Source organism: Enterobacter cloacae complex sp. SYL001 (genome assembly GCF_049237025.1).
GTDB classification, from domain to species: domain Bacteria; phylum Pseudomonadota; class Gammaproteobacteria; order Enterobacterales; family Enterobacteriaceae; genus Enterobacter; species Enterobacter intestinihominis.
Map to the genome: position 1 here is coordinate 1 of NZ_JBMKJI010000004.1, position 230,686 is coordinate 230,686.

Consider the following 230,686-nt stretch of genomic DNA (forward strand, 5'->3'; position numbering starts at 1 on the left):
GCCCTCACCCCGGCCCTCTCCCACAGGGAGAGGGAGAAAACACAACCCGTAGGCCCGTGCAAGCGTAGCGCCGCCGGGCGAATCAGGCAACGCTGCGGCCTTATGCCCTCACCCGGCCCTCTCCCACGGGGAGAGGGAGAACACCGGCGCCATTTCATTGATTTTTCACCCCGAAAAAGGTACGTTTTCGCCTTCATTCCAGCGTGGACATGCCAGCATTATGCCGATTATTCAGTCTGTTGAACGTGCGTTGCAGATCCTCGACCTGTTCAACGAGCAGGCCACCGAGCTTAAGATCACCGACATCAGCAAACTGATGGGGCTGAGCAAGAGTACCCTCCACTCGCTGCTGAAAACCCTGCAGCTTCACGGCTATATTGATCAGAACCCGGAGAACGGCAAATATCGCCTCGGCATGAAGCTGGTTGAGCGCGGTCATTTCGTCGTGGGCTCCATCGATATTCGCCAGAAGGCGAAAGGCTGGCTGACGGAGCTGTCCCAGCGGACCGGGCAGACCACCCATCTGGGGATCCTGGACGGTCGTGAAGGGGTCTATATCGAGAAGATTGAAGGCAAGCTGGCCGCCATAGCCTATTCGCGCATTGGCCGCCGCCTGCCGGTTCACGCCACCGCCATCGGCAAGGTGTTGATTGCCTGGCTGGGCGAGGCCGAGCTGAACACCCTGCTGGAGGGCTATCAGTACACCACCTCTACCCCTTCCACCCTCGCCTCCCGGGAAGCGTTAATGACTGCCCTGACGCAGACCCGCGAACAAGGCTATGCCCTGGACAGCGAAGAGAACGAGCAGGGCGTGCGTTGCGTGGCGGTGCCGGTGTGGAACCACGAATCCCGCGTGATTGCCGCCCTGAGCCTGTCGACCCTGACCTCGCGCGTGGACGATGCCGAGCTGGCTAATTTCCGCGAGCAGCTTCAGCAGGCCGGGCTTGAGCTCTCACGCGCACTGGGCTATACCGGCTCGTAGGTGAAGTAGTCGAAGTCCGCGTGGCAGCCGTCGCCGCTGATGTCCTCGCAGTGCAGTCCCACAAACGCGCCGGTGAAGAAGCCGCGTCCGCCGATGTAGTCGTCCGACAGCTTCCACGCCTCATACGTCACCGGCACGGCGTGCCACGTCTCGCCGTCGAACGAGTAGCTGTAGCGGTAGACCAGCGTATCCACGTCCACCCTTAGCCATACGCTCTCGGCCTGTTCCGGCACCGGAATCGGCTGCTCGTGCAGCGGCCACGACGGCACGTTGTGGTCGAGCTGAATAACCTTAATCGTTCTGCCCTGCCCCTCCTCGTAATCCACAAAGCAGTAGCTCCAGTTTTTGCTGTTGTAGTAGCAGGTCAGCCCCGCGCTCTGCTGGAAGTGGACCGGCGAGAACTGCATCCGCGTCTCGGCCCGGAAGGTGAAATGCTGCCAGCGGCGCGCCACGGTCGACTGAGTAAAGGTCGAGTTGAGCGAGTCGTTGCCGTAGAGCCGTAAGTAGCCCGGGCGGGCGGTAAGCGAGCCGAGGGTATCGTCGAACGGAATGCGCAGGGTCTGCAGTTCCGGGTCGAGCGAACTGGCGTCGAAATCGTCCCGCCAGATGCCCGGAACGGCTACAGGCTGCTCCGCCATCTGCGGGCCTTTCAAGGTCAGCTGCGCGTGCCTGCCGCCTTCCACGTACGGCCAGCCGTCGCGCCATTCAATGCGGGCGATGCCGGTCTCGCGCCCCAGCGGGCAGTAGCCGCGCCCGCCGGAGGCCAGCAGCGGCACGCCGGGCAGGCGCAGCGGGCGGCTGGTGAGGTAGGCCATATACCACTCCCCGGTGTGGGTCTGCAGCAGCGAGCCGTGGCCGCTCTTTTGCAGCGGGTTCTCCGGCAGGTGCCAGCTGGTCATCATCGTCACGTCCGGGTGCAGCTCGTACGGCCCGTCGATGGTTTTTGCGCGCAGCACCACGACGGCGTGCTCGTAGCTGGTGCCGCCCTCGGCAACCATCAGGTAGTACCATCCCGCGTGGCGATAAAGATGCGCCCCTTCGGTGTAGCAGAGCGGCGTGCCGGTAAACAGCGTTTTGCGCTCCGGCGAGAGCGTGCCGGTCTGCGGGTCAAACTCCTGCATCACAATGGTGTTGTGCGGGTTGCTGTGGTGGCGCGGCCCCCACGGGCGGTAGAGGTAGTATTTGCGGCCATCGTCGTCGTGGAACAGGGAGGGATCGAACCCGCCGTTGCCCATCGGGATCGGCTCGCTCCACGGCCCCTCGATGGACGGCGCGGTGACGAGAAAATTGCGGCCGTTTTTCCACGGCGAGTCGACAATCTTCACGTCGGTGTAGAGCAGCCAGAACCTCCCGTCGGCGTAGCTCAGGCACGGTGCCCAGATGCCGCCGGAGTCCGGGTTGCCCTTCATGTCCAGCATCGACACGCGGTCCAGCGGGGTGCTGACCAGCGACCAGTTTTTCAGATCGCGGGAGTGGTAGATGCGCACGCCCGGGAACCACTCGAAGGTCGAGGTGGCGATGTAGTAGTCCTCGCCCTGACGGCACAGGGACGGGTCCGGGTTGAAGCCGGTGAGTATCGGGTTAGTAATTTCCATGTTGCCTCCGGTTAATGGGATGCGGCTGTCGCAGCGTCGGGAACGGCCTCGCCCTGCGACGCGCGGTGCTTGATCAGCTGCTGGCTGATGGCCTCCACGCGGGCGTCGGTGAGCTTGTAGAACGAAAGCATGATGAACATGCCCGCGTAGAGCACCACCGGCACCACGCAGAACAGAATTTTGATGGTGGTCAGCACCTCGACCGGCTGCACGCTGCTGCTGGCGGAGTAGTTCACCCAGGCCAGGATCCAGCCCACCACCGCCCCGCCAATCGCCAGGCCAATCTTCAGGCTGAACAGGTAGGTGGAGAACACCAGCCCGTCGAGGCGGCGTCCGCTGCGGCTCTCCTCGTAATCCACCACGTCAGGGGCCATCAGCCACTGCAGCGGCGTGGTGGTGTTAAAGACGAACAGGAACAGAATGTTGAGGGCAAAAATCAGCGCGATGTGCTCCGCCGGGGTGACGAAAATCAGCAGGCTAATCAGCGAGTAAGCGACGATGATCCACTTGAAGGCGGTAACGCGGTCGAACGGCCCAGCAGACGGGAGGAGCAGAGCGAGCCGAACATGGTGGCAAGGCTGCCGTAGAGTAAAAACTGGGTCGCCATCTCCGGGTGATCCATCACGTATTTCACGAAGTAGAGCGTCGCCCCGCCGCGCACCACGTTGGAGCAGGTCGCCATCATCTTGAAGGCACACATGATGCGCCACTGGCTGTTGCCCAGCAGCAGCTTAAGGTCTTTCGCCACTGACGAACCCGGCTGCACCTCAAAGGTGTAGCGCTCTTTGGTGGTAAAGAAGCAGACGTAGAGCAGCACCACGCCGCTCAGCCCCAGCACGCACATGGCGCCGAAATAACCCACCTGCTCGTTGCCTTTGCCAATGATGCTGACCAGCGGCAGCGCGATGCCGCTGATGGCGAGCGACCCCGCGGCGGCGAGGAAGAAACGCCAGGACTGCAGGGCGTGACGCTCTTTCGGGTCGGCGGTAATGACGCCCGGCATGGCGCAGTACGGGACGTTAACGAAGGTATAGACCAGAGTCAGCAGAATATAGGTCACGCAGGCGTAGATGATTTTGCCCTGCGCGGAGAAGTCCGGCGTGTAGAAGGTCAGCATGCAGACGATGCCGAACGGGATGCGCCCCACAGCAGGAACGGGCGAAACTGGCCATGCCGCGTGCGGGTGCGGTCTACCAGCAGCCCCATCAGCGGGTCGGTCACGGCGTCGAGCACGCGGGAGACTAAAAACAGCGTCCCCATAATGCCCGCGGAGAGGCCAAACACGTCGGTGTAGAAATAGGCCAGCAGGAACATCGTGGCCTGCCAGACGAAGCCGCAGGCGGTGTCACCCAGCCCGTAGCCAATTTTGTCTTTCATGGTTAATTGCGTCATCAGAATTACACCCTTATGTAGTGTGCTGAATTACAACATCGTGTTAATGGAGTGTAATGAGCTGTTCAATTAACCAGCAATGGTCATATCTTATTTCTGAATTACGTTATTTCGCTTTTGTGACGTCAACGATATATCGCAACTTATTGTTTAAATTAGTAAATTACAGACACGTAAAAACCGCCCGCGGACTATTTTCCGCAGACGATTGTCTCTCACAAAATAATTAAATACCGAGCGCTTTTTTACCGGCGTTAATTACCTCAATGATTTTATCGGTGTCATAAATACAGCCTTTCCAGGTGCCGCCGCTCACCGACTGCAGTGCCGCCCACAGCCGGGTATCGTCCGGCAAAAAGTCGTGAGCGTGCAGGTCCGGATGCACCTGCCGCCGTGCCAGCTCGCGCGCGCCCTCTTCCGGCGTCAGCGGGTTGTCCGCGGTACCGATAAAGTTTACGCTGCCTGTTAATGTCAGGCGGTCCACCGCAATCTCAATGATGTCGTTATCGCGCAGCTTGCCTATCGGCCCGCCCGCCAGCGCCTCCGGCGACACGTGGCCGAAACAGGCGCCCGTCGACACGCCCGAGAAGCGCGCATCGGTGATTAACGACACCGTTTTGCCCCACGAGATGTGTTTGAGCGCGGAGGTGAGCTGGTAGGTCTCCTCCATGCCGGTGCCGGACGGTCCACCGCCGATCACCACCATGATATCGCCCTGCTCAATCTCTTCCCGCTTGATGGCCCTGATCGCCTGCGCCTCCGAGACAAACACCCGCACCTGGCCGGTGTGGCGGTAAACGCCATCTTCACCGACGACCGACGGGTCGATCGCCGTGGCCTTGATCACCGATCCTTCCGGCGCAATGTTGCCCGTCGGGAAGCAGACCGTCGAGGTCAGCCCTTTCGCTTTTGCTTTTTCCGGCGGCAGGATCACGTCATCCGGCTCCACGCCGTCCTGCTCGCGCAGGCACTGGCGGAAGCGCGCCCGGCGCTCCGAGCTCTGCCACCAGTCGAGGTTCTCGCCCACCGTCTGGCCGGTGACGGTCATGGCATCCAGGTGCAGCAGGCCGAGATCGCGCAGGTGGAGCATCACCTCCGGCACGCCGCCCGCGAGGAAGGCACGCACGGTCGGGTGATAGTCCGGGCCGTTGGGCAGCACGCTCACCAGGCGCGGCACCCTGCGGTTGACGCGCGTCCAGTGTTCAACGTCCGGGATCGTGCAGCCCGCCGCGTGTGCGATGGCCGGAATGTGCAGCAGTAAATTGGTGGAGCCGCCGAACGCCGCGTGGATCACCATCGCGTTTTCAATGGCTTTATCGGTAAGGATATCGCGCGTGGTGATGCCGCGGTTATCCAGCTCGTTCACCGCCCGCGCCGACTGGCGGGCGATCTCCAGCCACACCGCCTGTCCGGACGGGGCCAGCGCGGAGTGCGGCAACGCCAGACCCAGCGCTTCGGCGACCACCTGCGAGGTGCCCGCCGTACCGAGGAACTGACACCCGCCGCCCGGCGACGCGCAGGCGCGGCAGCCCAGCTCGGCGGCCTCCTGCAAGGAGAGTTCATGGTTGGCGAAGCGCGCGCCGATGGTCTGCACCTTGCCCGCATCTTCCCCCACGGTCGGCGGCAGCGTCGCTCCGCCTGGCACCAGAATGGTCGGCAGGTCGTGCATCGCGGCCAGCGCAATCATGGTGGCGGGCAGCCCTTTATCGCAGGTTGCCACGCCGATCACCGCCCGCCGCGTCGGAAGAGAGCGGATAAGACGACGAAACACGATCGCCGCGTCGTTACGATACGGCAGGGAATCAAACATGCCGTGCGTGCCCTGAGAACGGCCGTCACACGGATCGCTGACGAAGGCCGCGAACGGGATCCCCCCGTTGCGTGTGATCTCCTTCGCTGCCGCCTGCATCTGCATGCCGATTTCCCAGTGTCCGGTGTGGTAGCCCAGCGCAACCGGGCGTCCGTCTCCGGCGCGGATGCCGCCCTGAGTACCGATAATCAGCACCTCTTTGCCGGTCAGCTTGTTGGCGTCCCAGCCCATCCCGGCGTTCTGCGTCATGCCGAACAGGTTGCCGCTGGGGGATTCCATCAGCATCTGCGGAGTCAGCGGCAGCGCGCCCTGCGGACCCGCCGCGTGGGTGATCACCGCATAAAACGCGTCGTCCTGTGGGGTGAAAATTTTCTCAATGGTCATCGTTATCGTCCGGCTCAGCAGAGCTTGAGCTGTTGTAGCAGGTTTTTCAGCTGCGCCTTACGCGGCTCGTCCAGCGGCGAGGCTGGTGGCAGGACGTGCGTAGAAATTGGACGACCGCAGAGCACGATCGCCTCTTTAATGACGTTCACAAACGGCGTATCCAGCTGATACATCTGCGGGATTTGCAGCAGGGTCTGATGATACTCAGCCGCTTTCGCCACGTCTTTATCCCGCCAGGCTTTCAGAAGATTTACCGACACCTGCGGAGCAAAGTTACCGCTGGCCGAGATCGCCCCGTCACCGCCGAGCAGCAGGGTATTAAACAGATGATCGTCGTAGCCGCAGAGCACGGTAAAGTGTGGATGGGCCGCTTTAACGGTGTGGATCATGCTGCGCAGGTGGGCGACGGAGTCGATGGTGTCTTTGATGCCGACGATGTTACTGCGCGAGTCGGCGAGGGTTTTCACCAGCGCCGGGGTCAGATCCTGCCCGGTCAGCGCCGGGAAGTTATAGAGCATCACCGGCAGCGTGACGCTGTCGGCCACCTGTTCGAAATAGCGGATCAGGTTCGCTTCCGACACTTTCCAGTAGTAAGGGTTGATCACCACGATGCCGTCCGCGCCCGCCAGCTGCGCGTGCTGGCTCAGCTCAATGGTTTCCCGGGCGTTGGTGCCGCCGGTGCCGATCAGGACCGGCACACGACGATCGACATGATCGATCGCAAACCGGGCAATGGATTTACGCTCTTCGGCGCTGAGCTGGGAGAACTCGCCGCCGCTGCCCAGGAAGAACAGGCCGTCGACGCCCGCAGCGATCAGATCGTCGATCAGCGCGGCGGTGCCCGGTTTATCGAGCTGGCCATCGGCGGTAAAAATGGTGGAGACAGGGGGAATGATACCCGTGAACAACGCGGACTGCGGCATGTGATCTCCTTGCTGAATCATTTTGTTCTATATTATAGAACAGTGTTCATTAATTTAACGATCATACTATGACGGAGAAAAAGCGCAGGTAAATGGGAGATGAGGAGGGAGTGCGGGAAGTTTAAGCTGGATCACATATTGTTCCCCTCACCCTAACCCTCTCCCCAAAGGGGAGAGGGAACTTTAACACCCTCTCCCCTTTGGGGAGAGGGCCGGGGTGAGGGGTAAGGGTTACTCCACCAGCATCTTAACAACCACTTTCCTGACCTTAGCAGGTGCACCCACCGCGCACAGCGGCTTATGCACTTCGCCCGGCCAGAACACCACAAAATCCCCTTCGCTCAGCACCACGGTTTTCTCCTGCTCGCCTTCGGGCAGGAACGCGATGTCTTTGTCCGCCAGCCAGTCGGTGTCCGGCGTGCCGTGCGGCAGGGTGCTGAAGGTCATCCCTTCCTGACCCTTCAGCACAATCTGAATATCCAGGTAACGTGCATGGTATTCAGCGCGACGCTCGGCGAACGGCTGGGTCATGTCCTCCGATACCAGATAAAACAGGCTGTTGCCGCTGATGTCGTGCTTGCCGGACGGCGTCGCGTCGGTGACGTGGGCCTTGACGTGCTCAATGGCCTGGCGCAGCTCTTCTGGTAGCCAGGACTGGAGATGATGAATATTGCCAATAATCATGATACAACCCTCAAATCAAAACATTGTTTCATTTTTATCTTTTATACGAGAATCGCCTCTCCCATACCAGCCCTTTTTAGACAAGATTTGCGCCAGCGCATGTTTATCGGAAAATGTGTTAATTCACTGTTAATTACATAAAGGCATTTATGCAGTCGTTATGCATAACCTCATTTCATAAGCTTTACGCAACTTATCTAACTCGCTGAATTTAAAACGTAACTCACAAAACCTGTTGTTGCATCACACTTTATCACTTCGGTTATTTCCTTTAAAAATCCATAATTATTTATCGATTTCTCTTAAGTGAAAAATAGTTAACTGTCATTATTGCATAGCTATTCTCGAGGAAAAATTTTATTCATTAAAATCAACAGCATAACTAAATATTTCAAAGCATGTAATTCTACAAAACAATAACAACCTCAAATATTGCCACCCGTTCCTGCTTAGCTATTCATCCCTCAACAATATGAAATTAATCATTATCTGATACGAATCATGCAATTGAAAATAAACTGCTCAATATGGGTTTTCGCGTGAGCAGCGTCACAATAACCATTATTTAAGCGCCTACTATGAATCACGAAATCAATTGAGCTTAGCCGCCATGAAATTAAACACATCACATGGCGCATGCCCTTTTTATTCTGAAAAACAGTTAAAGGAATAATTATGGAAAAGCATTACGTCGGTTCTGAAATTGGTCAATTGCGTAGCGTTATGCTACACCGTCCTAATTTAAGTCTTAAACGTTTAACGCCATCGAATTGTCAGGAGCTGTTATTTGATGACGTGCTCTCGGTTGAGCGGGCGGGAGAGGAGCATGATATCTTCGCAAACACGCTGCGCGAGCAGGGTGTGGAAGTCCTGCTATTGACCGACCTTCTTACGCAAACGCTTGATATTGCCGAAGCAAAAGCCTGGCTTCTTGAAACACAAATCTCCGACTACCGCCTCGGCCCAGCCTTTGCCAGCGACGTCCGCGGCTGGCTGGCGGATATGCCGCACCGCGAACTGGCGCGCCGATTAAGCGGCGGATTAACCTACGGCGAAATTCCGGCGGCTATTAAAAATATGGTGGTCGATACCCACACGGCGAATGATTTTATTATGAAACCGCTGCCGAACCACTTATTTACCCGCGATACCTCCTGCTGGATTTATAACGGCGTGTCCATTAATCCGATGGCGAAACCCGCCCGCCAGCGCGAAACCAATAATCTGCGCGCAATATATCGCTGGCACCCCGCATTTGCCGATGGCGAGTTTATTAAGTATTTCGGCGACGAGAATATTAATTACGACCACGCCACCCTGGAAGGCGGCGACGTATTAGTGATTGGCCGCGGGGCGGTATTGATCGGCATGTCAGAGCGCACGACGCCGCAGGGCGTGGAGTTCCTCGCCAACAGCTTGTTTAAACATCGTCAGGCCGAGCGCGTGATCGCCGTTGAGCTGCCGAAACATCGCTCCTGCATGCACCTCGACACCGTGATGACCCACATCGACGTGGACACTTTCTCCGTTTACCCGGAAGTGGTGCGCAAGGACGCCCAGTGCTGGACGCTCACCCCGGACGGACGCGGCGGTCTGCTGCGTACTCAGGAAACCGACCTGCTGCACGCCATCGAGAAAGCCCTCGGCATTAACCAGGTGCGCCTGATCACCACCGGCGGCGATGCCTTTGAAGCCGAACGCGAGCAGTGGAACGACGCCAACAACGTCCTGACCATCCGTCCGGGCGTGGTGATCGGCTACGAGCGCAACGTCTGGACCAACGAGAAATACGACAAGGCGGGCATCACCGTGCTGCCGATCCCGGGCGACGAGCTGGGGCGCGGTCGCGGCGGCGCGCGCTGCATGAGCTGCCCACTGGAACGCGACGGAATTTAAAGGAGCCATCATGGAACGAAAACCCACTCTGGTTGTGGCCCTTGGCGGCAACGCGCTGCTCAAGCGCGGCGAGCCGCTGGAAGCGGACATCCAGCGTCAGAACATCGAGCAGGCCGCCCGCACCATCGCAGGCTTAACGGAGCAATGGCGCGTGGTGCTGGTGCACGGAAACGGCCCGCAGGTCGGGCTGCTGGCGCTGCAAAACAGCGCCTACGACAAAGTCACCCCCTACCCGCTGGACGTTCTTGGTGCAGAAAGCCAGGGAATGATCGGCTACATGCTCCAGCAGGCGCTGAAAAACAATCTGCCCCAGCGCGAGGTGAGCGTCCTGCTCACGCAGGTGGAAGTGGACGCCGCCGACCCGGCGTTCAGCAACCCGACCAAGTACATCGGCCCGGTCTACAGCGAAGCCCAGGCGAAAGCGCTGGCCGCGGAAAAAGGCTGGGTGTTCAAGGTCGACGGGGCCTATTTCCGCCGCGTTGTGCCCTCTCCGCAGCCGAAGCGCATCGTGGAGAGCGACGCCATTACGGCGCTTATTCAGCGCGACCACCTGGTCATCTGCAACGGCGGCGGCGGCGTGCCGGTGGTGGAAAACGCCAACGGTTATCGCGGCATTGAGGCGGTGATCGACAAAGACCTCTCCGCCGCTCTGCTGGCGCGGCAGATCGAGGCCGATGCCCTGCTGATCCTCACCGATGCCGACGCGGTGTACCTCGACTGGGGCAAACCGACCCAGCGCCCGCTGGCGCAGGTCACGCCGGAACTGCTCAGAGGCATGCAGTTCGACGCCGGATCGATGGGGCCAAAAGTGGCCGCCTGCCGCGAGTTTGTTGAAGCCTGCAACGGCATTGCCGGGATCGGCGCGCTGGCCGACGGCGCGGAGATCCTGGCGGGCGAGAAAGGCACGTTGATTCGTAACTGAGCACCCATTTCCCCTCACCCTAACCCTCTCCCCAAAGGGGAGAGGGGACGATTACATCCTCTCCCCTTTGGGGAGAGGGCTGGGGTGAGGGGTAAGGTCTTAGACATTAATTTTAAAAAGGATTTACCCATGACCATCAACCTGAAAAACCGCAACTTCCTGAAACTGCTGGACTACACCCCGGCGGAGATCCAGTACCTGATCGATCTCGCCATCGAGCTGAAGGCGGCCAAAAAAGCCGGGCGCGAAAAGCAAACCCTGGTCGGGAAAAACATCGCCCTGATCTTTGAAAAAACCTCCACCCGCACCCGCTGCGCCTTTGAAGTGGGCGCGTTCGACCAGGGCGCGCAGGTCACCTACCTCGGCCCAAGCGGCTCGCAGATTGGCCACAAAGAGTCGATGAAGGACACCGCGCGCGTGCTGGGCCGCATGTATGACGGCATCGAGTACCGCGGCTACGGCCAGGCCATCGTTGAGGAGCTGGGCGAATACGCGGGAGTGCCGGTGTGGAACGGCCTGACCGACGAGTTCCACCCGACGCAAATCCTTGCCGACCTGATGACCATGCTGGAGCACTCTCCGGGCAAAACCCTGCCGGAGCTGAGCTTTGCTTACCTCGGCGACGCGCGCAACAACATGGGTAATTCGCTGATGGTCGGCGCGGCCAAAATGGGGATGGATATCCGCCTTGTGGCGCCGAAATCCTTCTGGCCGGAGGCCGGGCTGGTTGAGCAGTGCCGCGCCATTGCCAAAGAGACCGGCGCGCGCATCACCCTCACCGACGATGTGGAAGAAGGCGTGCAGGGCACCGATTTCCTCTACACCGACGTGTGGGTTTCCATGGGCGAGCCGAAGGAGGCGTGGGCCGAGCGCGTTAGCCTGATGAAGCCGTATCAGATTAATGCGGACGTGATGAAGGCCACCGGTAATCCGAACGTCAAGTTCATGCACTGCCTGCCGGCGTTCCACAACGAACATACCAAAGTGGGCCGCGAAATCGAGATGGCGTACGGCCTGAAGGGGCTGGAGGTGACGGAAGAGGTCTTTGAATCCCCGAACTCCATCGTCTTCGACGAAGCAGAGAACCGCATGCACACCATTAAAGCGGTCATGGTGGCGACACTCGGCGACTAATCACCGCCCGGCGCGCCGCGGGGTGCGCCGGGTTCAGGAGAACATCATGGGCAAGTTCAAATTTCCCTCCGCTTATACCATTCTCTTTTTTCTGATTGCCGTGGTTGCCGTGCTGACGTGGATTGTTCCGGCCGGGCAGTACCATATGGCGATGAACGAGGCGCTCGGCAAAGAAGTGCCGGTTGCTGGCACTTACGCGCACGTGGCAGCGCACCCGCAGGGGCTCGTCTCCGTGCTGATGGCGCCGATTGCCGGGCTGTACGATCCGGAGTCCGGCCAGGCCGGGGCGATCGACGTGGCGCTGTTTATTCTGATCATCGGGGGATTCCTCGGGATCGTCACTAAAACCGGGGCGATAGACGCCGGGATCGAGCGCGTCACCACCCGACTGCGCGGCCGCGAAGAGTGGATGATCCCGATCCTGATGGCGCTGTTTGCCGCAGGCGGCACGATTTACGGCATGGCCGAAGAGTCGCTACCCTTCTATACCTTACTGGTGCCGGTGATGCTGGCAGCGCGGTTCGATCCGGTGGTTGCGGCCTCTACCGTGCTGCTCGGCGCGGGGATCGGCACGCTCGGATCCACCATCAACCCGTTCGCCACGGTGATCGCCGCCAACGCCGCCGGGATCCCCTTCACCAACGGCATCATGCTACGCATCGCGCTGCTGGTGATCGGCTGGATCATCTGCGTGGCGTGGGTAATGCGCTACGCCCGCAAGGTGCGCAAGGATCCGTCGCTGTCGATCGTGGCGGATAAGCAGGAAGAAAATCGCGCCCACTTTCTCGGTAACAAGGGCGAGCAGTCGCTGGAATTTACCCCGGTGCGCAAACTCATCCTGGTGATCTTCGCCCTCGCCTTCGCGGTGATGATCTACGGCGTGGCGGTGCTGGGCTGGTGGATGGCGGAGATTTCGGCGGTGTTCCTCGCCAGTGCCATTATCGTCGGGCTGATCGCCCGCATGAGCGAAGAGGAGCTGACCTCAACCTTTATCAACGGCGCGCGAGATTTGCTGGGCGTCGCGCTGATAATCGGCATCGCGCGCGGTATCGTAGTGATCATGGATAAGGGCATGATTACCCACACCATTTTGCACAGCGCCGAGGGAATGGTCACCGGATTGTCGACGGTGGCGTTCATCAACGTGATGTACTGGCTGGAAGTGGTGCTGTCGTTTCTTGTGCCTTCTTCGTCCGGCCTGGCCGTTCTGACGATGCCGATCATGGCGCCCCTTGCCGATTTCGCTAACGTCAACCGCGACCTGGTGGTTACGGCTTACCAGTCGGCGTCCGGCATCGTCAACCTGATCACTCCCACCTCTGCCGTCGTGATGGGCGGGCTGGCTATCGCCCGCGTGCCCTACGTGCGTTATCTGAAATGGGTCGCGCCGCTGCTGGGGATTTTAACGGTGGTGATTATGGTGGCGTTAAGCCTGGGTGCTTTGTTGTGATTTGCCGGATGGCGCTGCGCTTATCCGGCCTACGGATCGGTGCGGTGCCACCGGTTATTTCGGGAACTGATATGGGAACTATGATGGATTACGAAGAGTACTCTCCCAAAGAGCAACTACAGCTAACGGTCTGCCAGCGTCTGATCGCGGAAAAGAGCTATCTCTCCCAGGAAGAGATCCGCCGCGACTTACAGGAGCGTGGTTTTGAGACCATCAGCCAGTCCACCGTTTCACGTCTGCTCAAGTTGCTTGGTGTCATAAAAATTCGCAATGCCAAAGGGCTAAAGATTTATTCGCTGAATCCCCAGCTGCGCCCGGCCCCCGACGCGGCGCGTACGGTCTCTGAAATGGTGGTGAGCGTGGAGCACAACAGCGAATTTATCCTTATCCATACCGTCGCCGGATATGGCCGCGCGGTGGCGCGTATTCTGGATTATCACCAGTTACCGGAAATTTTAGGTGTAGTGGCCGGGAGCAGTATTGTCTGGGTCGCGCCCCGCGTAGTGAAGCGCACCGCGCTGGTACATAAGCAAATTAATTATTTACTCAGAACGCATTAATATTCACAAAGAACCGTTTGCATTGAGTAAAGCGTGCATTAAATCGCTTGATCCCAAAAGCGAGCTGCGTATAATGCCCGACAATTTGCCGGGAGGAAGCATGGTCAAGCGTGTACGACATAACGTCTTACCGCGTCTGAAATCAGACGCTGGCCTGCCGTTTTTCTTCCCGTTGCTAAACCTATTCCCAGAGCCCCTCATTTGAGGGGCTTTTTTTTGCCCGGCGTCAGGAGATAAACATGAATCCGCTTTATCAAAAACACATCATTTCCATAAACGACCTCAGCCGCGAAGAGCTGGAACTGGTTCTGGAAACCGCGGCAAAACTGAAGGCCAATCCGCAACCGGAGCTGTTGAAGCACAAGGTGATTGCGAGCTGCTTCTTCGAAGCCTCGACCCGCACCCGCCTCTCCTTCGAAACCTCCATGCACCGTCTGGGCGCGAGCGTGGTGGGCTTCTCGGACAGCAGCAACACGTCGCTGGGCAAAAAAGGCGAAACCCTGGCGGATACCATTTCGGTTATCAGTACCTACGTTGACGCGATTGTGATGCGCCACCCGCAGGAGGGCGCGGCGCGTCTGGCGACCGAGTTTTCCGGCGGCATTCCGGTGCTGAACGCCGGTGACGGTGCCAACCAGCATCCGACGCAGACCCTGCTGGATCTGTTCACCATTCAGGAGACGCAGGGCACGCTTGAGAACCTGAACATCGCCATGGTCGGCGACCTGAAATATGGCCGCACCGTCCACTCCCTGACCCAGGCGCTGGCGAAATTTAACGGCAACCGCTTCTTCTTTATCGCGCCGGACGCGCTGGCGATGCCGCAGTACATTCTCGACATGCTGGACGAGAAAGGCATCGCGTGGAGCCTGCACGCCAGTATCGAAGAGGTGATGGGCAACGTGGATATTCTCTACATGACCCGCGTTCAGAAAGAGCGTCTGGATCCGTCCGAGTACGCCAACGTGAAGGCGCAGTTCGTGCTGCGCGCCAGCGACCTTGAAGGCGCGCGCGACAATATGAAGGTGCTGCACCCGCTGCCACGCATCGATGAGATCACCACAGACGTGGACAAAACGCCGCACGCCTGGTACTTCCAGCAGGCTGGAAACGGCATCTTCGCTCGCCAGGCGTTACTGGCACTGGTTCTGAATCGCGAATTAGCTCTGTAAGGGGAGACGACCATGACACACGATAACAAACTCCAGGTTGAAGCCATCAAGCGTGGCACCGTGATTGACCACATCCCTGCGCAGGTGGGCTTTAAACTGCTGACGCTGTTCAAACTGACCGAAACGGACCAGCGCATCACCATCGGCCTGAACCTGCCGTCGGGCGAAATGGGCCGTAAAGACCTGATCAAAATCGAGAACACCTTCCTGACCGACGAGCAGGTTAACCAGCTGTCGCTGTACGCGCCGGACGCCACGGTTAACCGCATCGACGATTACGACGTGGTGGGCAAATCCCGCCCAAGCCTGCCGGATCGCATCGAAAGCGTGCTGGTCTGCCCGAACAGCAACTGCATCAGTCATGCTGAGCCGGTTTCCTCCAGTTTCGCAGTGAAAAAACGCGCCAATGACATCGCACTCAAATGCAAATACTGCGAAAAAGAGTTTTCTCATTATGTGGTGCTGGCCAACTAATTGAGGTTGGTAATGAAATCCCGGCTGTTATAATGGCCGGGAACATTCTTAACGCTGTAATTCTGGAGAAAAAATGAGCAAAGTACTCGCGACGGAAAATGCACCAGCGGCTATCGGCCCATACGTTCAGGGCGTTGATCTGGGCAGCATGATCATCACTTCTGGTCAGATCCCGGTGAACCCAAAAACCGGTGAAGTGCCAGCCGACGTAGCGGCGCAGGCGCGTCAGTCGCTAGAAAACGTGCAGGCGATCGTGGAATCTGCCGGTCTGAAAGTGGGCGATATCGTCAAAACCACCGTGTTCGTGAAAGATCTGAATGATTTCGCGACCGTTAACGCCACTTACGAAGCGTTCTTCACCGAGCACAACGCGACCTTCCCGGCTCGCTCTTGCGTGGAAGTGGCGCGTCTGCCAAAAGACGTGAAAATTGAAATTGAAGCGATTGCCGTACGTCGCTAATTCAATTCAATTAAGAAAGGGCAGCTTAGCTGTCCTTTTTATTTCGACTATTTTTACTCTCCATATAAAATGACAAATCGCACCGTCCATTATTAAGCTTCTCCACCCGGTAATATTCTCTAATAATGGATGAGTAATGAAACTTTCAAAAATTGCACTTGCCCTCGCGACAGTGACCGTTGCATCGTCGGCATTTGCTCACGGCTATATTGAATCACCAGCCAGCCGCGCCTATATGTGTAAGCTTGGCCAAAATATTGATTGCGGCGCTGTACAGTATGAACCGCAGAGCGTGGAAAAAACTTCCGGTTTCCCGACCGGCGCTATGCCGCCGGACGGCCAGCTCGCCAGTGCAGGTATTTCCCAGTATTCTCAGCTGGATAAGCAAAGCCTGAATGCCTGGACCAAAAACCCAATAACGGCAGGCCCGCATGAGTTCGTCTGGCATCATACTGCACCGCATAAAACCACTAACTGGCGCTATTACATCACCAAACAAAACTGGGATCCAAATAAGCCGCTGACTCGCGATCAATTTGAATTAACTCCATTCTGTACGATCAACGGAAATAGTCAGGCACCAGCCGTAACAAAATCTATGACTTGCAATGTTCCTGCGCGTACGGGGTACCAGGTTATTTACGGCGTGTGGGAAATTGCGGACACCTCAAATAGCTTTTATCAGGCCATTGACGTTGATTTCGGGAATGGTGGCAACGTAACCCCGGACGAAACGCCTGCGATTGTTTCCGAATGGAGCAAAACCCTGAGCGGCCAGATTGCCGGTAATAACCTGAACGTGGGCGATAAGGTTATCGCACGCTTCTTCGACGCCAACGGTGAAGTGACCGCCATGCGTACCGAAATGACCATCGGCTCTGCTGAACAAGGCGACGCTAACCAGTGGTCTTACGATCTGGCGCAAAAGATCAACACCGCTCAGAGCGATGTCCGCGTCGGTGTTAAAGATGAAGCCGGTGACATCAGCCCGGTTCACGGCGCCAACAGCGTATTCGTGAAAGAGGGCAGCACGCTGAAATCCGTTGCCATCTCCTATGAAGAGCAAAAAGCGCAGGTGAGCGAGACCATCGCCGTTTCCGATCTGCAATACAGCAAAATCGAACATGGCAACGCGACCGTCACCTTCCACGTCAACACGCAGGGTGACGTTAATTTTGAAGCGCACGTGATGAACCACCACGGTGCGGAAAAAGGTTACCTGAAGCAGGACATGAACAACGTCAATCAGGACGTGACCATGACGCTGACTGACGTGACGGCGGGACACCATATGCTGAAATACTACGCGACCAATAAAGACGGCACGATGTTCGCCCAGGACGTGCTGAACCTGATGCTGGAAAGCGATGCGGCTGCGGACAGCACCGGCCACCACGACTTTACCTTCCCGGACAATATCGCCTCGTACAAAGCGGGCACCGTGGTACTACAGCCAAAAGACGGTAAGACCTACGAATGTAAGCCTTTCCCGTACAGCGGCTACTGCGTGCAGTACAGCCCAACCGCAAACCAGTTTGAGCCTGGCGTTGGCGCGCACTGGAAAGAGGCGTGGGTGTTGAAGAACTGAGTGGAAAAACCTTACCCCTCACCCTAACCCTCTCCCCAAAGGGGAGAGGGAACGGATCGAGCCCCCTCGCCTGGCCCTCTCTCCAAAGGGGAGAGGGTACCGATAGAGCCCCCTCGCCTGGCCCTCCCTCCAAAGGGGAGAGGGTACCGATAGTGCCCCTCGCCCCTATGGGGAGAGGGGTTGGGGTGAGGGGTATTTTTTTCTACTGATTCCGCGTCGCACGCAGCAGCGTTTCCAGCGGGTACACCGCCGCAATCACCACCTCGTCCTGGATTGTCGCCGCGTTATCCAGTTCGCTCTGGATCGACGCGATCTCTTTATCATCCAGCGTTCCCTGACGCGCCACCAGATCCGTCAGCCTCAGGCCAATCGAGGCCAGCTTGTCCACCTCCTGAATCACCGGTTTGATGGCCTTCAACTGATAGCTGTTTTCGCTCAAGGCCAGCACGTCGCTGGTGTTGTTCTGCCAGCGGTTAAAGACGTGGCGCAGCGCGTCGGCGCTCTCCGTGTCTTCCGCGTCGCTCACCAGACGATCAGCCCATTTATTCATCTGACGCACGGTCGCACTTTCCGCGTTTAGCGCGTCAGCGAGCCGGTTGAGCGGCTCAAACTGATGATAGTTTCCGGCCTGGAACTTAAGATGCTGACGGGTGTAATACTGCGCCGGTTCAAGCGCCTGGGCGAGGATTTGCAGCGGCAAGGTATCCGCATTGTTAGCGAGGCGCGTGAACTGTATCTGCTGCTGGGTATGCTGCTGTAGCCCAACCGATACCGTGGACCAGCTGTCCATCGCCTGTAGCCGGGTATACATGTTGTCGATGTCGTTGACGTCCTTCGCCGACCAAAGCCGCTCCGCCACCGCAAAGGCGCGCGGCCACAGACGGATATCCAGCACTGGCGCGACCACGTTTTCCGCCCACAGCGCGGCTTCACCGCCGAGCAGATTGGCCTCGTTCGCCGGGTCCGGCACCACCGGCGGAACGCCTTTCGGCACCTCGTCCAGACGCGTGCCGCTAATCGGGTAGCGGGCGTTACCCACCAGGAAATAGCCGCTGAGCTTATCGTTCTCAACAGAAACGACCGGACGCGTTTCACCCATCCAGGTATCAACGGTAAACGTTACCTGATTGTCGTCCCGCCACTGAATGTTATCCACCGCCCGACGCGATTTCCCGGCAAAATCAATGAATCCGCGCCAGCCAGCATCGCCTTTCACCAGCGTAAAGCTGCCTTCCACCGGCTTGCCTTTCAGACGCGGCATCGAGAAAGCCCAGCTCTGGACGCTGTCGGTGTCTGCTATCACATCCACGCCGTTCAACCCCTGCGGCACAATTTCATTGCGGTAGTGGTAGGCGGTGGATTGCGGCTGATCGAGGTAGAAACCGATAGAGAGAATGCCCTTATAGCCGTTCTGCGCCACCTGCCCCAGCGCGTCCTGTCCCTGCCAGGACTGGATCAGAATGCTTTTCGGCAGATCGGGATGGTAGATCTCATCCCAGCCAACCATCTGCCGGTGGTGCTTCTCAAGGATCTTCTCCAGCTTGCGGTTGAAATACGCCTGCAACGCATGGCTGTCCGCCAGTTTGTTGTCGCGCATGAATCTCTGGATCGCAGCGTTCGCTTTCCACTGGCTGTCGTCAACCTCATCGCCGCCAATATGCAGATACGGATCCGGGAAGATCGCCGCCAGTTCGCTGACCATCGCGTCGGCAAAGGTATAGGTCGCCTCTTTGGTGGGATCCAGCACTGGCTTAAGCACGCCCCAGTGGCGCTCCATGGCGTACGGCCCCGGCGCGCTCATCAGCTCCGGGTAGGCGACGGCAATCGCCGAGGCGTGGCCCGGCATATCAATTTCCGGCACCACGCGTATGCCGCGCTCGGCAGCGTAACGCACAATCTCGCGCATCTGCTCCGGGGTGTAGAACAGCCCATCGCTGGCAAGCTGGGTTAATTTTGGATAACGCTTCGAGGTAAAGCGCCAACCCTGATCGTCCGTCAAATGCCAGTGCAGGACGTTGAGCTTAGCCGCGGCCATGCCGTCGATCTGGCGTTTGATATCGGGTAACGGGATGAAATGGCGCGCTGAATCGAGCAGCAGCCCGCGCCACGGGAAGCGCGGCGAATCTTCAATGCTAACCCACGGAATCGAGGTGTTTTCGGCGCCGTTCTGCATCAGCTGGAGCAAGGTTTCCATGGCGCGCAGCGCGCCGAAGCGGGTGTTGGCGGAGATATTTACGCCGTTGGCGTCCACCGTGAGTTTATAGCTCTCATCGCTGTCCGGCAGCGGCTGCGGCTTCACCTTTTTAGCGATGGAAATACGGATGGTTGGCTTGTCAGGTTTTTCGGCCTGCGGCTGTAGCGTCCAGCCAGTTTGCAGGGCGATGCGCTGGCGCAGGCGGTTGACCGCATCCCCCAGATCGTCGCCGCTGACGCTCACGGTGAGTTGATTGTTAAGCACCAGCGCACCCTGCGTGGTCGGGCGTTCAACCTTCGCAGGCCAGGGCATTAAGGGAAGGTCGCCTGCCGGGGCGGCAAAGGCGGAGGCGCCGAGCATGAGCCCGGCGGTTAAGAGGCTGTACCGTAACATGAATGTTCCTTATCTGACGGGCCAAATAAAGGCAAAACATTCTGTTAACATGCGCTCAAATTGTCGTCAAGCGAATGCGCTGACGGAGATCACAGGTTGTTGAATTTGGGAGGAAAGCCAGTCTCCTCACCCCGACCCTCTCCCCAAAGGGGAGAGGGTGTAATCATCCCCTCTCCCTTCTAGGGAGAGGGTCAGGGTGAGGGTATGTTTTTACTGCCATCCATACCGACGGCTATAGAACCCTTTGACCATCTGCGTCAGCACCATGTAACCCGCGAGGATCGCCACCAGCCACGGGAAGTAGCTCAGCGGCAGCGCCTGAAGTTGCAGGTAACTTGCAAGCGGCGAGAACGGCAGCGCGATCCCGAGCGCCATCACAATGCCCGTCATCACGATCAGCGGCCATGCGGCACGGCTTTGGATAAACGGAATGCGGCGGGTGCGGATCATATGCACAATCAGGGTCTGGGACAGCAGCCCCACCACGAACCAGCCGGACTGGAACAGCGTCTGGTGTTCCGGGGTGTTGGCGTGGAACACAAACCACATCAGGCAGAAGGTCAGAATGTCAAAGATGGAGCTGATCGGCCCAAAGAACAGCATAAAGCGCCCCAGATCGGCGGGGTTCCAGCGCTGCGGCTTCTGGATCTGCTCGTCGTCCACGTTATCAAACGGGATGGCGACCTGAGAGACATCGTACATCAGGTTCTGGATCAGCAGGTGCAGCGGCAGCATCGGCAGGAACGGCAGGAAGGCGCTCGCCACCAGCACGCTGAAGACGTTACCGAAGTTGGAGCTGGCGGTCATTTTGATGTATTTGAGCATATTGGCGAAGGTGCGACGCCCTTCGATGACGCCCTCCTCCAGCACCATCAGGCTCTTTTCCAGCAGAATGATATCTGCCGCCTCGCGGGCGATATCCACCGCGCCGTCCACGGAGATACCGATATCCGCCGCACGCAGGGCTGGCGCATCGTTGATGCCGTCGCCCATAAAGCCCACCACGTGCCCTTCACGACGCAGCAGAGTGACGATGCGTTCTTTATGCATCGGCGTCAGGCGGGCAAACAGCGTGGTGCGCAGGGCAAGCTCGGCCAGCTCATCGTCGGACAGGTGCTCAATGTCGCTCCCCACCACGACGTCGCCCGCGTCCAGGCCCACTTCGTGGCACACTTTGGCCGCCACCAGCTCGCTGTCGCCGGTCAGGATTTTGACGGTGATCCCGCTCGCTTTCAGCGCTTTCAGCGCCGGCGCGGTGGTCTCTTTCGGCGGATCGAGGAATGCGATGTAACCCTCGAGGATCAAATCGGATTCATCGATACGCTGGTAGTCCCCTTCCCGCGCGGGCAGGAACTTGCTTGCTACCGCCACCACGCGCAGCCCCTGACGGTTCAGGTTATCGGTGACGCGTTTGATGCGGCGCAGCATGGTCTCATCCAGCGGCACGATCTCGCCGTTATGACGCACCTGCGTGGAAACATTCAGGATCTCCTGCAATGCCCCTTTGCAGATCAGCTGATGTACGTCCGGCTGCTCGCTGACCACCACCGACATGCGGCGCCGTTCAAAGTCGAACGGAATTTCGTCCACCTTCTGCCAGCGGCCGGAGAGCATGCGGGCAGACTCTTCATCCACACCTTCCGGCACCGCCACGTCGAGCAGGTTTTTCAGCCCTGTCTGGTAGTGACTGTTCAGCCACGCGCTGTACAGCACCCGTTCGCTGGTCTTTCCGGCGATATCGGTGTGGTTCTCCAGCACGATTTTGTCCTGGGTCAGGGTGCCGGTTTTATCGGTGCAAAGAATATCCATCGCGCCAAAGTTCTGGATGGCGTCGAGGTGTTTGACGATCACCTTTTGTTTAGAGAGTTTGACCGCCCCGCGCGCCAGCGTGGAGGTGACAATCATCGGCAGCATTTCCGGCGTTAAGCCGACAGCCACGGAGAGGGCGAACAGCGCCGCTTCCCACCAGTCACCTTTGGTGTAGCCGTTGATCAGCAGGACAATCGGCGTCATGACCATCATAAAGCGGATCAGCAGCATGCTGACGCGGCCAATGCCTTTCTGGAATGCGTTCGGCTCGCTCTCCTGCTCGCTGACGCGTCCGGCAAGCTGTCCAAACCAGGTGTTGCCGCCGGTAGCGGTGACAATGGCCTGCGCCGTGCCGCTGACCACCGTGGTGCCCATAAAGCACAGGGTGTCGCATTCCAGCGGGTTCATCTGCTGCGGATCGCGGGTCCGCGCCACCTTCTCTACGGGCAGGGATTCACCGGTGAGTGACGCCTGCGCGACGAACAGATCCCGCGCCTGGATGATGCGTAAATCCGCCGGGATCATGTCCCCCGCCGCCAGCTTCACCAGATCGCCCGGCACCAGCTGGTCAATGGGCAGTTCAATCCAGGCGTTTTCGCCGAGGTCGTTAATCACACGCGACACGGTGGCAGTATTGCTGACCATCGCTTTCAGCGCATCCGCCGCTTTGGTGGAGCGCGCTTCCTGAATAAAGTTAAGCAGCGTGGAGATCCCCACCATCAGGGCAATTACGCCTGCGGCAAAAAGATCTTCAGTGGCGTAAGAGATAATCCCGAGCACCGTCAGCAGCAGGTTGAACGGATTGCGGTAGCAGAGCCACAGGTGGACCCACCATGGAGAGGGTTTTTGCGCCGGGATCTGGTTATCGCCATGTTCCTCGCGGATTTTTGACACTTCTTGCGCGTTCAGCCCTTCCGGGTGGCCGCCAAAGGCGCGCCAGACTTCGTTTTCATCCATCGCCGCCACGTTCAGGCAGCGCTCGGTCAGGGAAGCGGGGATTTCCGCGCCCGCCAGGGTGTTGGCATTTGGCAGCGGATCGCGCGCAATCAGGCGATGTGGCAGGTGGCGGCTCAGCTGCGCGAACAGCTGCCGGGTGATATTTTTCAGCATAGTCATTCCCCCGCATCCGCAAAGGCGGACGCAGTTTTCCCGCAGGCGTGGCAGAGCCGTACCTGTCAGGCACTTAATTTATCAAGCAGGAACGTATGAACGTTGCTGCCTCACGCCGGTGAGACAGCAAAAGGCTGGCTTACCGGAAAGAAGGTTTTCTCCTGGTCAGGAGAGGTGTGGGATCGGGATCCATGTGGCCTCCGGTAAGTTAAAAATGGGATGTCGTCGCGCAGTATAAGGATTTAACCATACCTTTTGTGACTATTCGGGCGGTATGATACCCCCTCGTAAATAAACCGCACGTAAACCAGACTTTGCCCATAGCGAATTCGCAGGATAGCATTAGGCTCAACTGATTATTTTATCGTTGTTACAGGGAATACAGCATGCAGAACCGCCTTACGATTAAAGACATCGCGCGTTTAAGCGGCGTGGGGAAATCGACCGTCTCACGCGTGCTTAACAACGAAAGCGGTGTCAGCGAACGCACACGCGAGCGCGTCGAGGCGGTGATGAATCAGCACGGTTTTTCCCCTTCCCGCTCCGCGCGCGCCATGCGCGGGCAGAGCGATAAAGTGGTCGCCATTATTGTCTCGCGTCTGGATTCCCTCTCCGAAAACCTCGCCGTACAGACGATGCTGCCCGCGTTCTACGAGCAGGGCTACGATCCGATCATGATGGAGAGCAAGTTCTCGGCGCAAATGGTGGAGGAGCATCTCGGTATGCTTCAGCGCCGCAACATTGATGGCGTAGTGCTGTTCGGGTTTACCGGCCTTAAAGAGGACATGCTTAAACCCTGGCAGCCGTCTCTGGTGCTGCTGGCGCGCGACGCCAGCGGGTTTGCCTCTGTCTGTTACGATGACGAAGGGGCAATCGTGATCCTGATGCAGCGCCTGTATGAACAGGGCCATCGGCATATCAGCTATCTCGGCGTGCCGCATGCCGACATCACCACCGGCAAGCGTCGCCATGAAGCGTACCTGGCGTTTTGTAAAAAAAACAATCTCCCCGCCGTGGCCGCGCTGCCTGGACTGGGTATGAAACAGGGATATGAGCAGGTCGCCAGCGTGCTGACTGCACAAACCACCGCCCTGGTGTGCGCCACGGATACCCTTGCATTGGGTGCGAGCAAATATTTGCAGGAGCAACGCATCGGGGAGCTGCAGTTAGCGAGCGTGGGAAGCACGCCGCTGATGAAGTTCTTACACCCGGAGATTATCAGCGTTGACCCGGGTTATGCCGAGTCTGGCCGGCAGGCTGCCGCGCAGCTGATCGAGCAAATTACCGGGCGTACCGAGCCCCGTCAGATCGTTATTCCAGCCCGCCTCTCATAATTTTTTTGAATGGATTATTGTGATCTTCGCCCGATTTCGGGAACGTTCCCATTTTCGCCGTCACGTTGAAGGAGTAGGCTTGCGCACAGGTCATAACCCCTTTCACCATCTGTCATGAGGTTTCATGATGAGTAAAGTCAAACAAGCCGATATCGATCAGCTGATCGTCCTGGTCGGCGGACGCGAGAACATCGCCACCGTCAGCCATTGCATTACCCGCCTGCGCTTCGTGCTGAACGATCCGGCCAAAGCCAATCCGAAAGCCATTGAAGAGTTGAAAATGGTTAAAGGCTGCTTCACCAACGCCGGGCAGTTCCAGGTGGTGATTGGTACCGAAGTGGGCGATTACTATCAGGCTCTGCTGGCGACTACCGGGCACTCTTCCGCCGATAAAGAGCAGGCGAAGAAGGCAGCGCGCCAGAATATGAAATGGCATGAGCAGCTGATTTCCCATTTTGCGGAGATCTTCTTCCCACTGCTGCCTGCGCTGATCAGCGGGGGCTTAATTCTGGGCTTCCGTAACGTCATCGGCGATGTGCCAATGAGCGACGGCAAAACCCTGGCGCAGATGTACCCGGCGCTGCAAAGCATCTATGACTTCCTGTGGCTGATTGGCGAAGCCATCTTCTTCTATCTGCCGGTCGGGATCTGCTGGTCAGCGGTGCGCAAGATGGGCGGAACGCCCATTCTCGGAATCGTACTCGGCGTGACGCTGGTCTCTCCGCAGTTAATGAACGCTTACTTACTTGGTCAGCAAACGCCAGAGGTGTGGAACTTCGGCCTGTTTACCATCGCCAAAGTGGGCTACCAGGCGCAGGTTATCCCGGCATTGCTGGCGGGTCTGGCGCTGGGCTTTATTGAGACACGTCTGAAGCGCATCGTGCCGGACTATCTCTATCTGGTGGTGGTCCCGGTCTGCTCGCTGATCCTGGCGGTGTTCCTGGCGCATGCCTTTATCGGTCCGTTTGGCCGCATGATTGGCGACGGCGTGGCCTTCGCGGTCCGTCACCTGATGACCGGCAGCTTCGCACCGATTGGCGCCGCACTGTTCGGCTTCCTGTACGCTCCGCTGGTGATCACCGGCGTGCACCAGACCACGCTGGCGATCGATATGCAGATGATCCAGAGCCTCGGCGGCACGCCGGTCTGGCCGATTATCGCCCTGTCTAACATTGCGCAGGCCTCCGCTGTAACCGGCATTATCATCGTCAGCCGTAAGCACAACGAGCGTGAGATCTCCGTTCCGGCTGCTATCTCCGCTTACCTCGGCGTCACTGAACCGGCGATGTACGGTATCAACCTGAAATATCGCTTCCCGATGCTCTGCGCGATGATCGGCTCCGGTCTGGCGGGCTTGCTGTGCGGCCTGAACGGCGTAATGGCAAACGGGATTGGCGTCGGCGGCCTGCCGGGTATCCTCTCCATTCAGCCTTCATTCTGGCAGGTGTTTGCGCTGGCGATGGCGGTGGCGATTATCATCCCAATGGCGCTGACTACCGTGGTTTACCAGCGTAAGTTCCGTCAGGGCACGTTGCAGATTGTTTAATTCCCTTTTTCGGGGCGCAGTTGCGCCCCTTCGCATTTGCAGGAACGTACTATGAATACCCTTCCTCACTGGTGGCAGAACGGCGTTATCTATCAGATTTACCCAAAGAGTTTTCAGGATACCACCGGCAGCGGCACCGGCGATCTGCGCGGCGTAACGCAGCGCCTTGACTACCTGAAAACCCTTGGCATTGACGCCATCTGGCTGACGCCGTTTTATATCTCCCCGCAGGTGGATAACGGATATGACGTGGCGAACTACACTGCCATCGACCCGACCTACGGCACGCTGGACGACTTTGACGAGCTGGTTGCCCGGGCGCATGAACGTGGCATCCGCATCGTGCTGGATATGGTCTTTAACCACACGTCCACGCAGCACGCCTGGTTCCGCGAGTCGCTGGATAAAGCGAGTCCGTACCGTGAGTTCTATATCTGGCGCGACGGTACGCCGGATGCGCTTCCCAACAACTGGCGCTCAAAGTTTGGCGGCAACGCCTGGCGCTGGCATGCCGAAAGCGAGCAGTATTATCTGCATCTGTTCGCGCCGGAGCAGGCGGATCTCAACTGGGAAAACCCGGCGGTGCGCGCCGAGCTGAAAAAAGTGTGCGAGTTCTGGGCCGATCGCGGCGTGGACGGCTTGCGTCTGGACGTCATTAACCTGATTTCAAAAGATCAGGATTTCCCGGACGACACCATCGGGGATGGCCGACGTTTCTACACTGACGGGCCGCGCATCCACGAATATCTTCAGGAGATGAGCCGGGATGTCTTTACGCCGCGCAACCTGATGACGGTGGGCGAGATGTCCTCCACCTCGCTGGAGAACTGTCAGCAGTATGCGTCGCTCGACGGGCGCGAGCTGTCGATGACCTTTAACTTCCATCATCTGAAGGTCGACTACCCCGGCGGCGAAAAGTGGACGCTTGCGAAGCCGGATTTTGTGGCGCTGAAAACCCTTTTCCGCCACTGGCAGCAGGGGATGCACAACAAAGCCTGGAACGCGCTGTTCTGGTGTAACCATGACCAGCCGCGCATCGTGTCACGCTTTGGTGACGAAGGGGAACACCGCGTGGCGGCGGCGAAAATGCTCGGCATGGTGCTGCACGGGATGCAGGGCACGCCGTATATCTATCAGGGTGAAGAGCTGGGCATGACCAACCCGCATTTCAGCCGTATCACCGACTACCGCGACGTAGAAAGCCTGAACATGTTCGCCGAACAGCGGGCGAACGGCCGCGATACGGATGAACTGCTGGCGATTCTGGCGAGTAAGTCACGTGATAATGGGCGCACGCCGATGCAGTGGGACGCCTCGCACAATGCGGGCTTTACCGGGGGCGAACCGTGGATTGGTGTCTGCGACAACTACGAAACCGTGAACGCCCGCGCGGCGCTGGACGACCCCGACTCGGTGTTTTACACCTATCAGTCGCTGATTCGCCTGCGCAAAACCCTGCCGGTGCTGACGTGGGGGGATTATGAGGATCTCCTGCCTGACCACCCTTCCCTGTGGTGCTATCGCCGTCAATGGCAGGGGCAAACGCTGATGGTGGTGGCGAATCTGAGCCACGAGCGCCAGCAGTGGCAGCCCGCCCCCGCAGAGCGAGCATGGCAGGTGGCACTCAGCAACTATGAAGAGGTTCCCTTCCGACCCGATACGTTGCTATTGCGCCCGTTTGAAGCTATCTGGTGGGTACAGGAATAAACCTCAGGAGATACAGCATGCTGTATCTCTTTTTTTATGTTTAGCGATACGCTAAATGTACGACGATAACTTTTACAATATGGCGCACTCAAAATAAAAATAGCCTGCCAATTAAATAACCTCGGCAGGATATTATGAAAAAGACAATTATTAAAGCAACGTGTATTAGCGTATTATTATTGAGCACGCAGGGATGGTGCGGAAATACGTCCGTCGATCTTCGCTTTGGTCATAATACGCGCTCAGATGTAAATGATTCACGTATTAAGGTCATGCATCAGGCGAATAACGGTTTTTACTTTTCCGTTGAAGCCGCACAAAACCATAACGATACGTTTTTTGGTGATACCGACAGATATAATCCCGACGACAAAGGGCTAACGGAAGCGGCACAGGAAATCGAAACGCGCTGGCGTTTTGATCTGGGAAATGGTTTCGCCGTTGCGCCAGGGATGGTAACCGTCTTCACCACCAGCAATACGCATTACCGCCCTTTTATTCAGGGCTGGAAATCATTCGATAACGGTCTGAATCTCTCCGCCCGCTACCGCTATAACACCGTCAATGACGCGCACAGCGATAAAGAACTCGACGGCAGCGGTTATACCCGCCGCCAGTCACACCAGTTCGACATTTGGTTCGCGTATAACATCGGCAAATTCGGTATGTCCTACAACCCGCGCTTCCGCTGGCAGGATAACGTCGATCAGGGAACCGGGGATGACACCTACTGGGAGCATACCGTCGCATTCAACTACAAGCTCGACGACGGCTGGACGCCTTACGTCGAGCTTGTATCGCTGGATAAAACCTATATCAACGATGACGGCAACCATGAAAATGATTATGCCGTACGTCTGGGAATAGTTAAGCAGCTCTGACGGCCTGACTACACCGTATCGTGCTGTAGCAGCCTGCAGCCGATACGGTCCACGGCGCTCAACAGTTCAAGCTGACCTTCCCGCTGATACAAAGACACTGCGTTAATGTCGATTGGTAACGGCCAGCATAGCGTTGAGATCGACACCAATGTCGACCCCTGACGGGTAATCGCAATAATCTTCAACCCTTTGCGCAGCGCGTTACGCGCCATTTCAATCAGCGACTGCGTCTCCCCGGATTTACTGATCAACACCAGCGTCCCCTTCGATACCCGCGTCAGCTGGTGCATGTCATTCAAAATAAGGTGCGGCAGGCTCGCCAGCGACAAAAAGCGCGACAGGTAGTTGAGGCTGGTGAGCGAGGCTCCCCGTGCGTACAGATAGATATGGCTGGAATGCGTAAGCAACCTGGCCATTTCTGTCACAATATCATCCGCCTGTGACCCCGTGTCGGGGGCGGCAGGTGCAGGCGTAAAATGGTCGCGTAAAAAACGGTACCGAAGCTCGGTATAGCTTTTATAGCCCATTTTTTTACATACACGATTAACGGATGTTGTCGTGGTAAAGGTGTCACGGGCAATCTCTTTTGCCGATATATTAGAAATATTATATGCATGATGCTGAATGTATTCAAATATCAAACGCTCACTTCCCTGGAATGAATTCATCTATTACGCCCCGTTTAATCCCAACATGATATTAACACAACATAAAAATAGTCTCTGGAAGGCGCTTCACACATTGCATTTACGCGTATCACGATACGTAATTAGTATTAGCAAACATTAAAAACTGTTTTAGGTTCTCTTTATACTTCCCCTGTTTTCACATTCAGGGAATTATGACAATGACGAAACAAAAAGTTGTCGCGGTAACAGCCTGTCCAACAGGCATCGCACACACCTTTATGGCGGCAAATAAAATTATTGCATGGGCTAACGAGCACAATATTGAGGTAAAGGTCGAAACGCAGGGCAGCGATGGCGTTCAAAACCGCTTAACAAAACAGGATATCGCCTCCGCCACGGCCATTATTCTGGCAACTGACGTTCCCATTCAGGATGCCGAGCGTTTTGAAAACCTTCCTCACCTTCAAACCCGCACACAAGAGCTGATCAAACATACCGATCGCTATCTGCGTCGGGCGCTGGCCATGGAAAAAAACGTCACCACTGTCGCACAAGAAGACGATCTCCAGCGTTCGGCTTACCAGATTTTTATTGGCCATATTATGGCGGCCATCAGCTATATGCTGCCGGTCGTGGTGATGGGCGGGCTGATGATGGCGACGGCCAAAATTACCGGGCAGTTTATTAACATCGAACATTCGCCGTTCAGCGTGCTGGATAAAGTGGGCTTTATGACCATTAAGTTCATGTATCCCGTTTTTGCGATGTATCTGGCGTTTTCCATTGCTGGTAAACCCGCGCTTATCCCCGGGCTTATCGGCGGCATCATGTCAGACGAAGTCTATAAGCGCTTCTTTGATATCGAAGGCTTTATGCCATCCGGCTTTTTTGGTGCCATTGGTATCGGCTTTTTTGTGGGCTATCTGGTGCGCTGGCTCAATGATTCGATTCACGTCCGTCAGCAGCTCACCACCATTAAAACCATGCTTGTCGTCCCACTCATCACCGGCATTACGCTGGTGATGGTCATGGAATATTTGATCAACCCTATTTTTGGCTCACTTAACCAGCTGATGGTGGTCTTTTTTACCTCGGCAGGTGACACAGGACGCGGGTTCTATTCCGCGATGATCGCCGCAGGTACCGCGTTCGACCTGGGCGGTCCGGTCAACAAGGCGGCAGGCTCGGTCGCGCTCGGCCTGAATGGCATGAGCGAGACGTTTGATTTAACCGCCCGTGAACTCTCCATCGTGATCCCCTCCATCGGCGTCGGCTTTGCTGCGTTCCTCAACGGTCGCTTTGGATTACCGGATGTCTTTAGCCAGGAGGAGAAAACCGTCGGTAGCACCTCGTTGTTGCTGGGCGTGATTGGGATCTCCGAAGGCGCGATCCCGTTCATCCTGAAAAACCCACGTCTTATCCCGGTGTTCATGACCGGTGCCGTCGCCGGCGCGCTGGTCGCTATTACCCTTGGCGTGAAGCAGACGCTGCCTCTGCCAGCCGTCTGGGGCTGGCCGCTGGCGACTAATGTAGCGGGCTACCTGGCGAGCGTCTTTACTGGCGCATTGATTTGCGCTCTGGGCGTGCTCTATGTCAGCCCAAAGAACGCCAGATAAGGGGAACGTCATGAATCAGATCCACATCATCGCTCATACGCACTGGGATCAGGAGTGGTATTTCACCCGCCAGGACAGCATGGTACTGGCGTCATATAACTTTGCGGACGTCATCGACACGCTGGAGCAGGACCCCGCTTACACATGCTATCACCTTGACGGACAGATGGCGGTAGTGGAGGATTTTCTCGTCATCAATCCCGATTATCGCGCCAGGCTGGAAAAACTGGTCAGAGAAAAAAGGATCTTTGTAGGGCCGTGGTATACCCAGACGGACACCTACAACGTGCATGGCGAATCCATTATTCGCAATCTCAAGTACGGCATCTTCGCCGCCCGTAAGCTGGGGCACGCCATGCAGGTCGGGTATCTTCCGGACACCTTCGGCCACAATGCGCAAATGCCCACGATTTTGCAGGGCTGCAATATCGACAACATCGTCTTCTGGCGCGGCATCGATCACGACAGACAGGCGAAAAGCAGCCAGTTCCTGTGGCGGGCGCCGTCAGGTGCGACCGTTATCGCCTGCGCGATGGCATTCGGTTACGGCGCGGCTAAAAACATCTCCTCTGACGCGAGCCATTTGCAGGGAAAAATCTTCCCGATGGTCAATCTCCTGCACTCGCGGGCCGGAATAAATGACCTGCTGCTGCCCTGCGGCGGCGATCAGGTCAGTATCGACCCGGCGCTGCCGAAAATTTTACAGATCGCCAGCGCACGCTCCCCTAATGAAGACCGGTACGTTATCAGTTCGCTGGAGCGCTACGTCGATATTCTGCGCGCGCGGCGTGAACAGTTTGAACTCTGGGAAGGAGAGCTGAAATCGCCGCGCTATACCCGCATCCATAAAACGATCGGATCCGTGCGCTACGACATCAAAAAGAAAAATGATGAAGTCGAACAGTTCATCCTGCGGCGGCTGGAGCCGACAATCGCCATGGCGCGTCATCAGGGGCTGCCGGTGAACCTCTCGGTGGTCGATACCCTCTGGAAGAAGCTGTTGCGAAGCCATGCCCATGACTCCATCGGCGGCTGCAATAGCGATGCCACCAACCGCGACATTCTGCATCGTCTGGAACAAACCGAACAGCTGTGCCATAGCCTGTGGAATCTGGTGGTGAAAACCCTGGCCGCCGCCTGCGCTCAGGAAGGCGACCTGCTGATTTTTAACCCGCTGGCTACCCCAACGCAGCGCGTGGTGATAACCACCCTGTATAGCCGGGCTGATAATATCGCCCTGACGTATCAGGGGCTGCCCATCCCGTTCGACGTCCTGAAAAGGGATATTCTGCCCGGCGGAACGGCGATCTCCCTTACCGCCGAGGGCGAGTGCGAAACGGCCATTCCCCCTTATTACCGCTGGCACGTAGCGGTAAAGACACCGGTTCTGCCGCCGATCGGCTATCTCACCGTTAACGTTGTAGATGACCGTGCGCCTTTTCAGGAGCCTGAAAAGATAAAGGGCAGCGAGATTGAGAACGCGCATTATCGACTGTCGCTGGACGCCGGAACGCTTACCCTGGAAGACAAACGCAGCGGCAGACGCATCCCCTCTTTCTTTACTCTCGAAGACTGTGCTGATGCGGGCGACAGCTACGATTTTTCGCCACTTGCAGGCGACACACCGACGCGCTGTTCGCATTTTACGCTCGTCGACGGCGTGAAAACGAAGCTTGTCGAAAAGCTAACCGTCGAGGCCACAATGCTTCTTCCGCAGGATCTCGCCAGCCGTCAGGAAACGGCACGAACGCCGTTATCCATTCGTCTGGTCTGTGAATTACGCCATGACGATCCGAACCTGTATGTCGAGGCTTCGCTGGAAAACAGCCACTGCGATCACCGGCTACGTTTACTGATCGGCAGCGATATTCACACCCGTCACGCTATCGCCTCACTGCCCTTCGCAATCATCCAGCGCGAAACGGGATATGACGGTGAAAAATGGCAAGAACGCTATCGTGAGAAGCCCGTGGATATCGAAACCAGCGAGGGCATTATCGCTGTTACGGAACCGGGTAAAGCGCTGGTTGTGACTAGCCGTGGCATGAAAGAATTTCAGATTATCGGCAGCGAACCAGCAGCTATTGCCCTGACGATGTTTAAATCGACGGGCGTGCTCGGACGCAGCGATCTCGAGTGGCGACCGGGTCGGGCCTCCGGCATCAATAATACGGTGGTTGAGACTCCTGATGCCCAGTTGCTGAAACCGTTGCACTTTTCATTCACCGTCGCGCTGGCCGGCAACGCCGACCACCTCACGCTGCGCCAGCTGGAAAATCAGGCGGCTGGACAGCCTTTTTCCTATCAACCGCAAGCGTTACACACGCTCGATAGCCGTCTTGAGCGCTTTGCGTTGCGTCTGCCCGAACGCAGGCTTCCGGCAGAATTCTCGCTACTGACCTTGCCGGAGCCGCTCATCCTTTCCGCACTGCCCCATGCGCAGCAGTTGCATGGCACCGTCTTACGCGTATTTAACGCCGGGACACAGCCGGTTCCCGTTCCGACAAGTCTGGCGGGGCTTCGTCAGATCAACTATCTGGAAGAGCCCGTGCAACCGGTAACAGCGATCTCACCTTCCGCAACCTGCGATTTTTTGATTGAGGCTTAATATGAACTTGCTGGCATTGACGCATCCCGATCGGGTGTTTATCAACCCGCCCCAACGTACGCCTGAAGCATTGATCCGCTGGCTCACCGAGCCGCTCGCCAGGCAGAATATCATCAACGATCGAGAGGCATTTATCGAAAGCGTTTTACAACGCGAAAGTGAAGGTCCTACCGCGCTGGGTGAAGCACTCGCCGTCCCGCACGGTAAAACCGAGGCGGTTCTACAGGCAGCATTTTGTCTGGCGCTCTTTGACGATCCGATATGCTGGCCGGGGCTGGAAGGTGATGAAGAGGTGAGAATGGTTTTCCTGCTCGCCATTCCGCCAGCGGAAGCAGGCAGTACGCATATGCAACTGCTGACGACGCTGACCAGCAGACTAACGGATGAGCGGGTGCGTGAGCAGCTTCTGGCGGCGCGCACCCGGGAAGAGGCATTGTCCGTCCTGAATGCTGAAGAACCGCCAGTACAGGACGATGGCCCCGATCGCTCCTTTCTCATCCCCGTGGTGCTGGGCAGTATTGCTACCGCAGCCTTTTTACAGGCAGGGTTGAGCTGGGTCTGCGGGGTGAGTTAATCGAGCAGCGCTCAGCACAGGCTCTGCTGAGCGCTTGTTTTTGTTGAATAATTAATCAGATTTTTCCTTCATGTCTTTACAATTGCCTCAGCGCCCGCCGTTTGTACTCTCGTCTTTTTACTTTGTCCTGCATCAAAAAAATCGCAAACATGTTTGATGCAAATCACTATATGTAGCACTTAAAATGCACGCCGACCCAACATCTTGTATTTATCGTCTACTATTCCAACAACAAGACGGCGCGAACGCTGGCCGGAATTGTGGATAACACGAGCTGGGCACGCGGGAAGTCTTTGCCTCGGCGAGGAATACGCCCGGTGAATACTTCTCCACCTCTGTGGATAACCTGTTTTTAAAATGGAGTGATCATGACACCGCATGTGATGAAACGTGATGGCTGTAAAGTGCCGTTTAAATCAGAGCGCATCAAAGAAGCCATTCTGCGTGCAGCTAAAGCAGCGGGAGTCGATGACGCAGATTACTGCGCCACCGTCGCAGAAGTCGTTAGCAGCCAGATGCACGAACGCAGCCAGGTGGATATCAACGAGATCCAGACCGCAGTTGAAAACCAGCTGATGGCAGGTCCGTACAAGCAGCTGGCGCGCGCCTACATTGAGTATCGTCACGACCGTGACGTCCAGCGTGAGAAACGCGGTCGCCTGAACCAGGAGATCCGCGGCCTGGTAGAGCAAACCAACTCGTCGCTGCTCAATGAAAATGCCAATAAAGACAGCAAAGTGATCCCGACCCAGCGCGACCTGCTGGCCGGTATCGTCGCCAAGCACTATGCCCGCCAGCACCTGCTGCCGCGCGATGTAGTCTCGGCGCACGAGCGCGGTGAGATCCACTACCACGATCTCGACTACTCGCCGTTCTTCCCGATGTTTAACTGCATGCTGATCGACCTGAAAGGCATGCTGACCCAGGGTTTTAAAATGGGTAACGCCGAGATTGAGCCGCCGAAATCCATCTCCACCGCGACGGCGGTCACGGCGCAGATCATCGCCCAGGTGGCGAGCCACATCTATGGCGGCACCACCATTAACCGCATCGATGAAGTGTTGGCCCCGTTCGTGACCGAGAGCTTCAACAAACACCGTAAAACGGCGGAAGAGTGGCAGATCCCGGACGCCGACGGTTATGCCCGTTCCCGCACCGAGAAAGAGTGCTACGACGCGTTCCAGTCGCTGGAATATGAAGTAAACACGCTGCACACCGCCAACGGCCAGACGCCGTTTGTGACCTTCGGGTTTGGCCTCGGAACCAGTTGGGAATCACGCCTGATCCAGCAGTCTATTCTGCGTAACCGTATCTCCGGCCTCGGTAAAAACCGTAAAACGGCGGTGTTCCCGAAACTGGTGTTCGCCATTCGCGACGGCCTGAACCACAAGTTTGGCGATCCGAACTACGACATCAAACAGCTGGCGCTGGAGTGCGCGAGCAAGCGTATGTACCCGGACATTCTGAACTACGACCAGGTGGTAAAAGTCACCGGTTCGTTTAAAACGCCAATGGGCTGTCGCAGCTTCCTCGGCGTGTACGAAGATGAGAACGGCGAGCAGATCCACGACGGGCGCAACAACCTGGGCGTCATCAGCCTGAACCTGCCGCGCATCGCGCTGGAAGCCAAAGGTAATGAAGCGGCCTTCTGGGCGCTGCTGGATGAACGTTTACAGCTGGCACGTAAGGCGCTGATGACCCGCATCGCCCGCCTTGAAGGGGTGAAAGCCCGCGTCGCGCCAATTCTCTATATGGAAGGGGCCTGCGGCGTGCGCCTGAAGGCGGATGATGATGTGTCGGAGATCTTCAAAAACGGTCGCGCGTCGATCTCTCTCGGCTATATCGGCATTCACGAAACCATTAACGCGCTGTTTGGCGACAAGCACATCTATGACAACGACGCCCTGCGTGAGAAAGGTATCGCGATTGTGCAGCGCCTGCGCGATGCGGTAGACCAGTGGAAAGAGGAAACCGGCTACGGTTTCAGCCTGTACAGCACGCCGAGCGAAAACCTCTGCGATCGCTTCTGCCGTCTGGATACCGCCGAGTTCGGCATCGTGGAAGGGGTGACCGACAAAGGTTACTACACCAACAGCTTCCACCTCGATGTGGAGAAGAAGGTGAACCCGTACGACAAGATCGACTTCGAAGCGGCCTATCCGCCCATCGCGAACGGCGGTTTTATCTGCTACGGCGAGTACCCGAACATCCAGCATAACCTGAAGGCGCTGGAAGACGTGTGGGATTATAGCTATCAGCACGTTCCGTACTACGGAACCAACACGCCAATCGACGAGTGCTACGAGTGCGGCTTTACCGGTGAGTTCGAGTGCACCAGCAAAGGCTTCACCTGCCCTAAATGCGGTAACCACGATGCAGCCCGCGTCTCCGTAACCCGCCGCGTGTGCGGCTACCTCGGCAGCCCGGACGCCCGTCCGTTTAACGCCGGTAAGCAGGAAGAGGTGAAGCGCAGGGTGAAACATCTGGGAAATGGGCAGATCGGGTAATCCGCTGCCACGTTAATGCCCGGTGGCGCTGCGCTTACCGGGCCTACGGACCGCTCTCTTTTGTAGGCCGGGTAAGCGCAGCGCCACCCGGCGTGGTTATTCGCGATGAACTATCACCAGTACTACCCCGTCGACATCGTCAACGGCCCCGGCACCCGCTGCACCCTCTTTGTATCAGGCTGCGTTCACGAGTGCCCCGGCTGCTATAACAAAAGCACCTGGCGCCTGAACTCGGGTATGCCGTTTACCGCTGAGATGGAAGACCGCATCATCAACGACCTGAACGACACGCGCATTAAACGTCAGGGGATCTCGCTCTCCGGCGGCGACCCGCTCCATCCGCAAAACGTGCCGGCGATCCTGAAGCTGGTAAAACGCATCCGCCGCGAGTGCGCGGGAAAAGACATCTGGGTCTGGACGGGTTATAAGCTGGATGAACTGAATGCGCAGCAGAAGGAAGTGGTGGATCTGATTAACGTCCTGGTCGACGGCAAGTTCGTGCAGGATCTAAAAGATCCTATGCTTATCTGGCGCGGCAGCAGCAACCAGGTTGTGCATCATCTGCGTTGAATGAAGGCGGATATCCGCTGTCCGCCTGAACGTCAAAACCGACTCACACTCTCCATTGCCTCAGCCTTAAATGCCGCAAAGTCTTCGCACTGGCACAGGCGCGCCATCGCGCGTTCACGCAGGAAAGTGACAAAAATATCGTAAATCGCCATTGCCTCTTCGTACTCGCTTTTGCTGATGGCGAGCAGAAAAATGACATGGGCGGTTTCATCTCCCCACTGAATGCCCTGCGGCGCCAGCACGGTGTAGACCACCGTTTTTTGCGCCAGCAGGCCGAGGGAGTGCGGCAGCGCGATGCCGTCGCCGAGCATAGTGCTGACGATAGCTTCACGCTCGATAACCGATTCCAGAAATTCCGCGCCGACAAAGCCTTCGCTTTCAAGCTGCCCACACAGTTCGCGGAACAGCGTTTGCTGGTCGACAGGCTTGTCGAGAATGCGGAAATGGGCCGCGTCGAAGTATTTCTCCAGCATCCACGGGCGGGTACGGTCCACCAGCACCAGCTTGCCGATCTGCTCTAACTGATAATCGGTCGGGAACGGGGCGATTATCACCACCGGTTTGGATTTTTCGCTCACGCGAGCGGTGGAGATCACGAAGTCTTCGCCGATGGCATCGGCAAGTTCGTACTCGCGCAGGGTGAGCGTGCGCGTCACCTCAATCTGCGGGTATTTGCGCTGAAGCACCGCCTCGATCATGCGCACCATCGCGTTACCGGCGTCACATACCAGCAGCACGCGCGGCTGACGCTGGTAGCCGATGTTGTAGTGGCGCTCCAGACCGACACCGATATGCAGCACCAGAAAACCAATTTCGTTTTCGCTGATCACATACGGCGTGTATTTGCCCCAGCTCGACACCGCCGCGAGGGTCATATCCCACGCCATCGGGTAGTGCTGCTTGATGTTATCCAGCAGCGGATTGGGGATCATGATTTGATACCGCACGCGGGTAATCATGGTTTTGATGTGCGTGAGCAGATCTGCATGCAGTTGCTCGTCGCTCAACAGGTTGTAGTTATAGTGGGTGTTGATGTAGCGCAGGATATAGTTGACCAGGGCTTCGTCGTCGTCAGCATTAATGGCGCTGGGGGCGATCTCCTGGATCTGCCGCGCCGCAATGTGCACGCACAGCCAGCTCTCTTCCGATGGTGAAAGCGCTTTGCCCGCCAGCTCCTGGATAGCCACGGCGATATCTTTCGCCGCCTCGCGTACGTTCTCTTCCACGTCTTCAGCGTGGAATTCCGGCAGCGGATACCCCTCGCTGATGCGCCGCACCGACACCGCGCAGTACAGGCGCAGGAACAGCTCGCCTTCATCGGTCAGGCGAATGTGATGGCGCGTCAGCGCGTCGTGCAGGACAGGGACCATCTTTTCCGCCACGCCCGCGTTGAGCGCCACGTCGGTCACCAGCGGGTTCAGGCTATCCTGCTGCGCCAGCTCCCACAGGAGGTCGGTCAGGCAGGCGCGGATCGCCATCTCGCTGCCAAACAGCTTCATGCCGTGGCGCGGGCGGGTTTCCAGCGTCAGGTTGTAACGGTGAAACCACTCGCGCACTTCCACCATGTCGCTCTGCAATGTGGCCCGGCTGACGAACCACTCATCGGCCAGATCCTCCAGCTTGAGGGAAAAGGCTGACGTCAGAAAACGCACCACCAGATAGTGCACGCGCTCCGGTCCGGTTCGCGGAATACGCAGCGCGCGCGGGTGGGACGACTGCAATTGTTGATAGCGCACCACATCATTGATTTTGAGCTGATAGCCGTTGCCCCGGCTCAAAATGAACTGCGCGCCGTGGCTGGCCAGCAGCGCGTTCAGGGCGGTGATATCCGCCCGGACGGTTCGCGTGGAGACCGATAGCCGCTGCGCCAGCTCGTCCTGCGGCAGCGTCTCGTTTTGCAACAGATCGAAAAGTTGCGCTAAACGTTGGTTCGGAAATCGCACGTCGTTGTCCTCTTACTGCTCAGGGTGAAATGACCATCTGGGATGGGCTGCCGACCGGGGTATAGTCTGACTCGGCGCTCAGCTTGCCGTCCGGCGCCACGCGGAAACGGGTAATGTTGTCGCTGCGCTGGTTCATGACGTACAGCCAGCGCCCCTGCTTATCAAGCGTCAGGGCGCGCGGATAGTCACCCCGCGTCCAGACATCGTCCTGATGCGTCAGCGTGCCCTCCGCCGTTACGGTAAAGTGCCCGATGCTGTTATGCAAACGGTTAGCGACATACAGCTGTTTCCCGTCGGCGCTTAGCGCCAGCCCGGCAGCAAAACTGGTGCCTTTATAACCGTCCGGCAAGGCTGAAACCGTTTTACCCTCTTTCAGCCTGCCGTTGCTGTCCAGCGCATAATGGGTGAGCGTAGAGGCTTCTTCGTTAATCAGCCACAGGGCATCCCCCTTCGGCGTAAAGACGAAGTGGCGCGGCCCGGCCCCTTTTGAGGAGGCGCTGATAAACGGCGGATCGTTCGGGGTCAGCTTTCCGGTTCGATCGTCAAAACGGTACTGATAGATGCGATCCAGCCCCAGATCGGTGGAAAAAACGTATTTCCCGCTCGGATCGGCGGCGATCATGTGCGCGTGAGGGCCGTTATGATCGCTGATGGCGAAACTGCCCTCGACGGCAGCTTCCGGCTTTGCCGCGCCCGGTTCGCCTTTGTCCTGATGGGTGTCCGTAGCATCGCCCAGGCTGCCGTCTGCGTTAACGGGCAGCACCGCGATCGATCCGCTGACGTAGTTCGCCACCAGCAAATGTTTGCCGTTCGGCGTCAGGGAAAGATACACCGGCCCCGCGCCGCCGGAGGCCACCTGATTCAGCTCGCTCAGCGCGCCGTTATCGCCTATTCGCAACGCCTGCACCACGCCCTGCTCCACCTCGCTTGCCAGGTAGAGCGTTTTGCCGTCGTGCGAGACGGTAAGCTGCGCAGCGTTCGGGAGTTGGCTCACCAGCGTTTTGTTATCGAGCGCGCCGGTTTGCGGGTCGACGGTAAAACGGTACAGCCCTTCGCCGTTGGGATTATAGGTACCCACCCAGGCGTATTGCGTCTGGGCGACAGCGGCGGTGGCGAGCATTGAGAGTGAAGCGACAAGCAGGGTACGGGTGTGCATGGTGGCTCCTTCGGGTGTGTGCGGTGTGTTTCCCCTCACCCTAACCCTCTCCCCAAAGGGGAGAGGGGACGATTACACCCTCTCCCCTTTGGGGAGAGGGCTGGGTGAAGGGCAGGTTCTACTTCACCAGCTTCTTCGTCATCGCCAGCAGCGTACGCACATCTTCCGGACGCGTGTCGCCGCTGGCTTTGTCGATAATCGAGCTGTAGATATGCGGGATGATTTTGCTCACGCCCGCGTCCAGGGCGATCTGCAGGATCTCCTCAAAGTTCTCCAGATCGATTCCCCCGGTCGGCTCCAGCCAGAAGTCGTGACGGGCGCAGGCTTCCGCCACCGCTTTATACTCGTCACGGCACTTGAGGCCGCCCATCGGGAAGTACTTGATTGAGCTTCCGCCGAAATCTTTCAGCAGGGCGATAGCGGTTTCAACCGGCACAATGCCGTCCGGCGCGTTGCTGCTCAGCGGGCCGGTGGAAATTTTAACCATGCCGACGGTGCCAGTCGGGGAGACCAGGCCGTTGACCACGGACTCATTCTGCCCCAGCAGCGCGCGGCTGGCGGCCACGCCGGTAAAGACCTGATTAACGTGCTGCGGCTGTACCTGGCGGGAGATTTCACTCACCATCGCCGACTGGTTCGGATCGCCTGCGCCCAGCCCCACGGAGAGCGTGTTATCAATCAGTGCCGCGTACTCGCGCATATCCGCGACGGCGCTCGCCACGTCGGGGTAATTTTTGGAGAGCACGCCCACCAGCACATGACCTTCCGCCGCCTCGTAAATGGCGCTGGCGTTGGCTTTCGATCCTGCCAGCACGTTAAGGCAGACGCGGTCACGGTAAAAGTTGGGGGTCAGTTTCATGCGTTTTTCTCCTGTCCTAATACTTCGCTAATACGGCGGTACACGATGTTAAGCTGATCAGCATTCACGCTGCGCACATCCGCTTCGATAATCCCTTCGTTAGCTTTATAGCCACGGAAGTAAATGGCGTATTCGCCCTGCTTGAGCGCGTTCACCAGTTCACCGGTGCCGACGCCGGTGGTCGCTTCGTCAAACTTAATCTCGGTGCGCGCGATATCGCGACCCGCGCTGTCCCAGACCACGCGGGCGGTGACGCCGTTCAGGGTGTTGAGCGCGTCAATAAACGGCGTCATCTTCGCCACCATCTCGGCCCCGCTCTCCCTGGTGGCCGTCAGGTAATGTTCGATGGCGCAGGTCAGGCCGAGGATCCCCTCTTTGCCCACCTTCATCGCGCGGCCAATGCCCGCCGTCTGGCGCTTCACCCACTCAACGTACTGGGTTTTGCCGATCACCAGGCCGCTGGTTGGGCCTTCAATCGCCTTCGCGCCGCTGTAGATCACCAGGTCCGCGCCGGAGCGGTAATAGGTATGCAGATCTTCTTCCGCTGCGGCATCAACGATCAGCGGCAGGTCGTGTTTACGCGCCACCACCGCCGCCTGCTCGACGCTGAGCATGCTTTTCTGTACGCAGTGGTGCGATTTAATGTAGAGGATAGCCGCTGTACGCGGGGTGATCGCTGCCGCCAGCTGATCGGCAGAGCATTCGTTGGCGTAGCCCGCTTCCACCAGCCTGCCGCCGCCCAGCGCTACCATGGTGCCTACCGGCGCGCCAAAGTTCACGTTGTGGCCTTTCGGCAGGACGATCTCGTTGTTCTCAATCGGTGTGACGTGCAGGTTTTCCAGCAGCCAGTCGCTGTCTTTCACCAGTACCGCCGCCACGGACTGGGCAATGCCCGCCGACGCGCAGGAGACCACCGTTGCGCCTTCCACCTCCAGCAGCTTCGCGATGTATTCGCCGGTTTTATTGACCAGATCCTTTATCTCGAAATAGTGATTCATGCCGTCCATCGCCGCCTGCACCACTTCCGGGCGCGGCGTGGAGACACCCAGCGCCGTCATGCGGCCAGAGGTGTTGATAACCTGCTTTAAGTTGTACTTCTCATAAATCGAAGGCATGTTCCGTGCTCCCTTGTTCGGTCATGTAGCCCTTGCCCGCGCGGATCGCGGCAAGCGGCACCAGAATGTGTTCAGCCTGCAGGCTGTCGTTTTCAGCATCCGTCAGCACCGTCGGCTGGCGTTTAAGGGTGAACAGCGTCAGGTCAGCGTCGAGACCAGGCTGAATGCGGCCTTTGCGCGTCAGGCGCAGGCCGTCTGCGGCGTTGGCGGTGACGCAGTCAATCACCTGCGGCAATGACATGCCGATGGCGAGGAATTTCGACATCACGCTTGCCAGCGAGCCGACCGGGCCGTTGATGCGGTTGCGGCAGTAGATATCCGAGCTGATGGTGTGCGGCAGAATGCCCATCGCGATGGCGCGTTTCGCCACCTCAAAGCTGAAGCTCGCCGTGCCGTGGCCGACGTCCAGACGCACGCCGCGCTTCAGCGCAGACGTAATGGAGGCGCGCAGCTCGCCGGAGGGCGTCAGAATGCGGTTGGGCTTGCCGTTGTAGCAGTGGGTAATGATGTCGCCGGAGCTTAACAGCTCGGCAATCTCATCGAGGTTCGGCGGGTTGTTGCCGATGTGCACCATCAGCGGCAGGTTGCCGTTCTCTTTCTGAATCGCTTTCGCGCGCTCCAGCGGGGTAATACCGTTTTCACCGACCACGCTGCTGCTCATGCGCGCCTTCAGGCCGACGATAAAATCCGGGTAGCGCGTCACCGCCTGCTTCACCGCATCAGCATCAATATTGGTCATATTGGCCAGCTCGTTCTGGGCAATCAGCCCCACGCGGGAGATGTTCAGCAGGGCAAACACCTCGGTGGATGCTTTGCGGGTGATGGCGTAAAAATCATCCACGTCGTCGGCCCCGGTACTGCCCGCGTCCACCACGGTGGTGACGCCGGTGGCAATGCCCACGCTGTCCGGCTCGTCGTGGTAAATTGGGGAGTTCGGGTAGCAGTGGACGTGGGAGTCAATCCAGCCCGCGCTGACGAACACGACACCGTTAAGCTCAACCGTTTTGCGGGCGGGAGCGTCAATTTGGCCTGTCGCGGCGATCTTCCCGTCCTGAATGGCGATATCGGTCAGGGTATCGTCGGCGAGGCGCGCACGGCGCAGGAGTAGATCAAACATGGGGTTCTCCTGATAAGGCGGGCACCGAAGCGCCCGCAGGTATTAAAGGGCGACCGGGAACAGCCAGCCCAAAATCATTGCGCCGAGGATGGCGCCACCGGTAATCGGCTTCTGCCAGATGTAGAACAGCAGCGCGCCCACCAGGGAACCGACGCCGATTGGAATGGAGGCGGTCATGGCGCTGAGGATAATCAACGGCCCGAGGAAGCGGCCGGAGGCGTTACCCGCGCCCATCATCACGTCTGCACCGTAGGTGGAGTTACTCTGGTTGATGGTGAACTTACGCGCCAGGATGATGACGTAGCCAATCGCCAGACCAATCACCAGGCCGGTAATCAGCGAGGCAATAAAGTTGGTCACCGGGAACATGATCCCCGCGCCCAGCAGCAGCGCCGGTACGCCGAGGCCCACGCCGGTCTGGATCGCCCCGCCGATGTCGAGAATCCCGACCAGCGACCCTTCGATGATACGGGCGAACAGGAAGCTCGCGCCGAACGCCGCCACCGCGCCGTAAACGCCGGTATCGATTCCCGCTTTCAGCATCGCCACGAAGGCCACTTCGTTAAACGCGCCGATGCCGTAGAGGTAGTACATGTCCGTCCCGGCGAAGACGCCGGAGGAGAGCAGGCCAACGAAGATCGGGAACGACCAGTCGGCATACCAAAAACCTTTATTCTGTTCCATGTCGAGGCTCCTGTTATTTACCGCTGAGCGAGTTGTGGATCATGTCGAGCCAGTTCGGCACGGTCAGATGGAAGGATTCGATCATCTTCATGTCGAAGCCGCGGAAGAAGCCGCTCAGCACAAACAGCAGGACGATCGCCGCCATCATCACTTTGGTGACGTGGTTCCAGCCGCTCTCTTCTACGCCTTTACCGATCAGGATCCCCAGCACCAGACCCGGCACGGCGTTACCCATGATCAGCTGCGCTGCGCCGCCAAAGATGGTGGCCCAGAAGCCCGATTTTTTACCCGCGTCGATGGCTGCCAGCCAGAAGATCACCGGCATCACGGTGTTGACCAGCAGGTTCGCGGCAGGCACCAGCACCTTCACGGCGGTGACCTGAAGCGCAGCCGGAACGGAGGAGGCGGTCAGGTTAAGGAAGGTCACGACAATCATGCCGATAATGCCGCAGGCAATCGCCATTTTGCGCGGGTCATGCAGCGTTTCACCGACGTTACGGTTTTTGATCATCAGTGCAGCAGCACCCCAGTTCGGGATGATGCGGTGGTCAACGTCCTGTGTGAAGGCACCTGCGGCCACGGAAGAGGCCCAGGCGTTAAAGAAGAAACCTAACCCAAAGGAGAAGTGGGACGCCGGATCCCCTTCACAGGAGTTCAGTTCCCCCAATGTACGAAACGCGCCCATACCCTGAGTGGTAGGCGCATGAAACATGCGTGCAGCCCCGGCTCCAACACCGACGCCAACCAGGCCGCCAATGATGAGCGATTTTATTAATATAATTAAGAACATCAGTCTGCCCTTTTATGAATAATCAGCGTTGCGTGACGAAATCCACCTGGTCGAGATTGATGGCGGTCACGTTGACGGTCACATCCAGCTCCACGCTGTAGGTGCGTCTTTCCCGACGCAGAAAGAAGAACAAAAACGCTTCTTTTCGCACCGCTTCTTGCGCCTGAACAACCTGCACATCCTGTGGCTCAATACGCAGTAAGATATGCGGTGAGGCTTTCATCACCGCGGCCTGTACGTGGTTGAGGGCGTCGGCAAAGGCGCGCGCTTTGGCGTCGCCCTTCCCCTTCACTCTCACCGTGGTCGTGAACTGTTCTTTCATGCTTACGCGCCGTATTTCTTCTGCCACGCCTGTACCAGACGCTCGCCCAGCTCTTCTTTATCCATAAAGCCAAAGCCCAGCACGTTGCAGCCTTCGTTGATAGCGGTCACCCCCTCATCCACGGAGCGCATGCCGTATTTGGCCTTGTAGCCGTATTTGGTCTGGGCGGTGATGGCACCCGCGCCGCCGCTGCCGCAGAACGAGATCCCGAAGGTGGCGTTTTCTGCTTTCATCACGTCACCGAGCTTCATATCCGCTGCCATGCCCGGTACGACAACCGCGCGTCCGCCGGCTTTTTCCACACCCGCAGCCACTTTCTGACCTTTACCCAGGCGATCGCCAATCACGACTGTAATCTGTTCCATGTGTTGCTCCTTAAAGGTTGTCTTTCGCGACTTCGAAGTGAACGGAGAGCAGCCAGGCTTCTTCATCAGGAAGATTGCCAAACTGCGCTACCACTTCACGGGCAAGTTGCATTGAATCTGGTGAAATTTCGTCGAACAGCTCTGCTTCAACCTCCGGCAGCGGCTCGCCGGTCACAGACCGGTGCGCCATTGCGCGAACGTGGGAGGTCAGCATCTGCTCCTGTACCGCGTTGGGGATGATGTTGTGCCGGGCCAGCAGGGCGTAGACCTGCTGAAGCATGGTGTTCGCGAGCTGTTCTGTTTGCACCGCCTGTTCCCCAACGTCGTTCATTACCGCTCCGTTAATCACTCGTCTTACCCCGTTAATGGCTCTGGAATAAAACTAACGTCGAGGGGGCGTTGTTTGTAGCGAGTTGTTTTCCACTTCGAAGTGGAAAGGCGAGCCGCGGCAGTGATCTGTGCCACATAAATGCGGTGAATCTGGATTAATCGCTGGATTTACGTGATGAATATCACGCTATTACGCGGCACTAAACAGGTAAGCGGAGTGGAAAAGATTACGAGCAGGCTCGTAGAAATGTGACGTGGATAAGGTTTTCTTATGGGGAGGGAGAAGAGTGTGAGCGGGGATGCTTAACGCGCCCCGCTCATCCAGACTATCAACGATACTTTTTGTGATACGCGTTGCGGGTCGCCGCAAACTGGTCGGCTGCCGCCTGGGCTTCCTTCACTTTGCCTTCGTTAGCCAGCTTCAGCGCGCCGTCGATCTGGCCGACCAGCACGTCAAAACCGTGGCGGTAGTCTTTCATCTCGGCGCTGTCCGCCGCTTTGCTTTCCAGCTTCGGCGGCGTCGCTTTTTGCGCATCCAGCGCCGCTTCACGCATTTTGGTCAGTGCGTCTTTCATCTCCGCCGCATCGTCGGTTTTCTGCACCACCTTCAGGTTTTGACTGAGGATGTCCATGTTGTCTTCAAGATCGGCAGCAAACGCAGATGAGCCAAGAACCAGCGTTGAAGCCGCGACGATCGCTAACAGGTGTTTACGCATTGCTCACTTCCTTTTTTATTATAAATCACGCTTTTATGGGGATTATTGCCCGGCGATTTTCATCTCCGGCAGTAATACAGAACCACACTGAATATTGCTGCGTGTTTCAATATCGTTACCGACCGTAACAATATTGCGCCACATGTCCTTGAGGTTGCCGGCGATGGTGATTTCGCTCACCGGATACTGAATTTCACCGTTTTCGACCCAGAAGCCCGCTGCGCCGCGAGAGTAGTCGCCGGTGATACCGCTCACGCCCTGCCCCATCAGCTCGGTGACCACCAGACCGGTGCCCATCTCTTTCAGCATCTGTTCAAAATTCAGGCCCTGCCCGGCAATGCGCCAGTTATGAATGCCGCCCGCGTGCCCGGTGCTTTTCAGCCCCAGCTTACGCGCGGAGTAGTTGGTCAGCAGCCACTGGGTCAGAATGCCGTCTTTAACGATATCCCGGCGCTCCGTGCGCACGCCTTCGCTGTCGAACGGCGTGGAGGCCAGCCCTTTCAGCAGGTGCGGGTGCTCTTCGATGGTCAGCCATTCCGGCAGGATCTGCTTGCCCAGCGAGTCGAGCAGGAAGGTCGATTTACGGTACACCGAACCACCCGCAATCGCCCCCACCAGATGACCAAACAGACCGGTTGCCACTTCGTTGGCAAAAATGACCGGGGCTTTCATGGTGGAGAGTTTACGCGGCGAGAGGCGTGACAGCGTGCGTTCGGCGCACTCTTTTCCCACCCACTCCGGAGACTGCAAATCCCCCAGCGCGCGGCCAATGGTATACGCGTAATCACGCTCCATATCGCCGTTCTCTTCGGCGATCACGCAGCTGGAAAGCGAGTGGCGGGTTGAGCAGTACCCCTGCAACATGCCATGGGAGTTACCAAACACTTTGATGCCGTAGTGGCTGTTAAAGCTGCCGCCTTCGGTATTGGTGATGCGTTTGTCAGCCTGCAAAGACGCCTGCTCGGCGCGCGAGGCCAGCTCAATGGCTTCATCCGGGGTCACTTCCGCCGGATGGAACAGATCGAGATCCGGCGCGTCAAACGCCAGCAGCTCTTTATCAGCCACGCCAGCGTAAGGATCCGGGGAGGTGTACCGCGCGATATCCAGCGCCGCCTGCACTGTACGGGCGATGGCATCCGGGCTGAGATCGGTAGACGACGCGCTGCCTTTGCGATTCTGGTGATACACCGTGATCCCCAGCGCGCCATCGCTGTTAAATTCTACATTCTCCACTTCGCCATAGCGGGTGCTCACGCTAATACCGGTGGTTTTGCTGACCGCCACTTCGGCGCCATCTGATTTACCTGAAGCGAGCATCAGCGCGGTGGAGACGGCTTCTTCCAGGATCTTACGCTGCGCTTCAACTTGTGAGGTTACTTTCATCGCAAATGCCATACTGTAAGAGAGAGTTAAGTGAAGTCTAACAGAGAACCGTTTTTCAGTGCGCGTCTTAACTGGTAACATTAGCCTCTTTTTTTAAGGAGCCTGACATGACTAAGCAGCCCGAAGACTGGCTCGACGACGTTCCCGGTGATGACATCGAAGACGAAGATGATGAGATCATCTGGGTCAGTAAAAGTGAAATTAAACGTGACGCCGAAGAGTTAAAACAGCTTGGCGCAGAAATGGTAGAACTGGGTAAGAACGCGCTGGATAAGATCCCGCTCGACCAGGATCTGCGTGATGCCATTGAACTGGCACAGAAAATCAAGAAAGAAGGGCGTCGCCGCCAGCTTCAGCTTATCGGGAAACTGCTGCGTCAGCGCGATGTTGAGCCGATCCGTCAGGCGCTGGATAAACTTAAGAACCGCCACAACCAGCAGGTTGCGCTGTTCCATAAGCTGGAGCAGATCCGCGACCGTCTGATCGAGCAAGGTGATGACGCGGTACCTGAAGTGCTGAACCTGTGGCCGAATGCCGACCGCCAGCAGCTGCGTTCTTTGATCCGTAACGCGAAGAAAGAGAAAGAAGGGAATAAGCCGCCGAAGTCTGCGCGTCTGATTTTCCAGTATCTGCGCGAGCTGTCTGAGAACGAAGAGTAAACCCCTCACCCCAGCCCTCTCTCCAAAGGGGAGAGGGAGAAGAGATAATGTAGGCCCGGGAAGCGCTAACGCCACCGGGCCTTTTTTTACTCTGCGGCCGCGGCTTTCTTCGCCAGACCGTCCAGCAGCTTCTGATGGATCCCACCAAACCCGCCGTTGCTCATCACCAAAATGTGATCGCCAGGCTGTGCGGCTTTCACCACCATATCCGCTAAGACATCCACGTCCGCACTCCAGTGCGCTGGCTGAATGCAGGCGTCGGCCACTTCGGCCACCTGCCACGGAATATGCTGCGGTTGCAGGAGGAAGACCTCGTCGGCACGCCCTAAGGACGGCGCGAGATCGTCTTTGCATATCCCCATTTTCATGGTATTCGAACGCGGTTCCAGCACGGCCAGAATACGCGCGGTGCCGCCAACTTTGCCACGCAATGCGGCAAGCGTCGCCAGAATGGCGGTTGGGTGGTGCGCGAAATCGTCGTACACCGTCACGCCATTCGCTTCACCACGCAGCTCCAGACGGCGGCGGGCGTTAATGAACGAACCCAGCGCATTGGCGGCATCCGCAGGCAGTACGCCCACGTGACGCGCCGCGGCGATCGCCATCAGGCCGTTGTGCATATTGTGCTCACCCACCAGGCCCCACTTCACTTCGCCCACTTTTTCGCCGTCGAGCAGCACTTCCCATTCGGAAGCATCCGCGTTGAGCTTTTTCGCCTGCCAGTGCCCCTGCTCGCCAACCAGCTCCTGCTCGCTCCAGCACCCCATCGCCATAGTCTGCTTCAGGTTGATGTCGTTCTCCGGCAGGATAATGCGGCCCTGACCCGGAACAATGCGCACCAGATGGTGGAACTGTTTCTGAATCGCTTTCAGGTCGTCAAAGATATCCGCGTGATCGAACTCAAGGTTGTTGAGGATCAGCGTGCGTGGGCAGTAATGCACGAACTTGGAGCGCTTGTCGAAGAACGCGCAGTCGTATTCATCCGCTTCAATCACAAAGAACGGGCTGTCGCCCAGACGCGCGGAGACGTCGAAATTCCCCGGCACGCCGCCGATCACGAACCCCGGCTTGTAGCCGCAGGCTTCGAGGATCCAGGTCGCCATACCGGCGGTGGTGGTTTTGCCGTGCGTCCCGGCAACGGCGACAACCCAGCGGTCGCGCAGGACAAAGTCATGCAGCCACTGCGGGCCAGACATGTACGGGATATTGCGTTCCAGCACCGCTTCAACGCATGGATTCCCACGGGTCATGGCGTTACCAACGATCACCAGATCCGGCTGCGGCTCGAGCTGGCTGGCGTCATATCCCTGAATCAGAGAAATCCCCTGCTTCTCCAGCAGCGTGCTCATCGGCGGATACACATTGGCGTCCGAACCTGTCACTTCATGGCCCAGCGAGCGCGCCAGCATTGCCAGTCCGCCCATGAAAGTGCCACAAATCCCCAATATATGAATGCGCATACGTCACTATCCTTCTTCAATGTGGCGCACATTTTACTCACATGTCAGCGGCTGTGAAACGCATTTCAGGTAAATCCGTATTTTGCTGGCGCGATTCACCTCTGCGCTAATATTTGAATGTTTGTTAAGATTGTTGGACATCAACCGCTTTACTCAACATAAGATGCAGGGAAAGTGTTATGAAAACGTTAGGTGAATTTATTGTCGAAAAGCAGCACGAGTTCTCTCATGCTACGGGTGAGCTCACTGCTTTGCTGTCGGCAATAAAGCTGGGCGCTAAGATCATCCACCGCGATATCAACAAGGCCGGTCTGGTCGATATCCTGGGTGCCAGCGGTGCCGAGAACGTTCAGGGTGAGGTTCAGCAGAAACTCGACCTGTTCGCCAATGAAAAACTGAAAGCAGCACTGCGCGCGCGCGACATCGTTGCGGGTATCGCCTCTGAAGAAGAAGATGAGATCGTCGTATTCGAAGGGTGTGAACACGCAAAATACGTTGTTCTGATGGATCCGCTGGACGGCTCCTCCAACATCGACGTTAACGTTTCTGTCGGTACCATTTTCTCCATCTACCGTCGCGTCACCCCGGTTGGCACACCGGTGACGGAAGAAGACTTCCTGCAGCCGGGCAGCAAGCAGGTTGCTGCCGGTTACGTGGTGTATGGCTCATCCACCATGCTGGTATACACCACCGGCTGCGGCGTGCACGCCTTTACCTACGATCCGTCGCTGGGCGTTTTCTGTCTGAGCCAGGAGCGCATGCGCTTCCCGGAGAAGGGCAATACCTACTCCATCAACGAAGGCAACTACATCCGATTCCCGAATGGCGTGAAGAAGTACATCAAATTCTGCCAGGAAGAGGATAAAGCCACCCAGCGCCCGTACACCTCGCGCTATATCGGCTCGCTGGTGGCGGATTTCCACCGTAACCTGCTGAAGGGTGGTATTTACCTCTACCCAAGCACCGCCAGCCACCCGGACGGAAAACTGCGTCTGCTGTACGAGTGCAATCCGATGGCATTCCTGGCCGAACAGGCAGGCGGCAAAGCGAGTGACGGTAAAGAGCGTATTCTGGATATCGTGCCGGAAAGCCTGCACCAGCGCCGTTCGTTCTTTGTCGGCAACGACCACATGGTGGAAGACGTTGAACGCATGATCCGCGAATTCCCGGACGCGTAACGCGTAAATAGGGGAGCCCGACAGGCTCCCCTATTTTTATCATGCCGTTTGCGCCGTCAGTTTGAAAGATGCCATCGCCTCCATCAGCTCGCGCGATTGTTCCTCCAGGGAACGCGTTGCCGCAGAGGATTGCTGAACCAGCGCCGCGTTTTGTTGCGCCGTTTCATCCATCTGATTGACGACAATGTTAACCTGCTCAATACCGCGGCTCTGCTCCTGAGACGCCGTCGCAATTTCTCGCATCAGTTTGGTCATACGCAGCACTTCGGTAGCGATCTCGTCCATCGTCTCACCGGCCTGTTGCGCCAGCTCGCTGCCCTCGTTCACGTGGGTTTGCGAATCGCTGATCAGCGAGCGGATCTCTTTCGCCGCATCAGCACTGCGGCTGGCGAGATTACGCACCTCACCCGCCACGACCGCAAAACCCCGTCCCTGCTCGCCCGCGCGCGCCGCTTCCACGGAGGCGTTCAGCGCCAGAATATTAGTCTGGAAGGCAATGCCGTCGATGACGCTCAGAATATCGGCGATGCGCGTCGAGCTGCCGGCGATGTCGCGCATCTTCTCAATGACGTAGCAGACCATTTCGCTGCCGCGATCGGCGGTATCGGAGACCGACTGCGCCAGCTGGTGCGCCTGCCCGGCGTTATCGGCGTTAAGTTTCACCGTGGCGGTGATCTCTTCCATGCTGGCGGCCGTCTGCTCCAGCGAGGTGGCGGTGGATTCCGTGCGCTGGGCCAGGTTCAGGTTCCCTGCCGTCAGCTCGCGGCTGCCGGTATCAATCTGCGAGCTGGCGTCACGCACCCGCAGAACGGAATTCATCAGCGACTGGCGCATCTCTTCGATGACCGCGTTGAGGCGATTAAATTCCTGGCTCGCCGGCGCGTTCAGGGTGTGGGTTAAATCCCCGGCCGCTACGTGCTCCAGCTGGGCAATTGAGGCTGAAAGCGGCTTAAGCAGCATATGGCGCAGCACCAGCCAGGCCAGCACGATAATGCCTGCCGTCAGCAGCGCCGCGACGATAATCAGGATCAGCACACGGGTTTTACTCGCCTGCACGGCGCTCACCTCCGCTTTGCCGCGCGCTTCGCTCCACGTCTGGAACGCCTGCATATCGTTATCAAACTGCTTCGCCACCGGGACCAGCTTGCTTTCCAGCAGATCGTAATAGCCGTCCGCACTTTGCTCGTTCAGGGCTTTCAGCATCGGGCTGATACCCTGCTGGTTGTACACCGCCAGGCTCGCGGCGACGTTATCCAGCAGCTTTTGCCCCTGCTCATCCGCCACGCCGCCGCCGATCACGCCCTTGAGCGTTTTCTGTGCCAGCGCCACTTCCTGGTTAATGGTTTTGACCGCCCTGGCCGCATCGTCCAGCAGGCCGACCTCCATCATGCGGACGGCCTGTCCCGCTTCGTTACGCGCGCGCAGGATCAGCGTATAGCCGGCATTCAGCTGCACCATCTGTTCACCCTGAAGATGATTGATGCGCTGGAGAGAAGTGGAACTTTGTGTAAGGGCATAAATGCCAATGCCGCTGACAATCAGCAGCAGAAGGGTCATAACGGCCAGTAAAGAGAGCAAGCCGGTACGAATCGATAGCGTTTTAAGCATGATGTTATTTCCGGTAGCGAGATATTTCTGGGCATAAAAAAAGAGTATCGACCGCTACCGGAAAATGTTTAGAGTTTAAGCAATTTCAGCATGTTATCGCCCTGTTAAAGATGTATTCACACGGGTAACAGGCGAGCTCTGGCGGTTCTCCCACAGCACCGTCAGGCCGCGCTGGAGCGCGATAAAAATAAACAGCAGAATACCGATGGCGATTTTGGTCCACCAGGAGCTGAGCGTGCCGTCGAAGTTGATATAGGTCTGAATCAGCCCCTGGATCGCCACGCCAAACAGCGTACCGAGCACCGTCCCTACCCCGCCGCTGAGCAGCGTACCGCCAATCACCACCGAGGCAATGGCGTCAAGCTCAACGCCCACCCCCGCCAGGGCATAGCCTGCCTGGGTGTATACCGAAAACACAATCCCCGCGAGCGTGGCAAGGCCGGTCGAAAGCATGTAGATGCGGATGGTGGTGCTGCGCGTGGAAATCCCCATCAGGTTCGCGGACGTGGCGCTGCCGCCAATGGCATAAACCTGGTTACCAAACCGGGTACGGTGGGCGAGGAAGATCCCGATAACCACCACGCCCAGCATCAGCAGCCCCATTGCGCTCAGGCGCCCCCCGCCGGGGATTTTCCACGCCAGGCTGGAGAGCGTGTCGTAGATCGGATGGTTTATCGGAATTGACTCCTCCGACACCAGATAGCTCACGCCGCGCAGGAAGAACATCCCGGCGAGGGTGATGATAAACGCCGGGATTTTCAGCGCGTCGATCAAAAGCCCCATAAAGGCGCCGAATGCGCAGCCCATGACCAGCACCAGCGGAAACGCCAGCAGCGGCGAAATGCCCCAAAAGCCAATCGCCTTGGCAAGGAAAACGCCGGTAAAGGCGATCACCGACCCAACGGAGAGATCGATCCCGCCGGAGAGGATCACAAACGTCATGCCGACGGCGATAATGCCTAAAAAGGCGTTGTCGGTCAGGATGTTGCAAATCACCCGCGTGGAGGCGAAGCCCGGGAACTGGGTCAGGCAATAAAGGTATCCCAGCACGAACACGCCCAGCGTGATCATTAACGGCAAATTACGTTTTATCATGACCGCGGAACCCCTTAATGAGAGTGATAAAGCGCGGCGACTGCACGATAAGTACGATAAGCACCACGACCGCTTTGACGACCTGATTAAGCTCCGGCTGGAACCCGGAGAGCAAAATACCGGTATTCATACCCTGAATAATTAACGCCCCCACCACCGAGAGCAGCAGATTAAAACGTCCGCCCATCAGCGACCCACCGCCGATAACCACCGCGAGGATCGCATCAAGCTCCAGCCAGAGTCCGGCGTTGTTGGCATCCGCCCCGCGAATGTCGGCCGCCACAATCACCCCGGCAATCGCAGCGCAGACGCCGCTCAGCACATAGGTCAGCATCACCATCAGCCGTGTATTTACCCCGGCGTTTTTCGCGGCCCGAATGTTAATTCCCACCGCTTCGATGAACATCCCGAGCGCCGTTTTGCGGGTGAAAAGCCAGAACACTACCAGCGTCACCAGCGCGACGATCACCGGCGTCGGGAAGAACAGAAAATTACCGCTGCCGATCCACGCAAGATTCGGGGAGGTAAAGGTGACGATTTGACCGGAGGTGATAAGCTGCGCCACACCGCGCCCGGCCACCATCAAAATCAACGTCGCGACAAACGGCTGGATCTTGAGCACCGCGACCAGAATGCCGTTCCACAGCCCGGCTAATACACCGGAGCCCAGCGCGGCCAGCAGAACCACCGGCAGGCTGTGCCCGGCAACGGTCATCGAGGCGGCGGTGGCGCCCGCAATCGCCATTACCGCACCGACGGAGAGGTCGATCCCGCCGGTGGCAATGACCAGCGTCATACCCATCGCCAGCAGTGCCACGGGCGCGGCACGGTTTAAGATGTCGATCGGGCTACCAAACAGGCGGCCATCCTGCACGACGATCTGAAAGAAATGCGGAGCTACCAGGCTATCCACCAGCAGCACCAGCAGCAGCGCCACGATTTGCGGCGTGCCGGTCGGCCAGCTGAAGCGGCGCTTCGCTTCGCCAGTTTGCGAAAGAGAACGGGACATCACATATGACTCCTTACGCCGCGATGGCATTCATGATCGCCGGAACCGACAGTTTATCCAGCGGGATCTCTGCCACCTGCCTGCGATCGCGCATGATGATGACGCGATCGGCATAGCCAACCAGCTCCTCCAGCTCAGACGAGATCACCAGCAGCGCCAGACCGTCGGCGCACAGCGTTTCGATAAGCCGGATGATTTCGGCATGCGCGCCCACGTCGATACCGCGCGTGGGCTCGTCGAGGATCAGGAACTGCGGTTTGGTCAGCAGCCAGCGCGAGAGCAACACCTTCTGCTGATTACCGCCCGAAAGGAACTCGATGGGCTGTTCCGCGCTCGGGGTACGGATACCGAGCTGGCGGATGAAGCGCTCGGCAATCGCGTTCTGCTCGCGCTTAGGGATCGGACGCAGCCAGCCGCGCTGGGCCTGTAGCGCCAGAATGATGTTTTCCCGCACCGAGGCGGCGGCAATAATCCCGTCCGTTTTTCTGTCCTCCGGGCAGAAGCCCACGCCGAGGCACGACGCCTGATGCGGTGAACGTAGCGTTTGCGGTTTGCCTTTGATCAGCGCCGTTCCGCTGTCGGCAGGTTTGATCCCGAAGATCACTTCGGCGGTTTCGGTGCGCCCGGAGCCTAACAGCCCTGCCAGACCCACAATTTCACCGGGGCGTACCTCGAGGTTAAACGGCGCGATGGTCCCTTTTTTGCCGTAATCGTGAAACGCGGCGATCGGTTTTTCGCTCAGCAGCGTGCGGCCCGCACGCTGGAGTGCGTTGGTCTCCAGCTCGCGACCCAGCATCATTTTGACCAGCTCAATCTGCGGCAGCTCGCGGGTTTCCCGGCAGCCGACAAAGCCGCCGTTGCGCAGCACCGTAATACGGTCGCTCACCTCGTAAACCTGATCGAGGAAGTGCGTAACAAAGATCAGGCTCACGCCCTGATCGCGCAGCTGGCGCATCAGGGTAAAAAGCATCTCCACTTCCTGGGTATCGAGGCTGGCGGTGGGTTCATCGAGGATCAGCACTTTCGCCGAGAGATCGATAGCGCGACAAATCGCCACGATCTGCTGCATCGCCACGGAAAAACGGTTCAGCGGTTCGCGCACGTCGAGAGAGAAGCCATACGATTCCATCAGCTTCGCGGCGCGCGCTTCCATCTCTTTACGGCGCAGCAGGCCAAAACGTCTGGGCTCGCGGCCAATAAACAGGTTATCCGCTACCGACATGTTTGGCAGCAGGTTCACTTCCTGGTAGACCGTGCCGATCCCCAGTTGCTGCGCATGCGCGGTGTTTTTGGGCGAAATAGCATTACCTTCCAGCCAGATAGCGCCGCGATCGGCGTGATAGACCCCGGTCAGGGTTTTAATCAGCGTCGACTTCCCCGCCCCGTTTTCGCCGAGCAACGCCATGATCTCCCCCCGCCGCAGGCTGAAATCAACGTTATCCAGCGCCTTAACGCCAGGGAAAAATTTACTCAGGCCCTCTGTGCGGAGGATTTCCTGGTGTTGTTCGGTGGTCATGGTTTCCCCCTGCATTAAGCCGGATGACGCTACGCTTATCCGGCCTACAAATGAGCGTATCGTAGGCCGGGTAAGCGCAGCGCCACCCGGCAATGTCACTGATCAGTAGCCCATATTTTTCTTCTTCTCTAACTCTTCTTTCGCCGTGTCCGGCAGGTAGAGCGTGGATTTGGTGATGGTCAACTTCTCAGGCTGGGTGCCGTCTTTCTTGAATTTCTCCAGCGCATCGAATGCCGGGCCCGCCATGTTCGGCGTCAGCTCCACGCTGGCGTTCGCTTCGCCGTCAATCATCGCTTTGTAGATGTCCGGTACGCCGTCGATCGAGCCGGTGAGAATATCTTTGCCCGGCTTCAGGCCCGCTTCTTTGATGGCCTGGATGGCGCCGATCACCATGTCGTCGTTGTGGGCGTAAACCATGCAGATATTTTTGCCGTTATTTTCTGCCTTGATGAAGCTTTCCATGACCTCTTTACCCTTGCTGCGGGTGAAGTCGCCGGACTGAGAACGGATGATCTTGATGTTTGGTGCTTTGGCGATGGCCTCCGCGAAACCTTTCTTACGGTCGATAGCCACGCTCGCCCCGACGGTGCCCTGCAACTCAACCACGTTACATGGCTTGCCATCCACCTGCTTCACCAGCCAGTCACCAATCAGTTTGCCTTCCAGCACGTTATCGGCGGTGACGGTGGTCATATAGAGAGATTTGTCTTTTACGTCGATGGAACGGTCGAGCAGGAACACAGGAATTTCAGCCTCTTTAGCTTCCTTCAGCACCGGTTCCCAGCCCGTGGCAACAACCGGGGCGATAAAGATGGCATCCACGCCCTGAGCGATAAAAGAGCGCACCGCTTTAATCTGATTCTCTTGCTTTTGCTGACCATCGGCGATTTTCAGGGTAATACCGCGCTTTTCGGCCTCACTTTTCGCCACGTTCGTTTCAGCGGCGCGCCAGCCGGATTCAGATCCGACCTGCGAAAATCCAACGGTTAACGGTGCGGCCATCGCCATAGACGACATGGCTGCCGAAACTGCTGTAACAAGAAGTAAGCGCTTCCACATATGAACGTCCTCGTAGGGTAGGTTATTGTTGGTTAAAAGATGTTCTGCGGATGAACTATAGCCAATGGAATATGTTACGGATTGCGTTACATCACACTTCAGAAAAGTGAATAAAACGTTAATCACAAGTTTGTAATCGCTTTCATTTCCACATTTAAAATGCGGCTGAGTTTATGGATTATCCTGTCATGAAAACGGTCTGAAAAGTGAAAGCGCGAGGGAGATAAGACGAAAACAGGCGAAGACTTTCAGCGCCAGTTGGCTATAATACCTGCCACTTGTTACCATCCATTTTAAAGGACACCGACATGAGCTTACTCAACGTCCCTGCGGGTAAAGAACTGCCAGAAGACATCTACGTTGTGATCGAAATCCCGGCCAACGCAGATCCAATCAAATACGAAATCGACAAAGACACCGGTGCGCTGTTCGTTGACCGTTTCATGTCTACCGCCATGTTCTATCCGTGCAACTACGGCTACATCAACCACACTCTGTCTCTGGACGGTGATCCGGTTGACGTACTGGTCCCAACACCATACCCATTGCAGCCAGGCTCCGTCATTCGCTGCCGTCCTGTTGGCGTGCTGAAAATGACTGACGAAGCGGGTGAAGATGCGAAACTGGTTGCCGTACCGCACACCAAGCTGAGCAAAGAGTACGATCACATTAAAGATGTGAACGACCTGCCAGAGCTGCTGAAAGCGCAGATCGCCCACTTCTTCGAGCACTACAAAGATCTCGAAAAAGGCAAATGGGTTAAAGTTGAAGGCTGGGATAACGCAGAAGCGGCGAAAGCAGAAATCATCGCGTCTTTCGAGCGTGCTGCTAAGAAGTAATTCTTACTGCTGATACTAAGCCCCGCGCGTCGGGGCTTTTTTATGCCTTTCGATGCGCCCGGCGGCGCTACGCTTGCACGGGCCTACAATCAGCAAGAGGCGCAAAACGATAACGCCACCTTACGGTGGCGCTGTCGTTTTTCAGAACTGGTCTCTGTCTAACCAGTTACCGCTTTCAATCAGCGTTAACCCGTTGACCGAACGTTGGTACACATACATCCATGCACTGCCGTAAGGCGTCTGGATCAACTGGCGAGCGTATTCACCGCCCCTGGTGCGCAAGGCATCAAGTTCGGCCAGCGTAGCATTATCAATACGATAAACCTCACCCTGTACCGTTCCGTTCCCCGGAACCGCGCCTGGATAGTGGCCCAGACTGTACAACTGGTAGTTTTCGATTGTGTAATTTCCCAGCAACTGGGCGTTGGTCATCCAGTGGCTGTTGCCTTGCTTGGTTCGTAAACTGCCGTAAACAAATATTCGCATTGCTAAAACTCAAACTGATAGAGCAGATCAAGTGCCTGGTCTACGCCGGACACTGCTTCCAGATATAGCTTAGGCATCAGGCGATAACGTAACGTGAGTGTAGCCAGTGAGTCAAAGATCCCCACGCCATATTTTACCTGTAGACCCGGCAGTACATAGCCGCTGACCACTACCTGCGAAGAGTCACCCACGCCCTGAGTGTCCAGCGCCAGATTGCTTACGCCAAACGTCTCGCCGATTTTACCCACAACCTGACCACTTTGTGCAACCCCCAGACCGACTAACATCGATGTCATTGCCGCACCATCGCCCTGTTGGCTATCCAGACCCTGGCCGCGCAGCAGGTAGGAGAGCGCTTCCTGTTGCGACATGGCCGGGTCAGAGAAGATCTCTGCCTTAGGTTCATCGGCGGAGCCCGTCACGCGCACGCCCGCAATCACATCATCTTCGGTGGCTTCCGGGTTACGGATCGCTTCGATATTGAGTACCGGCTGATCCGGTGGGCCGGAGAACAGCAGCTCACCTTTACGCACAATCAAATCCTGACCGTAGGCATGGAAGCGCCCTTCAGGAATATTGATTTGTCCATTGAGGCCAAGCCCCTGTTGATCCTGCGCCACCTTCAGGTCACCCGTGAGTCTCGCCTTCAGCCCAAACGCGTCCAAACGCACGTTATTCCCCACGTGCACAATAAGATTACTATTGATCGGTATGCCAGCGCTCTTCTGTTCAACAGGTTTCAGATTTTCATTGAGCATAACTTCATCACTGGAGACGCCAACCGCGCTTTCCGGCACTTCGTGAACCACGATGCGCGCCCAGGGCACGTCGACGCGGCCGTCCAGGGTGAAGAGACTCGGCGTTGCCTCAAAGACCACGTCTGGCGACACGTCCAGGCGCACCATCGGCGGTACCGTGATACGCACCCTGCTGCCCTTGGCCGCAATACGGGCGCGCCAGTTGTCGAGCTGGCTCCAGTCTGCGTCACCATTCAGGTTGATTTGTCCCTGCTGTGTCAGCACTGAGCCACTGAGGGTTGAGCTTTGGCCGTTAAAGTTCATCGTCAGCTGGCTTGGCTGCATATCGAACGGCATAAAGTTACCGTCAATGTCCACGCCGTTTAACCGCATTTGGCCAAACAGCTGCGGGCTTTGCGCATCCCCCGCCAGACGCAGGTTGGCGCTGAGCATCCCCGCCGCCTTTTCTCCCCGCGAGAAAATCGGATTCACCATCGCCAGGTTGAAGTTGCGAATATTGACGTTGCCGCCGAGATTGCGCCGCCCTTGCGGATCGGTAATTTGCACCTGTCCGTCAAGCTGACCGTTGTTGGTCAGACGAATAAGCCATCCCAGTTCCGCACGATTGTTACGCAGGTCAGCGTTCACATTCAGGGTGTCGAACGCCACCGGCAGCGGCGCGTCATTGACCTCCTGCGTCACCTTCACGTTACGCCCGGAGAGGGTAACGCTGCCCTGCGGCAGTCCCTCTTTAGTGGTGTCCCACGCGACGTCCGCTTTACCGCTGAAGACCCCGCTGGCCTGGGTGGTTTCCGGCATAAACGGTTTCAGCATCGCCAGGTCAAAACGGTTGAGGTTGATCTGCGCGCGTCCTTCCGCGCCCGCATCAATGGTCTGCGGCACGCACAGCTCAGCATTCGGGTTGGTCCAGCAGTGTGGCCCAATGCTGATCTTTTGCTCCGCATTGCGGTAGTCCAGCGCGATGGATCGGGACAGCACCAGCGGGCCGACCGGCGTGCTGAAGCGGGTGTTATCCAGCACGCCCTTCCAGCGCGTTGCCTGGCGGTCAAAACTGCCCGTCAGGTGCAGCTGCCCGGAGACCGGCTCGCCCTGCACGCGCAGCTGGAGATCGTGCTGCTTTTCGTTACCTTTTGCCGCCAGCGTAACCAGACTGATGTTCACGTCCGGCTGGGAGATACGCTCCACGCGCAGGTCCAGGTTTCCGCCGATCTGATCGGTGGATTTCACGTCCCCTTCGACGCGCACGCGGGCAATGGAAAGTTCCTGCCAGCGCAGGTTATTGGCGGTGATGTCCGCCAGCAGCTGCGGCGCCTCCACTGTACCGCGAACCTTCACTAACCCCTTCGCCGTCCCGCCAAGACCCGGCAGGGCGTTATCGAGATTTGGCGCGTCGATGGTGGCATCCAGATCGAGATCTTTCACCCCCAGCTCGCCTTTGATATCTGCCGTGTTGCGGCCCAGCGCCACGTGCAGGCCCGGGATCACCCACTGGAGATAGCTGTTGCCCTTAAGCGAGCCCTCTACGTTGACTTTGTTCTGCTTCACATTACCGGTGAGCTTGAGTTCCGGCACGTCCATCTGCCAGGTGCCGCCGTACAGGCTACCGCGGGTTTTGATCAGACCATTCAGTTTTGACGGCCAGTCCGGGACTTCTTTAGCGGTGTTGATCCCGGTCAGCTTCAGCTCGCCGCGCCAGCTGATCGCCTGCTGCCAGTCGAGCAGCGCGATCAGCTCGGTTTTCCCTTCCAGCGCCGCCACGGTCAGCTTGTCGAGGTTAACCTGCAACTCGTTACCCTTCGCATCCAGAGTAATATCGGCGGGCGGTACTCCCTGCCCCTTCACTGCCGTACGGAACGACAGCGTGTAGTCGGTCATTTTGCCACTCAGCTTCAGCTTTAGATCGTCGGCCTGGAACTGCTTTTCACCGGTGAACGGCCAGTAAAGCTGCTTGCTGACAATCTCAAGGTTGAGCGGTAGACCAGCCTCTGCCAGCTGGGTTTGCCCGCGCAGTACCATATCCACAGGGCCGGAGAGGTTCACGCCGAACTCCAGCTTCTCGCGCAGCGCGCCGCCGACTTTCACCTTCACCTTCTCGCCTTTCAGCGGATCGATGTTCAGGGCGCTGTTAAGGGTAATATCTACCGGCCAGTTATCGCGCAGCAGCGCATTGCCTGAGGCGTTTACCGACCCCTGGTTGGTATCGATATCCAGCGCGTCGAGCTTCATGTTGCCGTCGATACTGCTGACTTTAAGCAGCATGTTGAAGACCGTCAGATCGGTATCGCCGGTCAGACGCAGCTGCTCGCCCTTAAACTCTTCGATATTGAGGTTCAGCGGCAGATGCACGTCGGTCATCTCCGGCAGAACCGGTTTCGAGAAGAGATCTTTCAGCGTTTCACCCAGCGGTTTTTCTTCCGGCTGCGGGTTCTGGATCTTCGGCTCGACGATCTCTTCCTGCGCCACGTCGGCCACCTTCGGCAGCGCAATCAGCAGCCCTTGCAGGGAGGTTGGGGTCAGGGTGAGGTTTTTCTCCTGCCAGCGCAGACCGGAGGTGAAATCCATCACGGATACCGTCGTGTCGTCGATTTTGATATTGACGTTATCCAGCGCGACCCGGTAGAGCGCAATCGGGTACGGCGTGGAGAGATTCAGCGGGCCGCTGTCCTCTTCCTCGACAGGCTCAGACTTCGGCATTTTTTTGGAGTCTATCGCCACGTTAACGTCTTTTAGCGACAGATCGTTTACGCACAGCTGGCTGTCCCGCAGGCAGCCGAGCTTTACCGCCAGATGAAATTCGCCCGCGTTCACCGCCACGCCGGGCTGTTCATAACGAATATTATTCAGGCGCAGATCGCGCCAGCCGCCCGTCACCTGGCCGATTTCCAGCCCTGGCACCCAGCGGTTCGCGGCGTTAAACAGCAGATGCAGGCCCGTGGTGGTACCCACCAGAAATGCCACCGTACCGAGCAGTAATACGATAAAAATCAGCACCCCGAGGCTTATCTTCTTCCATAAACTCATAATTCAGGCCCCAGACCGATGTAAAACTGTAAACCGTGTTCTTCTTTGTCGCCCACCGGAACGGCGAAATCGAGCTTGATCGGCCCGACCGGTGACTGCCAGCGCACGCCCACACCCGCGCCGGTTTTGAAATCGCTGCGGCGGATGTCGTTCACCGCCTCGCCGCTGTCGACAAACATGGCGCCCCACCATTTGCCGCTGACGTTGTACTGATACTCCAGCGAGCCGGTCGCCAGTTTAGAGGCCCCGGTCAATTGGCCTTTCTCGTTTTCAGGTGAGATCGATTTGTACTTATAGCCGCGAATGCTGCGGTCGCCCCCGGCGAAGAAACGCAGATCTGGCGGAACGCGTTCGAAGTCACCGGTTTCGATCCAGCCCAGGTTGCCGCGAACCACAAAGCGGTGCTTGTCGTAGAGGGTACGGATCCAGACGTTTTGCGCCTGCACGACGGAGAAATCCACGTCTGAGCCCCAGGCGGAGTTGGAATAATCGATGGAGTAGCGCTGTGAATCGCCCCAGGTCGGCATCAGGCCACCGCGCGAGCGGGTACGGCTGATCATCACGCCCGGATAAAGCAGCATGGTGGTGTTGGTGACGTTTGCCTGAGTAAAGTGGTCAAGGCTCCAGCGCAGGTTAATGGCGCGCTGCCAGCCGCTGGAGAGATCCCAGAAGCGTGATACCGCAAGCGTCGTCGAATCCTGCTCGGTATCGTTCAAATCGGTACGCTTAAAGCCGCCCTGCACGAGGTAGTATTGCTCAAGCGGATTTTTCAGCAGCGGCATTTTATAGCTGAAGTCCAGCTGCTGTTCAGGCGCAGACAGGCTGAGGCTGGTGGTCAGGCTGTGACCGTAGGAGTTCATCCACGGTTTTTTCCACGAGGCTTTCACGCGCGGGCCGACATCCGTGGAGTAGCCGACACCGGTCTCAATGGTGTTCTCGGTGCGCGGTGAGACCACGCCATGCAGCGGTAACACTTTCGTTTTACGGGATTTATCAAATTGCGGTGCCACCACCACGGAGTTAAACCAGCCGGTGGCAGATAAACGACGGTTCAGCTCGCCCAGGTCGCTGGACTGGTAGTAGTCGCCCTTTTTAAACGGCACCAGGTTTCGCAGATACTCATCACGGATTTGCGATCCTTCAAAGGTTACATCGCCAAACCGATAGCGCTCGCCGCTGTCGTAATCGATATCCCAGAATGCCTGACGTCGTTCAAGCGCAACGCCCAGCTGGCTTTTGTTGAACTGGCTGTCAAAGTAGCCTTTGCGCAGCGAAACGCTGGTTAAGGATTTTTTAAAGCGATCGTAATCCCCGTGATTAAGCACGGTGCCCACTTTCGGGCGGTTGCTGAGCAGATCCAGGTAGTCACGATCCGTGCGTGCACCGCCGCGCAGCACCACGTTCGTGCCGCCAATCAGGACGGGTTCTCCCGGCGAGACGCGGGCAATCAATACCTGACGTCCTTTAGCCGGCGGCGGGCGTAAATCGAAATCAATGGTGGGTTCGTAGTACCCCAACGCCTTTAAGCCTTCGCGAATGGCGTCATCCACGCGCGCGCGAAAACGCCGATCCGGCGTGACTTCATCGCTCTGGATGGTGGAAAGCTGCGCACGCACGTTTTTTTCCAGCGCCCCGGATAACCCCTCAACCTGCAAACGGACATTCGCCGCGCTGGCAATCCCGCTTGTCAGCATTAAACTGACTAAACATAACTGGCGGATCTTTGTCACGTTTTCTCCTGAATATCCCTGTTTCCACCCTGGAAGCAAATGCAGTGCCGCTCCGCGGCAAAATACGGCCTGAAAGCCAAAAACCCAAATTACGGGTTGAAAAAGGGCCTAACACCCAAATATTTCTTATGATTAAATCTAGACTCATTCATCGCATTTATTGTGTTCAATTAAACGCTTCGTGACAACCTTAACCGAAACAACGCTACCCCGGAGGCCCCACCGTGAGTTTATTTGATAAAAAGCATCTGGTATCACAAGCCGATGCGTTACCGGGACGCAACACCCCTATGCCAGTGGCGACATTACACGCCGTAAACAACCATTCAATGACAAACGTTCCTGATGGAATGGAGATCGCCCTGTTTGCCATGGGCTGCTTCTGGGGCGTAGAACGCCTGTTCTGGCAACTGCCGGGCGTGTACAGCACCGCTGCGGGCTACACCGGAGGATATACGCCTAACCCAACCTACCGCGAAGTCTGTTCCGGTGAGACCGGTCATGCTGAAGCGGTGCGTGTGGTGTATGACCCGAGCGTCATCAGCTATGAACAGCTGCTCCAGGTGTTCTGGGAAAACCATGACCCGGCGCAGGGCATGCGTCAGGGTAACGATCACGGCACCCAATACCGCTCGGCCATCTATCCGCTCACCCCTGAGCAGGAGGCTGCGGCCCACGCCAGCCTGACGCGTTTCCAGGAAGCGATGCAGGCAGCCGGTGATAAACGTCAGGTCACGACGGAAATCGCTACTGCGAAACCGTTCTACTATGCCGAAGACGACCACCAGCAGTACCTGCATAAAAATCCGTACGGCTACTGCGGCATTGGCGGCATCGGCGTCTGTCTGCCTCCACAGCAGGACTGATTACAACATCAGCGCCACGCGAGCCGCGTGGCGCGCCTGTAAGCAAAAGTGTCAGTTCATTACTTAACCACTCTCTGCCTTTTCATCCGGCCACTTTTTGCCGAAAACGTGACCTCTGGCAGATTTACACGCCTTTACGCTATACTACCGCTGAAATAATCGGCTCAACGCTACGAGCTGAGTTCAATGTGTCTTCACACGAATGGTATCAACTCCCCTTCTGAGGATCTGGCGAGAAGCCGGATAAACTATGTTAAACAGTATTTTAGTAATACTTTGTCTTATTGCCGTCAGTGCATTTTTCTCGATATCGGAGATCTCGCTGGCTGCCTCCCGTAAAATCAAACTGAAGCTGCTTGCCGACGAGGGCAACATCAACGCATCACGCATTCTGAAAATGCAGGAAAACCCAGGCATGTTCTTTACCGTGGTGCAGATTGGCCTGAACGCGGTCGCCATTCTTGGCGGTATCGTGGGCGATGCAGCATTTTCTCCGGCGTTTTATAGCCTCTTTGTAAAGTACATGTCCGCAGAGCTGGCCGAGCAGTTGAGCTTCATCCTCTCCTTCTCGCTGGTCACCGGTTTGTTCATTCTATTCGCGGACCTGACCCCGAAACGCATCGGTATGATTGCGCCAGAAGCTGTGGCTTTGCGTATCATCAACCCGATGCGCTTCTGCCTGTATGTCTTCCGTCCGCTGGTGTGGTTCTTCAACGGCCTGGCGAACGTCATTTTCCGCATCTTCAAGCTGCCGATGGTGCGTAAAGACGACATCACCTCCGACGATATTTATGCGGTGGTGGAAGCCGGGGCGCTGGCAGGCGTGCTGCGCAAGCAGGAGCACGAGCTGATCGAGAACGTTTTCGAACTGGAATCCCGTACCGTGCCGTCCTCCATGACCGGCCGTGAGAACATCATCTGGTTCGATCTGCATGAAGACGAGCAGAGCCTGAAGACCAAAGTGGCGCAGCATCCGCACTCCAAGTTCCTGGTCTGTAACGAAGATATCGACCATATCATCGGCTATGTGGACTCCAAAGACCTGCTGAACCGCGTGCTAGCAAACCAGAGCCTGGCACTGAACAGCGGCGTGCAGATCCGTAACACCCTGATTGTGCCGGACACCCTGACGCTCTCCGAAGCGCTGGAAAGTTTCAAAACCGCCGGTGAAGACTTCGCGGTGATCATGAACGAATATGCGCTGGTGGTGGGCATTATCACCCTCAACGACGTCATGACGACGCTGATGGGCGACCTGGTCGGCCAGGGGCTGGAAGAGCAAATTGTGCAGCGTGATGAGAACTCATGGCTGATCGATGGTGGTACGCCGATTGAAGACGTCATGCGCGTGCTCGACATCGACGAGTTCCCGCAGTCCGGAAACTACGAGACCATCGGCGGCTTTATGATGTTTATGCTGCGTAAGATCCCGAAACGTACCGACTCGGTGAAATTCTCTGGCTTCAAGTTTGAAGTGGTGGATATTGATAACTACCGCATCGACCAGTTGCTGGTAACGCGCATTGATAGTAAACCGACCGTGCTGGTACCGAAGCTGCCAGATGCGGAAGATAAGGTGTCGGCGTAATTTATGAAGGGCAGCGGTGAGCTGCCCTTTTTGTTTTAAAACGGAAGCTGCCGTTTATGTAATTTAAATAATTTTTAAGTCCTTAGAAGGGGGACGAATTGAGATAAATAAAGGCAGAGCCTGCGATATTATTAAATTTAAAAATATCCCCGCTTACTTTAAGAAAAATCGTTCTGTCTTCAATGCTAACTTTCACGCCAGGATCAGTGGTGACAAGGAAAGGTTCATAACCATTTTTAATGTCTTCTAAAAAAACCTCATCGGTCTTTTGTGCCGTGTAAAGATAATATTTATATACGAAAGAAGTCGTCGCACCCGCGTTGCTTTCCGTGATATACAACATAGACTTATCAGCTACGGCATGCCGATAAACTATAGTCTGCTCAAGGTAAAAAAAGTCACCAAGCATGCGCCAAATCCCATATCCTATGGTAGCTAACATAAATAACACAAATATATTCTTATTTTTAAAAACCAGATCTCGATGCATAATTATTCCATTTATTTTCCATGCGTAACGGCTTCCCTTCTCAGCCAACAGTTAAAGCTGACCTCTTTACAACTCGCTTATAAAAAGTATAGGGGTATTGTTTATGCCATGGATAATAAGACCAATAGTGATCCAAGTTTTTAATGTTTTATATCAATTTTTAGCACTGAAAAAGATTTTAAGAAAAACTTCATCAATTCATGGTTATGCCCGTTAATACAAATAACGCCATGTCAAAACTATCTGCTTCAGGGTATGTCTCTGGACTGGCCCCACAAACATCAACGGCTCCCATCGGGAGCCGTCTTTTTAACTACTACTGCATAGCACGTTGGTTAAGCCATCTCAGTTTGCAGACGCATAACCTGACGGTTGACTTCGGACATCACAGACAAGTGCTGTTTGTCCTTCACTTTCGGGATAAGGATTTTGCCCTTATCGAACTCAAAAGCGCCAACATCCTTGATATACAACCGTCCACGGAACAGGATCTTCACGTACTTCGCCACCTGAAGCGGGTTGTAGCGTTGGAAAATTTTCATTCTTGTATCTCCTGCGAATCATACGCCCTTGCGGTGCCACAATCGGCCCGACTGTCCTGAGCGCAAATTTTGATGCCCAATGACTATAGACCAGAACCTCGTACTTACCCAGTGTGCATAAGTTTATTTACCGTTTGATTACAATTATTCAGAATAATCTTTGCAAAGCGTGATACAGAGCAGTATATGCCGTCGTTTTTGCGTGGATATGTGCGTTCGCCCGCAAACTGGCATCGGGATTGCGGGAAAAGCCCATTGATCGCACTTATGATTAAAAGCGCATGACCAAGTGGTCGGATCACCTGCTCACAATAAGGAAACACCATGACCCTACGTAACCTCCTGGCAGCAGCTTGCCTGTTGCTGCCGCTGATGGCTTCCGCACACAACCTTGAAAAAGGACAACGTGTCCCGCCGGTCGGCATTGCTGACCGGGGAGAATTGATTCTCGACAATGATAAGTTTAGCTACAAAGCCTGGAATAGCGCGCAGCTTGCGGGCAAAGTGAGAGTTGTACAGCATATTGCCGGACGTACATCCGCTAAAGAGAAAAACGCCACCCTCGTGGAAGCGATCAAGGCCGCAAAACTCCCGCACGATCGCTACCAGACCACCACCATCGTGAATACCGACGACGCGATTCCCGGCTCCGGGATGTTTGTGCGCTCAAGCCTTGAGAGCAATAAGAAGCTCTATCCCTGGTCGCAGTTTATTGTCGACAGCAACGGCGTGACGCGTAAGGCGTGGCAGCTGGAAGAAGAGAGTTCAGCGATTGTTGTGCTGGACAAAAACGGTCGCGTACAGTGGGTTAAAGACGGCGCGCTGACGCAGGATGAGGTGCAGCAGGTAGTAGCCCTGCTGCATAAGCTACTGGCTCAGTAAAGTGACACCCTGAAGCCAGGGTTGAGGAACGACTCGCGCGGGGTGTAGTCCAGTGGCTTACCCTGCCAGTCATGCACATGCGCGCCTGCGGCCGCAGCCACCGCATGCCCTGCCGCCGTATCCCAGACGTTCGTCGGCCCGAAACGGGGGTACAACTGCGCCTGCCCTTCCGCCACCAGACAGAACTTCAGCGACGAGCCAATCGACGTCGTCTGGTGTTCCCCCAGCTGTTGCAGGTACTCCTCCAGCTCGCTGTCGCTGTGCGAGCGGCTGATCACCACCAGCGGAGGACGGGCATCTCGCACCTGGATCTGCTTACGCACGCCGCACTCTTCCTTCCAGGCTTTACCTTCCGCCGCGCTGTACATCACCTTCATCACCGGGGCATAAACCACGCCAAGCACCGCCTTTCCTTTTTCAATCAGGGCGATATTCACGGTAAATTCACCGTTACGCTTGATGAACTCTTTCGTGCCGTCCAGCGGGTCCACCAGCCAGTAACGCTGCCAGTGCTGACGTTCGTCCCAGCCCTGGGGCGCTTCTTCAGAAAGGACCGGAATATCCGGCGTCAGGGTCTGCAAACCTTTCAGGATCACCGTATGCGCCGCGATATCCGCCGCCGTCACCGGGGAGTCGTCCGCTTTGCTGACAACATCCATCGGTTTCGCACCGTCGTACACCTGCATAATGGCATCACCCGCATCCCGTGCGAGCTGACAAATTTGATCTAACATTCTCCACCTCTTCGTTAACGCAGTGGGCATAACTTATTGTTTTAGTTATATCGTAATGTGAACAATTCCGCTATCTGTGAAGCAATTCTGGTTTCAGCGTTCTTTTTTCTGGCAGCATTCACACTTCTGTAAGCAACAAATACTACATACATACTCTTTTGTGGCTTGGATCGAAAAAAGGACTCCTCAGATGATTAAGTTTAGCGCAACGCTCCTGGCAACGCTGATTGCGGCAAGCGTTCAGGCAGCGACGGTGGATCTCCGCATTCTGGAAACCACCGATCTGCACGGCAACATGATGGACTTCGATTACTACAAAGATACGCCTGTCAAAAAATTCGGACTGGTACGTACGGCAAGTTTGATCAACGCCGCCCGCGGTGAAGTGAAAAACAGCGTGCTGGTCGATAACGGGGACTTAATTCAGGGCAGCCCGCTCAGCGACTACATGGCGGCGAAGGGGCTGAAGAAAGGCGAGATCCATCCTGTTTATAAGGCAATGAATACGCTGGACTATGCCGTCGGCAACCTGGGCAACCACGAATTTAACTACGGCCTGAAATACCTGCACGATGCGCTGGCAGGAGCAAAATTCCCGTACGTTAATGCCAATATCATCGACGTTAAGACGAAAAAGCCGCTCTTTACCCCTTACCTGATTAAAGAGACCGAGGTTGTCGACCAGGATGGTAAAAAACAGACGCTGAAAATCGGCTATATCGGCTTTGTGCCGCCGCAGATCATGACGTGGGATAAAGCCAACCTCGACGGGAAAGTAACCGTCAACGACATTACCGAAACGGCGCGCAAATACGTGCCGGAGATGCGGGCGAAAGGCGCAGATGTGGTGGTCGTTGTGGCCCACTCTGGCCTCTCGGCCGACCCGTATCAGGCGATGGCTGAGAACTCCGTGTATTACCTCAGCCAGGTACCGGGCGTCGATGCGATCCTGTTTGGTCACGCCCACGCCGTCTTCCCGGGCAATGATTTCGCCAGTATCAAAGGCGCGGACATCGAAAAAGGGACGCTCAACGGTGTGCCATCGGTGATGCCGGGCATGTGGGGCGACCACCTTGGCGTGGTAGATCTGGTGCTGAATAACGACAGCGGGAGCTGGAAAGTCACGCAGTCGAAAGCGGAAGCGCGTCCGATTTATGATGCCGCTGCAAAAAAATCCCTGGCCGAAGAAGATAAAAAGCTGGTCGATGTCCTGAAGCATGACCACGACGCAACGCGTGAATTTGTCAGCAAGCCGATCGGTAAATCGGCTGATAACATGTACAGCTTCCTCGCGCTGGTACAGGATGACCCGACCGTGCAGGTAGTCAACATGGCGCAGAAAGCCTATGCCGAGCACTATATTCAGGGCGATCCGGATCTGGCCAATCTGCCGGTTCTGTCTGCCGCGGCGCCATTCAAAGTGGGCGGGCGTAAGAACGATCCGGCCAGCTACGTTGAGGTGGAAAAAGGCCAGCTGACCTTCCGTAATGCCGCCGATCTCTACCTCTATCCCAACACCCTCGTGGTGGTGAAAGCCACCGGGAAAGAGGTGAAGGAGTGGCTGGAATGCTCTGCCGGACAGTTCAACCAGATCGATCCGCACAGCAGCAAACCGCAGTCGCTGATAAACTGGGACGGTTTCCGCACCTACAACTTCGACGTGATCGACGGCGTGGAATATCAGATTGATGTAACCCAGCCCGCGAAATATGACGGCGAATGTCAGGCCATTAATCCGCAGGCAGAACGCATCAAACACCTGACCTTCAACGGCAAAGCAATTGATCCGAATGCCTCTTTCCTGGTGGTGACCAACAACTACCGCGCCTATGGCGGTAAGTTTGCCGGTACGGGTGACAGCCACATCGCCTTTGCCTCGCCGGATGAGAACCGTTCGGTGCTGGCGGCGTGGATTAGCGCGGAGTCGAAAAAAGCGGGTGAAATTCATCCGGCGGTGGATAACAACTGGCGTCTGGCGCCGATCCACAGCGACACGACGCTGGATATTCGCTTTGAGACATCACCGTCCGATAAAGCAGCCGCGTTTATCAAGGATAAGGCGCAGTATCCGATGAAACAGGTCGCGACGGATGATATTGGGTTCGCGATTTATCAGGTGGATTTGAGCAGGTAGCGATGATTGTGCCGGGTGGCGCTTGCGCTTACCCGGCCTACGGGATCGAGGATTGCGGGTAGGCCGGGTAAGGCGAAGCCGCCACCCGGCATTTCATGCCGCACGCTCGTCCCTATTCGCCAGCACCTGCGGCGTATTGACCTCAATCCAGTCGGCCAGCGCGGCCACCTTCTCGCTCACCTGTAGCCCCAGCGGCGTCAGGCTATACTCCACATGCGGCGGTACGACCGGATACGACACGCGATCGACAAACCCGTCCTGCTCCAGCGCCTGAAGCGATTGGGCCAGCATCTTCTCGCTCACACCGCCCAGCTTGCGGCGCAGATCGCTAAAACGATGCGTCCCCTGACGTAACGCCACCAGGATCAGCACGCCCCAGCGGCTGGTAACATGTTTGAGCACTTCCCGTGACGGGCACTGTTCTGCAAAGAGATTGCCATCGCGCATTTGCTCGCTGAGCGTCGGTATCGGTGTTTTCATACTTACCTTTTTGTGCGTACTTACTAAAAGTTAGTTATGGTGATAGTGTGCCACAACACCAGACAAACACGAAGGAGATTCATCATGATCGCGATTACCGGCGCAACCGGCCAGCTTGGCCAACACGTTATTGAAGAACTGCTGAAAACCGTTCCGGCCAGTCAGATCGTGGCTATTGTGCGTAACCCGGCAAAAGCCGACGCCTTAAGCCAGCGGGGAATTGTGGTACGTCAGGCGGACTATACCGACCAGGCCGCGTTCACCACCGCCCTGAACGGCGTGGATAAGCTGCTGCTTATCTCCTCCAGCGAAGTGGGCCAGCGCGCCGTACAGCACCAGAACGTGATAAACGCCGCCAAAGCCGCCGGGGTGAAATTCATCGCCTATACCAGCCTGCTGCATGCGGACAGATCCCCGCTGGGTCTGCACGTTGAGCACGTCGAAACCGAAAATGCACTGGCGGCTTCAGGCGTGCCTTACGCCCTGCTGCGCAACGGCTGGTACACCGAAAACTACCTGGCAAGCGCGCCGCCAGCGCTGGAACACGGCGTATTTATAGGTGCCGCAGGCGAAGGCAAAATTGCCTCTGCGACCCGTGCGGATTACGCGGCGGCTGCGGCAAAAGTGATTTCTGAAGAGGGTCACGCCGGCAAGGTGTATGAACTGGCAGGTGACAATGCCTGGACGCTGAGCGAACTGGCTGCGGAGCTTAGCAAGCAGAGCGGTAAGCCGGTAACGTATCAGAACCTCAGCGAAGCCGATTATGCCGCTGCACTGAAAGGCGTTGGTCTGCCTGCCGGGCTGGCGGAGATGCTGGCGGATTCCGATACCGGCGCGTCCAAAGGCGGCCTGTTTGACGACAGCCGTACCCTGAGCAAACTGATTGGCCGTCCGACCACGCCGCTGGCGGAGAGCATCAAAGCCATTCTGTAATTGTTAAGAATTGGTTATTTTTTGTGGCATCCCTTCGGGTCATCTCGGATAATGAAGCGATGACCCACAAGGAGGCTCACCGTGCAAGGCGTACCGGAACAGTTTACTGATGAGAGAGACAGCGCGCGCTTTCGCCATCTGGCGCAGTTGCCGGGTCTGGAGCTATATCACGCGCATATTGCTGACTACGCCTTTGAGCCTCACACGCATGAAGCCTTCGGTATCGGCACCATTGAAACCGGCGCCGAACGCTTCCGTTACCGCGGAACCCAACACTTAGCCGCTGAAAAATCGGTCGTGACCATGAACCCGGACGAGATCCACACGGGCGAATCCGCCACCGAAGGCGGCTGGCGCTACCGGATGGTCTATATCGAACCCGACCTGCTGGAAGAAGTCACCGGCCTTCGCCACTGGTGGTTTAGCGACGTGACCCGCCACGACCCGCTGCGCTCGCAGCAAATTGGCCAGCTGATTTACGGCCTTTGGCATACGAACGATGCGCTGGCACAAAAAGGGTTGCTGCTGGATCTGATTGAGACGTTCCAGCCGCTGGCCCGTCACGCGCCGGTAGCCCGGGAGGGCGCGCACCGCTTCGAGCGCGTTCGCGACTATCTGCACGACAACTATATGCGCGCGCTCACCCTGGACGAACTGGCGAGCGTCGTGTCGCTCAGCCCGTACCATTTCCAGCGCCAGTTTAAGGCCCATTTTCACGTCACCCCACACCAGATGCTGATGGCCATCCGGCTGTGGCGCGCCAAAGCATTCCTCACCCACGGCATGCCTGCCGCCGAGGTGGCCGCCGCAACGGGGCTGACCGATCAGTCTCACCTGACCCGCGCCTTTACCCGCCGCTACGGCATTACGCCCGTGCGCTACCAGAAGCAGGTTTCGCCGCGCTTAACGGCTCAGGGCTTTATTGCACGTTAAATACTGTGCTTAGATTATTTATCAGTTATTGCAGCGATACACTGTACCGCTTAGCGTGACGTTAGTTTGTTGGCTGGAACCTGAGCCGAAGTAGGCGCTCCCGGTCTGCCCTGCTCGCTGCGTAAGAATAACGACAACGTTACCCCCCATACTGTAAGCCTGGTTTTTTAAATCATTACGTGCGCCAGTCTCAAGATTAGAGTTTGACGTCCATCCACCCGTGAAGAAGTTTCCCTGGCTGCCCGTCACTTCCCCCAGGAATGTACAATTGCCGGTTGGTTCAGTATTAGTAATACGTACCCGTTCAGCGCCCTGGTTCAAGTTATTTGCTGAGCATGCGGTTAACGCCATACTGAATAATACTATCGCTCTTTTTTTCATGTCTTTATTTTATCCCTTTGAAATAAAATGAGTTATCAGGCATTTTTGTTATACACGCGCGATCACTCAAATAGCGTATCAATAAAAGAGTAATGTTACATTCAACTCAAGAATTATAATTCCTCATCTAAAGCCGGTCACAAATAAAACCGGTTTTTGCCGGGCTAAATCCTGAGCACGATAATGGTCTTCGCTTTCATTGATTTCTTCATTACTCCTGTTTCCAAAGATCGCGCTTGGGTTTACAACCATTAGTGCAAACACCGCCATTAAGCAGACTAAAAATAGTTTTATCACAATTATTACATTAACGTTCGATCGTAAGACAAACATAATCGCCAGCTCGCTGTGGCTATTAATATGGTGCAGATAAAAAATGAAAAACCATCAAAAACGCTTACCACGCCTGAAATAATCTAGTAGCCTGCTGCCTTATTGGCAGCCTTAATTCTTTTGGATCGCGAGTCTTTCTCATATTTATCTTTCTCCTCTAACACACTTCCAACCGCATCAATCCATGAATTAGCCGTACAGCCGGTAAAAAGCGTTATTGAAAGCAGCAGTAGCGCATTTTTTAAAAAATGTAATTTCATTTGTTTTCCTGTCAACATCGAACTGACTGTATTTTATTTTACCAGCCGAATGGATAACATCAGCGTTGGCGACAATGTACGTAGGAAAAGTCCCACAATCCTGCGTGGAGAGTTGCGTGTTACGGAAATCAGTCAGTGACGATAAAAAGAGGAAAAACCTTACACGTGAAAGCGAAAAGGGACACCTCGTTCTGTAGTAAAAATGGCTATACTGAGCGTTAAGTAGCAAGTAAACAGAACGATTTAACAACCTATTATTCAACACGTTATATACATTTTACGCATTCAGGTTGTTTTGGTGAAGCCTGATTTGAAATGAACTGACTGCACGGGTTCAACCTACAGCCAGTTTGTCGCCGCACCAGTGGAATGAACCAGGCTAATGCGTTAACATCAGAATAATGCATCGCTTGCCGATTATATTAAGGGTTAGTATGAAAACCGCACTTGTTGTAGACGATCATCCTTCAGTCCGCATGGCATTGAAAATGACATTAGAAAAGATAGGCTTCACTCATGTGGATGAATGTGATAACGGTGCGCAGGCTATAAACCAGATAAAAAAAGGGAAATACAATATCGTCATACTGGATATTGGTATTCCTAACATGGATGGGATGTCGGTTATCGCGGCGGTGCGAAAAGCAGAGATTAATACAAAAATCCTAGTGTTCACCTCACAGTCAGCGGAACTCTATGCCAGCAGATGCATGATGTCCGGCGTGTCTGGATTTTTGACAAAGAATGAGGGTATGGAAGATGTTTCAGCGGCGATCAAAGCCATCAATTCTGGTTTTACATTTTTTCCAAATATAAGCTATGCCAACAATTTTACATCAAGAAAATCATCCTCACTGACAAACCGCGAGCTAGAGGTACTGCGTAAAATCATTGCTGGAATGAAAAATATTGAAATAGCAGACAGCATGTGCCTGAGCAGCAAAACAATCAGTACCTATAAAACCCGGATAATGACAAAAATGGGCGTTACGACACTGGTTGATTTGATCGAGATTGCTAAAAGAGAAAAGATTGAATGAAGCGATGGGTTCACTTTAAGCTGCTGCTTATTTTATTGCCATTGTACGCCTGTGCGGAACCACTGAGCGACAAATCTCTGTCTCTGGAACTTTACCCCGATACAACCATCCAGCGTTTTTATAAGCAATCTCTGAAGGTGGGTGTTTACAGACCCGATTATCCGCCTTTCGATATCGTTATTAATGGCGAATACCTTGATGGGATCAATGCCGACATACTGCGTACAATCCGTAATAATTCGGATATCCATTTCTCTGTCACCCTTTTCGATAACGCTGTCGCTGCTTTTGACGCGCTGGCAGAAGGGTCTATTGATGCGATCACGACCACTGGTCCGGTAACTGAAACGAAAAAATCCAGGTATTCTTATCTCCCGGTTATTTCAACGAATAAAATAGTTGAAATCGCACCCGCGGAAAATAAACTCGATACAAAAGATTACGAGACGATTGCCATCGTTGATCGGTTTATTTCTGATGAGTTTATAAAAGAGCGCTATCCTGAAGCAAAAATAAACCGCTACGATTCCGTACTGAATGCGCTTGCCTCTGTCGCCCTCCATAAAAACGATATCTATGTGGGTGATGCAATAAGTGCTGGTTATTTTTATAACAATAGCGTTTTCAACACCCTTCACGTCAGTCGCCAGCTTAATACCATTGACCAGGCAGAAGGAAAAGTATACTTCGCAATACGTAACTCTGATATAAAAACCAGACAAATCATAGAATCCGGGCTACAAAAGATATCCCAGTCAGATCTGTCAGAATTCATAAGGGGCTGGGATAAATCCAGTGATTTTATCACGCCGGGTTCACCACAATATCTCACCGAAAAGGAAGCCCGGTGGTTACAAGGTAAAAAGCAGTTTTATGTTCAGCTGCCAACAACCGCGCAACCTTTTTCAGAGTATGCTAACGGTACGTTTACTGGCATCATCCCTGATGTATTTAGTCTCATTGGCAAAATGCTTAACGTCACGTTTGCATTTTTGCCAGAAAACCCGTCATCAAAGAACATTAACCCTGATGAGATCGTTGGCTTTGCCAGCTCCGTATACAACACCGATACGCGATATCGGTTTACCCGAAGCTTCATTCAGTTTCCTCTTGTTTTCGTTACTCGTCACGGTGAGAGCCTAAAAAAAGTGCCTACACGCGCTCGCCGGATCGCGACTTTTATGGATGTTAATCATCTCGAGGGTTATGATCTCACTTCGCATACCGTTGTGCCTGTATCTTCGACGGCAGCTGCCTATGATTTATTAGGCAGTAACAAAGTCGATGCCGTACTTGATAATTTTGTCTCCGCTAATTATTACACACACACGCATCAATATTCCCTGGCCATAGACGATATAGTTGATGGAAATTTTGCCAAACTTTCCTTGGGCATTTCCGCGCACAATGAAATTTTGTATGAAATAATCAATAAATCATTAAAGAACCTCGCCGGATCTGAACTCGACGATATCACCACGAAATGGACCGCCGCGCCCTCAAAAACAAGTTTCATCGAAGCAAACAAAACCGCCATTCTCTACACGGTAATAGTCCTTCTCCTGCTGGGCATGATTTCCACCGGCTGGGCGCTTGTCCTTCGAAAGCACGTTCGACATGCACAGCGGACCCAGAGAAAACTGGACGATCAGCTGGCTTTGACAAACGCGCTTATCAACGGCACGCCGAATCCCCTGTATGTTCGTAATAAAGATGCAGAGCTCATATCGTTTAATGAGGCCTATACGGAAGCTTTAAAAGATTTCCATATCGAACAGGAATACGCTTTTAGTCAGGCTGAGTATGAAAATACAACGGCCTCACATCTTTCGTCTCTTGAAACATACCGCCAGGATTTCTTCAGCGTGTTACGGGATAAGGTATCAATATCGAAAGACCGGGCAATTACATTCAGCGATGGGCGCCCTGATGCCGTGATATATCACTGGATGGTGCCATTCCTGGATGCCGAAGGCCGCGTAAATGGCGTTATTGGCGGCTGGATTGACATCACGTCGAGAATCGAAATGGAAGAGAGCCTAAGAGCAGCCAGGAAGGAATCTGAAAGGGCGAATGTAGCAAAATCCACTTTTCTTGCCACCATGAGCCATGAAATTAGAACGCCTCTGAATGCCATTATCGGTATGCTGGAGCTTGGAACAAAAAAACTCCACGATGGAATCATAGACAGTACCGCATTCGACGTCGCCTATTCTTCGTCAAACGTACTACAGGAACTTATTGGTAATATCCTTGATATTTCCATGATTGAATCTGAAAAACTGGTTATTCATTATACAGAAATGGAGCTCAGAAAAACCATTGAACAGATTATCTCCTTATTCAGGCCTGGCGCGTTCAACAACGGTATCGAGCTTGTACTCCTATATCCAGCAAAGCTCGACGACATCATTGTGACAACAGATGAGCTTCGGTTCAGACAGGTTGTCAGCAATATCATCAGTAATGCCATCAAATTCACGAATGAAGGCGAAGTGCGTGTCGCAGTAGAATGCGTTAATTCTCAAGTCACAGACGTCGCCCTGCTGCAAATTGCCATAACGGATACGGGCTGCGGTATATCGCCTGAAGGGCAACAGACATTATTCCGACCTTTTTCCCAGGCTGATATTAACGGCTATTCTCATCAGTCAGGCTCCGGGCTTGGACTCCTCATCTCTCGCCGGCTTTGTGAAGCTTTGGGTGGAGGCATACAACTTCATAGTCAACCGGGCGTGGGAACCAGAGTCGACATTACGTTAAAAGTGGGCGTAAGCCAACAGAAGAGCAAGCGTGCTGCGGCAGAGGTTATAGATATCCAGCGTCAAAACAGCTCAGCCACCGTTCTTGTCGTTGATGATTTTTACCCAAATCTCATGCTGTTAAATAAGCAGCTGTCATACCTTGGCTACGTCGTGATCGAATGTAGCGATCCGCGTGACGCATATGCTCAGTGGAGAAGCACCGGTGCCGAGATTATTATCACTGACTGTAATATGCCGTATATCTCAGGAATTGAGCTGACAAAATTAATCCGTAAGGAAAACAGCGATACTGTAATTATCGGCCTGACGGCTGATGCCCGCGATGAACAAAGAGGAGCCTGTCTTCAGGCCGGGATGACGGAATGCCTCTTTAAACCCGTTTCGCTCAAAACCCTATCCCTCGCATTAAGCAAATTTGCCAGCGCTATCCAGCCCGCCACAAACGCATGCGCAAAAGCGGAAGATCGGGTCGACCAGCATGTATTTAACTCCTGCTTAGCGCATCTCGACGTCACCATCAGCGATTTGCACGACGCTATCAGCGCGGAAGATTTCTTGCAGATCGCCGAACTTGCTCACCTGATGAAAGGCGGTTTTTATCTTCTGAAGAACGATTCGCTGGCTGACTTATGTACTGAACTGGAAGAAGCCGCAGACAGGAAAACCATCAGCCTCTGCCTTCAGCTTGCGCTACGTCTTGAAGATGCGGTAAGCGATCTCTCGTCATGAACCTTGAGCCTAACCAAGCGCTAATGTTTGGCTTTGACTGAGTATCAGACGCGCTTTTAGATATAATTCCTGACGGCTGTGCGTCCCGATCCGGTCCGACAGTAAAGCGCGCTGACAATAAAGCGTTTTTACCGAGCGAAAGAGCCGTCTGGCCTCAAGAGGAAGTGGGATATCTTTTTCCAGCATTTGCATGGTTCGGTTATCACATCGAGTGAGCAGAGGCAGAACGTTGTCCGAAGCGTGCGAGGCGTAACCGGCAATCCAGCGTCTGATTATTTCAGCCACCGCATAAATGCTGGTATCTGGAGTAATGAACAGTGTTCGTTCATATCCGCTGGTCCCTGACAGCATTTGGAAGCAAGAGTCAGTACAGAAAACAATACGAGGGATCTTCCCTTCCATTGCCGCATCCTCCTTCATCCGCCATACGAACACCTGTGGCAGCGTCATTCCGACAAAGACCTGCACCTGGATCTCTGGCATGGTAATAATGTCTGGCGAAATAATATTCCTGAAAAGCACCACCAGCGCGGAACAAAATACATTATTGGCTCCGCTGATAGAAATACGGGAACGCCCTGTCAGCATCACCTGTTCGGACCATATGACTTCCTGCATCTTCTTTCCTGTAAAATAGGCCGATCGTTCTCATCGTCCCACGTCGTTGATTGCAGGATATGAAAACCGACGTTATGCCGTGGTCGTAAAAATCCGTCGACTATAGTAATGACACCGTCCTTCGAAGCCTGTAGGTCTTATAGGTATGTCTTGTAGAGATTAAACTGAAACCACGGAAAAAGTATCCTGGCGGCTGACGCTTTGGCCCCATGTCTTTACGTTCCCTGAGCGCTAATGCGCAACCTCATACAATACGCGTGCATCTGTGCCTCCTACACTGGCTACAACATGTATTACTGTGGACGAAAAGATGATTAGCGGCGTGTTGTATGCCCTGCTTGCAGGGTTGATGTGGGGGCTGATTTTCGTCGGCCCGCTGATTGTGCCGGAGTACCCGGCAATATTGCAGTCGACCGGACGCTATCTGGCGCTGGGGCTTATTGCCGTGCCGCTGGCATGGCTGGGGCGTGCGCGTCTGCGCCAGCTGAGTTGCCAGGACTGGCTCACCGCGCTGTGGCTGACCATGATGGGTAATCTTATCTACTACGTCTGCCTGGCGAGCGCCATTCAGCGTACCGGTGCGCCGGTGTCGACCATGATTATCGGCACGCTGCCGGTGGTCATTCCGGTTTTCGCAAACCTGCTTTATAGCCAGCGAGACGGGAAACTGGCGTGGTCAAAGATGGTGCCTGCGCTGGTCTGCATCGCCGTGGGGCTGGTGTGCGTGAATATTGCCGAGCTACGCCACGGCCTCGAAAACTTCAGCTTGTGGCGTTACGGTTCTGGGATCTTTCTGGCGGTTATTTCGGTTGTCTGCTGGGCTTGGTATGCCCTGCGCAACGCACGCTGGCTGCGGGAAAACCCGGATAAGCATCCGATGATGTGGGCGACGGCGCAGGCTCTGGTCACGCTTCCTGTCTCGTTGCTGGGCTATGTGGGTGCATGTATCTGGCTGGGTAGCCAGCATCCGGATTTCGCCCTGCCCTTCGGACCGCGCCCGTGGGTATTCGTCGGGTTAATGGTCGCCATTGCCGTGCTCTGTTCGTGGGTTGGCGCGCTGTGCTGGAACATTGCCAGCCAGAAGCTGCCGACGGTGATACTGGGGCCGCTGATTGTCTTTGAAACGCTGGCCGGGCTGCTCTATACCTTCCTGATGCGCCAGAGCGTGCCGCCGCTGCTAACGGCCTGCGGGATCGCGCTGCTGGTCGTTGGGGTGGTGATTGCGGTGAGAGCGAAGCCGGAAAAACCGATGGTCGTTCCGGCGTCGGAGGGGTGAGCTTTTCGACCAGCGGCGCTTAGCTTGCAGGGCCTACAAAACCGTAGGCCGGGTAAGCGTCAGCGCCACCCGGCACAGTATCAGAACGTTTCCCAGTTCGCTTCAGACGCCGCTACGGGCTGCGCTTTAGGTGCATAGGTCTTTACCGGCGCGGCTTTCACCGCCTGGTTACGGGTGATCTTAAACACCGCCACCGCGTCGTTCAGGCGCGCGGCCTGATCTTCCAGCGCCGCCGCCGCCGCAGACTCCTCCACCAGCGAGGCGTTCTGCTTGGTAACGCGATCCATCTCCGCCACCGCCTGGCCCACCTGGTCGATACCGCGGCTCTGTTCGTCGGAGGCCGACGCAATCTCACCCATGATGTCCGTCACGCGCGTAACTGCATTGACGATCTCTGCCATCGTCGCGCCCGCTTCATTTACCAGCTGAGAGCCCGCGTTAACGCGCTCGCCGGAATCATCGATCAGGGCTTTGATCTCTTTCGCCGCCTGAGCGCTGCGCTGGGCAAGGGTACGCACCTCACCCGCGACAACCGCGAAGCCACGCCCCTGCTCGCCCGCACGCGCCGCTTCTACCGCCGCGTTCAGCGCCAGAATATTGGTCTGGAAGGCAATGCCATCGATTACGTTGGTAATTTGCGCAATTTTGCTGGAACTGGTGGCGATTTCGTCCATGGTGCGCACCACGCCTTCTACCACATTTCCGCCCTTCTTCGCGGTGGAGGAGGCGTCCAGCGCCAGACGCGACGCCTGACGCGCGTTATCGGCGTTTTGCTTCACGGTGGCGGTTAACTGTTCCATGCTGGCTGCCGTCTCTTCCAGAGAAGCGGCCTGCTGCTCGGTGCGAGACGAGAGATCGTTGCTGCCCGCCGAGATTTCACCCGCGCCGGTGTAGATGGTATCTGCGCCTTCACGCACCACGCCCACCGTGTTGGCCAGCGCAGTCTGCATCTCCTGAACGTTGCGCGCCAGGATCGCCATTTCATTTTTACCCTCAGCCTGAATCGGCTGGGTTAAATCCCCTGCCGCAATGGCGCGGATATGGCTGATCACCTCTTCCAGCGGCAGCAGCAGCACGCGGCGCATCGCAATCCAGCTGGAAATAATCACCGCGATCACCAGCAGCATCACCGCAGAGAGGATCCACAGAATGCGTTTGTAGTCGCTTTCATTGTCTTTGATGCCTTTGTCGGTGAGCGCGGCCTGCGCCTCGCGCCATTCGCGATAGACCTTTTGCATCGCGGTCTGCTTCTGTTCGGCATTTTGTTTGAACATATCTTCCAGATTGCCCTGCCCCAGCAGAATGTTCATTTGCGTCAGCGTGGCGGAGTAGATGCGGTAGTGCTCTTCCAGCCTGTCGGCCAGGTGCTCGTCCATACCCGGCGTTTCCGGCAGCGCGTAATATTTATCGTAATGTGTCTGGGCATCAGCCAGCAGGTTTTTCGCGGTATTGACCAGCTCGTTCAGCTGCCCGCCGTTAATCTGCGACGCCATGCTGCTTTGCAGACGCAGCATGCCGCGGTTAAGGGTAACACGCGCCTGATTCAGGCTGATCCAGGCGTCGGTAAACTCCGCGACGTTCTGGCTGGAAAGCTGAGAAACGGTGAAGTTCTCTTTGTCGTTATTGAGCGCATTAATGAAAATGCCAGCGGAGATCAGTTGCATGATGCCGAGCACAAGCAGCACCGAAATCAAAAGAGTAATGACTTTTATACGTTTAAACATGCGTTGCCTTTTTTATATACAGGTATTGTCTGACCTGTATCTATCGGCACGCGCGGCAGGTTGTTTACTGTTTCTCCACCTTTAAAAACTTTCGAAAGCCCTTTTCTGCATTCAATCAGCAAGTTAAAAGCACGATTTTTTTGTGATCCCCTTCTCATTTTTACCCTTGCCTCTAAAGGGTTATAGTATCCACATAAAGATGCATTTAAAATGCATCTTATATTCCTGATGATGAGGTAACTGCTATGGCCTTCCGCGACCAACCCTTAGGCGAGCTGGCGCTCTCCATCCCTCGCGCTTCAGCGCTGTTCCGTAAATACGATATGGATTACTGCTGCGGCGGTAAGCAAACGCTGGCGCGCGCAGCGTCGCGTAAAGAGCTGGATGTAGAAGCTATCGAAGCGGAGCTGGCTAAGCTGGCAGAACAGCCTGTCGACAAAGACTGGCGCACCGCGCCGCTGGCTGAAATCATCGACCATATCATTGTGCGTTACCACGACCGTCACCGCGAACAGCTGCCGGAGCTGATTTTACAGGCCACCAAAGTTGAGCGCGTTCACGCCGATAAACCTTCCGTACCGCGCGGCCTGGCGAAATACCTGACCATGCTGCACGAAGAACTATCCAGCCACATGATGAAAGAGGAGCAGATCCTCTTCCCGATGATCAAACAGGGCATGGGCAGCCAGGCAATGGGGCCAATCAGCGTGATGGAAAGCGAACATGATGACGCCGGCGAACTGCTGGAAGTGATCAAACACACCACCCACAATGTCACACCGCCGCCAGAGGCGTGCACCACCTGGAAAGCGATGTACAACGGCATCAACGAGATGATCGACGATCTGATGGAACACATCAGTCTTGAGAATAACGTTCTGTTCCCGCGTGCATTATCGGGTAAATAAAAAAGCCCGGTGGCGCTAGCGCTTACCGGGCCTACAACGTCCTCGAACGTAGGCCGGGTAAGCGTCAGCGCCACCCGGCAACATGCTTAACGCATGCCTGCCATCCGTTTCTTACCGATAAACAGCCAGCCCAGCCCCAGCGCGATAAACCACAGCGGCGTGACGATGAGCGCCTGACGGGTATCTTCTTCCAGCGTCAGTAGCACCAGCACGAAGACGAAGAACGCCATGCACACCCAGCACATCAGCTTGCCCAGTGGCATCTTGTAGATCGACTTCTCATGCAGATGTGGACGCTGTTTGCGGTACACCAGGTATGAGCAGAGGATGATGGTCCAGACGAACATAAACAGGATCGCCGACACCGTGGTGATCATGGTGAACGCGCCGATTACGCTCGGGTTAACGTAGAGCATCACCACACCGCCCAGCAGACAGATGCAGGAGAAGGTCAGCCCTTTCGCCGGTACCGCACGTTTAGACAGTTTGGCGAACGCGCTCGGGGCAACGCCCTCCTGCGCCAGACCAAACAGCATACGGCTGGTGGAGAAGACGCCGCTGTTCGCGGAAGAGGCCGCAGAGGTCAGCACCACGAAGTTAATCAGGCTCGCGGCAGCAGGCAGCCCCACCAGAACGAACAGCTCGACGAACGGGCTCTTGGTTGGCACTACTGAGCTCCATGGCGTCACGGACATAATGATGATCAGCGCGAACACGTAGAACATGATGATACGCAGCGGAATGGAGTTGATCGCGCGCGGCAGGGATTTCTCCGGATCTTTAGTTTCCGCCGCCGTGGTTCCCACCAGCTCAATCCCGACAAACGCGAACACCGCAATCTGGAAACCGGCGAAGAAGCCGCTGATGCCTTTCGGGAACCAGCCGCCATCATTCCACAGATGGGCAAACGAGGCCTGAACGCCAGTTGGCGACTGGAAGTGCGTCAGCACCATTACCAGCCCGACGACAATCAGCGCGATGATGGCGACGATTTTGATCATCGCGAACCAGAACTCCATCTCACCGAACATTTTAACGGTCGCGAGGTTGAGGCTCAGCAGCAGGACAATCACCGCCAGCGAGGCCACCCAGTCCGACAGGCCGGGGAACCAGAATTGGGCGTAGGCCGTAATAGCGACAACATCCGCCATGCCGGTAACCACCCAGCAGAACCAGTAGGTCCAGCCGGTAAAATAGCCCGCCCACGGGCCGAGCAGGTCTGACGCGAAGTCGCTGAAGGATTTGTATTCGAGGTTCGAGAGCAGCAATTCACCCATTGCACGCATCACGAAAAAGAGCATAAAACCGATGATCATATAAACGAAGATGATCGACGGGCCTGCAAGACTGATGGTTTTGCCCGAGCCCATAAACAGCCCTGTGCCGATGGCGCCGCCAATGGCAATGAGCTGAATGTGACGGTTCGTGAGATTTCGCCGTAGCGACTGTTCAGACGTCGCCTCTTCTGCGGCGGCGACTTTGACCTGATCTACCATGTGATATTTTCCTGTTTATGCCTGTCTGTGTTGTTAAGGCTCTTCTGGCCTTTAAATACGCCAAAAAAATGACGCTCCCTTTGTAAGGGCTTATCGATAGTAAGTAAGAATCGGCGGGATGAATACTATGATTTGAATATTATGTTAATAATATGTTGAAAGTGAGTGTCATATCACTCATACAGCGCGAAACAGCTCACAAAAATACACGTAACAGTTTCGTTTGCAATACAAAATGTTGATTCCGTCGTAACTCCAGGTTTTATCGCTATTTTCCTCTCCCCGATCGGAGAGAGGAAAATAAGAAAAACCGATTACAGGATTTCCAGCAGCTCGACTTCAAACACCAGGGTGCTGAATGGCGGAATGGACGCGCCAGCGCCACGCTCGCCGTATGCCAGGTTGTGCGGGATAGTCAGTTCCCATTTTGAACCTACTGGCATCAGGGTCAGGGCTTCGATCCAGCCTGCAATCACGCCGTTGACCGGGAATTCAGCCGGTTCGCCACGCGCGACGGAGCTGTCGAACACGGTGCCGTCGATCAGCTTACCGGTGTAGTGTACGCGAACGTGGTCGGTACGCGCCGGGATTGCGCCATCACCCTGATTGATTACGCGGAACTGCAAGCCGGATTCGGTGCTGTTCACGCCTTCACGCTCACGGTTCTCTTCCAGATATTTCACGCCTTCTGCCGCCATCTCTTCGAAACGCGCGCGACGTACAGTGTCAGCACGTTCGTGGATTTCACGCAGCGCACGGTGCACAACGTCAACCGGCACAGCGGGCTGCTTGCCTTCCAGCGCGTCAGCGATACCCGCCACCAGCGCTTCCGGTAACAGACCTTCCAGGCCGGATTCGCTCAGCTGCTGTCCTACCTGCAAGCCGATGCCGTAGCTTGCCTGCGCTTCGATAGTGTCAAAAGTCGGGGTGGTCATGGGTTTTCCTTCCATCACATTTAAAGTAGCGGGCAGCATATCAGCCATGCCCTTATGGGTAAAACTTTGTCTTAAGTAAAGGTGACAAACTGCGACGAAACGGAAACAATAGTAGCCGTCAGGATTTTCCCTAATATATGTCACGAAAGCTGGCTTTGTTACGCCCATCAGGCAGTTAGCAAACTACACTTCTCAGGACAGGATAAAAAGACGCGGAGCAGGAGGAGAGCCATGCCCGGGCGATTTGAACTGAAACCTACCCTGGCGAAAATCTGGCATGCGCCGGATAACTTTCGCATCATGGACCCGCTGCCGCCTTTGCACCGCAGAGGCATTATCATCGGCGCGTTGCTGATGGTCATCGGTTTCCTGCTTCCTTCCGGCAGTGACAACGTTGATACCGGGCCGGTAAGCCGCAATGCTGAGCTGGATATCCAGTCGCAAAGCCAGCCGCAGCCTGATTCACAGCCGATGCAGACGCAACTGGTCACACCGTCTAACGATCCGGGCCAGGTTGCGCCGGTTGAACCTGAACCTGTTCAGGAAGATCAGGAGCAGGCCGCCGCCCCTTCAGAGCCACAGGCGCAACAGCCCACCGGCATTGAGCAGCAGTGGCGTTCGTATCGCGTAGAGCCAGGTAAAACCCTTGCTCAGCTGTTCCGCGACCACAATCTGCCGGCAACGGATGTGTATGCCATGGCGCAAGTCGAGGGGGCTGGCAAGCCGCTCAGCAACTTGCAAAATGGTCAGATGGTGCAGATCCGCCAGAATGCCAGTGGGGTGGTGACCGGGTTAACGATCGATACCGGAAACGGGCAGCAGGTACTGTTTACCCGCCAGCCGGACGGCAGTTTTATCAGAGCACGTTAATAGCCCAGGCCGGGTAAGGCGAAGCCGCCCCCCGGCACTTTTGTTCTCAGGCACGACGTTTATTCACCCACCAGATCCCCGAGCAGACCAGCACCAGCGCAATCGCGTATTTGATGTCCAGAATGTCTTCGCCGAGGAATATGGCGGAGAGCACTGTTCCTGCTACAGGTATGACAAAGTTGAACGGGGCAATCATACTCACGCGGTTCACTTTCAGCAGCGCGCTCCACAGGGCGAACGCCACGGATGAGAGCAGCGTCAGATACCCCAGCACGGCGACGGCCTTCATGCTGTGCACCTCCAGCGCCCCGCCCGTGGCATAGCCTCCCGCAACCAGTGCCGCCCCGCCTATCGCCAGCTGCCATCCCGTCATCACCGTCGGGTCAACGGTCTGGGAAATGCGTTTCCCGTAAAGCGTGGCCGCAGAGAGAATAAAGGCCGCCAGCACCACAAATCCGTCACCTTGCCAGACAAACTGGAAATCACTTAACCCGCCGTGGAAGTTCACCAGCATCACGCCGGTAAAGCCCAGAACACAGCCCAGCGTTTTGTTATAGCTGAGTTTGTCGTTGTGGTAGATAAAGTGCGCCGGCAGCACGCTGAAGAAGGTCCCGGTGGCATTCATGATCGAACCGTTCACCCCGGTGGTGTAAGCAAGGCCGATATAAAAGAAGGTGTACTGGATGGTGGTCTGGGTCAGCCCGAGGATCGTGAGCTGACCAAACTGCGTGGGTGTGAGCCTGGCAATCGGTTTACGTTGGGCCAGGGCAAAGAGCAGCAGCAACGCACCGGCAAACAGAAAACGGTATCCAGCAAAGACGACTTTGGACGGAATATCATCGGTCGCGATCTGGAAGAGTTCGTAGCCGCTTTTAATGGCCGGGTATGAGCTTCCCCAAAGCAGACAGCAGAGCGTGGCGCAGGCATAGGCCACATTTCGACGGGCAAAGACGGGCGTGGGCAGAGCGGTATCCATGACAAATCTCATAAATAAAATTGCGTTTCAATTTATTATCAGAGAATGCATCAGGAATAGCGACCTTACAATCGCAAAACATGACGTAGGGTCACGCTAAAAAGCAAAACGCCGGCACAAGGCCGGCGCTTCGACGTGAGCAGAGTAAAAAATTACTCAGCTACTACGTTAACAACCAGTTTAGCGAACACTTCGCTGTGAACCTGGAAGTCAACTTCGTGCTCACCAGTGGTACGCAGAACGCCGTTCGGCATACGAACTTCGCTCTTAGCCACTTTAACGCCTGCCGCAGTAACTGCATCAGCGATATCGCGGGTACCGATGGAACCGAACAGTTTACCTTCGTCGCCAGCTTTAGACGCGATGGTAACGGTGCCCAGTGCGTTGATTGCTTCAGCGCGAGCGTTAGCAGCCGCCAGAACGTCAGCCAGTTTGGCTTCCAGTTCAGCACGACGTGCTTCGAAAAACTCTACGTTTTTCTTAGTAGCTGGAACAGCTTTACCCTGTGGTACCAGGAAGTTACGAGCGTAACCCGCTTTAACGTTTACCTGATCACCCAGGCTGCCCAGGTTTGCTACTTTATCAAGCAGAATAACTTGCATTACCTTATCCTCTTAAAGTCGTATTAATGGACCGTGCCCGATTACTGATGACGATCAGTGTACGGCAGCAGAGACAGGTAGCGAGCGCGTTTGATAGCGCGAGCCAGCTGACGCTGATATTTTGCACGAGTACCGGTGATACGGCTTGGGACAATCTTACCGCTTTCGGTGATGTAGTTTTTCAGCGTTGCGATATCTTTATAGTCGATCTCTTGAACGCCTTCCGCGGTGAAACGGCAGAACTTGCGACGACGGAAATAACGTGCCATTTGGCTAGTCTCCAGTATCTATCAAATCAATCTGCTCGGCATGCAGAACCATTTTGCTCAGGCCGTTCTTTGCCTTGTGGCAAGAGATGAACCCCTGAACGATTACTGCACTACCGACCGTTAAACTGTGAGTAATGGCCTGGTTTTCGTGTCCGCTAATGATAACGGGCATTTGGCACCACGCCTGCCGGTGAAACCCGGCTTCCTCTTGCACAGAACGATGCTCAAGCACGAACTGGCAATGCGGAATTCCTGATGGGCTGACCTTTCGAAGGGGGGTCCTGCACACGGTGCCGGACAACACCAGACGGTTGGTCATCAGAAATTACTCTTCAGAATCCCCAGCATCAGAATCATCTGCGGTTTCGTTTGCGAAATCATCGCGACGCTCACGGCGCTCGTCTTTCGCTTTAACCATCGGAGATGCTTCGGTCACTGCGTGTTTGGTACGCATAACCATGCTGCGGATAACGGCATCGTTGAAGCGGAAGGTAGTTTCCAGCTCATCAATCACTTCCTGCGGCGCTTCAACGTTCATCAGAACGTAGTGAGCTTTGTGCAGTTTGTTGATTGGGTAAGCCAGCTGACGGCGGCCCCAGTCTTCCAGACGGTGGATCGTGCCTTCTGCACCAGTGATGGCAGCAGAGTAACGCTCGATCATACCCGGAACCTGTTCGCTCTGGTCAGGATGGACCATAAAAACGATTTCGTAATGACGCATCGAATTGCTCCTTACGGATTATTCAGCCTCCTGTCTGGGTCAGCCGAGGCCCGGGGAGGCAAGGAACGTGTTAAAGGTCGGCTGAAAAATTGACGCGTCATAATACTTGCGCGCCCCGCTAAACACAAGGTGATTGCACAAATAATTCGCACAAAGGGTAAAGCTGTTCTAAGTGGGTGATTTAAAATCTCACTTATCAGAAACGCTGTTTTTTTGAACAACATCATCAGAAATGGTCACCCATCGCAACCCGAGTAGCGATTACACTTTAATCAGAAGCCTTAAGCAGAGAAGGAGAGCATTACCCCATATCACAGCACGCAGTCGTGGAGCGCATATCATGAAAAGAATCGCATTCGCCATTTTGGCTGCGCTTTTGCTCAGTGCAAACGCGATGGCAGCCATCAAGATAGACAGCCGACAGGCCAGAAACATGGATGATGTGCAGAGCTTAGGCGTTATTTACATCAATCATAACTTCGCCACTGAAAGTGAAGCAGATCAGGCGCTTAATGAAGAAACCGATGCGCAGGGCGCAAAATACTATCACGTCATACTGACACGTGAGCCCGGCAGCAACGGCAATATGCGCGCCAGTGCAGATATTTACCAGTAACGCTTTATCGCCAGCACCAGGAAAGCCAACGAAAATCATAGCTATATATGATTGCCCCCTGCCGGGGGCTTTTTTTATGAATGGCTCCGGAATACCACCGGTTACAACTGTTTCGGTATTCCAGAGCACTTATTCACTTCTGCCCGTAATAAGCATTCGGGCCGTGCTTACGCATGAAATGCTTGTTCATCAGATAATCATCAATGCCCTGAAGCTGTGGGTTAATGCCGCGCGCAATCCACGCCATTCGAGCCACCTCTTCCATCACCACCGCGTTATGCACGGCGTCATGCGCATCTTTACCCCAGGAGAATGGACCATGCTGGTACACCACAATACCCGGCGTATGCAGTGGTTCCGTCTCACCCAGCGTTTCGATAATGACCCTGCCGGTGTTAAGTTCGTACTCGCCTTCGACCTCAGCCTGCGTTAACGCCCGCGTGCAGGGAATATCGCCGAAGAAGTAGTCCGCGTGCGTCGTACCCAAAGCAGGGATCGCCAGCCCGGCCTGTGCCCAGGCGGTGGCGTGCGTGGAATGGGTATGCACAACACCACCCAGGGACGGGTAACGCTGGTACAGCGCCAGATGGGTTGCCGTATCTGAAGAAGGACGCCATTTGCCTTCAACAACGTGTCCTTCCAGGTCAACCACCACCATATCGTCCACTTTCATGGCGTCATAGGCCACGCCGCTCGGCTTAATCACCACCAGCCCCCGATCGCGATCGATGGCGCTTACGTTGCCCCAGGTAAACGTCACCAGTCCATAGCGCGGGAGATCCATATTGGCCTCAAAGACCTGCTGTTTCAGCTTAAGCATGTTCCGCCTCCAGTAAGCCTGCCCGCGCCATGCGCTCGCGCACCCAGTCCCGGGCTTTCGCCACTTCTGCCGCCGGGTCGTCCGCGGTTTCGCTCCACATCTCAATCAGGTAAGGTCCGCAATAACCTGTCTGTTTGAGCGTCTGGAAGCACCGTTCGAAATCCACCACCCCGGTGCCGAACGGTACGTTTTTAAACACGCCGGGACGGGTATCTTTTACGTGCACCGCCACGATATGCCCGATGCCCGCCTGAAGCTCCATCTGTACGTCGTTATCCCATGCCGACAGGTTGCCGATATCCGGATAAAGCTGGAACCACGGATTGTTCAGATAGTGCGCGTAGCCCAGCGCCTTGCTGATGGAGTTCATCAATGGATAATCCATGATCTCCATCGCCAGCGTCACCTGCGCACGGCTTGCCATCTCAACGCTCTCTTTCAGGCCGTCACGGAAACGACGGCGCGTCTCATCGTTGGCTTCCTGATAGTAAACATCGTAACCCGCCAGTTGGATCACGCGGATGCCAACATCCTGTGCAAAGCGAATGGCTTTACGCATGATCTCCAGCCCTTCGGCGCGTACGGCATCATCTTCGCTGCCAAGCGGAAAACGACGGTGAGCGCTCAGGCATATGGACGGCACGCGCACGCCGGTTTCGGCAATGGCGCTCACCAGCGCCAGACGCTGGTCGCGGCGCCAGTCCAGGCGAGAAAGACGCTCGTCCGTCTCATCCACCGACATTTCGACAAAATCGAAACCCAGCTGCTTCGCCAGCTGTAACCGCTCCAGCCAGCACTCCCCCGCAGGGAGTGCCTTTTCATAGATGCCAAGCGGGACCTGTTTTGACAACATACCCGCTCCTTAACCCCAAAGCTGAGCGATTGAGCGTTTAAACTGACGCGCAGCTTCCACCGGAGATTCCGCATCGCGAATGCTACGACCGGCAATAAAGACGTGGATTGGAATACCCTTGAACAGCGGCAGATCTTCCAGCGCCAGACCACCGGTCACGGTCACTTTGAAGCCCATATCGGCCAGGCGTTTGATCGCGTTGATATCAGCTTCGCCCCACGCCACACCTGCGGCCTGCGCATCACGGCTGCGGTGATAAACCACCTGCTGGATACCCGCTTCGCGCCACTCCTGTGCCTGCTCCCAGGTCCAGAAGCCGGTCAGTTCAATCTGCACGTCGCCGTTGAACTCTTTCGCCACGTCCAGCGCGCCTTTCGCAGTGTTGATATCTGCACAGCAGATCACGGTGACCCAGTCGGCGTTGGCTTCAAAGCACATGCGAGAGAGAATTTTGCCCGCATCGGCAATTTTGGCATCCGCCAGCACGATTTTATGCGGATAGAGCGCCTTCAGGTCACGAACCGCACGAACGCCTTCGCCCACGCACAGAATGGTGCCGACTTCGATGATGTCCACCTCTTCCGCAATCAGACGGGTGGTTTCGTAAGCGTGAGACAGCGTCTGGTTATCCAGCGCGACCTGCAACATTGGTAATGACATTTTCAATTCCTCTTAAACGGCCGCCGCAGTGGCGTTATCAATTAAATCCAGCACGTCCTGCGCGGTACGGCAGGCACGTAAACGGTCAAAATTAGCTTCGTCATCAAACAGGTTAACGATCTGCATGATGCCCACCTCCTGGTGGGTGTTGGCATCGACAGCTGCCATGGTGATCAGAATGTCGACCGGGTCGTTATCTTCGTGGTTGAACACCAACGGGGTTTTCAGCGTCACCAGCGCAAAACCGGTTTTCTTGACACCCTCTTCCGGGCGGCCATGCGGCATTGCCAGCCCCGGGGCAATCACAAAATAGGGGCCGTGCTGCGCCACGCCATCCAGGATGGCCTGGTAATAACGCGGCTCGACAACGTCCGCCTTAACCAGCAGGTCCACGCTCAGCTTCACCGCTTCCTGCCAGGTACTGGCTTCGGCCTGTAAAAGGATGGAGTTATTCTCAGCCAGCGAATCACGTAGTTTCATGTGGCATCCTTACTTCACGTCTTGTGGGAAGTGCTCTTTGATCACTTCCAGCAGTTTTGGCCCAAAATCCGCAGGCGACAGCATGTTGCGCACGCCTACCACGTATTTGTTGCCCGACACGCTAATCTCGCCGGCAATGTGCGTTGAAGCGATGATGATGTCCGCGCCGTTCAGTTCACTTTTGTATTCACCCACTGCGCAGCTGTTCACCGTGTGGTCAATGTTTGACTGGGTTAAAAACTGGTCCACTTTCATTTTCATGATCATGGAGCTTCCTTGCCCATTGCCACACACAGCCAGGATACGTACGGTCATAATCGAAACTCCTTAGTGAGCAGAAACTTCTGCTGTTTGTTTTTCCGCATCTTCTTCAGCTCGCAGCGAACGGCCAGCGAAGAACATATAAATCAGTGCAATCAGGATGATGACGGCCATAAAGACTAGCCCGACGGACGCAAAGCCCTGCATCATCGGCGGCGCCAGAATTGACCAGTCCGCCATGCCCATCCAGGCGCTCATGCCGGTGAGCTTGACCGCCCACACGCACCCGAAGATTTCAACCATGCCCATCACCAGGCAGATCTTGAGCGCGGCGCGCCATCCGCCGAAGTGGTTAGCAAACACGCCGATAGTGGCGTTGGAGAAGAACATCGGGATAAAGCCAGGAATAATCAGGATTGAGGAGCCACAGCCCACCAGGATGCCGACCGCAATCAGCTGGCCGATGGTGCCCCACATAAAGCCCCAGACGACGGCGTTTGGCGCAAAGCTATAGATAGCCGCACAGTCAATCGCCAGCACCGCGCCAGGGATCAGGCGCTGAGAGATACCGTTGAACGCTTCCGACAGCTCGGCGACGAACATACGCACGCCCTGAGTGATGATGAAAATGGCCACGGCAAAGGAGAAACCGGTTTGCAGGATATAGACCGTCCAGTGGGTTTTACCCGCCATCGCCTGCACCACGTCAATGCCAAAGGAAAGCAGGATGGCACCGAAGAAAAGGGTCATCACAATCGCCGTGGAGACGATGTTGTCGTGGAAGATATTCAACCAGCCAGGCAATTTGAGGTCTTCAACACTCTCCTCTTTTTTACCCAGGTACGGTGCAACTTTGTACGCAATCCAGGAGGCGAACTGCTGTTGGTGACCGATGGAGAAGCCGCAGCCGTCAGTAACGTCCTGCGTTGGCTTATACATCATGTTGGAGGTGATGCCCCAGTAAAGCGAGACCAGCACTGCCGTGCAGATGACCGTGGTCCACATTGGGTAGCCGAAGATATAGAGAGAAACGGCAATCAGCCCCGCCTGCTGGAACATGATGTGCCCGGTGAGCATGATGGTGCGAATACCGGTGATGCGGCGCAGGAGCACGTAAATGATGTTCAGCGCCAGCGCGAGCAGTACCGCATACCCAACCCAGCTGTACGCATCCCCCATGCGATCGATGGTGGCCATCATGGACGCGTAAGTGTCAGAGATGGCGCCGTTAATGCCATATACCTCAGACATTTTGGCAACGACCGGCTTAAACGTGCTGGTCAGAATGCCAGACCCCGCCTGCAACAGCATAAAACCAATGATGGTTTTGATGGTGCCTTTGATAATCACGCTGACGCTTTTGCGCAGCAGGATGTACCCCAGGCACGTCACGATACCCAGCAACAGCGGGGCGTTGGTCATTACCTGATTAAAGAAAACGGTAAAGACGTTGTAGAGGATCTCCATAACTCTCTCCAGAAAATGAGAACACGAGGGGCAATCCCTGTGTGGTTGGTGTCATCACTCTATTAATCACAAATAATCACCACAAGATTGCATTTGATTATTTGTGACGGATCACGCAATTTATTTCCATGGAGTTAGTAATGATTTTCACTACCGATCCAGAAAGATAAATAAATTCTTAATTTTCAATATATTAATTATATGTAGCGGTTATCTTAACAACGACGAGGTGTATTTTCTGTGATGTGGCGAGGGGAATTTTCCGCAAATCAGCCATTGCAAATCGATTCAAACAGTGCCAGCATTAATCACAACAAGTCACAGTATGATTACTTTTGATTAATACCAGGAGTCAAACGATGAGTAAAGTGAAAACCATCACCCGTGAATCATGGATTTTGAGTACCTTTCCGGAGTGGGGTAGCTGGCTGAACGAAGAGATCGAGCAGGAACAGGTTGCTCCTGGCACATTTGCGATGTGGTGGCTTGGATGCACCGGGATCTGGCTGAAATCAGAAGGCGGCGCCAACATTTGTGTCGATTTCTGGTGCGGCACCGGCAAACAGAGCCACGGCAATCCACTGATGAAAAAAGGCCACCAGATGCAGCGTATGGCCGGCGTTGAAAAGCTCCAGCCGAACCTGCGCACCACGCCTTTTGTGCTTGATCCTTTCGCCATTCGCCAGATCGACGCCGTTCTCTCTACCCACGATCACAACGATCATATCGACGTGAACGTGGCGGCAGCGGTAATGCAAAACTGCGCGGACGACGTACCCTTTATCGGGCCGCAGACCTGCGTGGATTTGTGGATTGGCTGGGGCGTGCCAAAAGAGCGCTGCATTGTGATGAAGCCGGGCGACGTGGTGAAAATCAAAGACGTTGAAATTCACGCGCTGGATGCCTTTGATCGCACCGCGCTGATCACCCTGCCTGCCGACCAGAAAGCCGCAGGCGTACTGCCAGACGGGATGGACGAGCGCGCAGTGAACTACCTGTTCAAAACGCCTGGCGGTTCCCTGTATCACAGCGGTGACTCTCACTACTCCAACTACTACGCGAAGCACGGTAACGAGCACCAGATTGACGTGGCGCTTGGCTCTTACGGTGAAAACCCGCGCGGGATTACCGACAAAATGACCAGCGCGGACATGCTGCGCATGGCCGAAGCGCTGAACACCAAAGTGGTGATCCCCTTCCACCACGATATCTGGTCAAACTTCCAGGCCGATCCGCAAGAGATCCGCGTCCTGTGGGAGATGAAAAAAGACCGACTCAAGTATGGTTTCAAGCCGTTCATCTGGCAGGTTGGCGGCAAGTTCACCTGGCCGCTGGATAAAGACAATCTCGAGTACCACTACCCGCGTGGTTTTGATGATTGCTTCACCATTGAGCCAGACCTGCCGTTCAAGTCCTTCCTCTGATTGTGCAGCCCAATCGCCAGACACTGTGTCTGGCGATGTCATATTTAATTTAGTAATTTCATGCTATTTCAAATATCATCTTTTCAAATCAATTCTTTTCGGAATAGCTCATGACGGAAGCGCAACGGCATCAAATTTTACTGGAACTCCTGGCGCAAACAGGGTTTATCACCGTCGAGAAAGTGATCGAACGTTTAGGGATCTCCCCTGCTACCGCGCGGCGGGACATTAACAAGCTGGATGAAAGCGGCAAGCTGAAAAAAGTCCGCAACGGCGCAGAGGCCATCAGCCAGCAGCGTCCACGCTGGACGCCGATGAATATTCACCAGGCGCAGAATCACGATGAAAAGGTGCGGATTGCCAGAGCGGCATCACAGCTGGTGAATCCCGGGGAAAGCGTGGTGATTAACTGCGGCTCGACAGCGTTTTTACTGGGCCGAGAGATGTGCGGCAAGCCGGTGCAAATCATTACCAACTATCTGCCGCTGGCCAACTATCTCATTGACCAGGAACATGAAAGCGTGGTGATCATGGGGGGCCAGTATAACAAGAGCCAGTCCATAACCCTGAGCCCGCAGGACAGTGAAAACAGCCTCTACGCCGGGCACTGGATGTTTACCAGCGGCAAAGGCCTGACGGCGGATGGCCTGTATAAAACCGATATGCTCACCGCAATGGCAGAGCAGAACATGCTCAACGTGGTGGGTAAACTGGTGGTGCTGGTCGACAGCAGCAAGGTCGGTGAACGCGCCGGCATGCTTTTCAGCCGCGCCGAGCAAATCAGCATGGTGATCACCGGCAAAAACGCCAACCCCGAGATCCTCAGCAAGCTCGAGGATCAGGGTGTCACGGTGCTGCGCGTTTAAAGGTGCTGACGGAAAAACTCCACGGTGGCTTCCAGCGCAGCCGGAGTAATACGGTGCCGGACACCGGCACCCCATAGGCAGGTCAGATTGCTGTCCAGCCCTTCACGCTGTAGCGCCTGTTGCAGACGGAACGTTTCACCGGGCGGTACGACATCGTCGGCATCCCCATGCCACAGCAGCAGGGGACGATCGGCCAGCTGCGAAAGCGCATGGCTGACGTCCCATTCAGACAACAGGGCTTCAATCTCCTGAGGTGCCTGCGGCGGGAACAGCGTCTTTGCCAGTGACATAAAGTAGCCCGATCCCATCAGGCAAGCCACGGACGTCACCTCCGAATGCCTGGCCATGAGCCCCAGCGCCGTCATTCCGCCCATTGATGCGCCGGCGACCGCCAGCCGTTTCCCCTCCACCAGCCCGGCCTGTAAAAGCGCGTCACGCAGCCCGGCGAACTCGGTCAGATTGCCGTGCAGCGTTTGCCAGAACAGCCCCAGCCGCGCCTGTTCATCGCCCGTAAAGCGTGCCCCATGATTCGGCGCATCAGGCATGACCACCCGGAAACCGGCCTGCGCCAGCGCGACGGCAAAATAGCTGTAGACCAGCTTTGAGGAGAGAAAGCCATGATAGAAAACTACCGTCGGCAGCGGCTGTTCACCTTTACCAGCCGGAAAAGCATGGATGATTTCATGCTCACTAAGCAGGCGAGTTTCAATTTCAATCATTGTCGATCCTGTGCTGATGAATGATTCATAATGTTGAGAGCTGGATTACGGTTTCACGATATTTTCATTCGAAATCTACGTCCCAGATAACACTTCGGGAACATTCCCCCAAAACTAAATTCGCAGACCACTACACTATGGCTATCAGGAAAAGAGACAGGTTTATGCGCAGGCTTACCGCTTTATTGCTGGTCTCACTGCTCAGCGGATGTTCCGTATTGCAGGGTACTCCAGAACCGGCACCGCCGGTTACCGATCATCCTCAGGAGATTCGTCGTAATCAGACGGAAGGATTACAACGCCTGGGAACCGTATCCGCGATGGTTCGCGGTTCACCGGATGATGCAGAAGACGCAATTGAAGCACAGGCCGTTGCCGCAAAAGCAGATTATTACGTCATCACGATGATTGATGAAACCATTATTACGGGACAGTGGTATGCACAAGGCATTTTGTACCGTAAGTGAGCATCATCATTTGAACGACCTTTACACTGCTTTGCGTCCGTAGACATTTTCCTGTCCACAATAAACTCCATGCCAGCAACAATGGAAATGAGTTTATTCGCGAAGGATTGCCCGGCGGATACCGGAGACACGTGAAAAGGAGCTGACGATGAAACGAACCCTTGCTTTAACGACGCTATTGCTTTCAGCGGGCCTGCTGAGCACCACGGCGCAGTCGGCTGAATTTGCCAGCGCGGATTGCGTCACGGGCCTGAATGAGATTGGTCAGATCTCCGTCAATAATATCACGGGGAGTCCGCAAGACGTTGAACGTGTCGTCGCCCTGAAGGCCGATGAACAGGGCGCATCCTGGTATCGCATCGTCCAGATGCAGGAAGATCACCATGTTAATCACTGGCGTGTGCAGGCCATTCTTTATGCATAATCCCCTCCGATAAAAGCCACTTAATTTTAGTGGCTTTTCACTTTTGCAAATTTTTTATCTCTCCCGAAACTCAATAAAAACAAATGCGTAACATTCAGTTACATTAAACAGATAAACGTTCTCTCCGCTCTGCCGTTGAACAGCCATCACTTTTCAATAATGAGCAATATATGATCACCTTTTTCCGCCGGGCAGGACTGGGCACGAAGCTATCGCTGCTAACAGGTGTAAGTGTCGCTACGCTTTTTTTGCTGTTCACTTTCCTGTTGAGCCACAACGCCAGCCAGCAGCTTGAAGATCTTGCGGTTGAAGACCTGCATAACCAGTCCACCGGCATGGTGGATATGGTAGAGATGTTCAACACCAGCCTGAGCGAAGAGGTTGAAAGCTATACCCGTCTGTTCACCACCTTTTTGCCACAGCCATTGAACAGCGACAGCAGCCAGAGCCGGACCATAAACGGGCTTACCGTTCCTTTGCTGAAAGGCGGCGAAACGGAGCTGCATGAAAACAATACGCTTTCTGATGACTTCCTGAGCCGAACGGGAGCCATCTCGACGCTGTTTGTCCGCAACGGTAACGATTTTGTCCGCGTGGCGACGTCGCTGCGCAAAGAGAATGGCGACCGCGCCATCGGAACCGTTCTTGATACCACCAGCCCGGCATTTGCCGCCGTCACTAAAGGGGAGGTCTATCGTGGCCTCGCGCTGCTGTTCGGCAAGCGCTATATCACGCAGTACCAGCCTGTTAAGAATGCGGAAGGCCAGGTTATCGGGATTATCTTTGTCGGCGTGGACATCACCCATTCGTGGAACGTCATGCGCGAGAAAATCCTTAACCGTCGTCTGGGCGAGAGCGGTCACTTCTTTGTACTGGATCGCAGTAGCGGCAAAACGCGCGGACAGTATCTGTTCCATGCCAGCGAAGAGGGCAAACTGCCTAACTGGGACACGGCGACACAGCAGCAGCTTCTGAGTGATAAAGCCGGCACGCTGGAACGCTTGAGCGCGGATGGCCGTACGCTCAAAGTTGCCTACACGCCGCTGCCGGGCTGGAACTGGACCATCGTGGGTGAAGTGGATAAAGCCGTACTGCTTTCAAGCGTCACCACACTGCGCGATCGCTTCCTGATGGCGGGCGTGGTGCTATCCGCTCTCTTCGCGGGCCTGTTCGTTATCCTCATTCGCCGGATGCTAACCCGCCCACTGCGCGAGGTGATCGCGCTTGCCCGGCAGTATGCCGCAGGCGATCTGCGCGCCAGCCTGCCGGTTACCCGCCAGGATGAAGTCGGCCAGCTGATTGACGCCATCAACGGGATCGGGGAAGGCCTGCAAAAAATTGTGTTGCAGGTCCGCGAGGCCGCAAGCGAGATCCATCTGGGAACTAACGCGCTGGCTTCAGACACCGGCGAGATATCTGAACAGATCAACAAGCAGGCCAGCAGCGTTGAGGAGACCTCCGCCAGCATGGAGCAATTAGCCGCCACCGTGCAGCAAAATGCCGCCAACATGGAGCAAACGCAGCAGCTGGTGGGTGAAACCTCGCGCGCGGTGCATCAGGGTGGAGAGACGGTGACCCACGCAGTCTCCACCATGGATGATATTCGCGATGCATCGAAACGCATTGAAGACATCACCCGCGTGATTGAGTCCATCGCTTTCCAGACCAATATCCTGGCGCTCAATGCGGCGGTTGAAGCGGCGCGGGCGGGCGAGCACGGGAAAGGTTTCGCAGTGGTGGCACAAGAGGTACGCGCCCTGGCCGCACGCAGCGCCAACGCCGTAAAAGAGATTGAACAGCTGATTGGCGACACGCTGAACAAGGTGAGCGAAGGCCATGCGTTGTCTGAGCAGACGCGTCTGGCGATGGATGCCATCATTGTTCATATCGATAACATCAGCCAGCTTGTCACCGAGATCAACCACGCCTCCCGCGAGCAGTCGGCGGGAATTGGCCAGGTGAATCTGGCGATGACGCACATCGGTGAGGCATCGCACATCAATGCCGATCGCATCTCACGCAGCGAGCAGACGGCACAGACGCTGCGCGAGAAGGGTTCACATCTCACCCGGCTGGTGAGCCTGTTCCAGCTGAAGGCTTAACCGACCCGGCCCGTGGCGCGCAGCAGCAGGTCGTTTTGCACCTGCTCGCTCATCAGCGTGCCGCCCCGGGTATCCAGCATCATGCGGCACCACGCCTGCGCCACGGGCGGCGATGCGTGCCGCAGCATTTGACTTCCGGCCCCGAGTAAAAAGAGCTGCTGCGCGATCTCCCTGCCCTGCGCTTCCTGCGGTTTCCGCAGCTTCTCCTGTAGCTGACGCCAGCTGCGATCGAAGTGCCTGTCCTGACCTTTGACCTGCGCGAAATCATCGGCGAGCAGGTCGAGAATGCCCGGCTGCTTCGCCAGCACGCGCAGTACATCCAGGCACATAATATTGCCAGAGCCTTCCCAGATGCTGTTGACGGGCATTTCACGGTACAACCGCGGAAGCTCACTCTCTTCGCAATAGCCTGCACCGCCCAGCACCTCCATTGCCTCTGCCACAAACGGTATACCCGCTTTGCAGACGCTGTATTTTGCCGCCGGAGTGAAAAGCCGCGCCCATGCGGCTTCCTGCGGGTCGTTGCGGTTGTCCCACGCCCGTGCGAGTCGGAACAGCAGTGCCGTGTGTCCCTCCAGCACCAGCGCCATACGGCTTAGCACGTCGCGCATTAACGGCTGGTCGATCAGATTTTTGCCGAAGGTCTGCCGCTGATGGGCATGATAAAGCGCCACCGAGAGCGCACGGCGCATCAGTCCGTGACTGCCCAGCGCGCAGTCAAAGCGCGTCAGCCCGCCCATCTTCAGAATTTGCCGGACGCCTTCCCCCTCTTCGCCCAGCAGCCAGCCGGAAGCATCAAGAAATTCAGCCTCACTGCTGGCATTTGAGCGGTTGCCGAGCTTGTCCTTCAGACGCTCAAGGCGCACGGCATTACGTTGCCCGTCGGGTAAGAAACGCGGGACAAAAAAGCAGGACAACCCGCCCTTCGCCTGCGCCAGCACCAGATGCGCATCGCTCTGCGGCACGGAGAAAAACCATTTGTGCCCCACCAGCCGGTAACTGCCATCGCTGCATTTCTCTGCTTTGGTAGTATTACTGAGTACGTCCGAACCGCCCTGCTTTTCCGTCATCCCCATGCCGATCAGCAGGCCGCGCTTTTGCGCCCCCGGCGCGAGATGGGGGTCGTAGCGATCGCTCATCAGCGGCGTTAACCACTCATGAAACGGTTTGGGCAGCGACCGTTGCAACAGCGGCGTGGCCGCAAAGGTCATGGTCACCGGGCAAAGCGTTCCCGCCTCCACCTGAGCATGAAGTACGAAACGCGCGGCCCTGGCGACGAACGATCCTTTCCGCGCCTCCTCCTCCCACGCCAGGTTGTGCACCCGGTTGGCGCAAAGCCCCTGCATCAGAAGATGCCATGCCGGATGAAAGCGGACGTCATCCAGCCTCGCTCCCGTGGCGTCATAACGCAGCAGCTCCGGCGGATTAACGTTCGCCAGTCTGCCCAGCTCCAGCGACTCTGCCGTACCCAACTGCTGGCCGATGCTGGCAAGAAGATCCACATCCCACTCAGCCCCTTCGCGCGCTACCGCATCGCGCAGGGCGCAATCAGAGAGAAAAAGGTTGCTGTTCGATAGCGGTGCAGGTTGATTAAAAACGGTATGTGTCTGCCAGTGCATGCTGTCTCCCTCCTTTCATTGGCAATAAAGGTAAGTATGGACAGAGGGCATGCACGCTGCATGGGAGGGGGGTCACACGATGACGATCGTGTTGATATCATTCGTGAAATAGCTCACAGAACATAAGAATAAACTATTTCATTACTTCACTAATGCTGAATAATTTATTCTTACCCCGTTTTTGTGAGGATCGTTATGCAACAGGATGCGCACAAGCGTGCATTAATTGCAGGCTCCATCGGTAATTTCATCGAGTGGTATGAATTTGCGGTCTATGGTTTTCTGGCAACGGTGATTGCCAGAAACTTCTTCCAGCTTGAGGGGGAAGCGGAGCTCACCAGCCTGATCCTCACCTGGGCCTCGTTCGCCATCGCTTTCTTCTTCCGTCCGCTGGGTGCGGTGGTCTTTGGCCGCATTGGCGACAGGATTGGCCGTAAACCGACGCTGATTATAGTGCTGGTATTGATGACGCTCGCCACCGCTGCCATCGGTATTGTGCCGGTCTACGCCAGTATCGGGATTGCCGCGCCGCTGATCGTTACACTTCTGCGTATTCTGCAAGGACTGTTCGCGGGCGGTGAGTATGGCGGCGCGGTCTCGTTGATGACCGAGTTCGCCCCGCGCGGCAAGCGCGGTCTTTACGGGGCATGGCAGTCCTTCACCGTGGCGCTCGGGCTGTTAGCAGGCGCAGGCATTGTCGCGTTGCTCTCTGCCCTTCTCTCCCCTGAAGCCTTGCACGACTGGGGCTGGCGCATTCCGTTCTTCCTGGCGTTGCCGATGGGTGCGGTCGCGCTATGGTTGCGGGTAAGCATGGAAGAGACACCGAGCTTTGTGCAGCAACGGGAAAAACCGGTTGTTACTCAGGCCAGCACCGCCGCCACGTTCAAAACCATTCTGATGGGCATTGGTCGCGTGATGGTCTGGTCTGCGGCGGGTTATACCTATCTGGTGATTATGCCGACCTATCTGCAATCTGCGCTGCACACCGGTTTTAACCAGGCGCTGCTGATTGCGGTGATTTCTAACATTGGGTTTGCGCTCACGATCATTCCGTCGGGCATACTGAGCGACAGGATCGGGCGGCGGACGGTGATGATTATCGCCACCGTGCTCCTGCTGATCCTCGCCCTGCCGCTGCTGAAAATTTTGCAGGCGGAGTCCAGCACGTTGGCTGTCAAAGCGATTGTGGTGTTGATTGCGGGGGGTTTGGTTGGGATGCTGGCAGGGCCGGGGCCGGCTATGCTGTCTGAGATGTTCCCGACGCGCGTGCGTTATACCGGGCTGGGGCTGGCCTATTCTCTGTCGAATGCGATCTTCTCGGGCTGTGCGGGGCTGATCATTACCGGGCTGATTAAAGAGACGGGCAATCTGGATATTCCGGCGTACTACGTGATGGCAACGGCGGTGGTGAGTATTTTCGCGCTGATGACGCTGAGAAAGGATGACCATTTGCGGTCGTTAGAGGAGTGAGATTGTTGCCCGGTGGCGCTGCGCTTACCGGGCCTACGGTACCATGCTTTTGTAGGCCGGGTAAGGCGAAGCCGCCACCCGGCACAACAGGCTACCCGCGCTGACGCACCGCTTCAAACAGGCAGATACCCGTCGCAACTGAAACGTTCAGAGACGATACGCTGCCCGCCATCGGGATGCTGATCAGCTCATCGCAGTGCTCGCGCGTCAGACGACGCATACCTTCGCCTTCCGCTCCCATCACCAGCGCCATACGGCCAGTCATTTTGCTCTGGTACAGGGTGTGATCCGCTTCACCGGCTGTTCCTACGATCCAGATATTTTCTTCCTGCAACAGACGCATGGTGCGCGCCAGGTTAGTCACACGGATCAGCGGAACGTTTTCCGCCGCGCCGCAGGCCACTTTTTTAGCGGTAGCGTTAAGCTGCGCGGAACGATCTCTTGGCACAATTACCGCATGCACGCCTGCTGCATCGGCGCTACGCAGGCACGCGCCCAGGTTGTGCGGGTCGGTTACGCCATCGAGGATCAGGAAGAACGGGTTATCCAGCTCAGCGATCAGATCCGGCAGATCGTTCTCCTGATACTGACGGCCCGGCTTCACGCGCGCGATAATGCCCTGGTGTACAGCACCTTCGCTTTTCTCATCCAGATACTGACGGTTCGCCAGCTGGATCACGACGCCCTGCGCTTCCAGCGCGTGGATCAGCGGCATCAGACGTTTGTCTTCACGCCCTTTCAGAATAAAAACTTCCTGAAAACGCTCCGGCGCGCGCTCCAGCAGGGCCTGCACCGCGTGGATGCCGTAAATCATTTCACTCATTGATGGTTCTCGTAATAAATATTTTCCCTCTCCCCGTTGGGGAGAGGGTCAGGGTGAGGGGAAATTACTCCGCCTGCTGTTTCTTCGCCGCGCGCTTCGCTTTGGTTGCGGCCGCTATTTTTTGGGTCTTGGTCGACGGTTTTTTCGCTTTACGAGCGTCTTTTTTCGCCGCCTTGGGCTTCTGCTGCTTCTCGCCACGGAAGGCGCTGTCTGGCTCAAAGTTTACTCTTTTACCTGCCTGACGTCGCTTGCCGCCCGCTTTACCGTTGCCGCCTTTTTTCGCTTTCTCACGCTCGGTTTTCCCGACGTTACGCGGAGCCCGTTCGCTGGAGATGAGGCTGAAGTCGATTTTACGGTCGTCCATATTCACGGCTTCAACCTTCACTTCCACCCGATCGCCCAGACGGTAGGTCTGACCGCCGGATTCACCGATCAGACGTTGTCCGACCTGGTCGAAGCGGTAGTAATCGTTATCAAGGCTGGAAACGTGCACCAGACCGTCGATAAACAGCTCATCCAGACGTACGAAGAAGCCAAAGCCGGTGACGCTGGCAATCACACCTTTAAAGACGTTACCCACCTGATCCAGCATAAAGTCACACTTCAGCCAGTCCGCCACGTCGCGCGTTGCTTCATCCGCACGACGCTCGGTCATGGAACAGTGCTGGCCCAGTTGCAGCATCTCTTCCATGGAGTAGTGATACCCACCGGTTTCGGTCGTATTGCCTTTGTGACCCTGCTCGTGCGCCAGCAGATACTTGATCGCACGGTGCAGGGACAGATCCGGATAACGGCGAATCGGCGAGGTAAAGTGCGCATACGACTGTAACGCCAGACCAAAGTGGCCCCGGTTTTCCGGATCGTAAATCGCCTGCTTCATGGAACGCAGCAGCATGGTTTGCAGCATTTCCGCGTCAGGACGATCGCTGATGGATTCCAGCAGCTCGGCATAATCGCGTGGCTCAGGCTTATTGCCGCCAGGCAGTTCCAGGCCGAGTTCGGCCAGCACGGAACGGAACGAGGTTACGGCTTCCGTGGTTGGCTTATCGTGAATACGGAACAGAGCAGGCTCTTTGGCTTTCTCAACGAAACGTGCCGCCGAGATGTTCGCCAGGATCATACACTCTTCAATCAGCTTGTGCGCATCGTTACGCTGAGTCTGCTCGATTCGCTCGATACGACGCTCAGCGTTAAAGATGAATTTCGCCTCTTCACTCTCAAACGAAATCCCACCGCGCTCTTCGCGCGCCTGATCCAGCGTTTTGTAGAGGTTGTGCAGCTCTTCGATGTGTTTGACCAGCGGCGCGTACTGTTCGCGAAGATCCTGATCGCCCTGCAACATATGCCAGACCTTGGTATAGGTCAGGCGCGCATGAGAACTCATCACCGCTTCGTAGAACTTATAGCCCGTCAGACGTCCCTTGCTGGAGATGGTCATTTCGCAGACCATACACAGGCGGTCCACCTGCGGGTTGAGGGAACACAGGCCGTTCGAGAGCACTTCTGGCAGCATCGGTACAACCTGCGACGGGAAGTAGACCGACGTACCGCGGCTGCGCGCTTCGTTATCCAGCGGCGTGTGTGGACGTACGTAATAACTCACATCCGCGATAGCCACCCACAGACGCCAGCCACCACCGCGTTTTTTCTCACAGTACACGGCATCATCGAAGTCGCGGGCGTCTTCACCATCAATGGTGACCAGCGGCAGATCGCGCAGATCCACGCGGCCTGCTTTGGACTCTTCCGGCACTTCTTCACGCAGGTTTTCGATCTGGTCTTCAACCGCTTTCGGCCAGACGTAAGGAATTTCATGGGTGCGCAGCGCCATATCAACGGCCATGCCGGTGCCCATGTTATCGCCCAGCACTTCGACGATTTTACCTACCGCTTTGGTACGGCGGGTCGGGCGCTGGGTAAGTTCAACCACTACCACAAAGCCCATGCGTGCGCCCATCACCTCTTCAGGCGGGATGAGAATGTCGAAGCTCAGACGGCTGTCGTCCGGCACCACAAAGCCTACGCCCGCATCGGTAAAGTAACGGCCTACAATCTGGCTGGTTTTCGGCACCAGCACGCGGACCACGCGCGCTTCGCGGCGGCCTTTACGATCTGCACCCAGCGGCTGCGCCAGGATCTGGTCGCCGTGAATACACATCTTCATCTGTTCGGATGAGAGGTACAGGTCGTCTTTACGGCCTTCCACGCGCAGGAAGCCGAAGCCATCGCGATGACCAATAACGGTGCCTTTCAGCAGATCGAGGCGTTCTGGCAGCGCGTAGCACTGGCGACGAGTAAAGACCAGCTGGCCGTCGCGCTCCATGGCGCGCAGGCGGCGGCGAAGGGCTTCAATTTGCTCTTCACCCTCAATGTTTAATTCAACGGCAAGTTCTTCACGATTGGCGGGTTTTTCGCGTTTTGTTAAGTGTTCAATGATGAACTCGCGGCTGGGGATAGGATTCGCGTATTTTTCGGCTTCGCGTTCCTGGAAAGGATCTTGTGACATGTCGGTTCCTCCGTTGTCAGCTCCGGTGGAAATTTTCTTCATTCCACCAGCAATAATTTATAAAGCGGTTGATTCTCTTCAACCAAATCGGCCAGCGTGTAGTTATCCAGTTCCTTGAGAAAACTTTGCACGGCCTTTGAAAGCGCCTGTTTCAGGCGGCAAGCGGGCGTAATGTGGCAAAACGCACTGCTACAGTTCACCAGAGATAGCGGCTCCAGTTCACGTACCACATCGCCGATACGGATACTCTGTGCCGGTTTACCGAGACGGATCCCTCCATTCTTCCCGCGGACGGCAGCAACGTATCCGGCACGACTAAGTTGATTGATTATTTTGACCATATGATTACGGGACACACCGTACACCTCTGTGACTTCAGAGATGCTGGTCATCTTCCCATCGGGTAACGACGCCATGTAAATCAGCGCGCGTAAGCCGTAATCGGTGAAACTTGTTAACTGCACATCAACCTCAGGAAAAAGGGAAAACGCGGTCAAACCGCAGAGATATTCATTAATGATGATAAACCAGCCAGATAGTTAGCGGCTAATTTATTTGACAGACGGGGCGAAAAAGCGGAGATCCAGGAGCGGTCGCCGGATGGCGCTGCGCTTATCCGGCCTACGGGTTTCCCCGCAGGCCAGCAGTCACGAAGATTATGCGTCGAACGGGTCGCGCAGGATCATCGTTTCAGTACGATCCGGGCCGGTAGAAATAATATCGATCGGCACTTCGGTCAGTTCTTCAATACGCTTAATGTAGTCCAGCGCAGCTTTTGGCAGGCCACTACGTTCTTTCACACCGAAGGTGGTCTCAGACCAGCCCGGCATGGTTTCGTAGATTGGCTCAATGCCCTCCCAGTCGTCAGCGGCCAGCGGAGTGGTAGTCACTTCGCGACCATCTGGCAGACGGTAGCCCACGCAGATTTTCACTTCTTTCAGGCCGTCCAGTACGTCCAGCTTGGTCAGGCAGAAGCCAGACAGGGAGTTGATCTGCACAGCACGACGCACGGCAACGGCGTCCAGCCAGCCAGTACGACGACGACGACCGGTGGTTGCGCCAAACTCGTTACCCTGCTTGCAGAGGAACTCGCCGGTTTCATCAAACAGCTCGGTCGGGAATGGACCTGCACCCACGCGAGTGGAGTACGCTTTGATGATGCCCAGAACGTAATCCACATAACGTGGGCCCAGGCCGGAGCCGGTTGCCACGCCACCCGCGGTGGTGTTAGAGGACGTTACATACGGATAGGTACCGTGGTCGATGTCCAGCAGGGTACCCTGCGCACCTTCAAACATGACGAAATCGCCACGCTTGCGCGCCTGGTCCAGCAGATCGGACACATCAACAACCATGCCGGTCAGAATGTCAGCAATCGCCATGACGTCATCCAGCACTTTCTGGTAGTCAACGGCTTCGGCTTTATAGAAATTCACCAGCTGGAAGTTGTGATATTCCATCACTTCTTTCAGTTTTTCAGCGAAGGTCGCTTTGTCGAAGAGGTCGCCCACACGCAGACCGCGACGAGCCACTTTATCTTCGTATGCCGGGCCGATGCCACGACCGGTAGTGCCGATCGCTTTCGCGCCACGCGCTTTTTCACGCGCCACGTCCAGCGCCACATGATAGTCCAGGATCAGCGGGCAGGCTTCGGAGAGCAGCAGACGCTCACGAACAGGGATACCACGGTCTTCCAGACCTTTCATCTCTTTCATCAGCGCAGCTGGAGACAGCACAACGCCGTTACCGATGATGCTAGTGACGTTTTCGCGAAGAATGCCTGATGGAATAAGATGGAGGACGGTTTTTTCACCGTTGATTACGAGAGTATGGCCTGCGTTGTGACCGCCCTGGTAGCGTACAACATATTTAGCCCGTTCAGTCAGAAGATCGACAATCTTCCCTTTACCTTCGTCACCCCATTGGGTGCCCAGTACGACGACGTTGTTACCCATTTTTTTCAAAATCACCGTTTGCTTAAAAATGGATTCTACCATCGCTTTTTCAGATATACAGCACTTTTTGACCCTAAAATATGCCGATTGCGGTTAGTTTTTGATCAGCCAATCGTTTTCCTCAACATGTAGTAGATAACGATACCGGCAACCACAAGTCCACCACCAAAACGACGCAAAATATTGTCCGGAAGTTGGCTCATTGTCGCGATCATCCGTCGCCATGCGCGTGGATAGAGCATCGGGCCGAGGCCTTCCAGCACCAAAACCAAAGCCAGTGCGAGCCAGATCGTTGAATTCATTTTTCATCCTTATAAAAGAAAACCACCGCTCCGTGAAGAGCGGTGGTTTGAATACTCAAACGAGCCTGAGTTTATCGCGTTGCGTTAGTCGGCGTCTTCATATAACGGAAGAAATCGCTGTCCGGGCTGAGTACCATCACATCCTGGTTGCTCTGGAAGCTATTCTCGTAAGCACGCAGGCTACGGATAAAGGCGTAGAAGTCGGGATCCTGGCTGAAGGCATCGGCAAACAGCTTCGCGGCTTCGGCATCGCCTTCACCACGCAGGATACGGCCCTGACGCTCAGATTCCGCCAGCGTCTTGGTCACTTCGTAGTCCGCTGCGGCACGCAGTTTCTCGGCCTCTTCCTGACCCTGTGAACGGTGACGACGGGCTACCGCTTCACGCTCGGCGCGCATACGGTTGTAGATCGCCTCGGACACCTCCGCTGGCAGGTTGATCTGCTTGATACGCACGTCAACCACTTCGATACCCAGTGCAGCCATACTGTTCGGGTTGATCACCGGTACTTTACCGTTGGTTTCAGCCTGAACGCGTTCAGCCGCTTTGGCAATCGCGTCATCCGCTGCCGGTGTTTCCACTTCGTCTTCGGTACCCGCTGTACCTGAGTTCAACGCATCACGCACTTCCAGGGTCAGACGACCTCGGGAGTCGGTCACGATGTCTTTTACATCTAGACGACCAATTTCAGAACGCAGACGGTCAGAGAACTTACGTTTCAGCAGCACTTCTGCCTGAGAAACGTCACCACCGCCGGTTGCCAGGAAGTAGCGGCTGAAGTCGCTGATACGCCATTTGATGTAGGAATCAACGATCAGGTCTTTCTTCTCTTTAGTCACGAAACGGTCGGCCTGGTTATCCATGGTCTGGATACGTGCGTCGAGCGTTTTGACTGACTGAATGAAAGGCACCTTGAAGTGCAGACCCGGCTCGTAGATCACCGGACGCTTGTCGCCGTCACGCACGACGCTGCTAAACTGGAACTTGATCCCACGTTCGCCCTCTTTCACCACAAAGATGGAGGTGTAGAGCACGACCAGTGCGATGATGATGATCGCAATAACTGACTTACGCATCCTTATTCCCCCTGACGCTGGTAGTCGTTACGCTGCGCGTTAGCACGGCGTTGGTCCATAATGTCACCATCGTTCGAAGAAGGCGTTGTGTTCGCGCTGGAGCTACCAGACGAGGCTGGCGGCAGACGCAGCAGGTTGTTGGCTCCGCTGTTGTCTTTTGCTGCCGGTGCAGAACCGCCTTTAAGCATCTGATCCAGCGGCAGGACCATCAGGTTTCCGCCTTTGTTGTCGTTAACCAGCACTTTACGCGTATGGCTCAGCACTTTTTCCATGGTCTCGATATAGAGACGCTCACGGGTAATTTCCGGCGCGGCTTTATATTCCGGCAGGATCTTCGCGAAGCGAGCCACTTCACCCTGTGCTTCCAGGATGGTCTGGGTCTTATACGCGCGCGCTTCTTCCAGAATACGCTGCGCCTGACCGTTTGCACGCGGCTGAACTTCGTTGGTGTACGCTTCCGCTTCACGGATGTACTGCTGTTCGTTTTCACGCGCGGCAATCGCATCGTCAAACGCCGCTTTCACCTCTTCCGGCGGACGTGCAGCCTGGAAGTTGACATCCAGCAGGGTGATACCCATGTTGTACGGACGGATGGTCTCTTCCAGCTCGCGCTGGGTATCGCTACGAATAACGGTACGACCTTCGGTCAGGATACGGTCCATGGTGTATTTACCGATCACGCCACGCAGGGCACTGTCGGTCGCCTGACGCAGGCTGTCATCCGCGCTGGTCACGCTAAACAGATAACGCTCAGGATCGGTCACGCGGTACTGGACGTTCATCTCAACGCGCACCACGTTTTCGTCAGAGGTCAACATCACGCCAGACGCCGCCAGTTCACGGACGGACTCCACGTTCACTGCGGTCACGTTATCAATGAAGGTCGGTTTCCAGTTCAGGCCCGGCTCAACCAGATGGCTGAACTTACCGAAACGGGTTACCACGCCGCGCTCTGCTTCTTTAATGGTGTAGAACCCGCTGGCTGCCCAGATGATGACTACCGCCGCGGCCACAATGCTTACTACGCGGCCACCCATAGGCGGGCGCGGACTCTGAGTGGAGTTGCCACCCGAGCCAGAACCTTTTCCTCCGCCAAGGCCACCAAGCTTTTTGCTCAGTTTGCGGAAGATATCATCCAGATCCGGCGGCCCCTGCTCGCGACCACCTTTGTTGCCATTTCCCCCAGAGTTGCCGCCTTGATTATTGCTGCTTCCCCACGGGTCGCGGTCTTGTCCGTTATTACCGGGCTGATTCCACGCCATGTATATGCTCCATATTTGTTATGCAAGGGCGAATTTTTCAGGCTTCCCCTTTCTGATCAGACGATATAGTCCGCCAGCGCAGGTTCTTGTTTACAGAGGCGACGCCAGTCAACGATCGGCATACGCACCTGCATCCCCACGCTGCCGTCATCCTCCATCCACTCTTTTTCTATCGCCTGAAGCTGATAAAACCGGCTACGCAGCCTGCCTTCCTGTGGCGGCAGTCGCAGCGTGTGCTGAGCTACCTCACCGGAAAGACGTTCTGTCAAAGCCTGGAAAAGCAGTGGCACACCAATCCCGGCCTGAGCAGATAGCCAGACCCGAATTGGTTTGTTCTCTTCATCTCGGTCAATACGCGGTTCGAAATCGTCCAGCATATCGATCTTGTTCATCACCAACAAAGTGGGAATTTCGTGGGCGTCAATCTCTTCGAGCACCACATTCACCGCGTCGATGTTCTCCTGCACGCGTACGTCAGCCGCATCAATCACGTGCAGCAGCAGGGTCGCCTGACGCGTCTCCTGCAACGTCGCTTTAAACGCCGCCACCAGATCGTGCGGCAGATGGCGGATAAACCCTACGGTATCCGCCAGTACCGTTTCACCGACGTCTGCGACGTCAATACGGCGCAGCGTAGGGTCCAGGGTCGCAAACAGCTGGTCTGCGGCATACACCTGGGCCTCGGTTATCTGGTTAAACAGGGTGGATTTACCGGCGTTGGTATAGCCCACCAGCGACACCGTTGGGATGTCGGCTTTGGTTCGCGCCCGACGCCCCTGTTCGCGCTGTTTCTCGACACGCTCCAGACGAGAAAGGATCTGGGTTATACGGCCACGCAGCAAACGACGGTCGGTTTCGAGCTGGGTTTCACCCGGGCCACGTAAACCAATCCCGCCTTTTTGTCTTTCAAGGTGTGTCCAGCCACGCACCAGACGCGTCGCCAGATGGCGCAACTGCGCCAGCTCAACCTGCAACTTACCCTCGTGGGTACGCGCACGCTGAGCAAAAATATCTAAGATCAACCCCGTGCGATCGATAACACGACATTCGCAGAGAGCTTCCAGGTTACGTTCCTGAGCCGGAGACAGCGCATGATCAAACAGCACGACTGATGCGCCGGTTGCTTTTACGGCATCCGCAATTTCAACTGCTTTACCTTCACCAACAAAGTACTTCGGGTGCGGCGCTTTACGGCTACCGGTAATCACCTGCATTGCTTCGACACCGGCGGAAGAGACCAGAGATTCAAACTCCTGGAGGTCTTCCATATCTTTGTCTTGCGAAAAATAGATGTGTACCAGCACCGCCTGCTCACCGGCGTCATAACGGTCAAACAAGCGTAAACCTCTCTAAAAAGATCAGCGGGGAACGCAGGATCCCTGGCTCCCCGTGTGGAAAACAGCCCAAAACCTTATTCGGTTTCTTCGCTGTCCTGCGCAGGAGCAGATGAACCCTGCGCGTTGCTGCCATGATGGTAGTTACTGCCAGTGCCGCCGCCAGCGTTATTGCTGTGATGAGATACCGGACGGGACGGAACAACAGTAGAAATCGCGTGCTTATAGACCATCTGGCTGACCGTGTTTTTCAACAGGATCACGAACTGATCGAAAGACTCAATCTGACCTTGCAGCTTAATACCATTCACCAAATAAATAGAAACTGGAACACGCTCCCGACGCAATGCGTTCAGGAACGGATCTTGTAAAGATTGCCCCTTAGCCATTCTATCTTTTCCTTATATGCTTGTTTTGTACTTAGAACCTTGCGATTCTGAAAAATTGCGCACGATACGGCTTAATTGTACACATTCAGTCAGCGATATCACCAATAACCTCAATCACTTCGTTTAACGCCTGTTGTGGTTTTTCACTGTCTAACCAGTGAACCCCCTCCCAACCGCGCAACCAGGTGATCTGGCGCTTCGCTAACTGTCTCGTGGCGCAAACACCTCGATAAACCATTTCATCGTATGAAATCTCGCCTTCAAGATACGACCACATCTGGCGGTATCCCACACAACGAATGGAAGGCATGTCCGTATGCAAATCTCCACGGGCAAAAAGCGCCCGCACTTCTGCTTCAAAATCTGAAGCCAACATCTGATGAAAACGCTGCTCAATTCGTTGATGGAGCAGTTCACGGCTCGCCGGGGCGATGGCGAACTGATGCACCTGATACGGCAGAGCGTCTCCTGACGTTTGCGTCAGTTCCGTTAAAGTTTTACCCGAAATGAAAAAAACTTCCAGTGCCCGGGAAAGCCTTTGCGGATCGTTTGGGTGGATCCGCGCTGCGGCAACCGGGTCAATCTCTTCCAGTTGCCTGTGCAAAACGTCCCACCCCTGCTCTGCCGCCTGCCGCTCAATCTTCGCTCTCACTTCCGGATCGGCCGATGGCAGAGGCGATAACCCCTCCAGCAGCGCCTTAAAGTAGAGCATAGTGCCGCCAACTAACAGCGGTATGCGTCCCGCGGCGGTAATCTCGGCCATCTCAGCTAAGGCGTCGCGGCGAAAATCTGCTGCGGAGTAAGCCTGTGCCGGGTCGAGAATATCCAGTAAACGGTGCGGTGCCGCACGCAGTTCGTCTGCGTTGGGCTTCGCCGTGCCGATGTCCATTCCTCGGTAAATGAGGGCTGAATCAACGCTAATCAACTCTACTGGCAAAACTTTACGTAACTCAATGGCTAACGCCGTTTTACCGGAGGCCGTTGGCCCCATTAAAAAAATCGCCTTTGGCAGGCTCGCCTTACTTACATCAGTCATGTTTCAGGGCGGTCATCGCCGTTTTTAAATCAACAGGTTGTAACAAACCACCTGGCGGCGCTTTCACCAGTTGTGGACAGAGGCGTTCCACCTCTGCCAGAACGGTAATCGCCTGCGCCATACTCCACGGCGAATGTTCGCTGGCCAGATGGCGGGCGATCCACTGCGCGGTATCGGCGGCATCAAACGTCGTTTGTTGCGCCAGGTAGCCTATCAGTTCAGGAATCAAGTTTTGTAAATTTTGTTGGCGTAAGGGTAAAGGCACTGCGCGAATTGTCACATGCTGCGCGTCCAGTACGATTTCAATCCCCATTTCGGCAAGAAGCGCCTGGGCACGCTGCAAAACCCCTGTTTCTTCATGGTTTATTTTCAACCGAACCGGGATCAGTAACGGCTGAGCACAGGCGGCGTTTTCCCCTGGCGTCAGTTGCGCCTGTTTAAGCCAGCGTTCCGCTACCGGCAACGCCAGCAGCATCAATTTCCCCTCGCGTTCAAGCAGTGCCATGTCCGGGGCGACAATCGTCAATACCCGGCCAAAACTCTGGCTATGTCCGTCAAGGGAAGACGGCGATATCTCAATATGTTCTTTCCGTTCCACGGCTGGGGTGTCCAGCAATTTACGGTACAACGCCCCTTGCTGCTTTTGATACCCCGGCTGGGCATTTGGGTAGTTGGCGCCCGTCGGGCGCGGTGCGCTTCCCGCTGACGAAAAACGCGGAGCCACTGGTTCGCGCGCGGCTGCGGGTTCAGCGAAATGGTTACGTCCGGCCGCCACGCGATTTTCTGGCAGCGATCGCGGTGCAGGAATGTCGTTTTCCAGCGGCAGCGTTGGCTCAGCCTGCTTCTGCAAAATGCTAACGACGCCCTGATAGATAAAATCATGCACCAGACGCGACTGGTGGAAACGCACCTCGTGCTTGGCGGGATGGACGTTCACATCCACCTGGTGCGGGTCGATCTCCAGATAAAGCACAAAGGCGGGCTGTTGATCGGCGCCGAGCTTATCTTCACAGGCCTGGCGAATGGCGTGGTTAATCAGACGGTCGCGCATCATTCGACCGTTGACGTAGCAGTACTGAATCTCAGCAAACGCGGCGCTACTGGCGTTCGGATCGGCAACCCAGCCGCGCAGGGCCAAATCGCCATGCTGCCACTCAATGGCCAGCGCTTTTTCCAGGAACGGCGTGCCGCAGATGGCGCCCAGCCGACGCTCCTTTTGCCCGCCTTCCGCCACTGCCCGGTACTGACGCATCACCTTACCGTTATGACTGAGGTTAAGAGTGACATCAAAGCGTGCCAGCGCGATGCGGCGGATGATCTCGTCGATATGTCCGAATTCGGTCTTCTCGGTTCGCATAAACTTGCGCCGGGCGGGCGTGTTATAGAAAAGATCCAGCACTTCAAGCGTGGTGCCTACCGGGTGCGCAGCTGGTTTAACCGTGACGTCCATCTCGCGCCCTTCGGCGTAGGCCTGCCAGGCTTCCTGCTGGTCGGCCGTGCGGGAAGTCAACGTTAAGCGGGAAACGGAGCTGATACTGGCCAGCGCTTCGCCGCGAAAACCCAGGCTGATAATCGCTTCCAGATCGTCAAGTGACGCAATTTTACTGGTGGCATGACGCGCCAGCGCCAGCGCCAGCTCGTCCTTTTTGATGCCACAGCCGTTATCACGAATGCGGATAAGCTTTGCGCCCCCGCGTTCAATATCGATATCAATGCGGGTCGCCCCTGCATCGAGGCTGTTTTCCACCAGCTCTTTCACCACCGATGCAGGGCGTTCCACCACCTCACCGGCGGCGATTTGGTTCGCGAGCTGCGGCGGTAGAACCTGAATCGGCATGAACTCTCCTTAATTAGTCGCGGTCATCTCACCCGGCAGCGCGGCGCTTGCCGTCTGGGCTGCCCCGCCCTGCGGCGCAGACTGAAGCGGATGCGCGTCAAAGTATTTACGCAGACCGTTATAAATCGCTTCAGCAATTTGCTGCTGATAGCTGTCGCTTCCCAGTAAACGCTCTTCACCGTGATTACTGATAAAACCCGTCTCTACCAGAATCGACGGAATATCCGGCGAACGCAGGACACCGAGGCTCGCATGTTCCGGACGACGCTTATGCAGCGATCCGACGCTTTGCAGCTGGTTGAGTACGTTAGTGGCGACATCATACCCGACGCGCTGAGAATGACCGAACTGTAAATCCAGTACCGCCTGGCTGAGATACGGATCGGCCTGGCTGTTTGCCAGCACATCGCCTGCCCCGCCTAACAGTTCAGACTGCTTCTCGTGCTCTTCAAGCCAGTTCGCCATTTCACTGTTGGCGCGACGGTTCGACAGCACCCATACCGACGCGCCGGTGGCGTTACGGTTCGGCGCAGCATCCGCGTGAATCGACACCAGGAAATTGGCGTTTTGCTTACGCGCCACATCCGAGCGTCCCATCACTGAAATAAAGTAATCTCCGTCGCGGGTCATGACCCCTTTAAACATCGGATCGTCATTCAGAAGCGCACGCAGCTTACGGGCAATGGCGATAGTGACGTTTTTCTCCCGCGTGCCGCCCGGGCCAATCGCGCCAGGATCTTGCCCGCCGTGTCCGGCGTCGATGGCGATAATCACTTTGTCGCCACTGACCGGCGTACGCCGCGCGCTGACCGCCGGACGCGTCACCGTGTTGCTGCTGGTCACGGCGGTAAGTCGGTCATTTTGTGATTTAAACGGATTACGGGCTGGCTCAGACGGCCTTGGGGTATAAACCGGCGCTTCTACGCGTTTTGCTACCACAGGTGCAGGCGGTGGCGGCGGCGGAACATCAGCATTAATGGTAAAAACCACCGTATAACTGGCGCCGTTTTGCTGCTTAACCGCCTTCGTTTTGCCCTTTTCGGTGAGATCGACCACCAGACGCAGAGACTGTGCATCCTTCGGCGTCCCCGAACGGATGCTTTTCACCAGATTGTTGCCGCTGAACTGGAGCGGCAGCCCATGGATCACCCCGGTCTGTTTAATATCGAGCGCCACGCTGCGGCTGTCGATTTGTGAGAAAGCATATTCAGGATCGCCCATAAAGCTGAACGTAATACGGGCCTGGCTATCGCCATTCGACACCTGAATATCCGAGAGGCTGGCCGCCCCGGCCTGCGCGCACAGCAGGACCGTGGCAGCCAGCACCCAACCTTTAACGCGATTAATCATCCCGTTATCCCTACGCTCAACCGGCTAAACGCGCCAGTAAGGAACAGCCTGATGAGGAAACCGCACTGATGCGCGCCTCACGCCCTTGTGCTTGGTAATCTAAGTGAATTTCGACATCCGGGTCAGGCAGCACACCCGCACCTTGTTGCGGCCACTCCACCAGGCAGATGGCGTCGTTGGCAAAGTAATCGCGGATCCCCATAAATTCCAGCTCCTCAGGATCCGCAAGACGATATAAATCAAAGTGGTACACCATGATATTTTCAAGCGTGTACGGTTCTACCAGCGTGTAGGTCGGGCTTTTTACGTTCCCGTTATGGCCTAACGCCTGCAAAAAGCCACGGCTGAAGGTTGTTTTACCCGCGCCTAAATCACCATACAGATAAATGACGGTCGCCCCCTGACAGGCCTGCGCCACGCGCTTGCCGAGATCTAAAGTGGCTTGTTCATCAGGTAAAGGAATCGCTCGATTAGTCATTTTCTACGTCAATCACATCCGGGTTAACAACACGCCGCAGCGTGCTAAAAAGATCGGTGGCCAGCATACCGCGCGTTCCGTAACGAGCAGCCAGCCTGTCAGCCGCCGCACCGTGGGCCACGCAGCCAGCACAGGCTGCATCATAAAGGGGAAGTTTCTGTCCGAGCAATGCGCCAATGATGCCAGAGAGCACATCACCCATGCCGCCGCTCGCCATGCCTGCATTACCGGCATCAACGATGCCCATCGCATCATCGCTGGCAATAACGGTCCCCGCCCCTTTCAAAACGACAACACCTCCGTAACGTTTTACCAGACGTTGGGCTGAAAGTAAGCGATCGCTTTCAATTTCTGCCACGCTACAGTTAAGCAGCCGTGCGGCTTCGCCGGGGTGTGGCGTCAGAATGCGATTGTGACGCTTATCCGGGTTTATTGCCAGAAGGTTAAGCGCGTCGGCATCCCAGAGCATCGGCTTACGAAAATTCTCGGCCTTTTGCAGGGCCTGTTTACCCCACTCCTGCTGACCCAAGCCCGGACCAATGACTACCACGTCCGCCCACTCAAGACCCTCTTCAATCGCCTGTGGGGCAAGCTCGTGGACCATCAGCTCCGGCCGCGCGGTAATAATCGGCGGAATGTTTTCGCTGCGGGTCAGCACGCGTACTAATCCGGCACCGCTGCGCAACGCGGCCTCTCCTGTCATGCGAATCGCACCTGCCGTGCCATGATCGCCACCGATAATCAGCAGCCGGCCATGATCACCCTTATGGGATGTGGGGCGGCGCGGAGGCAGCCACTGAGCAAGCAGGGAGGCATCAAAGCGGGTGATGTGGGTATCCTGTCCAGCCAGCCAGTTTTCCAGCCCCAGTGCGTTGTGATGTAACGTCCCCACGACATCCCGCGCTTTACCGGTAAGCAAACCCGGCTTCAGGGCGATAAAGGTCACGGTGTGCGCAGCCTCAATCGACACGCCCGGCGTCGCGCCGGTTTGCGCCATCAGGCCGGAGGGAATATCCAGCGCCACCACCGGGGCGGGGTGCGCATTAGTGTGGGTAATCAGCGCGGCGACGTCATCGCGAGGCGCGCGCATCAGCCCCGTCCCCAGCAGACCATCAACAATCACGTCGACATCCTCGGGCCAGACGATATCAGGCGCATGAATAATGCCCCCCGCATTCAGCCAGGCCTCTCTCGCCATGCCAGCCTCTTCCGGTAGCGGCTTGTCGCTCTCCAGCGCCAGCAGGGTAACGCGCAGCCCCGCCGCCACCGCAAGACGAGCCACCACATAGCCATCGCTACCGTTATTGCCGTGCCCGCACAGAATCAGGTAGTGCGAGGCATCCGGATAAGCCGTGCGCGCTACGTTAAACGCCGCCTCGCCCGCGCGCTGCATCAGTTCATAAAGGGTAACGCCCAGGCTATCTGCGGCCTCTTTTTCGGCCCGACGGAGGTCATCCGCATGCCAGATGGAATGTGGTATACTTGCGGGGTTTTTCTTCACAGTATGGTCCGTCATGTCACTGCCCCTCGATCTCAATGAATTAGCGCAAAAAATAAAACAGTGGGGTGCTGAACTGGGCTTCCAGAAGGTCGGTATTACCGATACCGACCTCTCTGCCAGCGAGCCTAAGCTACAGGCATGGCTGGATAAACAATACCACGGCGAGATGGAGTGGATGGCGCGTCACGGTATGATGCGTGCCCGCCCCCACGAGCTGTTGCCGGGTACGCTGCGCGTCATTAGCGTACGCATGAACTATCTGCCCGCTAACGCGGCCTTTGCGCGCACGCTAAAAAATCCTTCGCTGGGTTACGTCAGCCGATACGCGCTGGGACGTGATTACCATAAACTTCTGCGCAACCGTCTAAAAAAGCTCGGGGAAACCATTCAGCAGCACTGTGTTTCGCTGAATTTTAGACCCTTTGTCGATTCTGCGCCTATTCTTGAGCGCCCGATCGCCGAAAAAGCCGGGCTTGGCTGGACAGGTAAGCACTCACTTATCTTAAGCCGCGACGCGGGCTCATTCTTTTTCCTGGGTGAACTGTTGATTGATTTACCCCTGCCGGTAGACGGTCCGGTGGAAGAAGGGTGTGGCCGCTGCGTGGCCTGTATGACCATCTGCCCAACGGGCGCTATCGTTGAACCCTATACCGTTGATGCGCGCCGCTGTATCTCTTATCTCACCATCGAGCTGGAAGGTGCTATTCCAGAGGAATTTCGTCCGCTTATTGGCAACCGCATCTACGGCTGTGATGACTGCCAACTGATTTGTCCGTGGAACCGTTATTCACAGTTGACGGACGAAGAAGACTTCAGTCCCCGCAAGGCGTTACATGCCCCGCAGTTGATCGAACTGTTCGCCTGGAGCGAAGCCTGGTTCCTGAAGGTGACGGAAGGTTCCGCCATACGTCGTATCGGCCACCTGCGCTGGCTGCGTAATGTGGCTGTTGCGCTGGGTAATGCCCCATGGGATGAAGCCAATCTTCAGGCGCTTGAAAGCCGCAGAGGTGAGCACCCACTTCTTGATGAGCACATAGAATGGGCGATTGCGCAGCAAATTGAGAAGCGAAATGCCGGCGTGGTTGAAGTGCAGTTACCGAAGAAACAGCGCCTGGTCAGGGTGATTGAAAAAGGGCTGCCACGGGATGTGTGATATATTCACAGGCTGTGAATAAAAATAAGAATTCAGGCGCAATAAGGTTTAGCAAACAGGTCAAGTGATCTCAATAACATTTTGAAATCAAATTTTCTTCATAGATTACAGTTAATTACGAAGATATTATTCACCCTGCTAACATTTTGCACAACTGGGATTTATCACAGTTTCTGTGGATAACTCTGTTTACAAGAGTGTTTCAGATACAATAGAAAACGTCCCCAACGAAGCATTTCGCTGTGGATAATTTAGGAAAGAAGAAGAATTTGGAGCGGGAAACGAGACTCGAACTCGCGACCCCGACCTTGGCAAGGTCGTGCTCTACCAACTGAGCTATTCCCGCTTGGGTATTCTGGTGCTGTGCGTATCTTGCGATACTTTCAAATTTTGGAGCGGGAAACGAGACTCGAACTCGCGACCCCGACCTTGGCAAGGTCGTGCTCTACCAACTGAGCTATTCCCGCTTGGGTGTTCTGGTGCTGGCGTATCTTGCGATACTTTTCAAATTTTGGAGCGGGAAACGAGACTCGAACTCGCGACCCCGACCTTGGCAAGGTCGTGCTCTACCAACTGAGCTATTCCCGCAAATCTGTACTGCTTTTGTTGCTGTCGTAACGTGTATTTCTCTGTCGTTACGGGAGGCGCATTATACGAGAAATCCGTTTAGCTGCAACCCCCCTCAAAGCGATTTTTTTGAAATTCAGTTCAAGTGCTTATTTAATCGGCAAGCTGAACAATTTAGCGACAAAAACCCGGCCACGCAAGGCGCCGGATCGCAAAATTAAAGCTTAATAAAGTTTTCGCGATAGTACGCCAGCTCCGCAACAGACTCACGGATGTCATCCATTGCCTGGTGCGTCCCCTGCTTTGTGAAGCCGTCGAGAATTTCCGGTTTCCAGCGGCGGGCCAGCTCTTTTAAGGTGCTCACATCCAGATAGCGGTAGTGGAAGTAGGACTCCAGCTCCGGCATGTACTTAAACAGGAAACGACGATCCTGACCAATGCTGTTGCCACAGATAGGCGATTTTCCTGCCGGCACCCACTGCTTCAGAAACTCAAGCGTCGCCAGCTCCGCTTCGCGGTCGCCCAGAGTGCTGGCCTTCACGCGTTCCACCAGCCCGCTGCCAGTATGGGTACGCACGTTCCACTCATCCATCAGCGCAAGCTGGTCATCGGACTGGTGCACGGCAATCGTTGGGCCTTCCGCCAGAATATTGAGGTTGGCATCGGTGACCAGTGTGGCGATCTCAATAATGCGATCGCGCTCGGGATCCAGGCCGGTCATCTCCAGATCGATCCAAATCAGGTTGTTTTCGTCCGCGCTCATGTTATTTTCCACCCTTCTCGCTTAACCGGCAGTAGCAGGTTAACTAGTATTAATTAGAGTGTATCATAGAGGTTTTGCCCGCTATGGGCGACCAGGAGCCAGCGCGATTGAGTAAAAATAAACTCTCCAAAGGGCAGCAGCGCCGCGTGAATGCAAATCACCAGCGCCGTCTTAAAACCACTACGGAGAAGCCCGATTACGACGACAACCTGTTTGGCGAAGCGACGGAAGGCGTGGTGATTAGCCGCTTCGGTATGCATGCCGATGTCGAGTCTGCCGACGGGGACATCCACCGTTGCAATATCCGTCGCACCATCCGTTCCCTGGTGACCGGTGACCGCGTGGTCTGGCGTCCAGGCAAAGCGGCTGCGGAAGGGGTAACGGTTAAAGGTATCGTTGAAGCCGTGCATGAACGCACGTCGGTTCTGACCCGTCCTGATTTCTACGACGGCGTAAAGCCCATTGCCGCCAATATCAACCAGATCGTGATCGTTTCAGCGATTTTACCGGAACTTTCGCTCAACATTATTGACCGTTACCTGGTGGCCTGCGAAACGCTACAGGTTGAGCCGCTCATCGTGCTGAATAAAATCGATCTGCTGGATGACGAGGCCATGGCCTTTGTGAATGAGCAGATGGATATCTATCGCAATATTGGTTATCGCGTTTTGATGGTTTCCAGCCGCACCAAAGATGGCCTGAAGCCGTTAGAAGATGCTCTGACCGACCGCATCAGTATCTTTGCAGGGCAGTCTGGCGTGGGTAAATCGAGCCTGCTTAACAACCTGCTCGGCCTTCAGCAAGAAATCCTGACCAACGATGTGTCGGACGTCTCCGGGCTGGGCCAGCACACCACCACCGCCTCACGTCTCTATCACTTCCCGCACGGCGGCGATGTGATTGACTCCCCGGGTGTGCGTGAATTTGGTCTCTGGCATCTTGAGCCGGAACAAATCTTTAACGGATTTGTCGAATTCCATGACTATATAGGCGCTTGCAAATACCGCGACTGTAAACATGACAACGATCCGGGCTGCGCCATCCGCGAAGCGGTGGAGAACGGTGAAATAGCGGAAACCCGTTTCGAAAATTACCATCGTATTCTCGAAAGCATGGACCAGGTAAAAACGCGTAAAAACTTTTCTGATTCTGATAACTGACAACTAAGCTAAGCGTCGCTAAAATCGTCCCCTTTTTTCAGGTTCCGGCAGCGTACTGCCGGATCAGGAACGACAAAACAATGGCCTGGAGGCTACCTTGTTAAACTCATTTAAACTTTCGCTTCAATACATTCTGCCTAAACTGTGGCTCACTCGCCTGGCGGGCTGGGGCGCGAGCAAACGAGCGGGCTGGCTGACCAAACTGGTCATCGACCTGTTCGTGAAATACTACAAGGTCGACATGAAAGAAGCGCAGAAGCCGGATACGGCAAGCTACCGCACCTTCAACGAATTTTTTGTGCGTCCGCTGCGCGACGAAGTGCGCCCGCTGAATACCGACCCGAACGTGCTGGTGATGCCTGCTGACGGCGTGATCAGCCAGCTGGGTAAAATTGAAGACGACAAAATTTTGCAGGCGAAAGGCCATAACTACAGCCTGGAAGCGCTGCTGGCCGGTAACTACATAATGGCGGATCTGTTCCGCAACGGGACTTTCGCGACCACCTATCTCTCCCCACGCGACTACCACCGCGTTCATATGCCGTGTAACGGCATCCTGCGCGAGATGATCTACGTGCCGGGGGATCTGTTCTCTGTAAACCACCTGACGGCGCAAAACGTCCCTAACCTGTTTGCCCGTAACGAGCGCGTCATCTGCCTGTTTGATACTGAATTTGGCCCAATGGCGCAGATTCTGGTAGGTGCTACCATTGTGGGCAGCATCGAAACCGTCTGGGCGGGCACCATTACGCCGCCACGCGAAGGCGTGATCAAGCGCTGGACCTGGCCTGCCGGGGAAGAAGAAGGTTCTGTGGCCCTGCTGAAAGGTCAGGAGATGGGCCGCTTCAAGCTGGGCTCAACGGTAATCAACCTGTTCGCACCGGGCAAAGTTAACCTTGTCGACGAGCTGGAAAGCCTGTCCGTGACCAAACTCGGCCAGCCTCTGGCAGTATCGACGGAGGTCTTTGCAACGCCAGACGTTGCGCCAGCCCCGTTGCCGGAAGAAGAGATCAAAGCCGAGCACGATGCCAGCCCGCTGGTTGACGACAAAAAAGACGAAGGTTAACAACAGAAGGATCGCTGACGTGCGCCCGATTATCGTATTACTGATGGCCTGGTGCCTCAGCATGGGGGCGTACGCAGCGACGGCCCCCGACGCCAAACAGATAACCCAGGAGCTGGAGCAGGCAAAAGCGGCGAAACCCGCTCAGCCGGAGGCCGTTGAGTCGCTCCAGTCTGCACTGAACGCACTTGAGGAACGAAAGGGTTCTCTTGAGCGCGCCCAGCAATATCAGCAGGTTATCGACAACTTCCCCAAACTCTCTCAGACCCTGCGCTCGCAGTTAAACAGCCTGCGTGATGAACCACGCCAGGTACCCGCAGGGATGACGTCCGAGGCGCTGAATCAGGAGATCCTGCAAGTCAGCAGCCAGCTGCTGGAAAAAAGCCGTCTGGCACAGCAGGAGCAGGAACGGGCGCGTGAAATTGCCGACTCTCTCAGTCAGCTTCCACAGCAGCAAACCGATGCCCGCCGTCAGTTAAATGAGGTGGAACGCCGCATTGGGACGCAGACCGGCAACACCCCGCAGAATCAGGCCCAAAATCTTGGGCTACAGGCGGAATCCGCCAGACTTAAAGCACTGGTTGATGAACTGGAGCTGGCACAGCTTTCTGCTAACAACCGCCAGGAGCTGTCGCGGATGCGTTCGGAACTGGCGCAGAAGCAGAGCGAACAGCTGGATGCGTATCTCCAGGCGCTGAGAAATCAACTCAACAGCCAGCGTCAGCGTGAAGCTGAACGTGCGCTGGAAAGCACCGAGTTGTTGGCCGAAAACAGCGCTAACCTGCCCGACAGCATCGTCGCCCAGTTTAAGGTTAACCGCGAGCTTTCTGCCGCGCTGAATCAGCAGGCGCAGCGCATGGATTTGGTGGCCTCGCAGCAGCGTCAGGCCACTAATCAAACCCTCCAGGTTCGTCAGGCTCTCAACACGCTGCGTGAACAGTCCCAGTGGCTTGGCTCATCTAACCTGTTGGGCGAAGCGTTACGCGCACAGGTGGCTCGTCTGCCAGAGATGCCAAAACCGCAGCAGCTTGATACGGAGATGGCGCAGCTGCGCGTTCAGCGTCTTCATTATGAAGACCTTCTTAATAAGCAGCCGCAAATCCGCCAGATCCGTCAGGCTGACGGACAGCCGCTCACCGGCGAGCAAAGCCGTATTCTGGAAGCGCAGCTGCGCACCCAACGCGAACTGCTCAATTCCCTGTTGCAGGGGGGCGATACGCTGATCCTCGAGCTCACCAAGCTGAAAGTCTCAAACAGCCAGCTGGAGGACGCGCTGAAAGAGGTCAACGAAGCCACGCACCGTTACCTGTTCTGGACATCCGACGTGCGGCCGATGACCTTCGCCTGGCCGATTGAGATCGTGCAGGATCTGCGCCGCCTCATTTCGCTGGACACCTTCAGCCAGCTGGGTCTCGCCAGCGTGATGATGCTCACCAGTAAGGAGACCATCTTCCCGCTGCTGGGGGCACTGATTCTGGTGGGTTTCAGTATTTATTCCCGTCGCCACTTCACCCGTTTCCTTGAGCGCTCCAGCGCCCGGGTGGGGAAAGTGACACAGGATCACTTCTGGCTGACGCTGCGTACAGTGTTCTGGTCAATTCTGGTCGCGTCTCCGCTGCCGGTGCTGTGGATGACGCTCGGATACGGCCTGCGTGAAGCCTGGCCCTATCCGCTTGCCGTCGCAATTGGCGATGGCGTGACCGCCACCGTTCCGCTGCTGTGGGTGGTGATGATTTGCGCCACGTTTGCGCGGCCAAATGGTCTGTTCATCGCTCACTTTGGCTGGCCGCGTAATCGCGTGGCGCGGGCGATGCGCTATTACCTGATGAGCATCGGGCTGATTGTGCCGCTAATTATGGCGCTGATCATGTTCGATAATCTCAATGACCGGGAGTTCTCCGGCTCGCTGGGACGGCTGTGCTTTATGCTGATCTGCGGGGCATTAGCGGTAGTGACGCTCAGCCTGAAGCGCGCCGGGATCCCGCTTTATCTCGACAAGTCCGGCAGTGGCGATAACATGTTTAACCGTCTGCTGTGGAACCTGCTGCTTAGCGCGCCGCTGGCGGCAATGCTGGCGGCGGCTGTCGGTTATCTCGCCACATCGCAGGCGCTGCTCGCACGACTGGAAACGTCAGTAGCTATCTGGTTCCTGCTGCTGGTGGTCTACCATGTTATTCGCCGCGGCATGCTGATCCAGCGTCGTCGTCTGGCGTTTGACCGTGCCAAACATCGTCGCGCAGAAATACTGGCTCAGCGCGCGCGGGGTGAGGAAGAGCCGAACCACGTCAACAGCACCGAAGGGACTTCAGACGCCGATGACGTCGAACTGGATCTCGATGCGATCAGTACCCAGTCCCTGCGGCTGGTACGCTCAATTCTGATGCTGGTTGCCCTGCTGTCGGTGATCTTCCTGTGGTCGGAAATCCACTCTGCGTTTGGCTTCCTGGAGAACATCTCTTTGTGGGATGTGACGTCGACGGTGCAGGGGGTCGAAAGCCTGGAGCCCATCACCTTAGGGGCCGTGCTGATTGCGATTCTGGTACTCATTATCACCACGCAGCTGATCCGTAACTTCCCTGCCCTGCTGGAGCTGGCGCTGTTGCAGCATCTGGATTTAACCCCCGGCACAGGCTATGCGATCACCACCATTACCAAGTATTTAATCATGCTGTTTGGTGGGCTGGTTGGCTTCTCGATGATTGGTATCGAATGGTCAAAACTGCAATGGCTGGTTGCCGCCCTGACCGTAGGCCTGGGCTTTGGTTTACAGGAGATCTTTGCCAACTTCGTCTCGGGTCTGATCATTCTGTTTGAAAAGCCGATTCGAATTGGCGATACGGTGACCATCCGCGATCTGACCGGCAGCGTCACCAGGATCAACACCCGCGCCACCACCATCAGCGACTGGGACCGTAAAGAGATCATCGTCCCGAACAAAGCGTTTATCACCGAGCAGTTTATCAACTGGTCGCTGTCTGACTCCGTCACGCGTGTGGTGCTGACCGTACCCGCTCCGTCGGATGCCAACAGCGAAGAGGTGACGCAGATCCTGTATACAGCTGCTGAACGCTGTTCGCTGGTAATCGACAACCCGCCGCCGGAAGTCTTCCTGGTTGATTTGCAGCAGGGGATCCAGATTTTCGAGCTGCGTATCTACGCCGCCGAGATGGGACACCGTATGCCGCTGCGCCATGAGATCCACCAGCTGATCCTGGCTGGCTTCCGCGAGCACGGAATTGATATGCCGTTCCCACCTTTCCAGATGCGTCTGGAAACGCTGGACGGACGTAAGACAGGAAGAACGTTGACGTCTGCGGCGCGTTCGCGCCCGGCGGGAAGTTTATAATCCATTTCCCCCTCCCTTCCGGGAGGGGTTTTTTCATCCGCTATGCCACTTCTGCCACGCAGGTCATCATGCGGCGGCGGTAGTTCTCATAAATCCCCATTGCCAGCAGCGAGAAGAAGATCGGTCCGCCAACCATCCACAGCGTGCTGCTCCAGTCATTTGCCTCAACCACGGGCTGAATGACGGTAAAGATGTTGGCGAACGCGACGACCAGCACCACAACAGTGGTCGCCAGCAGCGTCGCCACGCGGGTTTTGAAGATCACGAACGGTCGCTCCAGATCCCGCTTCGCCTTAAAGAACGGGAACGCCAGCGCCAGGAATAGGTACGGAAGCGTCATCGATACGTTTGCCATCAGGGTCAGCTTGTTATAGAACGCCGACGCGGTATCGCCGCCAAAGGACACCAGCAGAATGAACACGCACACCAGCAGGCACTGCATCCACATCGCGTTGGCAGGCATACCGGCAGCGTTCAGCTGCGTCATACGTGCGGGCCACAGCGCCTTTGGCGTCCCCTGAATAATCGCTTTCAGCGGCGAGTAGATCAGCGTGAAGAACGCGCCAGTATAGGCGAGGAACATCGACAAACCGGTAATCCGCGCAAACCAGATCCCCGGGGTGGCCGACGTTTCCGGCACGAGATCCATGGCGTTGCCCAGCGTCACCCCCAGGCTTTTCATCAACACGTAGGTAATGTTGCCGAGGTTGGTGGTGTTATTGCTCAGTACCTGCTGCCAGTTGGTGCTGACGCCCCAGAGGAAAATCGCCAGCGAGTAGCCAATGGAAATGACGATGGCGGCAAAGATAATGCCTTTGGCAAAGTTCTTTTCCGGGTTTTCGGTTTTATCGACCAGCCCGCCCACGGCTTCAATTCCACCGTAAGCAAAGATGGCAAACACCACGAAGGAGAGCATGGCCAGCCCGGACTGGTAACCCGGATTAGGCGATGAAACGAAGTTGACTTCCTGTGCGAAATGCCCGCCGTTCAGGCACAGAATAGCGATACTGACCAGCAGCAGCACCAGGTTCAGGCACATCACGGAAATTCCGCCAACGGCAGTGATACGGGCAATTTTGTTGATGCCTTTCGAGGCCACCCGCGTGACAACCACCATCCAGCACACCGCCAGAATACCGACCACCTGTGTGGAACTCAGCCCCGCCAGAGACCAGACCTGCGTTTTATCCGCACCGAAGAGAAACGTTGAGAACGGCACCCAGACCTTGGCCGCCGTACTGACCATCCAGACGACATAGGATGAAAACCACATGAACGTACCGATAAACGCATAACGCGGACCGACGCTGTTGTTCATCCACGAATAGATGCCGCCTTCTTCTTTCCTGTACGCCGACCCCATCTCCGCCATCATTAGCGCAAACGGAATAAAGAAGAACAGCGCGGAAACGATATAAAACGGCGTCGCGCTGTAGCCCATCAGATAAAACGCGGACGGGCTATTGGCAAAGCCAAAAACTGACGTAAAAATCATCAGGATGAGCCCGGTAAGGGTCATTTTTTTGAGTGAGTGAGACATATAACCATCCGAAACGGAATTAAACTGCGCGGATGGTAGCAGATGACCAGACAAATATTGTGGCTATACGAGTCAAATTAAGAAAAAGACCCGTGCATAGAGAAGATAGTAGTTTTTAATGTGGCAGAGTTAAATGACCAAGTAGGCCGGGTAAGCGACAGCGCCACCCGGCAATCCTTTATGCGCGATCGACCGTAAAGGCAATCACATCGCCCAGTTGTTCTGCGCCCAGCGCCAGCATGACCAGGCGATCCACACCCAGCGCCACGCCGGAGCAGTCCGGCAGACCGGCTTTAAGCGCTTCCAGCAGGTTGGTGTCAATCGGCTGCTGCGGCAGACCGCGCGCGTTGCGCTTGCGGTTATCCTGCTCGAAACGCTGTTGCTGTTCGCGCGCGTCGGTCAGCTCATGGAAACCGTTCGCCAGCTCGATGCCTTTAAAGTACACCTCAAAGCGCTCCGCCACGCGGTGATCTTCGGTGCTGATCTGCGCCAGTGAAGCCTGGCTGGCCGGGAAGTGATAGACAAACGTCGGACGATCTTTGCCAATCTGCGGTTCAACACCAAAGGTGAACAGCAGTTGCAGCAGCGTGTCGCGATCCTCTTCGTTATCTGCCACGTTGCTCAGATCCAGTTTTGCCGCCACTTCACGCAGCTGTGTTTTATCAGCCGACAGCGGATCAATTTCCAGATGACGCTGGAAGGCCTGCTGATAGGAGAGCGTTTCAGCTTCCGCGCAATCCAGCACCTGTTGGAGCAGATCGTCGACTTCGTTCATCAGACGATACATGTCGTAGTGCGGGCGGTACCACTCCAGCATAGTGAATTCCGGATTATGGTGTCGGCCCATCTCTTCATTACGGAAGCTACGGCACAGCTGATAGACCGGACCACACCCGGCCGCCAGCAGACGCTTCATATGGTATTCCGGGCTGGTCATCAGATACAGATTCATGCCCTGAGAGTGGCCTGGGCCAACAAAACGGGTTTCAAACGGGACCAGATGAATATCCGTGACCGTCGCCTGACTCATGCACGGCGTTTCCACCTCCAGGACACCGCGATCCGCAAAGAAGCGGCGGATCTCCGCCATAATTGCTGCGCGCTTTAGCAGGTTTGGAATGGATGCGCTCGGCTGCCAGGTGGCCGTTTCGCTCATGAGTTATTTCTCCGTTTTCAGACAAGGGCACGAAGTCTACTCGCAAGCCGGGGCAGAGACAAATTTTGCACAGTAAAAGCCCCTTTTCATTGCACAGAGAAATACTGTGACGTCATTCATTAATCACGATGATAAATCACCGCACAGAACAGCAAAAAAATCGAACACGTCAAATTTCCCTCACTTCTACGCGGTTATACTGTTTTACCCATAAAGGAGCAGTGGAATCGCTTCCGCAATCGTCCGTTCGGGCAGGTGAACGTCCTTTAGCTCATCACGTTGCGGGAAAACAAAAATCTGGAGGAATGTCGTGCAAACTTTTCAAGCCGATCTTGCCGTAATAGGCGCTGGCGGGGCTGGATTACGCGCTGCAATTGCTGCGGCACAAGCCAATCCGAACGCCAAAATCGCATTGATTTCAAAAGTCTATCCGATGCGCAGCCACACGGTAGCCGCAGAAGGAGGATCCGCCGCCGTCGCGCAGGATCATGACAGCTTCGAATACCATTTCCACGACACGGTTGCAGGGGGCGACTGGCTTTGCGAACAGGATGTCGTTGATTACTTCGTGCACCATTGCCCAACGGAAATGACCCAGCTGGAACAGTGGGGATGTCCATGGAGCCGCCGTCCGGACGGGAGCGTCAACGTCCGCCGCTTCGGTGGCATGAAGATCGAACGCACCTGGTTTGCTGCCGATAAGACCGGCTTCCACATGCTGCACACCCTGTTCCAGACCTCCCTCCAGTTCCCACAAATCCAGCGCTTTGACGAACATTTCGTTCTCGACATTCTGGTCGACGACGGTCATGCGCACGGACTGGTAGCAATGAACATGATGGAAGGCACGCTCGTCCAGATCCGCGCTAAGGCGGTGGTGATGGCAACGGGCGGTGCGGGCCGCGTATACCGCTACAACACCAACGGCGGCATCGTCACCGGTGACGGTATGGGCATGGCGCTCAGCCACGGCGTCCCGCTGCGTGATATGGAGTTCGTCCAGTATCACCCAACCGGCCTGCCGGGCTCCGGTATTCTGATGACGGAAGGCTGCCGCGGCGAAGGCGGTATTCTGGTCAACAAAAACGGCTATCGCTATTTGCAGGATTACGGCATGGGTCCGGAAACCCCGCTTGGCGAGCCGAAAAACAAATACATGGAACTCGGCCCACGCGACAAAGTCTCTCAGGCTTTCTGGCACGAGTGGCGCAAAGGCAACACCATCTCAACGCCGCGCGGCGACGTGGTACATCTCGACCTGCGTCATCTCGGCGAGAAGAAACTGCTGGAGCGTCTGCCGTTTATCTGCGAGCTGGCGAAAGCCTATGTGGGCGTCGACCCGGTGAAAGAGCCGATCCCGGTGCGTCCAACCGCGCACTACACCATGGGCGGTATCGAAACCGACCAGCAGTGCGAAACCCGCATCAAAGGGCTGTTTGCGGTGGGTGAGTGTTCCTCCGTCGGTCTGCACGGCGCAAACCGTCTGGGCTCGAACTCGCTGGCTGAGCTGGTGGTCTTTGGTCGCATGGCGGGCGAACGCGCGATGGAGCGTGCCGCAACGGCAGGTGAAGCTAACAGCGCGGCGCTGGATGCGCAGGTTGCAGACATCGAAAAACGCCTGAAAGGCCTGGTGAACCAGGAAGGTAACGAAAACTGGTCGAAGATCCGCGACGAAATGGGGCTGTCGATGGAAGAAGGCTGCGGGATCTACCGTACGCCAGAGCTGATGCAGAAAACCGTCGACAAGCTGGCAGAACTCCAGGAACGCTTCAAGCGCGTGCGCATCACCGACACCTCCAGCGTCTTCAATACCGACCTGCTCTATACCATTGAACTGGGCCACGGCCTGAACGTCGCAGAGTGTATGGCCCATTCTGCCCTGGCGCGTAAAGAGTCCCGCGGCGCGCACCAGCGTCTGGATGAGGGCTGCACCGAACGTGACGACGTCAATTTCCTTAAACATACTCTCGCCTGGCGCGATGCGGATGGTACCACCCGTCTGGACTACAGCGACGTGAAAATCACTACGCTGCCACCGGCGAAACGCGTGTACGGTGCAGAAGCAGAAGCCGCCGATAAGAAGGAGAAGGCGAATGGCTGAGATGCAAAAACTGAAAGTTGAAGTGGTGCGCTACAACCCGGAAGTGGACGCCGCGCCGCACAGCGCTTTCTATGAAGTCCCTTACGACGAGCAAACCTCCCTGCTGGATGCGCTCGGCTATATCAAAGATAACCTGGCCCCGGACCTGAGCTACCGCTGGTCCTGCCGCATGGCAATCTGCGGCTCCTGCGGCATGATGGTCAACAAAGTGCCGAAGCTGGCGTGTAAAACTTTCCTGCGTGATTACACCAAGGGCATCAAGGTTGAAGCGCTGGGCAACTTCCCGATTGAGCGCGATCTGGTGGTCGACATGACCCACTTTATCGAAAGCCTCGAAGCGATTAAGCCGTACATCATCGGCAACCCGCGCACGCCGGATCAGGGGCCAAACACCCAGACGCCCGCGCAGATGGCGAAATACCATCAGTTTTCCGGCTGCATCAACTGCGGCCTGTGCTACGCCGCCTGTCCACAGTTTGGCCTGAACCCTGAGTTTATCGGCCCGGCCGCCATTACCCTGGCGCACCGCTATAACGAGGACAGCCGCGACCACGGCAAAAAAGAACGTATGGCACAGCTTAACGGCCAGAACGGGGTCTGGACCTGCACGTTTGTCGGTTACTGCTCCGAAGTCTGTCCGAAGCATGTCGACCCGGCCGCTGCTATTCAGCAGGGAAAAGTGGAAAGTTCGAAAGACTTTCTTATCGCTACCCTGAAACCACGCTAAGGAGTGCATGATGACGACTAAACGCAAAGCCTACGTGCGACCAATGCCGTCCACCTGGTGGAAAAAACTGCCGTTTTATCGCTTCTATATGCTGCGTGAAGGCACGGCTGTTCCCGCGGTCTGGTTCAGCCTCGAACTGATGTACGGGGTGTATGCCCTCAAGCACGGCCCGGAAGCCTGGGCCAGTTTTGTGGGTTTCCTGCAAAACCCAATCATCGTAGTTCTGAATCTGATTGTGCTCGCAGCCGCGCTACTGCATACCAAAACCTGGTTTGAACTGGCGCCAAAAGCAGCGAACATCATTGTAAAAGGCGAAAAAATGGGGCCAGAGCCGGTTATTAAAGGGCTCTGGGCAGTGACGGCCGTTGTCTCTGTGGTCATTCTGTTTGTCGCACTGTTCTGGTAAGGAGACTACTGTGATCAATCCAAATCCAAAACGTTCAGATGAGCCGGTCTTCTGGGGGCTGTTTGGCGCAGGCGGCATGTGGAGCGCCATTATTGCCCCGGTCATTATCCTGCTGGTCGGTATTATGCTGCCGCTGGGGCTGTTTCCGGGCGATGCGCTGAGCTATGAGCGCGTACTGGCCTTTGCGAGCAGCTTTATTGGCCGGGTGTTCATCTTCCTGATGATCGTCCTGCCGCTGTGGTGTGGTCTGCACCGTATCCACCATGCGATGCACGATCTGAAAATCCATGTGCCAAGCGGTAAATGGGTCTTCTACGGCCTGGCAACCATTCTGACGGTCGTCACGTTGATTGCCGTGGTCACCATCTGACTGAACAGGCCCGCCATCCGGCGGGCTTTTTACTTTTCATTTTCTCCACCAGCCACCGGGAAAATTCGCGCATGGCAGGCGTTTCTGCCCGGGACTGCAATCGGGTAAGCCAGTAACTGCCGAGCTCAATCTGCGTTGCAAAGGGCTGCACAATGCGCTCGCTGGCTAACAGATGGGTAAACATATCGACAGGCGCAATGGCAATACCTACCCCTGCCTGAGCGGCCTCCAGCATGGTCACGGACGAATCAAATACCATCACACGGTGCGTTGGCGAAGGGGGGTGCTCGCCGGCCGCCTGCATCCACGCGGTCCACTCGTCGCGTCGGTAGGAGCGCAGCAGCGTAAACCTGAGGATGTCGGCCGGACAGTGCAGACTGGTGGCGATATCGGGCGTACACAGCGGCGCGAGCGGCGCATGACAAAGAAATTCAGCCTCGGTGCCATGCCACGCCCCGCCACCGTAGCGGATCGTATAGTCAAGCCCTTCGGCAGCCGGATCAACGCGGTTGTTATGGGTGGAAAGCTGAAGATCGATGTGCGGATAGCCACGGCGAAAATCGTCCAGCTGTGAGAATAAAACCCCGATGGCAAACGTACCCACTACGCCGATTTTCAGCTTCTCCTGCGCACGATGGTTAGCGAAGCGATCCAGCATTCCGGCTATACGATCGAACGAATCATTCAGTACCGGCAGTAAGTTTTCTCCCTCGGTAGTCAACATCAGCCCGCGCGACACGCGAACGAACAGCTGACAGTTCAGGTGCTGCTCCAGCGTTTTCACATGCTGGCTAATGGCTGAATGGGTCACGTTCAGCTCAATGGCCGCATGCGTAAAGCTGAGATGTCTCGCGGCGGCTTCAAAGGCTCGAAGCGAATTGAGGGGGAGATAGCTTCGCGTCATGGTCTCTTCCGTTAGAAAAATTAACAGCTAATGCTAAATTTAACCGTTTGTCAGGCACAGTCAAATCCAACAGACTACGCCTGTCTGACGGGCCCGGACATCCCCTTGACTCGCTATTACGGAAGATTACTGATGATGAAAAAATCTCTTTGCTGCGCCCTGCTGCTCGGCATCTCTTGCTCTGCTCTCGCCGCGCCAGTGTCAGAAAAACAGCTGGCGGAGGTGGTCGCGAATACGGTTACCCCGCTGATGAAAGCCCAGTCGATTCCAGGCATGGCGGTGGCCGTTATTTATCAGGGTAAACCGCACTATTACACGTTTGGCAAAGCCGATACCGCGGCCAGCAAACCCGTTACGCCTCAGACTCTGTTCGAGCTGGGTTCTATAAGTAAAACCTTCACCGGGGTTTTAGGTGGGGATGCCATTGCTCGCGGTGAAATTTCGCTGGACGATCCGGTGACCAGATACTGGCCACAGCTAACGGGCAAGCAGTGGCAGGGGATTCGTATGCTGGATCTCGCAACCTACACCGCTGGCGGCCTGCCGCTACAGGTACCGGATGAGGTCACGGATAATGCCGCCCTGCTGCGCTTTTATCAAAACTGGCAGCCGCAGTGGAAGCCTGGCACAACGCGTCTTTACGCCAACGCCAGTATCGGTCTTTTTGGCGCGCTGGCGGTCAAACCTTCCGGCATGGGCTATGACCAGGCCATGACGACGCGGGTCCTTAAGCCGCTCAAGCTGGACCATACCTGGATTAACGTTCCGAAAGCGGAAGAGGCGCATTACGCCTGGGGCTATCGTGACGGTAAAGCGGTGCGCGTTTCGCCGGGAATGCTGGATGCACAAGCCTATGGCGTGAAAACCAACGTGCAGGATATGGCGAACTGGGTCATGGCAAACATGGCGCCGGAGAAGGTTGCTGATGCCTCACTTAAGCAGGGCATCGCGCTGGCGCAGTCGCGCTACTGGCGTATCGGGTCAATGTATCAGGGTCTGGGCTGGGAGATGCTCAACTGGCCCGTGGAGGCCAACACGGTGATCGAGGGCAGCGACAGTAAGGTGGCGCTGGCACCGCTTCCCGTGGCAGAAGTGAATCCACCGGCTCCCCCGGTCAAAGCGTCCTGGGTCCATAAAACGGGCTCTACTGGCGGGTTTGGCAGCTACGTGGCCTTTATTCCTGAAAAGCAGATCGGTATTGTGATGCTCGCGAATAAAAGCTATCCGAACCCGGCACGCGTTGAGGCGGCATACCATATCCTCGACGCGCTACAGTAAAACATTGCGGGTGGCGCTGCGCTTACCCGGCCTACACAACGCATGAACTTTGTAGGCCGGGTAAGGCGAAGCCGCCACCCGGCAAAACACCCTGCACAATCTCCCGCATTTTCCCTGCTGTCATCTACACTTAACAAAAAACAGTAAGGAAACTCCTATGCGCATTCTGCCTGTTATTGCCGCAGTAACAGCCGCGTTTTTAGTGGTTGCTTGCAGTTCCCCTACTCCTCCGCCTGGCGTCACGGTAGTCAGTAATTTCGACGCACAGCGCTTCCTCGGCACCTGGTATGAAATCGCCCGACTGGACCATCAGTTCGAACGGGGCTTAGAAAAAGTCACGGTCAGCTACAGCGCGATGGATAACGGCGGGATCCGGGTCATTAACCGCGGCTATAACCCGGATCGCCAGATGTGGCAGCAGTCAGTTGGTCAGGCCTATTTCACCGGCGCATCTAACCGCGCGGCCATGAAAGCCTCTTTCATCGGCCCATACTACGGCGGGTATAACGTCATTGCGCTGGACAGAGAGTACCGCCACGCGCTGGTCTGTGGGCCGGATCGCAACTATCTGTGGCTCCTCTCACGCACGCCAACGATCTCGGCGGAAATGAAACAGCAGATGCTGGACATAGCGACTCGGCAAGGGTTTGATGTGACGAAGTTAATTTGGGTAAAACAGCCGCATTAGTGCGTACTGAGTTTTAACCCGATGATACCCGCGACAATCAACGCGAGGCTGGCGATGCGCGCCAGACTCGCAGACTCCCCCAGCAGCAGAATGCCGGTAATGGCAGCCCCTACCGCGCCAATTCCCGTCCAGACAGCGTAAGCTGTGCCGACCGGTAAGGTTCGCATCGCCCATGAAAGCATGACGATACTGACAATCATTGCGGCGATAGTGATGACGCTGGGCGTCAGGCGGGTAAAACCGTGGGTGTATTTCAGACCAATTGCCCATACCACTTCGAGCAAACCAGCAATAACAAGAACGATCCAGGACATTTCAGGCTCCTTAACTTAAAGACAAGTTGGGGCCGTCCCCGATGAGTGAAGCGCTTACGGGTCGTCCCGCAAGGCAGAAGTTGCGCCTTATATTTTGGTTAGCGTGGAATTTTTTTCAAACTTTTTCTGCTGAACACCTTAAAGCAAGAAATAGCCTCAGTAAGGCACGTAGTTCAGGCATTTATGACTCATCCGACTTCTCTATGATGATAGGCTTTCTGATGGCAGGAAGCCAAACCACTAGCCGACTGCGAAAATTTTATGTTCAAAATTCTTTTGATTGACCGTTGTCACTTCACCCGCGCGGGATTTGAAGCCTGGGTCAATCATTCAGACCTGTTTTCGGGTCATTTCGTCGTAACCGGGGTAAATAATCTTTTCCTCGCCAGAGAGCATATCCTGCAATGGAAACCTGCGCTGGTCATCGCTGATTTATCTGGCTTCCGGCAGGATTTACACCATTTTCAGCAGCTTTCCTCCCTGCTAATTGCCAGCGAAACACTGCCTTTTATTATGCTTCAATCAGGGCAGGAGCAGGAGATGACTGATTATCTGGCGCAGTTCCCGATATGGTCTTCGCTCTCCAAAAATACCGATCTGGAAGCACTGGCGGCGGTGATAAACGATGCGCTAACGTCATGCGCGAGCGCGGAGCTACCGAAAATGGCGGCACCGTTGCTGACGCGTCAGGAAGAAAGAGTTCTGACCTTGTGGATGGATGGTGCGAGCAACCAGAAAATTGCCAGCAATCTTCGCATTAACGGAAAAACGGTATACACGTACAAACGCAATATCCGCATGAAGCTGCATATGGATACGCGCTACTCGCCGTTTTTATCGCTACAGGAAGTGGAGAATTGACGGTACGGTGTAATAACTTGCCGTACCGTCGCTTACATTAGTTCTGAGCTTTAGTTGCTGCGCCAGAAATCGCGCTACCACCGTCGGAGATATCTTCCCCTACGCCACGGGTGGTGTTACATGCAGTCAGTACCGAAGAAAGCACCAGAACAGAAAAGATCGCTGCAATTGTTTTCTTAACCATAATATCTTCCTTTTATAGCCAAAGTTATTTTGTGTATAGCAACTTAAGAATAGACAAAATCTTGCCATTTGACGGAAAAGGAAGAATTTTTAGGAAAATTAGACGGAATTAGCTGGCCGCATGGGAAATGATATGGCCGAGATCCTGGATATCTTCACCCACGCCACGCGCGGTGTTGCAGCCGGAGAGAATTGCGCTGGAGAGCGCTAACAGAAGCAGAATTTTAACGGTACGTTTCATCTTCCCTGCCTGCAAAATCAGGCGCAGCGGGCGCTGCGCCTTTAATCATGACGTAAATTACTTCACGCGGGATACGTATTCGCCGGAGCGGGTATCCACTTTGATCACTTCACCGATCTGTACGAACAGTGGCACTTTCACCACAGCGCCGGTAGACAGGGTGGCAGGCTTGCCGCCAGTACCTGCGGTATCACCTTTCAGACCTGGATCGGTTTCAACGATTTCCAGCTCAACGAAGTTCGGCGGCGTAACCGCGATAGGCTGACCGTTCCACAGGGTCACGATGCACTCAGCCTGATCCAGCAGCCACTTGGCGTTGTCGCCAATCGCTTTCGCGTCCGCAGACAGCTGCTCGAAGGTTTCGTTGTTCATGAAGTGCCAGAACTCACCGTCGTTGTACAGGTAAGTCAGGTTCATATCGACAACATCAGCGCCTTCAGCGGAGTCAGTAGATTTGAAGGTTTTCTCAACACGGGTACCGGTCAGCAGGCGGCGCAGCTTAACGCGCGCAAATGCCTGGCCTTTACCTGGTTTAACGAATTCGCTGGCTTCAACCGCGTACGGTTCGCCGTCCATCATGATTTTAAGACCAGCACGAAAATCGTTGCTATAGTACGTTGCCATAAGGCCCTCTAAATTTGTTAACTGGTAGCTAAGCCACAAAATGGCGCATATTGTAACCCTAAACACCCCGTCCAGAGAAGATTGGTTATCGCAACTTGCCGATGTAATCACCAGTCCTGATGAATTGCTGCGTCTTTTAGACCTCGAACAGCACGAAGCGTTGCGTGCAGGCCGTGAGGCGAAGCGCCTTTTCGCCCTGCGCGTTCCCCGCGCGTTTGTTGCCCGAATGGAAAAGGGTAACCCTGATGATCCATTATTAAAACAAACGCTGACCTCTCAGGATGAGTTTATTACCGCCCCCGGATACAGCACCGATCCGCTGGAAGAGCAGAACAGTGTTGTACCGGGTTTACTGCATAAATACCGCAATCGTGCCCTGCTGCTGGTTAAGGGCGGGTGCGCGGTAAATTGCCGCTATTGCTTCCGTCGCCACTTCCCGTACGCCGAAAATCAGGGTAATAAGCGCAACTGGCAGGTGGCGCTGGACTACATCGCAGCGCATCCGGAACTGGATGAAATCATCTTTTCCGGCGGCGACCCGCTGATGGCAAAAGATCATGAGCTGGACTGGCTGCTGACTCAACTTGAGACCATCCCGCACATTAAGCGTCTGCGCATTCACAGCCGTTTACCGATCGTCATCCCGGCGCGTATCACCGACGCCCTGGTCACGCGCCTGGAGCAGTCCCGTTTACAGGTGCTGCTGGTAAACCATATCAACCATGCAAATGAAATTGACGCGGACTTTCGTGCGGCGATGACGCGTATGCGAATGGCAGGCGTGACGCTGCTCAACCAGAGCGTATTACTGCGCGGCGTGAACGACAGCGCCCACGTGTTGGCCGATCTCAGCAATGCCTTATTTGATGCGGGCGTAATGCCCTATTACCTGCATGTTCTGGATCGCGTCCAGGGCGCGGCGCACTTCATGGTGACGGATGAAGAGGCCCGGAAGATTATGCGCGAGCTGTTAACGCTGGTTTCAGGTTATATGGTGCCGAAGCTGGCACGTGAGATTGGCGGAGAGCCGAGTAAGACGCCGCTGGATTTGCAGCTGCGGCAGCAGTAAAAAAAGCAGGTGGCGCTACGCTTACCTGCCTACAGGTAAAGCGGCAGCGCCATCAAAATGTTATATCAGTTCGGGCACTTATAGACCTGGCCGTTCATCTGGCTGGCGGTTGGCACAAAGCTGGACAGCATACCCTGCGTCGGGCTGCTTACCCCGTAAATCACGTTGCCGCCCATTGCCGCAGCCTGATTACGCAGGGCATTGGCCGCACCGCGCATAGAGCCGCCCTCCTCGCCGTGCTGCCCTGACATCCAGTTGCTTTGCTCGCCAGAGGCGGTGCCTAACAGCTGGCATTCGCTGCCCGGCTTATCTTCCACAAAGCGAACGCTCTGGCCCGCTGCCGTCAGCTCATTGCTGGTGCTACAACCCGCCAGCAGCAATGCTGCACCTACAATCCCTGCACAGACTTTTATGCGCATGTTATTCCTCGTTTTCAATAAGCTGGACAGTAGTTGTCCGCGTGTAAACCTTATACTAAAAAGATGACCAAAAGAAAAATGCTGAGCATTTCTGCGAGCCAGATTCCGCTGGCACTCCTCCGACATCTTAAATGAATTCTGATAATAACCTTTGGGATATCGTGTTTTAGCCCCCGATCGTTTTTAGTGATGCGACGTAGAACTTTTGTACGGGACTAAAAAAAAGGGGGTTTCATGAGTGCATCATCCTCAGGAGAGGAAAAAGTAACCTGGGTGGGCTATCTGGCGTTCGTGCTCACCATCGTATTTTTCTCAGGTTTTTTCGCCAAAAGTACTGAATGGTGGCGCGTGCTGGATTTTACCGTCCTGAACGGCAGCTTTGGACCGGTGAACGGCGCCCTAACGTTTCGCGGCGAGGGTGGCACAGGAGCGAAAGACGGTTTTTTGTTTGCCCTTGAACTGGCGCCCTCGGTCATTTTATCGCTCGGGATCATTGCCGTTACCGAGGGGCTGGGCGGGCTGCGCGCCGCACAACAGCTCATGACGCCCATTCTGCGCCCGCTGCTCGGCGTGCCGGGCATCTGCTCTCTGGCGCTTATCGCCAACCTGCAAAATACCGATGCAGCCGCAGGGATGACCAAAGAGTTGACCGACGAAGGGTCGATTACTGACCATGAACGCGCCATTTTCGCCACCTTCCAGACCAGCGGTAGCGCCATTATTACCAACTATTTTTCTTCCGGTGCCGCACTTTTTACCTTCATTACCGTCCCGGTGATCGCGCCGCTTGCCGTCATTCTGGTGTTCAAATTTGTTGGCGCGAACTTCCTGCGACTGTGGATCGCCCACATGGAAGTTCGTCGCGTTCAGGAGGAAAAATGATCGCCCAGACGCGTAAAAATATCATGGACTTGTTTATCGATGGCGCCCGCCGCGGCTTTACCATCGCCACCACCAGCCTGCTGCCGAACGTGGTCATGGCGTTTGTCATCATTCAGGCGCTTAAGGTGACCGGCCTGCTGGATATTGTCGGCAGGGTATGCGAGCCCATCATGGCCCTGTGGGCGCTTCCGGGTGCGGCGGCAACGGTACTTCTGGCATCGGTGATGAGCATGGGCGGCGGCGTGGGGGTTTGCGCCAGCCTGGTCGTCGCCGGCACGCTCAGCGGCCATGATGCCACCATCCTGCTGCCCGCCATCTATCTGATGGGCAATCCGGTGCAAAACACGGGCCGCTGCCTCGGCACCGCGGGCGTGAACCCGAAATATTACCCGCACATCATCGCTGTCTGCGTCATCAACGCCCTGCTCTCGATGTGGGTGATGCAGCTACTCTTCTGAGGAGATAAAAATGGATTTTTCAGTGCTGGAACCGCATCTCTTCCGCCATGCACATCTTGTTTGAGTAACGGCTCGACGGGCAATAAAAAACCCCGGGCATCGCTGCCCGGGGTTCATTCTGAGAGGTTCAGAACAACATGATTACATCATGCCGCCCATGCCACCCATGCCGCCCATACCACCAGCAGCACCTAAGTCAGGCGCGTCGCCTTTAGGCATGTCGGTTACCATGCATTCGGTCGTGATCATCAGGCCAGCTACAGATGCCGCGTACTGCAGAGCAGAACGGGTAACTTTAGTTGGGTCCAGGATACCGAAGTCGATCATGTTGCCGTATTCTTCAGTTGCTGCGTTGTAACCGTAGTTACCTTCGCCCGCTTTCACGTTGTTCGCAACTACTGATGGCTCTTCACCGGCGTTGGACACGATCTGACGCAGAGGGGCTTCCATTGCGCGAAGCGCAACTTTGATACCTACGTTCTGGTCTTCGTTCTGAGCGGTCAGGCCAGCCAGTTTAGCGGCTACACGCACCAGCGCGACACCACCACCAGCAACTACGCCTTCTTCTACCGCAGCACGTGTCGCATGCAGGGCATCGTCAACGCGTGCTTTCTTCTCTTTCATTTCAACTTCGGTCGCAGCACCAACTTTGATTACCGCAACGCCGCCTGCCAGTTTCGCTACGCGCTCCTGCAGTTTTTCACGGTCGTAATCGGAAGTTGCTTCTTCGATCTGCTTACGGATCTGACCAACACGGCCCTGAATAGCGGCTTCTTCACCCACACCGTCGATGATGGTGGTAGTGTCTTTGTTGATCACAACGCGTTTCGCCTGGCCCAGGTCTTCCAGGGTCGCTTTTTCCAGCTCCATACCAATCTCTTCAGAGATCACGGTACCGCCGGTCAGGGTAGCGATATCCTGCAGCATCGCCTTACGACGATCGCCGAAGCCAGGTGCTTTAACCGCTGCCACTTTCACGATGCCACGCATGGTGTTAACCACCAGAGTCGCCAGCGCTTCGCCTTCAACGTCTTCAGCAATGATTACCAGCGGCTTGCCTGCTTTCGCAACGGCTTCCAGCACTGGCAACATTTCGCGGATGTTGGAGATTTTCTTGTCAGCCAGCAGGATGAACGGGCTTTCCAGCTCAACAGCGCCAGTTTCTGGCTTGTTGATGAAGTATGGGGACAGGTAACCGCGGTCGAACTGCATACCTTCAACCACATCCAGTTCGTCTTCCAGACCAGTACCGTCTTCAACGGTGATCACGCCTTCTTTACCGACTTTATCCATTGCTTCAGCGATCAGTTTACCTACGGTTTCGTCGGAGTTAGCGGAGATAGTACCAACCTGAGCAATGGCTTTAGAGTCAGAGCACGGTACGGACAGCGCTTTCAGCTCTTCAACAGCAGAGGCGACAGCTTTGTCGATACCACGTTTCAGATCCATTGGGTTCATGCCCGCAGCAACGGCTTTCAGGCCTTCGGTGATGATCGCCTGCGCCAGTACGGTCGCGGTGGTGGTACCGTCACCAGCAGCGTCGTTCGCTTTAGAGGCAACTTCTTTCACCATCTGTGCGCCCATGTTTTCGAACTTGTCTTCCAGCTCGATTTCACGTGCAACAGAAACACCATCTTTAGTGATGGTTGGCGCGCCGAAGGATTTGTCCAGCACGACGTTACGGCCTTTCGGGCCCAGAGTGACTTTCACTGCGTCTGCCAGTACGTTTACGCCGCGGAGCATTTTTACACGAGCGTCGTTACCGAATTTTACGTCTTTAGCTGCCATGTTCTTATTTCCTCAAATTCGTACAGTTTCGTGCGTTAATTACGCTTCAACAATTGCCAGAATGTCGCTCTCGGACATGATCAACACTTCTTCATTGTCGATCTTCTCGGATTTCACGCCGTAGCCATCGTTGAAAATGACGATGTCACCAACTTTAACGTCCAGTGGCTGCACAGTTCCGTTTTCCAGGATGCGGCCCTTACCGACAGCGATGATTTCGCCACGCGTTGATTTTGCTGCTGCTGAACCGGTCAGAACGATGCCGCCAGCAGACTTGGTTTCAACTTCTTTACGTTTGACGATCACACGATCATGTAACGGACGAATACTCATTGATAGCTCTCCTTTGAGAAAGTCATTATCAGTTATGGATGACGCCGGTCCGCATGCGGTTTTCCGGCTAGTGCCCTGAGAGATGGGGATAGCTTTTTACCCCTTCAAGGGGTAATCGAAAAAAAATTTGCGAAAGTGTTACCATCCACTCTCTTTTGATGGTGGCGGGACGAGGTAAATGAGTGGACTCAGGCAGGAGTTGGGGCTGGCGCAGGGCATTGGCTTACTCTCAACGTCTTTGTTAGGCACGGGCGTTTTTGCGGTTCCCGCGCTGGCGGCGTTGGTTGCCGGCAATAACAGTCTTTGGGCATGGCCGGTGCTGATCGTGCTGGTGTTTCCTGTGGCGATTGTCTTTGCCATACTCGGGCGGCACTTCCCGAGCGCAGGCGGCGTAGCGCATTTTGTCGGCATGGCGTTTGGGCCGCGAATGGAACGCGTCACCGGCTGGCTATTTTTGTCGGTGATACCCGTTGGCCTTCCGGCAGCCCTGCATATCGCAACCGGCTTCGGACAGGCGCTGTTTGGCTGGCACGATGAACAGCTGCTGCTGGCTGAACTCGGTACGCTGGCGATTATCTGGTGGGTTGGCTCACGCGGGGCCAGTTCCAGCGCCAACCTGCAAACGCTGGTCGCCGTGTTAATCGTCGCGCTGATCGTCGCCATCTGGTTTGCGGGTGACATTACGGTGGCGGATATTCCTTTCCCCGCGATTAATAACATCGACCACACACAGCTTTTCGCTGCACTATCCGTCATGTTCTGGTGTTTCGTCGGTCTGGAGGCGTTCGCTCATCTGGCATCCGAGTTTAAACAGCCCGAGCGTGATTTTCCCCGCGCCCTGATGATTGGCCTGCTGCTGGCGGGCACCGTGTACTGGGCCTGTACCGTACTGGTGCTGCACTTCAACGCGTTCGGTGAAGAGAAAGCCGCCGCCGCGTCGCTGCCGGGCATCGTGGTGCAGCTGTTTGGCGTTAAAGCCCTGTGGGTAGCCTGCATGATTGGCTATCTCGCCTGCTTTGCCAGCCTCAACATCTATATTCAGAGCTTCGCCCGGCTGGTGTGGTCTCAGGCACTTTATAAACCGGATAGCCCCCTCTCACGCCTGTCAAAGCGTCAGCTTCCGGTGAATGCGCTGAATACCGTACTGGGCTGCTGCGTGGTGAGTTCCCTGGCCATTTATCTCCTCGACATCAACCTTGACGCGCTGATTATCTACGCCAACGGTATTTTCATCATGATCTATCTGTTGTGCATGCTGGCGGGCTGTCGGCTACTGAAAGGACGCTTTAAGGCGCTGGCGGCTATCGGGTGTGTCCTGTGCCTGCTGCTGCTGGCGATGGTGGGATGGAAGAGTGTGTACGCCATCGTCATGCTGGCGGGGCTGTGGGTGTTTTTACCGAAGCGGCAAAATCCGCAGGCCCGGTGAGCGAGCGCCACCGGGCAAGAAACTTACCGATCGTCTTTATGATCTAACCGGTCGCGCTGCTCATCCTTACGCTGATATTCCCCTTCAAAGGTATCCCCCGGGCCGGTGCTGAAACCACCGCCTGGCATACGGCTGAAACGCAGATGCGGCAGCAGCTTCATGGTCAGATGCTTCTGCACCGGCGGCAACAGCAACAGCAGGCCGAGGAAGTCTGTAAAGAAGCCCGGCAGGATCAGCAGCAGGCCAGCAATAATCAGCGACACGCTTTTGATCATCTCGGCGGCCGGGCTTTCACCTGCGGCCATCTTCTGCTGCATTAACAGGAAATTTTTGAAACCCTGATTGCGCACCAGCGACATGCCGATGACGGAGGTGAAGATCACCAGAATCAGCGTCAGCAGGACGCCCAGCACATGGGCAACCTGGATGAAAATCGAAATCTCAATGTAAACATAAAGAAAGAAAGCAATAAATGGTATCCAGCGCACTGGCATCTCCTGTGTGGCAGGTGCCTTCTGGCCCCTGACTGAATGTGTTCGCGAAGCGCGTAGATAAGAAATGGTGACGGTTAGCCAAAATTCAATCGGTTTGCACGGATATTTTTTCTGGAAATATTAAAGCGGTGACATATTTCACAGATTAATAATTATCATGAAATCGGGTCGATAATAAGTGATCCAGCTTACGGCAATTCGCTATCATCAGCATATGATCTCGAACATCTGGCCGATTGAGGGAATAATCGTCGGTCATAAAATATTCAAAACCACATATCTACTGTGTGTTTAGTACAATCCATCGGCAGCTTGAAAAGAAGGTTCACATGTTAAACAACATTCGTATCGAAGAAGATTTGTTGGGTACCAGGGAAGTTCCAGCGGATGCCTACTATGGTGTTCACACTCTGAGAGCGATTGAAAACTTCTACATCAGCAACAGCAAAATCAGCGACATCCCTGAATTTGTGCGTGGCATGGTGATGGTAAAAAAAGCCGCGGCTCTGGCAAACAAAGAGCTGCAAACCATTCCTAAAAGCGCTGCAAATGCGATTATCGCCGCGTGCGATGAAGTGCTGAACAACGGCAAATGCATGGATCAGTTCCCGGTTGACGTCTATCAGGGCGGCGCAGGCACCTCCGTCAACATGAACACCAACGAAGTGCTGGCAAACATCGGCCTGGAGCTGATGGGTCATCAGAAAGGTGAATACCAGTACCTGAACCCGAACGACCACGTTAACAAATGTCAGTCCACCAACGACGCCTACCCAACCGGCTTCCGCATCGCGGTGTATGCCTCTGTCGTCAAACTGGTCGACGCGATTAATCAGCTGGGTGATGGCTTCCAGCGTAAAGCCGTTGAGTTCCAGGACATTCTGAAAATGGGTCGTACCCAGCTGCAGGACGCAGTGCCAATGACCCTCGGCCAGGAGTTCCACGCGTTTAACGTGCTGTTGAACGAAGAGACCAAAAACCTGCTGCGCACGTCCGAACTGCTGCTGGAAGTGAACCTGGGCGCTACCGCCATCGGTACACGCCTGAACACCCCGGATGGCTATCAGCAGCTGGCGGTACAGAAGCTGGCTGAAGTGTCCAACCTGCCGGTTGTGCCTGCAGAAGACCTGATTGAAGCCACCTCAGACTGCGGCGCCTACGTGATGGTGCACAGCGCATTGAAACGTCTGGCGGTGAAACTGTCCAAAATCTGTAACGACCTGCGCCTGCTCTCCTCCGGTCCGCGCGCTGGCCTGAATGAAATCAACCTGCCAGAGTTGCAGGCGGGCTCATCCATCATGCCAGCTAAAGTGAACCCGGTGGTGCCAGAAGTGGTGAACCAGGTTTGCTTCAAGGTGATTGGTAACGATACGACCGTCACCATGGCCTCCGAAGCCGGTCAGCTCCAGCTGAACGTAATGGAGCCGGTGATTGGCCAGGCGATGTTTGAATCTATCCACATTCTGACCAACGCCTGCTACAACCTGCTGGAAAAATGCATTAACGGCATCACCGCGAATAAAGAAGTGTGTGAAGGCTACGTCTATAACTCCATCGGCATCGTCACCTACCTCAACCCGTTCATCGGCCACCACAACGGCGATATCGTCGGGAAGATTTGTGCCGAAACCGGTAAGAGCGTGCGTGAGGTGGTTCTCGAGCGAGGATTGTTGACCGAAGCCGAACTGGACGATATCTTCTCCGCCCAGAACCTGATGCACCCGGCATATAAAGCGAAACGATATACCGATGAAAGCGAACAGTAACCGTTCAGGCTAAGCTTCCGAAAGGCACGTCACTTGTGACGTGCCTTTTTTCTTTATGGCCGTTACCAAAACACAACAATTCAATATCAACTTGTTAATAAGCAAGGCAGGTCTTTATGTTTGGAGCAGAACTCGTCATCGTCCTGTTGGCGATTTATTTGGGCGCACGACTCGGGGGTATCGGCATCGGCTTTGCCGGCGGTCTCGGCGTGCTCGTACTTACCCTGATCTTTCAGATTAAACCCGGCGCAATCCCTTTTGACGTTATCGAAATCATCATGGCGGTTATCGCTGCCATTGCGGCCATGCAGGTCGCTGGCGGTATGGACTACCTGGTGAGCCTGGCGGAGCGTATGCTGCGTCGTCATCCAAAATACATCACCTTCCTTGCCCCACTGGTGACCTGGTTTATGACCATTCTCGCCGGTACTGGCCATACCGCTTTCTCCACGCTGCCGGTCATCACCGAAGTGGCGAAAGAGCAGGGTATTCGCCCGTCTCGCCCTCTTTCTATTGCTGTAGTCGCCTCCCAGATTGCGATCACCGCCTCGCCCATTTCCGCGGCGGTGGTCTTTTTCGCGGGTATTCTCGAGCCGATGGGCGTAAGTTATCTGACGCTGCTGGCGATCTGTATTCCGGTCACGCTGATTGCGGTAATGATCACTGCCGTGCTGTGTAACTTCCTCGGCGCTGAACTGAAAGACGATCCGGTTTACCAGGAGCGCCTGGCAAAAGGTGAAGTGAGCCTGCGCGGTAGCCAGGTCTTTGAGCTGAAGCCGCATGCAAAACGCTCCGTGCTGCTGTTCCTGATTGGTATCGTCGCCGTGATGTTCTACGCGACCGCCATCAGCGATACGGTAGGTCTGATCCAGAACCCGGTTCTGCCGCGTAACGAAGCGATTGTGGTATTTATGCTGACCATCGCGACGCTGATCAGTATCACCTGTAAAATCGACACCAGCGAAGTGCTGAACGCCAGCACCTTCAAATCCGGTATGAGCGCCTGCGTGTGCGTGCTGGGTGTGGCGTGGCTCGGTGACACCTTCGTGAAAGCGCACATCAGCGATATCCAGACAGTTGCAGGCGACCTGCTGCACAACTATCCGTGGCTACTGGCGGTGGTGCTGTTCTTTGCCGCAACGCTGCTGTACTCCCAGGCTGCGACCACCAAAGCGCTAATGCCTGCGGCACTGATGCTGGGCGTGACGCCGCTGACGGCGATTGCCTCTTTCGCGGCGGTTTCCGCCCTGTTCGTGCTGCCAACCTACCCAACCCTGCTGGCCGCGGTTGAGATGGATGACACCGGCTCGACCCGTATCGGTAAATACGTGTTTAACCACGCGTTCCTCATCCCGGGCGTGGTGGCGATTACGCTCTGCGTGGTCCTCGGCTTTATCATCGGCGGCATTGTGCTGTAAACGGTTAGCCGTTGTAAAAATAGTTAAAAACGGGCCGCGCTGCGGCCCGTTTCATTAATGACCAATCACATGGCGTGATATAGTGAAGACTTTCGTGATGAGGAGGCCGACTTGTGAACACGCCTGATGCTGTTGTTGTACTGTGTACCGCCCCTGATGAAGCTTCTGCCCAGGATCTCGCCGCCAAAGTGCTGGCCGAAAAACTGGCTGCCTGCGTCACGCTACTTCCCGGCGCCACCTCCCTTTATTACTGGGAAGGCAAGCTGGAGCAAGAGTACGAAGTCCAGATGTTGCTCAAAACCAATCTGACCAACCAGCAGGCGCTCCTCGACTGCCTCAAGTCTCATCATCCTTACCAAACCCCGGAGCTGCTGGTGCTGCCAGTGGTCCACGGCGATAACGATTATCTCTCATGGCTCAACGCTTCTTTACGCTGATCCTGCTGCTGTGCAGCACGTCAGTTTTTGCCGGGTTGTTTGACGCGCCCGGCCGTTCGAACTTTATTCCTGCCGACCAGGCATTCGTTTTCGACTTTCAGCAAAACCAGCACGATCTCAGCCTCACCTGGCAGGTGAAAGAGGGTTATTACCTCTATCGCAAGCAGGTCAGCATCACGCCGGCAAAGGCTGACGTCGGCGCATTGCAGATGCCCGCTGGCGAATGGCACGAGGACGAGTTCTACGGTAAAAGTGAAATTTATCGCCAGCGCTTAAGCGTGCCCGTCACGGTGAATCAGGCGGATAAAGGCGCTACCCTGACGGTGACGTATCAGGGCTGCGCCGATGCGGGCTTCTGCTATCCCCCTGAAACAAAGGTCGTTCCGCTTAGCGAAGTGAAAGCGGCGGCCTCCCCTCTCCCCTCAGGGGAAATGGCCAGTGTGAGGGGTGAAGGCGAAGCCGCTTCAGACCTTCCGTTCTCAGCGCTTTGGGCGTTATTGATTGGTATCGGCATCGCCTTTACGCCCTGCGTACTGCCTATGTACCCGCTTATCTCTGGCATCGTGCTGGGTGGTAAGCAACGCCTTTCCACCGCCCGCGCGCTGTTGCTGGCCTTTATCTATGTGCAGGGCATGGCGTTAACCTATACGGCGCTCGGCCTCGTGGTCGCCGCTGCCGGGTTGCAGTTCCAGGCCGCCCTTCAGCACCCTTATGTGCTTATCGGACTGTCAGCAGTGTTTATTCTGCTGGCGCTGTCGATGTTTGGCCTGTTCACTCTGCAACTGCCCTCTTCCCTGCAAACCCGTCTGACGCTAATGAGCAACCGTCAGCAGGGGGGCTCTGCGGGCGGCGTGTTCGCCATGGGTGCCATCGCCGGGCTGATTTGCTCCCCCTGCACCACCGCGCCGCTGAGCGCCATCCTGTTATACATTGCCCAGAGCGGCAACCTTTGGCTCGGCGGCGGCACACTGTACCTTTACGCGCTCGGCATGGGTCTGCCGCTGATCCTTGTGACGGTATTTGGCAATCGTCTGCTGCCGAAGAGCGGCCCGTGGATGGAGACAGTGAAAACCGCGTTTGGTTTTGTCATTCTGGCGCTACCGGTATTCCTGCTGGAACGCATCATCGGTGATGTGTGGGGTACGCGTCTGTGGGCTATGCTCGGCGTGGCCTTCTTCAGCTGGGCATTTATCGTGAGTCTGGGTGCGAAGAAACCGTGGATGCGCCTGCTACAGATCCTTCTGCTGGCGGCCGCGCTGGTGAGCGTCCGTCCGCTACAGGACTGGGCGTTTGGCACCCCGACAGGTCAAACGCAGGCTCATCTGAATTTTATACAGATTAAGAACGTGGACGATCTCAACCGCGCCCTGGCGCAGGCGAAAGGAAAACCGGTCATGCTCGATCTCTATGCCGACTGGTGCGTGGCCTGCAAAGAGTTTGAAAAATACACCTTCAGCGATCCGCAGGTACAACATGCGCTGAGCGATACCGTTCTGCTCCAGGCGAACGTTACCGCCAACAGCGCGCAGGATAAGGCTCTGCTGAAGCAACTTAACGTGCTCGGGCTGCCTACCATCCTGTTCTTCAATGAACAGGGGGAAGAACAGCTGACGCAGCGTGTAACCGGGTTTATGGACGCGACGGCATTCAACGCGCATTTGCGCAATCGCCAACCGTAAACAACACTTTAGACGGGACAAACCGTTGGGAATAGCGGAGGAGATAACCGTGCAACGCGAAGACGTACTGGGACAAGCCCTGCAATTACTTGAGATTCAAGGGATCGCCAGCACCACGCTTGAGATGGTAGCCGACCGTATCGATTACCCTCTGGATGAACTTAAGCGCTTCTGGCCGGATAAAGAGGCGCTGCTGTATGATGCCCTGCGCTATCTCAGCCAGCAGGTGGATATCTGGCGCAGGCAACTGATGCTGAATGAAGAGCTGACCACCGAGCAAAAGCTGCTGGCACGCTATACCGCACTGACGGAGTGTGTCACCAACAACCGTTACCCAGGCTGTCTGTTTATCGCCGCCTGCACCTACTTCCCCGATCCCGGACATCCCATCCATCAACTGGCAGATCAGCAAAAACGAGCCGCGCACGAGTTCACACACGAGCTGCTGACCACACTTGAAGTGGATGATCCGGCAATGGTCGCGAAGCAGATGGAGCTGGTGCTGGAAGGTTGCCTGAGCCGCATGCTGGTGAACCGTAGCCAGGCGGATGTGGATACGGCGCACCGTCTGGCGGAAGATATTTTGCGGTTTGCGCAGTGCCGTATGGGTGGTGCACTGACCTAAGCCAGCATTCCCGTCCAGGCGGAAATAAACAAACACAGCGCCATTGCACGTTGAAATCGCACCATCGCCACGGTGGTGCGGAAAATCCGGTTCACCGCCTTCCCCAGCCACGCCCAGCACAATAAACAGACCACTGAGATCGCCAGAAACCATAGCGCCATCAGCGAAATATCCCGTAATGCATGGTCGCTTGCCGGAGCAAACAGGCTGACGACGGCCAGCGCCATCATCCAGGTTTTTGGGTTTACAACCTGTAATAACGCCGCCGCCCGCGCGGTAAATCGAACATGACGCCTGGAGGAGAGATTCGCGGCCGGGGCGCTAAACAGCTGCCAGCTCATCCAGGAAAGCCACAGCACGCCCGCCCAGCTCATCACCTGACGTATCAGCGGATACTGGCGTAACACTTCTCCTGCCCCTGCACCAGAAACCAGAACAATAGCGCTGGCGGCAAGACACCCACCCAGGATCGCAGGAACCGTATTTTTTACGCCAAAGTGCTGACTGTTAGCCAGTACCAAAATATTGGTTGGCCCCGGTGTAATCGAGGCGACAAATGCAAACAGCAGGAAGGGTATTAAATTCACAGGTGGCTCCTTTTAGTAGAGCCATGAATGTGCCGTTATTTTCTGGAAACGTCTGGAAGGTTTGTGCACAACCGACGGTAGTGTGCCGGAGAAATACGGTACGCCCGCTGGAACCAGCGACCAAGATGGCTTTGATCGGCAAAACCTACTGCCGTCGCCACATCAACAGGCAGTTCCCCATACGCCAGCATCTGTCGGGCCTTTGCCAGTCGCAGCTGGATAAGCCAGGCGTGCGGTGCCAGGTGAAATTCGCGTTTAAAACAGCGGGTGAGGGTAAAGCGATCCGTACCCGTCTCGCGGGCAAGGTCTGATAGCCCCACGTTCTCGCCGATATGCGCATAGAGATAGTCGCGGGCACGATGCGCCACAGCGGAGCTTTGTAACTGCGACGGGAGTTTCTTCCGCCAGTGGCAGTGGGCTGTAATCTTAGTGAGCAGGTTATCCATTGTGCTCTGTTGTACGATCTTCATCTCATCGTTATGCAGCGAGGCAAATGTATCACCGATAGCGCGCACCAGCTGAGGCTCTCGCGTCAGCGTTTGGGCAAAGTGGAGGGTGTAACTCCCGGGAGTAGAGTCATACAGCCCTTGAAGCGTACGGGTGAGCCAGTGTTCATCCAGATAAAAGGTCAGATAAGTAAAGCCACCCTCTACCGGTGCATCACCGTCATGAATTTCACCAGGCTCAAGTAAAAAAGCATCGCCCGGCTGGCTACGGTGGCGTTCACGGCGACAGTGGAACTGCTGCGTACCGGAAAGGGTTATTCCGACCAGATAGCTATCATGCCAGTGGGGATCAAAGGCGTGTCCTTCGAAATGCGCCTTGATTGTCTCAATACCTGTTTCTGCATGCTGACGCAGCTCAAGCCAGTCGTTTGCCATACTGCCCTCCTCTTACCGTCAGCATTGCCACCTCTTGCCTGAACTGTCTGGAAGATTTGTGCACTTTCAGCGCACAAACGGACAGATTGCCGCAAACTTAAGCAGTTGAACAGCTTTTCCCGAAATAATGTTGACGATCGCGCGCGATTGCGGTTTAATGCGCTCCGTTGCCCGGATAGCTCAGTCGGTAGAGCAGGGGATTGAAAATCCCCGTGTCCTTGGTTCGATTCCGAGTCCGGGCACCACTTTCACTTCAATGTACGTCTCCCAAACATCACAAAACTCAAGTATAATCACTGCTATACGCCACTTTCCAACATTACGAACTCCACTGACCTCAACTCGATTCTCTCTAAATCAAGTTGCATCCGGGGGCTTTTCAGGGGGCTCTTTGTGTTCAATGAAAATTGAGGCCCCCATATGGCACTGACAGCCCGGCAGGTCGAGACCGCCAAGCCTAAAGAGAAGGACTATAAACTCTCTGACGAACGTGGCCTTTTTCTCCTGGTAACCACCACCGGAAAACGCTACTGGCGTATGAAATACCGTATCGCCGGTAAAGAGAAAAAGTTATCTATCGGTGTTTATCCTGAAATCTCTCTGGCTGACGCGCGTGTAAAACGCGATGAAGCCAGAAAAGTGATTGCTGATGGCGGCGATCCGAGTGAGAAAAAGCAGCTCGAAAAACTCGCCAAAAAAATATCCGTCGTAAATACCTTCAGGGCACTCGCCATGGAGTGGCATAAGCATAAGTGTATCTCATGGTCGGAAAGCTACGCAGAAAGCGTTCAGGAGGCGCTGGAGAAGGATATTTTCCCGTATGTGGGCAAACGCCCTGTCGCTGAGATCCTGCCTCTGGAGATGCTGGAAGTTTTACGGCTGATTGAAAAACGCGGTTCGCTGGAAAAATTACGTAAGGTCCGGCAGTACTGCAATCAGATCTTCCGTTACGCCATAGCAACAGGGCGTGCGACGATTAATCCAGCTGCGGAACTGACCGGTACTCTGACCGCACCAAAGACCGAGCACTTCCCTCACCTACAGGCATCCGAGTTACCCGCGTTCCTTGCCAGTCTGGCTAATTACCATGGCAGTTGCATTACGCGTATGGCAACCAGTCTGCTGCTACTGACGGGGGTTCGTACGATTGAACTTCGCGCTGCAGAATGGCAAGAGTTTGATCTGGAGAATGCATTGTGGACAATCCCCGAAAGCCGGATGAAAAAGCGCCGCAAACATCTGGTGCCTTTGTCAGACCAGGTTCTGTCGATCCTGCTGGAACTCCGCACTTATACCGGTCAGTATCAACTCGTGTTTCCAGGGCGCTGCAACATCAACAAACCGATGAGTGAAGCCAGTATCAACATGGTTATCAAACGTATCGGCTACGATGGTAAAGCTACCGGACACGGCTTTCGCCACACTATGAGCACCATTTTGCATGAGCAGGGGTTTAATACAGTCTGGATCGAGATGCAGCTCGCTCACGTGGATAAAAACAGCATTCGCGGCACATATAACCATGCACAGTATCTGGATGGAAGACGAGAAATGATGCAGTGGTACGCTGATTATATTGACAATCTTCTCAGTTCATCGACAAAAAGTTAGTGGTTGTTCACCCGCACCTGAAGGTGCGGGGAACGTAATTCTTTTATTTTTTGTTTGTTCTATAACCTTCTGGCATATTTACCGCGCTGTATGGACTTAAACGTGAAGCGATCCAGTACTGCTTTCCCTGTCGGAGCAAGTTCAGGTAAGCAAGACGTTCGGTCAGATCACGCCGTATTGTTTTTTCGCAAATGCTAAATTCGTCAGCAAGGCTCCTGACGGTCAGTGACTCGCCATTGTTGAGGCGGGTTGACCTGATCCCCGTTGATTAATACACCGCGATGTTTGTAATGTCTTCATCAGCAACGTAAGCGATGAGATGGTCTACCCCCTCCTTCACGGCGACTCTCAATACCGTCATGATGGTGGTAATTCAATCAGCGTTGAAAGGGTGAGAAACCATGTCAAGGCTGAACATTATTGGAATTGATCTTGCGAAAACAAATTTTTATCTTTTCAGCCTTTCACCGGAAGGGAAGCCTGGTGGAAGGATTAAGCTCTCTCGTGAAAAGTTGATTGGCTGGTTTACGACACAGTCCAGGATGATTGTCGCCATGGAGGCATGTGGTGCTTCTCATCACTGGGCCAGAGAAATTCAAAAGACGGGGCATGATGTTGTGATGCTACCCGCTCAGCACGTCAGGGCTTATCAGCGTCGCCAGAAAAACGACTATAACGATGCTCAGGCCATTGCCGAAGCCTGCTGGCACGGAACAATTCGCCCAGTTCCGGTAAAAACGCTATCTCAGCAGGATGAACAAACCTTTTTAAAAATGCGACGACTTGTTTCTGAAGAAAGAACGCAGTTAATCAACCATATCAGAGGGTTAATGGCAGAGTATGGTATTGTTTTGCGTAAAGGCGCAACTGAGCTTCGACGTAAATTACCCGAGTTGCTTGAAGATGCAGAGAATGGATTTACGCCCCAGATGCGTGAACTGTTACAACGGCAATATCAGCGGCTGGCGGCTCTGGATGATGAACTCATATGGTATGACAACCGACAGCGAAAAAATGCCGCCGGGGATTCAGTATGCCAGCGCCTACTTTCTATTCCGGGTTTTGGTCCACTGGTTAGTCTGGCAGTGAAAAGCTGGATGGGTGATGGAAAACAGTTTAAAAGAGGTCGGGATGCTTCAGCGGCTCTTGGGTTGGTTCCACGACAATTCAGCACAGGGGGGCAACAGGTTCTTCTGGGGATCACCAAATGTGGAAACAGCTACGTCAGATCAATGCTGATACATGGTGCCCGAGCTGTTTTGTTCAGATCCGCAGGCAAAACGGATCAACTTAGCTCATGGGTTAACCTGGTCCGGGAGAAACGAGGATTTAACAGGGCAGTCGTCGCCCTGGCAAATAAGTTAATTCGTATTGTCTGGGTTATTATCACTCGTAATGAAGTTTACCGGGTTTCGGTAGCATGAAATAAGAAGTTGAAACAGGGTAATTTATACCGTTAACTCCAGCATTGCGTAGAAAGCAGAAACGATGAAAAACAGGTCAAACCTGCATATCGAAAACCTGGGATCGGGGCTTGGCCAGAATTAATCAAGGCCGTGTAAGCGTTAAGGACGATATGCGCGAATGTTTCATCAAGGCCAGAAGCAGTAGCTTCATCAACAGGCCGAATATACGAAAGCAAACCTGTTACTTTCATTGTCACTGCGTTCTTGCAATACGGGGGAAGACCATATAGGTCCCCCTATTAAGAAGCGTTTTTACAACAAAAACCTTCACATGACCGAACGCCGTTTTCCATTCAGGTTACAAAGTGCCTCATCAGCACGATAAACCTCGGCACGGAAGGCTATTCACTTCACATTTAGCATTCTCAAGTACTTACTTTTTCTATTCACGCAGGAAACACAGTGGTATTGTTTTAAGCTAATATCGATGATGTGATACGTACCACCAAACATTGGATGGTAACTTGTTGCTTTCATGAGCCATTTTCCGTACAGCTGAAAGCGCAATCGACGCAGGGACTTAAAATGACCGGAGTATCTAGCGATCAATACGCTGCTGGTGAACAGGGCTTAGGGTATATCTATCAGCCTCGTTTTGCGCTACTTAAGCTTCTTCAGTGGCCAGAAGATACATCTGTTTTGATCGAAAAAGATGATGACCTAGACTTCGTTAGTTTTGATGGTGTCAAAACACTGGCATCGCTCAAACACAAAGGGGATGGGGATACTCTAACCGACCTGTCTACCGATTTTTGGAAGTCAGTCCGCATCTGGCTTGACCGCTATAATCGTGATGGTAAAACCGAAGCAAATCTTCGTTTCTTTTTGTTTACGACCGGATCTATCTCAAACTCCTCGTTCCTGCAACACTTCTTAGTCGAACCGCCAACAAAAGACGATAATTCAGTATCAATAACTCAACTCACCAACACAGCTCTGGCTAGAAGCAAGTCAAAACTGATCACGGCAATAGCCGATGAGTTCAATAAACTGACTGATGAGCAAAAAGATGACTTCTTATCACGGATAATCATATTTGATGGCGGGCCTCGCATTGAAGACCTCCCAACAATTATCAAAAATCAACACATGCGTATCATTAGACGCGATAACCGAGACGCTATTTTTGAACGACTTGAAGGGTGGTGGAATAACACGATAGTCGATCTGCTAACAGGGAAACGTAAAGAGGCGATTTTTGGTTATGAGATTTCCGACAAACTTGCAGCATTTTCTGAAGAGTACAAATCGGACAATCTGCCGATTACGTTCAGAGGAAAAATTCCCGTTGGAGAAATCGATGCGATGAATGATCCCAGGCTCTTTGTTGTGCAACTCCGTGAAATAGGGGTTTCCTCTAATCGTATCCGAAACGCTATTCTCGACTACTACCGAGCATTTGAGCAGCGTTCTTCATGGGCGCGTGAAAACCTTTTGGTAACAGGAGAGATGGAAGATTATGAAGACCGCCTTGTTGATGAATGGAGTCGCTATAAAGACGTAGTTTTTGAAGAATTAGATGAAAATTCAGCTGACGAAGTACTTATTACTGCGGGAAAAGCATTGTATCAATGGGCCGATCTTGAAAGTGGTAATATTCACTCATTGCGAATCCGAGAACGAGTGACTGAGCCTTATGTAGTTCGAGGAGGATTTCACATCCTTGCGAACAGTAGACCACTACCCAAAATTTTCTGGCATCCCCACTTCCTAAATAGAATTGGGCAATTGTTGGGAGCCCAAGCATGAAGCAATGGGATCAGCGTCCATTCGAGATAAGGAATCTTTTCAATCCTGCATTTTGTGGTGTTGTACTATTCAGAGCAATGCAGAGCTACGAAGAGGAAAACTCACAGGGCATGCCATTTTCTCTCGCTCTTTTAGTTTTACCATTATGTCTGCAAAAAGATTCTCGCCAAGTGTTTGCTGAAAATCCTCGCCGCTACCTTTTGAAAACTATAGAAAACAATCCCAAATTACTCATTAATTTTGCTAACCGCGTCAATAATATGCTGCCATTTACGCTTGAAGCTTTTGGAGTGCTCATGGAACGAGGATGTTTTGTCGTAACGCAAGACGGCCGATTGAAAACAATACCTAATAAAGTTCGCAAATCGGTCATAGGGACTGAAGAATCAATCTCATGCCAGCGTGTCGCGCGCTATATAGGAAAAGAATTTGCCCGTATTGCAGATCGCGTTACGGTGTACACGACCTTTGGAATACGCCCATGAAAATTAAGTCGATTCATGTCTACAGCCATGATGGCCAACGTCGGGACCTGCAATTTAAGGTTAATGGTTTAAATGTCATTACTGGCCGTTCCTCAACCGGTAAATCAGCTCTTTCTGAGATCATTGAATACTGTATGGGTCGATCTACTTTTAACGTACCAGAAGGTATTATTCGCGATAAAGTGTCATGGTTCGCAGTCATTTATCAATTTTCACAGGAACAAGTACTAATCGCGAAACCAACACCAAATGCAGGAGCCACAAGCTGTGGCACCGTTATGCTGCGACGAGGAAATGAACTGACCGCACCAAATTTCAAAGACCTCTCGGTTAACACCGATGATGATTCTGTAGTCGCACTGTTGTCACGATTACTTGGCATCCGCGAGAACCGTACAGACGTGGCAATTGGGCACAGCAGAGAAAGCTTTGAAGCAAACATCAAGCATACTTTTTATTACCTTTTCCAAAAGCAGGGCCTTGTAGCAAATAAAGATCAACTTTTTTATCGACAAAATGAGGCATTTCAGCCACAAGCTATTCGCGACACATTACCGATTCTTTTAGGTATTTCATCAAATGATCGCTATGAACTTGAGGCCAAACTCCGAACAGCACAACGAGATCTGAAAATCAACGCCAAACGTCTTGAACAAGCTCGCGATACAATCGATACATCACTGCTAAAAGGTTCTGGGCTTTTATCTGAAGCCAGAGCCGTGGGTATCATCACACAAGACAAAGAGAGAATCGGAACTGACGAAGTAATTGATGTTTTGCGTTCTGCAATGCAATGGATTCCGTCCCCCCTACCTGAAGACGATGGACATAGAATATCCATTCTTGAAAATGAAATTGCTGGTTTACGACAAGACAGACGTCAGACCCAGTCCCGAATTGATTCTGCTCGGATGTATGCCAAGCAATCAGGTAATTTTGAAAACGAAGTTTTAGAGCAGCAAGACCGATTATCTTCTATCAAGGCTCTACCGAAAAATCCGGAAACTGGTGAATGGCAATGGCCATTCTGTGAAGCAAATTTAGCACTGGAATCTCCAATTGCTAAAGCACTCCTGAGCGAACTAACAACTCTCGACGCTGAAATGAGCATTGTGGCTGGCCAACGCCCTAAAATGGATGTTTATCTTACTGAACTAGAAGATGAGGTTCAGACCATTGTAAGTTCGATAAGAGCCAAAGAAGTGGAGCTTGCTGCGGCAATCGCGGCAAACGAAGTTATTGAGCAATTAGGCACACGCAATAATGCTGCGGCAAGAGTAATTGGTCGTATAAGTTTGTTCCTTGAAGACCTTGTACCTAACTCAGAACTGGCCACATATGAAGCAGAAAATCGTCGTCTAAAGCTCAAAGTCGAAGACCTACAAAGGAAATTTGGAGCTGATAGCAGCCATGAAAGACTCATATCTATTCTGAATAACATTTCGTCACAGATTACACGCTACATCCAGGCTTTTGATGCAGAATTTCAGGGGCTCCCTGCACGGTTTGATCTAAGCCAAATGACTATTATCTTTGATCGTACAGATCGTCCGGTACCAATGAGTCGAACTGGCGGTGGCGAAAATCATCTCGCTTATCACCTGTCTGCCTTGTTAGCCCTTCATCTCTTTGCTTCAAAGAACAATTGCCCCATTCCTCAGTTTCTTTTAATTGATCAGCCTACCCAAGTTTATTTCCCTTCTGAAAAAATTTACCAGGAAGCTGATGGTACTGTTCAGAAAACGGAAGCTGATGCTGACTTAGCAGCAGTACGTAGACTGTTTGCGTTACTGCTGAAGTTTACACAAGAAGAAGTCCCAGGCTTCCAGCTTATCGTGACAGAGCACGCAAATCTTCGCGACCAGTGGTTCCAGGATGCTTTAACCGAGCTTCCCTGGACCAAGCCCCCTGCCCTGGTACCAGAAGACTGGCCTTTACCGTCAGAATTACCAAATTAAGCACGAGTTTTGAAAATCCCCGCATCTTTGGTTCGATTGCGAGTCTTGCACCAAATTCATATCAACGGACCTCCATGGTGGTCCGTTTTTGCATTCTAAGCCCGCCGAAATCAACACTTCTACAATACCTTAACTCCGCCTGACCGTAAGCGCACCGTGAAGGACGTGGGGTAAAAATTAGTTTACAGAGAGGGTGACGTTCCAGGGCAGCAGTTCTTTCACGCGGTTGGCGGGCCAGGTGTTGATGACGCTGATCACATGGCGCAGCCAGGCTTCCGGCTCGATGCCGTTAAGTTTGCAGCTACCGATCAGGCTGTACATCACTGCCGCACTGTCACCACCACCATCAGAGCCGAAGAACATGTAGTTACGGCGCCCCAGCGCAACCACCCGGAGGGCGTTTTCATACTGAACCGCCCCGGTTTTCCTGGAGAGAGTTAAGTTCGGAAGTTCAGGCTGCCAGAACCTTGTTCCCGATGGAAGCGTAATACGCTTTTTCTGCCTCTATCGGAGGGATGTGACCAAGTCGTTCCAGCAACCGACGATTGTTGTACCAGTCCCCCCATGCCAGCGTAGCCAGTTCCACTTCTGAGCGCTTCTTCCAGGCCTGACGGTGGATGACCTCCGCTTTGTACAGACCGTTGATACTCTCCGCCATCGCGTTATCATACGAGTCACCGGTACTCCCCGTGGAAGCCAGCAGCTCTGCATCCTGCAACCGCTGCGTGTAGGCCAGCGAGACATACTGAGAGCCTTTGTCGCTGTGATGGATGGTGCCCGAAGGTCGCCGTGACCACAGTGCCTGTTCCAGCGCATCCAGGACGAACGACGTTTCCATCGATGATGAGACCCGCCAGCCCACGATGACGCCAGCGAACACGTCGATAATGAACGCCACATAGGCGAAGCCCTGCCAGGTGATGACGTAGGTAAAATCTGCACACCAAAGCTGGTTGGGACATTCCGCTACGAACTGGCGGTTTACCCTGTCCTGTGCTGCGGTATCTCTGCGACTGGTTGTGGTGCGGACTTTTTTGCCCTGGAGCACGCCTGCGAGCCCCATCAGTTTCATCAACCGTACCACTGTACATCTGGCCACGCCGATGCCCTCCCGCTGTAACTGACGCCAGACCTTGCGGGCTCCATAGACGCCATAGTTATCGTCGTACACCCGCTGTATCTGCACCTTCAGAAGCGCATCACGCTGCGAGCGCAGGCTGTGTTTTTCCGGCGATTGCTGACGTTGCTGATGCCAGTAATATGTCGACGGGGCAATATCCAGCTCGCGGCATACCGGCCCGACCCCGTGGGCACCACTCAGACGTTCGAGCAGTGGCATTATTTTTTCCAGTGGCGGTCGAGCTCCGCCTGAGCAAAATAGGCTGATGCCTGACGCAGAATATCATTGCTGCGACGCAACTCCCGGTTTTCCCTCTCCAGCTCTTTTAAACGTTGACGTTCGTTACTGGTCAGCTCGCCATCACCAGTCCTGACGGGGCTGATACCACCGCGTAAGTCATTTCTGTGCTGGCGTAGCCAGCCTTTCAGGGTATCGTAATGACAACCAATTTTTGACGATATGGCACGGATAGCATCCGGTTCAGAGTCATATTCATCAAGATGCTCAATGAGCATTCTGACAGCGCGCTCACGTAATTCCGGCGGGTAACGATTAGCTGATTTTGATTTCATCAGGGATCTCCTTTTACTGAGAGTTTAGTCTCCAGGATTCCCGGGGCGGTTCAATCGAAGAAGCAATACGGGGCCTCCCTGCAACTGAGCGGCTGGCAGCCAGGCAGTCCCGAAGTAAGCCGCTGCTGATATCCCTGCATGACTGGTTAGTGGAGAAAAGCGCCACTCTGTCGAAAAAATCCCGTCTGGGCGAAGCGTTCGCTTATGCCCTGAACCAGTGGGATGCGCTGTGCTACTACTGTGATGATGGCCTGGCAGAGCCTGATAACAACACAGCCGAACGAGCCCTTCGTGCCGTCTGTCTTGGGAAAAAGAATTTTATCTTCTTCGGCAGCGACCACGGCGGTGAGCGCGGAGCCCTGCTGTATGGTCTTATCGGAACATGCAGGCTCAATGGTATCGATCCGGAGGCCTACCTTCGCCATATCCTGAGCGTACTGCCGGAATGGCCCAGCAACAAAGTGGCGGAACTGCTGCCATGGAACGTGGTTCTTACCGATAAATAACCGTCAATACGGCGCTCGTTTAACGCTTACACATTCCGGCGGTGATCGCGTTGCGTATTCTGGCGGAACGTGAACGCTATTTCTGGTTTTGCGTGAACGCGTATTCCGGCGGAAAATACCCCGATTTTGCACCATGACCAGAATCACTGTTCATTTTGCCAGAATCGGTGTTCACCCGACCGGAATTGCCGTTCACGTTGCCAGAATCATTCTTAACGCATTGATTTTTGATGCTATATCTATCCCTTTTATTCCAGGGTGTGATATATGCCAAACAAGAGAATCGCAATGCATAAAATCCATGAAATTTTAAGGCTGCGTTTTGAAGTCGGCCTGTCCTTCCGCCAGATAAGCCAGTGCGCAGATGTCAGCACGGGTGCCATCCAGAAAATGCTCAAACGACTTGAAGCCGCTGGGATCTCCTGGCCACTTCCGGAAGGAATGTCAGAGCCCCTACTTGCCAGTCTGCTTTATCCTGAGTCTGACAGTCGTCCTGGCGCGCTGGAGGATCCCGACTGGGCTGAAATCCATATGGAGCTGCGTAAAAAGGCGTCACCCGCCACCTGCTGTGGGAGGAATACTGCCAGAGGATGCCGGTTCGGGCGTACAGCTACTCGCAGTTCTGCTGCCGCTACCAGACCTGGTGCCAGTCACAGAAACGCTCCATGCGCCAGCAGCATCTTGCCGGTGAAAAATGCTTTATCGACTATTGTGGACCCACAGTGTCGGTTATCTCACCTGAGACGGGTGAATGCCGGCAGGCCCAGATCTTCGTGGCGGTGCTGGGCGCATCAAACTACACCTTCGCGGAGGCTACCTATACGCAGTCGCTGTCAGACTGGCTTCTCAGCCACGTCAGGATGCTGGAGTTCTTCGGTGGAGTCCCCGAAATCCTGGTTCCGGATAACCTGAAAAGCGGGGTTAGCAAAGCCAGTCGTTACGATCCCGAACTGAATCCCTCCTATCAGCAGCTGGCTGAGCATTATCAGGTTGCGGTGATACCTGCCCGCCCCAGAAAACCCAGAGACAAGCCGAAGGCGGAAGTTGGCGTTCAGATCGTCGAACGCTGGATCCTGGCCCGGCTCCGTCACCAGGTCTTCTTCTCGCTTGCTGAGCTGAACCACTGTATCCGTACGCTGGTAACCGGGCTCAACGAACGTCCCTTCAAAAAACTGCCGGGCAATCGCCGTGAGGCCTTCGAAAGGCTGGACAAAACTGTGCTCAGGCCATTACCGGTGCAGCAGTGGCGCTACCGGCACATCAAAAAAGCGAAGGTGAATATCGATTATCACGTGGAATATGAACAGCATCACTACTCAGTCCCCCATCAGCACGTCGGTAAAACGGTGGAGCTTCATGCCTTCGACAACCTGCTTGAAGTCTGGTCTGACGGGCAGATGATCGCCAGTCACCCGCGGCGTCTTCATCCGGGCAACAGTACGGCAGCAGAACATATGCCGGAGCGCCATCGTCATCATCAGCAGTGGACGCCAGAGCGGCTGAAAAGCTGGGCGGCCGGTGTGGGCTCCGACACCTTCACGTGGGTCAGCGAGCGTCTGGCTGAAAAAGCGCATCCGGAACAGGCCTATCGCCTGTGTCTGGGGCTGCTGAGCCTGACGCGTGAATATCCTTCTGAGCGCGTCAATAACAGCTGTCGGCTGGCCAATGCAGAGGGGTTAACCCGGCTGAAGCAGATAAAGTCGATCCTGAAGAATAACCGCGACCTGGTTCCGGCGGACAAAGATCTGCACCCGTCCCGGGAGCTTCCTCAGGAACATGAAAACATCCGTGGCCCACGCCACTTCCACTGAAACAAGGGATCCGATAATGCCACATACGCTGATGAAACAGCTGACAGAAATGAAACTGACGGGAATGGCGGCCGCGCTGTCCTCACAGATGGAGCAACCCGGCACTTACGAAGAGCTCTCCTTCAGGGAAAGACTGGCGTTGCTGGTCACGCGCGAATCACTCGAAAGGGATCAGCGTAAACAGAAACGTCTGCTACAAAAAGCCCGCCTGAGGCTTGAAGCCTCGGTCCAGGACATCGACTACCAGCCAGCGAGAAACCTGGAACGTTCTCGGATCGCTCAGCTAAGCCAGAACGAATGGGTGGTCAGGGGGCAGAACCTGCTGATAACCGGCCCCTGCGGTTGCGGCAAAACCTATGTGGGCTGCGCCCTTGGCAACAACGCCTGCCAGCAGGGTTACAGCGTACAGTACTGGAGACTGAACCGGTTGCTGGTTGAACTGACGCACAGCCGCGCAGACGGTAGTTACCGAAAGCAGCTGGCTCAGCTGTCAAAAACGCAGCTGCTTATCCTGGATGACTGGGGCCTTGAGCCGTTGCTGCCAGCGCAGCGTAACGATCTGCTGGAACTGATGGATGACAGATACGGAAAGAACGCCACGGTGATGATAAGCCAGCTGCCAACGGATGAGTGGTATGGCTGCGTTGGCGATAACACGCTGGCAGACGCGATCCTTGATCGTCTGATGCATAACTCCCACCGGCTGGAAATGAAGGGTGAGTCGATGAGAAAACGACTGGCACAGGTTGACTGAAAGTGAACGGTCGGTGTAATAAAAAGAAGTTAGGGCGCGTTAGGGAATAACGCGTTCACGTTCCTCCGGAATAACCGTTCAACTTCGCCAGAATACGCACGCGTACTTAATCAGTAGCCGTAACATCATAAACCCTCACTAATCCTGTAAGTTAACTTGCCCTGCACCGACCTATCTCCCCAGCGCAATCCCGGTTTCGCGGTGTCTGTTACGGCCGTATTTTCTCATTTCTCGTCAGCCACAGTGAGGCTCTTTCAAGAGCTGGGTTGTATGAAAACGACAAAAACACAGCCGACAATAATTTACAAAATAACTTGTTGACCCTGTATTTACTACAGGGTTTTTAATACACATCAACAGGTGAGACGGCGATGACGCCGGTATCACCAGATGACCAGATGACCAGATAACCCAAGGAATATGACCATGAAAAACATCAAACTGCTTGCTGCTGCCGGTATGCTCTCCGTAGTTTCTTTCTCCGGCTTCGCCCAGTCCGTCAGCGTTACTGCTGACACCCTGAACAACGCGGAAGCGAAAATTGCCGCTATCGCCCAGGAATCCGGTGCTTCGTCCTACCGCATCACCAGTGCAGACCAGAAAAACGTTGCCCGCGTGACTGCAGTACTTGATAAGTAATCCGGGACGGTATTACCCTGAACCTGAGCAGTAAACGCGTGAGATGGTCGCAGAGGGAACTGCCGGACTGACTGCCACTATAGTGGGGGTCACCTCCGGTTCCGCCGGCGACCTCACATGCGGACACACCCTCCAGGACAACCCTATCCCTGTTGTCCGTTTTCCTTGATGACTGTTTTAGTCAGGTTACCCCCAGGTAGCCTTTTTTTTTGTCCTTATCCCACCAGAAAAAACAGCGTAAGGGTGTTGACCCTGTATGAACCACAGGGTTTTTAATACACATTAACAGGTGAAACGGCGATATCTGATGAAGAGGAATATACAGATGAAAAAATTTAGCGTGACTGCAGTACTGATTCTGACTGGCATGCTCTCATCCGGAGCTATGGCAACCTCGTTCCTGCCGGAAACTTGCTCGGATATGGACATCTCTGTCCGGACAGACTATGTCAACCATGAAGACGTGAGCCACGTCTTTGACTGTCAGCCAGTGATCTGATGTAAAAAAACGGTCGGATTAATTTTCCTTTTAAGTGCGTTAGTGCCTTTGAATTTTTTTCGGGTCCAGAACTTCACCGCGGTCAGACCCAGCGGGAGCCCTGATGTCGTCACTGCCAGGCTCGAATGCATCAGGATCCCACAATTGACACCTGCATCATTCCCCATCTTGATTAGGTGTGATTGCCTGCAAATCCTACTGCATCAGGGTTATCCCGGTGGTAGCCAAATGTTGTGGTGTCCTGAAGCAGTAGAATCTTCTCACCTTGCAGCGCATATATCCTTTGACTGGTAGCCTCGGAATGTCCCTGCAGCAGGTGCTGCTCATCAATCCTGTCACTGGAAAGGAACCGGTAAGCGGCTTTTGTTGCTGCATTATCCTGGCAGGCAAAAGGGAGGCTGTTGCCCATCCCCCGCCAGAGTTTTTGCATGAGACTTTTAAAACGACTGGCACGGCGGCGATCGCTAAAGACAGAAGAATTAATTTCCTCATCGAGCCATGAAAGCGAAGTCTGTTCCTGATTAATCATTCAACCATCCCTGAAAGTAATTTAGCTGATTATCATAATGATTACCTTAATATAATTGTGGGTAGTTGCAAGTCTCGCTGGACGCTTACAATTAACCCAATTCGCTTGATACATCAGATTGATTCCCTCCCTGAAAACAGTGCCGGTCTAAACGGAAGTCTCCTGTCTTACAACCAGCAGAAACACGGTGCATAGGGCCAATCCATGGTATAAGCAGTCAGTCTGAAAAAAAAAGTCTTGACCCTGTAGCCACTTCATGGTTTTTGATATGAACTGGATTCGTACTTAGTGCAGCGGTAAACAAATACCTCATTATTTTCTGCCATTTTCCCTTCGTGTTACCGCGTATATTGATATCAGGCAAGCTAAAGGAATTACCTGAATGAGAATAGTTACACTCGTAATATCTGCTGTAGCTTTGATGCCGGGAGTTACAGTCCCTAATGCGATAGCCGGTTTTATTGAAGACAGTAAGGCCAATCTCACACTCCGCAATTTCTATATTAATACAGATAATCGCAGTGGGGACGGGTTCAGTAAACAGGAAGAATGGGGACAGGGGTTCATCCTCAATTACGATTCAGGTTATACTGAAGGGCCAGTGGGATTCGGACTGAGCACTCTGGGGCTACTGGGCATCAGACTTGACGGAGGAGGTAAAGCAGGCTCACCGGCGTCAGGTCGGCAACCCGGTACAGTATTTCCGCTAGACAATGATGGCAGAGCGGTTCATCAGTTCGGTAGCCTGGGGGTTACCGGCAGGGCAAAAATATCTGATACGGAACTCCGTTATGGAACGCTTCAGCCCAAAAATCCCGTCGTTATATACAACGATGCCCGCCTTTTGCCCATGACATATCAGGGAGGACAAATATCATCAACAGATATCGACGATCTGAGTCTGACCGGCGGCGTTCTCACACATACAAAAGGACGTAACTCCACAGATATGCGCGGAATGTCCATTGCCGGAGCCAATGGAAGTGGTCCCACTTCACGGAGCAGTAATCGTTTTTATTTCGCCGGTGGTGACTATACTCTTATGAAAGACATGACTCTCTCATACTATTACGGTGAGCTGGATAATTTTTACAGACAAAACTATATCGGACTGGCACATAACCTGAAAATCGTTTCCGGGAACCTGAAATCAGATATTCGTATATTCATCAGCGATGCAGACGGAAAGAACGGAAGTGCTGCAGGACGGAGTGCCGGATATGTAAGTACTGGTTATTACGGAAATAATCGCACAAAGGGAGAAGTGGACAACAATGTTTATAGCGGTCAGTTGACATGGTCTTCTGGAGGTCACAGTGTGAGCAGTGGTTATCAGTGGCTGACGGGGAAAAGTGACTTTCCATATCTGAATCGTGGTGATGGAGAAGGAACAAGCACCTGGTTAATTACTGATGCACAATTGCTAAAATTCAGCAGGGCGGGGGAGCGAACCTGGCTGGCACGGTACGCCTATAATTTTGCTGATGCAGGGCTCAAAGGGCTGAATCTAAGTATCCTCTATCTGAACGCCGATAATATTGATACCGGGAATGGGCGAAAGGGGGAATGGGAACGGGATATTGCCCTGAGTTATACTATCCCCGAGGGAATACTTAACGGACTTGGCATCTCCGTAAAAAATGCCACAATGCGCAGCGCTCTGCCTGACACAAGTAGAAAAGGCTCTGCTGGACAGCGTGACCAGGATGAAACCCGGGTTACAGTCAGTTATACCCTTCCTCTTCTCTGATATAGTGTTTCCGGTCTGTTGTGCTGTTGAGCAGGACAGACCGGAATGACGTTCGCAGGCAGCAGAAGATTTATATCTGGCTGTCAGTCCGGTAGTTATTTCTGTCCCGGTTCTCCACTCAGGTCCGACTTAAAACATATCGTTTTTACTGCCATTTAAATAAAGAGTAGCCTTGCATGTCATTATTATCAGTTTTAAAGTATCCGGATCCCAAATTGAAGATCATTGCAATGCCCGTCGAACATATTTCACCGATAACCCGGCAATTTATTAAGGATATGATTACCACTATGTACGGTACATCCAGTGTAGGTTTAACAGCAACCCAGGTTGGTGTTCACCAAAGGATTGCTGTAATTGATGTCCCTGAATCGCTGGTGCAACCAATAGTATTAATTAATCCGGTAATTGCTGAGAGTAAGGAAGAAAAAAATATCACTGAGGAAAAATGTCTTTCTATACCAGGAACCAGTCGTTTTGTATACCGTGCAGAGAAAATAAATGTCACCGCTCTTGATGCTTTTGGGAATACAATAAATTTTAGTGCAAGTGGTACTCTCTCGATCTGTATACAGCATATGATAGACCATATGAACGGGATTCTATTAACTAAGAGCCTATCTCAATAGGACTTTATTCCAGACGATAAGACCACAGGCAAAATGCAACATAGCCTCGTAATTTTCGGCCTTCTTTTTCCATCGGGTCAGAACCCGGCGAAAGCGATTCATCCAGCTATGAGTCCTCTCAACGCCCCAGAGAGGGGCTTTGAAGTCCCTGTTTTTACTGGCGTCAGACTCCTCTTTACGGGACTGAATATGTGGCTCGTAACGGCGACTCTGCAGATACGTTTTCAGCCATCCAGCTTCGTAACCTTTGTCCAGACAGAGCCTGAGTTTCCCCCCGGATGCCCCGCCTGAAGGGCATCGAGCGTATCCGCAACCAATTTGATGTCGTGCGTGTTCGCTGCTGCGACGACCAGCGACAGAGGAAGCCCCCTGGCGTCCGTCAGCAGGCTGCGCTTTACACCTTGTTTCCCTTTGTCCTTAGGATTGCGACCTGTTTTTTGTTCCTGACAGCGGCGATTTGGTCATACAACCGTCCATCGACAACCAGGACCAGTCAATGCTGTCCAGATGCTCGCAGGCAAGCAAACCGTTCTGCCAGAAGCGCTCAAAAATGCCTGAATCGTGCCACTCCTTAAAGCGCCGGTGTGCAGAACTCGATGAACATATCCCGGTGGCGTTCAGACAACCAGTCCTGAGGAAGAAGAATATGGCATCCATGGCAGCGCGGTTATCAACGCGTTTCCTGTATGTATCGAGTGGATGGCTGGTTTTGTGCTCAGGGATACCCGGTCATTTTTTTAGGCTCGATGCAGAAAAACAATGAAGTTTCAATTTTATCATTGCAAGCCTTTCATTCACTAAAACTCCTCGGCCAATCCGAAACTGGTGACTGTAGTAATTTCTTACAGGCTAAGACTTGCAGTAACTTGAAGGTAAGGGGGAGGATGATAAAAATTCATGAAGATCGCACTGAAATAATTCATTAAATCGGTTATTGAGTTGGATTGGCGCAAAATAATTAAAAATGTCTTTAAAACATAGCGTTATCCATTGAATAACATCAGACCACTAAAATGGCCTGATGTAAAGGATGCTAATACCTATCTCAGGCATCAATAGTGATATCACCGGCAGGAATGCACTGGCATGTCAAACATGCACCCTCATCAGAGGGTTCCACACCATTCAGATGCTGCACGTTCCCGGCAATCACCTTAGTTGAACAGCTTTCACATTGTCCAACACGACAACCACTAGGCATTTTAATCCCAAGTTTTTCTCCAAAATTCAGCAGAGTACCTTTATCCGTGGTCCAGATCTCTTCTCTTCCTGATTTTGCAAAAATTACTTTATGACGTAATGAGGGATCATTATTTATTTTTGTCGGAGAACGAAATATCTCGTAGAAAATAGCAAATGCAGGTACACCTCTCTCCTGAAGCCCTCGGGATATCGCATCCATCATAGGCTGCGGACCACACATGTAATAACGAGCATTATTCTCAATAAGATATGCCTCGACATCTCCCGCACCAACATAACCAGCTCTATCATAATCCAATCCTGGAATATCACAGTCGAGGGGCTGGTTGTAGATATTAATTACTTTAAGCCTGTCAATAGACGCATTTAGCTCCGCAATTCTTTTCTTAAACGCATGTAGCCTACTATTTTGATTAGCATAGAAAAGCCAGATTTCCGGACCTTCCGCTTGGGGGTTAATAGACTCCAGATAGGAAATGAATGGAGTAATTCCAATACCGCCAGCAAATATTACGACAGGCTGGACGGCATTGAGCGGGACAATGAAATTCCCCCCAGGAGGCGTAAGTTCAACATCCTTGCCTATCTGCAAATGCGTGTTTATGTAGGATGACATTATTCCTTCTACATATTCACCTTTCTCATCAGTCGCTTTCTGATGACGGACAGAAATGGAATAGGTTTTACGGTCATGAACAAACGCAGGGCCTGTCAGCGAATACGCCCGGGTAACGATCTCTTCAGAATCGCTCATCGGACAACAGCTAACAGTGATATGCTGGCCCGGTTCATAATCAGGTAAGTAGCCTTCACTATTCGATTGGAAGGTAACTGTCGTAACATTATCTGCTTCTTTTTTCAGTTCAATGACTTTGAATGTTTTACGACCTTCCCAGGGGCGTCTTATCAGCTCAAAATCATTCAAGCGGCGAATGCGGCAGCGGAATGAACGCAAAGGTAAAGCACCGCTGACTGGATCATAGCTATCACCGCTGATTAAGCTATTGTAATTGCTACTGTACTCACCTTTAACCGGGTATGAAGGTTTGCCAAAATCAGGACAAGCCTGCCACCACCCAAACTCAGCAATTACAGTTTCATGAGAGAGTTTGGCTTCCACTTTTGCTCTAAATCGAGCAAGACCTGCTCTCGTTTCAATTTCTACCCAATCCCCCGTCTTGATACCTTCTTCGTCAGCCAGAGCTGCCGAAATGTCTACCGTTGGATAAGGTGCTTTTTTTCGTAGGCTAGTCAGGCTTCGATGTTGGCTATGACAGAAGAATCCGCTTTTAACGGATGTCAGCATTAGTGGATAATCAGGATCGTTGCGCTGGTATTCTTGCGGCTGTACATACTCAGGTAAAGGATTGTAACCATAGCGATGAAGGATCTCAGAGTAAAACTCTGCACGTTTTGTTTCTGTATTGAAACCTGCCAGATATCCACTATTTGGGTCTCTGAAAGCATATTTTCTGACTTTATGCTCAAGCGGGATATCGTAACCTTCTGGCTTATTTCTGAGCATCTCAACAGTCAAACCTAATGGTTCTAGTTGATAATTCCAGGCTGCCTCAATATTGCCGTCGAAGAACGCTTCATTCATTCCTAACCGGCATGCAAGATCGAAAACAATCTCAAGGTCGGAACGGCTTTCACCGCGCGGAGAGACCATTTTTTTTCTCAACTGAATGTGGTCCTGAGCAGCAGCACTACTTTCAAACCCGGTTCTTAGGCCTTCGCGCTCCCAGGCAGTGTTTACTGGCAGAAGGATATCAGCATACTTTGATGTAGGCGTTTCAAACAAATCTACATGGGCATAAAACTCAAGTGCCTCAAGCGCCTGTTGTCCGAGAGAAGTATCACTTTGTGAAAGTAATATGTTGGCACCAAAGCCAATTAACCCGCGAATTTTATAGGGTGTACCTTCTAATACTGAATGCCAGATATCCTGAGAATGAACCCAACCTTGTGAAGGCGGCCCGATAGGCCTTTCTTCAAGACCTAATGCTTTATCCCATTGTGATTTTGGCATCAGTGTCGGTGAATTAACCACATTCACCGGGTGGCTGGCATAGATTCGATTACATCCTTCCTGATCGAAACAACCGGTTAAAGCATACAGTGTCGCAATCGCACGTTCTGTTTGGGTGGCATTAGTGTGTTGTGCCACTCCAGACCAACTGTGGTAGGCGATTTTCTTGGCCCCGGCAATCAAACTCGCAGCGGCTTCAATTGATGCAACAGATACCCCGGTGATACGGCTTACGTTTTCTGGGTCATAATTAGCCAACATATCTTTAAAAGATGAAAACGCCGTTTGGCAGGAAATTTTTGCACCATCAGCTATTGCAACTTCAACATTACCCTCAAGTGCAGCTGTAGGCGTCAGCGTTTCTTCAGTTCGAGTCTCGGAATCGATAAATGTGACTTGCTGGTTGTGTTCGTCCCAAACTGTATAGCGATTACTGATGGCAAGTGGGTTAATATCTTTTTCCCGAAGAAAATAACCATTATCATTTCGAACCAACAAAGGACCATTAGTCCAGTTTCGAACAAACTCATGATTAAACAGGTTTCTTTCTACCAGGAGATGGCTTAACCCCAAAGCTAATGCACCGTCAGTTCCAGGATTGACATCAAGCCAGGCATTTGCTTCTTTCGCTAAAGGTGTCGGGCGAGGATCCACGACGATCAGTTTTGCACCGTTATTTCGACCAGTACCAATCGCACTAGCCTGGGCAAGCCAAGTATTCGCGGGGTTATGCCCCCAAAGAAGGATAAGATCGGCATGGGAATAGTCAGCAACAGGGATGCCGCAGCCAAAGGTCCATCGATGTGCAACGTCTTTATGCCAGTTACATATTTCAGTTCCATAGCTGGTGTTTGGGCTGCCATAGATACGAACAAATCGCTCTAACCATTCAATTGCATCGCTGAGGGGGGTACCGCTTGGGCTCGTAAAACCGAAAGCGACAGATTCAGCTCCGTTCTCTCGTTTAAATTTTTCCAGTTGTCCGGCTATCGTTGACATAGCCTCTTCCCAACTTATACGTTTCCAGCCCGGGTTCTCGGCACCTTTAGGATGGGTTCTCTTCATCGGGTACAGAATTCTATTTGCGCTGTCCACCAGCTCAGGTGCCGCTTTGCCCTTCATACACATGGCCTTACCATTAGGATGTTCAGGGTTGGCCCGTACCTTGATCAGGTGGTCATTTGCTACTTCATTCAACGTCCCGCAACGCGAACGGCAAAGTGTGCAATATCCGGGAATAATATCTGACATTGTAAACCTCACTACTAAAAACAGTTAATATATTTTAAAAACCACATTGCTTTCTTTTCACCCAAGAATTACTAACCCAATTAATGTTAATATCATCTTGTTTTGTGGGCGTAATTTCAGTTGAAATTACTGTCATATATGGGTAGCGGCTAAGTAATTTCAGGGCCAGAATCTGATTCCTGCAAACCGTTAACATCTGCAAGATACAGTGCACGCAAAATAGGGCATTCAGGCTTATCATCCCCTGCACAGCAATCAGAAAGCGTTGTAAGTATTGATGCCATACGCTGAAATTCTTGAATTTTTACAGTCAACTCGCGGATGTGTGACTCGACTAATTTTTTCACATCAGCGCTTTGGCGCGAATGGTTACCCCAAAGACAGAGAAGTTCTCCTGTTTGCGCCAGAGAGAAACCTAACTCCCGACATCGACGTATAAAATGCAATTTGTACACATCAATATCGCTGTACATCCGATACCCGGCTGCAGTTCTTGCAACTTCCGGTATTAATCCCGCCTCTTCGTAATAGCGGATCATTTTGGCGGAAACTCCGGATAACCGGGCAGCATCACCAATGTTCATCCTTACCTCCCAAAATGTATTCTGTTAATATCAGATCCAGTTTCAAATGACGTCGTTTCTGACACTCTTACCTTGCATACGTAGTGATACGGTTACCGTTTGGCTCATCAAGACTTAGTCGATATCCAGCCTAGACCTTCCCGTGGTGGTAAGGTCAAGAAAAAAATCATCAAGATAAGCTGTGTAAAAAACCAGATGTGACGAACATACTCATATCCCTTATGACCACATACTTAATGACTCAAAACACTCTTCTTTGGGTTTAGAAAGGATGGTTTCTCTAGTGGCATCATTTTTATATTCACCAACACTCACTAATTCCCATGATTCGACATCATTCAACAGTGCAAGCATCAACTTATTATTTAATGCATGCCCTGACTTATAAGCATGGTAGGCGCCAATAATATTATGGCCTGATACAAAGAGGTCTCCAATCGCATCCAGTGTTTTATGTCGCACAAGTTCGTTATTAAATCGCAGACCTTCCGGATTCAGAACGCTATATTCATCAAGCCCTATCGCATTGTTCAAACTTGCCCCTAACCCAAGACCTTTTTGTTGTAGAAGTTCTACATCACGAACAAATCCGAAAGTTCTGGCATCAGCAATCTCGCTAATATAGTTTTCTTTCGACACTTCAATATTTAATCTATTAGTCTCAGCAGAAATCAAGGGATGCTTAAAATCAATCATAAAATCGATCGAGAACTTTGAGTCTGGATGCAAAAGAGCCCATTTGTCGCCATCTTTTACGGAAACCGTTTTTTTTATCAGAAGATATTTTTTTAGCGCACACTGCTCTATCAAACCAGCGTGCATTATTGAGTCTATGAATCCTCTGGCACTCCCATCGAGAATGGGAAGTTCTGGAGCATCGAGCTCCACCAAGAGGTTATCAAGCCCCATGCTAGACACCGCAGAAAGGAAATGCTCGATTGTTGAAACTCGAACTCCCTGAGGGTTGATAATGCTTGTTGCCAGCATAGTGTCATGAATCTGATCGGCACGGAGCTGAATATCAACAACAGGAGTTACATCTGTTCTACGGAACCGTATGCCACTATCGGCACCAGCAGGCATGATTTTCATGTTAACGGTTTTACCGCTATGCAAGCCAATACCGTTTAATTCAACAATATTCTTGATAGTTTTTTGCTTGATCATGGAGACCTCTGTTTGCTCTAGCGACTAGGCAGAACGTCCGCAACAAGGTTCCATTGATGATTCCCCCTATTGCTCTGTTCATCGTCCTCGCTACTCTCGACTTGGTTCCATTAAAAACCATGAAGTTGATATAGGGTCAAGATTTTATACGATATACACATCAAGCATCTTGCATGAGTCGCACTGACTGACCCGGGTTAGTTACCATCATATTCTTTATGGTTGAGACCATACGGAAATCAGTGAATTAAAAATATTTATTCATCCAAAACACAAATGGTTTTAAGAAAGCCTAATGCCCTTCTTGTAAAATTATTCAAGATAGTCAAGTATGTTTTTTATATTGTCAATTAAGGCGACATGCAGGTCAGGGTCATCACATTCATCTGAATGGCAATAGGAAATATGTTGAAGTATAATTCTTTTTTTGAATTCACTAACTGTACACTCCAACTCATACACCGACCGTACGATATCAATACAAGGTTCATCATCGATTAAAAAATCCTGCATTTTATTATACTTATCAGTCAGATCTTCTATCATAGAAATTAATACGGGGTCATTAACTAACATTGGCATATCTCTCCTCATAATCTGAAAGTAAAGATGGACACAGCGCTGATAAATTCCAATTCCCTTGCTTGCGGTACCGACCGGGAGGAAGATGAAACTTGTTTTTAAAAGCTCTCGTGAAAGTTTGTTGCGAATTAAAACCATACTGAAGTGCAATGTCTAGGACTGTTCTGGAAGTCAATTTCAGATCAATCGCAGCACATGATAATCGACGAGCACGAACATATTCACCCAGCGCAACACCGGTCGTCTGTTTAAACAAACGTTGAAAATGCCATCGTGAATACCCAGACTTCTCAGCAATAAATTCTACTGGCAAGGTTGTATTCAATGAACTTTCAACCCACTGCAAAATATCTTTGACAACACTTTCAGAATATTTCCTGGTGTCCATTCTCTCCCCCCAAACCATATTCTATGAATATATTCAAACCAGAATACGGTCTCTGAGTCTGTCATCCATGAAGAACTCAGGGACCCAACTCTTTATTTTCGTAATAACCTCAGGCCATTTGCCACAACCAGAAGACTGGCACCAACATCAGCAAATACAGCCATCCACATAGTTCCCATTCCCATGAGCGTGAGTACAAGGAATACGGCTTTAATACCTAGAGCGAGGCTGATATTTTGCACGAGTAAGCTGTACGTTTGTCGGGATAATTTTACAAAGGCTGGGATTTTACGCAGGTCATCATCCATTAAGGCTACATCTGCAGTTTCAATCGCCGTATCAGTACCCATTGCGCCCATAGCAAAACCGATATCAGCTGCAGCCAGAGCCGGTGCATCATTGATACCATCACCAACCATCCCAGTGATTCCAATCCGTGAATGCTCTTCAACTGCACGATGTTTATCTTCTGGCAATTGATTCCCTCGAGCCTCATCGATTCCAACCTGAGATGCGATTGCTTTAGCTGTATGTGGGTTATCACCAGTCAGCATAATAGTTTTAACGCCAAGTTCATGAAGTTGTTCAATCGCTTCACGGCTGCTGTTTTTAACAGTATCAGCAACAGCGAACAACCCAAGCACTTGCTTACCATCATTGAGTAAAATAACTGTTTTACCCTGGCTTTCCAGCCTTTGTACTGTTGCTTTAATCTCTGATGGACAATTAAAGTGTTCTTCAGTCAAACGCAGGTTACCAAGGTAAAAATCCTTACCTGTAATCGCGCCATGCACACCTCGCCCAACAATCGCTTCAAAGCTGTCAACATCCTGCTTTTTCAAATCAGCAGAAGCATTCACAATTGCCAGTGAAACAGGGTGATCAGAGTAACTAGCGAGACTAGCTGCAGTAGTACGAACTTCACGCTCGCTCCACCCATTGAATACCATTACGTCGGTTTGTACTGGTTTCCCATAGGTAATAGTTCCTGTTTTATCCAGCGCAAGGGCTTTTAGCTTACGTCCCTGCTCAAGATAAACACCGCCTTTAATGAGAATCCCTTTGCGAGCAGCTGCAGTAAGTCCACTAACAATCGTTACTGGCGTAGAAATAACCAGGGCACATGGACACGCAATGACAAGCATAACTAAAGCTTTATAGATCCACTCCTGCCATGTTCCTGCCCCAAACAATGGTGGCAATACAGCAACCGCAACAGCAATACCCATAACGACGGGGGTATAAATCTGGGAAAAGCGGTCAACAAAACGTTGTGTAGCTGCTTTGGCGCCTTGCGCCTGCTCAACGGCATGAATGATGCGAGCAAGGGTTGTATTATTTGCAGCTGCAGTGACTTTATATTCAAAAGAGCCTGACTGATTTATTGTTCCAGCAAATACAGCATCGCCCGCAATTTTATCGACAGGCATACTTTCACCTGTAATTGGAGCTTGGTTAATGGTGGTTTGGCCTTTGACGATTTCTCCGTCGAGACCAATTCGTTCACCTGGTTTTACCCTGACAATACTGCCCGGTTGTACGCTACTGGCGTCAACTTCCTGCCATGTTCCATCAGCTTGTTGGACCATTGCAGTTTCAGGAGTCAGGTTCATCAGGGAACCTATTGCATTTCTGGCTCTATCAAGTGATTTGGCTTCTATCAGCTCGGCAATGGTGAATAACACCATAACCATCGCCGCTTCTGGCCACTGCCCAAGGACCAAAGCCCCAGTAACGGCAATACTCATTAGTGCATTGATATTCAAGTTGCCATTGCGAATCGAAATCCAACCTTTTTTGTAGGTTGTCAGACCACAAGAAAGCACTGCTATCAAAGCCAACCCAGCTTCTAGCCAGTCAGGCATATCAGCCCAGTGCATCACTTCGGCTGCAAGAGCAGCTACGCCAGCAAGAGCTAATGGCCACCAGGGCTTTTTTTTCTCCTGGGTATTTTTCTTGCCGCTAGTATTATCAGAGACTTCTGGCGCGAATCCCAACGAGCGAATTGCAGCCATGATAGCTTCAAGCGAATCCGGTGTATGGGTTACAGTCAAAACACGCTGCATCAGGTTGAAATCAAGCTCTTTAACAGCGCTCATTCCACCCAGTTTCTTTTTGATAAGATTTTCTTCAACAGGACAATCCATCTGCATAATGCGAATTTCTGTCCGTAATCCACCAGCCACAACCTGCGAGCCCCCTAGGCTACTCAATTGTTCTGGAGCAGCGGAGCAACAATCCCCCTCATGGCCGTGATCGTGGCCTTCATGAGAATGCTCTTGCGCGGCATGAGCATGGTTACATCCCTTATGATTATGCTCATCATGCGAATGCCCTTCGCCGCCATGGCTATGGGCATCATGATTATGGCCTTCATGGTTATGGCCTTCATGGTTATGACCTTCATGGGAATGATCATCACTGCATTTCTTGTGATTATGAGCCTGCTGATCATGTGCATGATCATTTGCTTTATGTGATTCACCAGTATTCTTAACCCGGAGTCCTGTCCCTAAATTGAACGTTTCACAGCAACTAGCCGCTTCGTCTCCTGCAGGGTTTTTGCTATTTTTTACACCACCACTCATTTTCATTGCCTCATCTGTTAACTATACTGACGATTAAAGACCCTAATCTAACTAGAGGGTCAAGCGCATAAGGGGGGAGGCATGAAAATTGGTGAATTGGCCCGTAAGGCGGATTGTCCGGTGGAAACTATTCGGTACTATGAGAAAGAAGGATTACTTCAGGCTCCATTAAGAGATATTGAAAATAACTATCGCCGTTACAACAATACTCATCTGGAAAAGTTATTATTTATCCGACGCTGCCGCTCTCTTGATATGACCCATGAGGAAATACGTGCATTGCTACTGGCAATGAATAATCACGGTAAAGACTGTGGCCCCATTGATGCAATAATCAGTGCCCATCTCACTCATGTTCAGCATCGTATTAAAGAATTAATAGCCCTGGAAATACAACTCAAAGAACTTAATAACTATTGCAGCTCAGACCGGAGCGTGGACGAATGCGGGATAGTACAGAAATTGACTGCTGATGAAGAGAATGGTGATCTTCCTTTAACCGTACCAACTGACCACTTGGGGGGTGTGCATTAGTGGTGTGCGCTTATAAGTTGATTAGACTGATGGCGTAACACAAGCCCATACAGCTTTGTGCTACGCCATCATGCCCTTAAAATAAGGGGTCAGGCTTTTTCCATTTCGTTACCACGAGAACGACGTTGCACTGCCCCTTCTCTCTTACCGGGATGGCTTTTAGCATCAGCGGTCATTAATGTCTGGAGTATTGGGCATTCAACTCGCTCATCCCCAGCACAGCTTTTGATCAGAGCTCTGAGTGTATCTGCCATTCGTCGCATATTTTCCATACGTCGCTCTAAATCATCCATATGCTCTTGTGCCAGACGTTTAACATCGGCGCTCTGGCGAGATTTGTCATTCCATAACTTGAGCAAATCGGCTATCTCTTCAAGAGAAAAACCAAGATCGCGCGCACTGCGGATAAAAATCAGACGATGGACATCATTGGGTGCATAATCACGGTAGCCCGCTTCGGTACGGCCAGTAGCAGGAATCAGACCAATTTGCTCGTAATAGCGAATCATCTTTGCGGAGATTCCTGATTCGTTCGATGCTTTACCAATGTTCATAGCTCCCCTTTTCTTAGTGCTCAGAGTCTTCTGCCAGCGGAGGCTGGAACCGACGCAAACGAAGTGCGTTGCCCAGGACAAATACACTGGATAGCGCCATCGCGCCTGCAGCAAAGATTGGTGAAAGCAGCAATCCATAGGCAGGGTACAGCAGGCCTGCTGCTACAGGGATCAATGCGGCATTATAACCAAACGCCCAAAAAAGATTTTGCCTGATGTTACCTATGGTTGCCTTAGACAATCCAATAGCATTAGGCACACCCTGTAGGTTGCCGGACATTAAGACAACATCAGCAGATTCCACCGCTATATCGGTACCTGTACCAATTGCAAGCCCAATATCTGCCACGGCTAAAGCTGGGGCATCATTAATGCCATCACCAACATAAGCGACCTTACCGTAAGACTCCTTCAACCGACGAACTGCTTCAACTTTCCCTTCTGGCAACACTTCGGCAACCACTTCATCAATACCAAGCTGTCTCGCAATCGCATTTGCTGTATTGGCATTGTCACCGGTAATCATTGCGACTTTGAGCCCCAGTTGGTGCAATGCATTTATGGCAATCGGCGTACTTGATTTAATAGGGTCAGCGACTGCGATAATGGCAGCCAGACGTCCATCAATAGCAACATAGAGTGGCGATTTTCCTTCGTTTCCAAGGCGTATCGCAGTCTTTGAAAAATACTCGATATCCAAGCCTAACTCACGCATAAATCGATCGGCCCCGACCTCTACGCGCTCTCCGTCTACGGTAGCCCTGACGCCCATCCCAGTAATTGAATCAAACTCAGTCAACGCTGGCAGCGATATCTCTTTTCCTAGAGCAGCTTCAACGATAGCGCGGGCAATAGGATGTTCCGAACGTGATTCAACAGCGGCAACTTTTGCTAATACTAAGTCAAGCTCAAACCCTTCGGCCAACTCCAGGTCTGTCATTACTGGGCGCCCTTCAGTCAAAGTACCTGTTTTGTCTACAGCGACAACCCTGGCATCTTTAAGCAACTGCAGAGCTTCTCCCTTACGGAACAAGATCCCCATTTCTGCACCACGCCCAGTACCTACCATGATAGAGGTTGGGGTAGCCAATCCCATTGCACATGGGCAGGCAATGATCAATACAGCCACGGCATTAACCAGTGCGAAAGACAGGGCCGGTGATGGCCCAAATGTTAACCAGGCAAGGAAAGTTAACAACGCTGCCAGCATCACCACAGGAACAAACCATAATGTCACCTTATCGACCACGGCTTGTATAGGTAGTTTAGAGCCCTGGGCTTGCTCTACCATTCTGATTATTTGTGACAACATCGTCTGGCCACCAACGGCTGTTGCACGCAACCTCAATGCTCCTTTCTGGTTAACAGTCCCGCCAACCATTAAGCTTCCGGGAACTTTCTCGACGGGGATAGGCTCCCCCGTTATCATCGATTCATCGACAAAACTTGTTCCTTCACTCACCTCACCATCAACAGGTATCCGCTCACCTGGTCGAACTTCGATAATGTCATCAAGGGCTACATCACTAATGGGAATATCGATGACAATGCCGTTACGCAGCACATGCGCCTCTTTGGCCTGCAATCCAACCAAACGCTTGATAGCCTCAGACGTTCGACCTTTAGCTCGCGCCTCCATAAATCGTCCTAAAAGAATAAGAGCGACGATTACCGCAGCAGCTTCGTAATACACATTGACGGTACCTTGAGGCAAAAGACCTGGAGCAAAGGTCGCAATCATTGAATAACCGAATGCAGCGAGAGTCCCGACGGAGACGAGAGAGTTCATGTCTGGGCCAAGTCTTAATAACGCGGGAATACCTTTCAGGTAAAAGCGCCGCCCCGGAATAGCCAACACCAGCAATGTTAATACAAACTGGAGATACCAGCTTTCCTGGAGCCCAATGGTATCCATTATCCATTGATGCATTCCCGGTATCACATGCGACCCCATTTCCAGAATAAATACTGGTAACGCAAGTACGGTCGCCAGAACTAAATCTTTCTTCAACGCAACCTTTTCAGCATCTTTTTTTTCTGCGGCACTATCATTATTCTGGCTTTGGTTATCAACCAGGCTGGCTTCATAACCGATTTTTTCGATAGCAGTTATGAGGTCATCAACTCCTGCGGTTCCACGTACAGTAGCTCTTTCAGTCGCTAAATTAACAGTGGCTTCTTTTACACCTTTAACCGCTCGGAGCGATTTTTCGACACGCCCTACGCATGATGCACATGTCATGCCCTGAACTGATAACTCTACAGAAGCTTGAGGAACCTCATAACCAACCTTTTCAACTGCTTCAACCAACGCCATACGATTAACGAATGCATTTAGGCGGATATCTGCACGCTCTGTTGCAAGGTTAACGCTTACGTTTTGTACGCCTTCAACCTTAGCCAGAGCGGCTTCAACTCGTCCAACGCAGCTTGCACAAGTCATTCCCTCAATGGGCAAGCTGACTTGAGTTTCACCATCATTAGAATGCTGTTTTTTTTGAATGCTCATGATGTATTTCTCATCGTTATGGTCAGATAAAGAACAACCTTAAGGCTTACCATCGTGGGAAGGTCAAGCGCATTATTTTGAACATGCCGATGCCGTGGAAGGAATGGATATAAAAACCCTTTACATGAACACATATTCATATGTTATATTGAAGGCATCATGTATAACCAACCGCTTGAGGCCCTATGTCACAATCACATGATCACGAGCATGACCATACTCCAGCAGTAACCAGTGCAAACGAGCGTAAAGTCCTTATCTCCTTCCTCATGATATTCACATTTATGGTGGTCGAAGCTGTTGGAGGGATACTTTCTGGCTCATTAGCATTGCTGGCAGATGCAGGCCACATGCTTACAGATGCAGTAGCTTTGGCGCTGGCTTATGCGGCATTCCGTTTTGGCCGTCGAGCTGCTGATAGCAAACGAACCTTTGGATATTTGCGATTTGAAGTCATCGCGGGATTCTTTAATGCCCTGACACTCTTCGCTATTGTGGCGTGGATTGCATATGAGGCATGGGAAAGGTTACAAGCTCCACCAATTATACTGGCAGGCCCAATGCTGATCGTTGCCATTGCAGGATTGTTGGTCAACATATTGGTATTATGGATCATGACCCGTGGTGAGACCGATCATGTTAATGTCAAAGGTGCTATTTTACATGTGATGGGTGATCTATTGGGTTCTGTTGGCGCTATTGTCGCCGCTATTGTCATTTACTACACGGGCTGGACACCGATTGACCCAATACTTTCCGTTCTTGTCGCAGCACTGGTTTTACGTAGTGCCTGGAAATTATTAGCAAAATCGCTGCACATCCTGTTAGAAGGAGCGCCTGAAGATGCCTCCCCAGACAAGGTGGAACAGAGACTAATCAGTTCTGTTAAGGGCTTAGCAGCCGTAAGTCATATTCATGTCTGGCAAATAACCTCAGGTCGGACGATGGCAACACTGGAAGTAAGAGCCAAGGAAGATGTGGACGTAAAAGACGTTGTGAAGCTTGTAAAACAAGAACTTTATGAGCAGTTCAAAATAGAACATGCAACTGTGGGAATCGACTGGAATTACGATCAAAACGATAATACATGCAGCCTTTCACCGACAAAACTGCGTAACGAACACGAACACGAACACGAACACGAACACGGAAAAAAGCATAACCATTCTAGTCCAGGCCACAAACATTAATCAGGCCTCTGGTGATGCACTATCAATTTAGGAGGGAGAATCATAATGTCCAGCACATCAGATTGCGGCAACATACAAGACTGTTCCGCGACAGATCATGTCGCGGAGCCAGATCTATCAATGCTCTCGCAAAACGACATTGGGCAACTTTCCGAGATTTTCCATCTACTGGGGGACCAGTCAAGACTACGAATCCTGCTTTACTGTATGCGTGGTTCGGTCTCTGTAGGCGACATTGCTGAGTCGCTCCAGTTATCACAATCTCTGGTCAGTCATCATCTGAGGTTGTTACGAAGTGCAAGGCTTGTTCGCGGAGAGAGAAAGGGTAAGTACATATTTTATAGCATAATGGATCACCATGTAAGTCATGTTCTTCAGGACATGGTATTTCACATAGCTGAAGAATAACCCGAATGAATTTTGATAAGTAGAGCTTGTGTAATTCCAACTCACCTTAGTTTTTCATTACTTTGGTGAGTTGTTTCATCATTAATTTATTAAAACCTTAATAATTAACCTTTTAATAATGAAACCTGCCCCCTTCCCTTGTATGTAATAAATACCTGATGGTTCACTATCACCAGATAAAGCGAAGTGAGCAGGCCACCTCATGAAGGAGAAACCTTGCTTTGCAAGCTTATTGAATAGCCACGGATAATCTAGTTTGTCTGCTTCGTGCCAAAAGCGGACATTGCTACATCACAATGCGTTATGGTCAACATCAGAATGCAGCCCTTGTGTTGTGACGTGTAGTCTGGCCTAAACGCAGTTGCACTACATTACCTCGTGGGGTCAGCGACGGCCCCGTTTCAGTTCACGTACACAGGGATCATACTCATCTGCATAGCCACCAAAGTCATGGCTGGGCATGAAGTACCACTTTTCACCTTTCCAACCAGCGATCCGGGTGGTCGGTTTGGTTTTATTCAGAACAACAATACAGACGCCGACGGGAGACACTGGAGGAAGAAGTCGTTGCACCACACACTCACGATTGCCCACATCAATCCAGTCTTTGACGTGAATTTCAGGATGGTTCATTGTTTATCTTCATGTGATGGAATTGCTTACCGTAATGCATCCGATTACCGTGCAAGATCATGTATCCTGTCGCCTTCCTGCTCCCTTGAGGTGGCGCTGCCTTGGTACAGTCAGCACTCTGAATGTCAGGCCCAGCCGCGAGGCCGGAAGCTCATCAGGTCGCTGCGGTAGGGGAAAACGGTCCGGGTAACAGACCGTAATCGCCTGCTGGTGGTTATTGGCCCTGACTGGAGCCGCACTGAAAACTGAAGCGCATTAATATACTCGCGCCTCCGACAGGTCAGGCAATTTCTTCCAGCGCATCGTCATTTGCCGGTGGAGGAGGAAGTATAAGCGCGTCGCACTCCCTGATGACATATTCAGGAATGAGATCAAACCGGGCAGGATCCAGCTGACAGATAAATTCATTTTCAATGTGGTAGGTCTCATTCATGAATTTACGTATTACTGCGTTCTCGAGTCCGGTCTGAAGCAACCTGAACACCTGCAGTTTCTCGTAGCCATTACGGCAGAGCAGATAAAGCGCACGTATACGATCCGGGTCGGTGAGCTGAACGAAAGTGGCCTGGTAGTCAAAGCCGGGAATGCGATCGGCGATTGCCTGGCAGCCGAAGGCAACTTTTTCTGCGGACATTTCAGGATGTCCCACTCCCTGCACAACGGGTTCACGGGTGTCGATGGGCGTTTCACGGTGATGAAAAAGGTTTGACAGCACCTGATAGGCATCACCGAGGTCGTCCATAATTTCATAATGTCGGCGAAGATAGATCAACTTGATGATGTCTTCACTATCAGAGTCAGTGACAGACTGGCAGATCTGAGCAAAAGTGCGGATATCACTTTCACCGATGAGCTGCTCGGTGATGCAGCCTGCGCTGTAGTGCAAGTGTGAGGCCGTAACCAGATTACTGAACAGCTTCCTGACGGACTTCAGTGTATCAATAATAGGCTCAACATCGTGAGTCAGCATCAGTACCGTTTCATTTTTCAGGCACTCACCGGTATTGCGGCGAAACAGCATCTCCAGGATGGCAAATTTCTTGTTCTTATCAAACGATGAAATCGGGTCGTCAAGAATGATCAGGCCTGGCTTCTTGGCTAAGCATTCATACATAAACAGAACAATGGCAAAGGCGTTGCGTTCACCGTAGCTGAGATGCTGGCTGCCGCCGCTGACGTAGCCTTCAAAGTCTTCGTGGCGCAGTTTCAGCCGACATTTATCGCCTTCCCCAGTGATATCCACCTGATAACGATAGCCTGCGTAAGCCAGAAAGGTATTGATATCGGTTTTATGCTTGAGGATCAGCTTCTGCATGCCCTGACGCTGCTTATTTATTTGACCCTGCAGGCGTCCGGCCTGCGTCGTCAGGTCGTCTAAAGAGGTATTGAGACTGGCTACGGTGCGGGCCGTTTTATCCGACTGCAGCTCCGGGAAAAACTTCACGTCTAGGCGACAGGCTTCCAGTGCAGCCTTGACGTTGGTTGAAGCGCTGAACGTAAAGCCGTTAAGAGTCTTAAGGGTATTCAGCATATTTATCAGGCTGTCTGTCTGCTTCTTCACTGTCACGAGATATTCTTCGTGCTGTTTTTCCAGCCCACTTTTTAGGGTTGTAATATCAGCGAGGCGGGCACGGGCAGGCTCTGAAAAATATTCGCCGAGTTTATCTAGCACGCCGATCAGGCCGATCAGGTTTTTAATGACAGCCTTATCATACTCCGCGCTGACGCGGCTAATCTGCTCGGCCTTTTCACGGGAGTCGCCAGTACAGAACGGACAGCAGCCGTCGGATAGCGCGGAGAATTTCTCATACCCCCGGGTCTGCCACTCGATCCACTCTACGCTGCTTTTACTTTGGATGTACGGCTTATAAGATTCCAAACCGTCGGGAATGTGCTGAAGCTTGTTGCCAGCGGATAAGCCTTTCATACCGGTAGACGTTTTTGCAATCCCGGTACTACTCAGCTTAAATGCGGCGCTGAGTTCCCCCAGGTGCGTGATGAATTCTTCAAGCCCGACGTTATCAGCAAACTGCTGCCGTATGGCCACGACCATGGCTTCGATTTCGCGTTCTGTCTCGTGATACGCTTCACTTTTGATGAAGATGTCAAAACTATTACTTACTAACTCGTCTGGTTGAAAAGTGAATTGATCGACATATTTTTCATTAAAGCACATGACGTTTTGCAGGCCATCGACACCAGTTACCCTAGGCTGTACTGCATCGGGATTAGAACCACGGTATCTAAACGGAAGCAGGTCGCTGAGACCCTGTTCATCCCCGTTTACCGTACACTGAATCGCGCGGGAAATGGTGCTTTTTCCGGTGCCGTTAGGCGCAAATTTAATATTTAGTTTTTTTTCTGCCAGAGTTATATTTGCTTTATCGATGTTATTACAGCAATTAATTTCAATTTCCATACCTAATCCTTTACGGCAAAGACACTGAGCAGGCCCCGTATATTGCAGGCCCGATTAATTATTTAAGCTGAAGCCAGAACATATAAGCACCGTTTCATTTTTGAGTAAAGCACTCCGGGATTCGCCCTTGGTACCGCAGCGCCGGAGCAGTTGTTTTATAGAGCGTATGTACGGCGCTTGTGATGTATGTCCGCTTCGTGCCAAGAGCGGACATTTGCACCCTCAGTACCCGCACCAGACTAAGCCGGCTCAGCAATGTCGGCGTTGCTGATACTGACAGACGTTATGCCGTTTTAAAGCGACGTTTCCGGTGTATCACCATGAGAGCGACAATTACCGCCACCGCAATTGTCGCGGTCCCCCGGAAGACGACTGATGAATCTCCTAGGATGATTTCCATGAATGATGATAAAAACTGGCCGGAGAATATAGCCATAGAAAGCCAGGCAAGGTTACGTCCCCGGACGCGAGCGTGACTCTGCTCGACTGTCATATGATTCACAAGCGGCACCGACAGACCAAACCCACAACTCATTAAAACCCCGCCAGCGATGTAGAACACTACATTATCAGCGAATGAAAATATGAAATGTCCGGCAGCGTAGCAGCTAAACGCCGTGTACAGATTTCCGTACTCACGTAAACGCGCTATGAGGCGCGGCATCATCGCAGCAGCCCCGACGGCGACCAGTGAGATAAACGACAGAAAGTATCCGGTTTCTGCTGCCCCAATAGCCATGCAGCTAAACACCTGCGGAATGATGATAATGCTGGTGAAGAAGCAAATCATGGACAGCAGGGCTGCAAAAAGCACAGGCGCTAATCGAGTCGCACTCACCGATTCGCTTTCTCCGGCGTTTTCATTCATGTTTTCTGTCCCAGAGGACAATTGTTACGGCACAAACGCCAGCTGCATAACCAGAAGAACCTAGGCAAAAAGATGAAGCAAAAACGGCCACTGCCAGCCAAGGGTTGCAAGTAATCCGCCTATAAACAGAAAAATGACACCGCCCAGCTCAATCAACATTCCCTGCGAAGGTATCATTTTCAGGCAAGCCTGACCGCTATGAAACGAGGAAATCAATCCGGTTCCTGCTGACATGACGATGGCGGTATCTGACTGAAATCTGGATGTATCTTCTTCCAGATCTACTTAAAACTCGTTCTGATAACCATACCGAGAAATAACTGTCAATCCATCCATATCTAGGGTTTGATATAGTAAAATTACCTATATATAGTTTTTTTAGTTTTCATCTCACTTGGACGCCATTTCATGAAAAGTCACGAGTACATTGTGATTTGCGGTTTTAACCGCAGTAAAGTCGGCCGATATATTGCCATTGTTGCCTCAGTTATATCGTTCGTTCTGATTTTACTAGCACTCACACTAATCGAATGGCTGAAAAACTTTCACATTAACAGCCACATACCTGCCTCAGTTTTTTCACTTATTAGCGCCGGTGGGATCTACATGGGGTTGTATACATGGTTTGATAAAAATCTCTGGCATAACACCTACCTCGGGAAATTTTTATGTGTGCCAAATCTTGCAGGCCGCTGGAATGTTGAAGGCCATACCCGATCTGAAGGTGGTAAACCCTGGGAAGGTGAGCTGAGAATTGTCCAGTCATGGGACAAAGTCAGAATTCATCTGAAAACTCAATCATCGCATTCGGATAGTGTGACAGCCTCCATCATTCATGACGAGGGAATTGGTTACCAGCTGCTTTATAACTACCGCAACCAACCCAAGACAGGTGAAGAACACCTGACTTCACATGTTGGATTCGCAGAGTTCAGGTTCGACGACGGACTCAAATCTGCTGAAGGCCATTATTTTAACGGTCAAGGCCGGGCTACTTACGGAACAATGACAATCACTAGGATCGACAATGTCTAATTCATTTAGTGCGCGAATTGAACGCATGAAGTCTCGTCGTAAAGGGACATTCGATCAATTAAACGTAGCCAGAGAGTCAATCAGTAACCAGAGGATTGATGGACTGGAAAACTATGCTTTGCTAGAAGGTTTCCTGGATTTAAATGAAAGTTGGGAAACCAGGGGAAAACAAGATTCTGCAACCCGCTATGTTATAGGTGCCATGCAACCGGTTGATAACCGCTATACCGAAATTTCTTTTGAAACTGCCAAGCGTATTGAGAACCAACTGGTAAAGAAATTAGATCTTAATCTGGAGTTTCGTGTCCAAGGCTCTGTACCACTGGATATTCATATTAAAAGTTTCAGTGATGTGGATCTGCTGATTATAGACACTCAGATGCTTATTTATGATAGCGACGGTATTGGCCGCTACACCCCTACGAACAAAAATGATGGGGATGTCATCCTTGAACTCAGGGATGCCGCTAGGGATGCCCTGAAAGCAACTTTCCCTGCGGCAGATGTTGATGACAACAACGCCAAATCTTTGAGAATAACGGGAGGGTCTTTGCAGAGAGAAGTGGATGTGGTGCCAAGCATCTGGTGGGATACCAAAGAGTACCAACATACTAAAGATGTAGATCAACGTGGGGTCACTATTATAGATAAAAACACACGTCAACGTATCTACAACCTACCTTTCCTCCACATCAAACGAATTAAAGACAAATGCGATCAATGTAATGGAGGATTGCGTAAGTCTATTCGTTTTCTTAAGACACTAAAAGCGGATAGTGAAGCTGAGGGTACTAAAATTGAACTCAGTAGTTATGATATTGCCTCGCTGATGTACCACGCAGATGGTAACAATCTCCGACATAGCCAATACTACGAGCTGGCTGTCCTTGTAGAGACTCACAGATGGCTAAATTATCTTGCACAGAACCCTAATGCTGCAATGCTGCTCTACGTTCCAAATGGCACCAGAAAGATAATTGACAAGAATGAAACTTTTGCCGAATTGCTTAAACTGACGGGAATGGTCAATAGTATTGTCACTGAGGTGCTGCGTGAAATAACCGGCCAGCCTACTGAATATTACACACCCGCCAAAGGAATTTTACTTATAAAACAAGCGGTTTACTAACAGGATGCTATCAAGATCCACTTAATAAGTGGATCTTGAATCATCCGCGACTATTTGCCGGACAGCGCTAGTCATTCCGGCTTAAGCGCTATTATGAGATTTATTTCCAGTTTAGTATGAGTCTCCGTACTAATCGTTGATTGAAGAGACATACATGCTGGATAACTCTTAATGGGGTCAGTTTGGATATCGAAAATTATTGTACGTTAAGGCTGATTTTTTGTAAGTACCCCACTTAAACGCCCCATTCTCTTTCAGAGACCCTCTGGCACATGGATTAGGTTTTCCGAAAGCGAACTTCCGCTCTTCGCTCATAGATGCCGGTCAAACATCCCGCATTCAGCATGTGAGGCGGTAGCCTCATCTCTGATGTACTGAATAACAGTAACGTCTTGCTGGTGTGTCTATCCCGGCTTTACCATGACGTATAGCGATAGGGTCAGTGGGTTCGTAAATGCTCAACGGCACTCTCAGTGAGAGTCAGTACCGATTTAACGCTGATGCTTATTCTATCGATAATGGCCTGCCGGGGACCATGACGCCATGCTTCGCTATCATAAAAGGTGTCCTGGGCAGTTTTCAGGTGAGAGAGGCTGTTATAAGCCCTGATCAGATAGTAAGCATCGTCGTCATGTGCTGATATACCATAAGAAATAACATCCATTCCCACTGAACGGTGAAGTGGAACACTCACTTCTTTCATTATTCTATGAAAGTCTTTTCCAGTACCGGGTTTGAGGGTGTACAGCAAAAATTCGACAGTTTTCATCTTCGATATCCTATTCTGTTTTTCTCATCATAGCGAATTATGGCGACGTGTAGTCGTGAAACCGAACAGAAGAACTGGACTGCCAGGCTGTCCCCAGCAGTTATGGCTCTGAATGTCTCATGCGTGCCAGGAGCGGACGTTGCTAACATAGAGATGCTCTAATCTGCAAGGAGCAGCTCCCCCTTTATCAGACAATCTTGTCTGACGCTCCGGACAGAAATATGCTGGTTTTATCTGTTCAGAACACTGAACTATGTTCGGGAAATCACAGAGTCAGGCTAACGGAATAGAATAGTGAGCGGTGTCTTAACCCCTTAAATCGTAAAAGCACCGGTTGATAGCTGATGATGAACGCTTCTCTGATTTAACCAAGCATCGGCATTGAGAATGAATCAAAAAAGTGAAAATATCAAAGGGTAATAGCCTCCGTTTGAACCGGACACCTCACCAGTAAGACATAGTCATAGAGCTATGTTTAAGGAGTGTCCTGTGCAAAGAATCGAAGTGATCACTGGCGAGCAAAAACGCCGTCGTTATACTCCTGAAGAGAAAGCCCGTTTTGTTGCGCTCGCCATGCAGCCCGGCTACACCGTCTCACTCGTTGCCCGGCAATATGACATCACACCCAGTCTTCTTTTTAAGTGGAAACGGCTCATGAACGAGGGTGGAAAGTCTGCGATCGTCGCTGGCGACGAGGTCGTCAGTGTCTCCGAGGTCCAAGCGCTGGAGAAAAAAGTCAAACAGCTTGAACAAATGCTGGGCCGCAAGACGATGGAAGCCGAAATCCATAGGAACGCGCTTGAGATAGCCTAGGCAAAAAAGTTGATATCGCGCATGCCATTGCTGCCACCGGACGATACCTCCTCATCCGAATAGCAGAAGTGCTCTGCGTATCGCGTTCGAATCTTTATGAACGGCTGCTAAAGAAGCGCCAGCAGCGGCCAGCCCGCTATAGCAAAGATGAGGACGCCCGACTGTTACCGCTTATCCGCCAGATATGCAGCGAGCGGGCGACAAACGGCTACCGTCGCGTGACGGCACACCTCAATCGTGCGCTGAAGGAACAAAACTGGCGGGTTAACCACAAACGCATTTACCGGATCATGCAGGCGAATAACCTGTTGCTGGCAAAATCTGGCCATAGAAAGCCAGAGCACAGTCATACCGGCAACGTCGTGACACTCAAGCCGGATACGCACTGGTGTTGAAATCCGCTGCTTGAATCGGGAAGTCGTGCGGGTAGTGTTCAGCCTTGACTGCTGTGATCGCGAAGCCATCTGCTGGTCGGCGACAACAGGTGGAATAAACAGCGTTATGGTGCAGGATCTGCTGACAGAGAGTGTGGAAAAGCGCTTTGGCAATACGCTTTACCTGCCACATGCCGTTGAGTGGCTGACCGATAATGGCTGTTGCTACATAGCGGACTCAATAAGAACGTTCGCCACCTCACTCAGGTTCATCGTGTGTACGACGCCAGTGCGCAGTCCGGAGAGCAATGGGATGGCTGAATCGTTCGTTAAAACGTTCAAGCGTGACTACGTGTATGTTAATGACCTGCCGGATGCCATGACAGTGATGTGAAAACTGACGGAATGGATGGAAGACTATAATAACTGGCATCCCCATAAAGGGCTGAAAATGCAGTCACCAAGGGAATACAGAAGTTCGCTGCTAGCTATAAATTAACCGTGTCCGTTTTAGCGGGGGCAACTCCACAAAGAGGACGTGGAGCTAAAATATTTGCACGGATAAAAAACCATACTTAACTATTAGTATTACATTAAAAAAATACGGACTCTTTATCAGCAGTCCGCTAAAGTCTATTCAAGGAAAAAACATGTGGCATATCAAGCATTAAAAATTAGTATATAGTGGCAGATTTTATCAAGGTATATATTCCTATAGATACCCTAAAATGATTATCTATTAATCCCCTAATTTAGCGGTCATATGCACTCGATTACCAGTATACGCAGAGAGAATTTTGTATGACGTTTGTGCTTCTTTTGCTTTAGCAGCAATTTTTGCTTCTGCACTGTCAAGAGTGGAAGCAGTTACGCTGACCGTCTGCGCCATACCAGAGAATGAGACAACAGAGAGAAAACCAGCTGCTGCGAGAAGTTTGATATTTTTCATAGTGATAACCCTAGTAAAGTTAATGTTCATCATAAGAGCATACTGCTCGTTTCCTGTTGATGAGCATTAAAAACCCTGCAACTACTATAGGGTCAATACTTTTTATTGTATTTTTTATATAGCGCTGACTGTCTTGAACATCCACTTATCGAGAAATTTTTCTTAAACAATAAAATTCACTCATAATCAATAAGATATGGCAATTTTTATATCGTTTTACACTGAAGATATTTTTTCTTACCCCATTTATATAGGTTTCAAAATATGTCTTTGCAGGTAATTGGAGGCTGGAACTCACGCATTCCTATCCCCTTCCCTTCAAACAACTCTAGCTTTACTCTGATCAAAAGAATAAATACCCAGACATTAAATCACGTGACATGAAATGCCAAAACTGTCTAAATAAACTGGACTGACCCCAGGATTAGATATAACCTTCAATTAGTAATGTCGGTTGGTTTTTCTTCATATTTCCCGTTTCGCCAGCCTGCTGGAAATTCAGCTGGAGTCTGGTAATCCAGCGATGAATGTGGACGGCACTCGTTATAATCCTGCCGCCAGTCATTAATCGTTTTCCTGGTGTGAACTGATCCTACCCACGTAATGTGGACACGGCCCTAAGCAAGGTTCTGGTTTTCAAATTGTTCAGGACTGAGCCCACCACAGGCACTGTGGCGACGCCAGCGATTGTAATCGCACTCAATATAATTAAATACAGTTGTTCTCATCATTTCCCGGCTGATAAAGCGTTCACCGTGGATGCATTCCACTTTCAGCGAGTGGAAGAAGCTTTCCACACACGCATTGTCGTAACAGCAGCCTTTCGCGCTCATGCTCCCGCGCAGATTATGCCGCTTCAGCAACGCCTGATAGTCCGCTGAACAGTACTGGCTGCCACGGTCAGTATGAACAATGACATTTTTCGGGCGTTTACGCCGCCACAGCGCCATCTGCAACGCATCGCAGGTCAGTTGTGCCGTCATTCGCGGTGCCATTGACCAGCCGATGACAGCTCGCGACCACAGGTCAATCACCACTGCCAGATACAGCCAGCCTTCATCGGTGCGTAAGTAGGTGATGTCTCCCGACCACTTCTGATTCGGGCCGCTGGCGTAAAAGTCCTGCTTCAGCAGGTTCTCAGACACAGGCAAGCCATGCTCACGATAACTGACCGGGCTGAACTTGCGGGCTGCCTTTGCCCGAAGCCCCTGGCGACGCAGGCTGCCAGCTATCGTTTTGATGTTGTAGGCCGGGAGCTCATCCGCAAGCCGTGGCGCACCATACCGTTGTTTTGCATCAGTGAATGCTCTGAGAACCGCGGCATCACAGGCCAGACGGAACTGCTGTCGCGTGTTTATCTGATGACGCCGGGAGCACCAGGCATACCAGCCGCTACGGGCCACGCGCAGCACCCGGCACATGGCTTTGATGGTGAACTCAGCCTGATATTTTTCGATAAAAACATACTTCATTTCAGGAGCTTCGCGAAGTATGTCGCGGCCTTTTGGAGAATAGCCAGCTCCTCTGCCTGCTCCGCAAGCTGGCGTTTAAGCCGGGCATTTTCAGCATCCAGTTCGCTTTCGCGTGCAGATGATGTCAGTTGTTGCTGTTGTTTTTTTCGCCAGCCATAGAGTTGCGATTCATACAAACTGAGTTCGCGGGCAGCGGCAGCGACGCCAATGCGTTCAGCAAGCTTCAGAGCTTCCTGGCGGAATTCGGGAGTGTGCTGTTTACGCGGCTTTTTACTGACGGTTACTGATTTAGTCATGTGAGCTACCTCTGGTTGAGAGTTTACTCACTTAGTCGCGTGTCCACTATTGGCGGGTATCTGTGCCAACAGCTCTCAGGCCAAGGGCCGCGTTAAGCGCGCCAACCTGACGCTGCAGGAGCGGCTGGTTAAGGAGATGTGCCTGGAGAATATCACCTGCATTGATGCCGCCAACGCCTGGATCGAAACGTTCATCAGCGACTTCAACCACCGCTTTGCCAGACTGGCAAAATACCCGAAAAACCTTCACCGCACGGTCTAGAGAGCCACCTGGAACTGGACGACATTTTCGCCTGGCAGACGCTTCGGACGCTCTCAAAAGCACTGACTTTTCAGTATGAAAAAATCCTTTATCTGGTTGATCCCACTGACGAAAACTCACGCATAGTCGGAGAAGAAATCCTCGCTTTTGATTATACGGACGGTACGCTCAAATTCCGCCATGGAAACAGAACACTGAAATATCAGATGTTCGATAAGCTGGACTGCATCAGTCAGGGGCGCATCGTTGATAACAAAAGGCTTGACGCGGTGCTGAAGCTGGCGAAGGAAAAACAGGATGAGCTTGAAGCCGCAGGAAAAAGAAAGGCGCAGCCAGAGTATGCCTAAAAGGCGGGCACAGATTCAGGCTCAGCTCAGAGCCATCAATCCGGTTCTGGCTGAACCCTCTCTTTTCAAATCAAGCCTGAAAAAATGAGCTCACTGCCCTTTTTTCTTCATCAGAAATCAGCAGAAAGTGACATTTAAAACCGGGAAATCAGGGTGACATTATCAATAAGGAAAGACAGCGAGTATAATAGTTGTAATATCCGCACCTCCCCAGAACATCTGAATTTGTCTTTGACAGAAAGAACCGCGCTTCCGGCAGGAAGCCGGCCCCCTTGAAAACTCTCTTATCCTGTTAAAAAGCCTGATATGGTTCGGAGTTAGTCGGTGTTTCCTCCGGCAATAGTGCAGTTGGCTTCACAACAGCGTACATTATCACATCAGATTTATGCCAAAACGGCGTAACGCACTGGCCCACAAAAAGAAAATAAGGACGGTTACGACGCAGCAGCTACCCAGCGTGATCCAAAAGCCAAATCGCTGACAGAAAACAGGGAATAGTAAAAACATAGGTAGTGTCGGCACTACATACCAGAATGTATACCACGCATGATTGGCTATTTTTTGCTGACTCTGTCCTTCCAGCTTCATCCACACGAGCACAAGCACAGTAACCAGGGGAAGCGCGGCGACAAGACCACCAAGCCGATCACTACGCTTGGCAACTTCAGAGATAAAAACAACCATTCCGGCGGTGATCGCGTACTTAATCAGTAGCCATAACATCATAAACCCTCACTAATCCTGTAAGTTAACGGCCCTGCACCGACCTATCTCCCCAGCGCAATCCCGGTTTCGCGGTGTCTGTTACGGCCGTATTTTCTCATGCCTCGTCAGCCACGGTGAGGCTCTTTCAAGAGCTGGGTTGTATGAAAACGAAAAAACACAGCCAACAATAATTTACAAAATAACTTATTGACCCTGTATTTACTACAGGGTTTTTAATGCACATCAACAGGTGAGACGGCGATGATGCCGGTATCACCAGATGACCAGATAACCCAAGGAATATGACCATGAAAAATATCAAACTGCTTGTTGCTGCCAGTATGCTCTCCGTAGTCTCTTTCTCTGGCTTCGCCCAGTCAGTCAGTGTTACTGCTGACACACTCAGCAACGCGGAAGCGAAAATTGCCGCTATCGCCAAGGAATCCGGTGCTTCGTCCTACCGCATCACCAGTGCTGACCAGAACAACTTTGCCCGCATGACTGCAGTCCTAGATAAGTAACCCGGGACTGTACTACCCTGAACCTGACCAGTTAACGCAAGAGATGGTCGCAGAGCAAATAGCCGGACTGGCTGTCCCCCAGTGGGATGCATCTGGTTCCGCTGGCGACCTCACACGCAATCCCTCACTGTAACGTTTTCTGATCTCACCACGCTGGCCATAACAGATTGCCCTAGCCACTGCATTACGACCTTCTCTCCGGTTAAGCTGAGTCAGGATACGTCGGCGATAATACTCATCATAAATATAATTAAGAAGGTATAAATTGCTTCATTCGGCGCACTATTGTAAACGTTTTTGGCGGGACAGGATGTACTTGTGTGTACGAAACCGAGGGCCAACAATAAATATTGATTTAATGCAAAGGCCCATATAAGATTGATTTACAAGGTGATGGTGCTCCACCTTTCCCAACCGCCGGTTTTTCAACACCGGATGATGGCGCCTGATATACAGATGAAGTTGTCCTCTTATAGGCATGTATGTCAGGTATAGCTATGCAAAATAAAACCACATTACCGCTTACCGCAGAATCTCTCTCTTTTCAAAGAGATAATCCGATTTATGTCTTCGGTCATCGAAATCCTGACAGCGATGCTATTTGCAGCGCGCTGGTTGTGGCTGACTGGCTTAATTACACCGGTCGTCCCGCAACGCCCTGGCGCCTGGGGGATATCACCCCGGAAACCCGTTATATCCTCAACGCTGCGGGTGTTTCACAACCCGATTTACTCACCGTCGATCTGACAGATAAAACCGTATGGCTGGTTGATTTTACGGATGCAGAGCAGGGACCGTCTTCGCTGATGGACAGCAACGTCATCGGCATCATTGACCATCATCGTATTGGTACCCTTGTTACCCGCAATCCACCGGATGTCTGGGTGCGGGCGGTAGGATGCTGCGGAACAGTAATTCTCTCAATTCTCATGCATGACATTCCGATGCCGCTGACTGCCGCTCAGGCTGTGTTGCTGATGGGGGCGATCCTCAGTGATACCGTTGCGCTGACGGGTCCCACCACCACCACTCAGGATCAGGAATCCGTGGCTGTTTTGCGGGAAATCGCCGGTATCGATTATGACCAGTTTGTGACAGGGCTGCTGCGAGCCAAAACAGATATAACCGGGCAATCCGCGTCGGTTTTACTCAATCGTGACGCCAAAAATTACCGGATCCATGATGTGCCGCTGTTGTTGTCACAAATTGAGGTCCGCGACATGGCTGATATTACTCCCCTGTTGCCTGAGCTACTGCAGGAAATGGATAAAACCTGCAAGGACAGCGTGCTGGACATGGTGATCCTGATGGTGACAGACATTACCAGCCGGAACTCCGTTTTGCTTTTTTCAGACAGCAGCCTGACAGGCTCCCGCCAGGTATCGCTGCCCGGCATGACAAGCCGGAAAAAAGAAATCCTCCCCTGGCTGACCAACCGCTTCGCTTCTTATAAGAGGTGATTTATGCAAATTTACCGGCATGCCTTGTTACTTGTACAGAATGAAACCGATGGTCTGCTGTTGCTTGAGCAGGCAGAACGTCTGGCAAAAGAGATGGGCACCCGTATTACTGTCGGGCATCTCAGTGCTGACTATAGGGAACTGGATTATACCAGTGACTCATTAACCAAAGACCGTCAGTCCCGCGAAGTTATTGATGCAAAGGCAATGCTTAGCCGTCTGGTGGAGTCCAGCAGTATTGATATCAACGTCAGGTCCATCGTCAGCATCCATCGTTTCCGGGACGTTGAGGCCGTTGTTCAGCATGAAGATATCGATCTGGTCATGCTGGGGCATGAAAACCGCCTGTTCGGGGTTTTTTCCTCCTTTTCTTTCGAATTCATCAATCACCTTTCTGTTGATGTTCTGATTAAACATATTCCAGCCCCTTAAAAGAAGGTCAAACTTATGAGCTTTGAAATTGAATGTATCATCGCAAGAGAAATTCTGGATTCCCGCGGTAACCCGACCGTAGAGGTTGAAGTGACTTCTGTAGGGGGCAGTATGGCCCGTGCCTCCGTTCCTTCCGGTGCCAGCACCGGCTCCCGTGAAGCCATCGAGCATCGCGATGATGACAAGACACGTTTTGGCGGTAAAGGTGTTCAGGATGCGGTCCAGTGCGTCAATACCGAAATTAACGATGCCCTGCAGGGCTACGATGTACGCCGCCAGAAAGAAATCGACAACTGTCTGATTGCCCTTGATGGCACAGAAAACAAAGGCCGGCTGGGTGCTAATGCGATCCTTGGCGTATCGCTGGCAGTATCCCGCCTGGCGGCACAACTATCCTCTACCCCGCTCTACCGCTATCTGGGTGGCGTCGGCGCGAATCTGCTGCCGGTTCCCTGTATGAATATCATTAACGGCGGAGTTCATGCCCGCTGGCAGGGCGCTGATTTTCAGGAGTTTATGATTGCACCATGGGGAGCCTCTTCCGTACGCGAAGCTATTCGCTGGGGCAGTGAGGTCTACCAGGCCCTGCGTCAGGTCCTGCTGGAAAAAGGTTTATCCGCCGGCGTGGGCGATGAAGGCGGTTTTGCACCGGCCGTTTCCTCAAACCGTCAGCCGCTGGAGCTTATCGTGGAGGCAATTAGCAAGGCGGGATACCGCCCAGGCGAAGATATCGTTATTTGCATGGATCCGGCCTCCAGTGAATTCTACGTCGATGGGAAATATACCCTGCGTACCGAAAATACCCGGCTCAGCGCCGACGAAATGACCCGCTACTATGAGCAACTGGTGAAGGATTTCCCGATAGTCCTGATTGAAGATGGCCTTGCGGAAGACGACTGGGCCGGCTGGCAGCTCCTGCACCGCGCGCTCGGCGATAAAGTTGAGCTGGTTGGCGATGATATCTTTGTGACCAATGTGAAATATATCCAGCGAGGTATCGATGAAAACCTGGCCAATGCCGCATTGATCAAACTGAACCAGATAGGCACCCTGAGTGAAACCATCGAAGCCGTCCAGTTGTGTCAGGATAACAACTGGGGAACCTTTATTTCGCACCGGAGCGGGGAAACCGTGGACAGCTTCATTGCAGATATGACCGTCGGCCTGCGGGCTGGTCACCTGAAAACCGGTGCACCCAGCCGTGGGGAGCGCATTGAGAAATACAATCAACTGATGCGTATTGAAGATGAATTAGGTGATGCCGCCATCTTCGCCGGTAAAGCCGCCTTCAAAAAACGCTGATTCCGTCACCCTTCCCGTATGCTCAGATACGGGAAGGGGTAGGGTGGTTCTGTGAACGGAAAAATACTCATACTGTAACAGCAACGGGGATCCAGGCAAACTGTCTGGTTTTCCTGATCGCTGATGCCTTTTTTAATATACTGCCGGATGATACCAGTGCCGTTGTAATCGCGCTGTTCATCGGGAGCGGTGCCCATCTTCTGATGCGTCACCTCCTTGACCGGAGTCCAGGTAAATCCGGGTAATCAGTACAAACAACTCAACGGGTTCAGGTCCTTCCGGTTCAGTTGTGGGTGACAGACAGGTAGTTGTTATGGGGAAAATTATTTTACTCCGCCATGGCGAAAGTTAGTTGAATCGCAAAATCGTTTTACCGGATGGGAAAATGTCCCGCTGATGCTGAAAGGAGTGGAGGAAACCCGGCGCGCAGCAAACCTGATAAAACGGTCCGGAATCAGTGTGCCACTACAATCATAGATGGAGCCTGCACATCCGTTCTGAACCGGGCAATTCATTCGCTCTGGCTGATAATGGAAGCGCTGAATCAATTGTGGTTACCGGTGGACAAATCATGGCGGTTAAATGAACGTCATTACGGTGCGCTTCAGGGAATGAACAAAGATGAAGCCACTCAACAGATTGGCCAGAAAATCGTTTATCACTGGCGGAGGAGCTATCGTGGTATCTCCCCTCCGTTGCCGGATGCACCTGCTTCACTTCATCGTGAGGCACGTTATCGTCATGTGTCCCTGACGGATTTGCCGGGGGGAGAAAGTCTGGAAATGACGCAACGAAGGTTGTTGCCTTACTGGCACCACGTCATTGTCCTGCGCGTCGCCAGTGGCGAAACCATGTTGCTGGTCAGTCATGCTAATACACTGCGTGCGCTGACCATGTTTATTGAGCAGATTGATGAAAATAAGGTTCCCGATCTGCATGTCCTGACGGGAATCCCCGTACTGTATGAAATGAATGAAAAACGGGCCATCACCGCACGTTATTCCCTTGAATGACGGTCTGATGGTGCCCTGATTTCAGCGAGGTGGTATGTACAAATCATTATTCGCGGTGGTGATAGGCGGATCGATCGGCTGTGTGATCCGCTGGATACTGTCCATGCGTCTCAATGCACTTTTCCCCAATCTTCCACCTGGTACCCTGGTGGTTAATCTGGTTGGCGGATTTATCATCGGTATGGCACTGGCCTTTTTTGTCCGGCAGCCTCACCTTGATCCCGCCTGGAAGTTTTTTATTACCACCGGCATATGTGGCGGTATGACAACCTTTTCCACCTTTTCTGCTGAGGTGGTGGTGTTACTTCAGAATGGCAATTATGCATGGGCTGTCATTTCCGTACTGACGCACGTAACTGGCTCGCTTCTGATGACTGCCACTGGTTTCTTTGTGATGACACTGCTGTAAAAGCATATGCGCCATACACTTAACCGCGCCATGTCTCCGGCAGATTTTCATTTTATCGCCATAACAACATACCTGACCTGCCGGGTCAGGTATTTCCGGAGAAGGGTGTATGGAGATGCTCCCTGAGAATATCGTGAAGGGACTTTCCGAAGCCGAGGTGCAGACCCGGCTGGGTCAATGTGGCTATAACGAAGTGCGTGAACAGCCTCCGGACCAGGTGCGTGCTATCCTCAAACGTCTGCTGGGTCCCATCCCCTGGATGCTCGAAATTGCGCTGGTACTTGAAGTGGTTCTGGGAAAGACGACTGAACCAGTGCGCGCTCAGACAACGACGAACCATCCATTCACCTCATTCGGAGGTCACAGATAGTCGCTGTCTCACACGCCGAATCCCCTCCTGAGTTCACCACGATCCAGCAGGTCATGGCGGCGTCCGGCGCCATGATCCTAGCAGTCGCAACCGGCAGCGACGGTCATCCCCATATCCGCGGGTTGCAATCATTAGTCGAAGCACTAGGCGATGATACGGCAGGACTCGTCAGGGATACGGTTTCCAGTGAAAGATTAGACTTATTGCTGCCGGCAGTAGTGTCAGCGTTGCCAGTGTGGCTGAAAGCAGCCCACCAATAATGGCAAATGCCATCGGTCCCCAGAAAACATCCCGGGCAATCGGCAGCATCCCGAGAATGGCCGCCGAAGCGGTCAGCATGATGGGGCGTGAACGGTGCAGCGCGGCGACTTTGATCGCCTCATCCGCAGTGAAACCATTTTTCATCCCCACATCCACTTCGCTAATAAGAATGACGGCATTACGGATGATCATCCCGGCCAGTGCAATGATCCCCAGCAGCGCCACAAACCCCATCGGTATGCCAAAAGGCAGCATAGCCACAACTATCCCAGGCAAACCAAACGGTGCCATCAGCAGGGCCAGCAGCATCGACGAAAAGCGTTGTAACTGAATCATCAGCAGTAACAGCATCACCATCAGCGTGACAGGCAATACCGCATACACTGAGCTGTTTCCTTTCTCCGATTCCACAACCACTCCACCTTCCTCCACACTGTAACCCGGCGGGAGACTCTCCCGGAAACCGGCAACCACCGGAGAGAGTGCCGATGACACGGTCTCTGCACGAACGCCGGGCGCGGTATCCGACTGAACCGTGATAAACGGCAACCGCTGCCGACGCCAGATAACCGGATCATCCAGCGTCCATTCTGGCGTGGCGACCTGTCCCAGGGGAACTTTATTCCCGGTCGATGATGTCAGCATCAGAGCATTCAGTAACGCCGGGTTTTGTCGTGAGGCTTCATTTCCCCGCAGCACCACATCAATCTGGCGGTTACGGTCGCGCAGGGTGGTCACGGTGGTTCCGGAAAACAGCGTGGCAAGCGTTCCTGCCAGTGACTGAGACGTCATGCCGGTGGCACGCGCCTGCGTCTGATCCACCCGCAGACGGATGACCCGCTCCGGTTCACCGGACGTCAGATTGACACCCCGGGTATCGGGATTGCGGGCAATCATCCCTGCCAGTTGCGTGGCCAGTTCACGTACACGGGTATTATCCGGCCCGGATACCCGGTATCTGACCGGCCAGCCCACCGGAGGGCCCAGCTCCAGTGTGGATACCCGGGTTGTGAGCGTACTGAAATCTTTCGACAGGATCTGCTCAAGCTGTTTCTGCAGCCGGTTTCTCGCCGCTTCATTTTTCGCCACTACGACCAGCTGGGCAATGTTCTCTTTCTGCAGCAGAACATCCATCGGCAGATAAAAACGCACAGCGCCGGAACCGATGTAGCTTGAGTAATGGTCAATATCAGGATTATCGCGCAACTTCGCTTCAAACTTCAGGACGTCGCGGTGCGTCTGTGCCTGGCTGACATTCTGCGGCAGAGTCAGGCTCACCAGCAGCTCCGGGCGATCGGACGCTGGGAAAAACTCACCCTGCATCAGCAGGGCTCCGCCCCCGGACAATATCAGTATCGCCAGGGCACAACCGAGTGTCTTGCGCCGGTGCTGCATCACCCGGTCGAGCAGGCGGGTATAATGACGGTGAAAGAAACTGTGCTTATGTGACTGATGTGAATGCTGTTCCGGCAGTAACCAGACGCCGGTAAGCGGCGAGAAAAGAACCGCAACCAGCCATGAGCTCAGCAGCGCTGTCAGTACCACCACAAACAGGGAGTAGCAGTATTCTCCTGCGCTCGATGCCGCAAATCCCACCGGTATAAATCCGGCAATCATCACCAGTGTCCCCGTCAGCATCGGGAACGCGGTGGTACGAAATACCTGCGTGGCGGCCACACTCAGGGCATCGCCAGCCTCAAGCCGCGACACCATGGCTTCTACGGTGATCATGGCATCATCAACCAGCAGTCCCAGTGCAATGATCAGGGCACCGAGGGAGATTCGCTGTAGCCCTATTCCGGCCAGTTCCATCCCGGTAAATGTCATGGCCAGCACCAGCGGAATGGCCACGGCGACCACCAGACCTGCCCGGCTGCCCAGCGAAACAAAAGAAACGGCCAGCACAATAATAACGGCCTCAACCAGCACCTGGACGAATCCTCCCACCGCGTCACTGACTACGGCCGACTGGTCTGCCACCTTCTCCACACTGATCCCGTAAGGAAGATGCGTGCGGATCCTGTCCATCGTCGCGTTCAGCGCCCGACCAAAATCAACAATATTTCCACCGCGAGCCATCGAAATCGCCAGCCCGAGTGCTGGTTTACCGTTAACCCTAAACTCCGGTGAGGGCGGATCTGCCTGCTGCAGTGTGACCGTGGCCAAATCGGTGAGTGGGATAAAACGGTTTCCGGTATGCAGCACAATTTGCCGCAGGCTGTCCACGGATGTGAAGGCGCCACTGACTTCCACCGACATATTTTCCTGTGATGTCCGGATACGTCCGGCGGGCGTGACGGCATTCTGTGCCTGCAGAGCCGCCGTCACCTGCTGAAGATCGAGTCCCATTCCCGACAGTTTCAGTGGATCAAAAGCAATCACCACCTGTTGTTCGCTGTCACCCAGCAGCGTAACTTTCCCTGTTCCCGGAACAGCCAGCAGAGATGTCCGGATATCATCGACGGTATCGCGTAACTGCCGGGGAGTGAAGCCGTCCGACGTGAAGCCATAAATTGTGCCGTATGTATCATCGAATTCATCATCCACGGCCGGGGTGGTGGTGCCGTCCGGCAGGGATGCCCGGATGTCGTCCATCTTTTTCCGCACGCTATACCAGATACCCGCAACCTCTGACGGCGGTGTGTCATCACGCAGGTTCACAAAAATCACCGACGAGCCCGGACGCGTGTAACTCTCGATATAATCCAGATGTGGGATTTCCTGGAGCTTCTTCTCCAGCGTGTCGGTGACGAAACTGACGGTATCTTTTACCGTTGCGCCCGGCCACTGTGCCGACACCACGGCGGTCTTAATGGTAAACGCCGGATCTTCGCTGCGCGGCAGATTTAGAAAGCTCATGACGCCTGTCACCGTGACCATCAGCATCAGAAAAGCCACCAGTTGTCGGTGGGCCAGTGCCCAGGCAGAAAGATTAAAACCGCCGGAAGCGTGCATAACATTTTTCATTTTTGGTTCTCCGTCAGCACGTTTTCCCCGTCACGTAACTGACTGACCCCGGCAGTGACCACCTGTTCACCGGCTGTCAGCCCTTTGCGGATGAGCACCGAATCGGTCATATAGGCCGCAATGTCAACGGGTGTCAGGCGCAGGCGATTTTTGCCGGTGTCCACCACGAACACTGCCGGTTTCTGTTCTTTCCTCGTCAGGGCAGATGCCGGTACCTGAAACACTTCACTGCCGCCCAGGGGTAATGACCCGGTGACCGTCGCCCCCATAGCCATTACCGCGGGTGCATTCTCAAGGTCATAGCGTACCCGCCAGGTCCGGGTCTGTGTGTCGGCCTGCGGGCTGATGTCACGCAGCGTTCCGGTTACCGACACCGACGGGTTATCCGCCATACGCAGGGTGAGTGTCTGCTGCTGTTTCAGGGTGTCAGCCAGAGCCCCCGGTACGCTGAAGACCGCATCACGGGCCCCTGACTGCGCCACCCGCAGGATTTCCTGTCCGGTGGTCACTACCTGTCCCGGACCGGCGCTGACGGTGGTGACCACCCCGGTAACCGGTGAGAGCAGTCGCGCATACCCCAGACGGTCCGCTGCACTGCTCAGGTCGGCCTGAGCGCTCTGCAGTTTTGCTGTTGCCGTGTCGCGGTTTGTGCGGGCCTCGTCAAGCTGAACCCGGGCAACCGCACCCTGCGGGGCAAGCAGCGTCATGCGTCGCAGGTTTATCTCAGCAAGCCTGGCGCTTGCCTCGGCTTCCTGTACTGCCGCCTGAGCACTGCGGTACTGATTACGCAAATCGGTATCATCCAGTTCAGCCAGTACCTGCCCGGCAACCACTGACTGCCCCACATCCGTGAGTCGTTTCACCATCCGGCCATCGGTACGGAAGCCGATAATCGTCTCTTCATGGGGCAATATTTCACCGGTCATCAGCGTCTGTCCGCCATGATTGCCGGCAGATACCTCCGTGGTCATCACCGGTCTTGGTGGGACATGGCGGGATACCGGCTCATTATCACAGCCGGTCAGTTGCAGGGCGAGGGCGAAAACCAGGGCTGAGCCCCGTCGCCAGAAAAGCAAAGACGCTATCAGGGGGATGAATGAATATGATGGCATGGCAGCCTCCGGAAAAAATGCTGCCATGAGTAAACCGCAGGTGTGTCCAGATACGTTCGACGAACCATCAAGATTTGGTCAAGAAAAGTGAAAAAGAAAACTCATACGGGCAGTTTCACCCGAAACAGGAGTCCGTTCCCCTCTTGCGGGATACTGGCGGTCAGCGTTCCGCCGTGAGACTCACAAATGGCTCTGGCAATCGACAGACCCAGTCCACTGCCTCCTGAATGACGGGAACGGGAAACATCAGAACGGGTAAACCGGTCAAACATCACCGGCAGAAAATCCGGTTCGACGCCCGCGCCGTAATCCCGGAAGGAGAACGTCCAGTAGCCTGACTGAACGGAACCCTGTATCGTTTGCTTCCCGCCTTCCGTCGCGTAACGCAGTGCGTTCTCCATTAAAATGGTAAAGACCTGTCCGATTCGCAGCGGGTCCGCACAACATTCTCCCGGAGGGATATCCGTGTCGTAACCGAAATGCCCGGCGGTAGCCTGTGGCCGTAGCCAGGCAATCTTTTCCTGCAGTAATCCGGCGGGTGAGAAGCGTTGTTTATTCAGCGTAAGCTGCCCTGCATCAGCCAGTGAGAGCAGGTGCAAATCATCAATCAGACGGCTGAGGCTCAGGAGCTGGTTCATCACCATATTCATCTGCGCTTTATCAGCCGGGAATACGCCGTCCATCATTCCCTGTAGACGGCCCACCGCGGCCGTCAGTGGAGAGCGCAGTTCATGCGCGGCTGCAACATGAGATGCCCGTAATTCCCGGTCATAACGTTCAAGTCTTTCGGCCATGGTATTGAAGTTCTGCGTAAACAACATCAATTCAGAGGGCGCACTTGCATCCATTTTTGAGCGAGTGGTAAAACGCCCCTGCGCTATCGCTGCGGAGGCTCGCGTCAGCAGACCGAACTGCCGGGCGAGAGGCCGGGCGGCCAGCAAACCGAGCATAATTATCAGCGGTGTCACAAACAGGACCAGCCCTCCCAGCGTCAGCCAGTCTGTTGACGCAATGGACGGATCTGAGAACTGCAGTCCGTACCAGTCATCAATAATTTCATGGTAACGGATGCGATTAAGATCGGGATTTTCCCGCAGATGCAGAAATTCCTGTCGTACCGCCTCCGGCATCCGATGCTGTACCCAGGCATCCAGCAGGGCAAAACGCAGCCACATGCACAGGGCGATAAGCACGACACTGCCGGCCGCCAGCGACAACACCCTGACGCAAATCCAGCGCCATAATGAACGGGACTCTCTTTTTTTCATGGCTGCAGATACCGGTAACCGATCCCTCTCACGCTGGTCAGCACACCGCTGACCCCCGCTTTTTCCAGTTTGCGGCGTAGGTTATAGATGTGTGTATCAACCACCCTCTCCAGCGCATCACTTTCCGGCAGGCAGTGTTCAAGCAGCGTCTGACGGGAACAGACGCTCCGGGGGCGGGTCATCATCATGTCCAGCAGTGAAAACTCGGTGGGGGTCAGCTCAAGGTGCACCCGGTTTTCATCGTGAATAACAGCGACTGACATGGTGTCCCGGTTGAGTTCAACGGCCCCCACCCGGCGATAATTTTCAGCGCTAGCATGCGCTGCCGCCCCACGCCGTAACACCGCCTGCACCCGGGCCACGACCTCACCCGGATGATAAGGTTTGACGACATAATCATCCGCACCGAAGCGTAAGGCCCCGATACGGTCCGGGGCCTCGCCCATTGCGGTGACCATTATCACGGGAACATCGGATTCGCGGCGCAGCCGGCTGAGTATTTCTGTTCCGGTCATACCCGGCAGCATGATATCAAGCAGAATAAGTGCAGGATGCTGGGTAAGGGCGGCTTCAAGTCCTGCTTTTCCATCATGGGCCAGTATGACCCCGAAGTTTTCACGGCGAAGATAGGCTTCGAGCACATTCGCCGCATCCCGGTCGTCCTCGATAATCAGAATACGTTTTGTGTTCATTCATTCTGCCTTGATGGTTTCTTGATGGTTTCCACGCTGAGTCTTGATAAAGCATCGTCATAATCCACTGCGGGTGGCCGGGCGGGTCACAGCTTACCGTAATGCATAAACATAAAACGAGGGATATATGATGGCAACGTATTCGTCTGTAACAGGGTGTACAGTGATCCTGCTGGCAGCGACCTGCGGGTCCGCTATTGCCGACAGCGGCAATCAGGATGGAGTGACGGTGGGGATAATGGGAGAAAACGCCCCCCGCTACAGTGGCGCGGATAAGCAGCACTGGACAGTGATGCCTTCCCTGCAGGTCCGTAAAGGCGCGTTTTTCTTCGACTCAACAAAAGGTATCGGTTATGACCTGCAGACGGATAATGGCCTCTATTTTGAAAATGCGTTCGGATACAGTTTTGGCCGTGCCGATCAAAATTCATCGTGGCGCGATGGTTCTGACAAACTGAAAGGAATGGGAAACATCCGTGGTGCACTGAACACGCAGGTTGCTGTTGGCTGGCAGGTGAACAGCTGGTTTACCCCGGAAATCCGTGCAACTCTGCCGCTGACGGATTCACAGGGGGTACAGTACCAGGCCTCGCTGACGCTCGTGCCCTGGCAGAACGACACAGATACGGTTGCCCTGCAGGGCGCGGCACTTTTTGGTGACGCCCGGTACATTAACACCTGGTACGGCGTTAATGCTGCCCAGAGCCGCACAACCGGTTTCCGGGAATACAACCGTAGCGCAGGATTTTATGCTACGCAGACTACCCTGAGCTGGCAGCATCAGTTTAATGAACACTGGGGCACCCTACTGGGCGCTTCATATGCCTGGCTTGCGGATAAAACCAGTGACAGTCCTGTTGTGTCAGCGCGAGACAATATCAGCGGTTTTGCTGGTATCAACTGGACATTCTGACACGCCAGGAACTGGCAGAGTCTCCGAAAAGTGGACTATCAGAAACATATATTTGAATGTTGATATCAGATGATGTTTTGCGAGTCATCTACTGGCTTGGAAATGGCTTCAAGCCCTGAGTGATATATCACCGGAAGATTACGAGCAGGAGCATGTACTATTACACTTTCAGTGGAGTGGATTATAAGCGCAGGATAATAGCATATGAGGACAGCATTAAAATTCATTACATTCCCAAATCCTTTATCTATATTCTCGCTAGTATAAAATCATGTATAGCGAAAGAAAACCCTAGCACCTTAAATAAGACCGCACCGACAGTCTTTTGCGCCGAGGTTCTTCTCCCCCCCATAAACAATGACCACGAAAATATCAGGAAAACTACGACATCACATGTCAGATGGGCCGAATCCCAGCTTAACCAGAATTGACGAATGAATACTTGAAAAATTTGACATAAATTGAATATCGTCATTCCATAATAGTATGGGCATAGTACGAACTGCCAGCTAGTTTGTTCCGTCCGTTGAGTCTCTAACTGACTATTATTTTAAGACTAACATATCAGTCTCTTTGATTTTTAGATAGCAATAATATTTGCTGATATTACTTCATTGAGTACTTCTACCGCCATACTGGCATCAAGATTCTTGACCGACACATAGACCTTTATATGAGCCTCCACGCTATCGAGAATTATCTCGAACGTACGGTCAAGCTCTTCTGGATAGTAGTTCATCACGCTGTCGAACACGCTATTGTACGATGCCCTGACAATCCCATTACATACCGTAAGGAATAAGGCGATATTTCTCATTCAGAACTGAATCACATGCGGTAGCAGGAGGATGAAAATCAGCTACTGAAGAAACAGGTGGCTGGCCTGAGTGTGGACAAGGAGATGCTTCAGGAGATGCTGAAGCAAAAGTTCTAAGGCCGGCACAGAAATACCAGTCGGTGCATTCTCTGCGGGAAGCATATCGTATCAACGCCTACCGGGGACGCGGGTTACTAATGCAAAGCAGAACTGTTTAACCGCCGCTATCGGACATAAATACTGGATTTTAATCTATTTAGAACTCAGAATGAGGTACGGGAGAATTACATTATGCTGGCTGAGGTAATACAATAACGAGCGGCCTCATGAATCTCTGAATAACCTGATACAGGAAGAGGTATCGGCTGATGACTGAAAACCCGGAGCTATCAAGAAGTGCATGGAACAAAAATGGCATGCTTAAACTTACAGCGTTTGGTTTACGTATACTTCGCTCTTCTTACTTTTTATGATGATAAATTTGGCATACCACCCTGTTCTTAATATATTTAAAAAAAACCAAATACTCCCTCCACAAATACTTGACGTCACATGATACATTAATGAGGCCTTAAAAGAAAAAACCGATGATTTAGTAAATCACACATAAATATTGAACACAATACATTTAACATAGAGAAAAAATTAGTGAGTTAAGTAATAGACATATTAAATCAAAACTACAACTCAAGACATCTAAACACCCCACCATGGTGCATAATAATAACAGAAATACTTCTAACCGTAAGGATACATGATAAAAAATGGTTACCACAGCGGGGAGGTAACCATTTTTAGTTAACTACTCTCTCGGAGGAAAACCTGCCTCACGTAAAGCATTAGCAACTTGTTCAGTAGATAAAGAAGTTTTCACTTCGATCTTACGAGTCGGTGGATCAGTTATGATACTTGCCTCAGGATCAATATTTTGAATCACTTTAGTCACTGTCCGGGCACATCCGCCGCATGTCATATTTTCTAGATGTAATTGCATATATATATCCTATTTAGTTGTAGTAACTTCAATGATAGAACTTGCCACCGTTGTAAGGTCAAGCCCTATCGCCAAAAATTTTCGTGCTTATATTCTCTGACTAAGCGTTTCACCTGAGGTGGGGATATATACTGCCCCAAAGTATTTCAAGTAAACCGTTCAGTTGTGCTTTCTGCCGGCTGTCGGGCAACAAGACGAAGACGTAGCAGTCCTCGCAGTAAAAGAAGTGGTTGCCGCGCCGTAACCCCTTATCCCTACGACAATGCAATACGCGGGCGGTTTTATCCCTCCACCCACGTATTGCCGACCTTATCGCCAGACAGTGGCGTTAACCTGCCCGGAGAGTTATGGCTTAGCCGGAGAGCTTTCTGTCCATCCGCCCCCCAGCGCTTTATACAAATTGACCAAATTGCTCATTCGCGCCAGTCGGGTCTGAACCAGAGTTTGCTGTGCACTGAACAGCGCTCGTTGCGCGTCAAGCTCCGCCAGATTATCGTCAATACCGGCCCGGAAGCGCTGTGAGGCCAATTCATAGTTAGCCTGGCTGGCCTGCACCAACAATTGTTCTGAACGGAATTGATCGTCCAGGGTTTGTCTGCCCGCCAGGCCATCAGCCACTTCGCGGAAGGCAACCTGAATCGCCTTCTCGTAATTCGCAATTTCGATGCGCTTTTGTACCTGGGCTAGGTCCAGATTGGCGCGCAGAGCGCCTCCCCGGAAAATAGGCAACGAGATTTGCGGAACAAAACTCCAGGCCGCTGACCCCGGCTCGAACAACCCGTCCAGACTCGAACTGGCCGTACCAGCCGATCCTGTCAAACTGATTGCCGGGAAAAATGCCGCGCGAGCGGCCCCGATATTGGCATTGGCCGCACGCAGTTGCTGCTCTGCCGCACGGACATCCGGACGACGCACCAGCAATTCTGCCGGCAAGCCCGCCGGCAACGCGGAAGGGATGATGTCATCGGGCAAGGTATTCGCCTTATCCAGGCTGGCCGAGAGTTCGGCCGTCAATGGCTGCCCTAAAAGCAAAACCAGTGCATTGCGATCCTGCGCCGCCACCCTCGTATAAGCAGCCTGACTGACTTCCGCAGTACGCAACGCAATCTCTGCGCGCCGCAAATCAATTTGCGTTGCATTACCCGCATCAAACAGCGCCTGGGTCAATGCGTAAGTCCTCTTTTGCGTGCTCAGCGTATCGTGAGCCAGTTGCAGCAACTCCTGATCCGCACGCAACGTCAGATAAGCGTTTGTCACCTCAGCGAGCAGGCTCAGCCTTGCCGCAATCCGTGTTTCATCCAACGCCAGGTACGTTGCCAGCGCCCGATCGCTGAGGCTACGAACCCGTCCCCACAAATCCAGCTCCCAGGCTGACACCGCACCATTAACGTCATAACTCCGCGTTATCTGCGTTGTACCACTCGGGCTGACATCTGCGGGCAGACGCTGCACGGTAGCGCCCGCATCCACATTCAGTGTTGGCAACATATCGGCACGACGGATCCGGTACTGAGCCCGCGCGGCCTCAACATCCAGCACCGACTTGCGCAGATCGCGGTTGTTTGCCAACGCGACCTCAAGTAATTGTTGCAACAACGGATCACGATAGAAATCGCGCCAACCGATATCAGCCACGGCAGTCTGAGCCGCTGAAACTGTTCCCTGAGCATAAGCCGCTCCCGAAGGATAGCTTGAGCTCGTTGGTGCAGAAGGCCGTTCGTAGTCCGGCGCCATAGTACAACCGGCCAATACCAGCGCCATCGCCAGCACCGAGAGTTTATTAATACGATGGTTCATTTCATACTCTGCTTTCATTATTCTCTCTCCGCCCGTCATGGCCGTGAATCACTGATTGCCCGCTGTGCCTGCTTGATTTCCCGGCGAATAACCAGCTTACGGACCACGACATAGAACACTGGCGTCAACAAGAGTCCGAACAGCGTCACCCCCAGCATCCCGGCAAACACGGCAATCCCCATGGCATGACGCATTTCCGCACCGGCACCGCTCGCGATCACCAAAGGCACAACCCCCGCAATAAATGCCAACGAGGTCATCAGTATCGGGCGCAGACGCAGGCGAGCGGCCTCCAGCACAGCAGCCAGAGGATCGACGCCTTCACTCTCTCTGGCGCGAGCGAACTCGACGATCAGGATTGCGTTTTTCGCCGCCAGTCCCACCAGCACCACAAAACCAATCTGCGTGAAGATGTTGTTATCTCCATTCGATAGCCAAACCCCGGCGATCGCGGAAAGTAATGCCATTGGGGCAATTAACAGCACCGCAAACGGCAGCGACCAGCTGTTGTATTGTGCGGCCAGGATCAGGAACGCCAGGAACACCGCCAACGGGAAGATATACAGCGCCGAGTTGCCAGTCTGCTTCTCCTGGTAAGTCAGATCGGTCCATTCGTATGTCATTCCCTCAGGCAGCGTTTCACTAACGATCTTCTCAATAGCTGCCGTTGCCTGTCCGGAGGAGTAGCCAGGCGCTGCGCCACCGGTAATATCCGCCGACGGATAACCGTTGTAACGCATAACACGGTCTGGTCCAGAGGTACGGGTAATGTTCACCAGCGTTCCCAGTGGGATCATGTCACCCGCGGCATTACGCACTTTAAGCAACCCGATATCTTCAGGCTGCATACGGAATTGCGCATCCGCCTGAGTGATCACCCGATACGTACGACCGAAGCGGTTAAAGTCATTTACATACAGCGACCCCAGATTCACCTGCAACGTATCAAAGATATCGGTCAGTGCGACGCCCTGAGACTTGGCTTTGACGCGGTCGATATCAACCTGCAACTGAGGTGCGTTGGTCTGGAAACTGGCCATCATCCCTGCCAGTTCAGGAGCCTGCATGGCCTTCGCCATAACCATCCCTTGAACACGGGTCAGCTCTTCAAAGCCAAGCCCTGCCCGGTCTTCGATCTGGAGTTTAAATCCTCCCATGCTGCCCAGCCCCGGTACCGGTGGTGGCGGGAAGATCCCGACAAAACCGTCAGGTATCTGGCTAAATTTCCCCATCAGGCTACCGGCAATAGCCTCGGCAGACAGCGAAGGATCCTTACGTTCACTGAAGGGTTTCAGCATGGTAAACATCAATGCGGAGTTAGGCATGTTAGGGCCGTTTACCGACAACCCAGGAAACGCCACGACGCTTTCCACTCCAGGTTCCGCCAGCGCAATTCGGGACATCTCTTTCACTACGGCTTCCGTGCGATCCAACGAGGCGCCGGAAGGCAATTGAGCAATCCCAACCAGATAGTATTTGTCCTGAGCGGGCACAAAACCGTTAGGAACCTGCTGGAACCCCAACAGTGTCAGGCCCAGGAAACCGGCATACAGCACCAGCACGATGATACTGCCGCGTACGGCCCGGCGGACTGCGCCAACGTAGTTGTTCGACAATCTATCGAAGAAAGCGTTAAAGCGACGGAAGAAACCACCGAATACGCGATCCATGATGCGCGTCAACCTGTCGGCCTGCGCCATATCCTGATGGGGTCTAAGCAGAACCGATGCCAGCGCCGGCGACAACGTCAACGAGTTGATCGCAGACAAGATCGTCGAAATGGCGATGGTCAGCGCGAACTGGCGATAGAACTCCCCCTGCAATCCTGACAGGAACGCAGAAGGAATAAACACAGCAGCCAAAACGGAAGTAATGGCTAAAATAGGGCCAGTCACCTCGTCCATGGCCCTTCTTGCCGCTTCTTTCGGAGAACGGCCCTGTGCAATATGCCGTTCGACGTTTTCAACCACCACAATGGCATCATCGACAACGATACCAATCGATAACACCAGACCAAACAACGACAGCGTGTTGAGCGAAAAGCCGAACAAATACATGAGGGCGAAAGTACCGACCAACGAAATAGGTACCGCGACCAGAGGGATGATCGAAGCCCGCCAGGTTTGCAGGAACAGCATCACCACCAGTACCACCAACACCGTCGCCTCCAGCAACGTCATTGCCACTGATTTCAACGAGGCGCTGACAAACACTGTCGGGTCATAAGCGATACGGTATTCGATACCTTCCGGGAAGTTGGCCTGCAGCCTCGCCATCGTCGCCCGAACCGAGGCAGAGACGTCCAGCGCATTGGCGCCTGGCGTCATAACGATGTGCATACCCACGGCATTTTTATCGTCCAGCAGGCTGCGCAGGGAATAGTTGTCCGATCCCAATTCCAGACGCGCAACATCGCGCAGGCGGGTAACCTGCCCGTCAGCGCCAGCTTTGATCACGATATCGCCAAACTGCTCAACGGTGGTCAGACGCCCCTGGGCATTGATACTGACTTCGAAGGCTGAGGAGCTGTTCGGCTGTTGACCGACAGAACCGGCCGCGACCTGGACATTCTGCTCACGAATTGCTGCGGTCACATCACTGGCCGTCAAACCGCGGGAAGCGACTTTGGTCGGATCCAGCCAGACGCGCATCGCGTATTCACCCTCGCCCCCAAGCGTGACGCTGGCAATACCTGGCAAGCGTGATAGCTCATCACGCACGTTCAACATGGCATAGTTGGAAACATAAAGCGGATCGTAGCGATCGCCCTGTGCAAATATATGCACAACCATGAGGATATCCGGTGACGTTTTCTCCGTCACGACACCGATCTGCTGCACCTCAGTCGGCAAGCGCGGCAAGGCCCGAGAAACCCGGTTCTGCACCTGAATCTGCGCAATATCGGGGTCGGTTCCCTGCCGGAATGAAATCGTCAAGACCATTCGACCGTCGGCAGACATCTGGGAACTCATGTACAACATGCCTTCCACCCCGTTGATTGCCTGTTCCAGTGGAGCAGCAACGGTGTCAGCAATCACCTTAGGGTTAGCACCAGGGTAGCTTGCCGAAACCTGCACGGTAGGCGGTGTTACCGATGGGTATTCACTCAGCGGAAGCTGAAAGAAAGCCAGAGCGCCAGCTATCAGCATAAACACCGATAACACAATCGCGAAAATAGGCCGCTGGATGAAGAAGTGTGGGAATTTCATTATTGGCCTCCCCCTTCAACGGAGCCGGCTTTTTCCCCCTCGCTAACCGACGCGCCAGAAGCCTGCATCGGGGTCAAACGCGGCGTCACCGCCATACCGGGACGCACCAGCCCCTTGATAATAATGTTCTCACCGGCTTTCAGGCCACTCTTGACCACGCGCAAACCATCAACCACCGCGCCCAGCTCAATCGGGCGATACTGCGCCTTATTATCCGCACCCACCACCAGGACATAGTTGCGTCCCTGATCGCTCCCTATCGCCTGATCGTCAATCAGAATCGCCTGATGTGCCGCACCGGTGGCCAGCTGCACGCGGGCAAAGGCACCTGGCGTCAGTTTCCCATCGTCGTTAGGGATTACGGCACGTACCCTGACAGTACCGGTACTACGATCGATCTGATTCCCGACAAAATCGAGCGTTCCCTGATGCGGGAAACCTTTTTCTGTCGCCAGCCCAACATGCACGGGTAAACGCTCTTCCACCTTGTTAACTGCGTCAGGACGTGCCTTGCTGACTGAATTAAGGAACGTCGCTTCGTCAATATCAAAGTAAGCGTATAGCGGATTGACGGAAACAATCGTTGTCAATAGCGTCGCAGATCCCGTACCACCGCCGCTGACCAGATTTCCCTCAGTCACCAGCATGCGATCCACGCGGCCGGTAATCGGTGCCACCACGCGCGAATAAGACAAGTCCAGTTTCGCCGCCGCAACCTCGGCCTTTGCAGCCTGCACCTCAGCCTGACGAGCATGACGTGTAGAAGCGGCGTCATCGTAATCTTTCCGGGATACCGCGCCATTGTTCACCAGCCGACCAACTCGTTCAAAATCGCGATTGGCCTGGATAGCCAGCGCTTCTGCCTGCTTGAGTCGTGCTTGCGCGCTGTCAAGAGCCACCTGGAATGGACGAGGATCAATTTGGAACAGCAGCTGCCCCTGACGCACCATGCTGCCTTCAGGTACGCTGACAGCGTCGATGGTACCGCCAACGCGTGGGCGTAGCTCTACGGTTTTTGGGGCCGCCAATGAACCGGTAAACTCTGCCGAAGGGACTATCTGACGCGAGAGCACTTCGGCTACGGGAACCTGGGGAGCCATAGGTGCGGCCGCTGCGGCCGGCTCATCGTTGCCGCCACTATCCCGGGCAAACGCAATCCCGGCAGTGGCGATGATTGCGGCCGACACAATCAGAACCCCAATTTTCATTTTCATAACAGTGATCCTTTCATACGCCACAGGCAGCCCCGGCCCATCCGAAAACGGCGCTGTAGCAATTTCTTACAAGGCTAAAGGTTGATGTTACTGGAAGGTCAAGCACACCAATTAAAAAAAATGAAAAACATCCAATCAGGCTTAATTAATATTTAATGTGTAAGCGTTAAACGAGCGCCGTATTGACGATTATTTATCGGGAAGAACCACGTTCCATGGAAGTAGTTCGGCCACTTTGTTGCTGGACTACTCCGGTAGTATGCTCAAGATATGGCGAAGGTAGTGACCCATGCAGCAATTGAGCTCACCGCTGAAGACTCACGCCAGACCTTCCCCCTTCTCCCGGGATAGCCGCCTGCGGCAGCATGTCATTCGTCATCGCGCTGCCAACCTGACCATTCAGAACCAGCGGCACAACATGCCGCATTTCTTTACGCAACTGGCTGATTTGCTAGCGCGGGACCAGCAGATGATTGGTAGGTGCTTGGCTGTCCGCGTGTCTCCGGGGTCAGACACTGACCTTTACTGACAGCTGGCGGCCCCCATTAAGGTCGGAACCACAGTACTTGGCGGGCTGTGCTGCAGGCGCTGATACTGCCCCAGTACCAGTTCGGCGCTGTTCAGAACATTTAGCATCCAGAACGGGGACATGTCTGCCATGCGCTCGTTACTATAGGGCAGGATCGTCTACCGGGGTGGGGTCAGTCCATCAACGGCTCGGAAGTGTCTAGATTACCCGTGGCGATTCAAGAAGGTTGAATATGATTCCCGACTCATTAATGGAACGCTGCATGATGTTATGCATTACGGGTTGACATTACGATGTGACGGGCCGGGTTAGCTGTATGGAGCCTGTACACAAGTTTGTGTAATTGCCTGATTTTGATATGTTCAATTCAACATCAAAAGCAGGTTACTTTATGGACGAAAAACAGTTGTAGGCTCTGGCTAACGAACTGACCAAAAATCTCAAAACCCCTGACGATCTCAACCAGTTCGATCGCCTGCTGAAAAAAATCAACGTTGAGCGCCGCCTCAACGCCGAAATGCTCCATCACCTCGGCTACGGTAAACATCAGTCTAAACCGGGTGCCAACTCCCGCAACGGCTATTTCACAAAAACCGTTACCACCGGCGATGGCCCGCTGGAACTGCGTACGCCGTGCGATCGTGACGGCTCCTTCGAGCCCCAACTGGTGAAGAAAAACCAGACCCGGATCACCGGGATGGATAACCAAATCCTGTCACTGTACGCCAAAGGGATGACCACCCGTGAGATAGTGGCTGCGTTCAAAGAGTTGTATGACGCGGATGTCTCACCGACGCTGGTAGTCCTTCATGCTCCGGAAGGTCAGACTGATGTTGTCTTCACTGCCATCATCAGCAAGCGTGTTTTTAACGGTAAGATTGACTTTTGGGGAATATTCAGAAATGACAGAATCACAATTATTTTTATTCAAATCAACTTTTTTGCGCTCAGACAAGGGGCAGACTCCTGACCATTACTGAAGTCGCCCGCCACGAGCAATTTCAGGGGGAGCTCCGTTTTCTTGCTCGCACCACCGGTATGCAAATCAAGTTTTAAATTAATACGCGCTTTAGGGATTTCGGACTGAAAGGAAGAATTAGACATGGCTGTCCCTGTTCTATGGAGTGATAGAAACGGTCAATGCCAGTGAAAAATAAATAAGAAAAAATTACCCAGCCAGAACAACTTTCCGGTTCGCGTCATCCGACGTAAATAAAAATCCCGGAACCAAAAAAAGCGGGCGCATTCCATCCACCAGCATGTCGACACTGTATTTTCTGGGTATTTGTCTGAAATGAAAAATTTCGGATAAGGCCCAATGGCTGGAGTTTGGGAACGTTCCCTGCCAGATCGAAAATGAAAAAATGTAACAAAGATTTACATTCCTGGCTTTTAACAAAAAAAATATCATCTTTCTGATTTATAAAAATTTTACACCATAACCCTTCAGGCCCCGCGGGATAAGGATGTACAGAAAATGATCAATTTGGCTTAGGGTGTATATTTGTACAAAATATCACCAGTCACGTGAAATATCTGATTTTGTACTTTTATCAGAAATTGAGAAGCTGGACGTGACTGAGCATGTGAAAAACTGGCGACAGTTTCAGGTTTCCATCATTTCTTATTATTCACGTAAACCGGGCTTATTTATTTTTTTTCAGATTAAAGGAATTGCAACGCCCGGACTTTACGCATATCTCATACCTGTACCAGCGATATGAATATCTCAGCCGCCGGTGCATTAGCGCGACCAGGAACAACACCCGTTCGGTTTACAGAAAGACAGACGTGGACAGTGATGAGCTTTGCTGCGGGTTGAGAACGGTTGTTTTACTGCTCAAGGTTGTAACACGATCCGATTCGACTCCAGCATGACAGCCGACAGTGTATGAGCCGCAAAAACAGCCATACAGGCTGACAAGTCGCCATTCACAAGAAACTCAACCGGCGCAACGAGTTTCCCTCCATCCGAAAATCCGCAGGTCAGTGCCGACTTCCTTACCAGCAGTGCATTCGCATCGCTGTATTCCAGGGCCAGAAGCGTTTCATTGTCCCAGTCCCTGTCACTCACCGCTGCATTGACCCAGCCCCGCGATTTAAGCTGTTCAATTGCGTACGTCAGCCGATACAAATCCGACTGCGCTGACACCGGTCCGGTGCACGAAGACCACAGATATTCCAGACGACTGAATAAGCTGGCGGCAAGGCCTTTGTTACGCCCCAGCGTCAGCAATCCCTCAATATCAGATGCGATTGCACGTGGAAACCGTTTTTGCTTATACGCCACCGTTAACCAGCGCAGTATAAATGCATGCGTGCTGAGTGGCGACAATGCCTGACCATCCTGCTGAGCGGTACGTAAGGCGACAAGGGCGCACCAGGCGAAATGCGCAAGTGCTGTGACGGTTTGTTCCGGGGGTAAGGTATCGTGAGCTTTTTTCATTCAGGGATTATATCGGCGCTGCAGACACCGGGGAAGACCTGGATAACTCCCCCATTAATTAGAGAAGCTATTACTTTCACGGACAAATCATCCCCGTTCTGGCCGTTGCTATTGGCTCTGACATGGCCTTAACATGCACGGTAAGCTGGTTAAAGGGTGTTGCGAAGACTCCCTGAGCGACGCGGTTAATAATGATCTGCGTCATACTCGTTACACCGTCAGTGCAGGCGGTACCGGTCACCTTTTGCCATGCGTCGGCGATGATGGCGTTAAGCCCCGGAGGCGCACTGTCGGTCAGTTGCAGGTTTCGCCCTGTACCCAGCGTATCGAGATTGAGCAGCAGCACCATTTTGCACTCCGGTGCGCTGGCCGTCTCCCATATCCAGCGTAACAGCGTCGGGAGTGAACGATGTCGTGCCTGCTGACGCTGGCGCGAATATTCGCCGGTGCGCTGCCAGACTTCAGAGTGAAAACGCAGAATCAATGACCGGTATTCGCTCATGGCTTCACGATACGGTAGCGCCAGCGTAAAGCTGAATGCCGCCAGTCGCGGGTAATGGTCAACGGCCTGTTGCAGAAATGCACGCGTGCTGACGGCATCCGCGCTGACAGCATCAGACGCCCGTATGTAAGAATGATTCATAATGCAGACTCTCTTTAGGTTAAATCAGGGAGGACACCGCCTCTACGGCGGTATCTGGTTCATAAAGACGGGGAACTATCTGGTACTGCAGCAGTAGTTTCTCTGCCAGTGCGCTTCTTCGATGCTGTAGATACCAGTCAGACACCGGGGACAGTGCTTCACGCCCTGGTAATGGTCGCCGCACCACACGCAGTACCAGGAGAGCACCATTACCGTCGCTTCCAGCCCGTTGATGAGACTGCGCAGCTTTCGGTGCCGGGCTTCGGTTTTCACTTCCGGGTCAAGGTGGGCGCAGGCCATCAGCACATGCCGGGCCACGCTCTGCTGGTCATGTTCAAACCACGGCGGCTCCCCGTATGTCCCCGCATGGAGCACCAGTCGACAGCCGCAGGACGCGCAGCTCCATATCTGCCCCGGCGCACTCACGGCCTCCCCGGCTGTCGCGAAGTGGCCTTCGCGGTCATTGGCCAGATAACATTTCAGCATGCGCATGCCGTCACTTCCTCTATCCGGTTGGTATCAGCACGCACATCACTGTGCTCGCCCGTCCGGCAGGTGAGGCAGTAGCGCTCACCGTGGTAATCACTGCCGCAGCCGTGACAGTGCCAGTCTGCGTAGAAAACCAGGGGACGGGCTTCCGGTACATAAGACTGCAGTTGCCGGATATGGCGGGTCTCCCTCACCCCGGGCTTTACATACGGGCAGTGCTGTCGACCGTTCTCCGAAAGCTTTGCTGCATGATGTTCAAACCACGGACGTTCGGTGTCGTATTCAGGATGGTACTGCAGGGCACTGGCACACAGATGGCAGCTGTAGCGGTCATACGGCGCGGTCTGCGCGGTTATGGCTCCCGTGAGACGGCCGTTGCCGTCCAGAGCCATAAACGATTTTGCATACATAGTGGTACTCTCCTTACCGCCAGACGACACGCAGGCGTCAGCCGTCCCGGTACGGGCAGCGTGGCAGGGTGAATGGCGGTTCAGTTATGCGTTAGCGGGTCGGTACGGTTGGTGGTCGGCACCGGAATACAGAAAGGTTACGGTTGTGCAGGTGCGTCGGTGGGTCTGAAACAAACGGGACAGGGTCTGGCGCCACAGTACTGTCGCCGGCAACGGGGACACGTCCAGCGAACCGGGATGGCCTGTGGCTGAGTGCGGCGTCGTTTTTCCATTCAGATATCCTCCCTGCTCAGACGCCACGGGAATCAGCAATACGCTGCTGCATCCAGGCTTCCACCTCGCTTCTGCGCCAGCGGGAGCTGCGCCCCAGCTTGATGGGTTTCGGAAACAACCCGTCGCCAATCAGTTTGTAAAACCATTTGTCGGTCATCCCGGTAAACGTGGTGATAAAGGTCATGTCGATAAGCGGGTCCTGAGCTGAAAGCAGTGTGTCAGGGCTGGCATTAATATTCGTATTCAACGTGGTCATGGTATTTTTCTCCCTCTGAGGATATGGCTATCGGGAGACGTCCGGTGGTGGTTGAATCATGGGGTTACCGGTTCTCCTCAGAGGATAGGGGAACGTTGTAAAAAATTACCCGGCCCGCACAATCAGGCCTGATGAATCGAGATATGTCTGGCTCAGCCACGGCTGCAACCGAAGTTACGCTCACCGTCACCGGTGATTTTGGTCTCCAGCTTGGCTAAATAGGCCGCCTGCGACAGGGCCTGTTGCAGTTGAGCACCATCGCCACGTGTCAACCATGAGACTGGACTCGCCGGGAAACGAGCCAGAACGGCATGCGCCTGTGCATCCACCTTCAGGGCGCTGCACCACGCTTGTTTAATCATACCTGCAAGCGAATCCGGGTCTTTGTAATCTCCCGGTCCGCACCACGTATCGCGGTTCAGCAACAGCACCGCGTGGTAATGCTTCTTCCCTTTGATTTCACCAAACTCCCGCGCCCAGATAAAACGCAGCGTGGTCGGCCAGACGCGTTTGCCCTCGCGACGTTGACGCGTCTGAAGGGCATCAATCCGGGCTTTCAGGGAATCGGTGAAGCGGGAGATAACAGCAGCATCGGTGGCCGCTGGCGTATCCGGCAGACGGAGGTCAACACGCAGGGCCAGTAAGCGGGTGTAAGCGTTAAGAGCGCAACTGAAGGTATCAGCGATGCGTTGCTGCCAGTAAGGGTCGTATGTGTAACTCATTAAAATGGACTCCGGTGGGTTATCGTTCATAACCATTACCGGTGCTGTTAAAAAAAACTTATTGCCTTCAGCGAGTCCGCCAGTCGATCCCTCAGAGACGGCTGGCTTCAGTAAAATATCGTGGCTGGCAGAATGATTGCGTAAAGGGTAATCGCCTCTCAGAAATCGGTTCTAATGCCGGGTGACCCGAAGGCTGCGAAAAAACAGTCTTCCCGTTAGACGATGGCGGGTACGCTTGACATAAGCGGCGTCAACGAGTTCATCGGGTGGCAAATCACGGGTGATATTACAAATCGTCGCCAGTGCTGTATCGGAGAGTTTAAAACTCCGTGACAAGGCGTAGTAATCCCCGGTTTTTTGGTTACTGATGTTATCGAATAACGCTCTGAAGAAATCCGTCTGTGAAGGTCTGCGGGCGTTGATAATTGCCTCTGTCGCTTCATCCCTGAATGTTACCTCCACCTCTTCCATCCCCAGTGAGCGAATGATCCCGGCAATGTCAGGCCAGTAGCGAAGATCGAAACTGTTAAGTCGCTGCAATTCTGGCTTACAGAAGCAGCTGAAGATTGCGATGCCCTTGTATTGACCTGGACCCAAAATAGGTTGTGGTTACCCTGAAAAGCAAATATTACCCCAGAGGGATGTATATACCCGGGGCAAGAGCCCCTGTACCAGTCCCTCATTGCTGTCATGATATTATTACCCCGTTCAATAAGCCCGATAAATAATCGTTATCGGGACTACTGCTAAAACGCCCTGTAACGCATCAGGAGCGCCATATTCATACTAACCACAGATTTCCACTATCGTGTTATTCAATGCGCTTATGCAGGCTCACAGGAAGCTATGGCGGTATAAGACACTACAGCGCTCAATTACTTATTAAATAGCTTGCGGTGATTACCAGGATAATCACCCTATTCCACGTCACCTCAATCGGGTTATTCTGTTTACGATACAATCATGACTATTATCACCAACACGGATAATGCCCCGTTTACAGTCGTTACCAATGGCCTTGTTTACACATATCAAAAAACTTTCAGGGATAACGGGTCACCGTAGTATCTGTAACTGACAGGTATTGTAAGCGTCAATATCAGGCAGACAGAGCAATACCGACAGGCTTACTACAGGTTAGTTCACTGACTGAGCATTTAACGCTCATCACTAATACGCAGACCAGTAATAAACCATTGATACTCACCTGCTGATTTTCAGGCATGACCATTCACCCAAAACGTTACTGTTAACCAGTAACCACCCTGTCGTTATGATTATTAGATTACTGATGTTAATCATCTTCACTTTTATCCTGACGAGGACTAGTCAATGGTAATATCGACTCAATTCAATTCTGTTTTCTTAATGATAGATTTTTAATGAGTGCTAAACATTCAGGTTGTGACTACATTGAATGGTGTATTTCTTACCTGATGGCAATGATTGCTCAATGGATACCATCCAATAGTACTATCCCCTTAGTGAATACCTTCAGATAATAATACCTCCCAGGCATAACCCACTTACTGATAACACATCATCGATTACTGTTACAAATGATAAGACCCCTTCTTTAATATATTAATACCAATCCAACACGCCAGGCATAACAATAGCTATGAAGATAACCACGCCAGACAGCACTTACCTACAACAAACGCCTGCATCAGTTACTCTGGAATTATCTTTTTTCAATAACATGAAAATAGACACCACGTCATATCAAATAACCTCAATCAAATTAACCCCGTATCATCACTGCCCGCAGAAGCCCTCAATCCTGATTATGAGCAACAAAATGGAAATACCTCATGGCAGCCCGACCTGATACCAGAAATGCCCCCTGAAGCGAACCAGGCACCATGATGGGGATGAAAACGAAAGCATGCAGGAGAACAAGATAACCTATTGAGACGATACTCATCCAGTAAACAGAGAAGCATCTGAGAGATAAACAAAGAAAATGACAACTTTAAAACCATGGTAAAACCTTGTCAAAACCAGTATAAATCAACAATAAAACCTCACGATGACTACCAGATGTGTTTTTAAGTGACGATAAAACCATCATCGTGATACTGTGTAGCTACAACAATCACCACCATAACCACTACTATGTAGTTTACGATTACAGGTATCCACAATGGTTGTACATTACGACAATGGCAGACAACATCTTATAAAAACCCGTGACCTGAGAGTCTGTGCTTTTTATGCCGGGTGGCTGGGTGTTAATAAAATAATTAACACCCGTGACATTCCTCACCAGGATGCAGAAAGTTGTCGACAGGCACTCAACAAACTGATTAATCAGTTCATACCGAATGCAGAACAGCGGGCAAGACTTTTTTCTGATATGGAAACAGCCCGTGATGAAAACATCCTTCCGCTGGAAAGTTTTGACTGGCTAGAACAGGATGAACGGGCAACATTCTGGTTATGGGCGTATATTTGCAAGGCCGGAGACTACGAACTTGGTATTGACAAACCAGCAAATGCAGAGTTCGGAAAGAACTGGTATCAGCGAATGAATCTGAGTGTATCTCCGACAAGCCACCAGGAAAGAATTAATATTATCATCTCTTTTTTCGACAACATTATTATTCCGACCCCACCGGTAAATCATCTCAAGCGCCAGGTCATGGACAGGCTGAAAGACCAGTGGAAAAATATTTACAGCAAACCAGCTCCGCTGAAATGGTTACCTAATGAAGAAGACGCGGTACTGTGGGCATGGAACAGCCTCAAATCGCTTCAGGAAGAAAGAAATGCGCCCACTATCGGGCTCTCATTAAATATTTCAACGCCAGGAATGAGTACCTGGTTTACCCCCCTGAGTCATTCTGAACGCAATTTAGCCCTGCGCACGGCGATCGACTTATGGGACGATGCACCGGATACAAAGCGTTTATTCCTTCTGAACCTGAATAAAGCCTGGAACCAGCAAAAATTACGTCAGTCCCGTACCGATAAAAAAGCACTCAATACGTACCTGAAGAACGAAACAAAAACTCGACTGGACTTTATGGCAGAACGTAGCGGAGTTCGCATCAGTGATATGCTGGAAATGCTGATTAATGACCATTACCGAAAAACCTGTGGTGGTGAGTGAGGGCTTTGCGCTAAAAACAAGGTGAGCGGAGGCAGTAATACAGACCAGAAATGACATTCAAAATAATTTCAGACCTATATTACCGGTGTGAGAACGGCAGCAGAAGTGCTGCCGTTTTGTTATTTCACTCACGGAGGTTAATGTGTCCAGTAAGAACAAACGGGGTCCCGATACCCTGTTACCGTCGTTATTCCTTCTCCCGGGTCAACTGTCCCACAAAATACCCGTGCGTATGCTTCTCGCGCTAAGTCACAGCTATGCTTTCTGTTCCGGTACCCAGGTCTCTCTGATACACGGTCCGCCAGCTCATGAAGGCGGCTATTTATTGCCAGTAATAAGGGAGAAAGAAATGCATTGTCCGAATTGCGGTTCGCAAAACATACGACTGCGCCATGTGGGTAAAAAGACGGGTGGGGTCATTGGCGCAACAGCCGGAGGCATTGCCGGGCTTGAAGGAGCCTCCACCGGTGCGCTGATAGGTTCAGTCATTCCGGTTGTCGGTACGATAGCCGGAGGCCTCATTGGTTTTCTGTCCGGCGCCTGTGCTGGTGCGGTGGCAGGCTCTCTGGCCGGAGAACAACTGGACGGTACCGTCTTTGATGAATACGGCTGCACGCAGTGCGAGCATATCTTCAGTGCACCGTAACGTTAATAAGGGTCAGCCCATCCTGCACAAAGCCTGAGCCGCTGACCGTACTCGCTACGGCACGACTGATGACAGGGCGTGTCAGCATGCTGTCGTCATTTCAGCTACCTGGCACTAACCCTTTGTTAATTCTCCTGTTTACTGAAAGATGAATTTTACTTTTTCTTTTCCGCCATTACGGGGGATGGACATAACGTGTCCCTCCCCGCCCGCATAATAACCGCATGAAATATCAACCTATTTATCGCACACGGAGCGTCCATGCAACGACCCGATGAAGAGGCCCGCTACGACCGGCTGGCCGTCAGATTGTCGGTCATTATCAGCCGGTTAATGGCCGGAGAAACGCTGACCCTTCAGACACTGTCCGGTGAGTTTGGTGTATCGATACGCACCCTGCGTCGTGACTTACATCAACGGCTGGTCCACCTCGACATTATCGGGGAGAACGGCACGTATCGGCTCAGTGAGAGCGCCACGCGTGATCACTCTCCGGGGGCCGTTTCCTTTGCCCGCAGTACCGGTATCGCACGCATTATCCCGTCGCAGAACCGGCAACTGATGCACCTGCTGATGAATGAAACGGGCACCTCACCCTGCTTTATCTGGCACGACTTACCGCCAGCATGGACACAGGCTGACAGTTTTCATCGTCTGGCCGAAGCCATTTGTCATCACCGGGTGGTCAGTCTGCTGGTCGGCGGTGTCCGTCACGATGAGCAGGAGCCTTACCGCCTGATTTACCGGCATCAGCACTGGTATCTGGTCGTCTGTTGCCGGGGGAGCCTTCGGGTGTTCCGGCTGGAAGACATTATCTCGGCCTCACTCTCAGAGCAAACCTTCCGTCGCCGGAGCGAAATCAGTTCGCTCATTACTGAAGAGGGATTTATCAGCGCACTGCCCCACTTTCGCTTTATCAGTGATGTCATTCACACCTTCAGGGAACAACACCCTGAACATCCATCCAGACCCAAAGGAGTCAAATCGTGAAACCTGTCGAAGGCCCTCTGCTGCTCTTCACCCTGATGTTGTCTGCCGTAACCCTGAGCGGCTGTGGCGACAAAAATGAACGCGAGTTTATCCGGGGATGCAAATCAGGCGGCGGTACTACCGCCGTCTGCGGATGTATCCGGGATGACCTCAAAACGAAATATACGCACGGGGAGCTGGAGAAAATGAACCAGCAATACGGTTATGTCCCCCCGCGCTTCATGGACAACATGCTGAGCGCTGCTCAGCAGTGCAGAAAATAAGGAAATCTGAACATGGCGCTTGTCATTAAATATTTCGCGATTGCCTTCGCCATCGCGCTTGTGGTCGTGCTGTTTAACGTGTTCGGGAGTACCGGCGAGATACGCAGTTTTGGTCAGGGAATGGAATATCTGTTCTGGATGACGCTTGGGCCCGGAGCCGGTATGACGGTCGGTGCTGCTCTTCGACAATGGCTGATGCCGGATGCGGTATACACCCGCGAAGGAATGACCGGATTACTCAAGGCCCGTCTGTTCTGGCTTGTGGGCCCACAGTATATCGGCTGGCTGGCCGGACTTATCGTCGTGGGTAAACAACTCATGTAACACGGCTGCCCCCCAACAACATTTTTGACTGAGAAGGAAAAATACCATGCGATTCATGCACGCCATCCTGTCAGCAGGATTACTGACCTTTGCCATCACGGCACAGGCGGTCCCCAATATGTGGAGCAGTGGCTTCGGTATGGGCGTCACCGAGTACATCATCACCAGCCCGGAAAACGTGATGATGAACCTGAACTGCACCGGCAACCCTGACGACCAGAATATCCTGCAGCATCACGTCATGCTCACCCTGCCTGACGGCAGCGGTGCCGATTCACAGGATGAGAAAACCGCCATCACCGTCGTCACGGATGACCAGACGTTCCCCCTGCCGTCCTCTCTGGGCTGGCGTAACGGCGACAACGCCTGGCTGTCGTTCATTGATGCCATCAGAAAAGCAACGTCGTTTGAGATTTACGTCAACGACAAACAGGTGGGGCACTTTACCCCTTCGGCTGGAAACGTTCACAAGGTTCTGGCTGATATGCCCGAATGCACGACACTGACCGCCGGGTAACCCGGCGCATCCCCGGTTTACAGCAAAATCAATCAAGGACAATACGATATGACCGACATTTCGACACTCAGCCAGCGACTGACGACGCCAACCCTGCATTTTGTTCTACTCACCGTCGCCACCTGCGGCATCTGGCCGTTACTGTGGCTGTACCGAAAACAGCAGATTATCAGCGACACCACCGGATATCCGGTTTGCGGCAATCTGTTTATCATCTGGCTCGCCGTCTGTTTTGGGCTCGGACGACAGTTCGGCGTGATGGCCTCACCGGACCTGGCGGGCTACTACACGGGCAGCGATACACTGTTGGCCTTAAGCGGCATTCTGTCGCTCACCTGCGGCGTGATGTACATCGTCTGGGCCTTTAAGGCCAGAGCAGCACTGCGACACTATGCGCTGAACACCTTCCGGTTTGACCTGAAGATGAATGCGTTTTATACCGTGGTGCTCAACGTCTTCTACATTACATACTGCATCAACGATATGCCGCAGGCACTGGCGAAGCACCGCATTATTCATGGTCAGGCCCCTGTGCCGCCGGAGTCTCCGTCACCGCAGTAACGCAGCTCTCCTCTTATTATCCGGCCGGGGCATTCCTGTGTGCCCCAGATTCATCCGGATCCCCCCTCTGAGATTTGACCCAATGACATTACTGAAAATCGTGCTCAACACCCTGCGTCAGGTGCTGACGTGGTGCGCCAGCAGCCGGGCGCAGCAGTTTGTGGAAGACCACTTCCGCGAAGAAGGCTATGACGAAGACAGTATTTACATCGCCAGACAGGCGGCAACCCTGCTCGCAGGTGCCTTAATCACAGCGCTCATGGAACAGATACTGCAGCTTATTGCCACACACTTAACCCACTGATGCCCTGCTCACTGAGCGGGGCATTTTGTTTTATGCCATTCATCAGGAACTGAATATGCAAGTCACTGACGATACGTCGTTACCGCCAGGGCAATTCACCCGCCGACAGGCTGAAGCCGTGGTCACGCTTTACCACAACGTCACTATAGAAGATGACCAGGGTACGCACTTTCGGCTGGTTATTCGCGACAGCGAGGGGACGTTAATCTGGCGGGCCTGGAATTTTGAAGCCAGTGCCGGGGAATGGCTTAACCGCTATCTGCTCAGCCACGGGATCCCCAAACACTGACACACCACAGCTTAACCCAATAGCGACCACACAAAAAAGCCATGCTCCCACAGGAGCATGGCTGTTTTGTTTATGCCGTTAAATCAACAATAAGGAATTTACCATGAGACTAGCCAGCCGCTTTGGACGGACAAACCAGATCCGTCGCGATCGTCCGTTAACCCGCGAAGAACTGATGCAGGTCGTTCCCAGCGTATTCAGTGCAGATCGCCACGGTTCCAGGAGCGAAAAATACGCTTACATACCCACCATTACTCTGCTCGAAAATCTTCAACGCGAAGGCTTTGAACCCTTCTTCGCCTGCCAGTCACGCGTACGCGACCCTGACCGCCGGGAGCACACCAAACATCTGCTGCGCCTGCGTCGTACCGGTCAGATAACCGGCCAGCAGGTTCCCGAAATCATTTTGCTTAACTCGCACGATGGTAGCAGCTCATACCAGATGCTGCCGGGGCTGTTCAGAGCCATCTGCACCAACGGGCTCGTCTGCGGACAGTCGTTCGGTGAAATTCGTGTACCGCATCGTGGCGATGTGGCCGGGAAAGTGATTGAGGGGGCTTATGAAGTGCTCGGTGTCTTTGATCGGGTGGAAGAAAAGCGCGAGGCCATGCAGTCACTTCGACTACCA

General features: G+C 53.7%; 206 protein-coding genes, 4 tRNA genes, 13 pseudogenes, 1 riboswitch and 1 other annotated feature (1 of these 225 cut by a window edge). Of the genes and pseudogenes, 100 read left to right on the forward strand and 123 right to left on the reverse strand.

The features are described 5' to 3' along the window. The first annotated feature begins 220 nt into the window (after positions 1 to 220). The gene (gene xynR, locus ACOTZP_RS06165) at positions 221 to 982 is read left to right on the forward strand and encodes a DNA-binding transcriptional repressor XynR (protein WP_032625583.1); all 762 of its coding nucleotides are present in this window, start codon (positions 221 to 223) and stop codon (positions 980 to 982) included. Here the strand turns inward: xynR and ACOTZP_RS06170 are convergent. The 5 genes and pseudogenes from ACOTZP_RS06170 to ACOTZP_RS06190 all read right to left on the reverse strand — a co-directional run bounded on the left by ACOTZP_RS06170 (position 967) and on the right by ACOTZP_RS06190 (position 7,770). Continuing rightward, positions 967 to 2,577, reverse strand: coding sequence for a glycoside hydrolase family 43 protein (locus tag ACOTZP_RS06170; protein ID WP_271075050.1), 1,611 nt, complete (start codon positions 2,575 to 2,577; stop codon positions 967 to 969). The two genes, xynR and ACOTZP_RS06170, sit on opposite strands and share 16 nt — an antisense overlap. Before the next feature lie 11 nt (positions 2,578 to 2,588). Then, a pseudogene (locus ACOTZP_RS06175) lies at positions 2,589 to 3,969 on the reverse strand (MFS transporter). A gap of 226 nt (positions 3,970 to 4,195) precedes the next feature. Continuing rightward, on the reverse strand, positions 4,196 to 6,163 hold the full coding sequence (gene yagF / locus ACOTZP_RS06180) for a xylonate dehydratase YagF (RefSeq protein ID WP_271075052.1): 1,968 nt from the start codon (positions 6,161 to 6,163) through the stop codon (positions 4,196 to 4,198). A gap of 14 nt (positions 6,164 to 6,177) precedes the next feature. Beyond that, positions 6,178 to 7,086 (reverse strand): 2-keto-3-deoxygluconate aldolase, encoded by a 909-nt coding sequence (gene yagE / locus ACOTZP_RS06185; protein WP_126314525.1) that lies wholly within the window; start codon positions 7,084 to 7,086, stop codon positions 6,178 to 6,180. A 231-nt stretch (positions 7,087 to 7,317) separates the two neighbouring features. Beyond that, the gene (locus tag ACOTZP_RS06190) at positions 7,318 to 7,770 is read right to left on the reverse strand and encodes a YhcH/YjgK/YiaL family protein (RefSeq protein ID WP_154850253.1); all 453 of its coding nucleotides are present in this window, start codon (positions 7,768 to 7,770) and stop codon (positions 7,318 to 7,320) included. Positions 7,771 to 8,445: 675 nt separating this feature from the next. Between ACOTZP_RS06190 and arcA the strand changes: the two genes are divergently transcribed. The 5 genes from arcA (at position 8,446) to ACOTZP_RS06215 (ending at position 13,732) form a co-directional block, all read left to right on the forward strand. Continuing rightward, positions 8,446 to 9,666, forward strand: a complete 1,221-nt coding sequence (gene arcA / locus ACOTZP_RS06195) for an arginine deiminase (RefSeq protein ID WP_023299194.1) — start codon at positions 8,446 to 8,448, stop codon at positions 9,664 to 9,666. Between the two features lie 10 nt (positions 9,667 to 9,676). Continuing rightward, positions 9,677 to 10,588, forward strand: a complete 912-nt coding sequence (gene arcC, locus ACOTZP_RS06200) for a carbamate kinase (protein ID WP_022646884.1) — start codon at positions 9,677 to 9,679, stop codon at positions 10,586 to 10,588. Positions 10,589 to 10,717: 129 nt separating this feature from the next. Next, positions 10,718 to 11,722 carry an ornithine carbamoyltransferase gene (argF, locus tag ACOTZP_RS06205; RefSeq protein ID WP_003863360.1) on the forward strand — a complete coding sequence of 335 codons (1,005 nt, stop codon included), beginning with the start codon at positions 10,718 to 10,720 and terminating at the stop codon, positions 11,720 to 11,722. Between the two features lie 46 nt (positions 11,723 to 11,768). Further along, a complete protein-coding gene (locus ACOTZP_RS06210; RefSeq protein WP_003863365.1) occupies positions 11,769 to 13,172 on the forward strand; it encodes a YfcC family protein in 1,404 nt (467 codons plus the stop codon). Between the two features lie 80 nt (positions 13,173 to 13,252). Beyond that, positions 13,253 to 13,732 (forward strand): arginine repressor, encoded by a 480-nt coding sequence (locus ACOTZP_RS06215; RefSeq protein ID WP_003863366.1) that lies wholly within the window; start codon positions 13,253 to 13,255, stop codon positions 13,730 to 13,732. A gap of 3 nt (positions 13,733 to 13,735) precedes the next feature. On the opposite strand, the pseudogene ACOTZP_RS06220 reads toward ACOTZP_RS06215, so the two are convergent. After that, positions 13,736 to 13,853 (reverse strand): annotated as a pseudogene (locus ACOTZP_RS06220) (hypothetical protein). Between ACOTZP_RS06220 and ACOTZP_RS06225 the strand changes: the two are divergent. The 5 genes from ACOTZP_RS06225 (at position 13,833) to gbpA (ending at position 17,426) form a co-directional block, all read left to right on the forward strand. Continuing rightward, positions 13,833 to 13,937, forward strand: a complete 105-nt coding sequence (locus ACOTZP_RS06225; RefSeq protein ID WP_022646880.1) for a pyrBI operon leader peptide — start codon at positions 13,833 to 13,835, stop codon at positions 13,935 to 13,937. The pseudogene ACOTZP_RS06220 and the gene ACOTZP_RS06225 sit on opposite strands and share 21 nt — an antisense overlap. Before the next feature lie 34 nt (positions 13,938 to 13,971). Beyond that, positions 13,972 to 14,904, forward strand: a complete 933-nt coding sequence (pyrB, locus tag ACOTZP_RS06230) for an aspartate carbamoyltransferase (protein ID WP_003863368.1) — start codon at positions 13,972 to 13,974, stop codon at positions 14,902 to 14,904. A 12-nt stretch (positions 14,905 to 14,916) separates the two neighbouring features. Further along, positions 14,917 to 15,378 (forward strand): aspartate carbamoyltransferase regulatory subunit, encoded by a 462-nt coding sequence (gene pyrI, locus ACOTZP_RS06235; RefSeq protein WP_003863370.1) that lies wholly within the window; start codon positions 14,917 to 14,919, stop codon positions 15,376 to 15,378. Between the two features lie 73 nt (positions 15,379 to 15,451). Then, complete coding sequence (gene ridA, locus ACOTZP_RS06240; protein WP_003863373.1) at positions 15,452 to 15,838, forward strand: 2-iminobutanoate/2-iminopropanoate deaminase; 387 nt, start codon at positions 15,452 to 15,454, stop codon at positions 15,836 to 15,838. 136 nt (positions 15,839 to 15,974) lie between these two features. After that, on the forward strand, positions 15,975 to 17,426 hold the full coding sequence (gene gbpA / locus ACOTZP_RS06245) for an N-acetylglucosamine-binding protein GbpA (protein WP_032625241.1): 1,452 nt from the start codon (positions 15,975 to 15,977) through the stop codon (positions 17,424 to 17,426). Between the two features lie 202 nt (positions 17,427 to 17,628). Here the strand turns inward: gbpA and ACOTZP_RS06250 are convergent, their stop codons facing one another. Both ACOTZP_RS06250 and mgtA read right to left on the reverse strand, forming a co-directional pair. Then, on the reverse strand, positions 17,629 to 20,013 hold the full coding sequence (locus ACOTZP_RS06250) for a beta-N-acetylhexosaminidase (protein ID WP_271075053.1): 2,385 nt from the start codon (positions 20,011 to 20,013) through the stop codon (positions 17,629 to 17,631). 210 nt (positions 20,014 to 20,223) lie between these two features. Then, positions 20,224 to 22,932: a magnesium-translocating P-type ATPase gene (mgtA, locus tag ACOTZP_RS06255; protein ID WP_199117638.1), complete on the reverse strand. Its 2,709-nt coding sequence runs from the start codon at positions 22,930 to 22,932 to the stop codon at positions 20,224 to 20,226. Between the two features lie 386 nt (positions 22,933 to 23,318). Between mgtA and treR the strand changes: the two genes are divergently transcribed. The 4 genes from treR to ACOTZP_RS06275 all read left to right on the forward strand — a co-directional run bounded on the left by treR (position 23,319) and on the right by ACOTZP_RS06275 (position 28,400). After that, positions 23,319 to 24,266 carry a trehalose operon repressor TreR gene (treR, locus tag ACOTZP_RS06260; RefSeq protein WP_022646876.1) on the forward strand — a complete coding sequence of 316 codons (948 nt, stop codon included), beginning with the start codon at positions 23,319 to 23,321 and terminating at the stop codon, positions 24,264 to 24,266. 127 nt (positions 24,267 to 24,393) lie between these two features. After that, positions 24,394 to 25,812 carry a PTS trehalose transporter subunit IIBC gene (gene treB / locus ACOTZP_RS06265; RefSeq protein WP_022646875.1) on the forward strand — a complete coding sequence of 473 codons (1,419 nt, stop codon included), beginning with the start codon at positions 24,394 to 24,396 and terminating at the stop codon, positions 25,810 to 25,812. Positions 25,813 to 25,863: 51 nt separating this feature from the next. Continuing rightward, positions 25,864 to 27,519 (forward strand): alpha,alpha-phosphotrehalase, encoded by a 1,656-nt coding sequence (gene treC / locus ACOTZP_RS06270; RefSeq protein WP_063163209.1) that lies wholly within the window; start codon positions 25,864 to 25,866, stop codon positions 27,517 to 27,519. A 134-nt stretch (positions 27,520 to 27,653) separates the two neighbouring features. Further along, the gene (locus ACOTZP_RS06275) at positions 27,654 to 28,400 is read left to right on the forward strand and encodes an oligogalacturonate-specific porin KdgM family protein (RefSeq protein WP_022646873.1); all 747 of its coding nucleotides are present in this window, start codon (positions 27,654 to 27,656) and stop codon (positions 28,398 to 28,400) included. 8 nt (positions 28,401 to 28,408) lie between these two features. Here ACOTZP_RS06275 and ACOTZP_RS06280 read toward each other — a convergent pair whose 3' ends face one another. Beyond that, positions 28,409 to 29,068 (reverse strand): MurR/RpiR family transcriptional regulator, encoded by a 660-nt coding sequence (locus ACOTZP_RS06280; RefSeq protein WP_063152415.1) that lies wholly within the window; start codon positions 29,066 to 29,068, stop codon positions 28,409 to 28,411. 179 nt (positions 29,069 to 29,247) lie between these two features. On the opposite strand from ACOTZP_RS06280, the gene ACOTZP_RS06285 reads away from it, so the two are divergent. The 5 genes from ACOTZP_RS06285 (at position 29,248) to nrdG (ending at position 36,904) form a co-directional block, all read left to right on the forward strand. Beyond that, positions 29,248 to 30,645, forward strand: coding sequence for a PTS fructose transporter subunit IIC (locus ACOTZP_RS06285; RefSeq protein WP_155024548.1), 1,398 nt, complete (start codon positions 29,248 to 29,250; stop codon positions 30,643 to 30,645). Positions 30,646 to 30,655: 10 nt separating this feature from the next. Next, positions 30,656 to 33,253 (forward strand): glycoside hydrolase family 38 C-terminal domain-containing protein, encoded by a 2,598-nt coding sequence (locus tag ACOTZP_RS06290; protein WP_271075054.1) that lies wholly within the window; start codon positions 30,656 to 30,658, stop codon positions 33,251 to 33,253. A gap of 1 nt (position 33,254) precedes the next feature. After that, complete coding sequence (locus ACOTZP_RS06295; protein ID WP_032621401.1) at positions 33,255 to 33,827, forward strand: PTS sugar transporter subunit IIA; 573 nt, start codon at positions 33,255 to 33,257, stop codon at positions 33,825 to 33,827. A gap of 368 nt (positions 33,828 to 34,195) precedes the next feature. Then, entirely contained in the window at positions 34,196 to 36,334 is a 2,139-nt protein-coding gene (nrdD, locus tag ACOTZP_RS06300; RefSeq protein WP_046621040.1) for an anaerobic ribonucleoside-triphosphate reductase, read from the forward strand. Between the two features lie 105 nt (positions 36,335 to 36,439). Further along, the gene (gene nrdG, locus ACOTZP_RS06305; RefSeq protein ID WP_022646867.1) at positions 36,440 to 36,904 is read left to right on the forward strand and encodes an anaerobic ribonucleoside-triphosphate reductase-activating protein; all 465 of its coding nucleotides are present in this window, start codon (positions 36,440 to 36,442) and stop codon (positions 36,902 to 36,904) included. Positions 36,905 to 36,936: 32 nt separating this feature from the next. Here nrdG and ACOTZP_RS06310 read toward each other — a convergent pair whose 3' ends face one another. From ACOTZP_RS06310 to pmbA, 12 genes are all read right to left on the reverse strand, one after another. Beyond that, on the reverse strand, positions 36,937 to 38,847 hold the full coding sequence (locus ACOTZP_RS06310) for a BglG family transcription antiterminator (RefSeq protein WP_023305322.1): 1,911 nt from the start codon (positions 38,845 to 38,847) through the stop codon (positions 36,937 to 36,939). 19 nt (positions 38,848 to 38,866) lie between these two features. After that, positions 38,867 to 40,003, reverse strand: a complete 1,137-nt coding sequence (locus ACOTZP_RS06315; RefSeq protein ID WP_271075056.1) for a lactonase family protein — start codon at positions 40,001 to 40,003, stop codon at positions 38,867 to 38,869. 118 nt (positions 40,004 to 40,121) lie between these two features. Then, positions 40,122 to 40,862 (reverse strand): 2-dehydro-3-deoxy-phosphogluconate aldolase, encoded by a 741-nt coding sequence (gene dagF / locus ACOTZP_RS06320; protein ID WP_271075057.1) that lies wholly within the window; start codon positions 40,860 to 40,862, stop codon positions 40,122 to 40,124. Then, positions 40,859 to 41,977 carry a DgaE family pyridoxal phosphate-dependent ammonia lyase gene (locus ACOTZP_RS06325; RefSeq protein WP_045307826.1) on the reverse strand — a complete coding sequence of 373 codons (1,119 nt, stop codon included), beginning with the start codon at positions 41,975 to 41,977 and terminating at the stop codon, positions 40,859 to 40,861. Before ACOTZP_RS06325 ends, dagF begins: the two co-directional genes overlap by 4 nt. Continuing rightward, positions 41,961 to 43,094: an amidohydrolase/deacetylase family metallohydrolase gene (locus ACOTZP_RS06330; protein ID WP_038415168.1), complete on the reverse strand. Its 1,134-nt coding sequence runs from the start codon at positions 43,092 to 43,094 to the stop codon at positions 41,961 to 41,963. Before ACOTZP_RS06330 ends, ACOTZP_RS06325 begins: the two co-directional genes overlap by 17 nt. A 42-nt stretch (positions 43,095 to 43,136) precedes the next feature. Next, positions 43,137 to 43,778: a DUF4310 family protein gene (locus ACOTZP_RS06335; RefSeq protein WP_421633678.1), complete on the reverse strand. Its 642-nt coding sequence runs from the start codon at positions 43,776 to 43,778 to the stop codon at positions 43,137 to 43,139. Between the two features lie 13 nt (positions 43,779 to 43,791). Beyond that, positions 43,792 to 44,568 (reverse strand): DUF4311 domain-containing protein, encoded by a 777-nt coding sequence (locus tag ACOTZP_RS06340; protein ID WP_006810337.1) that lies wholly within the window; start codon positions 44,566 to 44,568, stop codon positions 43,792 to 43,794. A 22-nt stretch (positions 44,569 to 44,590) separates the two neighbouring features. Then, positions 44,591 to 44,890 carry a DUF4312 family protein gene (locus ACOTZP_RS06345; protein WP_006810338.1) on the reverse strand — a complete coding sequence of 100 codons (300 nt, stop codon included), beginning with the start codon at positions 44,888 to 44,890 and terminating at the stop codon, positions 44,591 to 44,593. Between the two features lie 2 nt (positions 44,891 to 44,892). Next, complete coding sequence (locus tag ACOTZP_RS06350) at positions 44,893 to 45,255, reverse strand: SFCGS family glycine-rich protein (protein ID WP_006810339.1); 363 nt, start codon at positions 45,253 to 45,255, stop codon at positions 44,893 to 44,895. Positions 45,256 to 45,265: 10 nt separating this feature from the next. Next, entirely contained in the window at positions 45,266 to 45,604 is a 339-nt protein-coding gene (locus ACOTZP_RS06355) for a PRD domain-containing protein (protein WP_026080657.1), read from the reverse strand. Between the two features lie 310 nt (positions 45,605 to 45,914). Continuing rightward, on the reverse strand, positions 45,915 to 46,301 hold the full coding sequence (gene cybC / locus ACOTZP_RS06360) for a cytochrome b562 (RefSeq protein WP_022646861.1): 387 nt from the start codon (positions 46,299 to 46,301) through the stop codon (positions 45,915 to 45,917). A 42-nt stretch (positions 46,302 to 46,343) separates the two neighbouring features. Continuing rightward, complete coding sequence (gene pmbA / locus ACOTZP_RS06365) at positions 46,344 to 47,696, reverse strand: metalloprotease PmbA (RefSeq protein WP_023299182.1); 1,353 nt, start codon at positions 47,694 to 47,696, stop codon at positions 46,344 to 46,346. Between the two features lie 95 nt (positions 47,697 to 47,791). On the opposite strand from pmbA, the gene yjgA reads away from it, so the two are divergent. Continuing rightward, the gene (yjgA, locus tag ACOTZP_RS06370) at positions 47,792 to 48,343 is read left to right on the forward strand and encodes a ribosome biogenesis factor YjgA (protein ID WP_003856072.1); all 552 of its coding nucleotides are present in this window, start codon (positions 47,792 to 47,794) and stop codon (positions 48,341 to 48,343) included. Between the two features lie 86 nt (positions 48,344 to 48,429). Here yjgA and mpl read toward each other — a convergent pair whose 3' ends face one another. After that, on the reverse strand, positions 48,430 to 49,803 hold the full coding sequence (gene mpl, locus ACOTZP_RS06375; protein ID WP_022646859.1) for a UDP-N-acetylmuramate:L-alanyl-gamma-D-glutamyl-meso-diaminopimelate ligase: 1,374 nt from the start codon (positions 49,801 to 49,803) through the stop codon (positions 48,430 to 48,432). A 179-nt stretch (positions 49,804 to 49,982) separates the two neighbouring features. On the opposite strand from mpl, the gene fbp reads away from it, so the two are divergent. Beyond that, positions 49,983 to 50,981: a class 1 fructose-bisphosphatase gene (gene fbp, locus ACOTZP_RS06380; protein ID WP_022646858.1), complete on the forward strand. Its 999-nt coding sequence runs from the start codon at positions 49,983 to 49,985 to the stop codon at positions 50,979 to 50,981. Between the two features lie 39 nt (positions 50,982 to 51,020). On the opposite strand, the gene ACOTZP_RS06385 is transcribed toward fbp, so the two are convergent. From ACOTZP_RS06385 to ytfQ, 5 genes are all read right to left on the reverse strand, one after another. After that, the gene (locus tag ACOTZP_RS06385) at positions 51,021 to 52,589 is read right to left on the reverse strand and encodes a methyl-accepting chemotaxis protein (protein ID WP_250115986.1); all 1,569 of its coding nucleotides are present in this window, start codon (positions 52,587 to 52,589) and stop codon (positions 51,021 to 51,023) included. Positions 52,590 to 52,682: 93 nt separating this feature from the next. Next, positions 52,683 to 53,684, reverse strand: coding sequence for a galactofuranose ABC transporter, permease protein YjfF (yjfF, locus tag ACOTZP_RS06390; protein ID WP_022646856.1), 1,002 nt, complete (start codon positions 53,682 to 53,684; stop codon positions 52,683 to 52,685). Next, the gene (gene ytfT / locus ACOTZP_RS06395) at positions 53,671 to 54,696 is read right to left on the reverse strand and encodes a galactofuranose ABC transporter, ATP-binding protein YtfT (protein ID WP_161177600.1); all 1,026 of its coding nucleotides are present in this window, start codon (positions 54,694 to 54,696) and stop codon (positions 53,671 to 53,673) included. The genes yjfF and ytfT overlap by 14 nt, the downstream gene beginning before the upstream one ends. Before the next feature lie 10 nt (positions 54,697 to 54,706). Further along, positions 54,707 to 56,209 carry a galactofuranose ABC transporter, ATP-binding protein YtfR gene (ytfR, locus tag ACOTZP_RS06400; protein WP_022646854.1) on the reverse strand — a complete coding sequence of 501 codons (1,503 nt, stop codon included), beginning with the start codon at positions 56,207 to 56,209 and terminating at the stop codon, positions 54,707 to 54,709. 102 nt (positions 56,210 to 56,311) lie between these two features. Next, positions 56,312 to 57,268, reverse strand: coding sequence for a galactofuranose ABC transporter substrate-binding protein YtfQ (ytfQ, locus tag ACOTZP_RS06405; protein WP_022646853.1), 957 nt, complete (start codon positions 57,266 to 57,268; stop codon positions 56,312 to 56,314). Positions 57,269 to 57,576: 308 nt separating this feature from the next. On the opposite strand from ytfQ, the gene ppa reads away from it, so the two are divergent. Continuing rightward, entirely contained in the window at positions 57,577 to 58,107 is a 531-nt protein-coding gene (gene ppa / locus ACOTZP_RS06410; protein WP_006810347.1) for an inorganic diphosphatase, read from the forward strand. Positions 58,108 to 58,248: 141 nt separating this feature from the next. Here ppa and ACOTZP_RS06415 read toward each other — a convergent pair whose 3' ends face one another. The 3 genes from ACOTZP_RS06415 to tamA are packed head-to-tail and all read right to left on the reverse strand — an operon-like array spanning position 58,249 to position 64,102. After that, a complete protein-coding gene (locus tag ACOTZP_RS06415; protein ID WP_022646852.1) occupies positions 58,249 to 58,593 on the reverse strand; it encodes a gamma-glutamylcyclotransferase family protein in 345 nt (114 codons plus the stop codon). Positions 58,594 to 58,595: 2 nt separating this feature from the next. Then, positions 58,596 to 62,372, reverse strand: coding sequence for an autotransporter assembly complex protein TamB (gene tamB, locus ACOTZP_RS06420; protein WP_271075058.1), 3,777 nt, complete (start codon positions 62,370 to 62,372; stop codon positions 58,596 to 58,598). Beyond that, positions 62,369 to 64,102 (reverse strand): autotransporter assembly complex protein TamA, encoded by a 1,734-nt coding sequence (tamA, locus tag ACOTZP_RS06425; RefSeq protein ID WP_271075059.1) that lies wholly within the window; start codon positions 64,100 to 64,102, stop codon positions 62,369 to 62,371. The genes tamB and tamA overlap by 4 nt, the downstream gene beginning before the upstream one ends. Before the next feature lie 224 nt (positions 64,103 to 64,326). On the opposite strand from tamA, the gene msrA reads away from it, so the two are divergent. Continuing rightward, a complete protein-coding gene (gene msrA / locus ACOTZP_RS06430) occupies positions 64,327 to 64,968 on the forward strand; it encodes a peptide-methionine (S)-S-oxide reductase MsrA (RefSeq protein WP_003856057.1) in 642 nt (213 codons plus the stop codon). 250 nt (positions 64,969 to 65,218) lie between these two features. Further along, positions 65,219 to 66,556 (forward strand): hemolysin family protein, encoded by a 1,338-nt coding sequence (locus ACOTZP_RS06435; RefSeq protein ID WP_022646849.1) that lies wholly within the window; start codon positions 65,219 to 65,221, stop codon positions 66,554 to 66,556. An 82-nt stretch (positions 66,557 to 66,638) separates the two neighbouring features. Here ACOTZP_RS06435 and ACOTZP_RS06440 read toward each other — a convergent pair whose 3' ends face one another. Beyond that, complete coding sequence (locus ACOTZP_RS06440) at positions 66,639 to 67,046, reverse strand: hypothetical protein (RefSeq protein ID WP_271075060.1); 408 nt, start codon at positions 67,044 to 67,046, stop codon at positions 66,639 to 66,641. Between the two features lie 335 nt (positions 67,047 to 67,381). Further along, positions 67,382 to 67,588: a DUF1107 domain-containing protein gene (locus ACOTZP_RS06445; RefSeq protein WP_003856054.1), complete on the reverse strand. Its 207-nt coding sequence runs from the start codon at positions 67,586 to 67,588 to the stop codon at positions 67,382 to 67,384. A gap of 324 nt (positions 67,589 to 67,912) precedes the next feature. On the opposite strand from ACOTZP_RS06445, the gene ACOTZP_RS06450 reads away from it, so the two are divergent. Beyond that, the gene (locus ACOTZP_RS06450) at positions 67,913 to 68,470 is read left to right on the forward strand and encodes a YtfJ family protein (protein ID WP_171936245.1); all 558 of its coding nucleotides are present in this window, start codon (positions 67,913 to 67,915) and stop codon (positions 68,468 to 68,470) included. Here ACOTZP_RS06450 and cysQ read toward each other — a convergent pair. Then, complete coding sequence (gene cysQ, locus ACOTZP_RS06455; protein WP_022646848.1) at positions 68,464 to 69,204, reverse strand: 3'(2'),5'-bisphosphate nucleotidase CysQ; 741 nt, start codon at positions 69,202 to 69,204, stop codon at positions 68,464 to 68,466. The two genes, ACOTZP_RS06450 and cysQ, sit on opposite strands and share 7 nt — an antisense overlap. 190 nt (positions 69,205 to 69,394) lie before the next feature. On the opposite strand from cysQ, the gene ACOTZP_RS06460 reads away from it, so the two are divergent. Continuing rightward, positions 69,395 to 71,338: a bifunctional 2',3'-cyclic-nucleotide 2'-phosphodiesterase/3'-nucleotidase gene (locus tag ACOTZP_RS06460; RefSeq protein ID WP_058647069.1), complete on the forward strand. Its 1,944-nt coding sequence runs from the start codon at positions 69,395 to 69,397 to the stop codon at positions 71,336 to 71,338. 93 nt (positions 71,339 to 71,431) lie between these two features. Here ACOTZP_RS06460 and ACOTZP_RS06465 read toward each other — a convergent pair whose 3' ends face one another. Then, entirely contained in the window at positions 71,432 to 71,818 is a 387-nt protein-coding gene (locus tag ACOTZP_RS06465) for a winged helix-turn-helix transcriptional regulator (protein WP_126292045.1), read from the reverse strand. Positions 71,819 to 71,902: 84 nt separating this feature from the next. On the opposite strand from ACOTZP_RS06465, the gene ACOTZP_RS06470 reads away from it, so the two are divergent. Together ACOTZP_RS06470 and ACOTZP_RS06475 are read left to right on the forward strand one after the other, a co-directional pair. Continuing rightward, complete coding sequence (locus tag ACOTZP_RS06470; protein WP_023299152.1) at positions 71,903 to 72,751, forward strand: SDR family oxidoreductase; 849 nt, start codon at positions 71,903 to 71,905, stop codon at positions 72,749 to 72,751. 81 nt (positions 72,752 to 72,832) lie between these two features. Continuing rightward, positions 72,833 to 73,684 carry an AraC family transcriptional regulator gene (locus ACOTZP_RS06475; protein ID WP_023305311.1) on the forward strand — a complete coding sequence of 284 codons (852 nt, stop codon included), beginning with the start codon at positions 72,833 to 72,835 and terminating at the stop codon, positions 73,682 to 73,684. A 21-nt stretch (positions 73,685 to 73,705) separates the two neighbouring features. On the opposite strand, the gene ACOTZP_RS06480 is transcribed toward ACOTZP_RS06475, so the two are convergent. Beyond that, positions 73,706 to 74,065: a DUF4156 domain-containing protein gene (locus ACOTZP_RS06480; RefSeq protein WP_023305310.1), complete on the reverse strand. Its 360-nt coding sequence runs from the start codon at positions 74,063 to 74,065 to the stop codon at positions 73,706 to 73,708. A 416-nt stretch (positions 74,066 to 74,481) separates the two neighbouring features. Beyond that, on the reverse strand, positions 74,482 to 74,658 hold the full coding sequence (locus tag ACOTZP_RS06485; protein ID WP_023305308.1) for a hypothetical protein: 177 nt from the start codon (positions 74,656 to 74,658) through the stop codon (positions 74,482 to 74,484). 434 nt (positions 74,659 to 75,092) lie between these two features. Here ACOTZP_RS06485 and ACOTZP_RS06490 point away from each other — a divergent pair, with 434 nt between their 5' ends. Next, a complete protein-coding gene (locus ACOTZP_RS06490) occupies positions 75,093 to 75,698 on the forward strand; it encodes a response regulator transcription factor (RefSeq protein WP_023305307.1) in 606 nt (201 codons plus the stop codon). Further along, a complete protein-coding gene (locus ACOTZP_RS06495) occupies positions 75,695 to 79,192 on the forward strand; it encodes an ATP-binding protein (RefSeq protein ID WP_063841709.1) in 3,498 nt (1,165 codons plus the stop codon). Before ACOTZP_RS06490 ends, ACOTZP_RS06495 begins: the two co-directional genes overlap by 4 nt. A 9-nt stretch (positions 79,193 to 79,201) precedes the next feature. On the opposite strand, the gene ACOTZP_RS06500 is transcribed toward ACOTZP_RS06495, so the two are convergent. Further along, complete coding sequence (locus ACOTZP_RS06500; RefSeq protein ID WP_271075062.1) at positions 79,202 to 79,810, reverse strand: hypothetical protein; 609 nt, start codon at positions 79,808 to 79,810, stop codon at positions 79,202 to 79,204. A gap of 310 nt (positions 79,811 to 80,120) precedes the next feature. Here ACOTZP_RS06500 and ACOTZP_RS06505 point away from each other — a divergent pair, with 310 nt between their 5' ends. Continuing rightward, positions 80,121 to 81,086, forward strand: coding sequence for a DMT family transporter (locus ACOTZP_RS06505; RefSeq protein ID WP_032625208.1), 966 nt, complete (start codon positions 80,121 to 80,123; stop codon positions 81,084 to 81,086). An 80-nt stretch (positions 81,087 to 81,166) separates the two neighbouring features. Here ACOTZP_RS06505 and ACOTZP_RS06510 read toward each other — a convergent pair whose 3' ends face one another. After that, positions 81,167 to 82,810, reverse strand: coding sequence for a methyl-accepting chemotaxis protein (locus ACOTZP_RS06510; protein ID WP_421633679.1), 1,644 nt, complete (start codon positions 82,808 to 82,810; stop codon positions 81,167 to 81,169). A 245-nt stretch (positions 82,811 to 83,055) separates the two neighbouring features. Here ACOTZP_RS06510 and ytfE point away from each other — a divergent pair, with 245 nt between their 5' ends. Further along, positions 83,056 to 83,718, forward strand: a complete 663-nt coding sequence (gene ytfE / locus ACOTZP_RS06515; protein ID WP_023299148.1) for an iron-sulfur cluster repair protein YtfE — start codon at positions 83,056 to 83,058, stop codon at positions 83,716 to 83,718. Between the two features lie 86 nt (positions 83,719 to 83,804). Here the strand turns inward: ytfE and cycA are convergent, their stop codons facing one another. Next, on the reverse strand, positions 83,805 to 85,214 hold the full coding sequence (cycA, locus tag ACOTZP_RS06520) for a D-serine/D-alanine/glycine transporter (RefSeq protein ID WP_022646840.1): 1,410 nt from the start codon (positions 85,212 to 85,214) through the stop codon (positions 83,805 to 83,807). Positions 85,215 to 85,528: 314 nt separating this feature from the next. Then, positions 85,529 to 86,149, reverse strand: a complete 621-nt coding sequence (gene fklB, locus ACOTZP_RS06525) for an FKBP-type peptidyl-prolyl cis-trans isomerase (protein ID WP_022646839.1) — start codon at positions 86,147 to 86,149, stop codon at positions 85,529 to 85,531. 231 nt (positions 86,150 to 86,380) lie between these two features. Here fklB and ACOTZP_RS06530 point away from each other — a divergent pair, with 231 nt between their 5' ends. Next, entirely contained in the window at positions 86,381 to 87,019 is a 639-nt protein-coding gene (locus ACOTZP_RS06530) for an OapA family protein (protein ID WP_032625204.1), read from the forward strand. A gap of 46 nt (positions 87,020 to 87,065) precedes the next feature. Here the strand turns inward: ACOTZP_RS06530 and ACOTZP_RS06535 are convergent, their stop codons facing one another. The 5 genes from ACOTZP_RS06535 to rpsF form a co-directional block, all read right to left on the reverse strand. Beyond that, a complete protein-coding gene (locus ACOTZP_RS06535; protein WP_271075063.1) occupies positions 87,066 to 87,995 on the reverse strand; it encodes a DMT family transporter in 930 nt (309 codons plus the stop codon). Between the two features lie 152 nt (positions 87,996 to 88,147). Further along, a complete protein-coding gene (gene rplI, locus ACOTZP_RS06540; RefSeq protein ID WP_006810372.1) occupies positions 88,148 to 88,597 on the reverse strand; it encodes a 50S ribosomal protein L9 in 450 nt (149 codons plus the stop codon). 41 nt (positions 88,598 to 88,638) lie between these two features. Next, the gene (gene rpsR, locus ACOTZP_RS06545) at positions 88,639 to 88,866 is read right to left on the reverse strand and encodes a 30S ribosomal protein S18 (RefSeq protein ID WP_000135199.1); all 228 of its coding nucleotides are present in this window, start codon (positions 88,864 to 88,866) and stop codon (positions 88,639 to 88,641) included. A gap of 4 nt (positions 88,867 to 88,870) precedes the next feature. Further along, complete coding sequence (gene priB, locus ACOTZP_RS06550) at positions 88,871 to 89,185, reverse strand: primosomal replication protein N (protein WP_022646836.1); 315 nt, start codon at positions 89,183 to 89,185, stop codon at positions 88,871 to 88,873. Positions 89,186 to 89,191: 6 nt separating this feature from the next. Further along, a complete protein-coding gene (gene rpsF, locus ACOTZP_RS06555) occupies positions 89,192 to 89,587 on the reverse strand; it encodes a 30S ribosomal protein S6 (protein ID WP_003856034.1) in 396 nt (131 codons plus the stop codon). Between the two features lie 340 nt (positions 89,588 to 89,927). Between rpsF and yjfY the strand changes: the two genes are divergently transcribed. After that, complete coding sequence (gene yjfY / locus ACOTZP_RS06560; protein ID WP_023299144.1) at positions 89,928 to 90,203, forward strand: DUF1471 family protein YjfY; 276 nt, start codon at positions 89,928 to 89,930, stop codon at positions 90,201 to 90,203. Positions 90,204 to 90,336: 133 nt separating this feature from the next. On the opposite strand, the gene ACOTZP_RS06565 is transcribed toward yjfY, so the two are convergent. The 6 genes from ACOTZP_RS06565 to ulaA are packed head-to-tail and all read right to left on the reverse strand — an operon-like array spanning position 90,337 to position 94,744. Further along, on the reverse strand, positions 90,337 to 91,023 hold the full coding sequence (locus ACOTZP_RS06565; protein WP_022646834.1) for an L-ribulose-5-phosphate 4-epimerase: 687 nt from the start codon (positions 91,021 to 91,023) through the stop codon (positions 90,337 to 90,339). Further along, positions 91,016 to 91,876: an L-ribulose-5-phosphate 3-epimerase gene (locus tag ACOTZP_RS06570; protein ID WP_032625199.1), complete on the reverse strand. Its 861-nt coding sequence runs from the start codon at positions 91,874 to 91,876 to the stop codon at positions 91,016 to 91,018. Before ACOTZP_RS06570 ends, ACOTZP_RS06565 begins: the two co-directional genes overlap by 8 nt. Positions 91,877 to 91,885: 9 nt before the next feature. Then, a complete protein-coding gene (ulaD, locus tag ACOTZP_RS06575; protein WP_022646832.1) occupies positions 91,886 to 92,536 on the reverse strand; it encodes a 3-keto-L-gulonate-6-phosphate decarboxylase UlaD in 651 nt (216 codons plus the stop codon). A 12-nt stretch (positions 92,537 to 92,548) separates the two neighbouring features. Further along, positions 92,549 to 93,016, reverse strand: coding sequence for a PTS ascorbate transporter subunit IIA (ulaC, locus tag ACOTZP_RS06580; protein WP_003856024.1), 468 nt, complete (start codon positions 93,014 to 93,016; stop codon positions 92,549 to 92,551). Positions 93,017 to 93,025: 9 nt separating this feature from the next. Next, the gene (gene ulaB, locus ACOTZP_RS06585; protein ID WP_003856022.1) at positions 93,026 to 93,331 is read right to left on the reverse strand and encodes a PTS ascorbate transporter subunit IIB; all 306 of its coding nucleotides are present in this window, start codon (positions 93,329 to 93,331) and stop codon (positions 93,026 to 93,028) included. Positions 93,332 to 93,343: 12 nt separating this feature from the next. After that, the gene (gene ulaA / locus ACOTZP_RS06590; RefSeq protein WP_063148808.1) at positions 93,344 to 94,744 is read right to left on the reverse strand and encodes a PTS ascorbate transporter subunit IIC; all 1,401 of its coding nucleotides are present in this window, start codon (positions 94,742 to 94,744) and stop codon (positions 93,344 to 93,346) included. Between the two features lie 359 nt (positions 94,745 to 95,103). Between ulaA and ulaG the strand changes: the two genes are divergently transcribed. Together ulaG and ulaR are read left to right on the forward strand one after the other, a co-directional pair. Further along, positions 95,104 to 96,168 carry an L-ascorbate 6-phosphate lactonase gene (gene ulaG / locus ACOTZP_RS06595; protein WP_023299142.1) on the forward strand — a complete coding sequence of 355 codons (1,065 nt, stop codon included), beginning with the start codon at positions 95,104 to 95,106 and terminating at the stop codon, positions 96,166 to 96,168. A gap of 110 nt (positions 96,169 to 96,278) precedes the next feature. Then, entirely contained in the window at positions 96,279 to 97,034 is a 756-nt protein-coding gene (gene ulaR, locus ACOTZP_RS06600; RefSeq protein WP_003856014.1) for an HTH-type transcriptional regulator UlaR, read from the forward strand. Here ulaR and yjfP read toward each other — a convergent pair. Beyond that, positions 97,031 to 97,753: an esterase gene (gene yjfP, locus ACOTZP_RS06605; RefSeq protein ID WP_271075064.1), complete on the reverse strand. Its 723-nt coding sequence runs from the start codon at positions 97,751 to 97,753 to the stop codon at positions 97,031 to 97,033. The genes ulaR and yjfP overlap by 4 nt on opposite strands. Before the next feature lie 137 nt (positions 97,754 to 97,890). On the opposite strand from yjfP, the gene bsmA reads away from it, so the two are divergent. The 3 genes from bsmA (at position 97,891) to ACOTZP_RS06620 (ending at position 100,746) form a co-directional block, all read left to right on the forward strand. Continuing rightward, positions 97,891 to 98,220, forward strand: coding sequence for a biofilm peroxide resistance protein BsmA (bsmA, locus tag ACOTZP_RS06610; RefSeq protein WP_003856011.1), 330 nt, complete (start codon positions 97,891 to 97,893; stop codon positions 98,218 to 98,220). A gap of 148 nt (positions 98,221 to 98,368) precedes the next feature. Continuing rightward, positions 98,369 to 98,644 (forward strand): DUF1471 family protease activator YjfN, encoded by a 276-nt coding sequence (gene yjfN / locus ACOTZP_RS06615; protein ID WP_003856009.1) that lies wholly within the window; start codon positions 98,369 to 98,371, stop codon positions 98,642 to 98,644. A gap of 170 nt (positions 98,645 to 98,814) precedes the next feature. Further along, positions 98,815 to 100,746 (forward strand): methyl-accepting chemotaxis protein, encoded by a 1,932-nt coding sequence (locus ACOTZP_RS06620; RefSeq protein WP_271075065.1) that lies wholly within the window; start codon positions 98,815 to 98,817, stop codon positions 100,744 to 100,746. Here the strand turns inward: ACOTZP_RS06620 and ACOTZP_RS06625 are convergent. Continuing rightward, the gene (locus ACOTZP_RS06625; protein WP_271075066.1) at positions 100,743 to 102,365 is read right to left on the reverse strand and encodes an isovaleryl-CoA dehydrogenase; all 1,623 of its coding nucleotides are present in this window, start codon (positions 102,363 to 102,365) and stop codon (positions 100,743 to 100,745) included. The genes ACOTZP_RS06620 and ACOTZP_RS06625 overlap by 4 nt on opposite strands. A 195-nt stretch (positions 102,366 to 102,560) precedes the next feature. Between ACOTZP_RS06625 and ACOTZP_RS06630 the strand changes: the two genes are divergently transcribed. Then, positions 102,561 to 103,835: an MFS transporter gene (locus ACOTZP_RS06630; RefSeq protein ID WP_023299137.1), complete on the forward strand. Its 1,275-nt coding sequence runs from the start codon at positions 102,561 to 102,563 to the stop codon at positions 103,833 to 103,835. 91 nt (positions 103,836 to 103,926) lie between these two features. On the opposite strand, the gene rlmB is transcribed toward ACOTZP_RS06630, so the two are convergent. The 14 genes from rlmB to nnr form a co-directional block, all read right to left on the reverse strand. Then, a complete protein-coding gene (gene rlmB / locus ACOTZP_RS06635) occupies positions 103,927 to 104,658 on the reverse strand; it encodes a 23S rRNA (guanosine(2251)-2'-O)-methyltransferase RlmB (protein ID WP_003856001.1) in 732 nt (243 codons plus the stop codon). Between the two features lie 64 nt (positions 104,659 to 104,722). Beyond that, complete coding sequence (gene rnr / locus ACOTZP_RS06640) at positions 104,723 to 107,164, reverse strand: ribonuclease R (protein WP_023299135.1); 2,442 nt, start codon at positions 107,162 to 107,164, stop codon at positions 104,723 to 104,725. 38 nt (positions 107,165 to 107,202) lie between these two features. Continuing rightward, positions 107,203 to 107,628, reverse strand: coding sequence for a nitric oxide-sensing transcriptional repressor NsrR (gene nsrR / locus ACOTZP_RS06645; protein ID WP_003855998.1), 426 nt, complete (start codon positions 107,626 to 107,628; stop codon positions 107,203 to 107,205). 192 nt (positions 107,629 to 107,820) lie between these two features. Further along, positions 107,821 to 109,119, reverse strand: a complete 1,299-nt coding sequence (locus ACOTZP_RS06650; RefSeq protein ID WP_032621775.1) for an adenylosuccinate synthase — start codon at positions 109,117 to 109,119, stop codon at positions 107,821 to 107,823. A gap of 104 nt (positions 109,120 to 109,223) precedes the next feature. Next, on the reverse strand, positions 109,224 to 109,421 hold the full coding sequence (locus ACOTZP_RS06655; protein WP_003855996.1) for a DUF2065 domain-containing protein: 198 nt from the start codon (positions 109,419 to 109,421) through the stop codon (positions 109,224 to 109,226). 71 nt (positions 109,422 to 109,492) lie between these two features. Beyond that, positions 109,493 to 110,497, reverse strand: coding sequence for a protease modulator HflC (gene hflC, locus ACOTZP_RS06660; RefSeq protein WP_022646821.1), 1,005 nt, complete (start codon positions 110,495 to 110,497; stop codon positions 109,493 to 109,495). 2 nt (positions 110,498 to 110,499) lie between these two features. Further along, entirely contained in the window at positions 110,500 to 111,759 is a 1,260-nt protein-coding gene (hflK, locus tag ACOTZP_RS06665) for an FtsH protease activity modulator HflK (protein ID WP_022646820.1), read from the reverse strand. 56 nt (positions 111,760 to 111,815) lie between these two features. Next, complete coding sequence (gene hflX / locus ACOTZP_RS06670) at positions 111,816 to 113,096, reverse strand: ribosome rescue GTPase HflX (RefSeq protein ID WP_003855991.1); 1,281 nt, start codon at positions 113,094 to 113,096, stop codon at positions 111,816 to 111,818. A gap of 74 nt (positions 113,097 to 113,170) precedes the next feature. Beyond that, on the reverse strand, positions 113,171 to 113,482 hold the full coding sequence (gene hfq / locus ACOTZP_RS06675; protein ID WP_006810391.1) for an RNA chaperone Hfq: 312 nt from the start codon (positions 113,480 to 113,482) through the stop codon (positions 113,171 to 113,173). A gap of 85 nt (positions 113,483 to 113,567) precedes the next feature. Beyond that, complete coding sequence (miaA, locus tag ACOTZP_RS06680; RefSeq protein WP_023299133.1) at positions 113,568 to 114,518, reverse strand: tRNA (adenosine(37)-N6)-dimethylallyltransferase MiaA; 951 nt, start codon at positions 114,516 to 114,518, stop codon at positions 113,568 to 113,570. Next, a complete protein-coding gene (mutL, locus tag ACOTZP_RS06685) occupies positions 114,511 to 116,355 on the reverse strand; it encodes a DNA mismatch repair endonuclease MutL (RefSeq protein ID WP_271075069.1) in 1,845 nt (614 codons plus the stop codon). The genes miaA and mutL overlap by 8 nt, the downstream gene beginning before the upstream one ends. Positions 116,356 to 116,364: 9 nt before the next feature. Then, a complete protein-coding gene (gene amiB / locus ACOTZP_RS06690) occupies positions 116,365 to 117,705 on the reverse strand; it encodes an N-acetylmuramoyl-L-alanine amidase AmiB (RefSeq protein ID WP_271075070.1) in 1,341 nt (446 codons plus the stop codon). A gap of 16 nt (positions 117,706 to 117,721) precedes the next feature. Then, positions 117,722 to 118,183 carry a tRNA (adenosine(37)-N6)-threonylcarbamoyltransferase complex ATPase subunit type 1 TsaE gene (gene tsaE / locus ACOTZP_RS06695; protein WP_003855970.1) on the reverse strand — a complete coding sequence of 154 codons (462 nt, stop codon included), beginning with the start codon at positions 118,181 to 118,183 and terminating at the stop codon, positions 117,722 to 117,724. Next, on the reverse strand, positions 118,176 to 119,699 hold the full coding sequence (nnr, locus tag ACOTZP_RS06700) for a bifunctional ADP-dependent NAD(P)H-hydrate dehydratase/NAD(P)H-hydrate epimerase (protein ID WP_271075071.1): 1,524 nt from the start codon (positions 119,697 to 119,699) through the stop codon (positions 118,176 to 118,178). The genes tsaE and nnr overlap by 8 nt, the downstream gene beginning before the upstream one ends. On the opposite strand from nnr, the gene queG reads away from it, so the two are divergent. Beyond that, positions 119,698 to 120,837: a tRNA epoxyqueuosine(34) reductase QueG gene (gene queG, locus ACOTZP_RS06705; protein WP_271075072.1), complete on the forward strand. Its 1,140-nt coding sequence runs from the start codon at positions 119,698 to 119,700 to the stop codon at positions 120,835 to 120,837. The genes nnr and queG overlap by 2 nt on opposite strands. Positions 120,838 to 121,107: 270 nt before the next feature. On the opposite strand, the gene ACOTZP_RS06710 is transcribed toward queG, so the two are convergent. From ACOTZP_RS06710 to orn, 4 genes are all read right to left on the reverse strand, one after another. After that, a tRNA-Gly gene (locus ACOTZP_RS06710) sits at positions 121,108 to 121,183 on the reverse strand. Positions 121,184 to 121,228: 45 nt separating this feature from the next. Further along, a tRNA-Gly gene (locus tag ACOTZP_RS06715) sits at positions 121,229 to 121,304 on the reverse strand. Between the two features lie 45 nt (positions 121,305 to 121,349). After that, positions 121,350 to 121,425: transfer RNA gene (locus ACOTZP_RS06720), tRNA-Gly, on the reverse strand. 196 nt (positions 121,426 to 121,621) lie between these two features. Beyond that, positions 121,622 to 122,167, reverse strand: a complete 546-nt coding sequence (orn, locus tag ACOTZP_RS06725; protein WP_003855965.1) for an oligoribonuclease — start codon at positions 122,165 to 122,167, stop codon at positions 121,622 to 121,624. Positions 122,168 to 122,274: 107 nt separating this feature from the next. Here orn and rsgA point away from each other — a divergent pair, with 107 nt between their 5' ends. The 3 genes from rsgA to mscM all read left to right on the forward strand — a co-directional run bounded on the left by rsgA (position 122,275) and on the right by mscM (position 127,736). Next, positions 122,275 to 123,327, forward strand: a complete 1,053-nt coding sequence (gene rsgA, locus ACOTZP_RS06730; RefSeq protein ID WP_072202591.1) for a small ribosomal subunit biogenesis GTPase RsgA — start codon at positions 122,275 to 122,277, stop codon at positions 123,325 to 123,327. A gap of 97 nt (positions 123,328 to 123,424) precedes the next feature. Next, positions 123,425 to 124,393: an archaetidylserine decarboxylase gene (gene asd / locus ACOTZP_RS06735; protein WP_022646813.1), complete on the forward strand. Its 969-nt coding sequence runs from the start codon at positions 123,425 to 123,427 to the stop codon at positions 124,391 to 124,393. A 19-nt stretch (positions 124,394 to 124,412) separates the two neighbouring features. Then, on the forward strand, positions 124,413 to 127,736 hold the full coding sequence (gene mscM, locus ACOTZP_RS06740) for a miniconductance mechanosensitive channel MscM (RefSeq protein WP_022646812.1): 3,324 nt from the start codon (positions 124,413 to 124,415) through the stop codon (positions 127,734 to 127,736). 40 nt (positions 127,737 to 127,776) lie between these two features. On the opposite strand, the gene yjeM is transcribed toward mscM, so the two are convergent. Together yjeM and epmA are read right to left on the reverse strand one after the other, a co-directional pair. Next, entirely contained in the window at positions 127,777 to 129,276 is a 1,500-nt protein-coding gene (gene yjeM / locus ACOTZP_RS06745) for a glutamate/gamma-aminobutyrate family transporter YjeM (protein WP_421633680.1), read from the reverse strand. 178 nt (positions 129,277 to 129,454) lie between these two features. Then, the gene (gene epmA / locus ACOTZP_RS06750; RefSeq protein ID WP_003855960.1) at positions 129,455 to 130,432 is read right to left on the reverse strand and encodes an elongation factor P--(R)-beta-lysine ligase; all 978 of its coding nucleotides are present in this window, start codon (positions 130,430 to 130,432) and stop codon (positions 129,455 to 129,457) included. Between the two features lie 310 nt (positions 130,433 to 130,742). Between epmA and frdA the strand changes: the two genes are divergently transcribed. From frdA to frdD, 4 genes are read left to right on the forward strand one after another with little or no spacing between them, the layout of a single operon-like run. Then, entirely contained in the window at positions 130,743 to 132,533 is a 1,791-nt protein-coding gene (frdA, locus tag ACOTZP_RS06755) for a fumarate reductase (quinol) flavoprotein subunit (protein WP_023305293.1), read from the forward strand. Further along, positions 132,526 to 133,260 (forward strand): succinate dehydrogenase/fumarate reductase iron-sulfur subunit, encoded by a 735-nt coding sequence (locus tag ACOTZP_RS06760; RefSeq protein WP_022646809.1) that lies wholly within the window; start codon positions 132,526 to 132,528, stop codon positions 133,258 to 133,260. The genes frdA and ACOTZP_RS06760 overlap by 8 nt, the downstream gene beginning before the upstream one ends. A 10-nt stretch (positions 133,261 to 133,270) precedes the next feature. After that, positions 133,271 to 133,666, forward strand: coding sequence for a fumarate reductase subunit FrdC (gene frdC, locus ACOTZP_RS06765; RefSeq protein WP_003855953.1), 396 nt, complete (start codon positions 133,271 to 133,273; stop codon positions 133,664 to 133,666). Positions 133,667 to 133,676: 10 nt separating this feature from the next. Continuing rightward, a complete protein-coding gene (gene frdD / locus ACOTZP_RS06770) occupies positions 133,677 to 134,036 on the forward strand; it encodes a fumarate reductase subunit FrdD (protein ID WP_000609653.1) in 360 nt (119 codons plus the stop codon). On the opposite strand, the gene ampR is transcribed toward frdD, so the two are convergent. Further along, entirely contained in the window at positions 134,026 to 134,940 is a 915-nt protein-coding gene (gene ampR, locus ACOTZP_RS06775; RefSeq protein ID WP_271075252.1) for a LysR family transcriptional regulator AmpR, read from the reverse strand. The genes frdD and ampR overlap by 11 nt on opposite strands. Before the next feature lie 132 nt (positions 134,941 to 135,072). Here ampR and blaACT point away from each other — a divergent pair, with 132 nt between their 5' ends. Further along, positions 135,073 to 136,218, forward strand: coding sequence for an ACT family cephalosporin-hydrolyzing class C beta-lactamase (gene blaACT, locus ACOTZP_RS06780; protein ID WP_271075253.1), 1,146 nt, complete (start codon positions 135,073 to 135,075; stop codon positions 136,216 to 136,218). A gap of 157 nt (positions 136,219 to 136,375) precedes the next feature. Continuing rightward, positions 136,376 to 136,906 (forward strand): lipocalin family protein, encoded by a 531-nt coding sequence (locus tag ACOTZP_RS06785; protein WP_022646806.1) that lies wholly within the window; start codon positions 136,376 to 136,378, stop codon positions 136,904 to 136,906. Here ACOTZP_RS06785 and sugE read toward each other — a convergent pair. After that, the gene (gene sugE, locus ACOTZP_RS06790; protein WP_015572453.1) at positions 136,903 to 137,220 is read right to left on the reverse strand and encodes a quaternary ammonium compound efflux SMR transporter SugE; all 318 of its coding nucleotides are present in this window, start codon (positions 137,218 to 137,220) and stop codon (positions 136,903 to 136,905) included. The two genes, ACOTZP_RS06785 and sugE, sit on opposite strands and share 4 nt — an antisense overlap. Before the next feature lie 261 nt (positions 137,221 to 137,481). On the opposite strand from sugE, the gene ACOTZP_RS06795 reads away from it, so the two are divergent. Beyond that, positions 137,482 to 138,081, forward strand: a complete 600-nt coding sequence (locus ACOTZP_RS06795) for a helix-turn-helix transcriptional regulator (protein WP_023299123.1) — start codon at positions 137,482 to 137,484, stop codon at positions 138,079 to 138,081. 37 nt (positions 138,082 to 138,118) lie between these two features. Here the strand turns inward: ACOTZP_RS06795 and ecnB are convergent, their stop codons facing one another. The 3 genes from ecnB to efp all read right to left on the reverse strand — a co-directional run bounded on the left by ecnB (position 138,119) and on the right by efp (position 139,129). Beyond that, the gene (gene ecnB / locus ACOTZP_RS06800; protein ID WP_006178941.1) at positions 138,119 to 138,265 is read right to left on the reverse strand and encodes a lipoprotein toxin entericidin B; all 147 of its coding nucleotides are present in this window, start codon (positions 138,263 to 138,265) and stop codon (positions 138,119 to 138,121) included. A 108-nt stretch (positions 138,266 to 138,373) separates the two neighbouring features. Beyond that, entirely contained in the window at positions 138,374 to 138,505 is a 132-nt protein-coding gene (locus ACOTZP_RS06805) for an entericidin A/B family lipoprotein (protein ID WP_006810410.1), read from the reverse strand. A gap of 57 nt (positions 138,506 to 138,562) precedes the next feature. Beyond that, the gene (gene efp, locus ACOTZP_RS06810; RefSeq protein ID WP_003855940.1) at positions 138,563 to 139,129 is read right to left on the reverse strand and encodes an elongation factor P; all 567 of its coding nucleotides are present in this window, start codon (positions 139,127 to 139,129) and stop codon (positions 138,563 to 138,565) included. A gap of 40 nt (positions 139,130 to 139,169) precedes the next feature. Between efp and epmB the strand changes: the two genes are divergently transcribed. Continuing rightward, a complete protein-coding gene (gene epmB, locus ACOTZP_RS06815) occupies positions 139,170 to 140,198 on the forward strand; it encodes an EF-P beta-lysylation protein EpmB (protein ID WP_022646803.1) in 1,029 nt (342 codons plus the stop codon). A gap of 65 nt (positions 140,199 to 140,263) precedes the next feature. On the opposite strand, the gene ACOTZP_RS06820 is transcribed toward epmB, so the two are convergent. Further along, on the reverse strand, positions 140,264 to 140,617 hold the full coding sequence (locus ACOTZP_RS06820) for a DUF4156 domain-containing protein (protein WP_022646802.1): 354 nt from the start codon (positions 140,615 to 140,617) through the stop codon (positions 140,264 to 140,266). A gap of 234 nt (positions 140,618 to 140,851) precedes the next feature. Here ACOTZP_RS06820 and ACOTZP_RS06825 point away from each other — a divergent pair, with 234 nt between their 5' ends. After that, the gene (locus ACOTZP_RS06825) at positions 140,852 to 141,499 is read left to right on the forward strand and encodes a nucleoside recognition domain-containing protein (RefSeq protein ID WP_048965857.1); all 648 of its coding nucleotides are present in this window, start codon (positions 140,852 to 140,854) and stop codon (positions 141,497 to 141,499) included. Then, positions 141,496 to 141,957 (forward strand): YjiG family protein, encoded by a 462-nt coding sequence (locus tag ACOTZP_RS06830; protein ID WP_048965858.1) that lies wholly within the window; start codon positions 141,496 to 141,498, stop codon positions 141,955 to 141,957. Before ACOTZP_RS06825 ends, ACOTZP_RS06830 begins: the two co-directional genes overlap by 4 nt. Positions 141,958 to 142,098: 141 nt before the next feature. Here ACOTZP_RS06830 and groL read toward each other — a convergent pair whose 3' ends face one another. Then, on the reverse strand, positions 142,099 to 143,745 hold the full coding sequence (gene groL, locus ACOTZP_RS06835) for a chaperonin GroEL (protein ID WP_006810416.1): 1,647 nt from the start codon (positions 143,743 to 143,745) through the stop codon (positions 142,099 to 142,101). Between the two features lie 39 nt (positions 143,746 to 143,784). Further along, entirely contained in the window at positions 143,785 to 144,078 is a 294-nt protein-coding gene (locus tag ACOTZP_RS06840) for a co-chaperone GroES (protein ID WP_003855929.1), read from the reverse strand. 178 nt (positions 144,079 to 144,256) lie between these two features. On the opposite strand from ACOTZP_RS06840, the gene yjeH reads away from it, so the two are divergent. Further along, positions 144,257 to 145,504 (forward strand): L-methionine/branched-chain amino acid transporter, encoded by a 1,248-nt coding sequence (gene yjeH, locus ACOTZP_RS06845; RefSeq protein ID WP_045620949.1) that lies wholly within the window; start codon positions 144,257 to 144,259, stop codon positions 145,502 to 145,504. Positions 145,505 to 145,527: 23 nt separating this feature from the next. Here the strand turns inward: yjeH and ACOTZP_RS06850 are convergent, their stop codons facing one another. After that, positions 145,528 to 145,992 (reverse strand): FxsA family protein, encoded by a 465-nt coding sequence (locus ACOTZP_RS06850; RefSeq protein WP_003855925.1) that lies wholly within the window; start codon positions 145,990 to 145,992, stop codon positions 145,528 to 145,530. Positions 145,993 to 146,327: 335 nt separating this feature from the next. Between ACOTZP_RS06850 and aspA the strand changes: the two genes are divergently transcribed. The 5 genes from aspA (at position 146,328) to ACOTZP_RS06875 (ending at position 151,923) form a co-directional block, all read left to right on the forward strand. Further along, positions 146,328 to 147,764, forward strand: coding sequence for an aspartate ammonia-lyase (gene aspA / locus ACOTZP_RS06855; protein ID WP_003855923.1), 1,437 nt, complete (start codon positions 146,328 to 146,330; stop codon positions 147,762 to 147,764). Positions 147,765 to 147,880: 116 nt separating this feature from the next. Continuing rightward, on the forward strand, positions 147,881 to 149,182 hold the full coding sequence (locus ACOTZP_RS06860; RefSeq protein WP_008502949.1) for an anaerobic C4-dicarboxylate transporter: 1,302 nt from the start codon (positions 147,881 to 147,883) through the stop codon (positions 149,180 to 149,182). A gap of 113 nt (positions 149,183 to 149,295) precedes the next feature. Continuing rightward, positions 149,296 to 149,619: a divalent cation tolerance protein CutA gene (gene cutA, locus ACOTZP_RS06865; protein ID WP_003855908.1), complete on the forward strand. Its 324-nt coding sequence runs from the start codon at positions 149,296 to 149,298 to the stop codon at positions 149,617 to 149,619. Further along, positions 149,595 to 151,298, forward strand: coding sequence for a protein-disulfide reductase DsbD (locus ACOTZP_RS06870; RefSeq protein ID WP_063841696.1), 1,704 nt, complete (start codon positions 149,595 to 149,597; stop codon positions 151,296 to 151,298). Before cutA ends, ACOTZP_RS06870 begins: the two co-directional genes overlap by 25 nt. A 49-nt stretch (positions 151,299 to 151,347) precedes the next feature. Then, positions 151,348 to 151,923 carry a transcriptional regulator gene (locus tag ACOTZP_RS06875; protein ID WP_022646797.1) on the forward strand — a complete coding sequence of 192 codons (576 nt, stop codon included), beginning with the start codon at positions 151,348 to 151,350 and terminating at the stop codon, positions 151,921 to 151,923. Here ACOTZP_RS06875 and ACOTZP_RS06880 read toward each other — a convergent pair. Both ACOTZP_RS06880 and ACOTZP_RS06885 read right to left on the reverse strand, forming a co-directional pair. Further along, positions 151,920 to 152,510 (reverse strand): LysE family translocator, encoded by a 591-nt coding sequence (locus ACOTZP_RS06880; protein ID WP_271075256.1) that lies wholly within the window; start codon positions 152,508 to 152,510, stop codon positions 151,920 to 151,922. The two genes, ACOTZP_RS06875 and ACOTZP_RS06880, sit on opposite strands and share 4 nt — an antisense overlap. 35 nt (positions 152,511 to 152,545) lie before the next feature. Further along, positions 152,546 to 153,391, reverse strand: a complete 846-nt coding sequence (locus ACOTZP_RS06885; RefSeq protein WP_023299117.1) for an AraC family transcriptional regulator — start codon at positions 153,389 to 153,391, stop codon at positions 152,546 to 152,548. Positions 153,392 to 153,560: 169 nt separating this feature from the next. On the opposite strand from ACOTZP_RS06885, the gene ACOTZP_RS06890 reads away from it, so the two are divergent. Both ACOTZP_RS06890 and ACOTZP_RS06895 read left to right on the forward strand, forming a co-directional pair. Further along, positions 153,561 to 153,636 (forward strand) — tRNA-Phe (locus tag ACOTZP_RS06890). 175 nt (positions 153,637 to 153,811) lie between these two features. Then, on the forward strand, positions 153,812 to 155,002 hold the full coding sequence (locus tag ACOTZP_RS06895) for a tyrosine-type recombinase/integrase (RefSeq protein ID WP_016154414.1): 1,191 nt from the start codon (positions 153,812 to 153,814) through the stop codon (positions 155,000 to 155,002). 43 nt (positions 155,003 to 155,045) lie between these two features. Here ACOTZP_RS06895 and ACOTZP_RS06900 read toward each other — a convergent pair whose 3' ends face one another. Then, positions 155,046 to 155,261: a DeoR family transcriptional regulator gene (locus ACOTZP_RS06900; protein ID WP_223822565.1), complete on the reverse strand. Its 216-nt coding sequence runs from the start codon at positions 155,259 to 155,261 to the stop codon at positions 155,046 to 155,048. Between the two features lie 142 nt (positions 155,262 to 155,403). On the opposite strand from ACOTZP_RS06900, the gene ACOTZP_RS06905 reads away from it, so the two are divergent. The 4 genes from ACOTZP_RS06905 to ACOTZP_RS06920 all read left to right on the forward strand — a co-directional run bounded on the left by ACOTZP_RS06905 (position 155,404) and on the right by ACOTZP_RS06920 (position 160,660). Beyond that, on the forward strand, positions 155,404 to 156,426 hold the full coding sequence (locus tag ACOTZP_RS06905) for an IS110 family transposase (RefSeq protein WP_016154415.1): 1,023 nt from the start codon (positions 155,404 to 155,406) through the stop codon (positions 156,424 to 156,426). Positions 156,427 to 156,993: 567 nt separating this feature from the next. After that, entirely contained in the window at positions 156,994 to 158,217 is a 1,224-nt protein-coding gene (locus tag ACOTZP_RS06910) for an ABC-three component system protein (protein WP_016154416.1), read from the forward strand. Continuing rightward, the gene (locus ACOTZP_RS06915) at positions 158,214 to 158,702 is read left to right on the forward strand and encodes a three component ABC system middle component (RefSeq protein WP_016154417.1); all 489 of its coding nucleotides are present in this window, start codon (positions 158,214 to 158,216) and stop codon (positions 158,700 to 158,702) included. The genes ACOTZP_RS06910 and ACOTZP_RS06915 overlap by 4 nt, the downstream gene beginning before the upstream one ends. Continuing rightward, positions 158,699 to 160,660 (forward strand): DUF3732 domain-containing protein, encoded by a 1,962-nt coding sequence (locus ACOTZP_RS06920; RefSeq protein ID WP_016154418.1) that lies wholly within the window; start codon positions 158,699 to 158,701, stop codon positions 160,658 to 160,660. Before ACOTZP_RS06915 ends, ACOTZP_RS06920 begins: the two co-directional genes overlap by 4 nt. Before the next feature lie 177 nt (positions 160,661 to 160,837). Here ACOTZP_RS06920 and ACOTZP_RS06925 read toward each other — a convergent pair. Together ACOTZP_RS06925 and ACOTZP_RS06930 are read right to left on the reverse strand one after the other, a co-directional pair. Further along, positions 160,838 to 161,065 (reverse strand): annotated as a pseudogene (locus tag ACOTZP_RS06925) (transposase domain-containing protein); the annotation flags it as partial. Between the two features lie 46 nt (positions 161,066 to 161,111). Next, positions 161,112 to 162,352, reverse strand: a protein-coding gene (locus ACOTZP_RS06930; protein ID WP_162838707.1) for an IS3 family transposase whose coding sequence is annotated in 2 segments (ribosomal slippage) — positions 161,112 to 162,037 and positions 162,037 to 162,352 — 1,242 coding nt in all. Because the reading frame shifts where the segments join, the coding sequence is not laid out codon by codon here. Then, positions 161,928 to 162,044 (reverse strand) — a sequence feature (AL1L pseudoknot). Its footprint overlaps the gene before it by 117 nt. 50 nt (positions 162,353 to 162,402) lie before the next feature. On the opposite strand from ACOTZP_RS06930, the pseudogene ACOTZP_RS06935 reads away from it, so the two are divergent. The 5 genes and pseudogenes from ACOTZP_RS06935 to ACOTZP_RS06955 all read left to right on the forward strand — a co-directional run. Continuing rightward, a pseudogene (locus tag ACOTZP_RS06935) lies at positions 162,403 to 162,858 on the forward strand (IS66 family transposase); the annotation flags it as partial. A gap of 267 nt (positions 162,859 to 163,125) precedes the next feature. Continuing rightward, positions 163,126 to 164,669, forward strand: a pseudogene (gene istA / locus ACOTZP_RS06940) (IS21 family transposase). A 13-nt stretch (positions 164,670 to 164,682) separates the two neighbouring features. After that, positions 164,683 to 165,423, forward strand: coding sequence for an IS21-like element helper ATPase IstB (gene istB, locus ACOTZP_RS06945; protein ID WP_269150626.1), 741 nt, complete (start codon positions 164,683 to 164,685; stop codon positions 165,421 to 165,423). A gap of 426 nt (positions 165,424 to 165,849) precedes the next feature. Then, positions 165,850 to 166,062 carry a DUF1471 domain-containing protein gene (locus ACOTZP_RS06950; protein ID WP_016154425.1) on the forward strand — a complete coding sequence of 71 codons (213 nt, stop codon included), beginning with the start codon at positions 165,850 to 165,852 and terminating at the stop codon, positions 166,060 to 166,062. A gap of 307 nt (positions 166,063 to 166,369) precedes the next feature. Continuing rightward, positions 166,370 to 166,561 carry a hypothetical protein gene (locus ACOTZP_RS06955; RefSeq protein WP_045890344.1) on the forward strand — a complete coding sequence of 64 codons (192 nt, stop codon included), beginning with the start codon at positions 166,370 to 166,372 and terminating at the stop codon, positions 166,559 to 166,561. A 172-nt stretch (positions 166,562 to 166,733) separates the two neighbouring features. On the opposite strand, the gene ACOTZP_RS06960 is transcribed toward ACOTZP_RS06955, so the two are convergent. Then, on the reverse strand, positions 166,734 to 167,090 hold the full coding sequence (locus ACOTZP_RS06960) for an IS4/Tn5 family transposase DNA-binding protein (RefSeq protein WP_016154428.1): 357 nt from the start codon (positions 167,088 to 167,090) through the stop codon (positions 166,734 to 166,736). Positions 167,091 to 167,472: 382 nt separating this feature from the next. On the opposite strand from ACOTZP_RS06960, the gene ACOTZP_RS06965 reads away from it, so the two are divergent. Together ACOTZP_RS06965 and def are read left to right on the forward strand one after the other, a co-directional pair. Further along, positions 167,473 to 168,840, forward strand: a complete 1,368-nt coding sequence (locus ACOTZP_RS06965; protein ID WP_016154429.1) for an OprD family outer membrane porin — start codon at positions 167,473 to 167,475, stop codon at positions 168,838 to 168,840. Positions 168,841 to 169,016: 176 nt separating this feature from the next. Continuing rightward, positions 169,017 to 169,469 (forward strand): peptide deformylase, encoded by a 453-nt coding sequence (gene def, locus ACOTZP_RS06970; RefSeq protein ID WP_016154430.1) that lies wholly within the window; start codon positions 169,017 to 169,019, stop codon positions 169,467 to 169,469. On the opposite strand, the pseudogene ACOTZP_RS06975 reads toward def, so the two are convergent. From ACOTZP_RS06975 to ACOTZP_RS07005, 7 genes and pseudogenes are all read right to left on the reverse strand, one after another. Beyond that, positions 169,458 to 170,192: pseudogene (locus ACOTZP_RS06975) on the reverse strand (IS5 family transposase). The gene def and the pseudogene ACOTZP_RS06975 sit on opposite strands and share 12 nt — an antisense overlap. A gap of 322 nt (positions 170,193 to 170,514) precedes the next feature. After that, positions 170,515 to 173,955: a molybdopterin-dependent oxidoreductase gene (locus ACOTZP_RS06980; protein WP_023302365.1), complete on the reverse strand. Its 3,441-nt coding sequence runs from the start codon at positions 173,953 to 173,955 to the stop codon at positions 170,515 to 170,517. A 149-nt stretch (positions 173,956 to 174,104) separates the two neighbouring features. After that, a complete protein-coding gene (gene cueR / locus ACOTZP_RS06985; protein WP_023336667.1) occupies positions 174,105 to 174,539 on the reverse strand; it encodes a Cu(I)-responsive transcriptional regulator in 435 nt (144 codons plus the stop codon). A 219-nt stretch (positions 174,540 to 174,758) separates the two neighbouring features. Next, a complete protein-coding gene (lpxC, locus tag ACOTZP_RS06990) occupies positions 174,759 to 175,706 on the reverse strand; it encodes a UDP-3-O-acyl-N-acetylglucosamine deacetylase (protein ID WP_023302364.1) in 948 nt (315 codons plus the stop codon). 312 nt (positions 175,707 to 176,018) lie between these two features. After that, positions 176,019 to 176,288: a hypothetical protein gene (locus ACOTZP_RS06995; protein WP_223175622.1), complete on the reverse strand. Its 270-nt coding sequence runs from the start codon at positions 176,286 to 176,288 to the stop codon at positions 176,019 to 176,021. Continuing rightward, positions 176,272 to 176,676 (reverse strand): helix-turn-helix domain-containing protein, encoded by a 405-nt coding sequence (locus ACOTZP_RS07000; RefSeq protein ID WP_071532327.1) that lies wholly within the window; start codon positions 176,674 to 176,676, stop codon positions 176,272 to 176,274. Before ACOTZP_RS07000 ends, ACOTZP_RS06995 begins: the two co-directional genes overlap by 17 nt. A 92-nt stretch (positions 176,677 to 176,768) precedes the next feature. Then, on the reverse strand, positions 176,769 to 179,264 hold the full coding sequence (locus ACOTZP_RS07005; protein ID WP_016154432.1) for a heavy metal translocating P-type ATPase: 2,496 nt from the start codon (positions 179,262 to 179,264) through the stop codon (positions 176,769 to 176,771). 81 nt (positions 179,265 to 179,345) lie between these two features. Here ACOTZP_RS07005 and ACOTZP_RS07010 point away from each other — a divergent pair, with 81 nt between their 5' ends. Further along, positions 179,346 to 179,798 carry a Cd(II)/Pb(II)-responsive transcriptional regulator gene (locus tag ACOTZP_RS07010; RefSeq protein WP_009654812.1) on the forward strand — a complete coding sequence of 151 codons (453 nt, stop codon included), beginning with the start codon at positions 179,346 to 179,348 and terminating at the stop codon, positions 179,796 to 179,798. Positions 179,799 to 179,887: 89 nt separating this feature from the next. Here ACOTZP_RS07010 and cueR (ACOTZP_RS07015) read toward each other — a convergent pair whose 3' ends face one another. Both cueR (ACOTZP_RS07015) and ACOTZP_RS07020 read right to left on the reverse strand, forming a co-directional pair. Continuing rightward, complete coding sequence (cueR, locus tag ACOTZP_RS07015) at positions 179,888 to 180,352, reverse strand: Cu(I)-responsive transcriptional regulator (RefSeq protein ID WP_016154433.1); 465 nt, start codon at positions 180,350 to 180,352, stop codon at positions 179,888 to 179,890. A gap of 13 nt (positions 180,353 to 180,365) precedes the next feature. Further along, the gene (locus ACOTZP_RS07020; RefSeq protein ID WP_009654818.1) at positions 180,366 to 182,861 is read right to left on the reverse strand and encodes a heavy metal translocating P-type ATPase; all 2,496 of its coding nucleotides are present in this window, start codon (positions 182,859 to 182,861) and stop codon (positions 180,366 to 180,368) included. Positions 182,862 to 183,046: 185 nt separating this feature from the next. On the opposite strand from ACOTZP_RS07020, the gene ACOTZP_RS07025 reads away from it, so the two are divergent. Continuing rightward, entirely contained in the window at positions 183,047 to 184,051 is a 1,005-nt protein-coding gene (locus tag ACOTZP_RS07025) for a cation diffusion facilitator family transporter (RefSeq protein ID WP_009654826.1), read from the forward strand. Between the two features lie 45 nt (positions 184,052 to 184,096). Beyond that, positions 184,097 to 184,459, forward strand: coding sequence for an ArsR/SmtB family transcription factor (locus ACOTZP_RS07030; protein ID WP_016154435.1), 363 nt, complete (start codon positions 184,097 to 184,099; stop codon positions 184,457 to 184,459). A 384-nt stretch (positions 184,460 to 184,843) separates the two neighbouring features. On the opposite strand, the gene ACOTZP_RS07035 is transcribed toward ACOTZP_RS07030, so the two are convergent. The 3 genes from ACOTZP_RS07035 to ACOTZP_RS07045 all read right to left on the reverse strand — a co-directional run bounded on the left by ACOTZP_RS07035 (position 184,844) and on the right by ACOTZP_RS07045 (position 188,379). Continuing rightward, entirely contained in the window at positions 184,844 to 185,092 is a 249-nt protein-coding gene (locus ACOTZP_RS07035) for a hypothetical protein (protein ID WP_016154436.1), read from the reverse strand. 280 nt (positions 185,093 to 185,372) lie between these two features. Then, positions 185,373 to 187,511 carry an AAA family ATPase gene (locus ACOTZP_RS07040; RefSeq protein WP_009654821.1) on the reverse strand — a complete coding sequence of 713 codons (2,139 nt, stop codon included), beginning with the start codon at positions 187,509 to 187,511 and terminating at the stop codon, positions 185,373 to 185,375. A gap of 283 nt (positions 187,512 to 187,794) precedes the next feature. Then, complete coding sequence (locus ACOTZP_RS07045) at positions 187,795 to 188,379, reverse strand: MFS transporter (RefSeq protein WP_009654820.1); 585 nt, start codon at positions 188,377 to 188,379, stop codon at positions 187,795 to 187,797. A gap of 408 nt (positions 188,380 to 188,787) precedes the next feature. On the opposite strand from ACOTZP_RS07045, the gene ACOTZP_RS07050 reads away from it, so the two are divergent. Beyond that, entirely contained in the window at positions 188,788 to 189,414 is a 627-nt protein-coding gene (locus tag ACOTZP_RS07050) for a hypothetical protein (protein ID WP_016154438.1), read from the forward strand. Further along, entirely contained in the window at positions 189,407 to 190,543 is a 1,137-nt protein-coding gene (locus ACOTZP_RS07055; protein ID WP_009654824.1) for a hypothetical protein, read from the forward strand. The genes ACOTZP_RS07050 and ACOTZP_RS07055 overlap by 8 nt, the downstream gene beginning before the upstream one ends. Positions 190,544 to 190,982: 439 nt before the next feature. Here the strand turns inward: ACOTZP_RS07055 and ACOTZP_RS07060 are convergent, their stop codons facing one another. Further along, a complete protein-coding gene (locus tag ACOTZP_RS07060; RefSeq protein ID WP_016154439.1) occupies positions 190,983 to 191,312 on the reverse strand; it encodes an NIPSNAP family protein in 330 nt (109 codons plus the stop codon). Positions 191,313 to 191,783: 471 nt separating this feature from the next. Between ACOTZP_RS07060 and ACOTZP_RS07065 the strand changes: the two are divergent. Continuing rightward, a pseudogene (locus tag ACOTZP_RS07065) lies at positions 191,784 to 192,998 on the forward strand (IS3 family transposase). A gap of 240 nt (positions 192,999 to 193,238) precedes the next feature. Here ACOTZP_RS07065 and ACOTZP_RS07070 read toward each other — a convergent pair. The 3 genes and pseudogenes from ACOTZP_RS07070 to ACOTZP_RS07080 form a co-directional block, all read right to left on the reverse strand. Then, positions 193,239 to 193,448, reverse strand: coding sequence for a YdgH/BhsA/McbA-like domain containing protein (locus ACOTZP_RS07070; RefSeq protein ID WP_032443218.1), 210 nt, complete (start codon positions 193,446 to 193,448; stop codon positions 193,239 to 193,241). 437 nt (positions 193,449 to 193,885) lie between these two features. After that, positions 193,886 to 194,035: pseudogene (locus tag ACOTZP_RS07075) on the reverse strand (integrase core domain-containing protein); the annotation flags it as partial. A 30-nt stretch (positions 194,036 to 194,065) separates the two neighbouring features. Next, a protein-coding gene (locus ACOTZP_RS07080; protein WP_085954962.1) for an IS3 family transposase occupies positions 194,066 to 195,216 on the reverse strand; the annotation gives its coding sequence in 2 pieces (ribosomal slippage) (positions 194,066 to 194,955 and positions 194,955 to 195,216; 1,152 coding nt in all). A 58-nt stretch (positions 195,217 to 195,274) separates the two neighbouring features. Here ACOTZP_RS07080 and ACOTZP_RS07085 point away from each other — a divergent pair. Further along, positions 195,275 to 195,913 (forward strand): annotated as a pseudogene (locus ACOTZP_RS07085) (ISNCY family transposase); the annotation flags it as partial. 284 nt (positions 195,914 to 196,197) lie between these two features. Here the strand turns inward: ACOTZP_RS07085 and ACOTZP_RS07090 are convergent. Then, positions 196,198 to 196,548, reverse strand: coding sequence for a DUF3147 family protein (locus ACOTZP_RS07090; protein ID WP_016154441.1), 351 nt, complete (start codon positions 196,546 to 196,548; stop codon positions 196,198 to 196,200). A gap of 290 nt (positions 196,549 to 196,838) precedes the next feature. Between ACOTZP_RS07090 and ACOTZP_RS07095 the strand changes: the two genes are divergently transcribed. Continuing rightward, entirely contained in the window at positions 196,839 to 197,051 is a 213-nt protein-coding gene (locus ACOTZP_RS07095; RefSeq protein WP_009652456.1) for a YdgH/BhsA/McbA-like domain containing protein, read from the forward strand. 120 nt (positions 197,052 to 197,171) lie between these two features. Here the strand turns inward: ACOTZP_RS07095 and ACOTZP_RS07100 are convergent. Next, a pseudogene (locus ACOTZP_RS07100) lies at positions 197,172 to 197,315 on the reverse strand (Tn3 family transposase); the annotation flags it as partial. Between the two features lie 116 nt (positions 197,316 to 197,431). Then, positions 197,432 to 197,506, forward strand: a riboswitch (Fluoride riboswitch). Positions 197,507 to 197,548: 42 nt separating this feature from the next. On the opposite strand from ACOTZP_RS07100, the gene ACOTZP_RS07105 reads away from it, so the two are divergent. From ACOTZP_RS07105 to ACOTZP_RS07130, 6 genes are all read left to right on the forward strand, one after another. Next, the gene (locus ACOTZP_RS07105) at positions 197,549 to 198,511 is read left to right on the forward strand and encodes a DHHA2 domain-containing protein (RefSeq protein WP_009652407.1); all 963 of its coding nucleotides are present in this window, start codon (positions 197,549 to 197,551) and stop codon (positions 198,509 to 198,511) included. A 3-nt stretch (positions 198,512 to 198,514) separates the two neighbouring features. Then, on the forward strand, positions 198,515 to 198,943 hold the full coding sequence (locus ACOTZP_RS07110) for a universal stress protein (protein ID WP_009652460.1): 429 nt from the start codon (positions 198,515 to 198,517) through the stop codon (positions 198,941 to 198,943). A 15-nt stretch (positions 198,944 to 198,958) separates the two neighbouring features. Next, positions 198,959 to 200,245, forward strand: coding sequence for a phosphopyruvate hydratase (eno, locus tag ACOTZP_RS07115; protein WP_009652415.1), 1,287 nt, complete (start codon positions 198,959 to 198,961; stop codon positions 200,243 to 200,245). A 377-nt stretch (positions 200,246 to 200,622) separates the two neighbouring features. Beyond that, positions 200,623 to 201,258: a 2,3-bisphosphoglycerate-dependent phosphoglycerate mutase gene (locus tag ACOTZP_RS07120; RefSeq protein WP_223175621.1), complete on the forward strand. Its 636-nt coding sequence runs from the start codon at positions 200,623 to 200,625 to the stop codon at positions 201,256 to 201,258. A gap of 34 nt (positions 201,259 to 201,292) precedes the next feature. Continuing rightward, positions 201,293 to 201,667 (forward strand): fluoride efflux transporter CrcB, encoded by a 375-nt coding sequence (gene crcB / locus ACOTZP_RS07125; RefSeq protein WP_016154442.1) that lies wholly within the window; start codon positions 201,293 to 201,295, stop codon positions 201,665 to 201,667. Positions 201,668 to 201,782: 115 nt separating this feature from the next. Then, complete coding sequence (locus tag ACOTZP_RS07130) at positions 201,783 to 202,037, forward strand: cation-transporting P-type ATPase (protein WP_197984771.1); 255 nt, start codon at positions 201,783 to 201,785, stop codon at positions 202,035 to 202,037. 168 nt (positions 202,038 to 202,205) lie between these two features. On the opposite strand, the gene ACOTZP_RS07135 is transcribed toward ACOTZP_RS07130, so the two are convergent. From ACOTZP_RS07135 to ACOTZP_RS07150, 4 genes are all read right to left on the reverse strand, one after another. Further along, positions 202,206 to 205,265, reverse strand: coding sequence for an efflux RND transporter permease subunit (locus ACOTZP_RS07135; RefSeq protein WP_016154444.1), 3,060 nt, complete (start codon positions 205,263 to 205,265; stop codon positions 202,206 to 202,208). Further along, positions 205,262 to 206,377 (reverse strand): efflux RND transporter periplasmic adaptor subunit, encoded by a 1,116-nt coding sequence (locus ACOTZP_RS07140; RefSeq protein ID WP_009652501.1) that lies wholly within the window; start codon positions 206,375 to 206,377, stop codon positions 205,262 to 205,264. The genes ACOTZP_RS07135 and ACOTZP_RS07140 overlap by 4 nt, the downstream gene beginning before the upstream one ends. 101 nt (positions 206,378 to 206,478) lie before the next feature. Beyond that, positions 206,479 to 207,645 carry a sensor histidine kinase gene (locus ACOTZP_RS07145; RefSeq protein WP_009652412.1) on the reverse strand — a complete coding sequence of 389 codons (1,167 nt, stop codon included), beginning with the start codon at positions 207,643 to 207,645 and terminating at the stop codon, positions 206,479 to 206,481. Next, positions 207,642 to 208,337 (reverse strand): response regulator, encoded by a 696-nt coding sequence (locus ACOTZP_RS07150; protein ID WP_032950081.1) that lies wholly within the window; start codon positions 208,335 to 208,337, stop codon positions 207,642 to 207,644. Before ACOTZP_RS07150 ends, ACOTZP_RS07145 begins: the two co-directional genes overlap by 4 nt. Positions 208,338 to 208,464: 127 nt before the next feature. Here ACOTZP_RS07150 and ACOTZP_RS07155 point away from each other — a divergent pair, with 127 nt between their 5' ends. Further along, positions 208,465 to 209,250: a MipA/OmpV family protein gene (locus ACOTZP_RS07155; protein WP_016154445.1), complete on the forward strand. Its 786-nt coding sequence runs from the start codon at positions 208,465 to 208,467 to the stop codon at positions 209,248 to 209,250. Positions 209,251 to 210,869: 1,619 nt separating this feature from the next. On the opposite strand, the gene ACOTZP_RS07160 is transcribed toward ACOTZP_RS07155, so the two are convergent. The 5 genes and pseudogenes from ACOTZP_RS07160 to ACOTZP_RS07180 form a co-directional block, all read right to left on the reverse strand. Further along, complete coding sequence (locus ACOTZP_RS07160; RefSeq protein WP_016154448.1) at positions 210,870 to 211,061, reverse strand: heavy-metal-associated domain-containing protein; 192 nt, start codon at positions 211,059 to 211,061, stop codon at positions 210,870 to 210,872. A gap of 345 nt (positions 211,062 to 211,406) precedes the next feature. Then, on the reverse strand, positions 211,407 to 212,876 hold the full coding sequence (locus tag ACOTZP_RS07165) for an efflux transporter outer membrane subunit (protein WP_009652383.1): 1,470 nt from the start codon (positions 212,874 to 212,876) through the stop codon (positions 211,407 to 211,409). A gap of 17 nt (positions 212,877 to 212,893) precedes the next feature. Then, positions 212,894 to 216,067: an efflux RND transporter permease subunit gene (locus ACOTZP_RS07170; RefSeq protein WP_009652455.1), complete on the reverse strand. Its 3,174-nt coding sequence runs from the start codon at positions 216,065 to 216,067 to the stop codon at positions 212,894 to 212,896. Continuing rightward, entirely contained in the window at positions 216,067 to 217,281 is a 1,215-nt protein-coding gene (locus ACOTZP_RS07175; RefSeq protein WP_009652401.1) for an efflux RND transporter periplasmic adaptor subunit, read from the reverse strand. Before ACOTZP_RS07175 ends, ACOTZP_RS07170 begins: the two co-directional genes overlap by 1 nt. 546 nt (positions 217,282 to 217,827) lie before the next feature. Further along, a pseudogene (locus ACOTZP_RS07180) lies at positions 217,828 to 217,953 on the reverse strand (hypothetical protein); the annotation flags it as partial. A 272-nt stretch (positions 217,954 to 218,225) separates the two neighbouring features. Between ACOTZP_RS07180 and ACOTZP_RS07185 the strand changes: the two are divergent. After that, positions 218,226 to 218,612, forward strand: a pseudogene (locus ACOTZP_RS07185) (transposase); the annotation flags it as partial. Here ACOTZP_RS07185 and tssB read toward each other — a convergent pair. The 8 genes and pseudogenes from tssB to ACOTZP_RS07225 all read right to left on the reverse strand — a co-directional run. Beyond that, positions 218,610 to 218,914 (reverse strand): annotated as a pseudogene (gene tssB, locus ACOTZP_RS07190) (type VI secretion system contractile sheath small subunit); the annotation flags it as partial. The pseudogenes ACOTZP_RS07185 and tssB sit on opposite strands and share 3 nt — an antisense overlap. Before the next feature lie 736 nt (positions 218,915 to 219,650). Beyond that, entirely contained in the window at positions 219,651 to 220,256 is a 606-nt protein-coding gene (locus tag ACOTZP_RS07195) for a DUF2913 family protein (RefSeq protein WP_009652485.1), read from the reverse strand. Between the two features lie 76 nt (positions 220,257 to 220,332). Then, complete coding sequence (locus tag ACOTZP_RS07200; protein WP_009652434.1) at positions 220,333 to 220,899, reverse strand: YagK/YfjJ domain-containing protein; 567 nt, start codon at positions 220,897 to 220,899, stop codon at positions 220,333 to 220,335. A 75-nt stretch (positions 220,900 to 220,974) separates the two neighbouring features. Beyond that, positions 220,975 to 221,391, reverse strand: a complete 417-nt coding sequence (locus ACOTZP_RS07205; protein ID WP_009652429.1) for a putative zinc ribbon protein — start codon at positions 221,389 to 221,391, stop codon at positions 220,975 to 220,977. After that, positions 221,379 to 221,798, reverse strand: a complete 420-nt coding sequence (locus tag ACOTZP_RS07210; RefSeq protein WP_016154451.1) for a putative zinc ribbon protein — start codon at positions 221,796 to 221,798, stop codon at positions 221,379 to 221,381. Before ACOTZP_RS07210 ends, ACOTZP_RS07205 begins: the two co-directional genes overlap by 13 nt. Before the next feature lie 289 nt (positions 221,799 to 222,087). Beyond that, a complete protein-coding gene (locus tag ACOTZP_RS07215) occupies positions 222,088 to 222,327 on the reverse strand; it encodes a helix-turn-helix transcriptional regulator (protein WP_009652493.1) in 240 nt (79 codons plus the stop codon). A 152-nt stretch (positions 222,328 to 222,479) separates the two neighbouring features. Further along, a complete protein-coding gene (locus ACOTZP_RS07220) occupies positions 222,480 to 223,049 on the reverse strand; it encodes an inovirus Gp2 family protein (RefSeq protein WP_016154452.1) in 570 nt (189 codons plus the stop codon). 171 nt (positions 223,050 to 223,220) lie between these two features. Further along, positions 223,221 to 223,589 carry a hypothetical protein gene (locus ACOTZP_RS07225; RefSeq protein ID WP_009652475.1) on the reverse strand — a complete coding sequence of 123 codons (369 nt, stop codon included), beginning with the start codon at positions 223,587 to 223,589 and terminating at the stop codon, positions 223,221 to 223,223. 1,606 nt (positions 223,590 to 225,195) lie between these two features. Here ACOTZP_RS07225 and ACOTZP_RS07230 point away from each other — a divergent pair. The 10 genes from ACOTZP_RS07230 to ACOTZP_RS07275 all read left to right on the forward strand — a co-directional run. Next, positions 225,196 to 226,164 (forward strand): hypothetical protein, encoded by a 969-nt coding sequence (locus tag ACOTZP_RS07230; protein WP_016154453.1) that lies wholly within the window; start codon positions 225,196 to 225,198, stop codon positions 226,162 to 226,164. A 349-nt stretch (positions 226,165 to 226,513) separates the two neighbouring features. Then, complete coding sequence (locus tag ACOTZP_RS07235; protein WP_009652512.1) at positions 226,514 to 226,810, forward strand: membrane protein; 297 nt, start codon at positions 226,514 to 226,516, stop codon at positions 226,808 to 226,810. A gap of 261 nt (positions 226,811 to 227,071) precedes the next feature. Continuing rightward, positions 227,072 to 227,800, forward strand: coding sequence for a helix-turn-helix transcriptional regulator (locus ACOTZP_RS07240; protein WP_009652433.1), 729 nt, complete (start codon positions 227,072 to 227,074; stop codon positions 227,798 to 227,800). Further along, a complete protein-coding gene (locus ACOTZP_RS07245) occupies positions 227,797 to 228,063 on the forward strand; it encodes a hypothetical protein (protein WP_009652486.1) in 267 nt (88 codons plus the stop codon). Before ACOTZP_RS07240 ends, ACOTZP_RS07245 begins: the two co-directional genes overlap by 4 nt. A 12-nt stretch (positions 228,064 to 228,075) precedes the next feature. Then, positions 228,076 to 228,387, forward strand: coding sequence for a hypothetical protein (locus ACOTZP_RS07250; protein WP_009652410.1), 312 nt, complete (start codon positions 228,076 to 228,078; stop codon positions 228,385 to 228,387). A 46-nt stretch (positions 228,388 to 228,433) separates the two neighbouring features. Then, entirely contained in the window at positions 228,434 to 228,904 is a 471-nt protein-coding gene (locus ACOTZP_RS07255; protein ID WP_009652431.1) for a hypothetical protein, read from the forward strand. Positions 228,905 to 228,952: 48 nt separating this feature from the next. Further along, the gene (locus ACOTZP_RS07260) at positions 228,953 to 229,465 is read left to right on the forward strand and encodes a DUF4234 domain-containing protein (RefSeq protein ID WP_009652395.1); all 513 of its coding nucleotides are present in this window, start codon (positions 228,953 to 228,955) and stop codon (positions 229,463 to 229,465) included. A gap of 82 nt (positions 229,466 to 229,547) precedes the next feature. Continuing rightward, positions 229,548 to 229,769: a hypothetical protein gene (locus tag ACOTZP_RS07265; protein ID WP_009652443.1), complete on the forward strand. Its 222-nt coding sequence runs from the start codon at positions 229,548 to 229,550 to the stop codon at positions 229,767 to 229,769. A 55-nt stretch (positions 229,770 to 229,824) separates the two neighbouring features. Continuing rightward, positions 229,825 to 230,058, forward strand: coding sequence for a DUF905 domain-containing protein (locus tag ACOTZP_RS07270; RefSeq protein WP_009652474.1), 234 nt, complete (start codon positions 229,825 to 229,827; stop codon positions 230,056 to 230,058). A 103-nt stretch (positions 230,059 to 230,161) separates the two neighbouring features. Beyond that, on the forward strand, positions 230,162 to 230,686 hold the 5' portion of the coding sequence (locus tag ACOTZP_RS07275) for a DUF932 domain-containing protein (RefSeq protein WP_009652424.1). Its footprint extends 294 nt past the window's final position; the window shows 525 of its 819 coding nt (coding positions 1-525); the start codon lies at positions 230,162 to 230,164; its stop codon lies beyond the right edge, outside the window.

Excerpts from the sequence above, each read along its gene's own strand:
- ACOTZP_RS06275 (WP_022646873.1), top strand. The coding sequence starts at position 27,654 with ATGAAAAAGACAATTATTAAAGCAACGTGTATTAGCGTATTATTATTG.
- blaACT (WP_271075253.1), top strand. The coding sequence starts at position 135,073 with ATGATGAAAAAATCTCTTTGCTGCGCCCTGCTGCTCGGCATCTCTTGC.
- hflC (WP_022646821.1), bottom strand. The coding sequence starts at position 110,497 with ATGCGTAAGTCAGTTATTGCGATCATCATCATCGCACTGGTCGTGCTC.
- ACOTZP_RS06895 (WP_016154414.1), top strand. The coding sequence starts at position 153,812 with ATGGCACTGACAGCCCGGCAGGTCGAGACCGCCAAGCCTAAAGAGAAG.
- ACOTZP_RS07165 (WP_009652383.1), bottom strand. The coding sequence starts at position 212,876 with ATGAAAGCAGAGTATGAAATGAACCATCGTATTAATAAACTCTCGGTG.
- frdC (WP_003855953.1), top strand. The coding sequence starts at position 133,271 with ATGACGACTAAACGCAAAGCCTACGTGCGACCAATGCCGTCCACCTGG.
- ACOTZP_RS06315 (WP_271075056.1), bottom strand. The coding sequence starts at position 40,003 with ATGCACACCCGTACCCTGCTTGTCGCTTCACTCTCAATGCTCGCCACC.
- nnr (WP_271075071.1), bottom strand. The coding sequence starts at position 119,699 with ATGACGGACCATACTGTGAAGAAAAACCCCGCAAGTATACCACATTCC.
- ulaR (WP_003856014.1), top strand. The coding sequence starts at position 96,279 with ATGACGGAAGCGCAACGGCATCAAATTTTACTGGAACTCCTGGCGCAA.
- ACOTZP_RS06630 (WP_023299137.1), top strand. The coding sequence starts at position 102,561 with ATGCAACAGGATGCGCACAAGCGTGCATTAATTGCAGGCTCCATCGGT.
- dagF (WP_271075057.1), bottom strand. The coding sequence starts at position 40,862 with ATGAAACTGACCCCCAACTTTTACCGTGACCGCGTCTGCCTTAACGTG.
- cybC (WP_022646861.1), bottom strand. The coding sequence starts at position 46,301 with ATGCGTAAACACCTGTTAGCGATCGTCGCGGCTTCAACGCTGGTTCTT.
- def (WP_016154430.1), top strand. The coding sequence starts at position 169,017 with ATGTCATTATTATCAGTTTTAAAGTATCCGGATCCCAAATTGAAGATC.
- ACOTZP_RS06170 (WP_271075050.1), bottom strand. The coding sequence starts at position 2,577 with ATGGAAATTACTAACCCGATACTCACCGGCTTCAACCCGGACCCGTCC.
- ACOTZP_RS06490 (WP_023305307.1), top strand. The coding sequence starts at position 75,093 with ATGAAAACCGCACTTGTTGTAGACGATCATCCTTCAGTCCGCATGGCA.
- ACOTZP_RS06215 (WP_003863366.1), top strand. The coding sequence starts at position 13,253 with ATGATGGATTACGAAGAGTACTCTCCCAAAGAGCAACTACAGCTAACG.
- ACOTZP_RS06345 (WP_006810338.1), bottom strand. The coding sequence starts at position 44,890 with ATGAAAGAACAGTTCACGACCACGGTGAGAGTGAAGGGGAAGGGCGAC.
- ACOTZP_RS07255 (WP_009652431.1), top strand. The coding sequence starts at position 228,434 with ATGCGATTCATGCACGCCATCCTGTCAGCAGGATTACTGACCTTTGCC.
- ACOTZP_RS07220 (WP_016154452.1), bottom strand. The coding sequence starts at position 223,049 with ATGAGTTACACATACGACCCTTACTGGCAGCAACGCATCGCTGATACC.
- ACOTZP_RS06280 (WP_063152415.1), bottom strand. The coding sequence starts at position 29,068 with ATGAATTCATTCCAGGGAAGTGAGCGTTTGATATTTGAATACATTCAG.
- ACOTZP_RS07070 (WP_032443218.1), bottom strand. The coding sequence starts at position 193,448 with ATGAAAAATATCAAACTTCTCGCAGCAGCTGGTTTTCTCTCTGTTGTC.
- rplI (WP_006810372.1), bottom strand. The coding sequence starts at position 88,597 with ATGCAAGTTATTCTGCTTGATAAAGTAGCAAACCTGGGCAGCCTGGGT.
- ulaG (WP_023299142.1), top strand. The coding sequence starts at position 95,104 with ATGAGTAAAGTGAAAACCATCACCCGTGAATCATGGATTTTGAGTACC.
- ACOTZP_RS06535 (WP_271075063.1), bottom strand. The coding sequence starts at position 87,995 with ATGGATACCGCTCTGCCCACGCCCGTCTTTGCCCGTCGAAATGTGGCC.
- xynR (WP_032625583.1), top strand. The coding sequence starts at position 221 with ATGCCGATTATTCAGTCTGTTGAACGTGCGTTGCAGATCCTCGACCTG.
- ACOTZP_RS07105 (WP_009652407.1), top strand. The coding sequence starts at position 197,549 with ATGCAAAATAAAACCACATTACCGCTTACCGCAGAATCTCTCTCTTTT.
- ACOTZP_RS06910 (WP_016154416.1), top strand. The coding sequence starts at position 156,994 with ATGACCGGAGTATCTAGCGATCAATACGCTGCTGGTGAACAGGGCTTA.
- cysQ (WP_022646848.1), bottom strand. The coding sequence starts at position 69,204 with ATGTTAGATCAAATTTGTCAGCTCGCACGGGATGCGGGTGATGCCATT.
- ACOTZP_RS07175 (WP_009652401.1), bottom strand. The coding sequence starts at position 217,281 with ATGAAAATGAAAATTGGGGTTCTGATTGTGTCGGCCGCAATCATCGCC.
- ytfE (WP_023299148.1), top strand. The coding sequence starts at position 83,056 with ATGGCCTTCCGCGACCAACCCTTAGGCGAGCTGGCGCTCTCCATCCCT.
- ytfQ (WP_022646853.1), bottom strand. The coding sequence starts at position 57,268 with ATGTGGAAGCGCTTACTTCTTGTTACAGCAGTTTCGGCAGCCATGTCG.
- ACOTZP_RS06465 (WP_126292045.1), bottom strand. The coding sequence starts at position 71,818 with ATGAAAACACCGATACCGACGCTCAGCGAGCAAATGCGCGATGGCAAT.
- ACOTZP_RS06210 (WP_003863365.1), top strand. The coding sequence starts at position 11,769 with ATGGGCAAGTTCAAATTTCCCTCCGCTTATACCATTCTCTTTTTTCTG.
- ACOTZP_RS06440 (WP_271075060.1), bottom strand. The coding sequence starts at position 67,046 with ATGCATCGAGATCTGGTTTTTAAAAATAAGAATATATTTGTGTTATTT.
- arcC (WP_022646884.1), top strand. The coding sequence starts at position 9,677 with ATGGAACGAAAACCCACTCTGGTTGTGGCCCTTGGCGGCAACGCGCTG.
- epmB (WP_022646803.1), top strand. The coding sequence starts at position 139,170 with ATGGCGCATATTGTAACCCTAAACACCCCGTCCAGAGAAGATTGGTTA.
- treB (WP_022646875.1), top strand. The coding sequence starts at position 24,394 with ATGAGTAAAGTCAAACAAGCCGATATCGATCAGCTGATCGTCCTGGTC.
- priB (WP_022646836.1), bottom strand. The coding sequence starts at position 89,185 with ATGACCAACCGTCTGGTGTTGTCCGGCACCGTGTGCAGGACCCCCCTT.
- ACOTZP_RS06530 (WP_032625204.1), top strand. The coding sequence starts at position 86,381 with ATGCCCGGGCGATTTGAACTGAAACCTACCCTGGCGAAAATCTGGCAT.
- gbpA (WP_032625241.1), top strand. The coding sequence starts at position 15,975 with ATGAAACTTTCAAAAATTGCACTTGCCCTCGCGACAGTGACCGTTGCA.
- ACOTZP_RS07060 (WP_016154439.1), bottom strand. The coding sequence starts at position 191,312 with ATGAAAACTGTCGAATTTTTGCTGTACACCCTCAAACCCGGTACTGGA.
- tsaE (WP_003855970.1), bottom strand. The coding sequence starts at position 118,183 with ATGACTAATCGAGCGATTCCTTTACCTGATGAACAAGCCACTTTAGAT.
- ACOTZP_RS06505 (WP_032625208.1), top strand. The coding sequence starts at position 80,121 with ATGATTAGCGGCGTGTTGTATGCCCTGCTTGCAGGGTTGATGTGGGGG.
- ACOTZP_RS07145 (WP_009652412.1), bottom strand. The coding sequence starts at position 207,645 with ATGAAAAAAAGAGAGTCCCGTTCATTATGGCGCTGGATTTGCGTCAGG.
- ACOTZP_RS06325 (WP_045307826.1), bottom strand. The coding sequence starts at position 41,977 with ATGCCTTCGATTTATGAGAAGTACAACTTAAAGCAGGTTATCAACACC.
- ACOTZP_RS06295 (WP_032621401.1), top strand. The coding sequence starts at position 33,255 with ATGAACTTGCTGGCATTGACGCATCCCGATCGGGTGTTTATCAACCCG.
- ACOTZP_RS06570 (WP_032625199.1), bottom strand. The coding sequence starts at position 91,876 with ATGTTGTCAAAACAGGTCCCGCTTGGCATCTATGAAAAGGCACTCCCT.
- pyrB (WP_003863368.1), top strand. The coding sequence starts at position 13,972 with ATGAATCCGCTTTATCAAAAACACATCATTTCCATAAACGACCTCAGC.
- ACOTZP_RS06470 (WP_023299152.1), top strand. The coding sequence starts at position 71,903 with ATGATCGCGATTACCGGCGCAACCGGCCAGCTTGGCCAACACGTTATT.
- crcB (WP_016154442.1), top strand. The coding sequence starts at position 201,293 with ATGTACAAATCATTATTCGCGGTGGTGATAGGCGGATCGATCGGCTGT.
- yjfP (WP_271075064.1), bottom strand. The coding sequence starts at position 97,753 with ATGATTGAAATTGAAACTCGCCTGCTTAGTGAGCATGAAATCATCCAT.
- ACOTZP_RS06825 (WP_048965857.1), top strand. The coding sequence starts at position 140,852 with ATGAGTGCATCATCCTCAGGAGAGGAAAAAGTAACCTGGGTGGGCTAT.
- rnr (WP_023299135.1), bottom strand. The coding sequence starts at position 107,164 with ATGTCACAAGATCCTTTCCAGGAACGCGAAGCCGAAAAATACGCGAAT.
- bsmA (WP_003856011.1), top strand. The coding sequence starts at position 97,891 with ATGGCTATCAGGAAAAGAGACAGGTTTATGCGCAGGCTTACCGCTTTA.
- ACOTZP_RS06480 (WP_023305310.1), bottom strand. The coding sequence starts at position 74,065 with ATGAAAAAAAGAGCGATAGTATTATTCAGTATGGCGTTAACCGCATGC.
- mutL (WP_271075069.1), bottom strand. The coding sequence starts at position 116,355 with ATGCCGATTCAGGTTCTACCGCCGCAGCTCGCGAACCAAATCGCCGCC.
- ACOTZP_RS06225 (WP_022646880.1), top strand. The coding sequence starts at position 13,833 with ATGGTCAAGCGTGTACGACATAACGTCTTACCGCGTCTGAAATCAGAC.
- ACOTZP_RS07240 (WP_009652433.1), top strand. The coding sequence starts at position 227,072 with ATGCAACGACCCGATGAAGAGGCCCGCTACGACCGGCTGGCCGTCAGA.
- hflK (WP_022646820.1), bottom strand. The coding sequence starts at position 111,759 with ATGGCGTGGAATCAGCCCGGTAATAACGGACAAGACCGCGACCCGTGG.
- ACOTZP_RS06340 (WP_006810337.1), bottom strand. The coding sequence starts at position 44,568 with ATGTTCTTAATTATATTAATAAAATCGCTCATCATTGGCGGCCTGGTT.
- ACOTZP_RS06620 (WP_271075065.1), top strand. The coding sequence starts at position 98,815 with ATGATCACCTTTTTCCGCCGGGCAGGACTGGGCACGAAGCTATCGCTG.
- ACOTZP_RS06350 (WP_006810339.1), bottom strand. The coding sequence starts at position 45,255 with ATGGAACAGATTACAGTCGTGATTGGCGATCGCCTGGGTAAAGGTCAG.
- ACOTZP_RS06250 (WP_271075053.1), bottom strand. The coding sequence starts at position 20,013 with ATGTTACGGTACAGCCTCTTAACCGCCGGGCTCATGCTCGGCGCCTCC.
- ACOTZP_RS06495 (WP_063841709.1), top strand. The coding sequence starts at position 75,695 with ATGAAGCGATGGGTTCACTTTAAGCTGCTGCTTATTTTATTGCCATTG.
- yjgA (WP_003856072.1), top strand. The coding sequence starts at position 47,792 with ATGACTAAGCAGCCCGAAGACTGGCTCGACGACGTTCCCGGTGATGAC.
- ACOTZP_RS06445 (WP_003856054.1), bottom strand. The coding sequence starts at position 67,588 with ATGAAAATTTTCCAACGCTACAACCCGCTTCAGGTGGCGAAGTACGTG.
- miaA (WP_023299133.1), bottom strand. The coding sequence starts at position 114,518 with ATGACTGATGTAAGTAAGGCGAGCCTGCCAAAGGCGATTTTTTTAATG.
- ACOTZP_RS06500 (WP_271075062.1), bottom strand. The coding sequence starts at position 79,810 with ATGCAGGAAGTCATATGGTCCGAACAGGTGATGCTGACAGGGCGTTCC.
- ACOTZP_RS06915 (WP_016154417.1), top strand. The coding sequence starts at position 158,214 with ATGAAGCAATGGGATCAGCGTCCATTCGAGATAAGGAATCTTTTCAAT.
- treR (WP_022646876.1), top strand. The coding sequence starts at position 23,319 with ATGCAGAACCGCCTTACGATTAAAGACATCGCGCGTTTAAGCGGCGTG.
- ACOTZP_RS06460 (WP_058647069.1), top strand. The coding sequence starts at position 69,395 with ATGATTAAGTTTAGCGCAACGCTCCTGGCAACGCTGATTGCGGCAAGC.
- ACOTZP_RS06830 (WP_048965858.1), top strand. The coding sequence starts at position 141,496 with ATGATCGCCCAGACGCGTAAAAATATCATGGACTTGTTTATCGATGGC.
- queG (WP_271075072.1), top strand. The coding sequence starts at position 119,698 with ATGTCACTGCCCCTCGATCTCAATGAATTAGCGCAAAAAATAAAACAG.
- epmA (WP_003855960.1), bottom strand. The coding sequence starts at position 130,432 with ATGAGCGAAACGGCCACCTGGCAGCCGAGCGCATCCATTCCAAACCTG.
- ACOTZP_RS07160 (WP_016154448.1), bottom strand. The coding sequence starts at position 211,061 with ATGCAATTACATCTAGAAAATATGACATGCGGCGGATGTGCCCGGACA.
- ACOTZP_RS07050 (WP_016154438.1), top strand. The coding sequence starts at position 188,788 with ATGAAAAGTCACGAGTACATTGTGATTTGCGGTTTTAACCGCAGTAAA.
- hfq (WP_006810391.1), bottom strand. The coding sequence starts at position 113,482 with ATGGCTAAGGGGCAATCTTTACAAGATCCGTTCCTGAACGCATTGCGT.
- lpxC (WP_023302364.1), bottom strand. The coding sequence starts at position 175,706 with ATGATCAAGCAAAAAACTATCAAGAATATTGTTGAATTAAACGGTATT.
- ACOTZP_RS06565 (WP_022646834.1), bottom strand. The coding sequence starts at position 91,023 with ATGCTTAAGCTGAAACAGCAGGTCTTTGAGGCCAATATGGATCTCCCG.
- ACOTZP_RS07200 (WP_009652434.1), bottom strand. The coding sequence starts at position 220,899 with ATGAATCATTCTTACATACGGGCGTCTGATGCTGTCAGCGCGGATGCC.
- fbp (WP_022646858.1), top strand. The coding sequence starts at position 49,983 with ATGAAAACGTTAGGTGAATTTATTGTCGAAAAGCAGCACGAGTTCTCT.
- ACOTZP_RS07270 (WP_009652474.1), top strand. The coding sequence starts at position 229,825 with ATGCAAGTCACTGACGATACGTCGTTACCGCCAGGGCAATTCACCCGC.
- ACOTZP_RS06485 (WP_023305308.1), bottom strand. The coding sequence starts at position 74,658 with ATGAAATTACATTTTTTAAAAAATGCGCTACTGCTGCTTTCAATAACG.
- ACOTZP_RS07150 (WP_032950081.1), bottom strand. The coding sequence starts at position 208,337 with ATGAACACAAAACGTATTCTGATTATCGAGGACGACCGGGATGCGGCG.
- ytfR (WP_022646854.1), bottom strand. The coding sequence starts at position 56,209 with ATGACCACCGAACAACACCAGGAAATCCTCCGCACAGAGGGCCTGAGT.
- ACOTZP_RS07215 (WP_009652493.1), bottom strand. The coding sequence starts at position 222,327 with ATGACCACGTTGAATACGAATATTAATGCCAGCCCTGACACACTGCTT.
- ACOTZP_RS07120 (WP_223175621.1), top strand. The coding sequence starts at position 200,623 with ATGGGAAAATGTCCCGCTGATGCTGAAAGGAGTGGAGGAAACCCGGCG.
- ACOTZP_RS07055 (WP_009654824.1), top strand. The coding sequence starts at position 189,407 with ATGTCTAATTCATTTAGTGCGCGAATTGAACGCATGAAGTCTCGTCGT.
- efp (WP_003855940.1), bottom strand. The coding sequence starts at position 139,129 with ATGGCAACGTACTATAGCAACGATTTTCGTGCTGGTCTTAAAATCATG.
- ACOTZP_RS06285 (WP_155024548.1), top strand. The coding sequence starts at position 29,248 with ATGACGAAACAAAAAGTTGTCGCGGTAACAGCCTGTCCAACAGGCATC.
- ACOTZP_RS07030 (WP_016154435.1), top strand. The coding sequence starts at position 184,097 with ATGTCCAGCACATCAGATTGCGGCAACATACAAGACTGTTCCGCGACA.
- ACOTZP_RS06650 (WP_032621775.1), bottom strand. The coding sequence starts at position 109,119 with ATGGGTAACAACGTCGTCGTACTGGGCACCCAATGGGGTGACGAAGGT.
- ulaD (WP_022646832.1), bottom strand. The coding sequence starts at position 92,536 with ATGTCATTACCAATGTTGCAGGTCGCGCTGGATAACCAGACGCTGTCT.
- ACOTZP_RS07020 (WP_009654818.1), bottom strand. The coding sequence starts at position 182,861 with ATGAGCATTCAAAAAAAACAGCATTCTAATGATGGTGAAACTCAAGTC.
- ACOTZP_RS06795 (WP_023299123.1), top strand. The coding sequence starts at position 137,482 with ATGTTCAAAATTCTTTTGATTGACCGTTGTCACTTCACCCGCGCGGGA.
- aspA (WP_003855923.1), top strand. The coding sequence starts at position 146,328 with ATGTTAAACAACATTCGTATCGAAGAAGATTTGTTGGGTACCAGGGAA.
- ACOTZP_RS07130 (WP_197984771.1), top strand. The coding sequence starts at position 201,783 with ATGCTCCCTGAGAATATCGTGAAGGGACTTTCCGAAGCCGAGGTGCAG.
- ACOTZP_RS06335 (WP_421633678.1), bottom strand. The coding sequence starts at position 43,778 with ATGGAACAGAATAAAGGTTTTTGGTATGCCGACTGGTCGTTCCCGATC.
- tamB (WP_271075058.1), bottom strand. The coding sequence starts at position 62,372 with ATGAGTTTATGGAAGAAGATAAGCCTCGGGGTGCTGATTTTTATCGTA.
- ulaC (WP_003856024.1), bottom strand. The coding sequence starts at position 93,016 with ATGAAACTACGTGATTCGCTGGCTGAGAATAACTCCATCCTTTTACAG.
- ACOTZP_RS06820 (WP_022646802.1), bottom strand. The coding sequence starts at position 140,617 with ATGCGCATAAAAGTCTGTGCAGGGATTGTAGGTGCAGCATTGCTGCTG.
- ulaB (WP_003856022.1), bottom strand. The coding sequence starts at position 93,331 with ATGACCGTACGTATCCTGGCTGTGTGTGGCAATGGGCAAGGAAGCTCC.
- ACOTZP_RS06960 (WP_016154428.1), bottom strand. The coding sequence starts at position 167,090 with ATGATTAATCAGGAACAGACTTCGCTTTCATGGCTCGATGAGGAAATT.
- ACOTZP_RS06920 (WP_016154418.1), top strand. The coding sequence starts at position 158,699 with ATGAAAATTAAGTCGATTCATGTCTACAGCCATGATGGCCAACGTCGG.
- ACOTZP_RS06435 (WP_022646849.1), top strand. The coding sequence starts at position 65,219 with ATGTTAAACAGTATTTTAGTAATACTTTGTCTTATTGCCGTCAGTGCA.
- ACOTZP_RS07170 (WP_009652455.1), bottom strand. The coding sequence starts at position 216,067 with ATGAAATTCCCACACTTCTTCATCCAGCGGCCTATTTTCGCGATTGTG.
- groL (WP_006810416.1), bottom strand. The coding sequence starts at position 143,745 with ATGGCAGCTAAAGACGTAAAATTCGGTAACGACGCTCGTGTAAAAATG.
- ACOTZP_RS06450 (WP_171936245.1), top strand. The coding sequence starts at position 67,913 with ATGACCCTACGTAACCTCCTGGCAGCAGCTTGCCTGTTGCTGCCGCTG.
- ACOTZP_RS07005 (WP_016154432.1), bottom strand. The coding sequence starts at position 179,264 with ATGAGTGGTGGTGTAAAAAATAGCAAAAACCCTGCAGGAGACGAAGCG.
- ulaA (WP_063148808.1), bottom strand. The coding sequence starts at position 94,744 with ATGGAGATCCTCTACAACGTCTTTACCGTTTTCTTTAATCAGGTAATG.
- fklB (WP_022646839.1), bottom strand. The coding sequence starts at position 86,149 with ATGACCACCCCGACTTTTGACACTATCGAAGCGCAGGCAAGCTACGGC.
- ACOTZP_RS07235 (WP_009652512.1), top strand. The coding sequence starts at position 226,514 with ATGCATTGTCCGAATTGCGGTTCGCAAAACATACGACTGCGCCATGTG.
- ACOTZP_RS06965 (WP_016154429.1), top strand. The coding sequence starts at position 167,473 with ATGAGAATAGTTACACTCGTAATATCTGCTGTAGCTTTGATGCCGGGA.
- ACOTZP_RS06625 (WP_271075066.1), bottom strand. The coding sequence starts at position 102,365 with ATGCACTGGCAGACACATACCGTTTTTAATCAACCTGCACCGCTATCG.
- ACOTZP_RS06385 (WP_250115986.1), bottom strand. The coding sequence starts at position 52,589 with ATGCTTAAAACGCTATCGATTCGTACCGGCTTGCTCTCTTTACTGGCC.
- ACOTZP_RS06330 (WP_038415168.1), bottom strand. The coding sequence starts at position 43,094 with ATGTTTGATCTACTCCTGCGCCGTGCGCGCCTCGCCGACGATACCCTG.
- argF (WP_003863360.1), top strand. The coding sequence starts at position 10,718 with ATGACCATCAACCTGAAAAACCGCAACTTCCTGAAACTGCTGGACTAC.
- ACOTZP_RS06760 (WP_022646809.1), top strand. The coding sequence starts at position 132,526 with ATGGCTGAGATGCAAAAACTGAAAGTTGAAGTGGTGCGCTACAACCCG.
- nrdG (WP_022646867.1), top strand. The coding sequence starts at position 36,440 with ATGAACTATCACCAGTACTACCCCGTCGACATCGTCAACGGCCCCGGC.
- ACOTZP_RS06655 (WP_003855996.1), bottom strand. The coding sequence starts at position 109,421 with ATGAATTCAACGATCTGGCTCGCACTGGCTTTGGTTTTGGTGCTGGAA.
- ACOTZP_RS06840 (WP_003855929.1), bottom strand. The coding sequence starts at position 144,078 with ATGAGTATTCGTCCGTTACATGATCGTGTGATCGTCAAACGTAAAGAA.
- mpl (WP_022646859.1), bottom strand. The coding sequence starts at position 49,803 with ATGCGCATTCATATATTGGGGATTTGTGGCACTTTCATGGGCGGACTG.
- ACOTZP_RS07230 (WP_016154453.1), top strand. The coding sequence starts at position 225,196 with ATGGTTGTACATTACGACAATGGCAGACAACATCTTATAAAAACCCGT.
- pmbA (WP_023299182.1), bottom strand. The coding sequence starts at position 47,696 with ATGGCATTTGCGATGAAAGTAACCTCACAAGTTGAAGCGCAGCGTAAG.
- orn (WP_003855965.1), bottom strand. The coding sequence starts at position 122,167 with ATGAGCGCGGACGAAAACAACCTGATTTGGATCGATCTGGAGATGACC.
- ACOTZP_RS07035 (WP_016154436.1), bottom strand. The coding sequence starts at position 185,092 with ATGAACCATCCTGAAATTCACGTCAAAGACTGGATTGATGTGGGCAAT.
- ACOTZP_RS07090 (WP_016154441.1), bottom strand. The coding sequence starts at position 196,548 with ATGTTATGGCTACTGATTAAGTACGCGATCACCGCCGGAATGGTTGTT.
- ampR (WP_271075252.1), bottom strand. The coding sequence starts at position 134,940 with ATGACGCGAAGCTATCTCCCCCTCAATTCGCTTCGAGCCTTTGAAGCC.
- ACOTZP_RS07140 (WP_009652501.1), bottom strand. The coding sequence starts at position 206,377 with ATGCCATCATATTCATTCATCCCCCTGATAGCGTCTTTGCTTTTCTGG.
- yjeH (WP_045620949.1), top strand. The coding sequence starts at position 144,257 with ATGAGTGGACTCAGGCAGGAGTTGGGGCTGGCGCAGGGCATTGGCTTA.
- rlmB (WP_003856001.1), bottom strand. The coding sequence starts at position 104,658 with ATGAGTGAAATGATTTACGGCATCCACGCGGTGCAGGCCCTGCTGGAG.
- ACOTZP_RS07025 (WP_009654826.1), top strand. The coding sequence starts at position 183,047 with ATGTCACAATCACATGATCACGAGCATGACCATACTCCAGCAGTAACC.
- ACOTZP_RS06995 (WP_223175622.1), bottom strand. The coding sequence starts at position 176,288 with ATGCCAATGTTAGTTAATGACCCCGTATTAATTTCTATGATAGAAGAT.
- yjfN (WP_003856009.1), top strand. The coding sequence starts at position 98,369 with ATGAAACGAACCCTTGCTTTAACGACGCTATTGCTTTCAGCGGGCCTG.
- ACOTZP_RS07110 (WP_009652460.1), top strand. The coding sequence starts at position 198,515 with ATGCAAATTTACCGGCATGCCTTGTTACTTGTACAGAATGAAACCGAT.
- ACOTZP_RS06785 (WP_022646806.1), top strand. The coding sequence starts at position 136,376 with ATGCGCATTCTGCCTGTTATTGCCGCAGTAACAGCCGCGTTTTTAGTG.
- ACOTZP_RS06190 (WP_154850253.1), bottom strand. The coding sequence starts at position 7,770 with ATGATTATTGGCAATATTCATCATCTCCAGTCCTGGCTACCAGAAGAG.
- yjfF (WP_022646856.1), bottom strand. The coding sequence starts at position 53,684 with ATGATAAAACGTAATTTGCCGTTAATGATCACGCTGGGCGTGTTCGTG.
- ACOTZP_RS06980 (WP_023302365.1), bottom strand. The coding sequence starts at position 173,955 with ATGTCAGATATTATTCCCGGATATTGCACACTTTGCCGTTCGCGTTGC.
- ACOTZP_RS06955 (WP_045890344.1), top strand. The coding sequence starts at position 166,370 with ATGAAGAGGAATATACAGATGAAAAAATTTAGCGTGACTGCAGTACTG.
- amiB (WP_271075070.1), bottom strand. The coding sequence starts at position 117,705 with ATGATTAATCGCGTTAAAGGTTGGGTGCTGGCTGCCACGGTCCTGCTG.
- ACOTZP_RS07045 (WP_009654820.1), bottom strand. The coding sequence starts at position 188,379 with ATGAATGAAAACGCCGGAGAAAGCGAATCGGTGAGTGCGACTCGATTA.
- ACOTZP_RS07195 (WP_009652485.1), bottom strand. The coding sequence starts at position 220,256 with ATGAAAAAAGCTCACGATACCTTACCCCCGGAACAAACCGTCACAGCA.
- yjeM (WP_421633680.1), bottom strand. The coding sequence starts at position 129,276 with ATGTCTCACTCACTCAAAAAAATGACCCTTACCGGGCTCATCCTGATG.
- rpsF (WP_003856034.1), bottom strand. The coding sequence starts at position 89,587 with ATGCGTCATTACGAAATCGTTTTTATGGTCCATCCTGACCAGAGCGAA.
- pyrI (WP_003863370.1), top strand. The coding sequence starts at position 14,917 with ATGACACACGATAACAAACTCCAGGTTGAAGCCATCAAGCGTGGCACC.
- ACOTZP_RS06415 (WP_022646852.1), bottom strand. The coding sequence starts at position 58,593 with ATGCGAATATTTGTTTACGGCAGTTTACGAACCAAGCAAGGCAACAGC.
- yjfY (WP_023299144.1), top strand. The coding sequence starts at position 89,928 with ATGAAAAGAATCGCATTCGCCATTTTGGCTGCGCTTTTGCTCAGTGCA.
- cueR (WP_016154433.1), bottom strand. The coding sequence starts at position 180,352 with ATGAACATTGGTAAAGCATCGAACGAATCAGGAATCTCCGCAAAGATG.
- mgtA (WP_199117638.1), bottom strand. The coding sequence starts at position 22,932 with ATGCTGAAAAATATCACCCGGCAGCTGTTCGCGCAGCTGAGCCGCCAC.
- cycA (WP_022646840.1), bottom strand. The coding sequence starts at position 85,214 with ATGGTAGATCAGGTCAAAGTCGCCGCCGCAGAAGAGGCGACGTCTGAA.
- ACOTZP_RS06885 (WP_023299117.1), bottom strand. The coding sequence starts at position 153,391 with ATGGCAAACGACTGGCTTGAGCTGCGTCAGCATGCAGAAACAGGTATT.
- ACOTZP_RS07265 (WP_009652443.1), top strand. The coding sequence starts at position 229,548 with ATGACATTACTGAAAATCGTGCTCAACACCCTGCGTCAGGTGCTGACG.
- sugE (WP_015572453.1), bottom strand. The coding sequence starts at position 137,220 with ATGTCCTGGATCGTTCTTGTTATTGCTGGTTTGCTCGAAGTGGTATGG.
- nrdD (WP_046621040.1), top strand. The coding sequence starts at position 34,196 with ATGACACCGCATGTGATGAAACGTGATGGCTGTAAAGTGCCGTTTAAA.
- ACOTZP_RS07260 (WP_009652395.1), top strand. The coding sequence starts at position 228,953 with ATGACCGACATTTCGACACTCAGCCAGCGACTGACGACGCCAACCCTG.
- cueR (WP_023336667.1), bottom strand. The coding sequence starts at position 174,539 with ATGAACATTGGTGATGCTGCCCGGTTATCCGGAGTTTCCGCCAAAATG.
- ACOTZP_RS07205 (WP_009652429.1), bottom strand. The coding sequence starts at position 221,391 with ATGCGCATGCTGAAATGTTATCTGGCCAATGACCGCGAAGGCCACTTC.
- ACOTZP_RS06805 (WP_006810410.1), bottom strand. The coding sequence starts at position 138,505 with ATGAAACGTACCGTTAAAATTCTGCTTCTGTTAGCGCTCTCCAGCGCA.
- yagF (WP_271075052.1), bottom strand. The coding sequence starts at position 6,163 with ATGACCATTGAGAAAATTTTCACCCCACAGGACGACGCGTTTTATGCG.
- ppa (WP_006810347.1), top strand. The coding sequence starts at position 57,577 with ATGAGCTTACTCAACGTCCCTGCGGGTAAAGAACTGCCAGAAGACATC.
- ACOTZP_RS06870 (WP_063841696.1), top strand. The coding sequence starts at position 149,595 with ATGGCTCAACGCTTCTTTACGCTGATCCTGCTGCTGTGCAGCACGTCA.
- ridA (WP_003863373.1), top strand. The coding sequence starts at position 15,452 with ATGAGCAAAGTACTCGCGACGGAAAATGCACCAGCGGCTATCGGCCCA.
- arcA (WP_023299194.1), top strand. The coding sequence starts at position 8,446 with ATGGAAAAGCATTACGTCGGTTCTGAAATTGGTCAATTGCGTAGCGTT.
- ACOTZP_RS06510 (WP_421633679.1), bottom strand. The coding sequence starts at position 82,810 with ATGTTTAAACGTATAAAAGTCATTACTCTTTTGATTTCGGTGCTGCTT.
- ACOTZP_RS07040 (WP_009654821.1), bottom strand. The coding sequence starts at position 187,511 with ATGGAAATTGAAATTAATTGCTGTAATAACATCGATAAAGCAAATATA.
- ACOTZP_RS06905 (WP_016154415.1), top strand. The coding sequence starts at position 155,404 with ATGTCAAGGCTGAACATTATTGGAATTGATCTTGCGAAAACAAATTTT.
- ACOTZP_RS07155 (WP_016154445.1), top strand. The coding sequence starts at position 208,465 with ATGATGGCAACGTATTCGTCTGTAACAGGGTGTACAGTGATCCTGCTG.
- ACOTZP_RS07010 (WP_009654812.1), top strand. The coding sequence starts at position 179,346 with ATGAAAATTGGTGAATTGGCCCGTAAGGCGGATTGTCCGGTGGAAACT.
- treC (WP_063163209.1), top strand. The coding sequence starts at position 25,864 with ATGAATACCCTTCCTCACTGGTGGCAGAACGGCGTTATCTATCAGATT.
- ACOTZP_RS06950 (WP_016154425.1), top strand. The coding sequence starts at position 165,850 with ATGAAAAACATCAAACTGCTTGCTGCTGCCGGTATGCTCTCCGTAGTT.
- ACOTZP_RS06860 (WP_008502949.1), top strand. The coding sequence starts at position 147,881 with ATGTTTGGAGCAGAACTCGTCATCGTCCTGTTGGCGATTTATTTGGGC.
- ACOTZP_RS07000 (WP_071532327.1), bottom strand. The coding sequence starts at position 176,676 with ATGGACACCAGGAAATATTCTGAAAGTGTTGTCAAAGATATTTTGCAG.
- ecnB (WP_006178941.1), bottom strand. The coding sequence starts at position 138,265 with ATGGTTAAGAAAACAATTGCAGCGATCTTTTCTGTTCTGGTGCTTTCT.
- eno (WP_009652415.1), top strand. The coding sequence starts at position 198,959 with ATGAGCTTTGAAATTGAATGTATCATCGCAAGAGAAATTCTGGATTCC.
- ACOTZP_RS07210 (WP_016154451.1), bottom strand. The coding sequence starts at position 221,798 with ATGTATGCAAAATCGTTTATGGCTCTGGACGGCAACGGCCGTCTCACG.
- ACOTZP_RS07135 (WP_016154444.1), bottom strand. The coding sequence starts at position 205,265 with ATGAAAAATGTTATGCACGCTTCCGGCGGTTTTAATCTTTCTGCCTGG.
- ACOTZP_RS06290 (WP_271075054.1), top strand. The coding sequence starts at position 30,656 with ATGAATCAGATCCACATCATCGCTCATACGCACTGGGATCAGGAGTGG.
- ACOTZP_RS07250 (WP_009652410.1), top strand. The coding sequence starts at position 228,076 with ATGGCGCTTGTCATTAAATATTTCGCGATTGCCTTCGCCATCGCGCTT.
- yagE (WP_126314525.1), bottom strand. The coding sequence starts at position 7,086 with ATGCCGCAGTCCGCGTTGTTCACGGGTATCATTCCCCCTGTCTCCACC.
- rpsR (WP_000135199.1), bottom strand. The coding sequence starts at position 88,866 with ATGGCACGTTATTTCCGTCGTCGCAAGTTCTGCCGTTTCACCGCGGAA.
- ACOTZP_RS07095 (WP_009652456.1), top strand. The coding sequence starts at position 196,839 with ATGAAAAATATCAAACTGCTTGTTGCTGCCAGTATGCTCTCCGTAGTC.